Consider the following 230,686-nt stretch of genomic DNA (forward strand, 5'->3'; position numbering starts at 1 on the left):
TTTTTGGTAAGTCTTCGCAAGACGTCTTCCATTTAATTCAGTTGGTTCGGTGAATAACGAAAGATAAGCAATTATTTGACCGAAGATAAATAAACTCACGCCAAAGTAAGGTAGTGATTGATAAATTGATTCGTCACTGTCTAAAAATACAATATTTAAAGACATACTAAAAATAATAATTATTATATAAAGAACGAAAAATTGATTTTGAATATAATTTGGTACGTATCTAATCTGAATCCATGTATGTAAAAATGCCCATATAAGTAACATAGCTGTTACAGCAATCGTGATGAAATTGATTTCTTTAATGATTATAAAAGATACTAATCCATTCAAAGCAATTGTTATAGAAATAGCATAATGATCGATGTGCTGTTTCTTATTCATTACTACAAAGTTATATGACATTAAGACGATACAGAGAATGATATTAATCATAACTAGGATTGCCATGTCTGTCTCCTGCCTTAAAATAGTCTCATCTTCGAATTATATCAATTTCTATTCATTTAATCACGAAATATAGTATGACAATTAAAATTCAATTACGATTTGACAAAAATATGAAAATTATAATAAGATAAATTTACGCTACTTTGTAATACAAAATAGCTATAAAAGATTAGAGGTTATAAACATGTCAATTCGAACACAAATGAGAAAAGGTCTATTAGACGCATGTATATTATCAATCATCCAATCACAACCTGTGTATGGTTATGAATTATCTAAGAAATTGAATGATTTTCAATTCGCAGAAGTCTCTGAAGGAACGATTTATCCCATTCTTTTAAGGTTATTAAATAAGGAATTTATTTATAGTGAAGTTAAACCGAGCGAGCAAGGACCAAAGAGAAAATATTATTTCATTACAGAAAAAGGTAAAGAAGAACTAGAAATTGTTACAGGAGAATGGAATAAAATTAAAGGGCCAATCGATGAACTATTAACGAGGAGTGTAGATTATGACGCAAACAACAAAACAACTGATTGATTTGAACAATAAAAAGCGTGAACAATTAAATGAAGAAGATTTAGAAGTTTATGAAGATTTTTTATTATATGTGCGAACAGATTTAAGAGTAAGTGAACATGAGACAGAAGTAATATTAAATGATGTATTAGATCACTTACTAGAAGCGACATCTAACGGTAGATCAGCTATTGAATTCTTTGGTCATGACGTGAAAGGTCATGCAGATGAAATTTTAGAGGAATTACCTAATGAATCTAACAAAGCGATTATGAATATGGTTGTGATGGGAATGGTTTATTTCTATAGTATATACTTCATAACCTCAGGAATAGCGGGTATTTTTGCAGGTTATAAAACATCACTATTATCGCTAATATCAATGTTAATAATAGTACCTATTGCGGGATTCTTTATCGTAAAAGCTTTATTTCGTATTATTCAAAAATATATTTTTGATAAATCTAAGTATAAAATGTTAAAAGAAAGCTTATATGGTGGAATTATAGTAGGGATAATACCAGCTATTATAATTATAGGACCAAATATAGCATTTGGAGATATGACTAAAGTATACATACCTTGGTGGTTATATATTATAGTGGGTGTCGCAATTTATGGGATTTATAAACTGATTGGATCTAATAAAAAAGAGGGGGTGGGACAGAAATCTCATTTTAATAAATAGATTTCGTAGTCCCACCCCGGCAAGGATGACTAGGGTTGGAGACTTCTGGCTATACGCCTTTTTTATTGCTCCATAGTAATGTATGCAATTGTGGCAATACATATATATCGTTTAGTGTATCGTTCATGACTTTATCTATAAGTTCTTCGTATTTACTTAGTAATTTCTCTGTGTGATTTGAAACACTATCATCTAAATAAGGGTTTCCAACTTGTAAATAAAACGGAATGTCTGGGTATCGAGCGTGAATATCTTTAGCAAATTTATAATCTTCATCATCGAATATGACAACTTTTAAAGATAAACTCTCTTTAGTACATTTTGAAATCACGTCATCCAAAATAGGTAGACTTGGTTTCATACCAGAGCTTGGTGGTTTAGGACTGATTGTTAAGTCGTCTATATCCACCATCCATTCTTGAAATTTAGAACCTTGTGTTTCTAGCGCAGTTTGAATCTTTCTTTCTTTAAATGCTTCAACAAGAGGGCCGATATTTTTAATTAAAGCTGGATTACCACCAGAAATAGTGACATGTTGATATTGATTAGGAGCAAGTTGATCTAGTTCTGAAAGGATTTGTTCAGGTTCTAGTAGTCGAATATCGTCTTTAGCAGAACCATCCCAAGTAAAGCTTGAATCACACCAACTACATCTATAATCACAACCACTTGTTCTAACAAACATGGTTTTTCTTCCAATAACCGAGCCTTCTCCTTGTATAGTCGGACCAAATATTTCAAGTACAGGAATTTTAGGCATTATTTTCACCCTGTTTCACAGGACGATAAACGACATAACTTGTTGGTGTCTCTCTAACAAAGACTTGTACACATTTAGGTTTATTATCACGATTATCTAATGATTCTTGTACAATATTATATATTGTTTGAGCAACTTGCTCTGTTGAAGGGCTGTTGTCTTTAAACTCTTCGAAATCATTTAATAAACGATGGTCATATCTCTTGTGTATAAGTGATTTTAATTCACTGAAATTCACTAAAAATCCCATTTTGTCCAATTCATCACCAGCGATTGTTAAATTAATGAAATATGTATGCCCATGAACATTATGGCATTTTCCAGATTCTTCATAAGGAATGTAATGTGCGCTTGAAAAATTAAAGTCTTTATTTAGTTCAAAAGCATATGGATGCTGAACGCTAGGGTATATTTGTTGTAACATTATAGACTTCCTTTCAATTCAAGGTACTGTGATAAACCTTGATTTCTTAATTTGCATGCAGGACATTCACCACATCCGTCAGCTATAACACCGTTATAACAAGTTAATGTACGTTCACGAACATAATCAAGTGCACCTAATTCATCACTCAACGCCCATGTTTCTTGTTTGTTAAGCCACATAAGAGGTGTATGTATAACAAAATCTTTGTCCATTGATAAATTAAGAGATAAGTTCATAGATTTAATAAAACTATCTCTACAATCTGGATAACCGCTAAAGTCTGTTTCACAAACGCCAGTGATGATATGTTTAGCACCGATTTGGTAAGCAAGTGCACCAGCAAATGATAAGAATAATAAATTTCTAGCTGGTACGAAAGTGTTTGGTATACCATCTTCATTATTTTCGATTTCCATATTGTGATCTGTTAAAGCGTTTGGAGATAATTGTGAAAGTAGTGACATGTCCAGAATATGATGTTTCAAACCTTGTTCTTTAGCAATATTTTCTGCTACTTCTATTTCTAAATCATGTCTTTGTCCGTATTGAAAAGTAAGGAGTTCTACTTCTTTAAAATTTTCTTTCGCATAAAACATACATGTCGTACTGTCTTGACCACCGCTAAAAACGACAAGTGCTTTATCATTTTTTAATGTTTCTGACATAATCTTTCTCCTTTAAAAAGGCATAAAAAAAGCCTGCCTTCTATAAAAAAGGTAGACGAAGTGTCTAGTTTTTTATAGAGGGTATGAGCTAGGAACCTCTTAGTTTATTGAATATACAAATGATAATACAATCAAATTGTAAAAGCAAGTTTATGATATGGTATGATAGGTCTGAAAATAATAAACAAAGTGAAGGTATTTTTATGATTATTATGATAGACAACCATGATTCTTTTACATACAACATTATCGAATATTTAAAAATTATTACTATTAATGAAAAAATTAGAATTTATAAAAATGAAGATATCAATATAGATATGCTTAATAGTTTAAACCCTAAATCTGTTATTGTTTCACCAGGTCCGGGACACCCTAACGATTATCCAAAGCTGATGGAAAATTTGTATCAAATACATAAACACATACCTATTTTAGGTGTTTGCTTAGGGTTTCAGTTATTAATAGCTACGTTTAATGGAAAAATAGTAAACGGTCAAAAGCCTATTCATGGTCATGTTGCTGCTATTAAACATGATGGTAAAGGAATATACCAAAACTTACCGTCTTCATTTAATGTAACGAGGTATCATTCATTAATAGCAGATGATACTTGTATTCCAGATGAATTTATTATTTCAGCATGGACGGTTGAGGGGAATATTCCAATGGCAATAAGACACAAAAGCTTACCAATTGAAGCGGTTCAATATCATCCTGAATCTATTTTGAGCGAATTTGGCAAAGAGCAAATTGCAAATTTTCTTACGAAGGTAGGTGTTGAAGTTGAAAGCACATATACAATTTAAATATATCAATGATAAAGATAATATAGAAAAATTAAATTTAAAGTTTGAAAAACCTATTTATTATATGGTTGCTAATACTATCGAAGAGGTTGAAAAATTAATAAATAAAGCAGAGTATTATCAGAGTAGTGGTTATTATGTAGTCTTAAGTTTACCTTATGAAAGTGCGCCAGCTTTCGATAAAGCATTGCAAGTATATAATGATCAAGAAAACTACGGATCGTTACAAGTTTATAAAAGTCCTGTTAATCAATTTGAAAATGAGTCTGCTTATGAAACATCTTTAAAAAATATAAATTGGCACCCAGTTGATAGTGAAGAAACGATACAATCTAATATACATTTCATACATAATGAAATTATTAAAGGAAACACTTATCAAGTGAACTATACGACGCGTTTAATAGGAAACCGTATAAAAAAACCTTATCATTATTTTAAATTATTAACTTATGAATCAAATGGTGATTATCAAGCATATATCGAGAACGATAATGAAAGCATTATTTCGGTATCACCCGAACTATTCTTCCAAACTGGTCCATATCGTAATAAAAATAATTGCATTGTTACGAAACCAATGAAAGGTACAATTGCTAGAGGACAAAATAACGAAGAAGATAAAATTAATTTCGATGTTCTTAATCAATCTAATAAAGATAAAGCTGAGAATGTTATGATTGTGGATTTATTAAGAAATGATTTAAGTAAAATTTCTAAAACAGGTACAGTAAAAACAACCGATTTATTTATGATTGAGAAATATAAGACCGTATATCAAATGACGAGTACGATTTATAGCGAAATTTCCTCTAATCAAAGTCTATATCATATATTACAAGCTTTATTCCCGTGTGGATCGATAACTGGCGCTCCTAAAGAATCAACTATGAAAATTATTCATGAACTTGAAACATTACCGAGAGGTGTTTATTGTGGAACAATCGGTTTAATGTTACCTGATGGCAGAAATATTTTTAATGTTCCAATTCGTACAATACAAAACAAGAAAGATAAATCCATCTACGGTGTTGGGGCGGGTATAACAATTGATTCAAATCCTCACGCAGAAATAAAAGAATTTAAAATGAAAACAAAAATACTAGATAATCCAAATGTTCATTTAATAGAAACTATACGTATTGAAAATGGAAAAGTAAGCAGGCGTAAAGAACATACTCGAAGAATTGAAAAAAGCGCTGCTGAATTGAATATCCCTTTTAACCGTAATCAATGGGATGATGTACTGGATACCGCTTTAGAAAATCACTCAAATGGTACATATAAGTTAAGGATTGAATTGGACCGCTTAGGAGATTTTCAAGTGGAAATAAATGAATTGAGTAATACTAATAAACCATTTACAGCACAATTAATGCTTGCTAAAGAAGTTCCGACGTTATATACAATCAATAAGACTACTGCGCGAAAGCATTTTGAACACTCACATGAAACGAATGTTGTATTATATTATAATGAAGAAAATCAAATAACCGAGTTTGATATTGGAAATGTCGTTATTTTTGAAGATGGTGATTACTTCACACCACCATTTAGTAATCAAATTTTAAATGGATGTATGAGACAATCTTTACTAAGAGATGAAATAATAAAAGAACGAATTATAAATAAGGATATGTTATTAGATGGTATTAAAAATCGTAAAATTAAACTGTTTATGATTAATAGTTTGAGAGAATGGATAGAGATAGATTTAAAATTTTGATGGCAATCTATGATGACAAATAGTAAAATAGATACCATCTTATAAGGACGGGTGAAAATAAATGTTCTTAGCATTATTATATTTAATAATTATCATTTTAGTTGTTTTTTACATGAAGAATATTGTGTTAACACATTTGAGAAGAAACAATAATAAGAAGAGTTTTGCTTTTCTATATATAGGATTTGCGATATCAATATTATTTGTAGGTTTATTTGTTAATCAAATTACGTCTGTTTTTATAGACTTAACAGATGTGTTTTATCGCAAGTAATGGTACATGATATAGCGAAACAGAATGAGGTGTCTTTATATGCGCATATATCCTAAAGGTGATTCTGCTCTAACTGTTATGAGTGATAGAGAACCTTCTAGACAATTAACGCACGAAATAAATGAATTTAGAATGGACATACTAAACAAAAATATGCCATTTATCGATGAGGTTATACCAAGTGAAAATAGTTTAATGGTTGTTTATCACCCATATAATATGATGATGAATCATGATATTTCTCAACCTTTCAATTATATGCATGAATTAATAGAAGGTATAATTAAGAAAAAGAAAGAAGACTTAAAGGATAGAGAAGTTCGTAAGACTGCTGTTGAAATCGATGTGGTTGTAGGCGGGATATATGGGCTTGATTTTGACGGTCTAACTGATTTGTCAGATGAAGAACAAATACAAGTTTTAGAATCAAGAACATACTTTGTTTCTATGATTGGCCACACACCAGGCTGTCCATACTTATCGGGGTTAAGCCACAGATTGCATTCTAAAAATTCGGGTTATAAACAATTTATTCTTAAAGGATCTTTATGTATTGAAAGAGATAAGCTTTTTATTACGACTACAGATACAAATGGTAGTTGGCCAGTTATAGGTTGGACAGAAGTTGAAATGTTTGATAGAGAAGAAAGTAAATGTAAATTAAACTTTGGTGACGATGTTGTTTTAAATGTTGTAGATAGAGAAACAATTGAGAGTGGAGGGTATAAACCATGTCACTAATTATGAGAGAACCTGGTCTATACACTTCAATTCAAGATTTAGGTAGACAAAAATTCCAACATATTGGTATCGTGAAAAATGGTTCCATTGATCAACTTAATCATAGATTAGCAAATATGTTAGTAGGTAATGATGAAGATGAAGCATTGTTAGAAATGACTTTTAAAATGCCGAGTATACAATTCACAGAACCAACATTAATTGCAATTACCGGTGCACATTTTCCTGCATATCGTGATGACAAGAAAATATTACCGTATAAAATTCATTTAATGAATAAAGGAGAAGTACTCAGTTTTGAGGATGCTCATAAAGGTACTAGGGTATATCTTGCAATAGCAGGGGGAATAGTGGCTGATGAATGGTTAGGTTCAAAATCTACTAGTATTAGATTAGGAATGGGTGGACATAAAGGACGTTTATTGCAACAAGGCGATGAAATAGAGCTTTTTAGAAATTATTCACCATTACAAAAGAAACTATTCGCCAATTTAGAAGAAACTAAAACGGCAGATTGGGGTATAGACCAATATACACTTGCTTTAAATTATTTCACGGACATCTTCCATATTATTTCAGGAGAAGGTATGTCACATTTCAAACAAGATGAAATAAAAAATCTAGAAAATAGAGTGTATAAGGTATCCAATCGTTTTAATAGAACAGGATTAACGTTAGAGGGAGAATCAATCGTTAATAGAGAAATTAACGATCAATCATTCTTAAGCGTTAAAAAAGGTACAGTTTTATTAAATGAAGAAAATCAACTCGTTATTATGTTGAATGATCATCAATCATTATCAAGCTACCCTCAACTAGGGACTATTGCCTCATATCACATAGATAAACTTGCACAGAAAAAACAAGGTTCCAAAATAATCTTTAGGACATTAAGTATTGAAGAAGCTGAAAAAAATATGAAAAAACATGCACAATTTGTAAAACAAATAAAGACAGGCATAAAATATAAATTACAAGAAGAAATGCAAAAACAATCGAAACAAAAAATGTGACGGTTATATGTACTTTTACACATTTTTTGTGGTAGATATAGGTTTTTAGTTGAATTTTTTTGTAAAGTAGTATAAATTATAATACTGAACATCTATTAATATTACAAGAATATTACAACGGTCAATAATTTGTAATGAATTTATAAAGGAAATTGATGTGAGTTGAGATACGGAGGAAAGGTATGAAATCAAAAAATAGGAAGATAGGCGTCTTTACGTTCTTCTTGCTAACCGTTTTAGCGATTGCGTTGAAGACTTATTTTGCCTATTATGTGGACTTGTCACTTGGGGTAAAGGGACTAGTACAAAATTTAATACTATTAATGAACCCATATAGCTTAGTTGCATTAATATTAAGTGTGTTTTTATTCTTTAAAGGACGTAAATCTTATTGGTTTATTTTCATAGGAGGATTTATACTAACATTCCTGTTATATGCGAATGTTGTGTACTTTAGATTCTTCTCTGACTTTTTAACATTTAGTACATTGAACCAAGTAAGTAACGTTGAATCTATGTCTGGTGCTGTATATAGTTCATTCTCATGGTACGACTTTATTTACTTCACTGATACGATTATATTCTTATTTGTTCTTGTATTTAAGAGCAAGTGGCTTAATACAAAAGCATTCCCTAAGAAGTTCGTTCCAGTAGTAATGGGCGTTGCGGTAGCATTAGCATTTTTAAATTTGGCTTTTGCTGAAGCTGATAGACCAGAATTACTTACTAGAACATTCGATCATAAATATTTAGTTAAATATTTAGGTCCATATAATTTCACAGTATATGATGGTGTTAAAACAGTTCAAAATAACTCTCAAAAAGCGTTAGCTAGTGAAGATGATCTAACTGAAGTTAAAAATTATGCTAAGCAAAAATATCAAAAACCTAGTAAAGAAACATTTGGTATAGCCAAAGATAAAAACGTCATTAAAATTCATTTAGAAAGTTTCCAATCATTCTTAATTGATTTTAAAGTTAATGGGGAAGAAGTTACACCATTCTTGAACTCACTTGCTAAAGGTGATAAAGGATATAAATATTATCCAAACTTTTTCCATCAAACTGGACAAGGTAAGACTGCCGATTCAGAGTTAACGATGGATAATAGTATTTACGGGCTTCCGCAAGGTTCAGCTTTCTCATTAAAAGGAGATAACACTTATCAATCTCTACCAGCGATTTTAAACCAGAAACAAGGTTATGAAACATCTGTGATGCACGGTGACTACAAAACATTCTGGAATAGAGATCAAGTGTATAAACATTTTGGTGTTGATAAGTTTTATGATGCAACGTATTACGACATGAAACAAGAGAATCAAGAAAACTTAGGTCTTAAAGATAAAGTGTTCTTCGACGAGTCGATTGCACATCTTAAAGAGCAGAAAGAACCATTCTACTCTCATTTAATTACGTTAACTAACCATTATCCATTTACATTAAGTAAAGAAGATGCAACGATTGAAAAACCAAACACAGGTAGTGCGACGCTTGATGGTTACGTTCAAACAGCGCGTTATTTAGATGAGTCGTTAGAAGAATTTGTGAATCAACTTAAAAAAGAAGGTCTTTATGATGACTCTGTTATAATGATTTACGGTGACCATTATGGTATCTCTGAGAACCATAACAAAGCCATGGCAAACCTATTAGGTGAAGATGAGATTACACCTGCTAAATTTATGGACTTAAATAGAACACCGTTCTTTATGAAAGTTCCTGGATTAGAAGGTGGAGTTGATGAAACTTATGGTGGTCAAGTAGACGTTATGCCTACATTACTAGATGTATTAGGCATTGACGCTAGTAACTACATCATGTTTGGTACAGACTTATTATCAAAAGGTCACGATGAAACAGTAGCATTTAGAAATGGTGACTTCATTACACCTGAGTATAAATCAATAGGTAGCGCAGTTTATGATAATAAGACTAACAAACCGATGAAGACTAAACCGCAAGACTTACAAGAAAATAAAAATAAAGTAGAAAAAGAACTTGAATTGTCAGATCAGTTATTACATGGTGACTTATTCAGATTCTATGACAATCCAGACTTCAAGAAAATAAAACCATCAAGCTATGAATATAAATCTGGCAATGGCTATCAAGAAGAATAAGAAAAATAGTTTGAGACATAAGTCTTAATTTAAAATAAATAAGCATATCACTTAACTAATATATTAGTTGAAAAGTGATATGCTTATTTTTATTGTTCAATTTGCTGTTTATCCTAATGCAACATCTAATATCATCATAATCGTAAATCCACCCATTAATCCTAATGTTGCTAAATCTGTATTATTTCCTGATTGTGATTCTGGTATTAATTCTTCAACGACAACAAATATCATCGCACCTGCTGCAAAAGCTAATGCATACGGTAATATAGGCGTGGCAAGAACTACTAATAATGCGCCTAACATTGCAAATACTGGTTCAACTAGCGCTGAAGCTTGTCCATAGTTAAATGCTTTCCACCTTGAAAGACCAGAGGCACGTATAGGCATAGATAATGCTGCGCCTTCAGGTATGTTTTGTATACCAATACCAATCGCTAAACCAAGTGCACCTAATAAAGTAGCACCTTCATTACCTGTAGCAACACCTCCAAAAGCTACACCTATTGCCATACCTTCAGGAATATTGTGTAGAGTGATGGCTAAGAATAATAATGTATTCTTTCCAAGTTTAGTGTCTGGTCCTTCAACTCTTTGGCTTTTATCAGGTGCATTTTGGTGCGCATGTGGAATGACAAAGTCTAATAATCTAATGAAAACCCCACCTAGTAAGAAACCAATTGCAGCTGGTAACCAAGGCATGGCTGAATCTGAACTTTGATCTATAGAAGGTTGTAATAAAGACCAAAAACTAGCAGCTATCATCACACCTGCTGCAAACCCTTGCATTGTATTTATAACTTTTGTATCTATGTTCTTAAATAAATAAACAAATGACGATCCAAAAGCTGTAAGTAGCCAAGTGATAATACCTGCTAATAATGCTTGTAAATATGGTGGAAGCGTTGTAAAAAACTCTTGCATTGTTTGTGCTCCTTCGTATCTTTTATTGTAAAAAGAGTGTATAATATATTAATTGAAAACTGAGAAAACTAAAGGATGTAAAAACATGGAAGCATATAAAATTGAACACCTTAATAAACAATATGGTGATAAAGTTATATTTAATGATTTGGATTTATCCATTTCTTATAAAGAACGAATAGGACTTGTTGGCATTAACGGAACTGGTAAGAGTACTTTGCTAAAGGTCATCGCGAATATAGATGATGATTATGATGCAAAGACATCTTACCCTAATCAATATCAAATTGCATATGCTAGCCAAAAACCTGAATTAAATGGAACTTTATCTGTAATAGATGAAGTACTAAATAATGAAACAGAGATGACGAAGGTTATAGCAAATTATGAAAATGCATTGAATAAATATCAACAAACTGGTGAATCTAAAGACCTTGATTTAATGATGGAATATCAATCTCATATGGATAGATTGAACGCCTGGGATTACAGTGCAGAGGTCAAAACAATTTTATCAAAATTAGGTATAAATGACTACCACAAAAAAATATCTGAATTAAGTGGTGGTCAGAAGAAACGTGTAGCATTAGCTAAAGAATTAATACGTAAACCTGATTTGCTTTTATTAGATGAACCAACAAACCATTTAGATATAGAAGGTATAGAATGGCTTGTAAATTATATTAAACAATACCCACATACCATTATGTTCGTTACGCATGATCGTCACTTCTTAAATCAAGTTGCTTCACGTATCGTTGAGTTGTCTAATGGAAAACTGACAAGTTATCCTGGTAATTATGAAGCATATATTCAAGCAAGAGCAGAAAAAGAAGAAATAGAAGCTCAACAACATACAAAGAAAAAAGCACTATATAGACAAGAATTACATTGGATGAGACAAGGCGCTAAAGCAAGATCTACTAAACAACAAGCGAGAATACAAAGATTTAATACTCTAGAAGAAGATTTATCTAATAAGAAAACTCAAGGTGAAGCAAGTCTTAACTTAGCTCATTCTCGATTAGGGAAACAAGTATTTGAGCTAGAAGACATTACAAAATCTATAGGTGATAAAACACTATTTGAAAACTTCACTACAATCATACAAAAAGGAGACCGAATAGGTATTGTCGGTGAAAATGGAGTGGGTAAAACGACTTTGCTTAACATTATTAGTGGTTTAGATCAGTCATATCAAGGCAACTTAATTACTGGTCAAACTGTTAAAATTGCTTATTTCAAACAACAAGATGATAGTTTGAGTTCTGATGAAAGAATGATTGATTACTTAAGAGCAGAAAGTGAAGTGGCAAAAGAAAAAGATGGTACTGTAGTATCTGTTACGCAGTTACTAGAACGTTTCTTATTCCCTAGTCAAACACATGGTACTCAAATTAATAAACTTTCAGGTGGAGAGCAAAAACGTTTATATTTATTAAAATTATTAGTCCATGAACCAAATGTTCTTATACTAGATGAACCGACTAATGATTTAGATACAGAAACACTTACAATTTTAGAAGCGTATATTACAGAATTTGGCGGAACTGTAATTACAGTTAGTCACGATAGATACTTCTTAAATAAAGTGGCTAATAAATATTGGTATATACATGATAAACAAGTAGAACCATTGTTAGGCACTTTTGAAGATTATTTAGCTTATAAACGTGAATTAGATAAAAAAGCTAATCAACAACATAAAGCTGAAGTTAAACAAGAAGAGAAACCAAAAGCGAACGCAAGGTTATCATTCAAAGAGAAAAGAGAACTAGAAGAATTAGAAAATAATATAGAATATATCGAAACAAGATTAGAAGAAATAGAACAAGAAATGATAGATAACGCTACAAACTATGAGAAATTAAACGAATTGACTCAAGAAAAGACATCGATTGAAACGCAATATGAAGAGGATTATATGCGTTGGTCATCCTTATCAGACAGATTATAAGCATATAGAGGTGTAATATAGATGCAAAATATTTTAAAAGAATACTTTGGGTATCAACAATTTAGAGATGGACAGAAAGAAATTATTGATAAAGTGATTGATCATCGACCAACATTAGGTGTTATGCCGACTGGCGGAGGTAAATCAATTTGTTATCAAGTACCAGGACTTTATTTAGATGGCGTAACAATTGTCATCAGTCCTTTAATCTCCTTAATGAAAGACCAAGTTGACAGCTTAAGGTCTATGGGGATTAAAGCTGAATTTTTAAATAGTACATTAACAAATAAAGAGAAGAATAGAGTAGAAAGAGAACTTGTTTCAGGACAAGTTAAATTCCTATATATTGCACCAGAGCGCTTTAATCAACCACAATTTGTACAATTAATAAATAAATGTAATATTCAACTTATAGCATTTGATGAAGCCCATTGTATATCTAAATGGGGACATGATTTTAGGCCGAGTTATCAAGAAGTGATAACTCATGTTATGAGTTTACCACATCATTTTAGATTAGTTGCATTAACTGCTACGGCTACTCAAGAAGTACAAGAAGATATTTCACAGAAACTAGGAATAGCAGAACAAGATATTGTTGAAACTTCTATTAAACGTGAAAATTTAACATTTAAAGTAAATAGTACGTACCAAAGATTGAACTTCGTCAAAGATTATGTAAAAAGTCATATTAATCAATCAGGCATCATTTATTGTTCAACAAGAAAACAAGTAGAACAACTTAGTGAGACTTTTGACGATTTAGATATAAAAAATGTTATGTATCACGCTGGTTTGCCGAAAGAAGAAAGAGAACGTGCACAAAGAAAATTTATAGATGATGATATAAAATTAGCAGTCGCTACCAATGCTTTCGGAATGGGAATAGATAAATCTAATGTGAGATTTGTGATTCATTATAATATGCCTCAAGACATCGAGTCTTATTATCAAGAAGCAGGTAGAGCAGGACGAGATCAATTAGACAGTGAATGTATATTGCTATTCTCTGATAGAGATATTGATTTACAAAAATTCTTTATTTCTTCTAGCCAAGCGGATGATGAATATAAAGAAAAACAAGGCGAGAAGTTAAGACAAATGATTCAATACACGAAGACAACGAAATGCCTTGAAGCGATGATGATTCATTATTTCAACCCTGATGAAAAACTTGAAGAGTGTGGAAGATGTTCAAGTTGTTTAGAAGCTAAAAAATCATACGATATGACTACTGAAGCACAGAAAATTTTAAGTTGCATTGCGAGATTAAAACAACAAGAAAAAAGGAATATGATTATACAAGTACTTAGAGGTGAGAAATCAACTCAGATAACATCTTTAGGGTATGAAGAGCTAAGTACTTATGGAATACTAAAAGATTATACTACAAACGAATGTCACCATTTATTAGACGAGTTAAGGTTTAAAGGATATTTAAATGAATATAAAGAAGTATTGAGTGTTGACCAATCAGCGATGGAAGTTTTAAGAGGTAATGTACAAATTATGACAACACCATTTAAATCTAAACCTAAAGAGATTGTAGATATACAAACAATAACAGATGTAGACCGCTCATTATTTAATCGTCTAGTTGAAGTTAGAAAAGACTTAAGTAAAGAGTTAGAAGTATCCCCGTTATCTATCTTTTCTGACCAAATTTTAGAACAATTTGCGAAACGCCTACCTGAATCTAAAAAAGAAATGATTATGATAGATGGAATAGGTAGTTATAAATTAAAACACTATTGTCCAATATTTATTGATACAATTAAAAAATATAAACAACCAATTTAAAAAACAATGAATTTTATTGTTTATTGAGGGTAAATGATTATAAAGATAAATCTAATTTTGAACAATAAAAGGAAATGTGGGGTATATTGGGATGATTAAATTTAAAAATGTTTCAAAATTATATGGTACTAAAAAAGCGGTTGATAACGTTAGTTTCAACGTAGATAAAGGGGAATTTTTTGTATTAATCGGGCCGTCGGGGTGTGGGAAAACAACGACGCTTAAAATGATTAATCGCTTGATTCATTTATCAGATGGATATATTTATTTTAATGATAAACCAATTAGTGATTATGATGTTTCTGAAATGAGATGGGATATAGGTTATGTATTACAACAAATTGCTTTATTCCCACATATGACGATTAAAGAAAATATTTCACAAGTACCTGAAATGAAAAAGTGGAAAAAACAAGATATTGCAAAACGCGTTGATGAATTATTGAATATGGTAGGGTTAGACCCAGATACATTTAGAGATCGATACCCTAGTGAATTATCAGGTGGACAACAACAAAGAATCGGTGTTATAAGAGCCTTGGCTTCAGATCCGCCGGTAGTACTTATGGATGAACCATTCAGCGCTTTAGATCCAATTAGTCGTAAAAATTTACAAGATGATGTACTGAAGTTGCAATCTAAAATTAACAAGACAATTATCTTTGTCACACATGATATAGAAGAAGCGATGAAAATGGGAGACCGTATTTGCCTCTTAAATGAGGGACATGTTGAGCAAATTGGCACAACAGAAGATTTTATTCACCATCCTAAAAATGAATTTGTTAAATCATTTATTGGTAATATGGATGCTCATGTACTAAAACAAGTACAGTTAGGAGATATCGCGCAACCTATTTCAGAAGTTCATCCAACTTCTATAGATGTTTATCCTAAAGTAACACCAACACAAACCATTGATGATATATATGGATTGTTAGCTGAACATGAAGCAATTGTAATGGATAAAGGCGAAGAGGAACCAAGCCATATTGTAACTAGGCAGTATGTTTTTAGTTACTTAGCTGATAAGAATAGAGGTGTTTCATAATGAATGTATTATTCGAAACATTATCTAGTAGAAAAGGACAATTGCTAGAAACGTTACTGGAACATATTCAATTATCGTTTATTGCTTTACTTATTGCAGTTGTTATCGCTGTTCCATTAGGTATTTTACTTACGAAAACAGATAAAATTGCTGAAGTTGTAATTAACATTGCGGCAGTTCTCCAAACAATCCCTTCGCTAGCCTTGCTAGGGTTGATGATTCCATTGTTTGGTATTGGTCGTATTCCAGCTATAATTGCATTGGTTATTTACGCATTATTACCAATCTTAAGAAATACATATACAGGAATCAAAGAAGTAGATCCTTCCCTTATTGAAGCGGCTAGAGGTATAGGAATGAAAACAGGTAGAAGACTTTCTAAAGTCGAATTACCACTCGCTATGCCAGTAATGATGGCTGGTATTAGAACAGCTATGGTATTAATTATTGGTACTGCTACGTTAGCAGCTTTAATTGGTGCAGGAGGACTAGGGGATTTAATTTTACTCGGTATTGATCGTAATAATTCATCACTCATATTATTAGGTGCGATACCAGCTGCAATTCTTGCTATATTCTTCGACGTATTCTTAAGAATGTTAGAGAAAATTTCATACAAGAAATCGATTATTATTCTAGGCGCAATTTTACTTGTTTTCTTAATAACAATTATCGCTCCTTTATTTGGACAAAAAGGTGAAAAAATTACATTAGCAGGTAAATTAGGCTCTGAACCAGAAGTTATCACAAATATGTATAAAATTTTAATTGAAGATGAAACAGATAATACGGTAAATGTGAAGGCTGGAATGGGTAAGACTTCATTCTTATTTAATGCTTTAAAATCTAATGAGGTGGACGGATATCTTGAATTCACTGGTACTGTATTAGGAGAATTAACTAAAGAAACACCTAAATCAACAACAGAAAAAGATGTATATAATCAAGCAAATGATAGTTTAGAAAAGAAATTTGATATGCAATTGTTAGAACCTATGAAATACAACAACACGTATGCTTTAGCAGTTAAAGAAGAATATGCTAAAAAACATAATTTAAAAACTATTTCTGATTTGAAAAAAGTTGAAGATGATATTAGACCAGGCTTTACGCTAGAATTTAACGACCGTGAAGATGGTTATAAAGGCATTCAAAATAAATACAACTTGAAATTCAATGATGTAAAAACAATGGAACCTAAATTACGTTATCAAGCGATTGAAAGTAATGATATTGACTTAATAGATGCATATTCAACAGATGCTGAATTAAAAGAATATGGCATGGTTGTATTAGAAGATGACAAAAAGTTATTCCCACCATATCAAGGCGCACCAATGATGAAAAAAGAAACTGTTGAAAAGCATCCTGATGTAGTGAAAGCAATGAACAAATTAAAAGGTAAAATTAGTGACGAAGAAATGCAAGAAATGAATTATCGTGTTACGGTAAAAGATGAAGATGCATATCAAGTTGCAGAAGAATATTTAAAGAAGAATAATCTAATTGACTAAAGCCATTGATTTATGAAAATGGTTAGGTCTATAATATTATTTAATTGAGGCTGAGACATAAACAAATGACTCAGCCTTAAATGTTATATTTGCAATGGATATCTGGTTTGAAAATGTCCTTGTATCAAGCCTTTCAATCTAGTTATCTTTAACGGAGTGACACATAGAAATTTTATGAGAACGAATAGATTTCTATGTCACACTTATTTTTAAATATGGAGGTCATAGGATATGAAGCAACAATTAAAAGAGTTACAGGCTTATCAGCCTGGTTTATCACCAAGGCAACTAAAAGAAAAGTACGGCATTGAAGGGGATATGGTAAAGCTTGCTTCAAATGAAAATTTGTACGGCCCTTCTCCGAAAGTTAAAGATGCAATACAAGAAAGTCTAGATGAGTTATTTTATTATCCAGAAGTGAAACAATTTGATGTAAAAGATACTTTGAGTCAGTTTTTAAACGTGAAGAAAGAACAAATATTTTTTGGATCTGGTTTAGATGAAGTTATCATGATTATTTCTAGAGCAGTATTAGAAGCAGATGATGAAATATTAACGAGTGATATGACGTTTGGACAATATAAACATCATGCTGTCATTGAACGTGCACAAGTTAAGACGACGCCACTTAATAATGGTTATTTTGATTTAGATGCAATGTACGAAGAAATTACTGATAAGACGAAATTAATATGGATTTGTAATCCTAACAATCCATCTGGAACATATTTACCACACGAGGAACTAGAATCGTTTATTAAAAAAGTTCCAGATAATATTATCGTGTTAATTGATGAAGCATACATAGAGTTCGCTGTTGCTGAAGATATGCCTAGAAGTTTAGAATTATTAGATAAATATAAACAAGTTGTTGTATTAAGAACATTTTCTAAAGCATATGGCTTAGCATCACAACGAATTGGATATGCGATTGCCGATGAATCATTACTCAACCAACTTGATATTGTTCGTCTACCTTTCAATGTAACGTCACTATCCGCAGTTGCAGCTAACGCAGCGTTACAAGATCAAGAATATTTAAAAGATATTACTAACAAGAATAGAACTGAAATTGAAAAATTCTTAAATTCTTCATTTAAAGAACATTTATACGACAGTCAAACAAACTTTGTATTCGTAAACACAGATAAACCTCAAGAACTATACGATCAATTATTAAAAGAAGGTTTTATCACAAGGCCGTTTCCTAATGGGGTTCGTATTACAGTTGGTTTTAGTGAGCATAATGATAAAATGATTAAAGTATTAGAAACCTTTTTCGAAAAAGTGAATTCATAAAAAAGGAAAGTGAATAAGTTCTTTGTTATAATAGTATACATGAGATATAAAAGGAGAAGGTATAATGGCGAAACAAACAATCGGTATTGATATGGATGAAGTGTTAGTTGATACAATTAAAAAATTATTAATGCGTTATAATCAAGAAACTTCTTCAAACGTTACTATGGAAGAACTAAAAGGTAGTAAAATTAGAAATATGATGCCTGAACACCAAGGTATTTTAACTGATATTCTTAGGGAAGATGGATTTTTCAGAGATTTAGAAGTATTTGATGATGCTGTAGATGTTGTAAGAAAATTAAACGAATATTATGATGTTTTTATCGTTACAGCTGCAATGGACGTACCTACATCATTTGCTGATAAATATGCTTGGTTAAGAGAACACTTACCATTTATTGATCCACAACATTTTGTATTTTGCGGTGATAAAGGAATTGTAAATACAGATTACTTAATCGATGACAATCCTAGACAATTAGAAAGCTTTAATAATCATTCAATTATGTATGCAGCAGCACATAATATTGATTATGATAAGTGGCCAAAAGTATACAATTGGAAAGAAGTAGAAGAATACTTCTTAGGTGAAAATGGAGAATACAATAAACAGAAAAACTTATCCGAATCTATAAAGTAATTGTGGTATTTCATTATTTAATATCACAAGAATTAAGCTAACAAACTCAATATAAATGATAAAAGAAGCCCAATCTATTGATTGGGCTTCTTTTAATGTATACCTTGCATAAGTTTTTTGATTTTTGGTGTCATAGCAAGCACAATTAATGCTACAACAATTGCGATTGCACCAATAAGACCGAAGTAATTTTGGTGTCCTAATGGTTTTATTAATTTTACAAGTTGTCCGTTGATTCCTTGTGCAGTTGCGTTAGTTAAGAACCATAAGCTTAGCATTTGTGCAGAGAATGCTCTTGGTGCAAGTTTCACAGAAACACTTGATCCTGTAGGAGATAAACATAGCTCTCCAATTACACATAAGAAGAAACTTAAAATTAGCCATATAGGATTCATTAACTCAGTTTGTTGCATAGACACCGCAATCATCATCGCAATGAATGACACACCTGCAAAAGTAAGACCAATTACAAATTTAAGAGGTGTAGAAGGGTTATATTTACCTAATTTTTGCCATAGCATTGAAATAATTGGTGCAAATATTACGATGAAAAATGGGTTGATTGATTGGAACCAACCAGCTGGAATTTCGAAGTTAATACCATACACAGATAAATCTAATTGTGTTTTCTCTTGAGCAAATACACCTAGAACGTTTGAACCTTGTTCTTGTATACTCCAGAAAAGTACTGAAGCTAAGAATAGTGGTACATAAGCTAACAATCGAGATTTCTCGGTACTATCAATATCTGGACTTCGGTACATAATAGACCAGTAAATAAATGGTACTACTATTCCGACTATTAAGACAATTAAACTTATAGAATTAAATGTAAGTTGATCAACTAAGTATAAAATACCTAATAATATAAGAATACCTATCGTACTATATGTAAATATTTTAGAGTATTTAATTTTTTCTTTATGATTTAAAGGGTTTGAAGGGAAGTTCTCTACTTCACCAAGACTTTTTCTTTGGAATAGTACGTATGCTATTAAAGCTAAGAACATACCAAATGCTGCAATAGAGAAACCTTGGTGGAAACCAACATTCAAACGTACTTTGTCAATAATAAGAGGTGATAATAAAGCCCCCATATTAACTGACATATAGAAAATAACAAATCCCGCATCTAATCTATTATCATTTTTGTGATATAGGCCACCTACAACATTAGAAATATTTGGCTTCATTAAGCCTGACCCGACAATAATAAGAATCATAGAGATTAAAAATGCGCCCAATCCAAATGGTAAAGATAATACAACGTGACCGAACATAATCAATATAGAACCTAAGAGTAAGGATCTTCTCGAACCAAGTAATCTATCTGCAACCCAACCACCTAGAATACCTGTCATAAATATCAGTGAGCCGTACATTGCCATAATTTGCTGAGCAGTAATTTTATCTAATCCTAGTCCGCCTTGACTTACGGAGAAGTATAAATAGTACAGCAAAATAGCACGCATACCGTAATAACTGAAACGTTCCCAAAATTCAACAAAAAACAGTATGCCTAAGCCGCGTGGATGCCCAAAAAATCCATGTTGAGGAACAGTTTCAACCATTTCCTCGCGCGTCATTTTGACCATAAAAATCGCTTCCTTTCTAAACTCTCCCCCAATTTTTAGGTAAGTTTAAAGAATAGTTTAAACCTCTAAAATAAAAAATTCAATAAAATTTGTATAAGTTCTAATATTATGAATATTCAAAAAAATATAATATAAAAAGAAGACCGAAACATAAATTTGTCTCGGTCTTCTTTATATTATTTAACACCAGCCATAAGTGTTTTGATTTTAGGACTTGCAACCATTAATAATGCTGCAATTACGATTGCCACTATACCAGAGTATAGGAAGTAATCGTTCGTACTTATGCTTGTATATAATTTAACCATTTGCGCGTTAATACCTTGAGCCATCGCGTTTGATAAGAACCAAACACTCATCATTTGAGCAGTGAAAGCTTTAGGTGCCAATTTAGTTGTAGTTGACAGTGCAATAGGTGAAAGACAAAGCTCACCTATAGTAACTAATAAGAAACTACCGAATAACCAAATTGGGTGAATGATTGAAGAATCACTTGATAATGGGATGACCATAATAATATATGATAATCCTGCGAATAGGACACCAATTGCGAATTTATAAACAGTTGGTGGATTAAATTTACCAAGTTTTACCCATAATACTGAGAATACAGGTGCAAGTAAAATAATGAAAAATGGATTAAGTGATTGGAACCATGCTGCTGGAATATTGAAATCAATAGCACCACCAGTTAGTTTCGCCATGCTTAATTCAGTTTTTGTATCAGCAAATTGAGCTAACACTGTAGATCCTTGTTCTTGAATCATCCAGAATGCAACAGCTGCAATAAATAACGGTATATAAGCATACACTCTTGAACGCTCATAGTCTTCAGTTTTCTTACTTGTTGTAATTTTAATAAAGTAATAAATAGGTAATAATACACCTAATACTGAAATGAAGTTTGCAAAGTTAGGTAAAGTTAATTGGTCGAATAAACTTAAAATGAGACAAACAATTGCGGCAATAATCACAACTATCGCTACGATTTTAGTTATTCTAGCTTTCTCTTCTTTATTAAGTGGATCGGGTACTTCAATACCAGCTAAACCTAAATATTTTTTATTTGTAATAAAGTAAATAACTAAACCAACGAACATACCTACAGCTGCCACTGCAAAGCCTGCGTGGAATCCGACATTTACTTGTAACCATCCAATGATTAATGGTGAAATTAATGCACCTAAGTTAATAGACATATAGAAAATTGTGAACGCTGAATCCAATCTTGGGTCATTTTTCTCATACAACAGACCAACTGTTGATGAAATATTCGGTTTTAATAAACCTGTACCAATGATTAAGAATAAAAGCGCGACAAGTAATAAAGTAAAGTTATTTGGTAATGATAGTAAGATATGACCTATCATGATTAGAATACCACCATAGAATAGGGCATGACGAGTACCTGTAATTCTATCAGCAATCCAACCACCGATAACACCACTCATGTATACTAGTGCTCCGTAAATTGAGACAATTTGTAGTGCTAAACCTTGGTCTATACCAAATCCGCCTTTAGCTACTGAATAGTATATGTAGTAAGCAAGGATGGCTTTCATTCCATAATAACTGAATCTTTCCCAGAACTCAGTAAGGAACAAAGTTGATAAACCTTTAGGATGACCGAAAAAACCAGTACGTGGCGTACTTTGAATGATTTCCTCTTTTGAATAATGTTTGTTATCCATTTTTTAATTCCCCTCATTATAAACTATATTAAATTGTGTTGTACTTAAAAATAGCACATATTAAATTGTAATCGTTTGCTAATAAAAATACAAGGTAAATATTGATAATATTCATACAATAATGACTATTTAAAATAATTAAACCCTTTCATTTCAGGCTTTATAAAGAAAGTGAAAAAGTTAAAATTATTGTAAGCGTTTTCTTTATAACGTCTAAAAATATGTTGAATTGCATAGAAAGGTGAAAAAAGTGCATATTCATACTTGAGAGGCTATAGAAACACTCGTATTAAGCAAGCGCTATAAATTAAAATATAACAAACGCCCAATCCGTATTTAACTAGCGGATTGGGCGTTTGTTTTTGAGAAATTGAGGCTAATGTCTCAATTTCTACTATATATATTGGAATTATGGTCTGTTATCTATTATCGATGTTTTCAGGATATAAGTCATGATTCATCATACGATATTCAGCCATTTCTTCATACTTTGTACCTGGGCGACCATAATTAGTATATGGGTCAATTGAAATACCGCCTCTTGGTGTGAATTTACCTAAAACTTCTATATAATGTGGATCCATTAATTCAATCAAGTCATTCATGATAACATTCATACAATCTTCATGGAAATCTCCATGATTTCTAAAACTAAATAAGTAGAGTTTTAAAGATTTAGATTCTACCATTTTTACATTTGGTATATATGAGATATAAATTGCAGCAAAATCAGGTTGTCCTGTAATAGGGCACAATGATGTGAACTCAGGACAGTTAAATTTAACAAAATAATCTCTGCCTTGGTGTTTATTATCAAACACTTCTAGAACTTCTGGATTATATTGGTCATAATATTGATTGTTTTGGTTTCCTAATAATGTTATATCTTTTAAATCTTCTTTTTTTCTGCCTTCTGACATTGTTTATGATTCTCCTTTTTCTATTGATTCTTCTGGTTTTGGATTTCTTTGAGCTTTTTTGAACATATAATACCCAGCAAGGAATATAATGATATAGCCAAGGTAACTTAATAAGTCAGGTGACTCTTTGAAAATTATAAAACCTAGTAATGCACTAAATACAACTGACGCGTATACAAAGATTGAAATATCTTTAGCAGCAGCGTAACTATAAGCTATCGTTATTCCGAACTGACCAACAGTAGCAAAAACACCAGATAACAATAATATGATTACTTGTGTTATGCTCATTGGTTCATACGTGAAAATAACAAAAGGTATAAGTACTACTGTAGAGAAAAATGAAAAATAGAATACAGTTGTATAAGCTTTTTCACGTTTACCTAGAGGTCTCAGACAAGTATAGGCACCTGCAGCAAATAATCCTGATAATAGACCAATAATCGCTGGTGTCATATCTGAATTAAATGATGGCTTGATAATGAAAATTGCACCTGCTATTGCGACAATCATTGCAATAACTTGGTATTTTCTAGCGCGTTCATTTAGAAATAGTGCACATAGAATAATAGTCCAAAATGGATTTAATTTCATTAACATGTCTGCGTCACTTAGTACCATATGGTCTATGGCATAAATATTTAGCAAAACACCAATGAGTCCTAAAGAGGATCTTAAAATTAACAATGGTTGGTTTTCTAATTTGCCGAAAAATGATACTCGTGCTTTATAAGCAATATATATTGGAACAAGCATGGCTACTAGATTTCTGAATAATGATTTTTGGAAAACCGGTAAATCACCAGACAATCTGAAGAAAACAGCCATTAAGCTAAATCCAATAGAAGATATAAGTATAGCAAGAATACCTTTTATTGTAGAATTCATTTTATACACCTTCCATTTTTTATCAATGAACATATATTATCATAACTCACTTTACAAAGTATATGGAATTCTAATTTTTTAAATTTATGAAAGTAAAATAAAGAAATTTTCAAATGTTGATATAACAACACTTGTGTGACATATCGATAAAGTCAACCCTATTTTTTATAAAAATTTAAGGTATTATGAGTGTTATGGCTCGTCGTTAATGTTATAATAAATCACATAATATAGTATGTACTAACAAAAGTTAACACTATATCTTGTGTTTTACGCATTTAGAATAAAAAGTTATAAACTATGTAAAAATTTATATTTTTAATTTATAAAAATTCGTAAACACAAAGTATATACATATGGCAGGTGATAGTGTATGAAGATAATTTATTTTTCTTTAACAGGTAATGTTAGACGATTTATTCAAAGAGCAGGATTATCGAATACGATGGCTCTCACTGAAGCAAACAAGACAGAAGAAATAAATGAACCATTTATAATTGTCACAGGTACAATTGGGTTTGGCCAAGTACCTGACCCCGTCCAAGCATTTTTAGATGTAAATCATAAAAATCTTAAAGCGGTAGCTGGCAGTGGAAATAGAAACTGGGGCAATAATTTTGCAAAAGCGAGTGAGGAAATTGCGAATAATTATAATGTCCCTTTATTAATGAAGTTTGAACTTCATGGTAATCAGGAAATAGCAGATGAATTTAGAGAAAAGGTGGTTAATCTTTATGAAAATGATAAACAAACAGAATTATAATCATATTGAATTAAATAATAAAGTGACTAAGCGTAGAGAAGATGGTTTCTTTGATATTGAGAAAGACCAAGAAGCATTAGAAGTTTATTTAGAAGAAGTAAAAGAAAAAACAATTCAATTTGGTACTCCAATTGAACGTTTACATGCTTTGGTTGATCAAGATTTCTATTATGATTTATTCAAAGAGTATAGTGAAGCGGATTTAGAAGAAATAAATGAATTTGCAGATTCTATTCCTTTTCAGTTTGCAAGTTACATGTCAGCAAGTAAATTCTTTAAAGATTATGCCTTAAAGACTAACGATAAATCTCAGTATTTAGAAACATATAAAGAACACGTTATTATTGTTTCATTGTATTTAGCTAAAGGAAACGTAGCACAAGCGAAACAATTTATTGAAGGAATGATTGAACAACGTATTCAACCAGCAACACCTACTTTCTTAAACGCGGGTAGAGCAAGACGTGGTGAATTAGTGAGTTGTTTCCTATTAGAAGTAGATGATAGCTTAAACTCTATTAACTTTATTGATTCAACAGCGAAACAATTAAGTAAAATTGGCGGAGGAGTTGCAATCAACTTATCGAAACTTCGTGCACGTGGCGAAGCGATTAAAGGTATTAAAGGTGTAGCTAAAGGCGTACTACCAGTTGCTAAATCATTAGAAGGCGGATTTAGTTATGCAGATCAACTTGGTCAAAGACCTGGCGCAGGCGCAGTATATTTAAATATCTTCCACTATGATGTTCTTGAATTCTTAGATACTAAAAAAGTAAACGCGGACGAAGATATTAGACTTTCAACTATCTCAACTGGATTGATTGTTCCTTCTAAATTCTTCGATTTAGCAAAAGAAGGTAAAGACTTTTACATGTTTGCACCACACACGGTTGAACGTGAGTACGGTAAAACATTAGATGATATTAACTTAGACGAGTATTACGATGAGCTAGTAGCAAACCCTAACATCATCAAGAAAGCTAAAGATGCACGTGAAATGTTAAATACAATTGCACAAACACAATTACAATCAGGTTATCCTTATTTAATGTTTAAAGACAATGCAAACAAAGTTCATCCGAACTCTGATATTGGCCAAATTAAAATGAGTAACCTATGTACTGAAATCTTCCAACTGCAAGAAACTTCAGTTATTAATGACTATGGAACAGAAGATGAAATTAAACGTGATATTTCTTGTAACTTAGGTTCATTGAATATTGTAAATGTTATGGAATCTAAAAAATTCAGAGATTCTGTTCATACAGGTATGGATGCATTAACAGTTGTGTCAGATGACACTGAAATCAAAAATGCTCCGGGTGTTAGAAAAGCAAATAATGAATTACACTCAGTTGGTTTAGGTGTAATGAACTTACATGGATATTTAGCAAAAAATAAAATCGGCTATGAATCAGAACAAGCTAAAGACTTTGCAAATGTATTCTTTATGATGATGAACTATTATTCTATAGAGCGTTCAATGGAAATAGCGAAAGAAAGACAAGAAACTTACGTTGATTTTGATAAATCAGATTACGCTTCAGGAAAATATTTCGAGAAGTATACACAAGAAGATATTAAACCGCAATTTGATAATGTAGCAGATTTATTTGAAGGATTAGATATTCCAACTGCAGAAGATTGGAAAGCTTTAGCTGAAAAAGTTAAAGAAAACGGTCTTTACCATGCATACAGACTTGCTATAGCACCAACACAAAGTATTTCTTATGTACAAAATGCTACAAGTTCTGTTATGCCAATCGTTGACCAAATTGAAAGAAGAACATATGGTAACTCAGAAACATTTTACCCTATGCCATTCTTATCACCAGAAACAATGTGGTATTACAAATCAGCATTTAACATAGATCAAATGAAATTAATTGATTTAATTGCGACGATTCAACAACACGTAGACCAAGGTATTTCAACAATCTTATATGTAAATTCTGAAATTTCAACACGTGAACTTTCAAGACTATATGTATATGCACATCATAAAGGATTAAAATCACTTTATTATACTCGTAACAAATTATTAAGCGTTGAAGAATGTACAAGTTGTTCAATTTAATCATTTTAATAAGATAGGAGATCTAACATGAAGGCAGTAAATTGGAATACACAAGAAGATATGACAAACATGTTTTGGCGTCAAAATATTTCCCAAATGTGGGTAGAAACAGAATTTAAAGTTTCTAAAGATATTGCAAGCTGGGAAACTTTAACAGAACCTGAAAAGAATGCATTTAAGAAAGCATTGGCTGGATTAACAGGCTTAGATACACATCAAGCTGACGACGGCATGCCGCTTATTATGATGCACACTAAAGATTTACGTAAAAAAGCAGTTTACTCATTTATGGGTATGATGGAGCAAATTCATGCGAAAAGTTATTCTCATATTTTCACAACATTACTACCATCCAGTGAAACGAATGAATTACTAGATAAGTGGGTAGTAGAAGAACCACATTTAAAATATAAATCAGATATCATTCTGAGCAATTATCATAAATTATGGTCTAAAGACGCGTCAGTATATGATCAATATATGGCTCGCGTAGCGAGTGTGTTCCTTGAGACTTTCTTATTCTACTCAGGATTCTATTATCCATTATATTTAGCAGGACAAGGTCGCATGACAACTTCTGGAGAAATTATTCGTAAAATATTACTTGATGAATCTATTCATGGTGTATTTACTGGTTTAGATGCACAAAGTTTAAGAAACGAATTAACTGAAGATGAGAAATTAAAGGCTGATACAGAAATGTACCGCATGCTAGAGCTATTGTTCAAAAATGAGTATGAATATACAAAAATGCTTTATGATGAAATTGGGTTAACAGAGGACGTTATGAATTACGTTGCATATAATGCGAATAAAGCGTTAGCTAACTTAGGTTTCGAACCGTATTATGAAGAAAAATCATTCAACCCTATTATCGAAAATGCTTTAGATACAAGCACTAAGAACCATGACTTTTTCAGCGTTAAAGGTGATGGATATGTATTAGCACTAAATGTTGAACCTTTAACAGATGAAGATTTTATTTTCGATGAAAACTAAAAACAATAATTAAATAAAAGTAATTATTACTTTCTTAAAACTGTCGCAAAGTGCAAAACTTTAGTGACAGTTTTTTGTATCCTATACTTTATAAGACCTTTTTATTTAAGGTGAAAACATATAAAATGAAAGTATATAAAAGTGTTATTTTAGCTTTTGAATAGAAAAGTTAACATATTTTTCAATATTTGAGCATTTTACATTTACTTAATTAGATATAATGAGAATAGAATTAAAAAAAGGTGGGTTACATATGAAAAGAGTTTTACTGGGTCTTTTATCGTTAATCATTATTTCAGTGTTAGCAGCTTGTGGTAATGATAATAAAGAAAAAGAAGATCATTCAGAACATAAGCAGTCAGATCATGATTCTTCTGATAAACCTCAAGCTTTAGAAGTTAAGCTAGATGTACCAGAAGAAGCGAATAAAGGGGAAGAAGTAGATTTATCTGCTGAAGTTACATTAGGGAAAGAAAAAGTAAAAGACGCTGATGAAGTAATGTTTGAAATCATAAAAGATGGCGACAAAAAGAATTCTGAAATGAAAAAAGTGAAAGAAAATAAAGACGGGAAATATACTTTAAAGTATAAATTCGATGAAGAAGGTACTTATAATATCACAAGTCATGTCACAGCACGTGATCAACATACAATGCCTAACAAAGATATTAATATAAAATAATTATAAAAGAGTAATGAAATTTAATTTCATTACTCTTTTTTTAAATAGCATTGCATTTTAACTGAATATTCATTACAATAAAGATAATGATAATCGTTATCAACTAAGAGAAGTAGGGTGTATCATGGGAAAGTTTTTAATGCGTTTAGATGTATTGATTGTATTATTAGTTATCGCAACATTCTTCTCAATATTTATTGGCGTTTCAGAAGTGAGACCTTTACAAATATTAAGTCTCACAGATGAACAGAAAAATATACTAGTATCTAGTAGAATTCCTAGAACGGTTAGTATTATTATTTCAGGAAGTTGTTTAGCAATATGCGGTCTGATTATGCAACAGTTAACGAGAAATAAATTTGTTTCTCCAACAACAGCAGGCACGATGGATTGGGCAAAGTTAGGTGTTTTAATTTCACTGATACTATTTCCAGACACGAATATATTATTTAAACTTTTATTCGCAACATTACTAAGTTTATTTGGAACAATGTTATTCATGCAAATCCTACAAAGAATTCAATTCAAAGATGTTATTTTTATACCACTTGTAGGGATAATGCTTGGTAACATTGTTTCTAGTTTTTCAACCTTTGTTGCTTTAAGAACAAACGCTGTTCAAAGCATAGGAAACTTTATGCAAGGTAACTTTTCTATCATTACTAGTGGGCGATACGAAATTTTATACATAAGTATTCCTTTATTGATAATTGCGTATATTTTTGCCAACAAATTTACGATTGCAGGTATGGGAAAGGACTTCAGTGTCAACTTAGGATTAAATTACCATAGAATAGTTAATATTGGTTTAATCATTGCATCTATCATTACAGCACTAGTTGTTGTAACAGTAGGAATGATGCCTTTCTTAGGATTAATTATACCGAACTTAATTTCAATATTCAGAGGTGATCATCTTAAAAATGCTTTACCGCACACTGCAATCTTAGGCGCATTGTTTGTTATGATATGCGATATTTTAGGAAGACTGATTATATTCCCATACGAAATTACAATTGGTTTAACAATCGGTGTAATTGGTAGCTTTATTTTCATAGTTTTATTGATGAAAGGACGTTCGAAAAATGCTTAAGAAATTAACACCAGTACAGAAACTCATCCTTTTATCCATTATAACTATTTTAATAGCAGCGTTGTATTTGTTCTATAACATCAATCCAAACATTTTAGAATACCAATTAACAAGTCGTGTAAGAAAGACAATCGCGATGTTATTAGTTGGCGCAAGTATTGCAGTATCAACAGTTATTTTCCAAACAATTACAAACAATAGAATTTTGACACCTTCTATTATTGGTTTAGATGCTGTTTATATGTTTATAAAAACTTCATTAATATTTTTCTTTGGTTCTACTTCAACAATTGTTTTGAATAACCATTTAAATTTCTTAGTGACTTTAGTCGGTATGATTATATTCAGTTTATTCTTATTCCAAATATTATTTAGGTCTAAAGATCAAAATGTGTTTTTCATTTTATTATTAGGTATTGTATTTGGGACATTCTTCTCAAGTTTATCCAGTTTTATAGAGATGATGATAGATCCAGAAGAGTTCTTATCTATTCAAAGTGCAATGTTCGCAAGTTTTAATGCAATTAATGAAGGCATACTTTTAATATCCGGCGTTGTATTAATCATAATGATTATCATTGCGTTCTTTATTAAACCATATTTAGATGTACTTTCATTAGGTAGAGACCAAGCAATCAACCTAGGGGTCAATTATACACAAGTTACAAGATGGTTGATGGTAATGGTAGCATTACTTGTTACAGTTTCTACAGCATTAGTCGGACCTATTACATTTTTAGGTTTACTTGTTGTGAACTTGGCTCATGAATTTATAAAAAGGTTTGAACATAAATATATACTACCAACAGCTATTTTAATTAGTTGGATTAGTTTATTTTTAGGCCAATGGGTAGTTGAACATTTATTTGAAGGCAACACTGAAATTAGCATTATGATCAACTTTATAGGCGGCATTTACTTTATATTCTTAATATTAAAGGAGCGTAATGTAACATGATAAAAGTAGAAGGATTAACGAAAGCTTATCAAAACAATAAAGTCGTAGACGAAGTGGACATCGAAATAGAAACAGGAAAAATCACATCATTTATAGGACCTAATGGTGCAGGTAAAAGTACTGTATTAGCAATGGTTAGTAGATTAATTGAAAAAGATAACGGAAGTATAAAAATAGATAACCATGATATATCTTCAATGAAAAGTAATGATTTGGCGAAAAAACTATCTATTTTAAAACAAACGAACCATACAGAGTTGAAAATCACAGTTAGACAATTAGTAAGTTTCGGGCGTTTCCCATATTCAAAAGGAAAATTGAAAAAAGAAGATCATAAAATGATTGATAAAGCTTTAGAGTATTTAGGTTTAACAGAAATACAAGGCAAATATTTAGGTGAATTATCAGGCGGGCAAAGACAACGTGCTTATATTGCAATGACAATCGCTCAAGATACTGATTACATTTTACTTGATGAACCATTAAATAACCTAGATATGAAACATTCCGTTCAAATTATGAAGATATTAAGAAGACTTGTAAAAGAAATGAATAAAACGATTGTACTCGTGATTCACGATATCAATTTCGCTTCTTGTTATTCAGATAGAATCATTGCCATAAAAGAAGGTAAAGTAGAAATAGCAGGATCTAAAGATGATGTAATAGAAGAACCTGTTCTAAGTGGTATATATGATTTAGATATTAAAATCGAAGAGATCAATGGACAACGCATTTGTGTTTACTTTGATAATGAATATATTGAAGCAGAAGAAATTCAAACTTTAGCAATATAGTCTTTTTACATTGAAAGGAGTGATGCTTGATATTTGCAAGTAAGTAATTATTTATTTATGCACTGTTTTTACATCATTATATATAAGAAGGAGAGTTTAGTTCATGAAGAAAGTATTTAGTTTTATGTTAATAGCAGTATTATCAATCGTATTAGTAGCATGCGGTAATGATTCAAGTAGTAAAGAGGAAAAGTCATCAAAAGACGATACTAAGAGTGATTCTAAAACAGTAGAAATCGAATCTAAATATCAAGTTCGTGGTAAAGAGAAAGATGGCAGTGATGCTAAGACAGTAGAAGAGAAAGTGAAAGTTCCAGTTAATCCTAAGAAAGTTGTTGTATTAGATTATGGTACTTTAGATACAGTTGAAGCATTAGGTGCAAAAGACGCAGTTAAAGGTGTACCTAAAGGTGAAGGCGGCGCTTCATTACCTGAATTCTTAGACACATTCAAAGGTGACGAATTTGTAAACACTGGCTCAGTTAAAGAAGTAAACTACGATAAAATTGCAGAAATTGACCCAGACTTAATTCTATTCTCTGGTCGTACTGCAGGAACTGAAGTACAAGATGAATTGAAAAAAGCAGCTCCAGACGCAGCAAGATTATACGTAGGTGCAGATGATAAAAATTACTTGAACTCAGTTGAAGAAAATACGAATAATTTAGGTGAAATTTTCGATAAAGAAGATAAAGCAAAAGAATTAAACAAGAGCTTAGAGAAGAAAATTAAAGATGTTAAAGCAAAAGCTGATAAATCAGATAAAAAAGCAATGTACTTATTAGCTAACGAAGGTGAGTTATCTACATATGGTCCAGGTGCAAGATTTGGTAGCTTAATCTTCGACGTATTGGATGTAAAACCAGTCGATAAAGACTTAAAAGCAAGCACACATGGCCAACCAGTAAGCTTCGAATATATTTCTGAAAAGAATCCTGACATCATCTATGCCATGGACAGAGGTAAAGCGATTGGTGGAAAAGAAAGTGCTAACAAAGCATTATCAAACGACGTTATCAAAGATGTTACAGCAATTAAAGAAGACAAAGTTGTAAACGTTGATCCACAATTATGGTACTTAGCTTCAGGTGGCGTAAGAACTACTGAAAAACAAGTAGACGAAGTTGCTAAAGGTTTAGAATAAGAAATAAGGCTGAGATATTTTAATGCCCCAGCTTAAAAAGAATACTCCTAATCCTAAGTTTATTTAACTAATGGATTAGGAGTATTTATATATCTGAAAAAGCAGCCAACAAGACAATATTTTGTCTTGTTGGCTGCTTATACGTTTCACTGAAGTGTTTGTTTTAATTTGTTAATTGATCTGTTGGTTCTCCAATAATGCGTACTTCACGTTTCAGCTCTACGTCAAACTTTTCTTTAACGACTTTTTGAACATGTTCAATAATCATTTCGTAATCAGTAGCTGTTCCGTTATCTACATTTACTATAAAACCAGCATGTTTAGTCGATACTTCTACACCGCCTATTCTATGGCCTTGTAGGTCAGCATCTTGTATCAATTTACCTGCAAAGTGGTTAGGAGGTCTTTGGAAAACACTGCCACACGATGGATACTCTAAAGGCTGTTTATCTTGTCTTCTTTGCGTCAAATCATCCATTGTAGCTTGTATTGTCTTTATATCTCCCGGCTGTAATTTGAAAGTTGCTTCAAGTACAACTAAATGTTGACGTTGAACAATACTTGTTCTGTAACCAAGTTCGAGTTCATCGCTTTGTATTGTATATAGCTTGCCTGTATCATCTATAGCTTTAATGTAATCAATGCAATCTTTAACTTCGCCACCATAAGCTCCTGCGTTCATATAGACTGCACCACCGACAGAACCGGGGATGCCACATGCAAATTCCAATCCTGTTAAATGATGGTCTCTTGCACGTCTTGATACATCTATAATCGCTGCGCCACTTCCGCATGTTATACAACCGTCACGAACGTGAATTTGATTGAATTGTAATAAACTGATTACAATACCGCGTATACCCCCGTCTCTAATGATGATATTAGAACCATTCCCTAAAAACGTTAAAGGAATTTGATTAAGGTATGCATATTCTACTATTTTTTGAACTTCTGTATATGAAGTAGGGGATAAGTAAAAGTCTGCTTTTCCACCTGTTTTTGTGAAAGTATATTTTTTTAAAGGTTCATTCACCTTAATTAATGATTTAGGGAGAAATTTTGATAAATCCTCCAAAATTGTAGGGTTATTCACCGTTCGACGTCCTTTCTTTACTGTGCTCTTAAAAATATTATATCAAGATTTTCCAGTTTAAGCGAATAGCTTATGAGCAATGTTTTTCAATAAGTTGTTGAAACCATTGTTGCTTATTGTTCTCATATTCTCTTACACTTTTATTGTTATTTATAGTGTTTGTTTTAAAACTTTGAAATGAGTCTATAACTGAGTTGTCGTGATTTAAAAGTTCATCTACAGTTAAATAATCATATAACATTTGACTGTTTTGTTCAACAATATGTATACGCACAATTTGTCTTAATGTAATCATATCTTTAAATTGAGCCATCATAATTTTCTTCTTATAAGAGTGGTGTAATCTATATATGTTGTGATAGTTTAATCTCTTCTCATCTAAGCTAGTAATATCATGTAATGAACGCACGGTAACAAGTACATCTAAGATAGGTTCAGTTGTATAACGGGTTTGTTTCGTGCCACCTATATGAGAAACATCTTGTATAGGTGTATTTAATAGGCTAAACAATAGTTGTTGAATTTTTATATATTTTGCTTTAAAATTTTTTGTTGATTGTAATTGAATGAACGGTTGAGGTCTTTTTAACATAATAACACTTCCATTAATCAATAATAAGAATATAATATATAACATTTTAATTATCCATGATATTATGTATAATACAAGTGAAACAGAGGTGCAATGATGAAAATAAAATTACTCTACTTAATGTTATTTGTACTTGTATTAATTATTGCAGCTTGTAGTAATGAGGTAAATTCAGATCTTAAAAAGTATAAAAGAGATATGAAACCTATTTATAAAAAAGAAGACACAATTCTTGATAATATTAATCAATTAAATTTAGATAAATTAGATCAACTAGTAGGCACTGAAGTAACAGCTGAAAAACATAAAGAATTGAATAAGCTTCATAAAGAACTTGATAAAGAAGTCTTACCTGAAGTTAAGAGTCTTAAAAAACAAGCTGAGAATATCGAGCCGAGTACACAAGAAGTAAAAGATGCACATAATATTTACGTTAGCAATGTTAAAAAGAGAGAAGACTCTATTTCAGAGCTAAATGAATATATATCGCTATTCGAAAAATCTATCAGATCTAATGAGAAAATATTAGAATATACAGAGGTATTTGAGAAAAATAAAGCAGTAGCTGAAAAAAATGCTAGTAAAGCTAAAGATAGCTCTGAAGATAAAGATGATTATGAAGCGTTAGTATCAGTAATAGATAAAAATAGTGACGATTTAAATAATAAAGCTAAGTATTTAAATGAAGCGCATAGTGTGAAAGAGAAATCACAATATATCCATGATAAAATCATTCCGAGTATATCTAAGTATGTAAAAGCTCTTAATCAAACAAATATTAAATCCAATAGAGTGAATCAAATGAGGCAATCTCAGATTGAAATGTATTACACTTTAAGTGATTATTATAAGGAACGAAAAAAAGGTATTATTATTGAAGAAAAACTTCAAAAAATAAAAGCCCCTGATGACTTTAACAGTAAAGTTACGTACTTAGGAAAAGATGAGAAGTATGATAAAGCTATTGATAGATTAGAAAAATAAAACACACCGTATATTAGAATAAAAGTTTATTCTGTATCGGTGTGTTTCTTTTATTCTTCTTTTTTAACGGTGGATTCTTTCTTCTTAGTTTGAGATAAGTATATATTTTTACCTACTAAAGAGATAACCCAAATCGAAAATGCGATAATTAAGATATATGATAATGCAGGTTGGTTTTTAAAATCGAATAAAAACAGAATAGAAATAATAAGTAAACATGCATTAATCGTATCAATCATTCCCCATCTCTTAATGAGGGTAGGTGTTACATTTTTGGTCAAATAAAGCACCTCCTTATTGTAATTATAGTATATCAAAATTAACTAGTGGTTAATATCAAAGAATGCGGGTAAACATAATTAAGATAAAAATAGAATTTGCCATATAAAACGAATGATGTTATAGTGTTCAATTGTATTGGTTAAATTATGATAGAGGTGAATTAAAATGGTCGTGAAATTAACTTCCATCGATCAATTTGAAAAAGTACTCAATGATAACCCAAACGTATTTGTAATGAAACACAGCAGTACTTGTCCTATTTCGGCAAGTGCGTATGATCAATTTAATAAATTCTTATATGAAAGAGACATGGACGGTTATTATTTAATTGTTCAAGAAGAAAGAGAATTATCTGATTATATAGCTGACAAAACTGGCGTCAAACATGAATCACCACAGGCTTTTTATTTTATAAACGGGAATGCCGAGTGGGATGCAAGTCATGATAATATCACAGTAGCAAGTTTATCGAAAGCAGAAGAGTAATAATGATATAAGACAAACAGTCATATTGACTGTTTGTTTTTTTGTTAAATAGAGAAAAAAACAGTATAATGAATTATGATAAAAAGCATGAGGTGAAAAATATGAGAGTATTAGTTGCGATGGATGAATTTGATGGTATTTTATCAAGTTATCATGCAAATAGATTTGTAGAAGAAGCGATAAAGTCTCAATTTAATGAAGCGGATATAGTGCAAGTACCTTTATTTAATGGTCAAAGAGAAGTTATTGATTCAATATTATTATGGCAATCAGGCACGAAATATTCGGTAGATCATCATGATGCATATATGAACCCTAAGACATCAGTTTATGCAGTTACTGGTAATAACATAACGGTTATAGAAGCGGGTGAAGTGTTAACTTCAAATGAAGAAACAATTAGACCAAGTGAAACCACTTCTTACGGTTTAGGTGAAATGCTTAATGAAGCGCTTAAAGAAAATACTAATGAAATGATTATATCAGTAGGTAACGTTGCAAGTTATGATGGTGGTCTAGGCATGATTCAAGCACTTGGTGCAAAGTTTTATGACGCTGAAGGTGCTTTAGTAGATTTAAGCAAGGGCGCTAAATGGATTAAATATATTAGAACAATAGACTTATATGATTTAGATAAACGTTTGAAAGATAAAAAAATTAAAGTCATTACAGATTTTGAATCTAAATATTATGGTAAAAGTAGTCGAGTTATGAAAGAACGTGAATTAAATCATATCTCGTTAGAAGAGGCTACAGATATAGATAATGCTTTATGGTATATAAGTGAACTGTTTAAGAGTCAGCATAAAACATTATTAGGTAAAGAAGAAAGAGGCGGATCTGGTAGCGGTATAGCTGCTATGTTAAATTGTCTATGGGATGGCGAACTTGTAACTGGTGGAGATGTTGTTAACGAACTGACATACTTAGACCAATTAATTGAGCAAGCTGATTTTGTTGTGTTTGGGGAAGGTTTAAAACCGAACCAACAATTACTCGAGACGACTTCAGTAAGAATTGCAGAATTATGTCATAAACACAATAAAGTTAATATCGCAGTTTGTGCAACAGATGAAAAATTCGATAAATATATTGAACAAGAAGTCACAGCAATGTTTAAAGTACTAAACAAAGATCAATATACGATGACTGAATTAGAAATGGGCATAGCCTTAAGACATTTAACGACACAAGCTTTAAGATTATTGAAAAGCAATTTATAATTAAGAGTCCGGAACATAACAAATGTTTCGGATTTTTGTTATGTAAGCGCGAGTATCTCATTATTTATAATGAATAATAAGAGAGTGGAGCCTCTAACGTGCAAGAAATTTGAAACAAGCTCGTTACATTTTCTAACGAGTTAGTGCGTGTAAACAAGCCCGTTAGCGCAATATTTTCTACGATTTTGTAAAGTGCTGACGCCTGAGGGAATAGTATGGGAGCGAGACTACAGGCTCGAACTATAACCTAGGAAACCTTGCACGAACAAAATCGTAGATCTTATAAAAAATAAGCATATCACTTACAAACTGAAATAATCAGTTAAGTGATATGCTTATTTATTTTGAATTAAGATTGTTTTTCAAATTCAGATAGGATACCTACAATTGTTTGCACTGCTTTTTCCATAACATCAATAGACGCATATTCAAATGGTCCATGGAAATTAGCGCCACCAGTAAATAAATTTGGTGTAGGTAAGCCCATATAAGAAAGTTGAGAACCATCAGTACCACCACGAATCGGCTCTATTACAGGTGTAATACCTAAAGATTTAATCACTTTCTCAGGTATATCGATTAGCTCAGGATGAGGTTTGATTTTTTCACCCATATTATAATATTGGTCATCGATTTGAACTTTAATCAGTTCTTCATCATAATGGTGGTTTAAATTTTTGGCGATATCTAACAAATGATTTTTTCTACGCTCAAATTGTGCTTTGTCATGGTCACGAATAATATATTGTAATGTTGCTTTTTCAACGTTACCTTCCATTTGCATTAAATGGTAAAACCCTTCATATCCTTCAGTATGTTCAGGTACTTCATCAGCTGGTAACTGTTCATTAAAAGTCATTGCTAACGTGTTAGCATTGACCATGACATCTTTAGCTGAACCAGGATGAACATTGACACCATTAACTTCTACAACAGCCATAGCTGCATTAAAGCTTTCGTATTGTAGTTCGCCTTCTAAACTGCCATCCATTGTATAAGCAAAGTCAGCATTGAAACGTTCTACATCAAAGTTGTGTGGCCCTTTACCAATTTCTTCGTCAGGCGTAAAGCTAAATAGAATGTCACCGTGTTTGATTTCTGGATGATCAATTAAGTAAATAATAGCTTCCATAATTTCTACGACACCAGCTTTATCGTCTGCACCTAGCAATGATGTGCCATCAGTTGTCATTAATGTATGCCCGATAACATCTTTTAATTGTGGGAAAGTATTTGGGCTAAGCACTTTTTCTGTCTGACCTAACTGAATATCTTCCCCGTTATAATTTTCTACAATTACTGGATTAATGTTTGTAGCATTATAATCAGGTGATGTATCAATATGTGCTAATAAACCAACAGTAGGAACCTTTTTATCGGTATTAGATGGTAATGTAGCCATTAAATACCCTTTGTCATCTACTGTTACTTCAAGGTTAAGTGCTTTAATTTCTTCTTCAAGAAGTTTAATTAAATCCCATTGCTTTTCAGTAGAAGGTGTTGTTGTACTATTTGGATCCGCTTGTGTGTCTATCTTTACATATCTTTCTAATCGATCAATTAGACGTTGTTTCACATTATTCTCTCCCTTTTACTTCTATTTACTTTACTTATTATACGCTTTTTTGTTTCTTAGAAGCAAAAAATTGCTTAGTACGAATGTAAATTTGGAAGACAATTTCTGAACTTAAAATACCAAACGCAATAGCTCCAGATATTAGTGTAGCTTGTAATGACGTATTGATAGCTACATCATAATTATTAATAACTAAGTTTTTAGTGGCATCATAAGCTAAACCACCGGGAACTAAAGGAATAATACCAGCTACTATAAAAATAATCATAGGACGTTTATAGTAGCGGCTCATGATATGACTCATGATAGCTAAAGTGAAACTCCCGTAGAACGAAGCTTGAACTTTATCAATACCGAAGTCTAAAGAAACAGTATAAATCATCCAAGCTATGGCGCCAACAACACCACAAGCAATTAGAAGTCTTCTAGGTGCATTAAAAATGACAGAGAAGAATAATGTTGCAGTAAAACTTAATAGTATTTGATAAATATAATCTAACATTCATAGCACCTTCCTTAACTTAGTAATAATACAATTGCTACGCCAGCACCGATTGCAAATGCTGTTAAAGCCGCTTCTACACCTTTAGAAATACCAGCTAATAATTGACCAGCCATCAAATCTCTTATTGCATTTGTAATAAGAACACCTGGCACAAGTGGCATAACAGAGGCAATGGTAATTAAACTTAAATTATCTCCGTAAAAGAAATTGACACTTATTGTAGCTATTGTAGCTATAATTAATGAACTAATAAATTCAGTAAAAAATTTAATGCGTATCGTATTATGTACAATTGCCATTGTTAAATACCCAGTACCACCAGCTATAAATGAAGGGATAACATCAGGTTGTTTACCACCAAACATAGGTAAGAAACATGCTGATGCAATAGCTGCTGCCAAAACTTTTAACCAAAAAGGAAATTGTAATGCAGCATGATGTAAATGTATCAATTCAGATTTAGCTTCATCTATCGATAATTCGTTATTTGCAATCTTTCTGGAAATTTGATTCGTCAGAGATATTTTCTCTAAATCTGTCGATCTTTCATCTATTCTTATCAATCTAGTGTTAGTTCTATCATTTAATGAGAAAATAATTGCTGTGGAAGTTACAAAGCTATGTGTATTTTCTAAGCCATAACTCGTTGCGATTCTAGCCATTGTGTCTTCAACTCTATATGTTTCAGCACCGCTTTCCAAAAGGATGCGTCCTGCTGTCATAACGACATCGATTATTTTATTCTCATCTATTATCGTGAAGTCCTTTAATTCTTCCATAATAACCTCCATGTTCGCAATGAATAAAATATAATCCTTATATAACAACAATTCAACAAAAAACATAGAATTGCAATAGGCAATTCTATGTTTAGTTTATAATTTAATAATTGGATTGAACATTACTTTGTTTTGACCTTGTAATTTCGCTTCATGTAACATATCATCCGCGTCTTTAAATACACGTCTTTTAGATTTATTATCCTCTTCTGTTAAATAGCCGACCCCTATGGAGACAGAAAGTTTTATTGTGTCTTTGTTAGGTAAATGGAACGTTGATTGTTGCACACTATCTCTAATACTTTCGGCTAACTTAATCGCACTATCTAATGATTCATCAATCAATATAATAGAAAATTCTTCTCCTCCGTTACGGAATGCTTTTACGTCTTTAGGCAAGTAATTAATGAGTAATTGGGACATCTGTTTGAGTACTGCATCACCAGCCGTATGAGAATATTCATCATTTACATCTTTAAATCCATCTATATCAATTAACAACAATGCCATAGATTGTTGTTGTTCAGTAACGAGTTCAGTTGTTCTATTTAAATATCTATCGAATTCTTTTACGTTTCCTAATCCAGTTAAATAATCGACTGATTCTTCATTTTCATAACGGGAAATAAGATTTTTAAGAATCCATATATCGCGATAAACACTCGCACTAATAATACTAAGGATAAAGGAAATTGGTACGAGAAACAACCATTCATTCAACCATGAATCAGGGTTTAAGAATATTAAAGTAATAACAATAATAAGGATACTGATTAAATATAATAATTGTACGCTAACAAAATCACTTTGTTTAAGAAATGGACCAATCATACCAACTACTACTGCTATTATGAGTAGATGTAAGTCATCTAAAAATGGTGTGTTGAATATAAACATATCTACTAGCAAAATGATGACTGCACTGAATGAGGTATAAAATAAATTTGTAAATCTACCTAAGAACAATAACGGGATAAAGCTTAACGTGATAACATAATCATGATATTGAATAGGGTTGGATATTAACAATATCGAAACACCAGTCATTAGAATGGTGATATAATTTTGTGAAAATTTTACGGTTCTAGTTTCACTATATTGGATGCGATGGTATAGATAAAAAGACGCAATAGTTACAGAAATATTAAATATAATTGCTTGTATCATATAGCACCATCCTTCATTTTATAAGCCATATGATATTGTAATCTATTAGATGACGTTTGTCACGATATAACAAGTATTTTCGGAAAAAAAGTTTCATTTTTCACAGCTTGTAGGAATTAAAAGCGGAATATTTACTACTGAAACAATTGGGAATATATGGGATGCAGTGGTTTTTATAGCATGTGAGCTGAAATTTTGATATTCTTAAAGAAATGTTTTATTAACATTATTCTTCAATTATAAGATGAAGGTGAATCCATGTTTACTTTGCAATTAATATTATTAACGATGATTGTGAGCTTAATACTTACACCTTTAGTAATTGTACTTTCTAAAAAAATAGGTGCTGTTGATATGCCTAATGTAAGAAAAGTACATACTAAACCAGTTTCAGTATTGGGCGGAACAGTTATTTTGCTATCTTTTCTTATCGGGTTATGGTGGGGCAAACCAGTTGAACATGAAATAATACCTATTATATTAGGCGCAATTGTTATTTATTTAATTGGTTTAGTCGATGATTTATACGATATGAAACCACTGGTGAAACTTGCAGGACAAATAGCAGTTTCACTTATAGTTGTATTAAATGGTGTTACATTAGACTTTATAACATTACCTTTTGGAATTGTTATAGAATTCGGCATATTTAGTATACCTATGACTATATTTTGGGTAGTCGCAGTTATGAATGCAATTAATTTAATAGATGGATTAGATGGTCTAGCTTCAGGTATTTCGTGTATTGCGCTTGTAACGATTGGATTTATTGCCATATTACAACAAAATATTTTCATAATGATGATATGTAGCGTGTTAATTGGTTCGTTATTAGGATTTTTAGTTTTCAATTCGCATCCAGCAAAAATATTCCTTGGAGATAGTGGTGCATTGTTGTTAGGTTATATTATTGGTGTTTTATCACTATTAGGTTTTAAAAACATTACATTAATATCACTATTTTTCCCGATGGTTATTTTAGCAGTACCATTTATAGACATGTTGTTTGCTATAATTCGAAGATTACATAATAAGCAATCCATAGTACAGGCAGATAAATCACATTTACATCATAAGTTATTGGATTTAGGCTATACACATAGACAGACAGTAGTATTAATCTATATGATTGCTATATTGTTTAGCATATCTAGTGTCATACTATACTTATCACCGCCATACGGTGTATTGATGATGTTTATTATGATTTTAATTACAATTGAATTAATCGTAGAATTTACAGGTTTAATACATCCTAATTACAGACCTATACTCAATTTATTAACACGGTCTAAATATAAAGAAGAACGCTAAATTTAGCGTTCTTCTTCTTTGTTATATGGAAACGGTAAGGCAATAGTTTCTTCTCTATTTAATTCGTATTTTCCTTGATTAATTTCATCTAAGAAATTCATAAAGTTTTCTTCTTCTGAGGCAATCACGTGTATCGTATATTTCACTTTATCAGTGTAGGCTGTATCAACAAGCATATATTCTGTTTGTTGTAATTCATATTCAAAACGGCCCGTTTGATCATAATCTAAAGTGACTTCAAACGGTATAGCTTCAAGTAAAATGATACGACCGATTTCATTAATCACTTGGCTTACTGCACTTCCGTAAGCTCTGATAAGTCCTCCGGCACCAAGTTTTATGCCACCAAAGTAACGGGTAACCACAACAACTACATTATGTAATTGTTGCTTTTTTAATACTTCGAGCATTGGTACACCAGCAGTTCCAGAAGGCTCTCCGTCATCATTGGCTTTTTGTGTGAGCATAGTTGGTCCGATGACGTAACTTGAGCAGTTATGAGTCGCTGAATGATGTTCTTTTTTCTTTTGCTGTATGAATGCTTTAGCTTCTTCTTCTGTTTCGGCCGGGTGAATACTCGCTATAAATCTAGATTTATTTATTATTATTTCAGTTTCATGTGGTGCTTTTATAGTAATTAGTCCTTCAGCCATGTTAAAACTTCTCCCTTTACATCGTTATCTGTTACGATATATTATATACTATTGAAATTAGACGGGAAAGGATTGTATCAATTGAAGAAGAATAAATTAATATTTTTATGCATAGCTTTGACTTTAATATTAGCGGCGTGTGGTTCTAAAGATGAACCTAAACAAGAAACGAAGGATAAAGACGATAGCCAAGGTGTATTATTAGATGATAAAGGCAATCCGAAAGAAACAATTGAGGTAGATAAAGATACAGAGAAAGCTGTTAAAGATGCGATTGAGAAAAATAGGAAATCTTTAAACGAAGGTAATGTAGATAAGTATATTGATACGATAGATCATGATTCAAAACAGTTAGATGTTAAAGAAGAAAAGTCAGTTTTACAAGATACGCTTAAAGATTATAAGTTTGATAAAAAAATTTCTAATATTAAATTTTTAGAAAAAGATAAAGATAAGGTTGTTGTGTTTTATAATGTAGATACTACAGCTCACCCGAAAAGTGGTGGAGATGATGAAAAAAAATCATTTAATGAAGTCGTAACACTTGTTAAGAAAGATAACACTTATAAGTATTCTAAAATGGCACAAGCAGCAATTTAATAGATAAAGTACTTTTCAAATATCTGTTTATTAGATATGATGTTTATGGAAGAGAATCTAGGAGGAAAAATTTTATGAAAATTGCTGTAATAACGGATTCGACAGCATATTTAGATCAGGCTTATATTGATGAATATCAAATTAAAATAATCCCTTTAAATGTGATTTTTAAAGATGAAACATACAGAGAATTAATAGATTTAAATACGGAAGATTTTTATAAAAGAATGAGAAATGAAACACAACTACCAACTACTTCTCAACCTACAATTGGAGACTATGTAGCGTTATTAGAAGAATTGGAAAGAGAAGGATATACAGATGTGATTGCAATTCATCTATCCAGTGGTATTAGCGGTGCTTACCAAGGTGCTATTACTGCAAACTCTATGGTTGAAGGTATAAAAGTACATCCATTTGACTCAGAAATATCTTGTATGGTTCAAGGCTTTTACACGTTGAAAGCTAGTCAACTTATTCGAGAGAATGTGCCGCTTGAAAGCATTTTAAAGCAATTAGAAGAAATGAAGCAAGCAGCCAATGCATACTTTATAGTTGATGATTTAAACAACCTTAAAAAGGGCGGACGTCTTAATGGCGCTCAAGCTTTAGTAGGCACAATGTTACAGGTGAAACCTATACTTCATTTTGTTGATACTAAAATTGTCCCTTATGAGAAGGTTAGAACGAAAAAAAGAGCAATGAAACGAATCGAAGAACAAATTGCTAAAGAAATAGACCAGTCTTCGGAAGTTTCAATCTGTGTTATACATGCCAATGATGAAGAAGGCGCACTTGCTTGGAAGAAACAACTAGAAGAAAAGTTTCCAAAAGCAAATGTAATTATTAGTTACTTTGGTCCTGTCATTGGAACACATTTAGGAGAAGGCTCTTTAGGTGTAGGCTATACAACAACACCAATCGATTTAACAAAATAATATAATGTCAGCACAAAAAGCATATGCTTTTTGTGCTTTTTTATTGGAGGTAATATGAAATATTATGGCCGTATTTGTCATGATTTAAGTGACATTACTGATGAAAAAATTTTAAAAACTTTACCAGGGGTTACAATCGTTAATGATAAGTATAAATGTAATCAATGTACAAATACTGATCAAAGGATGTTCTATCATTATTATTGTTACCACTGTAATAAAGAAACTATTTATTGTAGAAGTTGTATTCAACTTGGTAAAGTTCAAAGTTGTAAAAATATATACGTGATAGAAAGTCACAGAGAAGAGACATCTGGATACTTTAAACTAGATTTTAAATTAAGTCCTCAACAAGAACTAGCTTCTCAAAAGGTTAGTGAAGCTATCTTGTCACATTCCCCATTGCTATTGCACGCAGTTACAGGTGCAGGAAAGACAGAAATGATTTTTGAAGGTATTTCTCAAGCAAGACGTAAAGGTTATAACGTGGCTGTTGTCTCTCCAAGAGTAGATGTTGTTAAAGAAGTATATTTAAGGTTGAAACAGGCTTTTGTTGATGAACAAATAGATTTATTATATGAAGGACAGTTTGCTAAATTTAACAGCACCTTTATTGTATCTACAGTTCATCAGTTGATGAGATATTATCAACATTTTGATGTGGTAATCGTTGACGAGGTTGATGCATTTCCTTTAGAAATGGATAATCAGTTAATGACAACGATAAGTAAAGCAACTCGTATACAATCTAGTCATATTTATTTAACTGCTACTCCTAACAAACAACTGCGTTCACTTTTCAAAGAACATCAAATAATAACTTTACCTGCACGCTATCACGGACACTCTCTACCTGTACCAGAATTTCATTATAATATTGTTAAGACAACAAAAATAAATCATAAATTACTAAAATTTTTAAAAAGACAAGTTAATGAAAATAGAAAAACATTTGTATTTTTCCACGATATTAATTATATGGAATCTGTATTCAAACTATATACGCAGTACTTTTCAAAGATTGAATGTGTATCGAGTCAAGATCCAGAAAGACATGAGAAAGTTAGTCGTTTAAGAAATAACGAAGTTGATATCATGTTTACAACGACTATTTTAGAGAGAGGTGTTACGTTACCAGCATTGGATGTTGTAATTATTCGAACAGATATGTTTACTTCAAGTGCTATTATTCAAATTGCAGGAAGAGTCGGTAGAAAGACTTCTAATCCGACAGGAAACGTAATATGTTACAACAAAGGGATAACTAAAGAAATGGACTTAGCAAGAAAAGAAATTATGAGCATGAATAAACTTGCTAAAGAAAGAGGATGGTTAAAGTGAAAAAATGCTTAATCTGTCAAAATTCAATAAATGAATCGATAAATTTATTGAATTTATTTAATCAATCTCAAAATATATGCCGATCTTGCCAGTTAAATTTGACGTTCAATCATAATGTACGAAGATGTACAAAATGTTTGAAAATATTATCAGAAGATGAACATGAATGTTTAGATTGTATGTGGTTATCTCAAAGTTATAAGTTAATTAATCAACTACATACACTTTATGATTATCAAACTTTCATTAAAACATTGATGCATCAATATAAATTTTCTGGAGATTTAGCATTGTACGAAATATTTCAAATACCTAGAAAGATAATTAAAAATTATGATTTAATCGTGCCAGCACCTATTAATGATAATAAACTAAGAAATAGAACTTTCGATCACGTTGCGTACGTATTAGATAAACAAAACATACCTTATACACAACTATTTCAAACAGAAGAACGAAAAAAACAAGCTTGCTTGTCGAAAAAAGAAAGGTCAGAACAAAATAATCCATTTAAATTAATCGACGAAATAAACTTAGAAAATAAAAAAATATTACTAGTAGATGATATCTATACGACGGGTCTAACATTACATCAAATGGCCGAGCATTTATTTGTTAGAAAAATCAGAAAACTAGATGCCTTAACATTTGCAAGAGGATAAAATAATGGTAAAATAATAGTAGGAAGAAACACAAAGAGAATAGCGCATTAAAGGAGTCGGTGCTTTATGATCAGATTTGAAATTCATGGTGAAAACATCACAGTGACTGATCCGATAAGAAATTATATTGAGGACAAAGTAGGTAAATTAGAACGTTACTTTACAAATGTCCCGGAAGCGATAGCTCATGTTAAAATTAAAACTTATCAGGATTCAAGTAGTAAAGTTGAAGTAACAATTCCGTTGAAAGAAGTTACTTTAAGAGCTGAAGAAAAACATGATGATTTATATGCTGGAATCGACTTAATAACTAACAAATTAGAAAGACAAGTGCGTAAGTACAAAACAAAAGTAAACAGAAAGTATCGTGATAAAGGACGAGAAAAAGACATATTCGCTACTACTGAACCTGGTTATCCGGAGGAAAACGAAGAAAGCGATAGTGAAATAGAAATCATTCGTTCTAAACAGTTCGCATTGAAACCTATGGATTCTGAAGAAGCTGTTTTACAAATGAATCTACTAGGTCATGATTTCTACATCTTCACAGATGCAGAAACAGATGGAACAAGTATAGTTTACAAACGTAAAGACGGTAAATATGGTTTAATTGAAACATCAATACAATAAATGAATAAACCGAAAACTGATGCAGAACTTCTGTGTCAGTTTTCTTTGTGTAATAATAGCTTTTCGTTAAAAGAGCTGGTAATCTTAAATAGTATAAAAATAAAAATAAAAGTGTTATGATATATTGTTGTAAGATTACTAGTTTCCTAGTTGAAGGAGAGAACAAAATGGGTTTTTTATCAAAATTAGCTGATGGTAATAAGCGAGTTGTAAAATCACTTGCAAAATTAGCAGATCAAGTCATCGGTTTTGAAGACGAAATTGCAAAACTAACAGATGACCAATTAAGAGAAAAGACAGTACAATACCAAAAAGAATTGGCAGAGATAGAAGATTATAAAAAACAAGAAAAGTATTTAGATAAAATACTTCCAGAAGCATATGCAATCGTAAGAGAAGCTTCTACACGTGTATTTAGCATGACACCATTTAAAGTACAAGTTATGGGTGGTATTGCAATTCATCGTGGTGATATATCAGAAATGAAAACTGGTGAAGGTAAAACGTTAACAGCAACAATGCCTGTATATTTAAATGCTCTGAGTGGCAGAGGGGTACATGTTGTTACAGTAAACGAATATTTATCTAGTTTCCAAAGTGAAGAAATGGCAAAACTATACAACTTCTTAGGTTTATCTGTAGGCTTGAATTTAAATTCTTTAAGTACAGAAGAAAAAAGAGCGGCATATGCTGCAGATATTACGTATAGTACGAATAATGAATTAGGCTTTGACTATTTAAGAGATAACATGGTCACATACAAAGATGACCGCGTAATGAGACCATTAAACTTTGCTATTATCGATGAAGTCGACTCTATTTTAATTGACGAAGCGAGAACACCGTTAATCATATCTGGTGAAGCAGAAAAATCTACGACACTTTATACTCAAGCAAATGTTTTCGTTAAAATGTTAAAAGATGAAGATGACTTTACGTATGATGAAAAGACAAAAGCGATTACGTTAACTGAACAAGGTATTGATAAAGCAGAACGCATGTTTAAAATAGATAACTTATTCGATGTTAAAAATGTAAACTTAATGCATCATATCAACATTGCATTAAAAGCAAATCGTACGATGTTTAAAGACAAGGACTATGTTGTTGAAGACGGTGAAATAATGATTGTTGACCAATTTACTGGTCGTACAATGCCGGGCCGTCGTTTCTCAGATGGATTGCATCAAGCTATTGAAGCTAAGGAAGGATTAGAAATTCAAAATGAGTCTAAAACAATGGCTTCTATTACATTCCAAAACTTCTTTAGAATGTACAATAAATTATCTGGTATGACAGGTACTGCTAAGACGGAAGAAGAAGAATTTAGAAACATTTATAATATGACTGTAACTCAAATTCCTACTAATCGACCTATTCAACGTAAAGATGAAGCAGATATGATATTTGCGTCTCAAAAAGGTAAGTTTGATGCTGTTGTTAGAGATGTCATCGAATTATACAAAAAAGGTCAACCAGTACTATTAGGTACAGTAGCGGTTGAAACGAGTGAATATATCTCGAACTTACTGAAGAAAAAAGGCGTAAGACATGATGTTTTAAACGCGAAAAACCATGAACGTGAAGCGGAAATTATTCAAAGCGCTGGTGAAAAAGGCGCTGTTACAATCGCGACAAACATGGCTGGTCGTGGTACAGACATTAAACTAGGCGAAGGCGTTATAGAATTAGGTGGACTAGCAGTTATTGGTACAGAAAGACATGAATCTAGACGTATTGATGACCAATTAAGAGGTCGTTCTGGACGTCAAGGTGACGTTGGTAAAAGTAGATTCTATTTATCGTTACAAGATGAATTAATGGTGAGATTCGGCTCTGAACGCATGCAATCATTGATGGGCAGACTAGGTATGAATGATGATACACCTATTGAATCAAAAATGGTTTCAAGAGCGGTAGAGTCTGCTCAAAAACGTGTTGAAGGTAATAACTTTGATGCTCGTAAACGTCTATTAGAATATGATGATGTCTTAAGACAACAACGTGAAATTATATACGGTGAACGTAATGATATTATTGAAAATGATAATGTCGAAAATATCGTTAAAGGTATGATTAAATCTTCTCTTGAACGTGGTATAAACTATCATTTATCTGCTAATGAAGATGATATTGATTATGAAGCACTTGTTCAATATATCGAAGATTCTTATCTACAACCTGGTGTAATTAAAGCAGATGATATCCGTGGAAGAGACTATGAAGATATCCAAGAAATTGTACTTGAGAAAATTAAAGACCAATATAAACATCAACAAGAAGAATTCGGAGATCAAATGTCTGAATTTGAACGTATGATTGTATTAAGAACGATAGACCGTAAATGGACAGATCATATCGATACGATGGATCAATTACGTACAGGTATTCACTTGAGATCTTATGGTCAAATAAATCCATTGCGTGAATATCAAAATGAAGGTTTAGAATTATTTGAAACAATGTTAAGTGACATTGAAGACGAAGTAAGTAAGTATATTTTAAAAGCTACAATTGACCGCGGTGAACAAGTAGAACGTCAACAAGTTGAAATTGGTGAAGCTAAACACGTTGGAGCAAACGACGGTAAAGAAAAAGTAAAACCTAAACCGATTGTTAAAGATGAACAAGTAGGTCGAAATGACCCTTGTCCTTGTGGAAGCGGCAAAAAATATAAAAATTGTCACGGTAAAGCGTAAAGGAGTTAAATTATGGAATTAACGGAAATTAAACAGATTTTAAATAAGCATAATGAAAAATTATTAAACATCAGGGGGTCTCTTTGACTTAGAAAATAAAGAGACAAACATACAAGAATATGAAGAAATGATGGTTGATCCTTCTTTTTGGGATGATCAGAATAAAGCACAAGAAATTATTAATAAAAATAATGCACTCAAGTCAGTTGTAAATGATTTTTATAATTTAGAAAATCAAATTGAAGATTTGTATACAACGATTGAATTACTACAAGAAGAATATGACGAAGATATGCATAAAGCTTTAGAGTCTGACTTAAAAACAATTAATAAAGATATAGAACAATTTGAATTGAATCTATTATTAAATGGAGAGCATGACGAGAATAATGCGATATTAGAATTACATCCTGGTGCTGGTGGAACAGAATCTCAAGATTGGGGTTCTATGTTACTCAGAATGTATCAACGATTCGCTGAACATAAAGGCTTTAAAGTTGAGACATTAGATTACCAAAATGGTGATGAAGCAGGAATTAAAAGTGTAACTTTATTAATTAAAGGGCACAATGCTTATGGCTATTTAAGAGCTGAAAAAGGTGTTCATAGATTAGTACGTATTTCTCCATTTGATTCTTCGGGAAGAAGACATACATCATTTGTTTCTTGTGAAGTTACACCAGAATTTAATAATGAAAAAATTGAAATCGAAGTTAATTCTGAAGATATATCAGTAGACACTTATAGAGCATCCGGTGCAGGTGGACAGCACGTTAATACTACTGATTCAGCGGTGCGTATTACACACCAACCAACAGGCATCGTTGTTACTTGTCAAAATGAGCGTTCTCAAATTAAAAACAGAGAGCAAGCAATGAAAATGTTAAAAGCTAAACTTTATCAAAGAGAATTAGAAGAACAAGCTGCTGCTTTAAATGAAATAAGAGGCGAGCAGAAAGAAATTGGGTGGGGAAGTCAAATACGTTCTTACGTATTCCATCCATATGCGATGGTTAAAGATCATAGAACCAATGAAGAAACAGGAAATACAAGTGCAGTAATGGATGGAGAAATTGATCCGTTTATAGATGCATATTTACGTAGTCAATTAAACGAGCAATCATAAAATAAAGTAAACAAAAATCAGGTGAAATTCTTAAATAACAAGAAATTCACCTGATTTTTTTGATGAACATAATAGTTAAGGTTTTGTGAAAAAATACACAATATCGTTTTAAAATAAACACAATCATGGTAAAATATTAATGTGATTATATATTAATATGGGGTGTAAAACATGAGATTTAAAACGGGCATTATTTCAATCGTTGCGGCTTCTTCATTAGTGTTTGCTGGATGTGGAAATTCTTCATCGGACGAAAGTAAATCTGAAGAATATAGCTCTCAGGGGGAAAAGATTTTTAAAAATAATTCTTGTGTCGGCTGTCACGGTAAAGACTTAGAAGGTGCTTCTGGTCCATCATTGAAAAATGTAGGTTCTAAACTATCAGAACAAGATATAGAGAAAATTATCAATGAAGGTAAAGGTAGTATGCCGAGTAAAGTAGTTGATGAAAAAGAAGCTAAAGAAGTAGCAAAATGGTTAGCAGAACAAAAATAAAGTACAGAGTTATAAGTTACGAAAACTTATAACTCTGTATTTTTCTTTTTTTATAATTGTTACATTGTATTTTAATGAAATAAGAATTGGTAAATGGTTTTTGGATAAATTCTCCATCGACAATGATTTTTTTTGACGATATTATATTATGAATATTATTTAATACTAGCTATTAAGACTGTCATAATAATCTTTATAGATATTTTTAATTTAAATTATAGAAAGGTAACGTTTATATTACGAATATGTAACAAAGGAATTTGTGCGATGATTTTATGATATTATATTTCCAGTAATAGTTGAGGGAAACTCAAATTAATATAAATATAAATAAAAACATATAAATCTCAGGAGGATTTAACCATCATGAAGAAGACATTAGTTACGTTTGCATCTGTTACAGCTTTAACATCTTTAGTACAAACAACAGCTTTTGCTGCAGAGCATGAAGTTAAAGAAGGTGAAACATTAGCAACTATCGCACAGGAATATGGGACTTCTATTTCAAATCTTAAAGAATTAAATAAAATTTCTACTGAAGTTTCAGTAGGACAAAATATAAAAGTATTAAAAGATGACGTTTATGTTATACAAGAAGGCGATACACTCAATAAAATCTCTAAAAAATTTGACGTAACTGTATCAGAATTAAAAGAATGGAATAACTTGTCATCAGATATTATTTTAGTTGGTAAACCATTATTAGTATCAGCAGACGCTCAATTATCTGGCGATGAAGCTACTGCAGAACCAACTACTGTTTCAATTAACGCACCTGAAGCATCAGCTCAAGAAGAAAGCTTATTAAGATATGTTTTTGAGCAAACTTCAACTGGTAGTGAGTATAATACTGAAGACTACCAAGCATACGCTTTACCAACGTTTAATAATGAATCGCCAACTACTGCAGTATCGTATAGCAGACCATCAACAGGTGGCGGGGCTAATTTATATACTTCAGGTCAATGTACTTACTATGCATTTAGTAAACGCCCTGATATTGGAAGCACTTGGGGAAATGCTAACAACTGGGCTAATGCAGCTGCACAATCTGGTTATACAGTTAACAATACTCCTTCAGCAGGCGCTATATTACAATCTACAGCTGGTGGCTACGGTCATGTAGCATACGTTGAAAATGTTAACTCTGATGGTTCTCTACAAGTATCAGAGATGAACTATCAAGGTGTAGGAGTTGTTTCTTCACGAACAATTTCAGCTTCTGCAGCTAAAGCATACAACTATATACATTAGTCATTTTAGTTAAATATGTACAAGCAAGTAGTTAATTCAATTATGAATTTAAACTATTTGCTTTTTTTTATAACTTTAGTTGATATAATAAATGTAAATTAAGCTGAAGAGGTTTGAAGTAATGAAAAAATGGTTAAAAATCATACTAGTATTAATTTTAATGAGTATTATAGGAATAAGTATATATAAAGTGATAGACGTAAATAAGTTTCAAAATAAAGAACAATTTCAAGAACAACAGGGCGAACAAACTTTTCAAAATAGTCATCCTGCAACTGGTTTAAATGTTAATGATGAAAAAGTGAAAACTTTTGATAAACTTGAACCAACTGAATTAAAAAAAGTAACTTCTAAAAATGAAATTACAGTTATTAATTTATTTGCTTCATGGTGCGATCCTTGTAAGAGAGAAATGCCCGAGCTTGTTAAATACGCTAAGCATTCTAATAAAGATGTGGAACTGATAGGTTTAAATGTTAAAGATAAAAGAAAACCAGCACAACAACTTATTGATGACGTTCATGTAAATTATGATATATATGTAGCAGAAGAAGACTTTTTGAAAAAGTTTAAATCTTATAATATACCAACAACACTTTTCGTGAATAAAGAAGGGAAAGTAGAAAAAGTATATTTAGGAGAATTGTCCGAAAAAACACTAAATAACTTAGTCTTACAATTAAAGGAGGAACATTAATTTGGGGGTACACCAATATTTTAAAAGTTTAACAGATTTAGAGAAATTAGTAAGATGTCCTGGAAAATTCAAATTTCAAGACCATAATGTGGCAGCGCATTCTTTTAAAGTAACTAAAATAGCACAATATTTAGCTACAGTTGAAGAAGCAAATGGCCAAGAAATTAATTGGAAGCTTGTATATGAGAAAGCATTAAACCACGATTATCCCGAAATATTCACTGGTGATATTAAAACACCTGTAAAATATGCTTCGTATGAATTGAAAAAATTATTTTCTCAAGTTGAAGAAGAAATGATAGAAAAGTTTATAACAGAAGAATTTCCTGAAGAATATCAAAGTATATATAGACATAGACTACAAGAGGGTAAAGATGATAGTATAGAAGGACAAATACTCAGTGTTGCTGATAAAATTGACTTGCTTTATGAATCTTTTGGAGAAATTCAAAAACGAAACCCTGAACCTTTGTTTTTTGAAATTTACGAAAGCTCATTAGAAACAATTATGCAATTCGATCATTTATCATCAGTACAAGATTTTATTCAAAATATTATACCGGAAATGTTACAAGAAAAATTTATTCCACGTTCTGAATTAAAAGAAACGACAATGACAATTCTTGAAAAACGTGAAACAAAAAGGAGTTAACGAATTGAATGATTTGGCCAATTCTAGCATTGTTCCTCCCTTGTTTACTGGTTATAGTTTTGACACAAATCACTCAAAATAAATGGATTGGATTACTGATTGCAACAGTTATTATCGGTGCATCAGTTTACAAAGGGTTCTTTCATGATGAGTTGATTATTGTGTTAGATGTTATCAGTCTAGTCGCTGGTTATTATATCGTGGACGCACTTAAAATAGATAAAATTGAATCAAGATAGATAAGAGGATAAATCAATGTGATTTTTCCTCTTATTTGTATTTTTATAAACTTAGAACGAACAAATGTTTGGTTATTTTTACAAAAATTTGTTAAAATATATTTATATATTTGAGAAAATTAGGAGGTTACTATGCAACATATTCCTTTTGAAATACATTCTGAATACTCTCCGCAAGGCGATCAACCTGAAGCAATTAAATCTCTTGTAAAGGGTATTAAAGACGGTAAAAGACACCAAACATTATTAGGTGCTACTGGTACTGGTAAGACATTTACGATGAGTAATGTAATTAAAGAAGTTGGTAAACCGACATTGATTATTGCTCATAATAAAACGTTAGCCGGGCAATTATATAGTGAATTTAAAGAGTTTTTCCCTGAAAATCGTGTTGAATACTTTGTAAGTTATTATGACTATTATCAACCTGAAGCATATGTGCCTCAAACAGATACTTTCATAGAAAAAGATGCATCTATCAATGATGAAATAGATAAATTGCGCCATTCAGCTACAAGTTCATTGTTTGAACGTAATGACGTTATTGTTATTGCGAGTGTGAGTTGTATTTACGGTTTAGGAAATCCAGAAGAATATAAGGATTTAGTAGTGAGTGTACGTAAGGGCATGGAAATGGAAAGAAATGAATTATTAAGAAAATTAGTAGATAACCAATATGCTAGAAATGATATCGATTTTAGACGTGGTACATTTAGAGTTAGAGGGGATGTTGTTGAAATATTCCCAGCATCTCGTGATGAGCTATGTGTAAGAGTCGAATTTTTTGGTGATGAAATAGATAGAATTAGAGAAGTGAATTATTTAACTGGAGAAGTTATAGCAGAAAGAGAACATTTCCTGTTTTATCCAGCTTCCCACTTCGTAACACGTGAAGAAAAAATGAAAGTTGCAATTGAACGAATTGAACAAGAATTAAAAGAACGTTTAGAAGAATTGCGTAAAGAAAATAAATTATTAGAAGCACAACGTTTAGAACAAAGAACAAACTATGATTTAGAAATGATGAGAGAAATGGGATTTTGTTCAGGGATTGAGAACTACTCAGTTCACTTAACGTTACGTCCTAAAGGCTCTACTCCATATACATTATTAGATTATTTTGGTGATGATTGGTTAGTTATGGTTGATGAATCTCATGTTACATTACCACAAATTAGAGGTATGTATAATGGTGACCAAGCTAGAAAGAATGTACTTGTTGAACATGGCTTTAGACTGCCAAGTGCTTTAGATAATAGACCTCTTAAATTTGAAGAATTTGAAGAGAAAACGAAACAACTTGTGTATGTTTCAGCTACGCCTGGTCCATTTGAAATTGAGCATACAGATGAAATGGTTGAACAAATTATACGACCAACTGGTTTGTTAGATCCAATCATAGAAGTAAGACCTAGTAAAAATCAAATCGATGATTTAATGTCAGAAATAAACGAACGTGTTGAACAAAATGAGCGTGTTCTTATCACAACGCTTACGAAAAAAATGAGTGAAGATTTAACAACTTATTTAAAAGAAGCAGGAGTCAAAGTAAACTACTTACATTCTGAAATTAAAACACTCGAAAGAATTGAAATTATTAGAGACTTAAGAATGGGTGTTTATGATGTGTTAGTGGGTATTAACTTACTAAGAGAAGGTTTAGATATCCCTGAAGTATCGCTTGTTACAATTTTAGATGCTGATAAAGAAGGTTTCTTAAGATCAGAACGGTCACTCATCCAAACAGCAGGTCGTGCTGCACGTAACGATAAAGGTAAAGTCATTATGTATGCTGACAAAATTACTGATTCTATGAGAACAGCTATTGATGAAACAAATAGACGTAGAGAAACACAAGAAGCATATAACGAAAAATATAATATTACGCCACAAACAATTAATAAGAAAATACGCGATGTCATATCTGCTACAGTTGAAACAGATGAAGTTAACGAACAAGACAAGAAAAAAGCACCTAAGAAACTCACGAAGAAAGAAAGAGAGAAAACAATTGAGCGCGTAGAGAACGAAATGAAAGATGCTGCGAAAGATTTAGACTTCGAACGTGCATCTGAATTAAGAGACATATTGTTTGAATTAAAAGCAGAAAGGTGACTGAGATGAAAAATAAATCCATCATCGTAAAGGGTGCGAGAGCACATAACTTAAAAAATGTAGATATTGAAATACCTAAAGATCAATTAATAGTGATGACAGGTTTATCTGGGTCAGGTAAATCTTCATTAGCTTTTGATACTATTTATGCTGAAGGACAAAGAAGATATGTAGAATCTTTAAGTGCTTACGCAAGACAATTTTTAGGACAAATGGATAAGCCGGACGTTGATTTAATTGAAGGGCTGTCACCAGCTATTTCGATTGACCAAAAAACAACGAGTAAAAATCCGCGTTCTACTGTTGCAACGGTAACTGAAATTTATGATTATTTAAGATTACTATATGCAAGGGTAGGAAGACCGATATGTCCAAACCATGGTATAGAAATAAAATCTCAAACCGTGCAGCAAATGGTCGATCAAGTAATGGAGTTAGAAGAAAGAACTAAAATTCAAATTCTATCTCCAATAATTTCTGGAAGAAAAGGTTCACATAAGAAATTAATCGACGATATTGCTAAAAAGGGTTATGCAAGATTGAAAGTTGACGGCCAAATTTTAGACGTAGACGATGTACCAGAATTAAATAAAAATCAAAACCATACAATTCATGTCGTAATAGACCGCTTAGTCGTTAAAGATGGCATAGAAGCACGTCTAGCTGATTCATTAGAAACTGCTTTAGAATTAGCTGATGGTACTGCAATTGCTGACGTTATTGATGGTGATGAAATTAAGTTTTCAGAGCACCATGCATGTCCAATTTGCGGATTCTCTGTTGATCATTTAGAACCTAGAATGTTCTCATTTAACAGTCCATTTGGTGCTTGTCCATCGTGTGATGGTTTAGGCAGTAAATTAACAGTTGATATAGATTTAGTTGTGCCAGACAAAACTTTAAGCCTTAAAGATGGCGCTATATTACCATGGCAACCTATTAGTTCTAATTATTATCCAACGTTATTAGAACAAACATGTGAGCATTTTAAAATAGATATGGATAAGCCATTTAAAGATTTAACTAAAAAAGAAAAAAATATCATTTTACGTGGTCATGATGATGAAATTAAATTTGAATTTAATCAAGATTATGGTACAAAAGCAAAACGTACAAGAACGATGGCTTTTGAAGGTGTGTTGAATAACATCGAAAGAAGATACCATGATTCGCCATCTGAATATGTAAGAGAAGTTATGCAAAAATACATGGTCGAAAAAACATGTGAAACATGTAATGGTTATCGATTAAATGAAAAAGCTTTATGTGTTAAAGTAGACGGTCAACATATAGGTGAAGTTGTAAGATATTCTATAAGTGATTCGTTAAAACACTTCGATAATTTAACTCTTGATGAAACTGAACGTCAAATTGCTAAGCTAATTTTGAAAGAAATACACGAAAGACTAACATTCTTAAATGATGTTGGTTTAGAATATTTAACATTAAACAGATCATCAGGTACTTTATCTGGTGGTGAAGCGCAACGTATAAGATTAGCAACGCAAATTGGTTCAAGGTTATCAGGTGTACTTTATGTTCTTGATGAGCCTTCTATAGGACTACACCAACGTGATAATGACCGATTAATTAATACTTTGAAATCTATGAGAGATATGGGCAACACTTTAATTGTTGTGGAACATGACGAAGATACGATGAAAGCAGCAGATTACCTAGTAGATATAGGGCCTAAAGCTGGTGTTCATGGCGGTGAAATAGTTGCGAGTGGTACACCAGAAGAAGTCATGGCTAATGAAGATTCTTTAACTGGTCAATATTTAAGTGGTAAAGAAAAAGTTGTCGTGCCGGCTAAGAGAAGAAAAATAACGAAACGCAAAATTTCTGTAAAAGGTGCAACGAGTAACAACTTGAAGAATGTAGATGTAGATTTTCCATTATCAGTATTGACTTGTGTAACGGGTGTTTCTGGTTCCGGCAAAAGTTCATTAGTTAACGAAGTATTATACAAAGGACTTCAAAAACAACTTTATAATACAAAAACAAGACCTGGTGCGCACAAATCTATTAAAGGTGTTAATGAAATAGAAAAAATTATTGATATAGATCAATCACCAATAGGTAGAACACCAAGATCTAACCCGGCGACATATACAGGTGTATTCGATGATATTCGCGATGTATTTAGTCAAACGAATGAAGCTAAAGTAAGAGGTTATCAAAAAGGTAGATTTAGTTTTAACGTTAAAGGTGGCCGTTGTGAAGCATGTAAAGGCGATGGAATCATCAAAATTGAAATGCATTTCTTACCTGATGTATACGTACCATGTGAAGTTTGTGATGGAAAAAGGTATAATAGAGAAACGTTAGAAGTAACATATAAAGGAAAAAATATTTCTGACGTATTAGAAATGACTGTAGAAGATGCGTATCATTTCTTTGAAAGCTTGCCAAAGATAAATAGAAAGCTTAAAACACTTGTTGATGTTGGCCTAGGTTATATTAAACTCGGTCAACCTGCTACAACTTTATCCGGTGGTGAAGCTCAACGTGTGAAGCTGGCATCTGAACTGCACAGACGTTCTAACGGTAAGTCGTTATATATTCTTGACGAACCAACAACTGGTTTACACGTTGATGATATAAAACGCTTGCTAAGTGTATTAAACAGACTTGTAGAAAATGGTGACTCTGTCATTATTATAGAACATAATTTAGATGTCATTAAAACAGCAGACTATATCGTTGATTTAGGTCCAGAAGGTGGAGATGGCGGTGGAGAAATCATCGCAACAGGAACACCAGAAGATATAGTAGAAGTAGATGCATCATATACTGGTAAATATTTAAAGCCGATCTTAGAAAGAGATCGAGCATAAAACGGGAGGCGAAAGTATGAACGAAGTACAGTTAAAGATTTTAGAATTAATCGAGAAAGACCATATTAATGTAGATGAAGCGGTGAAACTATTAGAAGCTACTTCAAATAATGGTCAAAAATCAACAGCATTCACAAGTAAATCTAGAGAAAATGTAGAAACATTATTTGAAGATTTATTTGAAAAAGTAAAATCAACAGCTAAAAACGGTAAAACTGAATTTGATAAACAATTTCAAAATAGAGAAAACAGCGATGTGGATCCAGTACAACAATTAGACGAATCATTAAGAACAATTATCCGCTCATTTAACAAAGGGAACAACGAGAATAACGATAATAATAACAACGATCAAAATAATAATTTATAAATAGCTTAGAAAGTTACGTTTGGGAGCGGGAGAGAAATCTCAGTTTAATAAAAAGATTTCGTAGTCCCTCCTAGTCAGCTACTGCCTTTATAATGAGAGACTGAGACATGTATTTATGTCCAGTCTCTTTTTTATTAGAAATAATATAAATTCTGGTCATATAGAAATTTACGAGTCTCTAAAGTTGCTAGAGAAGTGTCACGTGCAACATTTCTATATTTAAAGTCAAATAATTTAAAATAACGAACTTTAATCTTCTAGTTTTTGCTTTATTGTCACTTTTCGTATATTTATAATGATTGCAGTTATCACTAAAGTTCATTAGAATTAACATATATTAACCTAGAGGTGAACCTATGATTACGAGTAGTAAATTAATAGAACAATTTAACATGGAAGTCATTGCTGGGAAGGCTGGACTCCATCGCAAAGTAACTGAAACTGATTTATCAAGACCTGGGCTCGAGATGGCAGGGTATTTTTCACATTATTCTTCAGACAGAATTCAAGTATTAGGTACGACAGAATTATCATTTTATAATTTGTTGCCGGATGAAGAAAAAGAAGGACGCATGGCTAAATTATGTAGACCGGAAACACCAGCTATTATTATAACGCGTGGACTAGAAGCGCCTGAAGAATTAAAAGAAAGCTGTAATAGAGAGAATACGCCACTACTTATCAGCGAATCATCAACTACAAAATTGATGGGACAAGTGACAAGCTATTTAGAAAGAGAATTAGCGCCTGAAACTTCGTTGCACGGTGTACTTGTAGACGTTTATGGTGTTGGTGTTCTTATTACTGGCGATAGTGGTGTTGGTAAGAGTGAAACAGCATTAGAACTTGTAAAAAGAGGTCATCGTCTTGTAGCGGATGATAACGTAGAGATAAAAGAAATTAATAAGAATGAATTAATCGGTAAAGCACCGAAAATCATTGAACATTTATTAGAAATAAGAGGTTTAGGTATCATTAACGTAATGACATTGTTTGGAGCCGGTTCGATTTTGATGGAAAAACGTATTAAATTAAATATCAATTTAGAGACATGGCACAAAGAAAAAATTTATGATCGTGTAGGATTAAATGAAGAAACATTAAAAATACTCGATTCTAAAATTACTAAGAAAACAATACCTGTTCGACCTGGTAGAAACTTAGCTGTCATTATTGAAGTAGCAGCGATGAACTATCGTCTAAACAATATGGGTATTAATACGGCAGAAGAATTTAATAATCGTCTAAATGCTGAAATATTAAAAAACGCTAGTAAGGAGAAAGAATGATGGAAGTGCTAGGGATAGATCCAGTCGCAATTCAATTAGGACCACTTTCAATTAGGTGGTATGGAATCATAATCGCATCTGGTATATTAATTGGTTATCTTATGGCACAAAGCACGGCTAAAAAGGTAGGAATTAAAGAAGAAACGTTAATTGATTTAATCATTTGGTGTGTGGTTATGGCCATCATTTGTGCGAGAATATATTATGTTGCATTTGAATGGGAATATTATAGTCAACACTTAGCAGAGATACCTTTAATTATGAACGGTGGAATTGCTATACACGGTGGATTAATTGGTGCATTTTTAACTGGGGCAATATTATGTCGAGTGAAAAACTTATCCTTCTTCCAAATGGTCGATATTGTGGCGCCAGGTATTATTTTAGCGCAAGCCATTGGGAGATGGGGTAATTTTATCAATCAAGAAGCACACGGTGGACCTGTTTCAAGAAGCTTCTTGGAAAACATACATATACCTGAATTTATCATTAACCAAATGCAAATTGACGGTGTATTTTATCAACCGACATTCCTATATGAATCGATATGGAATATCATTGGATTTATTATTTTATTATTAATAAGACCACATTTAAAAATTGGTGAAACATTCTTTGCATATTTAATTTATTACTCTATTGGTCGATACTTTATAGAAGGATTAAGAACAGATAGTTTAATGCTTACTGAATATTTAAGAATTGCTCAAGTAATATCTATTGTCATTATTATTGCATCAATCATCTTTATATTATATAGAAGGATACGTTATGATTTACCTAAATTCAGAGAAGTTAAAGGTTATTACCATAACTCGAATTGAAAGAAGTGTTAATTTTGAGAGCATTAAAAATAAAGAAAGTTTCTGGTGCGAATCCATTATGGAAAATGTATCAAACAATACGTTTTATAAAAGTATGTAAAAATGTTATTATCATTGAAATTAGTAGATATTTACCAAGTCTTAAATGGAAACATTGGTTATATCGAAAAGCTTTAAAAATGAAAGTAGGAAGGGAAACTGCTTTTGCATTTAAAGCAACGCCAGATATTTTATACCCGGAACTTATTACACTAGGTAGTAACTGTGTAATAGGATATAATGCGACAATATTATGCCACGAGTATTTAGTAGAAGAATATAGGGTTGGTCGCGTTAACATTGGAGATAATGTGTTAATCGGAGCAAATGCGACGATTTTAGCTGGCGTTAACATTGGAAATAATGCTATTGTAGCTAGCGGAACTATCGTTTCGAAAGATGTTCCTGAGGATATGATGGCATTTGGCAATCCAATGCAACTTAAGAAGAGGCGGTGAATAAATCATTGGGAGACAATTCGAATATTATACATGTTAGGTTTGATAAAGACTTCTATTACCATAAGGCTATGGAAAAAATGAGAGAACAAGATTATATATATGCTGAGTCTTTATTTAAAAAAGCACTTGAACTATCACCTGATGATTTTGTTATTATTCCGCCATACGCTGAATGTCTTGTAGAGCTTAATCAAAATACAAAAGCTGAAGAACTAATGTATGATCAAATAGCTAAGGGCAATTTTGTAACAGATTATTATTTTTATTTAAGTCAGATGTTCATAAAATCAAATGAACCGAACAAGGCATTTTTATTCGGTTTAAGGTATGTAACAGAGGAAGATGACCAAGATTATTTTGATGAAATGATACAAATGTTCGAAGTGAAATATGATGATCAAACAGTAGTTGAAGAAGAAGCAGAAAGATTTGTAATTCAGCATATCTTTCAATATTTATTTGGTAATGGTCGTTTAGATGAAGCATATCACTACCTTGAACGACAGCGTTTAACTATGCAAGAAGATGTGCATATCATGAATTTAAAAGCGATGGCGTTGCTGTATAACAGTAAATATGAAGAAGCAGAAGCATTATTACAAACAATCTTAGATGAGGACCCCTCAGATATTTATGCACTTTGCCATATGACATTACTCTTATATAACACTGAACAAATGGATAGATTTAACCATTATTTAAAACAATTAAGTAAGCTGCATCCTATTAATGACGAAGAGTCATTTAAATTGGGTGTAGTGTTAAGTTATTTAGGTAAGCATAAATCTTCAAACCAATTGTTAGTGCCACTTTTAAAGAAACCTCAGGCGAGTACACCACAATTACATCATGCCTTAAGTTATAATTTTTATCATTTAGGTTATTTGGAAGAGGCTAAACGTCATTGGCTAAAGTTTGAAGATAGTGTACAATACCATAGTCAATTACCTCCATGGAAAATTGACGACCTTAAAGATATGCTAGATAAGCAAGTGTTACCTTTATTAAAAGATGAAGATTATAGATATCGTTTATATGGAATATTCTTATTGGGGCATATGAAGAATAAAGAATTAGTCATGTCCCATGAAACTTGGGAAGTTTTAGAGAATTTACCTGATTATGAACGACTATATATTACGTATATCTTTCAAGATTTACATCTTAATAAACTAGGTTTTATTGATGAAGGTATGAGATTAATAGAACAATCTGAATATCAACATTATGGTAAAGAATTATTCGTGTCATGGATAGAACATGCTGAAATGTTGATTGCAGAACATGAAAATATTGAAGAAGCAACACACTATGTTGCCGCGTCGATTTATATTTATTTAAAGACATTAAATAAAAAAATAACTAAAAAAGAGATACAAAATTCATTTAACATAACAGCTTATCGCTTAAATAAAGCGATAAAAGCATTAGTGAGCATATAAGTTTGCTTATGTGAATGATTGTTGTACAATTCTACTGAATTAATAAGAGGAGGCAGTTTATAAATGACTACACAAGTAGATTATGATGTAATTATTGTTGGGGCAGGTCCAGCTGGTATGACAGCAGCAGTATATGCTTCAAGAGCTAATTTATCAACTGTGATGATAGAACGTGGTATGCCAGGTGGACAAATGGCAAATACAGAAGATGTAGAGAACTTCCCTGGTTTTGATTTAATAACTGGACCAGATTTATCAACTAAAATGTTTACACACGCGCAAAAATTTGGTGCTAAATATGAATATGGTGATATAAAAGATATAGAAGATAAAGGTCATTATAAAGTTGTTAACATGGGAGATAAAACACTAACTGCACATGCAATTATCATTGCGACAGGTGCAGAATATAAGAAAATTGGTGTGCCTGGTGAACAAGAATTAGGTGGCCGTGGTGTAAGTTACTGTGCAGTTTGTGATGGTGCATTCTTTAAAGGTAAAAATATTTACGTTATTGGCGGAGGAGATTCTGCTGTAGAAGAAGGCATGTTCTTAACTAAATTTGCAGACAAAGTAACAGTTGTACACAGAAGAGATGAATTAAGAGCTCAAAAAATCATTCAAAATCGTGCATTTAAAAATGAAAAAATGGACTTCATTTGGAATTCAACATTGAAATCTATTAATGAAAAAGATGGAAAAGTTGGTTCAGTAACATTAGTATCAACTGAAGACGGTTCTGAAGTAGAACATGAAGCTGATGGTGTATTTATTTACATCGGTATGAAACCATTAACTAAACCATTTGAATCATTAGGTATTTTAAATGAAAATGGCTATATTGAAACAAATGATGAAATGGAAACGAACGTACCTGGTGTATACGCTGCAGGAGATGTACGTGAAAAAACATTACGTCAAATCGTTACAGCAACAGGTGATGGTAGTATAGCAGCTCAAAATGCTCAAGCATATATTGAAACACTAGAAGACGAAGAACAATTAATTTAATGAAATTTATAAACAGTCCGGGACATATATAAATGTCTCGGACTGTTTCATTACATAGGGAGTAGCTGACTGGACTGAAAATGAGCTTAGAACAATTTTTTATCATAGTAATCCTAGTTTGGACGGGACTACAAAATTTTTAACAAAATATAATTTCTGTTCCGCTCTTTTAATAAATATGGATAGCTTCATATATTTAATGTATTTTATGATGTTATCATGTAATATAAAGGTATATTTGATAGTCAAAGGAGAATAGTTATGCAACTTGTCGACAAGAGCAATGTGAAGAATGAATTAATAGTCGTTACAGGTATGTCTGGTGCAGGTAAATCAGTAGCATTACAGGCGTTAGAAGATTTAGGATATTTTTGCGTAGATAACTTACCACCAATCCTATTACAAAAATTCGTAGATTTGATGGATCAAGGTAATCCTTCCTTATCAAAAGTAGCAATCGGAATTGATTTAAGAGGAAGAGATTTTTTTAATAACTTAAGAGAAGAATTAGATTATATACAAAGTGAAAAAAAGGTTATTGTGGATATACTATTTTTAGAAGCTAACGATAAAAGGTTAATTTCAAGATATAAAGAAACGAGAAGAACACATCCACTTAGTGAAAAAGGAAGCTTGTTAGCAGCTATTGAGCAAGAAAGAGTGTTGCTAAGTGACATAAAAGGTATTAGTAATTTTGTGATTGATACTACAGAAATGAAACCAAAATCATTAAAACAAGAATTAATTGAAACTTTCGAAAAAGATCCTTCTTCAACATTCGAAGTAAGGGTGTTGAGCTTTGGTTTTAAACATGGTATGCCTATAGATGCAGATATTGTATTTGATGTAAGATTTTTACCTAATCCATATTATGTAGACGAATTAAGGCCATTAACTGGGTTAGACGATGAAGTATACCAATATGTAATGAAATGGAAAGAGACTTCGACTTTTTATAAGAAGTTTAGTGATTTAATGATGTTTATGTTACCAGGATATAAAAAAGAAGGTAAATCACAATTAACAATTGCAATTGGTTGTACAGGTGGTCAACACCGCTCTGTAGCACTTGCTAAAAGACTAGGTGAAGATATTAAAGATAATTTTGATTATGTTGTGTATACGTCACATCGCGATGCACATATCGAAAGTAGAATAAAAAATGAAAAAAATTAAAGTTGTCCTAATTGGAGGCGGAACAGGTCTTTCTGTATTAGCAAGAGGACTGAAAGATTATCCAATTGATATAACTGCCATTGTTACAGTTGCTGATGACGGTGGTAGTACAGGTAAAATCCGTGATGTGATGGATATACCTGCACCTGGTGATATTAGAAATGTGTTAGCAGCATTAAGTGATACAGAACCAATGCTTGAAAAATTATTCCAATATCGTTTTGAAGAGGAAAAATTGGGTGGTCATTCAATAGGAAATCTATTATTAGCAGCAATGACTAACATAACGGATGATTTCGGACATGCCGTAAAAGAATTAAGTAAAATTTTAAATATTAAAGGACAAGTTATACCATCTACAACTAAAAGTATTGTGCTTAATGCGGTTATGTCTGATGGAGAAGTTGTTGTCGGTGAATCGAATATACCTAAAAAATCTAAAAAGATAGAAGAAGTATATTTAACACCTGAAGACATTGAACCAATGCCTGAAGCAATACAAGCAATAGAAGAAGCAGACTTAATTGTTATGGGACCTGGTTCGTTGTATACCAGCATTTTACCAAATTTAATATTAAACAAGATGAGAGACGCGATTATTAATACGGAAGCTGAAAGATTATATGTATGTAATCTTATGACACAAAAAGGTGAAACAACTGGATATAGCGTGAGTGATCATGTTAAAGCAATTCACGATCACGTAGGAGCGTCGTTTATAGATTTTGTAATTTGTCAGAATGAACGTTTTAATAAAGAAATTTTATTGAGATATGAAGAAGAAGATGCAAAACAAGTAGATTTTGATCATGACAAATTAAAAGAGATGGGCGTTCAATGTATTCATGATAAAAACCTTGTGAGTATTACACCACATCAATATATTAGGCATAATAATAAAGTGCTTGCACGTATTATATATGAAGTTGTTCTTCAAGAAATTAGTACGATTCAATACAAAAAAGATAAATAAATTAGAGAAGCATAGTAATAATATTTATAATGTTATTACTATGCTTCTTTTAAAAATTGAAGTAGAATAAAAGTGTATTTGTAAGGGGTTACAAAATGGGGTGGTAGTTATGAAACGAGTACAAATTTTGATGGTACTTATTGGATGTATTTTATTGTTAACAGGGTTAGTTGTTCATCAATCTTTAGGGGTTATCTTTTTAATTATAGGCGTGACTATGATTTTGTTTGGTATTATCAAAGAAACAGCAAAAAAATAAAACTTAAGATGAATAACTTGATACGCCCGGCTGTTCCATGTAATATATAGTAGAAATGAAACGTATGATATGTCTTTCGGCATATCATTATTTTTATGTGTATAAATAAGAAAGGGTGATCTGCTGTGAGCTTTGCTTCAGAAATGAAAAATGAATTAACCCGAATAGAAGTTGACGATGATTGTGCAAAAGCAGAACTTTCAGCTTTGATTAGAATGAATGGAAACTTAAGCATTTCTAATCAACAATTTGTTATAAATGTTCAAACAGAAAACGCAGCCATAGCACGACGTATATTTTCACTAATAAAAAAATGCTTCGGTGTAGAAGTTGAATTATTAGTAAGAAAGAAAATGAAACTCAAGAAAAACAATATATATATTAGTAGAATTAAAGTTAAAGCAAAAGAAATACTAGATGAACTTGGTATACTGCAAGATGGTATGTTTAAACAAGAAATTGATAAAAGTATTTTAAAAAATGATATTTGTAAAAGAAGCTATTTGCGAGGTGCATTTTTAGCGGGCGGGTCAGTGAACAACCCGGAAACTTCATCATATCATTTAGAAATATTTTCATTATATGAGGAGCATTCAGCAGATTTAACAGCTTTAATGAATCAGTATGAATTAAATTCTAAACAGTTAGAGCGTAAAAAAGGTTACATTAGTTATTTAAAAGAAGCAGAAAAAATCTCGGATTTCTTAAGTTTAATAGGCGGGTATCAAGCGTTGCTTAAATTTGAAGATGTTCGAATTATTAGAGATATGCGTAATTCAGTGAATAGACTTGTAAATTGTGAAACAGCAAATTTAAATAAAACCGTAAGTGCAGCGATGAAACAAGTAGAGAGTATTCAATTAATCGATAAAGAGATTGGAATAGACAATTTACCGGATCGTTTAAGAGAAGTGGCAAGATTAAGGATTGATAACCAAGATGTTTCTATTAAAGAACTTGGAGAAATGGTAAGTACAGGTAAAATTTCTAAATCAGGTATTAATCATAGGTTACGTAAATTAAATGAAATGGCAGATAAAATAAGAAGCGGCGAAACAATTAATTAAGTATATAAATAAAAACGCCTTTCCAAAATAAATTGGAAAGGCGTTTTTTTATTAAAAAATTATTTTATATCTTCAGGATGCATAACATCGTCGATTAAACCATAATCTTTAGCTTCATCAGCTGTTAAGAAGTTATCACGGTCAGTATCTCTTTCAATTTTATCAATTGGTTGACCTGTTCTTTCAGATAAGATGTTGTTTAATTTTTCACGTGTGCGTAAGATATGACGAGCAGCGATTTCAATTTCAGTTGCTTGTCCTTGTGCACCACCAAGTGGTTGGTGAATCATTACTTCACTGTTAGGTAGAGCAAAACGTTTACCTTTTGCACCAGCTGCTAATAGGAATGATCCCATTGAAGCTGCCATACCTATACAAATAGTTTGTACGTCTGGTTTGATGTGTTGGATTGTATCATAGATAGCAAAGCCAGCTGTTACACTACCACCAGGTGAGTTAATGTAAAGATATATGTCTTTTTCAGAGTCTTGAGCTTGTAAGAATAATAATTGTGATACGATTGAGTTCGCTACGTTATCGTCGATAGCAGAACCTAACATAATAATGCGGTCTTTCAATAAACGTGAGTAAATATCATAAGCGCGTTCACCGCGGTTTGTTGTTTCTATAACTGTTGGTATTAAATTCATCAGTTAATCCTCCTTTGAATATGTTAATGACCATATCATACAACACAAAGTCAAACATGGTCAAAATATATGACCTACTGATGAATATTATAACTTAAATAGCTGATTTATACACAGGAAATTTGCGACAATTATTGTCAATGGTTGCATAAATGATATAATAGTTTCCGTAATCAATAAGCTGAGTGCAATGTATAAGCGTGACATCCATATTAAAATATTCGCATCTTTTTTTAATAATGTTTTCTGCTTGGCTGTAAGTCATTATAATCACTCCCTATAATTGATAACTTTATTATATAATGAAGATGTTAAGGCATTATAAATAAACAATTAAGATTTAACTCTCCGTAGTGTAATGGATAACACGCAAGATTCCGGTTCTTGAAATGGGCGTTCAATTCGTCCCGGGGAGGCTATTTTAACTAAAGGATGAGAACATGAACATTAAATTTTACATCGGACGAAATTGTGGTTTGTGTGAAGATGCGAAATATCAACTAGAATTTTTCAAAGAAACTTTTGAAAAGCCTGTTAATATTGAAACAATACATATAGAAGATAATGATTATTTATTGAATGAATACATGCTTAGAATTCCAATTGTCATGTATCAAGATAAAATACTTCAAGAAGGAAATATTGATTTCGTAACATTATTAGAAGAAGTAGAAAAATTAAGCTAAATCAAATTGCTTTTACTTGCAATCAGTTTGCAGTGGGTGTATTATAATAACTGTAAACAGATATTATTTTTTTGACCCACATGGGACAAAAAATGTCTAACCCAGGTTAGAAATTGCCCATCTGTTAATTTGTGAGGAGGGACATGTTTATGGAAGATTTGTTAAAGATACAACATAGACTTGTGCCTGACCTAATTGACAAGATGTATCGACGTTTTAATATTTTATCAACGATTGAGAAGAAGCAACCTATTGGCAGAAGAACATTAAGTGATGTTATGAATATTACTGAACGGGTATTGAGAACAGAGATAGAAATTTTAAAACAGCAAGATTTAATCCGCGTTCAATCTACAGGTATGAAACTAACTGAGACTGGCGAGCACACGTTAGCATCGTTATCTCATTACCTCACATTATATTCAAGTTTCAATCACTTAGAAGATGAGATTTTCAATCAATATGGCGTGAAAGTTCATATCGTAAGAGGTAACTCTGATAAAGATGAAACAGTTAAGGCGGAGATGGGAAATGTAACGGGAGAATTACTTGAACAGTCTTTATATGATAAAGCATCTGTTTCAGTAACTGGTGGATCGACGATGGCTAAAGTTAGTGAGTCATTACATCCATTAGATAAAGACATTTTGTTCACACCAGCTCGTGGCGGCTTGGGAGAAAATGTAGTATTTCAAGCTAATACGATTTGTGCAAGCATGGCAAATAGAACTGGTGGGTCGTATAAGGTCTTGTATGTTCCAGACCAAGTAAGCGAAAGTTCATATGAGACTTTGCTGAAAGAACCAGCTGTTATAGAGGTTCTGGATGCAATTCGTCGCTCGGATTTTATTATTCACGGGATTGGTGATGCGCTGAAAATGGCTGAAAGAAGAAAGTCTTCAGATGAAGTCTTAAGTCAATTGAAACATCATCATGCAGTCGGAGAAGCTTTTGGTTATTATTTTAATGCCAAAGGCGAGGTCGTACATCGTGTCAAAACGATTGGCTTGCAACTAGAAGATTTAGCGACAAAAACAAATATTTTTGCAGTAGCGGGCGGTGCATCGAAAGCAGATGCGATTAAAGCATATCTTGAAATTGCACCGAAGAATACCATTTTGGTAACTGATGAAAGTGCTGCAAAAGCAATAATCAATGCGGAATAAAAGGTTAATAGCCTTTTTCAAATAACAAATTTAAAGGAGGCCATCATAATGGCAACTAAAGTAGCAATTAATGGATTTGGTAGAATAGGTCGTTTAGCATTTAGAAGATTACAAGAAGTAGAAAATATCGAAGTAGTAGCAATCAACGATTTAACAGATGACGCTATGTTAGCTCATTTATTAAAATACGATTCTACACAAGGTCGTTTCAAAGATGAAGTAGAAGTAATTGAAGGCGGATTCCGTGTAAACGGTAAAGAAATCAAAACTTTCGAAAATCCTAACCCTAAAGAATTACCTTGGGGAGACCTAGACATCGATGTAGTATTAGAATGTACTGGTTTCTTCGCTGATAAAGAAAAAGCTCATGCTCACATCGACGCAGGTGCTAAAAAAGTATTAATTTCAGCTCCAGCTTCAGGCGACTTGAAAACAATCGTATACAATGTTAACCATGATGAATTAGACGGTTCAGAAGAAATCGTATCTGGTGCATCTTGTACTACTAACTGTTTAGCTCCAATGGCTAAAGTATTAAATGATGAATTCGGTATCGTTGAAGGATTAATGATGACAATTCATGCTTATACTGGTGACCAAAATACACTAGATGCTCCACATGCTAAAGGTGACTTCCGTCGTGCTCGTGCAGCAGCTGAAAACATCGTACCTAACTCAACTGGTGCAGCTAAAGCAATTGGCTTAGTTATCCCAGAATTAAAAGGTAAATTAGATGGATCAGCTCAACGTGTTCCAGTAGCAACTGGTTCAGTAACTGAATTAACAGCAGTATTAGATAAAGAAGTATCTGTAGAAGAAATCAACGAAGCAATGAAAAATGCTACAAATGATTCATTCGGATACACTGAAGACGAAATCGTTTCTTCTGATGTTATTGGCATCACTTACGGTTCATTATTCGACGCAACTCAAACTCGTGTAATGACAGTTGGAGACCGTCAATTAGTTAAAACTGTTGCTTGGTATGACAACGAAATGTCTTACACTTCACAATTAGTTCGTACTTTAGAATATTTAGCTGCAGAAGCTAACAAATAATTTAATTAAATGAACTAAATAGGTTATGCTTATGAGTAAGCGGGGAGCACAACGCTTCTCCGCTTATTTTTAATCGTTAAGCATTTTCTATTATTCAGAGGAGGAAGACTAGTCATGGCAAAAAAGAATGTTAAAGATATTGACTTAAAAGGTAAAAAGGTACTTGTAAGAGCAGATTTTAATGTACCAATGAAAGACGGAGCAATTACAAATGACAACAGAATCGTTCAAGCGCTTCCTACTATAAAATATATTGCCGAACAAGGCGGTAAAGTTATTTTATTCTCACATTTAGGTAAAGTGAAAACAGAAGAAGATAAAAAAGAATTATCACTTAAACCAGTAGCAGAACGCTTAAGCGAATTATTAAATGAAAAAGTAACATTTGTTCCTGAAACTCGTGGCGAAAAACTAGAAAATGCTATCAATGATTTATCTGAAGGCGGCGTGTTATTATTTGAAAACACACGTTTCGAAGATGTAGATGGCAAGAAAGAATCTAAAAATGATCCTGAATTAGGTAAGTACTGGGCTTCTTTAGGCGATGTATTTATTAATGATGCATTTGGTACAGCACACCGTGAACATGCATCTAACGTTGGCATCGCATCTAATGTTGAAACAGCATCAGGATTCTTAATGGATAAAGAAATTAAATTTATCGGTGGCGTTGTAAATAACCCAGAACGTCCTTTAGTAGCTATTTTAGGTGGTGCTAAAGTTTCAGATAAGATTGGCGTAATTGAAAACTTATTAAATATCGCTGATAAAGTTATTATCGGTGGTGGAATGGCATATACATTCTTTAAAGCACAAGGTAAAGAAATTGGATTATCATTATTAGAAGAAGATAAAATTGATTTTGCTAAAGAATTACTAAATCGTGCAGGAGATAAAATTATCCTTCCAGTAGATTGTAAAGTAGCAAAAGAATTTTCAAATGATGCAAAAATCACTGAAGTTTCTATAGATGAAATCCCATCTGATCAAGAAGCAATGGATATTGGTCCTAAGACAGTAGAATTATTTACTGAAGCTCTAGAAGGGGCTAACACTGTTGTTTGGAACGGTCCAATGGGCGTATTTGAATTCAATAACTTTGCTAAAGGTACAATCGGTGTATGTGAAGCTATCGCAAACTTAAAAGATGCAACTACTATTATCGGTGGCGGAGATTCTGCTGCAGCGGCAATGGACTTAGGATTTGCTGATGACTTTTCACACATTTCAACTGGTGGCGGTGCTTCACTAGAATATCTAGAAGGCAAAGAATTACCAGGTATCGAAGCTATTTCAGAAAAATAATTATAAAAGGAGTTAATATATCATGAGAAAACCAATTATCGCAGGTAACTGGAAAATGAACAAAACAGTTCAAGAAGCAAAAGACTTTGTTAATGATCTTCCAGCTTTACCTGATACAAACGAAGTTGATTCAGTAATTTGTGCACCAACTTTACAATTAGATGCACTTGTTAATTTAACAAAAGAAGGCGTAGCAGAAGGATTACAAATCGGTGCTCAAAATGCTCACTTTGAAGACAGTGGTGCGTTCACTGGTGAAACTTCTCCAGCAGCATTAGAAGATTTAGGCGTAAAATATGTTGTCCTTGGACACTCTGAACGTCGTGAATACTTTGGTGAAACAGATGAAGATGTTAACAAAAAAGCATTAGCTGTATTTTCTCATAATATGACACCAATTATTTGTGTAGGTGAAACTTTAGATGAAAGAGAAGCAGATAAAGCTGAATCAGTAGTAGGCGACCAAGTTGAAGCTGCTCTTAAAGGATTCACTGAAGAACAAGTTAAATCAACAGTTATAGCTTATGAACCTATCTGGGCTATTGGTACTGGTAAATCTTCAACTTCAGAAGATGCTAACCAAATGTGTGCACATGTTCGTAAAGTTGTAGCAAATGCATACTCACAAGAAGCAGCAGATGCACTTCGTGTTCAATATGGTGGTAGTGTTAAACCTGAAAACATTAAAGAATATATGGCTCAATCAGATATCGATGGCGCATTAGTTGGCGGCGCTTCATTAAAAGTTGATTCATTTGTAGCACTATTAGAAGGTGCAAAGTAATGGCTAAACAACCAACAGCACTTATCATACTTGATGGATTTGCAAACCGTGAAGAAGAACATGGTAATGCGGTTAAACAAGCCAACAAACCAAACTTTGATAGATATTACAATAAATATCCACATAACGAATTATCAGCTTGTGGTCTAGATGTTGGACTACCAGAAGGTCAAATGGGTAACTCTGAAGTAGGTCACTTAAATATTGGTGCCGGCAGAGTTGTTTATCAAAGTTTAACTCGTATTAATAAGTCGATAGAAGATGGCGATTTCTTTGAAATTGAAGCATTAAAAGAAGCAATGCAACATGTCGTAAAAAATGATTCAACATTACATTTAATGGGATTATTATCAGACGGTGGTGTTCACAGTCACTACAAACATCTATTTGCTTTACTAGAATTAGCTAAAAAGCAAGGTGTTAAAAAAGTTTATGTACATGGATTCTTAGATGGTCGTGATGTTGATCAAAAATCAGCTATCAGATATATCGAAGAAACTGAAAATAAATTCGAAGAAATAGGCATTGGACAATTTGCTTCTATTTCTGGTCGTTACTATGCAATGGACAGAGATAATCGTTGGGATCGTGAAGAAAAAGCATATAATGCAATGTCTAATGGTGAAGGTCCTGTTTACCCAACAGCTGTTGAAGGTGTTGAAGCAAACTATAAAGAAGGACTTACAGACGAATTTGTTGTGCCATTTATCGTGAAAGATGAAGAAAAAGGCGTTGAAAATAATGGCGTTAACAGTCATGACGCAATGATATTCTTCAACTTCCGTCCCGATAGAGCAGCACAATTAAGCCAAGTTTACACAAACGAGAAATTCGAAGGTTTCGAAATCAAACGTAAACTAGAAGATTTATATTTCGTAACGTTCACAAATTATAGTGATGATGTGTTTGCTGAAGTAGCTTTCAAACCAGTTGATATTAAAAATACAATCGGTGAAGTTGCTGAGAAGAACAATTTAAATCAATTACGAATTGCTGAAACTGAAAAATTCCCACATGTAACTTACTTTATGAGTGGTGGTTCACATGCTGAATTTAACGGTGAACGTCGTGTGCTAATTGACTCACCAAAAGTAGCAACATATGATTTAAAACCTGAAATGAGTGCTTACGAAGTTAAAGATGCTTTAATCGGTGAATTAGATAAAGGTGATTTAGATTTAATCATTTTAAACTTTGCTAACCCGGATATGGTTGGTCATAGTGGAATGCTTGAGCCAACTATTAAAGCTATCGAAGCAGTAGATGAATGTCTAGGTGAAGTAGTAGATAAAATATTATCTATGAATGGTACGGCAATTATAACAGCTGACCATGGTAACTCTGATGAAGTATTAACAGATACTGAATCACCAATGACTACACATACAACAAACCCTGTTCCTGTTATTGTAACTAAAGAAGGGGTAGAAGTAAGAAGTGGTGGCAGACTAGCAGATTTAGCACCAACACTTATTGACTTACTAGGAGTAGAACAACCAGAAGATATGACTGGTGAATCATTAATTAAAAAATAATTAACTATTATGAAAAAGGAGTTTTAAATATGCCAATTATTACAGATATTTATGCACGCGAAGTATTAGATTCACGTGGTAACCCAACAGTAGAGGTAGAAGTATTAACAGAAAGTGGTGCTTTTGGTAGAGCATTAGTACCTTCAGGCGCTTCAACTGGTGAATATGAAGCAGTTGAATTACGTGACGGAGACAAAGATCGTTACTTAGGTAAAGGTGTACTTAAAGCAGTAGAAAATGTTAACGAAATTATTGCACCAGAAATTATCGAAGGTGAAATTTCAGTTTTAGAACAAGTATCAATCGATAAATTAATGATTGCTTTAGATGGTACGCCAAACAAAGGTAAATTAGGCGCAAATGCTATCCTTGGTGTTTCAATCGCAGTAGCTCATGCAGCTGCAGATTTCTTAGGACAACCTTTATACAAATATCTTGGTGGATTCAACGGTGTTCAATTACCAGTTCCAATGATGAACATTGTAAACGGTGGTTCACACTCTGACGCACCAATTGCTTTCCAAGAGTTCATGATTTTACCGGTAGGTGCAGAATCATTCAAAGAAGCATTACGTTGGGGAGCTGAAATCTTCCATAACTTAGCTAAAATCTTGAAATCTCGTGGTTTAAACACAGCAGTAGGCGACGAAGGTGGATTCGCTCCTGAATTCGAAGGTACTGAAGATGGCGTTGAAACTATCTTAGAAGCTATTAAAGCTGTTGGCTTAGAGCCAGGTAAAGATGTAGTTTTAGGATTTGACTGTGCAGCTTCAGAATTCTTCGAAAACGGCGTATATGACTATGCTAAATTCGAAGGTGAACACGGTGTTAAACGTTCAAGCGAAGAACAAGTTGATTTCTTAGAAGAGTTAGTTAACAAATATCCTATCATCACTATTGAAGACGGTATGGACGAAAACGACTGGGACGGATGGAAAATCCTTACTGACCGTATCGGAGACCGCGTTCAATTAGTAGGTGACGACTTATTCGTTACAAATACTGAAAAATTATCAGAAGGTATCGAAAAAGGTATCGGTAACTCAATCTTAATCAAAGTTAACCAAATCGGTACATTAACTGAAACATTCGAAGCTATCGAAATGGCTCAAAAAGCTGGTTACACTGCAGTTATTTCTCACCGTTCAGGAGAAACTGAAGATACTACAATTTCAGATATCGCAGTTGCTACTAATGCTGGTCAAATTAAAACTGGTTCATTATCTAGAACTGATCGTATTGCTAAATACAATCAATTATTACGTATCGAAGATGAATTATATGAAACTGGTAAATTTGAAGGTATAAAAGCTTTCTATAACTTATCTAAATAATTGTGCATTTAATATAAAATGATTCACAAAATATGAGACTAGTATGAATATATCTATTCTCAAAATTAAACCATCGATTTGTTGGATTTCACATTATCTAACAGATTGGTGGTTTTTTTATATTAAAACAAACTATTTTTACAGTAACGCTTTAACGCTTTAAATTAAATGTGTCATTATCATTCCATTACGTGTTAAAATGGGCTATAATATAGAGAATTATGTTTATAGGAGGATTTCACAGATGACGATTAATTTAAAAAGTGCAAAATCACCTTGGTCTAGTTTAGATGGTGTAGAAAAATTAAGTTTGCATCCAACAGATCAAGTATTTAATAAAGAAATTATTATACCAGGGAGTAAAAGTGTAACGAATCGTGCTTTTATTTTAGCAGGGTTTAGTAAAGGTACTTCAAAGTTATCTGGTTATCTTAAAAGTGATGATACTTATTGGTGCATGGAAACATTAAAGAAATTAGGAGCAACTTTCGAGTTTGAAGGAGATTCAATCAATATTACTGGTGTAGATATGGAAAGTCTTCCAGAAGAACAAACAGTATTCATTGGTTCAGCAGGCACGACCGCTCGATTTTTACCTGGCATTTTAGGGACACAAGATAAAAGTGAAATTACTATCACTTCTACGGAACAATTAGCCGGTAGACCACATAAAACTTTACATGATGCACTTATCCAATTAGGAGTAGAAGTCTCTTATATTGAAGAAGAAGGCCAACTTCCAGTCAAAATTAAAGGGACACCTGAAACTGGTGGTAAAGTCATGATAGCAGGCGATAAATCTAGTCAGTTTATTAGTGGATTATTACTTGCTGCACCATTGTTTAATCAACCAACAGAAATTGAATTAACAACAGAGATAGTACAAAGTGCATACGTAGATATCACGATAGAATTAATGGAACAATTTGGGATAAGCGTAGAAGTCTCAGATGACTATAAACATATGAAGGTTGAAAAAGGTTCTTATCAAGCGACTAATTTACCTTTAGAAGCCGATTTATCAACTGCTTGTTATTTTATGGCTCTAGCAGCTCTGAACAAATCGACAATTAAGATTAATCATTTGAACTTAAAAACCCATCAACCTGATTTAGAAGTTGTAGACATTTTAGAAAAAATGGGTGCTACTGTTAAAAAAGGTGAAGATTATGTCGTTATCACTGGTCCAGAACAGCTCAAAGGTAATTTAACAATCGATATGAATGCATGTTCAGACCAAGCACTTACAATCGGTACATTAGCAGCGTTTGCGGATGGTCCAATTACAATTACTGGTGTTGAACATATACGTAATCATGAGTGTAATAGAGTTGAAGCTTTAACTGAAAGCTTAACTAAGCTAGGGATTAACATACAAGAACATCAAGATGGATGGACGATTCAGCCAGGTGAGATTCAAAGTGCTACATTGGATACATTTGATGACCACCGAGTAGCTATGTCTCTTAGTTTAGTAGGCACAAAAGTAGATGGTATAACACTGCTTGACCCAGCATGTGTATCAAAGACTTGTCCAACGTACTTTGAAATGTTAAAATCTTTAGGCATGTCAATAGATTATGACTAATGAAAACTTGAGTGCATTTTGTAAATGTGCTATAATGCTACTGTTATAATAGACAGGAGGACCGAGTCCATGCATACATTTTTAATCGTCTTATTAATCATAGATTGTATTGCATTGATTACCGTTGTATTACTTCAAGAAGGTAAAAGTACCGGTTTATCAGGTGCAATTAGTGGTGGAGCAGAACAATTATTTGGTAAACAAAAGCAACGTGGAATAGATTTAGTTTTACACAGAACAACAATCATTCTAGCGATTTTATTTTTCTTAATTATGTTAGCAATAACTTACTTTAAAATGTAGTGGTCCGACGGGTAATGTCGGACTTTTTTATTTGTTTGCAAGTGAAAAAAAGATACAATAGAGTTAAATAGAGTAAAAGGATGGTCGATCATGAGAATTCAATTACCTAAACCTTTCTTCTTTGAAGAAGGTAAACGCGCAGTATTACTTTTGCATGGATTTACAGGTAATTCATCAGACGTTAGACAATTAGGACGTTTCTTACAGAAAAAAGGATATACATCATATGCTCCGCATTATGAAGGTCATGGAAGACCACCAGAAGAAATATTAGAATCAAGCCCATATGTATGGTTTAAAGATTGCTTAGATGCATATGATTTTCTTGTGGAAAAAGGGTATACTGAAATAGCAGTAGCTGGACTATCATTGGGTGGCGTTTTTAGCTTAAAATTAAGTTTAAATCGTGATGTGAAAGGTATAGTAACTATGTGTTCTCCTATGTACATTAAGACAGAAGGTACTATGTTTGAAGGTGTACTAGATTATGCAAGAGAATTTAAAAAATATGAAGGTAAACCAAGTGAACAAATTGAAGAAGAAATGAAACATTTTCATCCGACAGACACTTTAACTGAATTGCAAAATACTATTCAAGCAGTTAGAGATCAAGTTGATGAAGTATTTGATCCTTTATTTGTAGTACAAGGCAAGCTTGATCAAATGATAAATCCTGATTCTGCTAATATTATTTATAATTCATCTTCATCTGATGATAAATATATTAAGTGGTATGAAGAATCTGGTCATGTTATAACAATCGGACAAGAAAAAGAGAAAGTATTTGAAGACGTATATCAATTCTTAGAATCATTAGATTGGTCCGAATAAGACACAATATAAAAACAAGAAAGGAGGCCCGCTATGAATCTAAGAGAAGAAGTTGAACAAATCATAAATGAGAAAGACTACACGCCCATGACGGTAAGTGAATTTCAAGACGTAATGGGATTAAGTAACGCTGATTCATTTAAAGAATTAATAAAAGTTCTAGTTGATTTAGAACAAACGGGTCAACTAGAAAGAACAAAGACGGATAGATATAAAAAGAAAAGAGATAAATCAGATTTAGTTAAAGGGAAGCTTAGCCAACATAAAAAAGGTTTTGCATTCTTAAGACCTGAAGATGATACAATCGAAGATATTTTTATACCACCAAATCAAATTAATAAAGCGATGGACGGCGATGAAGTATTAGTAGAAGTCGTTCCATCACGTGGAGACCACAAAGGTAAAATTGAAGGAAGAGTTAAGGCTATTACGACACGTAATATTACGCAAGTAGTTGGTACTTATACTGAAGCTAAACACTTTGGTTTCGTATTGCCAGATGATAAACGTATTACACAAGACATTTTTATCCCAAAAGGTAAAAATTTAGGCGCTGTTGAAGGGCATAAAGTACTTGTAGAAATTACGGAATATGCAGATGGTACTCATAATCCTGAAGGCCACGTTAAAGCAATTTTAGGCCATAAAAATGATCCTGGTGTTGATATTCTATCTATTATTTACCAACATGGAATCAATATAGAGTTTCCGGATAGTGTAATAGAAGAAACTAAAAAAGTTCCAGACAAAATTAAGCCAGAAGAAACTAAAAATAGACGTGATTTAAGAGATGAATTAACAATCACTATTGATGGTGCGGATGCTAAAGACTTAGATGACGCTGTATCTGTAAAAGCATTAGATAATGGATTAACAGAGTTAACAGTAAGTATCGCTGATGTAAGTTATTATGTAACTGAAAATAGTGAGTTAGATAAAGAAGCTTATGACCGAGGCACTAGTGTGTATCTTGTAGATAGAGTTATTCCAATGATACCTCACAGACTAAGTAATGGTATTTGTTCATTAAATCCAAATGAAGACCGTCTTACTTTAAGCTGTAGAATGGAAATTGATCAACAAGGTGAAGTTGTTCGCCATGAGATTTTTGAAAGTGTCATTCATTCAGATTATAGAATGACTTACACTGATGTAAATAGCATCATTGAGAACAAAGACCCTGAAATTAGAGAGAAATTTGCTGAAATCACACCTATGCTTGATTTAGCTAACCAATTATCACAACAATTAATTGCTAAACGTAAAAAACGTGGTGAAATTGATTTTGATATTAAAGAAGCTCAAGTATTAGTTGATGAAGACGGTATTCCAACAGATATTCAAGTTAGAGAAAGAAATGACGCTGAAAGATTAATCGAAAGCTTTATGTTATCTGCTAACGAAACAATCGCAGAACATTTCAGTAAATTAGAATTACCATTCATTTATCGTGTACACGAAAATCCAAAAGAAGAACGTTTAAATCAATTCTTTGAATTTATTACGAACTTTGGTATTACAGTTAAAGGTACAAGCGAAGATATTCATCCATCTACACTACAAAAAATTGTTCAAGAAGTAGCTGGTGAAAAAGAAGAAATGGTAATTGCTACTTTAATGTTAAGAAGTATGCAACAAGCAAGATATAGTGAAGAAAACTTAGGTCACTTCGGTTTATCAGCTGATTATTATACACATTTTACTTCACCAATTAGAAGATACCCAGATTTAATTGTGCATAGACTCATTCGTAAATATTTAATCGATAAATCAATGAATGATAAACAAATTAGACATTGGGAAGAAGTATTACCTGAAATTGCAGATCATACATCTACACGTGAAAGAAGAGCGATAGATGCAGAACGTGATACAGATGATCTGAAGAAATCAGAGTATATGATTCAACATGTTGGAGAAGTTTATACTGGTATAATCAGTTCAGTAGCTAACTTCGGTATGTTTGTAGAATTAGAGAACACTATCGAAGGTATGGTACACATTTCTAACTTAACAGATGATTATTATAATTTTGATGAACGCAGTATGGCTATTATTGGTGAAAGACAAGCTAAAGTCTTTAGAATCGGTGATAAAGTAGAAGTCAAAGTTATAAATGTTAATGTTGATGAAAGAATGATTGATTTCCAAATCGTAGGTATGCCAATAGCTGAAAAGAATCGTGAAAAACTCGCAAGAGAAAAGACAATAAAAGCTAAAAAACGTGGACCATCAAAGGAAAACGATAAAAATAATAAGCATAAAAAAGGCAGAGCAAAAGGTAAACAAGGCGATAAAAATAATAAACCTTTTTATAAAGCAAAAGCCGTTAAAAAGAATGCAAGACGTAAGAAAAAATAGAAAGTAGGTGATGGATGTGCCAAAAGTACACAACAAACCTTTAGCACAAAATCGTAAAGCAAGCCATGATTATACAATAGAAGATACGGTTGAAGCGGGAATTGTATTACAAGGTACAGAAATCAAATCCATTCGCCGAGGTAGTGCAAACTTAAAAGATTCATATGCACGTGTATACAACGGAGAAATGTACGTTTACAATATGCATATTGCACCGTATGAAGAAGGTAACCGTTATAATCATGATCCATTAAGAAATCGAAAACTGCTCTTAAAAAGAAAAGAAATCGATAAATTATATGGTATCTCAAAAGAAAAAGGGTATTCATTAATACCGCTTAAACTATATATTAAACACGGTTACTGTAAAGTTCTTTTAGGGATAGCAAGAGGTAAACGAGATTATGATAAACGTCATGCGCTGAAAGAAAAAGAAGCAAAACGTGATGTAGAAAGAGCAATGAAGCATCGATATTAAGCAATTATATTGATTAATCAATAAAAAATTGTTATTATTAAATATACTTCTGCTAAAAGGAAGTATATTTCTTATTCAGGGGACGTTACGGATTCGACAGGGGTCCCCGAGCTTATGAAGCGTGTCGGAGGGTTGTCTCCGTCATCAACACAACAGTTATAATAACTGGCAAACAACAAAACTTAGCAGTAGCTGCGTAATAGCACTCTGCATCACCTAACAGCATCGCCTATGTGCTGTTAACGTGATTCAACTTAAGTAGGATACGCTCGTCACTGCCGTTTGAAGTCTGACGAGAAGAGATTAATCAAACTAGCGTTGTAATAGGGTGTCAGTCCCCTGATACAACGCGAAACAATAAAGACTAGACTACGCACGTAGAAACATTTGTATCAGGATCTCTGGACGCGGGTTCAACTCCCGCCGTCTCCACTACATAGCTCTCAACCATTGTGGTTGAGGGTTTTTTATTTTGGTTGCCACAGATATGCCACAGTAAAGATAAAAACACCCTTATTTTAGGGTGTTAGAATTATTTTCTATTAATACTTTATACTGTTTTAAGGTATAATCTATAAGTTTTTCTTCTTTAATTTTCCTCCTTTGTATATCCTCGAGAATGAGAGTACCACAATATAATTATAATATTAAAAAATATTGCTCTTTTCTGATAAGTAATATATCATATATTTACAAAATTAAAACGGATAAAATTTATGGCTGAATACAAGACACCAAAAATGGTAGACGTTAAGAAAGTGCTTGCAATGGGAAGACACTAATCTCATTACATGAGGCGTAGATGTTAATCTATGCCTTATTATTTTGAAAAGTGGGAGAAATAAATGTTATGTAGGCAAGATTGTTTAGCATACGATATTTATTAATACTATCAATGATTTGAAGTACAATGTAAATTCCAAACTATTAAAACAGACGTTTTCTAAGAAAAAAGCATCGCCTACATATTTAAAGGAGTTGTATAGTTAATATGAAAAAATTATATATAGTTTCACTTTTGAGGGGTATTACTATAGGTTTTTATGCTCCTATTTGGATTATCTATTTATATAATTCTGGATATAATCTTTTTTTATTAGGAGTAATAGGAACCATTTTTGAAATAATGAAATTTATATTTGAGATTCCTTCTGGGGCTATTTCTGATAAATTTGGAATTAAATATAATCTGATAACTTCTTTTATATGCCTTTCAATTACTTGGTTTTTATTTCCATTTTCTTCTAATGGAATGATACTAATTATATTGTTACTAACTTGGACTTTGTCAGAGACATTATTTTCAGGAACATTTGAATCATGGATCAATCAAGAAGTAAGACAAAGTGAATTTTCAAGAACACTTTTCAATAATACAAAGATATTTATATTATTCATCATTATAATTTCTCCTTTGTCAGGACTTTTATATAAAGTGAATGAATTCTTGCCATTCGTATTAGCTGCAATAAGTTCATTAATACTAACTTTATATTTAAGCGTTTTTGTAAAGATTAGAAAAAACAAACCACATGCAATCGAAGTAAATGATAGCTCCATAGTTGATATTATCAAAAATGCAAGCGTTACAATGCTAAAAAATAAACGAACATTGAACATTATAATAGCCAGTTTTTTCTTTGCTTTTGTCATAGATACTATTGATAGATATTGGCAACCCTATTTTAAACATATATACATAGATGAAGTAACATTTGGTTTTGTCACTACATTAGGAGGTATTGCTTTATTATTCCTTTTACATATATTTTCGGTATTTGATAAACAACTAAATCAAATACCGGAAAAATATAATGTTTTAATCACGCTTATAGCTATATTATTGATTTTATTATTATCAATAGGAAAAAAGATTGTTGCGTTTTTCAGTGTTTCTTTAGTAACAATAACAGATGATTTAATGAATACTTTAATTAATAATGCTTTAAATCAAGAAATGTCAGATAAATCAACAAGTATGGCAACTATATTCTCTTTAAATGGTGCTTCCGGAGCACTAGGTGAAATTCTATCAGGAATAATCTTTGGTTTTATAATCTTAAAACTAGGTTATAATTTAACTTTTGTTTTTTGTTCTGTTCTATTAGTAATACCATTGCTACTTTATATTTACAATGTTAAATTACAAAATAAAAATATTAATTCAAAAAATGTTTAAAGTTTTTGGTGATAGAAAATTAGGAGACGTTTTCGTAAAATCTTGAATCAAATATAATAAGATTAATAAAGATGTCTAAATGACAAAATACAGTGAAGCTGAGTTCCTATAATAGAAACATTGTTTAGAAGGTTAGGTATAAGTGAAAGGGTTGGGAGCGGTAGGATAATTATATAAAAAATATTATTGAGCAAAACCAGAAGAATCCAGAAATAAAAGAGATAATGCAGGAGCTAGTTTTAATAGGTGGAAAAATGAAACTAATGTAGAAAATGTAGGTCATTTTATTAGTGAAGCAATAAAAGTGTTAAATGATATGGTAGGTTAAAATAATAAGAAGTAAAAATTGCAAGAATTATATTATCTAATGAAGTGATGACTGTGACAAAAAAATAACCATCTCTAACTTTGACCGGTTTTGATGGTTATTTTAAATAATTTTATAAACTAAGTCACCGTCTTTTTAACGGGCTCATAAGGGCGATACATGTATGTGTATCGTCCTTTATATATAAAATATCATAATTTACATATATTGTCTATTTGAAATAATAAATGTGTTTCATAATGTAACTATATTAGATCTGATGATTAATAACTCTATTGAATTAAAAATTTAAAATCTGCACGGATTCAAGCAATTTTATGCGTTTTCTATAAATATACAAAAATTGGTAATGAAGATAAAATATTAATGTGAGCAAGTTGGATAGATGGTGGCTAATCTTGTATAAATGGGGCGATGCCTATGAAATATGGTTTAACTCCTAGAAAGGTGTAATATTGACTGATTATGAATTACTGATGATTGTCATATCAATCATTGGTTTAGTATTAATTAGTAAGAAAGACCATAAAAAATAACCATCTCTAACTTTGACCGGTTTTGATGGTTATTCAATAATTTATTAAAACGAGGCCACCGTCTTTTTAACGGGCTCATAAGGGCGATGCATGTATGTGCGTCGTCCTTTTTCTATATTTAAATTACCACATTTTACATATATTGTATATATATTTTGTTACTTATTAGCCTAGTGATAACTATCAACTTATTCAATAATTGTCTTACTCTCACGATTATTAAAACATTCTCTTATTTGTTTTTCGGTAATTCTCTTAGTTGATAGTTTTGGTAATTGATCAATATCAAAATATTGTACCGAACTTGTTTCTATACTTGTTGTTAGGTTTCCACTTAATCTTTTACAATAATAAACTAACTTATAATAGTGTGCTAATGAATTTTCTGGATTAGACTTATTAGTATCATATACTGCAATAAGATTGGATACAGAAACTGATAAACCAGTCTCTTCTATCACTTCTTTCACTACATTTTCTACTGGGGAAGTTCCTACGTCAGCAAAACCTCCAGGTAACGACCAAGATTTTGTTTTAGGATCTTCTACTAATAAAACTTTATTGTCTTTATCTAAAATTAAAGCTCTTACATCAATTTTAGGTGTAGGATAACCAGCTTCCTTTTCTAATGTTAAGTTCTTGTTATTGCTCTGAGAATTTATGAATTCTTGAGTTATATCAAAAATTTCATTGAACCTCTCTACGTCATATGGGTCCTTAGAATAATTAATACCAGAGTTTGAAATAGCTAATAACTTTTGGAAAAATTGTTTACTATCCATAATTACACCTCAATTCCTTTAAGTATATATTATCTTAAATAGAAATTATGGACTAATCATAAGTCTATAAAAAGAAAGTTGGTAAATAACTAGTGTGTAATTAATAGTTGAAATATTTATAATTAATAACAATAAAAAATTAAATAATTTAATTACACCTATTAATTTACTGATAAAACATATATTATTGAAGGTAATATATGTAAGGGGGCGAGTTTGAATGGGAAATAATAATCAAAAACCGAGTAGTAGTAAAGGATGGCTTTGGGCATTATTAGGCTGTTTAGGTGGAGTAATAATTATAATGTTAATTATCGCAGTGGTAGTAATGTTATTCTTCAAAGGTGTAGATGAAGGGATTAATGGAACAGAAGAAGAAAAAAATAAACGTACTAAAATTGCAGATGAGAAATTTAAAATCGGAGATACAGTTAAAGCAGATGGCGTAGATATTACATTAGAGAAAGCTGAATTTGTAACACCATCAGATGAATATTCAAGTAATCCTGATAACGGAAAAGCTTTAAAAGTTTATCTAAAATTTAAGAATAATAATGAAGATCAAATTTTAATTCAAGATGCTGATTTTAGTATGAAAGCAGGTGGTGAAAACTATGAATTATGGTATGGGAACGGGGATACTAGCGATGGTTTTTCACATCAATTGAACAAAGAAAATACTGGTTCTGGTTATGTAACATTTGATGTTCCTGAAAATGATAATTACACTTTAGAAATGGATTTTACACCTAATTTCAATACGGTTAAAGCAAAATGGGAAATAGATAAAAAAGATATAAATTTAGCTAATAACAGTTATAAGCAATCTAGTGAAAATCCAACCAATGAATCAACTGAAGATTCAGCTTATGATAATTCGGACGATGAAACATCTGATGAAATAGACGATGAAGCAGTTACACGTGATAATGTCATGGACTTTGTGGAGGATTATGAAGATGAAACATTAGATACGGATACTTATACATTTAAAGAGCCAGAAAAAAGAAATGATGGAAGTTGGGGATTTGCTTTCTATACTAAAGATGGTGACTTAGCTGGGTCTTATATTGTAGATGAAGACGGAATGGTTAGTAAATTTGATGAAGATGGAATTGAAGAATAACACATTAAATCATATCAATATGATTTTTATAAGTGATATGTTTGATAAGTAAACATTATTAAAGGGGGAACATGTAATGAAAAAGTTATTTATTTTATTATTTGCAAGTTTATTAGTATTAGGGGCATGTGGACAAAAAGAAGAAACCTCATCTAAATCAGAAACCACAAAACAATCAAATAATAAAGAAAATAAAAAGCAAGATGATAAAAAAGATAAAGATAAGGAAAAGGATAATAAACAAGATAGTTCTAATGAATCAGAAGCAGATACAGAAGAAGAACAGTCTGCTGAAGAAAATGAAAATACAGATGGCCAAGAAGAAATTGAGAATAGTGAACAAACAAATAACGAAAATGAATCAGAAAATAGAGCATTAACTAAAGAAGAAATATCAAAACAAATAAAAAGCGGGGTTAATGTAGATGGTATGGTAGACGCAGATGGGGACACATGGTATCAGGCACCTGGTAACGGTGATGTTGTGGGGTATGTAAAGCCTGATGGGACACAATGTACAGTTGGAGGATGCGTAACTCCTGAACAACAAGAGAAAATGGACGAAGAAGAAGATTTAGATATGCAAGATGATGAACCTGATGATGTTAACGCCGAAATCAATGCAGCTGAGACTGAAGATGAGTATATAGACGCTTTACGTAAAAAATATAATGGTGGTTTATCTTCTGCTGAAATACAAACTAAAACAGCAATTGAACAAGGTTATTATGAAGGTGACGATGCCGAAGATGTTTACAAAGAAATAGAGGAGAGAGAATCTGAAATTGAATCAGGTAAATATGATCACTATAATAAATAAAGTTAATATGAGTTTAAATATCAACTAAAGTAAAACCTAATGTGACAATAATATTCGTTTAAAAACATCAAGGTGTTTGGTAGCATTAATATAAACCTTTAAGGAGGGAATATTATGTTTCTAGATGTGTTCGGATACTTATTGGGTTCTGGTTTTTTAATACTTGGTATTTGTGCTTTGTATTTTATGTCTTATGAGATGTATGAAGTTTTTACAAAAGGTGAGAAAACTGTAAGTTTCAAGGGAACTACTTACTTTGCATTAGGTTCTGTATTTTGTGGAGTGGTTTTGATTATTATGGCAAACGTTCTTTGAATTTATTAAAATATACGTAAAACACTCCAAAAGTTTAACTTTTGGAGTGTTTATTTTTATATATCATCCTCTAATATATTCGTATTCTTTATAGAGAATCCTGTGATTTTATCGGAAAATGCTGCAAATAGTGCTGCTAAAATTACATAGACGATTGATCCGATTATATAATGTGTTTCTAAATCAGTGATTAATAGGTATGTTTCTGCAAGTAATAACACAACAGAAATACCGATTAAAGTTTTGAGTAATGCTGGTGGCAGTTTGATAGGTGCATTAGCGTATGCTTCTGGGTATAGCTTAGGTAATCGTCCTGCTGCAACTACTGGGAACATAAATACGATTAATGAAAGGCTTGTTCCAAGTTGTGCTACTACGTTTAGCGACACGTTTGTTAAAATTGGTACTGCTCCAATGATATAGAAAATAGTGAGTAACCAATGTGGTGTTCCAAATTTTTCGTTTACTGCTCCTAATTTCTTAGGTAAGACGCCATCTTGTGTGGCTACATATAAACTTTTTGTTACCCAAGTGAATGTTGCGTTTAATGTTGTTGCTAGAGCAAACATGGCACCACCTACAATGAAGATAACAAATACAGGTTTTGGTAATACTTCATTAGCTACTGCTGTTAAAGGTTGACCTGCAACTTGTTCAATAGGTAAGACACCTACTGCAACTGCAGCAATTAAAGCATAGAAGAACCCGATTAGTACTGTAGATCCTATAATGACGATAGGTAAATCTCGTCGAGGATTCTTCATTTCTCCACCTAATTCCGCAACGAATTGTGCACCTCCAGTTGCAAAACCTACCAATCCAATTGCAGTAAAGAAGCCTGTGAACCCTGCTGGAAACATTGTTTCTGGTTGGAAAACTGTATAATCTACTTTAGGTAATCCAAAAACAACGAAACAACTTAATGAAAGGATTAAAATAATAACCATCCATTTATTAATGATAGAAGCTGTTTTTACACCAACTAAATTCACAATAAATAGTAATGTTAATAAACTAAAAGCAATTGGTGTGATAGGTGCTTCCGGTAAAACGCCTTGTAAATATTGTGCAAAGGAAATAGCATACATTGCTAATGTAATTTGCATCAATGTAAACATGCATAGCCAAAATACACCAATTTTTGGTGATAACAACCGACTGGTATATTTATATAAACCTCCTGTAGTAGGGAGTGTTCCTCCTAAAATAGCAATTGGTGACATCGCAATAATACCAAGTAATGAAGAAATTATATAAGCTAAAGTCACACCGCTACCAGACATTTGAATACCTATGCCAGTCATGGTCATAATCCCTGAACCGATAACTTGTCCTAGTGCGATACCCATGACATCACCTAGGCCTAAATTCTTCTTTAAATGAGTTGATTCAGACATAAGCGCCTCCGTGTATATGTATAATTAATAATTCATACTTCTAAACTAAGATAAAAGTACCACAAGTTATTATAGTCCAATTGAGAGAAATTATCAATTGGAACTTTGGCTTTTATATAAGTATAGTTATTTTTGAATTCCATGGGTTTTATTATTTACTTTTCTAACCTAAATATACTTATTGCTAGACCAATTAAGACTGTACCAATAGCGTAATCTAGCATACTTTTGATTTTTACATTATTAAAAATTTGTCTAATATAGTTAAATAAAAAGCTACATAAGAAGAACCAAATAAAAACAGTTAATATGAATAAAGAGGAAAGTACTAGAATCTGCATTGATCCATCTTCTTTAGTTATAAATTGAGGTAAAATGCTGACATAAAATAAAATTGCTTTTGGATTAAAAATAGTACTTATAAAACCTTGTTTATAAGACAATCTAAGTTTCATATCTGTTTTTACATCTTTATCAGTACTAATATTAAAGGCTTTTTTCGCATTTAAAATTGTTTTAATGCCTAGATATGCAATATATATTGAACCTAAAATCTTTATAACTGTAAAAACATAATAAGATGTCGTTAAAATAAATATTAATCCAAATGCTGCAAGTGCTGAATAAAAAACATGTGCACTTGAGATACCCAAACCAGCCATAATACCGTTTTTCGCATTACCTTTTAATGTGTTATTCAATACAATGAAAAAGTCAGGGCCTGGTATTATGATGATCATTAAAGATATTACGATGAAGCTTAACCAATTATCCATATATTTACACCTCTCTATTGATTAATGTTTCTCACAAATATATCAAAAACTAGTTTGAATAACTATATTATTTATAAAATAACTATATTTATTTTATAATTTGGTTTAAGTAAGTATAGTAGTTATAATCATCATAGATGAATAAGAGATTATATATGAATACAATTAGAAATGAGGATTAATATGAAAATAGGTAAATATTCGGTTGATTCAGTATGGCTAAGTATTATTTTAGGCTTTATATTTGTAGCTTTAGTATCCCCGTTTATGTGGGTTTCAGTTTTAGTATTAATAATCTTTGCGATAAAGAAAGATAAAATTAAAGAAGAAGAATGAAGTAAGTCTTTAGAATTACTAAGTATATAATTGTATTTATATTTCACCATGGCTTATTAACTTTTTAGTCGTTTGTTTTCTAAAACAAACGGCTATTTTTAATGTCTTTTTATATACATATTCTACAAATAATGATTTTGATAGGTTTATATAAAAATAATCATTAAATTTAAAGAAAATTAAAAAAATAGTTATTAATTAGTGTAAAATCTGTTATTATTACTTTAATGAATATATTTTAGGAGAGTAAGTTATGAAAAAAGGATGTTTATGGTTTTGTTTTGTAATCTTCATGCTTTTTATTTTAATAGGAGCTTGTAGTGATGATGATGTGAATAAAGATGATAAGAGTCAAGTACGCGAAGAGAATAAGAAGCAAAATGATGACAAACAAAAGAAAGATGAAAAAGCTCATAAAGAAAAATCTGAGAAAAAAGAAACAGATAAAAAAGAGAAAACTAATTATACTAAGAAAGATTCAAAGGATGAAAAGAAAGAAGTAGAGAATGCTACGCAAGATTCAAATAAAGAAGAAAAAAAGACATTCACACCTGGTACGACTGATAGAATACCTGTGGAACTTTCATCAACAGTAGACGGGGATACTGCTAAGTTTATATATAATGGTAAAGAAGGATCGTTTAGATTTTTATTAATAGATACGCCTGAAACGAAGCACCCTAGAATTGGGAAACAGCCGTTTGGTCAAGAAGCTTCTGATAGAACGAAATCGTTACTCATGAACGCTAACAAAATCGAAGTTGAGTTTGATGTAGGTGAGAAACAAGACAAGTATCAAAGATATTTAGCTTATATATATGTTGATGGTGAAATGGTAAACGAAATATTAGTTAGAGAAGGTTTGGCGAAAGTAGCGTATGTTTATCCTCCTAACACACGTTATCTAGATCGATTGGAAAGTGCGCAGGCTGTAGCTAAAGAACAGAAATTAGGTATTTGGAGTTTAGATAGTGCTTTTGAAGAAGCTAATAATACAGAAGCAAATACAAATTCAAACACTTCTAATAACAATACAACGACAAATGTTCCTGCCTCTCAACCAGAGACTCAACAATCACAAGGTAAAGAATTTTATAAAAACTGTACTGAACTAAGAAAAGTATATCCAAACGGTGTACCAAGTACTCATCCAGCATATTTACCAAAACTTGATAGAGACAAAGATAACTTTGCATGTGAAGCAAATTAAAATAAAACTATAAAAAATAAAAGAAAACCTATTAAAGTTATTTTAAACTTTGATAGGTTTTTTATTCCACGTTTCATATATGCTTAAATAGTATTAATATAAAAAAGAGTCATATATTACTTTTAAAGAGCAGGAGTGAGACAACATGAACATAAGAATGTTTGAAACAAAAGATGCTGAAGAAATAAGCGAATTAATTATACATACACTTAGAACAACGAATGTTAAAGATGAGCCTGTTGAAGAAATTGAGAAAGTAGTTAGTACGATGACACCAGAAGCTATTATAGAAAGAGCAAGTTTTACTAACTTTTATGTCTTTGAAGAAGAATCTAAAATCGTTGGAACAGGCGCTATTGGACCGTACTGGGATAGTGAAACTGAGAGCAACTTATTTACAATATTTGTTTCACCAGATTATCAAGGTAAGGGAATAGGAAAGTTAATCATTCAAACATTAGAAAGTGATTTTTACTTTAAACGAGCTGAGCGCATAGAAATACCCGCTTCTATCACTGCCGTACACTTCTATAGAAAATATGGATATGATTATAAAGACGGTATTAAAGAACCAGATGATGAAGGACTTTTAAGACTAGAAAAGTTTAAACACAATTAATATATAGACTAAAAAAGATGGGTATATAATATACATAAGAACTGTAAAAAATTAGGATTTTTTAAGGAGAGATGTTAAATGCAAAGAATGAAGAAGCGAACGATTTTTATGGAAGTGGTATCAGATATTTTATTTGAAATACCAGGTATATTAATGCTTATACCAAGATTTTTTATCTGGGTTGGAAGAGTTATCTCTAAAATATTCTAGTAGTATAATTAATTTGTATACAAAAAATGAAGAGATAAATAAGATATTAATATAAATAAATGTGTAACCTTCTTAATTGTTGGGTATGTACTGATAAAGGTATAAAATAATCCGAAAACAAGGAGTTAAACAATATGCAAAGTATTATCAAACGAATTTTTAGATATATTAGTGTAGCAGTCATAATGAGGTTAATACGTAAATTAATAAATAAAGGTTCTAATAAAAAGGGTAATTAGGTGTAAAACACTTAATTACTCTTTTCCCATTCTTCTCTTAATAATCCCATGCGAATAGAATCATAATAACAACCATTATAATATCTCACTTTTCTTATTTTAGCTTCCATAGACATACCAAGCTTTTCACCAATTCTTATCATACTTTTATTTCCAGACCATGTTGTATAGCCTACACGTACTATATTTAAAGTGTTAAATAAATGTTCTATCCATATACTCATAACTTTTGTACCTATACCCTTACCCCAAGTATGTGGTTGATGAAGAGTAATACCCATTTCTAGCCATCTAGAAGGTTCGTGTTCCCAGTAGTATGAAACTGTGCCTATTACATCATCATCATATATGACAGCCTTCTTATTAGGCACATTTACCCAAGTGTCTCTCAGCTTTAAAAATTCCTCAAATGACATTGTTTCATGTTTGAAATAGGGAGCATCCCATTTTTTCCATTCGGGGTTTTCTTCTTTAAATGCTAAAGACCAAATTATATATAAATCATCTTCTTTAATAGGCCTTATAAATAACTTTTGTGTTGAATTCATAACTTACCTCATTTCTATATCAATATTAAATGTAATTATACAATATAATGTTGTTTCTTGAATATGAGTTATAAAAATAAAAAACAAAATATTTCAAACATGTTAATTAATAATTACAAATATTAATATCCTGTATTAATTAATATTATTTTATCATACAATGTTCAAAGAACTTTAATGAAGGAGGATTATTATGAAGTATAAATTTGGAACGGTATTAATTTTGACATCTGGTTTATTGCTTTCTCAATCTGGTTTGGATGTGAATGCTGAAGAATCTAATGAGGCGAGTAATAGTCAAACTGAAAATACAAGTAAATCAATTAACTTCGAAGAGGCTCAAAAAATGAAGCCGAAAGAACTTACGAATTTACTAACGGATGAAGATTTAGAGTTACATAATAAAGTTGCTGAGCATGGTTCTACTGAAATGAGATCAAAGAAAAGTACGAACGAAGCTTATCAAGATGTAAATAATTACATTGAGAAAAATAACATAAAGCCATCGAATATTACTCAAGATTCTAGAATGGATAGCTTACCAAAATATGATTTTAAATCTGATGAATTTATTGGTGTAGTTATTCATGAAACATCTAATCCTAGTAGTACAATCGATGATGAAATTAATTATATGTATAATAATTATGAGAGTGCATTTGTGCATGCATATGCAGGTAGTAATAAAATAGTACAAACAGCATCAAGTGACTATTTAGCGTGGGGTGCAGGTGCTAAAGCGAATCCTTACTTTTACCAAATAGAATTAGCACAAGCAAGTACGTTTGATGAGTTTGCTAAATCAGTAAATAATCAAGCATATTTAACAGCTGAAATGCTTTAACAAAATGGTTTAAAACCATCATTAGCAGATAATAATGAAGGTACTGGTACTGTAATCAGTCATAATGCCATCAGTGAATATTGGGGTGGAACAGACCACACGGATCCTATCAATTACTTTAGTCAATGGGGATACGATATGGATCAGTTCTATAAACTTGTAGAAAAACATTATAATGGAACGAATGAAACAGATAATGAAGAGACTATAAGTGGTGATACACATAAAGTAGTTTCAGGAGATACATTATATAATATTTCTAAACGAAGCGGTGTAAGTGTAGATAAACTTAAAGAATTAAATGATTTAAGTTCAAATGACTTAACAGTAGGACAAGAATTAAAGTTAAAATAATTAAATAAAGCTAATAAGATTAAACAGCTCTAAACGTAAGAAAACCTTACGTTTAGAGCTGTTTTTTATGAAATATATTCACATTTTAATAAAGCCATTAAAAAAGCGTCTTTATATTTACCTTTAGCATAAAAGTGTTCTCTTAATAGACCTTCTTTTTTAAATCCGTAACTTTCATATATATGTATAGCTTTTTCATTATCTTGGTCTACATATAAATAAACTTTATGCATGTTTAAAATATCAAACGCGTAACTTGTAGCATTATCAAAGGCAAATTTAGCATATCCTTTGCCACCGAATTCTGGTTTAATAATAATTTGAATTTCACAGTTACGGTGAATATAATCAATTTCTACAAGTTCAACAATCCCTACAATCTGTTTATCATCTTCAACTATAAATCTTCTTTCAGATTCATCAAGTAAATGTTTATCAAACAAATACTGAAGCTCAGTTAACGATTCATATGGTTCTTCAAACCAATATGACATGATTGAATATTCATTGTTTAATTCGTGTACAAAAGGTAAGTCATTAGATTCTAATGCTCTAACTCTCAAGATTTCACTCCTAATTATTCATAATATAACTCTATTATTACACGACTTCATTAAATAACAAAATAAAGTTATTAAGATATTAAAAAATAATTTATTTGATGAATTTTTTTATGACGCGTATATAAACTAATTCACCAATTAATTCAACAACTGTTTGTGTCACAATTACTACCGTAACGATAGCAGACCATTCTTTAGGTAACGAAAGAGCTAAAGGTAATACAACTAAAGCATTTCTTGTACTAGAACTGAATGCTAAAGTTCTTTTTAAATCAACAGGTAGTGCAAAAAGTTTTCCTGTAAATGACCCAATGAATGGAGCGATAACCATAAAGCAAATATAAATAGGAATAACTGTAATAACATTATCCAAATCATGAGTTAACGTAGAAATATGAGAGGCAATAACCACCATTAAAACAAGTGCCATAAAAGGAACAGGAAGCCATTCAGTTAAATTCAAACACTTTTTCATTTGGATAGATTTTTGACTCGCTAGTTGTAAAATCAGGACTAAAATAAATGGAATTAAAATTAATAAAACAAACGTTTCAATAAATGGTCCTAATTTTATATATTGAGAGAAGTCTTGTCTTAAAAATAATATAAAATAAACAGGCAACAAGACAAACTGTACAATAAACAATATTGGAGTAGAGATTAGCATGTACTGAGCGTCACCTTTACCTAGTTTAGTGAAGACGATGACATAATCAATGCATGGTGTCAGTAAAACAAGATAAACACCAATTAAAATGGGTATAGATGTCACATTGAAAAGAGACACAAGTATAAAAACAAAAATAGGTATTAAAATAAAATTCGAAACAAGTAGCGCTAAAACATATTTAAAATCTAATAGTTTATCTTTAAGGTTTAAAAACGGTATTTGAGCAAACATGCTAAATAATAATATAGCTAAAAAAAGTGAAATAAAAGGCTCAAACAGATTTTTTAAATCACCAAACGATAAACCTAAAACAGCACCACAAATCAAGAAAATAATATAAATATAAATCTGTTTAACCTCTAAAAATGATTTAATATGCTGCATAAAAATCTCCTTCAAAATATCATTTCAATTATATATAAGTTTACCAAAAATAATGAGAATGTATTATGGTATATTAAAAATGAATAGAATTTGTTAAATAACTTTAAAAAGTCGGTGGTAGATATGAAAAGTATATATATGTTAGATAGTTTAGATACGAATGTAGAAGTTGAAAAATTAGCAAGATATTTTTATAACGAAATTAAAATCTATGTTGAAAAATTAAAAATAGAATATGAATTAAAAGATGAACCAGCACATATTATTTGGACTAGTAAGTATGTAATGGAAAATGTGTTACAAAAAAATATCCCAGCTTATACTAATGAAAAAGGTGTTTTTATAAGTATAGACTTAGATAGCTGGAAAGAATTTTTAACAGAAGCAATCCAAGACGATATGAGTGTTGATACAAAAACATTTTTCGATCATTATTTGAAGAAGGAAATTTTATGTATATTAGGGCATGAAATAACACATCACTGTGATTTTTTCTTGTCTGATTTTGACGATGAAGATGTTTCTTCAGATGATTTATGGTTTGAAGAAGGACTAGTTATGTTCTTACCGAGATTTTATTTTTATACAGAAGAAGAATTTAGCAAAATATATAATCTTGAATTAGAATTATTCAATTATTATAAAGAACGTTATGATGAAAAATATTTAGAGGCTTTCACATATGATTTGTATGAAAATGAAGATACAAATTCAATTATGTTTCATTATTGGAAAAGTTTTTTAGCAATCACTGATTTAGTATTTAATCATTACAACAAAAATATACATCTATTAATTGAAGATTATCATAGTTGGGATAAAGGAGGACGTAATCAAAGGTTGAGTGAATATTTGTATAAAATCAAAAATTGAGATACTTTAAACTCGCTATGAAAACGTGTTCTTTCGGTTTTTGAAACAAAATAAATGACATTTGTTTACAGTAGGTCTAATATAAACTGATGTAAAAACGAAAAAATCAAGGGAGTAATGAAAAATGGAAAGTTTTATATTTAGCGTTTTAGGAATTATAGTATTAATAGCTTTTTGTGCAGCGTTAGGTACAACTGTGGTTAAAGCGATTAAAGATACTAGGTTTAGAGTTCCGTTGCTAAGTACCATTGTATTATTCTTTTTAACTTTAGGTTGTATTGTTGGCGTTGTATCTACTGAGCCAAACCAAGATCGTGATTCAACTTTTAATATGGATGGTAATGTGGCACAAGCTCAAGCTGATCACTTCAATCAAGAGAAAATGAATCATTCTATTGAGATTGATCATGATAAGTTCAATAATGAAACTTATGATCATGATCAATTATTAAAAGTAACGAATGCAAAGGTTAAGAAAATTAGCAAGAATGAAGTAGGGAATAAGGTTGTGGAAGTAGTAAAAGAAAGTGGTAATAGTACAGAATCTTATTTTATTATTGATTACGACCATAAATTGCTAGAAGAAGGTAAAACTTATACGTTTTATGGTAAAGAAGATTTGAAATTTGACGAGAATAGCCAAGTGCATGGTCTAAATGTTTGGAAAGTAGAATAATATAAAATCCAATTTATAAAAAAAGCATCTCATCATTTACTTTGATGAGATGCTTTTTTTATTTCATTAGGGGAAAATACCGCTTCTTTATTCAAATTATCGCCAATCAATATTAAGTAATCATCGATATTAATGTTATATTGTTCTATCCTTAGGTTATCATTTGAAACTTGGATTAAATATTTATTTGGATCGTTTTTAAATGTAATAAAGCCTTTAATTCTATAGATGTTATTAGGTAAATCTTTTAACCATGTTTTAAAACCTTCCATCATAATTGGTTCTGTTAATGGATAATATTTATGGAAAACATGACCATGATGATGTGCGTCGTGTTGTGTAACCTTTAAATCTCGATTAGATTTTGTAAAATGACTAAAATGGATATTTCCAAATGTCGTAGAAAAGATATCCGCTTCTGTATAGTCTTCTTGTATAGATTTCATTGTGTTTATAGCGTCATCTGTATCCATCATGTCGATTTTGTTTAATACAATATCGTGACAATATTTAAGTTGTATATCTATCAGTTGTTGTGTTTGTTCAGTATAAGAAGAAAGGTGTTGATAAGCCGGTAAATCCACAATGCCAATAATTGTTCTTATTGTTGAAAATGGCGCAAGTACCGGTGTTAAGCATGCATCTAATACTTCAAGTGGATGGGCGATGCCGCTACATTCTATAAATACGACATCTGGTTGGTATTCTAAATAAACTTGGTGTAATTGTGTTGCAACATCTTCTTTCATAACACAACATATGCATCCATTTATCATTTCACTTATTGGAACGTCAGATTGAATGAGCTCAGTATCAATGCTACGTTTTCCGAATTCATTCATAATGACTGCTGATTTTTTATTTTCTTGTTGAACATCATTGATTAAACTATTCAACATCGTCGTTTTGCCGCTTCCTAAAAATCCGGTTATAATTACAATTTCCATTTAAAAGCCACCTTTATTTTGGGTCTTTATCCATATAAACTTTACTACCTGTTGTATTCTTTTGTCCTTGATATTTACCATTGTAAGCATGATTAGCAGGAGAACGTGTTTGTGCGAGAACTAATTGACATATACGCTGATTAACATTTATTTCTAATGCAAAATCGTTCGCGTTGAATAACTCTAATGTAATTTGTCCAGCAAATCCTGGATCAACCCATCCTGCGTTTTGTATGAATAAACCAGCTCTTCCTATAGAACTTCTTCCTTCTACAAATCCTGTTATATCATTCGGTAACTCAATATACTCAACAGTAGTTGCTAAGACAAAGGATTTAGCAGGTATGGTGAATTTCTCTGCGTGAATCTCGTTGTACTCTATAGCTGTTGATAAAGGCTGCACACCACTTTTAGGTGTTTTAGGTAAAAGGAAATGATTGCCTAATGTTAAATCGATAGAAGCGGGTTCAATAAACGCTTCATGGAAAGGTGTAATTTTTAATTTTTCTTCGTTGATATATTGCTTTATATCTTGATCCGATAATATCAAGGTTTAATCCCCCTATAATAAATTTAAAATTAATACTGTAATGAAGAAACAAATCGTTGCAGTTACCATCTGTTTGCCAACGATTTTAATGCCTTCTAGCCAACCTAAACTTTTAATTATCATCGTAATTGTTACTGAACAAGCAGAAAAAGTCGAACTAAATAATATAAGTAAGAAAGCACTTTTTAACGAAATAGATTGTAGTATAGCTCCATGATTCATATTAAATAAAAGCATGCCGTCTTTTCTGATCATTGAAAAAAGAATGCCTGTAGACATTTCTTTAGGTACGTTAATTGCTTGTAATATGATATTGAATATATTTGAGACATAAACAAGTATAGGTGTCATAGATAATAAACTTGCTATGATGCATATTACGAAGAATATAGGTAAAGCTTGAACGAGAAAAGACTTAATTGTATCCATAGATTGAAGCCATATAGCTTTTATAGAAGGCTTTCTTACTTTATCTAATACAAAATAATGTGTAGGTAATATAGACTTTGGAGACCATAGTTTTATATGTATGATTCCACCTATAAAGACAATTAAAATATAAGGCATAAAGAGCCAAGGTGCGTTCATCACACTAAAAAGTGATAAAGTTGCACCAATTTGATAACTGCATGATGAACCGAAACTTATTAAACTAATGCAATTGCTTTTACTACAAGCACTACAATCATGGTTGGCTCTTAATACTGCAGCTGAGTTACAACCGAACCCTTCAATCACTGGTACAATATCGTAACCGGTTAAACCAACTTTAGTCATAATTGGATCGATTGACCATACGATATAAGATTTTAAATGACTTTCACTCACAATGTTTGTAGAAATACTAATGAATATGACAACTGGTAACGCCCAGACGACAGAATAAATGCCAAGGGATAGTAGCCCATAATCACCGAACAATATATCATTTAAAAATTCTGATTGAAAGTGTAGACTGTTAGATGTAAAACTAAGAAAACTTTCCATCCAGTTGTTTTGAACAAAGCTTGAAAGATAAAAAGATATATAAATAGGTAACATAAACATTAAAATAATAAGTAATAATGATGATGTCATATCTTTCAATGTAGGAACTCGACGCAACTTTTCTTTTCTAAGTAATTCTAGTTCTGAAATGATATCTTTAGTTTCAGAACGATTTTCTATGATGTTTTTATGTGATTCATCTAATGTTAAATTTAATTTTTTCTTAATAATAAAGTTTTTGAAAGACATTTTTTGTTCAGTTGTCAGTTTATTTAAATGCTTTACAACAATATAATGTTTTTCATTAGGTATATTAGAAAATGGCCCATCTTTTAAATTGTATTCCACTCTTAACATGAGCAATCAACTTCGCAGCAAGAATAATCATCTAAATACATTTGATTATTCTTATAAAATTCAATTGCATCTTCATTTGCTTCTATGCCTTCTCTTTCACAAACAAGGTTAGCTAATACTGCAAAGCGTGTTCTAAATTTATAAATGTAGCAAAGAATGACATCTTGATGTTTAACTGTATCTCCAATTAGGAATATATTTTGATTAATTGTTGATTCATCATCGTCAGTTAATTCATAACTATTCCCGTTATTTTCAAATAGAATATTTGTTAACGGATTATTTTGAACAGGGTTAAAGCCAGTAGCTAAAATTGGTTCATTTGCAACAGTTATACTTCGTGTTTGATTTTCAAACCTTATTGTATATTGATTATTTATGAAATCAATTTCCTCTATAGAATAGTTTGAGTGTAGTTTAATAGGATAACCTTGTTCTACTAACTCAACATAACGCTGATGCGTGTATGGCGAAAGTCTAACGCTTGGGTCAGGATCTTGTTGGTCGTAGCTTGTAGAATTTGTGTATATATCGACTTTCTTACCTAAAAGGGCTAAGTGTATTGCAGCATCGAAGCCACTTTCATTTCCTCCTATTATAGTAGCAGTTTCTCCTTCAACATTTGAAAAATTCTTTATCTCACAGTAATGAACACCATGTTTAAATGGTTTATGTGGAAATGAGAAATTACCTGTTCCTATAAAAATATAATCTGCTTTAAAACCTTTCTTTTCTGTACTTATAGTATATGAATCATTTTGTTCATCAGTTGAAATATCGATGACTTCTGTATGTTCCTTTATATTTAACTCATATATTTGAGTAAGTGCATTTAAATATTGAGCGTATTCAAATCCTGAAATATGTTCCTTTTTAAATGTGAATGCTGGAGAGCTATGTGGTGTAATAGCATTGATGTCTGGTGTACCAAATCCATTTGTGGTAAAAGATGGCGTAATAAATCGAGTAGTATCTGGCCAATTAATGAATGATTCACCAACTTTACCTTTATCTAAAATCATGACATCTTTCAAACCAAGTTCTTTTAGAGCAATAGCCATACCGATTCCAGAAGGGCCGGCACCAATTATTATTGCTTTAAATGTATCTTTCATATTATACACTTCCTAAATCGTAATAACTACGTTTTGTATAATAGTAAAGTATCATCTTTGAAGTAGGTAAGCAAGTTTAAAATTATTGAAATTGAAAGAAATGAAATTTTCTACTTGCAAAAGTTGGAATTATGTTTTATAGTTAAAGCGTAGTCATTACGATTTACCTCCGAGAGATTACGTGGCTACTTCATTTACTTTATTTAATATACGATTTCAAGCCAACTTCTTTGTTGGCTTATTTATTTCATTATTCACATTATGTTCAATAATAATTTAAAAGGAGTTATATACATGGCAAAAAAATCTAAAATAGCAAAAGAACAAAAACGTATTCAAATGGTAGAGAAATATAGAGAAAAAAGAGAAGAATTAAAAGCAAATAAAGACTACGAAGGTTTAAAAAAACTTCCTAGAGACGCATCACCTACGCGTATTACACGTAGATGTCAAGTTACTGGTAGACCTAGAGGTGTATACAGAAAATTTGGTATGTCTAGAATTGCTTTAAGAGAATATGCGCACAAAGGTCAAATTCCTGGCGTGAAAAAATCAAGTTGGTAAGCAACTGTGTGATTTGGGCATAAGCAATTAGAAAGTAGGGGGAAACAAATTGAATAAAATACCTGTAACTGTACTAAGTGGATATTTAGGTTCAGGAAAAACGACGTTATTAAACAACATCTTAAAAAATAGAGAAGGTTTAAAAATAGCGGTCATCGTAAACGATATGAGTGAAATCAATATAGATAAAGATTTAGTCATAGAAGGTGGGGGTATTTCTAGAACTGATGAAAAACTCGTCGAACTTTCTAATGGCTGTATTTGTTGTACATTAAGAGAAGATTTATTAGTAGAAGTACAAAAAATAGCAGAACGTGGAGATGTAGACCAAATTGTAATTGAATCAACAGGTATTTCAGAACCCGTACCAGTTGCTCAAACATTCTCATATATTGACGATGAACTAGGTATCGATTTAACAAGCATTTGTCGATTAGATACTATGGTAACAGTAGTCGATGCGCACCGCTTCATTAACGATATGCGCTCTGAAGATTTATTAACTGATAGAGATCAAGGTGTTAGTGAAGAAGACGAAAGATCAATTTCTGATTTATTAATAGATCAAATTGAATTTTGTGACGTGTTGATTCTAAATAAAACAGACTTAGTGGACAAAAAAGATTTAGATCAACTAGAGAATGTATTAAGAAAATTACAACCAACCGCTAAATTTATAAAAACAAACTTTGCTGATGTACCAATTAAAGAGGTTGTTAACACAGGCTTATTTAATTTTGAAAAGGCGAGTAATTCTGCCGGTTGGATTAAAGAATTGACTGAAGGCGGTCATGCTAGTCATACACCAGAAACTGAAGAATACGGTATTTCATCATTTGCATACAGAAGACGTTTACCTTTCCATGCTGATAGATTTAATAAATGGATGGAAAATATGCAAGGGAATATCATCAGAGCAAAAGGTATTGTATGGTTAGCACAATATAATCACGTAGCTTGTCTATTTTCACAAGCAGGTTCATTCGTTAACATCCATCCAATAACATATTGGGTTGATGCAATGAGTGAAGCACAAAAAAATGAAATACTAAGTGAAAGACCTGAAGTAAAAGCAAATTGGGATCCAGAATATGGAGATAGAGAAACACAATTTGTTATTATCGGCAGTGATTTAGACGTTGATGAAATTACAAAATCATTAGATGAATGTCTCATTAATGCAGATGAAATAGATCAAGACTGGTCACAATTAAAAGATCCATATAGTTGGGTATTACAATAAAACTTATGAAATAGGAAAGAATCCGAGACAAAAGCACGCTCGGGTTCTTTTTTTATGGAATAATTTATTTCTCATACTCTTTTTTTGTACATAATGGTAATATTGGTGGAAATAGATTCATAATGTATAAAAATATCTTCGAAAGAAGTAGTGAAACGTGAAACATATGAAGAAACGAATTTGTCTATTAAAAATTCAAAGTTTATTGAAATAAACAAGTTACTAGATAATTTAAGTTGACCAAATAGAACTAAAGAACTTATTTTATGTTATTTATTAAATAAGGGGTGATCATTTGAAGATTAGGTTAAGTTCATATAAAGAAAGTTGGAAAAGTCTTTATCAAAATGAGTGTAAAAATTTAGAGGGAATTTTAGGAGATTTAATTATTCAGTTTGAGCATTTTGGAAGTACTTCTATTGAAGGGATGAAAGCTAAACCAGTTATCGATATGATGGTTATAGTACGTGATATTCAAAAGGTCGATCAGTTTAACTCATTATTTATAAACTTAGGTTACGAAGTAGCGGGAGAATGGGGTATTAGTGGCAGAAGACTATTAAGAAAAGGCGGAGAAAACAGAACCCATCATATACATATATATGAACAAGGAAATAAAGAAATAGAAAGACATATCATTTTTAGAGATTATTTGAGAGTAAATGAAAAGGTTGCCCAAGAATATAGCCACTACAAAGAAATGTTAGCAAGTAAATACCATGACACACGAGAATACAGTAAAGCTAAAAAAGATTACGTGAGAAATATTGAAAAAGAAGCTTTGATGTGGTTTGACAATCTGAAATAGGAGGCGATTTATATTGAAAATTCGTAAAATAAATAAAACTGATGCCATTGAATTTAGGGAGCTTAGATTATTAGCTTTGCAAACTGATGCCCAAGCTTTTGCTTCTTTGTATGAAGATGAGGTTGAATATCCTTTTAGTAGATTTGAACAACGTTTAGAAAGTACTGATTCTAAATTTACATATGGTGGATTTAGAAATGATGAACTTGTATGTGTTGCAACATTTTATAGAGAAGGTGTTAAAAAGCTACAACATAAAGGGAACATAGTCGCTATGTATTGTAAAGAAAAGGATAGGGGGAGTGGTGTTTCTGAAAGCGTAGTGAAAGAACTTATAAAAGAAGCATCTAGTATAGAAAGATTAAAAGTGATTGATTTAACAGTTTTATCTATGAATGATAGAGCGATTCAATTTTATAAAAAATTAGGTTTTGAAAGATTTGCAACTGAACCGATGGCTATTTATGATGGAAAGCAATATTATGATGAAGATATGATGCGATTTTATTTATAGAAGGTTCGATAAAACAAAATTATCGAACCGTAAAAACCTAAAAACGACAAAAAAGAATCGCTGGTATCTACAGGCGATTCTTTTTCATTATTCTATTCCTAATATACAGTCCATATCTAAGTACATGACTTGTTTATTTTCTTGATTAATAACTTGTAGCATATTAATTTCGGAGTTGAATTTATGTATTTCACATTTCACTTGTTTAATATAGCCATTGTGCCAATATTTAATTTCGCAATTTGGATTATAGAAAATTTTCTCCGCTAATACATGGTTTAAATCAGCTAGCGCGGATTCATCAAGTGTAGGTTTTTCTATCTTTGTTTGATCTTTAATATATTGTGAGATTTCTTCGAATTGCTGTGGCATTGTCGCAAATGGCGCCCATTTAATCATTCCTCTTCCTTGAGGAATTCTCGGATTTAAATATTCTCTTGGAATATTTCTGTAATCTGTCTCATTTTGAAATTCTTCAGGCATATCTGGATTAATTATTTTTACCACATTATCATCTCCAAAAACATTATACTTTTATTATACGAACATATGTTCTGTTTTGTAAAGTGAAATCTTCTTTTAATAAAAGTTGAGTAAATATATAGGAATTAGTTTATATAGATATGTAATTATGTTAAGATAATCCCAATCGTTTAGTCATAAAGCATAGAAATATTAGGAGGATTAGGATGGATTACTATTTAAGAGATTTAAAAGAATCGGATTTAGATGATATTCACGCGTATACTTCACTACCTGAAGTGGCGAAATATCAAACTTGGGATCCGTTAACATATGAAGAGACTGAAGAATTTGTACAAACGTTATTAAATAGAGATGAAGATTGGATGTACAATGTAATAGTAGATGCGGATACGGATAATGTTATAGGTGCTATCCAATTAATAAGTGATAAGAAGAATAATAGTGGAGAAATTGAATTCACTATCCATCCAGAATATTGGAGCAATGGTATTGCAACAGATGTAGCTAGAACTATTGTGAAGTATGGTTTCAAAGTGTTGAAACTGAATAGAATATGGGCTTCAACAGACATAAATAATACCGCTTCAGAAATCGTACTTCAAAAATTAAAAATGAGACATGAAGCGATATTGAGACAAAATATTAAACTTAAAGATGGTTATAGAGATACACTAGTATATAGTATCTTGAAAGATGAATACTAGAACGTAACAAGAAATGGTTCTTTTTCATTCAGACTTAAAGAGATTCTTTCTTTGAAATTTTTCCACGTAACCATTTCCATTGCTTCATCATATGTAAAGAAGCCTACTTCTAAACTTTCGTCACTCGTACATAACTCGCCACCTATGTAGTGTGCTAAAAATAATGTGTTGACAATACCGTCAGTAGTGTTTTGGAAAATACCACAGAATCTGGTGATTTCAATGTGAGCGCCAGATTCTTCTTTTACTTCGCGTATAGCTGCTTCATGCAAAGGTTCACCGATTTCGACTTGACCACCAGGCATCTCCCAACCACGTTTAGGTCCTTTAATTAGTAATATTTCCTGTTCGTCGTTTAATACAATACATGCAGCTGAAACGATATGTTTAGGTATCATGCTAATCCTCCTAAAAATTAAAAAGCCAAAAACCTTTCTAATGTAATTTGTTTCCTTTAAAATAATATTATATATATCATTTTATATAGTAGTAATTGTAATGAGAATCATAATAATTAACAATTTCGAAAAAGACCGTTAGAAAATAAAGGAGCTCTATTATGACTATTCAAATAGAAGAATTAGAAATAAAGTTTAATTATGAAGGGCATGAGCATGCTATATATCCAATGCTCATCGTATTAGAAGAGGCTTTAACACTTGTTGATACTGGGTATCCCGGTTTCTTACCGAAGATAGAAGAAGCTGTTCAAAACTTAGGTTATGATATGAATAATTTACAAAATATCATTATTACTCATTATGATGACGATCATATAGGGGCTCTTAAAGCCTTTAAGGATAAATACCAACATGTAAAAGTAATAAGTAGTTTCATAGAAGCAAAGTATATAAACGGTAGTGAAAAATCTGAAAGACTTACTCAAGCGGAAGAATTATTAAAAAGCATGCCTGAATACGATAAAGAGAAAGGTACACAGTTCATAGAACTACTAGAATCTTTAGATCATGTGGAAGTTGATATAGAAGTTACAGATGGTGCAATCATACTAGAAGAAGAGGTCGAGATTGTGCAAACCCCTGGTCATACAAGTGGACACATTTCTTTATACATACAGTCAGAAGATAGCGTGATAACAGGTGATGCCGCAGTAAAAGAAGGTGAGGAGCTTATAGTAGCAAATCCGGACTATAGCATGAATTTAAAAGAAGCAAAACATTCATTAAAAAAAGTTGTTGATTTAAATGCTTCAAAATATTTTTGTTACCATGGTGGTTTGTTAGTAAAAGAGAAAGAGTAAATAAGTTTAGTGAATTAATTTTAAATTTCAAATTTTAGGGAATGATTATAAAAAGGAAATAAAGTTTGTTTTATTATTTTTATTTAGATAATCCGTGCTATTATAAGATAAATAAAAGATACGATAAGGAGAGAAAAAATGAACAGTTTAATTTTTACGTTTGTATGGATTTTAATATCTATAGCATTTGTCACGATGTTGGTGACGACTATTGTAAAAATTGCGAACAAAAGTAAGTTTGTTGGAGTGTTAATAAGCACTGTAACACTATTTTTCGTAGGGTTAATTTGTTTTGTTTCGATTTTTTTAACGCTGCCGAAAAGTAGTAGTTATTCTGTAGACCAGTTATTTGGCGAGCAACAAACGAAAGATAAAAAGACTGAGACTAAAAAGCTCGAAGACACGCCTGAAAAAGGTCTGAAGGGTTTGGAATTAGGAGATAAAATTAGAGTGAACGGACTTGAAATTACTGTTGTTAAGGCAGAGTTTGTTCAACCTGAAGATCAATATTACTACCCTGAGAATGGTAAAGTATTAAAAGTATATTATAAATTTAAAAATGTAGATAAAAAGCAAATTCTAGTGGATAATTCTGCTTTTGATCTCACGATTGATGGTGAAAGTCAAAATCAATTCTTTGGTATGAATGAAAATACACCTGGATTCCAACATCAGTTAAAAAAAGGTAACACAGAAAATAGTTATTTATATTATGATGTACCAGAAGCGGATAATTATAAAGTAGAAATGAACTTTAAGCCAGAAGATAAGACTTATAAAGCAGACTGGAATATTAAAAATTCAGAAGTAAAAGAAACTGAAAGTAATCAACCGCCAGCAACAGAAGAAGTACCAACTGAACAAATACCATCATCAGAAGAACAATATAATAATAATGCGGTCCAAAATAATGATCAACAGAAAAAATTAGAAGAACAAGAGAAGAAGAGACAAGAAGAGGCAGATAAAAAAGCACAAGAAGAAGAAAAACAAGCTGAAGCGGATAAAAAACGTGAAGAAGAACTAAAGCAAAAAGAAGAAGAGAAAGCTAAAGAAGAAGAGAAAAAGGCTCAAGAAGAGGCAGATAAAAAAGCTGAAGAGCAACAGCGTAAAGAAGAGGAACAAGCACAAGAAGACGCTGAGAAAAAGGCTGAAGAACAGCAACGTCAAGCAGAAGAAAAGGCCAAAGAAGAAGCTGATCGTAAAGCACAAGAAGAAGCAGATAAAAAAGCTCAAGAGGATGCCGAACAAAAAGCTAAAGACAACTCAAGTAACGAAGATAAAGCTGACTCAAAATCTAACGAAGATGAATAATAAAAAGAGAGTCTGGGACAATTATTTATGTCCCAGACTCATTTTTTATAGATGTACTTTGCCATCAGCAAATCGGTAATTAGATGTATCTCGTTGTGTTAGAAGGGCTAATAATGTAATAATGCCTATTTTACCAACAATCATGACGATAATAATTAGTGATTTCGAACATGTGTTGAGGTCAAAAGTAATACCAGTAGACAAACCGACTGTTCCAAATGCAGAAGTTACTTCAAATAATTGCTTATGATATGCAATGTCTGGTTGAAATAGGTTCATAGTTAAACTCACGATTATTACCAAAATAAAGCTGAGTAATGCAATAGATAAAGCTTTTGATATTTGATGAAATTGAATTGTTCTTTTAAAGATATAAGGATACTCATAACTCCTAACATTTTGCCAAAGAAATACTAATATTAAAATAAATGTAGTTACTTTAATACCGCCAGCACTACTTACTGGAGCTGCTCCGATAAACATTAAGAAAATCATAACTGCATATGTAGCTGGTAATAAATGATTTAATTCTATTGTATTAAAACCTGCAGTACGAGTTGAAACAGATTGGAAGTATGAAGTTAATAATTTATCTTTTATTGATAATTTAGATAGACCATGATGGTATTCAAGTAAAAATATAGACAATGTACCAAATAAAATTAGAAAAGCAGTAGCTGTTATCACGATTTTAGTATGTAGGTGCAGTTTGTTAAAACGTTTTTTAACGACAATATCATAAACAACTAATGGTCCTATACCACCTAAAATTATTAAAAAAGATACGACAAAATTAATATATAAATCTGATGAAAAAGACATCAAGTTATTAGAAAATAGTGATATGCCAGCGTTATTAAACGCAGATATAGATGTAAAAAGTGATATGAAAAGTCCTTTTTTTAATCCGAATAATGGTAGAAATTTGATTGATAATAGTAAGAAACCTGCACTTTCCACAATGATTGTATATATAAATAGGTTTCTAAGGATTTTTATAACTCCACCGAATTCATCGAAATTCCAAGTAATCATTAATAATTCTCTGTTTAAGAATGAAATTTTTTTATTAAATAAAATCAAAGAAAACAGAGCTACTGCGACGATACCTAATCCACCAATTTGAATAAGTAGTAAAATAACAATATACCCTAACGTATTGAATTGGCTAGGTATATCTACAGTAGATATACCAGTTACTGTAAAGGCACTTGTGGTTACAAAAAATGCATCAATAAAAGAAATAGTTTTCCTGCCTGTAATAGGTAGAAAGAGCAATAATGAACCAATAAGTGTAGTACTCAGAAATAAACTTAAATAAAAAATGATTAGTTTTATAAATATTTTCATCTTTTCATCTCATATCCTAAAATTTTACATTTAATAATGAGAGTATATATCTTTAGTGATACATAAACAAGTAAATTTAAATAATTGATATAATAAAAATTAATTATTATGTATAATGGTGCTATTGGGAATGAAAGAAGGGTATATAAATGAAGACAGTATATTTTAACCATGACGGTGGCGTGGATGACTTAATTTCGCTATTTTTATTATTACAAATGGAAGATGTAGATTTAATAGGCGTTAGTGCAATCGGAGCGGATTGTTATGTTGAGCCTGCTACGAGCGCTTCTTGCAAAATTATCAATCGTTTTTCAAATCAAAAATTAAATGTTGCACCTTCAAATGAAAGAGGGAAAAATCCATTTCCTAAAGATTGGAGAATGCATGCATTTTATGTAGATGCTATGCCTATTTTAAATGAAGAAATGAATATTCATTCAACAGTTTCAGAAAAAGAAGCATACGAAGATATTATTGAAAAATTAATGAATAGCAAAGAAAAAGTAACAATGTTATTTACAGGTCCTCTTACTGATTTAGCTAAAAGTTTAAAAGTTGAACCTAAAATAGAAGAACGTATAGAAAGATTAGTTTGGATGGGCGGTACGCTTTTAGACAAAGGTAACGTTGAAGAACCAGAACATGATGGAACAGCTGAATGGAATGCTTTTTGGGATCCTGAAGCGGTTAAAGTTGTATTTGATACAGATATTAAAATAGATATGGTAGCATTAGAAAGTACAAATCAAGTACCTCTTACACCAGATGTTCGTAAAAGGTGGGCGAATGAAAGAAACTATGAAGGTGTAGATTTCTTAGGGATATGTTATGCGCTTGTTCCACCACTTACACATTTCGTTACAAATTCAACGTACTTCTTATGGGATGTGTTAACAACTGCTTATGTTGGTAAACCAGAACTTGTACAAAAAGAACAACAAAAACTAGGTGTACTTACTCATGGACCAAGCCAAGGTAGAACATACAAGAGTGAAGAAGGAAGAAACGTTAATATTATTAATGATGTAAATAGAGATGCATTCTTTGATTATATGACTGACTTAGCAAAGAAAATATAAGTTTATTCTAGAACAAATAATATATGCGTTAAAGTTGTGAGAATTTATATAGGAAAAGCCACTCTGTTGAGGATTCAACAGAGTGGCTCAGACTGTGGACAAACTGAACTTAAATTTATAAGTTCAGTTTGTTTTTTTATATGGATTAATATTTTCCACTAAAATCATGATTAAACTACGTTTAATCTAGGCTATTTGTGGCTCTTTTACGAGCCACATTGCCAACTTTTTAAGATTCATGGCAGCACAAATAAGCGTGGTGTCCATGGAAACTTTTTTAATTCCTCTATATCTAGTCCATCTCATACCATGCTGTTCTTTTGCATCACCAAATCGTCTTTCTACTGTTTGACTTCTTAGTTTATATGCTTTTTTTATTGTATCTACAAACCTTAAATCTTCGATTATATCTAAATCATCTTGCCATACATGTCTTCGAATTTCTCTAGTAAAACTTCTATTTTCTGTACATTCATTTAGTAGTGGACATGATTTACATATAATAGGATTAGATTTGTATAATCTATGCCCTGTTGGCATAGTTCTTTTAAAAGTTAGTAATTTATCATTTGGACATATATAACTATCGTAATATTCATCATAAATAAAATCTTTAGTTTTAAATATTCCTGGCTTTCCTTTTGGTCTTGTATAGGGCATTGCAGGTACTATCGATTTCTCTAGTAAATAATGCGCATTGAATGGCGTTTTGTATCCAGAGTCTACTGCTAGTGTGATTGGCAACATATTTTTTTCTTCTAATCTTTCAACCATAGGTTTCAACTGTGTACTATCATGTATATTTCCAGGTGTGACATGTTGATCAATTATAAAACCATTTTTATCTACACAACTATGTAAGCTATACGCAAATTGTTTTTCTCTTTCACCTTTAACATAGTAACCAGCTTCTGGATCGGTAGTACTGACTTTCTTATTTTTAAACTCCTCCTTTTTCTTATTTTTTATGGGCTTTTTTCCTTGCGCTAACCTCTGTTGATTAATTTCATTATTAAGTTCTTCTTGGAAATGTAATGTATCCTTTTTTACAACTTGATTAATATATTTATTTTTATTCGCATTAGCTTTGATATGTGTTGAATCAATGAATAACGTTGAGTGGTCAATTAAGTTATTCTTAATCGCAATTTCTAATATTCTTTCGAATATTTGTTCAAACAGGTCAGTATCATGAAAGCGTCTTGTATAATTTTTACTGAATGTACCATAATGAGGGACTTTATCAAGAAAGCTAAATCCTAAATACCAACGGTAAGCTACGTTAGTTTCAATTTCTTTAATAGTTTGCCTCATTGATTTTATGCCAAATAATCTTTGAATCAGTAAGATCTTAACTAAGATAACAGGATCAATAGAAGGACGTCCGTTATCTAAACAGTATTTATCTTCAACAAGTTCATAAACGAAGTTTAAATCTAATATTTTATCAACTTTTCTCAATAAATGATTTTTAGGTACTAACTCTGAAACAGAAATCATTTCATATTGGTCACGTTTATTCTCGGATTTATTTAACATAGAATCAACTCCTAAATAAAATTTCAACTATATTATAAAATGGATTGTTAATTTTCGGTATTTTTTTAGCGCTGACTCCTGCGGGAACAGCATGATTCGAAGACTACAGACTGAGAACATGCCCGCGAAAAGCATGCGCATAAAAAAATGCCGGCAAAGTCTAAGACTTTGTCGACACTCTGAGCCACTCTGTTGAGGATTCAACAGAGTGGCTTTTTAATTAAATGATAGAATTATAGCGATTTTGCGTCGAAGCTGTATGTTTGTTAGTATGTATATTATGCAAATATTGCGATAATTACAAGGTGTAAAAAACCTGTAATGAATGGGCCGTAAGTTTTAAAATCATTTTTTAAAATTATCCCAATAAACCCATCAAAGATATGTGTTAAAGCAACAGCGAGCGCAACACCAGTTAAAAAAGCAGCGCTACCAGTAAATAAGGCGATAATAGATAATAAAAATAAAACTAAACTTCGTGATAAAGCATAAAGTGCGTTTGTTTGAGATTTTTGATTTTGTTTTCTATCAGCGACTGCATTTAATGAAAATCCTAAACTCACAATGGCACTGATTATTGTAACAATTACTAAAAAGTAAAACCCTGACATGTATTCCCTCCTAAAAAATATCTTTATTTCAATATAGAGCTAAATATAGAAAAAGTAAATTTATTAGTACTTCTATAATTATTGGTATGAAAATATTTTAAGAAATATTTTAAATTGAATTTCAAAAATTTTGATTAAAAAATTTTAATAGGTTATATGTTTATATAGAGATAAATGGGGAGTGTATTTAAAAATGAAGTTTAAGAAAGACAACGTCAATGTTGTAGATGCGAGTAAAACGAAGAAAACCGTATTTGCAACAGGTATTGGTAACGCTATTGAGTGGTTTGACTTTGGTCTTTACGCTCAACTAGCGGTTATCATTAGTTCGAATTTCTTCGGGAACATGCCAAAAGAAATACAGTTGGCATCAACCTTTGCAGTTTTTGCTTTTGCTTTTATAGTAAGACCGATTGGAGGAATATTCTTCAGTCACATAGGGGATAAACATGGTCGTAAAGTTGTTCTGTCATCAACCATTATTTTAATGGCATGTTCTACTTTAGTGTTAGGGTTACTTCCAACGCAACATCAAATCGGGATTTGGGCACCAATCTTATTGCTTATTGTTAGAATGGTTCAATCATTCTCAACTGGTGGAGAATACGCTGGTGCGATGACATACATAGCGGAGACATCTCCTGATAAGACAAGAGGAAAATTAGGAAGTGGCCTTGAAATAGGAACATTATCAGGGAATATTTTAGCTGCGGCATTAGTTGGTATTATGTATGCATTACTAAGTGATGAACAAATGGCAGCATGGGGTTGGAGAATTCCATTCATTATTGCGGCACCATTAGGTATTGTAGGGGTTTATTTAAGAAACAATCTAGATGAAAGCCCAGCATACGAATCAACTTTAGAAGAACAAGAAGAACTCGAATATTCTTATAAGGATATCTTCAAAAAATATTGGAGAGATATCATTGTATGTTTCACTGGTGTAGCATTTTTAAACGTTGCAAACTACATGGTATTGTCGTACATACCATCATTCCTAAATGGAACGATTGATTTAGGTGGTACGATGAGTAGTGTATTAAGTACAGTAACAATGGCTGCAATGATACCAGCAGTATTCTTCTTTGGATGGTACAGTGATAAAGTAGGTAATAAAAACACAATATTATTTGGTTTAATAGGTTTCAGTTTATTCTCAGTTGTAGCATTCTGGTTTATGAGTATACCTTCTATACCAATGATTATTATCGGTCTATTTATTATTGCTTTATTCATGTCAACATTTGAAGGAGTTATGCCTTCAGTCTTACCAAGTATATTCCATACGAAAGTAAGATTAAGAACGTTATCGCTCGTTTATAATATAGGTGCAGCGGTATTTGGTGGTTTAACACCATTTATTTTAACAACTTTAGTAGAAACAACTGGTCAAAAAATTGCACCGTCATATTATTTAACTGTTATTAACGTTATAGGACTACTTGTATTTGTGTTTATGTTTAAAACAACATCAAATAAATCGCTTCGTGGATCTTATCCGAACGTTGATAATAAAAAGGATTTACATGAAGTTTTTGAAAATCCGAAAGATGCATTATGGTGGCATGCTGAAGAAAGTGAAAAAAATTAATGATGTCACGTTAAAATAATATATTAAATAAAAATCAGGAGGCGTTCTTTTAAATTGAAGAACGCCTCCTGATTTATTTGACTTTAAATTAATCTAGGCAATTATATTAAACTGCTTCTACGTTTAATTTAACGTCGATATTACCTCTTGTCGCTTTAGAATAAGGACAGAAGTCATGAGCATCTTTTAAATATTTTTCCGCATCTTCTTGAGAAACATTTTTAACTTTTGCATCAATGTCTACCTCTAATTTAGGGCTTTCAGCTTCTGGATCATCTGCTAAACGAACTGTTAACGTAACTTCTGGTTCAGCGTCACGCACTTTGTTTTGTTTAAGGATTAAATCAAAAGCACCATTGAAGCAAGAAGCATAGCCTGCAGCGAATAACTGTTCAGGGTTAGTCGCATTGCCATCAGCTTGTTGTGGTGGTAATACGTCTACATCAATTGCTTTATCGTCTGTATAAACATGACCTTTACGTCCACCAGTGTTTGTTGCTTTAGTTTCATATTGAGTTGCCATAAAAAAAAGACCTCCTTATAGATTATATATATTGTTTACCCGCTTATTATAAATTAAACCATTTTAAAAATATTTAATTTATAAATATGAGATATTTTCTAAAAAAATAATGTAAAACGTCATTCTTTTATGGAATAATGAATATTAAACGTATAAGAAAGAGGGCTAACATGAGAGCGATTTTAATTGGTATTTTGGCAGCTTTATTTTTTGCAGTTACATTTGTATTTAATCATTTAATGGCTAATGAAGGTGGATCATGGTATTTCAGTTCATCTCTTCGCTTTATTTTCATGTTGCCTTTTTTATGGTTAATTGTAGTAATTAAAGGAAAAACAGGTCATGTCTTGAAGCATATCAGCATGTACAAATCATCTTGGTTTATATGGAGTTTCTTTGCATTCGTTTTATTTTATGCACCTTTAACGTTTGCAGCTGAATATAGCCCTGGTTGGGTAATATCAGGGACATGGCAAATTACGATTATATGTGGCATGTTATTAGCGCCACTCTTTATAGATAAAGTGAAAGTATCCGGTGAAACCATTTTAGTGAGAAATAAAATACCATGGAGGTCCCTTGCTATATCTAGCATTATGTTTGTAGGCATTATCATTATACAAATACCACAAGCTTCGGAAATTCATTTAAATATTTTCTTGCTTGGATTTCTACCTATAATAATTGCTGCATTTTGTTATCCGTTAGGAAATAGAAAAATGATGAGTGTAGTCAAACATGATATAGGTACAATTGAACGAGTATTTGGAATGACCTTAGTTACGATGCCCGTCTGGTTTATAATATTTGGCATAGGATATATTAAACATGGTCTACCATCTTCTAATCAAGTTACACAATCTTTTATAGTTGCGTTGTTTTCTGGAATTATTGCAACAGTACTGTTTTTCTATGCAACGAATCTTGTAAAAGATGACCAAGAGAAATTAGCAGGAGTCGAGGCAACGCAGTCTTTAGAAGTTGTCTTTGCTATTATAGGAGAGATGATATTACTTGGATTGCCTATCCCAGGGCCATTGAGTATGCTAGGAGTGGCACTTATTATTATCGGCATGGCGATATATAGCTTTATAGATAGTTTGCCATTAAAAAAACCTTCCAAAATTAATGTTTAAAGCTATATGGAAAGTGGTATGTAATTAATGAATGATAAATCATTCAAATTGATTTATAAAGGGTGATAAATGATGGCAGACGAAAGTAAATATGAAAAAGCAAAAGGTAATGTTAAAGAAACAGTAGGTGACGTTACGGATAATAAAGATTTAGAAAACGAAGGTAAAAAAGAAAAAACTTCAGGCAAAGCTAAAGAAGCTGTAGAGAACGTTAAAGATAAAGCAAATGAAGTAATTGATAAATTCAAGAAATAAAAAAGATAAGAAGCCGTTAGACAAGTTTATTGTCAAACGGCTTCTTATTTACTTTAAATCTGAATCTTTAATATTCCATTTCATTCTATAACTATTATCTTTTGATTTTAATTGTAAATGTACCTCATATTTATCTGCATCAGGCACGTCATAATATACATAACCTTCATCTGATTGTCCAGGTTTCAAGCTAAAGCTGAAACCAGCATCGGAATCACGCATACTATAGAATTTACTTACTCTCTGGCCATCTGCTGTAACGCCAAAGTTAGTGTCGCCTACAATCAAGCTAGAATTATTAATGTTTTCTAGTTTATAGTAAACTTTTAATATTTTATCTTTGCTTGGTTTACTATATTTAGAATCTGGTTCAACGAATTCTGCTTTTTCGACTGTGATTTTTGTACCCACAGCGTTAATTGATCCGCCAAGATTTGATGTTTTATTTGTCACCGAACTATCGTTGTCATTTTCTTCAGTTGTTGATTCCTCAGTAGTAGATTCTTCGCTTGTCTCTTCTTCAGTTGTTTCTTCTTCTGTAGATTCTTCCTCAGTTGATTCCTCTTCGGTAGACTTTTCTTCAGTATCACTCGTAAAGTTATCAATTTGTTCTTTGATTGGCCCTGCTGCACATGCACCTAGAATAATCGCCAATATTATGAATATAACTAAGCATCCACCACAACCAAATAACCATGGTTTAAGATTTGAATCTCCCTGATCTCCAGAATGAGGTGGTTGATTCCCTTGAAAACCACTTTGGTTCGACTGATTAAACGGGTTCTCTTGTTGTGAATTTTGTTGTTGATTGCTTTGTTGGTCTGAGTTGTTTTGATTGAATGGATTTTCATTTGATTGGTTAGAATTATTCATAATATTTCCCCCTTCCACAAAACTATTTTTTAATAAAAAATAAATAGAAATTCATTTTTTTCTAATTGCCTTATAATAGAGATTAAAAAATGAAAAACAATTGTATTCTTTATTAATTATTTTTAGTTTATAGTAATTTGGGGAATAAATCTACACTTATTATTAAATATACAGAATATTAATAGTCGGTTAATAATAAATATATATAATGGTTGATAAAAGTTGAATAGTGCTTACAATATCATTTAAAATAAAGTAAAGGAGTGGTAAACATGTATAGAGACATTTTATTCGGCATCGATACAGATATGAAAAATGAAAAAGTTCTGGAAGAAATAGCAAAACTTTCAGGTGAAGGTACAGTTGTTACAATGATTAATATGATAAGCGAGAAAGATATACAAGCCTCAGTCCGTACAGGTGTGCACTTTGAAGAAATGACAGAGAAACGTCAAAAAGGTATTCAACATGTATTTGACTTCTTTAATGAACGAAACATTAAATATAATCTAGAATTTATTAAAGGTAATCCAAAGGCTGGGTTACTTAAATTAGCAAATAGCGGAGATTATGAAATTGTAGTACTAAGTAATAGAAAAGCTGAAGATGCTGATAAATTAGTACTAGGAAGCGTAAGTCATAAAGTAGCTAAAAGAGCTAAGATTCCAGTTTTAATAGTAAAATAATAAACTTTATTATAAGCAGTAAAAGTTCTTAATAAAATAAGAATTTTTGCTGTTTTTTTATTATCGTATTATATTGAATTCAATAGAAAAAAAGCGCTAACTAATGTAAAATGGTAATAGAAGAACATTGGAGGAATGGCTATGAAACAAAAAGGCAAAGAAACGTTTCCTGATATTGTTGCGACCGTATCTTTAAAAGATAAAAACGATATTGAAAAAACAGTAGAAGAACTTAATATGAACGACAAATCAGTAGATATTGTAGAATTTAGAGCGGATACACTATCTGATACTTCTTTGGAAAATATAAATGAAGTGTTAGCTGCGTTTAAATCAAAGTATACCGCTTCACCAATTCTCTTTACTTATCGTTCAAAAGGTCAAGGTGGATTAGGGGACTTCGACCATGAAACATATTATAAATTGATGCAAGATATTATTTGTAATCAAAAAGCAGATTATGTCGATGTTCAATTAGATACTTATGAAGATAATCTAATGAATTGTATTACAAGAGCTAAAAATAATAACGTCAAAATAATTATTTCGCACCATGACTTTAAAGCAACGCCAGATGTGGAAGAAATGTTTGTGACTTACGAAAAAATGGCAGAGCTAGGTGCTGATATTGGAAAATTAGCAGTAATGCCTAACAACGAAAAAGACTTATTATCGTTGTTAAATGCGATGAATAGAGCATATCATCAATTAGATATCGACGTAGTAGGTATATCAATGGGTGAGCTTGGTATTATGACTAGGATTACTGGCGGTTTATTTGGTTCACGACTTACTTATGGTTTTGTAGGTAGCGAAGCAGCACCAGGGCAATTACATGTTAAAAATATTAAAGAACAACTCGCACTGTATAACCAGTAGAATATTTTTAAGCCTGAATTCTCAAAGTTAGAACTCAGGCTTATTTATATGATATAATTGATAATAATTATCAATAGATTAATAGGAGTGTTAAAATGGAATTACAACAAGTCATACAAGAAAGACGTAGTGTTAAAAATTATGATCATGATATGCATATTGATGAAGAAAAGCTAATGTCACTAGTTGATTTAGCAACATATGCTCCGAATCATGGAATGAGAGAACCTTGGCGTTTAGTATACGTTAGTAAAGAGAAAATAAATGAATTTGCTAAAAAGGTAGCTACATCTGCATTTGTGAATGATGAGAAAAAACAAGAACAGCATATAGAAAAAGTTTCAAGACTTGGTGGTATTTTTGTAATATTAGCTAGAAGAGATACTAGACAAAAAGAAAATCTTGAAAATCAAATGGCTGTAGCAACATTTATGCAAAACCTAATGCTATTGATACACGAAGCGGGTATGGGCTCATGTTGGAAAACACCTGACTACATCTTTAAACCAACATTCCGTGATATCGTTGGTGCAAATGATGATGAAGACGTAAACGGATTTTTATATGTAACTGAAAAAGATGAAAATGCTGTATTCTCAAGAAGAAAAAATAAATCCACATTAACGAAGTGGTAAGTTTTAATTTAAAAGAGCTAGGGATATAAATCCTTAGCTCTTTTTTGGATGTTATTAATCAAAAAAGCATGAGTTGATATTGTTATTGGATTTACTAAGACAATAATCCAAGTAGAGCACTTTTATTGGATTTTCTATGACGTTAATCCAACTACACACACCTCTATTGGATTAAGTAATACCTAAACTCACGAATTAACTTTTTATTCTGGCTCAAACCTAAAAACAAAGCACTTTCGTATATCTTCACAATAAAAATCTAAAGTAAAATATGATTTATGGGTTGCTATAATAACAATAAACATAAAAAATGGCAGATCTAAGAATTAGCAAAACAAGCATGCACTTTTTAAAATATCATATAAAAAATCTCCTCATCCGTTAATAACAAACCCATCGGATGAGGAGAAGCCTTAAATCATCTTATTTTAAATTTTCAGCTAAGAATGCTTTTACGTCTTCTGGTGTTTTAGCATTTGCTGAATGTAAGTGTGCTAGTTTTTCATTGTTTTTGAATATTAATAAACTTGGGATACCCATTACATCATTTTCAGTTGCTGCATCTGGGACATCGTCACGATTAATTTGATACCAATCGTAATTATTGTATTCTTGGACAATCGGATCTATCCATTGATCCATACGCGTACAATCTGGGCACCAGCCTGCAAAGAATTTAATGACTACTGGTTTATCGCTTTGTGTAACCTCTTTGAATTCATCATATTGGTTTATTGTTTTCATATATTTTCAAGCTCCTTAAGAATTAATATTATAAATGAATTATAGCTTATTTTTGTTTATTAAAAAAATATTTAACTCAAGACTATGTGTTCTTAATTAATATTGGTATAATGATGTTAAATACACATATGGAGGTATAGACATGATAAAATTTTATCAATATCCTAACTGTACAACATGTAAAAAAGCTGCAAAATTTTTAGAAACAAATGGTGCGAGTTTTGAACCAATAGATATTACTCAATTAACACCAACTGCTAACGAATTAAAAGATATGATTGATGGAACAGACGTTACTGTTAATCAATTATTTAACACGCGTGGTGCAAAATATCGTGAGTTAGGTCTTAAAGATAAAATTGATGATTTATCTGACGACGAAAAATTCGAATTATTAGCTTCAGATGGCATGTTAATTAAACGCCCATTAGCTGTATTAGGTAACAAAATCACTTTAGGTTTTAAAGAAGATGAATACCGCCAAACTTGGCTATAAAATAGTTGCTTGAATAAGGGCTTTATGTCATTATTATAATTGAATTACATATAGGAGGGGATTACTTTGGCAGTGCCTAATGAGTTAAAATATTCAAAAGAACATGAGTGGGTAAAAGTTGATGGCGATGTAGTTACAATCGGTATTACTGATTTCGCTCAATCTGAATTAGGGGACATCGTATTTGTTGAGTTACCAGAAGAAGGTGACGAATTAACTAGTGGAGATTCATTCGGTAGTGTAGAATCTGTAAAAACAGTTTCTGAACTATATGCACCTCTTTCTGGTAAAGTTGTAGAAGTAAATGATGAATTAGAAGATAGTCCTGAATACGTTAATGAATCTTCTTATGACAAAGCTTGGATGGTCAAAGTAGAATTAACTGATAAATCACAATTAGATGATTTATTAGATGCTGATGCGTATAGTGAAATGATAGGTGAATAGCAATACAACAAACTCCACGGTACAGTAGTATCATGGAGTTTTTTAGCATAATCTCATTGAGAAGTAAAAATATAATATTATTCATTTGTAGAAGGTGAAGGCCATGGCGATGATTAAAAAAGTAATAATCGTAGAAGGTATTTCAGATAAGAAGCGAGTGAAAGAAGTATTAAATGAACCCGTTCACGTAATTTGCACACACGGTACAATGGGTGTCGAAAAAATGGACGAACTTTTAGATGAAATTTATGGTAAACAAGTGTATATATTAGTCGATCAAGATAAAGAAGGTAAACGCATAAGAAAATGGTTCAAAAAATATGTGAGTGAAAGTCATCATATTTATATAGATTCAACTTTTACTGAGGTAGCACGTTGCCCAAGACAATATTTAGCGAATGTGTTAAACTATCATGGATTTGAAGTTAATCACGACTTTGTATTGAAAGGGAAGTATCGTTATCATGAAACGCACAGAAATATCGAACGATGTATACAAGCTTTTTAATGAAGATATACATTTGTTATTCGGTTATACACCAACATGTGGAACGTGTAAAATCTCAGAACGCATGCTAGATATTGCCAACGAAATGACAAAACTACCTATAAACAAATGTGACTTAAACTTTTATCCGGAATTTTGTGAAGAATATGAAATACAATCCGTACCAGTTCTATTTATAATGAAACAAGAAAAAGTTATAAAAAGAATTTATGCATTTCAGTCAGTTCCGTATATAGTTGAGAATATTCAAAAAGTTATTGACGATAAAAACTTATCGTGATAGTATGAATTTAATTAAATACGTAATAGCTCTTATCAAGAGTGGTGGAGGGATGTGCCCTTAGAAGCCCGGCAACCGTCATATAAATATGAAATGGTGCCAATTCACAGAAAGTGTAAACTTTTGGAGATGAGAGAAAGACAATTAATAACGCCTTTCTCTAATCATTAGAGTGAGGCGTTTTTAATTTAAGGATTAGGAGGCAACAGATTTGATCGAGTTAAATAAGGTCGTAAAGACTTTCAAGACAAAAAAAGGTGACATAAAAGCTGTTGACCATGTTGACTTAAATATAGAAAAAGGAAGTATATATGGCGTAATCGGTTTTTCAGGAGCTGGAAAGAGTACCTTGATTCGAATGTTTAACGGGTTAGAAACCCCTACTGAAGGTGAAGTTATAGTAGATGGTGCGAATATAGGTAAATTGTCAAAACAAGAACTTCGAAAAAAACGACAAAAAGTAAGTATGATATTCCAGCATTTTAACTTACTTTGGTCTAGAACAGTTAAAGACAACATTGCTTTTCCGTTAGAGATCGCAGGTGTCTCTAAAAGCGAGATTAATAAAAAGACAGAAGCGTTAATCAAAAGAGTAGGATTAGAAGGTCGTGAAAATGCTTATCCATCTCAATTATCTGGTGGGCAAAAGCAAAGAGTAGGAATCGCGAGAGCTTTAGCAAATGATCCACACGTACTATTATGTGATGAAGCTACGAGTGCCCTTGACCCTCAAACAACAGATGAAATACTAGATTTATTGATAGACATCAATAAAGAGCTGGATTTAACAATTATACTTATCACACATGAAATGCACGTTATAAGAAAGATTTGTGATCATGTTGCCGTAATGGAAAATGGTAAGTTTGTCGAAGAAGGAGAAGTCATCAATGTATTCAATAATCCTCAAACACATGTAACGCAAAGATTTGTTAAGGATGATTTGAAAGCAGATGATTTAGAAAGAACGTTGCAAGACTTCAAGAAAGAACAGCCTGAAGGTGAAATATGGAAGCTGAACTTTGTAGGTGGAACTAGTTCAGAACCTGTGTTAGCCAAAGTGATTAAAGAATATAACGTAAATATTAATGTCATTGAAGGCGACGTTAAACTCACTCAAAATGGTACTTTTGGGCATATGATTGTACATCTGCCTGATGGAAACTATTCTAAAGACCAGATTAAACAAGACTTAAATAATCTTGGTGTGAAAGTTGAGGTGGGTATTAATGAATAAGTCATTTGGTGAAATAATCACTGAAATGGTAACAATGCCTAACGTGAGATGGGACGCTGTATGGGAAGCGTTATACGAGACCTTATACATGACCGTCATTTCAACAGTTTTTACACTAGTGTTTGGCTTAATACTAGGAACGTTATTGTTCTTAACATCTAAAGGAACATCTAAAAGTTCTCGTGTATTTTATTCAATTGTTTCATTTATAGTGAATTTATTTAGAGCAATACCATTTATCATACTTATACTATTGTTGCTACCATTTACTGATATTTTACTTGGTACAATAAGTGGTCCGAAAGGTGCTCTACCAGCCTTAATCATTGGAGCTGCGCCATTCTACGCAAGATTAGTAGAGATTGGCATGAAAGAAATAGATAAAGGTGTAATAGAAGCGGCTGTATCTATGGGTGCAAACACATGGACAGTTGTGAGAAAAGTATTACTTAAAGAATCATTACCTGCACTTGTATCAGGTCTAACTGTAACTGCAATTGCATTAGTAGGATCTACAGCAATCGCTGGTGTTATCGGTGCAGGAGGATTAGGTAACTTAGCATATCTAACTGGTTTCACACGAAATCAAAATGATGTAATCCTAGTTTCTACTATATTAATACTAGTTATTGTATTTGTTATCCAATTTATTGGAGATTTAATTGTTAAGAAAATTGATAAACGTTAAAGGAGTGCCTTAAAATGAAAAAAGTTCTAGGACTATTGTTTGTTTCAATATTGACAGTTGTATTGGCCGCTTGTGGCGGAGGAGACGGAGATAAAGATAAAAAAGAAACGATTAAAGTCGGTGCATCTCCAGCACCACATGCAGAAATATTAGAAGAAGCTAAACCAATTCTTGAAAAAGAAGGCTACAAGTTAGAAATTAAAACGATTAATGACTACACAACACCAAATAAATTATTAGATAAAGGTGAATTAGACGCAAACTTCTTCCAACATACACCATACTTAGAAACTGAATCTAAAGATAAAGGTTACAAAATAGAATCTGCAGGTAACGTACATATCGAACCAATGGCAGTATATTCAAAGAAGTATAAAAAATTAACTGACTTACCAAAAGGTGCAACAGTATATGTATCTAATAACCCAGCTGAAGAAGGACGTTTCTTATCATTCTTTGAAAAAGAAGGATTAATTAAACTTAAAGATGGCGTTGATCCAGTAGATGCTACATTCGATGATATCGCTGAAAATAAAAAAGATATAAAATTCAATAACAAACAAGCAGCTGAATTTTTACCAAAATCTTATCAAGCAGATGAAGGTGACGCAACAATTATCAACTCTAACTATGCAATTGAACAAGGGTTAAATCCATTAAAAGATTCAATCGCAGTTGAAGGTAAAGATTCACCATATGCTAACTTAATCGCAGTACAAAAAGGTCATAAAGACGATGAAAAAATTAAAGCATTAATGAAAGTTTTACAATCAAAAGAAATTAAAGACTTCATCAAAGAAAAATACGATGGTGCAGTAATCGAAGCAAAATAATGATATAAGAATTAGCCCGGGACATTTATATATGTCTCGGGCTTTTTTATTCTAAATAGTTTGGTTAAACGTCTCATGATTTACGCTATGCATCTTTCTTGTTATTACTTTGTTGGTTTAATAAACTACATTTAAGACTTAAAACAAAGGTGGATAAACATGAAAATAATACTAGTTGGAGCACATGGCACGATAGGTTCAGCCGTTGTAACTGAATTAGAAGAAAATGGTCATGAAGTCATAAAAGTTGGACGTAATTCAGGTGATTACCAAATGGATATGACAAACGTAGAGGATATCAAACTCATGTTTCAACAAATCGAAAATATAGATGCTGTAGTCTCTACTGCAGGAGCAGCGAATTTTGATGATTTAAGTGAGTTAACACCAGAATCAAATGAGGTAGCTATAACAGGTAAGCTATTGGGACAAATCAATTTAGTACTTATAGGCCAACATTATATAAATGATGGAGGAAGCTTTACTTTGACTACGGGCGTTATTATGGATGATCCAATAAAAGGGGGCGTTTCTTCAGCGATGGCCGGCGGTGGTATAGAAGCATTTGTTAAATCTGCTGCCTTTGAATTAAAACGGAATTTAAGAATTAATAACGTCAGTCCTAATGTAATCGAAGAAGCGCTTGAAGATTATGGTGATTTCTTTAAAGGTTTTAACGCAGTACCAGCAAGTAAAGCAGCAAAGGCATATTTGAAAAGCGTAGAAGGAATACAATCAGGACAAACTTTTCGTATATATGAATAAAATATAATTGAAGACAAAAATCAGGAAAAATTCTTTCTTCAGTAGAATTTTTCCTGATTTTTTAAAATTATTCTAAAATAATTCATTTGCAAGGTACAATACAAGCATTAAAGCGGCAATAGCATATAAAATCAAGCCGATAAATTTAGAATTTCTAATATTAAATGTGGCTATCGTAACTATCGTTAAAATAGTAAGTAAAGTATTTATTAAACTGCTCAAATTAATAACATTGACTAGATTGAGTAATAGTATAAAAGCGCATATCGCACTAATTACAAATGAAAATTGTTCATATCGTTTCATATTTAAAATCCTTCCTAAATTTATATCTCTAATTATTATAATTATATTATAAAAAAATAAAAAATGCTTACTGAGGCCTTTCAAATAGAATATTTATAAATTGAGAATGAAATCATTTTATTATCATTTAAAAAATATTTCGCTTAAACCCTTGTAATAATAGGGTTTTATAATAAAAAGTGAGCGTAAGTGTTTGATTGCCTATATAACTACGTTATAATAATAAGAGTAAAGAAACATAACAAACTTTGACGTTACATTAAAATTATTATAAACTAGAAAAGATAATGTAGGGTTATCTTTTTAAAATGTGAATAAATTCTCTGGAGGGAAATAAACATGGCATCAAAATTAGAAATCAAAGATTTACACGTAGAAATAGAAGGCAAGGAAATTCTTAAAGGAGTAAACTTAACAATACAACAAGGTGAAATCCATGCAATCATGGGACCTAACGGTACTGGTAAGTCAACTTTATCATCAGCTATTATGGGTCACCCTAAATATGAAGTAACTAAAGGTGAAATCCTTTTAGATGGTGAAGATGTATTAGAAATGGAAGTTGATGAGCGTGCTCAAGCAGGTTTATTCCTAGCAATGCAATATCCATCAGAAATTTCTGGTGTTACAAACGCTGACTTCTTACGTTCTGCAATCAATGCTAAACGTGAAGAAGGCGATGAAATCAACTTAATGCAATTCATCAAGAAATTAGACAAACAAATGGATTTATTAGATATGGATCAAGACATGGCTCAAAGATACCTAAATGAAGGTTTCTCTGGCGGTGAGAAGAAACGTAACGAAATTCTTCAATTAATGATGTTAGAACCTAAATTCGGTATTTTAGACGAAGTTGACTCAGGTCTAGATATCGACGCATTAAAAGTAGTATCTAAAGGTATCAACAATATGCGTGGTGACAACTTTGGTTGCTTAATCATCACTCACTATCAAAGACTATTAAATTATATTTCACCAGATTTCGTACACGTAATGATGCAAGGTCGCGTGGTTAAATCAGGTGGCGAAGAATTAGCGAGACGTCTTGAAGCTGAAGGGTATGAATGGATTAAAGAAGAGCTTGATATTGAAGACGAAACAATTAACGCTGAATAATATATAAGAATTATAGTCAAGTAGGAGGAGTATAAATGGCAACTGAAACAAAGTTAAACATTAGCGTTGAAGATTTAGTAAATTATTCAGCATCTCAAAATGAACCACAATGGATGACTGATTTACGTAAAGACAGTTTTCAAAAGTTAGAACAATTAGAAATGCCTAAACCAGATAAAACAAAAATAAACAGATGGGATTTTGATTCTTTCAAATCTCACACTGTTGAAAGTGATACATTTGAGTCTATCGATAAATTACCTGAATCAGTTCAAAAAATTATCGATACTGAAAATGCTAAAAATCTAATCGTTCAGCATAATAATACACCTGCTTTTACAAAAGTAGATGATAAATTAACTGAACAAGGTGTTGTAATTAAAGATTTAAAAACTGCACTTATTGAAAACAGTGATTTAGTTCAAAAATATTTTATGACAGATGCTGTTAAAGTAGATGAGCATAGATTAACTGCACTACATGCTGCATTAGTTAATGGTGGGGTATTCGTTTACGTTCCTAAAAATGTAGTAGTAGAAGATCCTATCCAATATGTAGTATTACATGACGATAGCGATGCGAGTTTCTTCAATCACGCTATCATTGTGGCTGAAGAAAGTGCAGAAGTAACATACGTTGAAAACTATTTATCAACTGTTTCTTCTAACGATAATCAATTAAATATCGTATCTGAAGTTATTGCTGGAGCTAATTCTAAAATAACTTACGGTACAGTTGATTTCATGGATAAAGGATTCACTGGACACATAATCCGTCGTGGTATTGCAGCAGCAGACTCTACTATCGACTGGGCATTAGGTTTAATGAATGACTGTAGCACTATTAATGATAATACAACATACTTAATGGGCGATCGTTCAAACTGTAACTTAAAAACAGTAGTAGTTGGTCGTGGTGAACAAAAACAAAACTTCACAACTCAAATTATTCAATATGGTAAAGAATCAAATGGTCATATCTTGAAACATGGTGTAATGAAAGATAGTTCTTCATCTATTTTCAATGGTATTGGTTACATTAAACACGGTGGAACAAAAGCAGATGCACAACAAGAATCACGTGTACTTATGCTTTCTGAAAAAGCACGTGGAGATGCAAACCCAATATTATTAATTGATGAAGACGATGTAACTGCAGGACACGCAGCATCAGTAGGTAGAGTAGACCCTACTCAACTATACTACTTAATGAGTAGAGGTATTTCTCGTGAAGAAGCTGAAAGATTAGTTATACATGGTTTCTTAGACCCAGTTGTTTCTGCATTGCCAATTGAAGGCGTTAAACGTCAATTACGTGAAGTTATTGAAACTAAAGTAACAACGCAAATATAAAAATAGGCACAGAAAGGTCTGATAATGTGGCCGAATCAACATTTAATGTAGAAAAAGTAAAAAAAGATTTTCCAATATTAGAGCAAGAAGTAAACGGTAAAAAACTTGTATATTTAGATTCATCTGCCACAAGTCAAACGCCGATACAAGTAACGGATTCTATTGTAGATTACTACAATCGATATAATTCGAATGTACACCGTGGTGTGCACACACTTGGAACGCTTGCTACGGATGCTTATGAAAAAGCACGTGAAACAGTCAGAAGATTTATCAACGCTCGATACTTTGAAGAAGTTGTTTTTACTAGAGGAACAACTACAGCAATTAACTTAGTTGCACATAGTTACGGAGACGCAAATGTTTCTGAAGGTGACGAAATTGTCGTGACTCAAATGGAGCATCATGCTAATATCGTCCCTTGGCAACAACTTGCTAAACGTACTGGTGCAACATTAAAATTTATTCCGATGTCTGACAGTGGCGAACTTGAAAAAGAAGCAATTGATAACACGATAACGGATAATACAAAAATTGTTGCAGTTACACATGTTTCAAACGTATTGGGTACGATAAATGATGTTAAATATATTGCTGAAGTTGCACATCAACATGATGCAGTAATTGCAGTTGATGGCGCACAATCAGCTCCACATATGAAAGTTGACGTTCAAGATTTAGATGTGGACTTCTTTAGCTTCAGTGGACATAAAATGCTAGGTCCAACCGGCATTGGTGCACTATACGGTAAACGTCATTTACTTGATAAAATGGAACCAATTGAATTTGGTGGAGACATGATTGATTTTGTAGGATTAGAAGATGCAACTTGGACAGACTTACCAACTAAGTTTGAAGCAGGTACACCACTTATAGCTGAAGCTATCGGATTTGCTGAAGCAATTAGATACATTGATGAATTAGGCTTAGAAGAAATTCATCAACATGAATATGAGCTAGTTAATTACGCATATAATGAGATGTCTAAAATAGAAGGTTTAGAAATTTACGGACCTTCACCTGAAAAGCGAGCTGGTTTGATTACGTTCAACGTTGAAGGTGTTCATCCACATGATTTAGCAACAGCACTAGATTCTGAAGGTGTAGCTGTTAGAGCTGGACATCACTGTGCACAACCGCTAATGAAATGGTTAAATCAATCATCTACAGCACGTGCTAGTTTCTATGTATATAATACTACTGAAGATGTTGATAAGTTAATTCAGGCACTCTATAGAACGAAGGAGTTTTTCTCTTATGAATTTTAATAATTTAGATCAACTATATCGTTCTGTGATTATGGATCATTATAAAAATCCTAGAAATAAAGGAGCTATCGAAGATGGTTCCATGACGATAGATATGAATAACCCAACATGTGGGGACCGCATCCGCTTAACATTAGATGTAGTAGATAATGTTATTAAAGATGCTAAGTTTGAAGGTGAGGGTTGTTCTATTTCAATGTCTAGTGCATCAATGATGACGGAGGCGGTAAAAGGTCATACCATCGAAGAAGCATTACACATGAGTCAAGAGTTTTCTAATATGATGCTAGGAGAATCTTATGAGATCACAGATGATATGGGTGATATCGAATCTTTATCAGGTGTGTCTAAGTTCCCAGCACGTATTAAATGCGCGACTTTAGCGTGGAAAGCATTTGAAAAGGGCACAAAAGAAGAAGATGACCAGTAACTTTTGAAGATTGGGCGTAAGCTATAATAAAAGAGGAGTGAAGAAAATGGCTAAAAAATCACCAGAAGTTGGAGATTATAAATATGGTTTCCATGATGAAGACGTTTCTATTTTCCGTTCAGGTAGAGGTTTGACAGAAGAAATTGTTAGAAAAATATCTGAAATGAAAGATGAACCACAATGGATGCTAGATTTCCGTTTGAAATCATTAAAACAATTCTATAAAATGCCAATGCCAATGTGGGGTGGCGATTTATCAGAATTAAACTTTGATGAAATCACATATTATGTAAAACCATCAGAACGTTCTGAACGTTCATGGGATGAAGTACCAGAAGAAATTAAAAACACTTTCGATAAATTAGGTATTCCAGAAGCTGAACAAAAATATCTTGCAGGTGTATCTGCACAATATGAATCAGAAGTTGTATACCACAACATGGAGAAAGACTTAGAAGAACAAGGTATCATCTTTAAAGATACAGATTCAGCTTTACGTGAAAACGAAGACTTATTCAAAGAATACTTTGCTTCTGTAATTCCAGCAGCAGATAACAAATTCTCAGCATTAAACTCAGCAGTATGGTCAGGTGGATCATTCATTTACGTACCTAAAGGTGTAAAACTTGAAACACCATTACAAGCTTACTTCAGAATTAACTCTGAAAATATGGGTCAATTCGAAAGAACTTTAATCATTGCAGACGAAGGTTCTTCAGTACACTACGTAGAAGGTTGTACTGCTCCAGTTTATACAACAAACTCACTACACTCAGCAGTAGTTGAAATCATTGTTAAAAAAGACGCATATTGCCGTTATACAACAATCCAAAACTGGGCAAACAACGTTTATAACTTAGTTACAAAACGTACGTTTGTTTATGAAAATGGTACGATGGAATGGATCGATGGTAACTTAGGTTCTAAGTTAACTATGAAATATCCATCATGTTTCTTACTTGAAGAAGGCGCTAGAGGTATGACATTATCTATAGCACTTGCAGGTAAAGGACAAGTTCAAGATGCTGGAGCTAAAATGATTCATAAAGCACCAAACACATCTTCAACTATTGTATCTAAATCAATCTCTAAAAATGGCGGTAAAGTAGTTTACCGTGGACAAGTACACTTTGGCCGTAAAGCTACAGGTGCTCGTTCTAACATTGAATGTGATACTTTAATTATGGATAATGAATCAACATCAGATACAATTCCTTATAATGAAATTATGAATGATAACATTTCATTAGAACACGAAGCGAAAGTTTCTAAAGTATCTGAAGAACAATTATTCTACTTAATGAGCCGCGGTATTTCAGAAGAAGAAGCAACTGAAATGATCGTAATGGGCTTCATTGAGCCATTCACAAAAGAACTACCAATGGAATACGCAGTAGAAATGAACCGTCTAATCAAATTCGAAATGGAAGGTTCAATCGGTTAATTATATAACGACAAACCCCCTTACCAATTTAATTGGTGAGGGGGTTTTGTTTTATAAGTGCGAGTAGCTTATTGTTTATGATGGATAAGAAGAAGGTAAAGCCTCTAACGTGCAAGAAATTTGAGACAAGCCCGTTACATTTTCTAACGGGCAAGTGCTAATAAACAAGCCCGTTAGCACAATATCTTGCATAATTATAATGTAATTTCACATTAAATATATATGATACATCACTTTAATGTGCAAGAAATTTGAGACAAGCCCGTTACATTTTCTAACGAGCAAGTGCTAGTAAACAAGCCTGTTAGAGCGATATTTTCTACGATTTTGTAAAGTGCTGACGCCTGAGGAAATAGTGTGAGTGAGAGACTACAGTCTCGAACCATACTCTAGGCAAGCATGCGTGTACAAAATCGTATATTATATAAAAAATAAGCATATCACTTTCAAACTGAAATAATCAGTTAAGTGATATGCTTATTTATTTTGAGTTGGGATTTTTATCCGAAACTCTAAAGCTTATTCTTCATTTTTCAAAACTTTAATATTAATCTACTTCTGATAATTTAGTAGATGATGTTCTATTTCTTAAGTCTACTTCTATTTCTTCTAAGCTACGTCCTCTTGTTTCTGGTAGATACTTAATAACAAATATCATAGCTAAAATACCGATTACTGCGAAGATTAAGAACACTAGCTCAATACTTAATACTGACGTAAGTATTGGGAATAATTGAGCTACTAATAAGCTCCCGATTGATAGTGATAATGTTGCTATACCTGTAGCAGCACCTCTAGCTCTCATTGGGAATAATTCTGGTAGCATTACCCATAATATTGGTCCCCAAGTAAATGCGAAGAATACAATAAATAGTGTTAGACAAGCTACAATAATCCAAGCACCAACTGTTGAACCAAGACCGATTGTCCATACTAATCCTGCCATTATAAGTAATGATCCAACCATACCTATGTTACCAGTAATTAATAGTTTCTTTCTATCTATTTTATCTATGATTTGAATAGCAAAGATTGTAACAATCACGTTTACTGAACCTATTCCTACTGTTCCTAATATTGCAGTAGAATCTCCTAAACCTGCTTTTGTAAAGATAGTAGGTGCATAATAAATGATTGCGTTAATACCGATTATTTGTTGTAGTAGAGCGAATAAACAACCAATTATGAGTACTGGTCTTAACCATACTGATTTCAATACAGTCCAAGTACTTTCTGAAATGTCTATAATTTCTTTCATTTCGTCAATTTCTTTATCAATTTCTTTTTGTTTACGCGTCATACCCATAACTTTACGAGCTGATTTTTCACTTTTATGTTCGAGTAGCCATCTTGGACTTTCTGGCATGAAGTATACACCAATCATTAAGATAACTGATGGTACAACAGCTAGTCCAACCATCCATCTCCAAGCTTCCATATCTGCGAAAGCATAGTTTATAAGATATGAAGCAAGTATACCAATTGTTATCATCAATTGGTTTAAAGAACTGAGCGACCCTCTTTTATCTGTAGGAGCCATTTCTGATAGATATACCGGAACGATTGCTGAAGAACCACCTACAGCTAACCCGATTATAAATCTACCTATAACAAGCATGCTTAAGTTTTGTGCACCTGCAAGTAATAGCGCACCAGCAATAAATACGATTGCTATTATAAACACAAGTCTACGTCGTCCAAGCTTGTCTGATAATGGTCCACTTGAACCGGCACCAAATATAGCCCCGATAAGCATTGAACTAACGACAAATCCTTCAGCAGTACTTGAAAGTGGTATGTCATTTTTTATGAATAGTAAAGCGCCTGAAATTACGCCTGTATCGTAACCGTAAAGCAATCCACCTAAAGCTCCTAGGAAGAATATTAACTTTGTTCGAAAATTGCTTGTTCCCATTCTAATAACCTCCAAAATTTTAAATATTTAAAGACAAATGTCAGATTTAATTATCTCAAATAACTAAATACTTGTTTTTAATTATTAAATCTGATTTAATATTAAATGTAAGCCTTTGCAGATAGAAAATCAAGTGAAAAATATTTTATTTAACATATTAATAGTTATTGTAGATTACTGAAGGTAATGGAGGACGGCTATGAAAGATTCATCAAGAATTAATGTGAATTTGATGAAAGATTATAATAAACAACTCGTTTTAAGAACAATTCAAAAATATGGACCTATTTCTAGAGTGGAAATAGCTAAACAGATTGACTTATCTAGACCGTCTGTATCTGAAATAGTTTCTATTTTGATTGAAGAACAATGGATTCAAGAAAAACCTTCTGAAATAAAAGTAAGAGGTAGACAGCCTATACCGTTAGATATTAATAAAGAGAAGAAAGTTATAGTCGGTTTAGAAATTGGTGCTTACTCAACAAAAATTATCGTAAGTAATTTGAAGGCTGAAATATTAGATCAAATTCAAATAGAAATGAACAAGCAAAAGGATCCAAATTCAACCATTGAATATTTAGGTGAGCAAATTAAATTAATTGCAAATGAGTATAAAGCAAAACAAATTGAAGTATTAGGTATAGGTGTTGGAATGCATGGTCTTGTAGATACTAAAGAAGGTAAGAATATTTTTGCACCTAATTTAGGTTGGGAAAATATTGAGATTAAAAAGATTCTAGAAAGCATAACACAACTCAAAGTAATAATTGATAATGACTGTAATAGCGCTGCACTGGCGGAGATGTGGTTTGGCCAAGGAAAAGATGAAACGAATTTCATCTCAGTCCTGGTAGATTATGGAGTGGGCGCAAGTATTATCAACAATGGCTCCATATTTAAAGGTACACATCATGTAACGGGTCAAATTGGGCACGTAACAATCGATCCAGATGGTCCATTATGTTCATGTGGGAATTATGGTTGCTTAGAGACGTTTACATCTGAAACAGCTATTTTGAAAATGTTAAAACGTAAATTGAAATTAGGTGAAAGTAATGTATTTTCAATGCAGAATATAAACATTGATGACTTGAATATAGATGACTTTTATAACGCAGTAAACAAAGGTGATGAACTTTGCATCGATATAGCAAAAGAAGTTGGAAGAAATTTAGGATTAGGTTTTACAATTTTAATCAATTTGTTCGGACCTAAGTTTATTGTGTTAGGAGGTAGCTTAACTAAAATCAGTGACATTTTACTACCGATTATTAAAGAAGTTATTCAATTTAAGGTAATGGGTGAAGAAGCTAAAAAAACACCTATCATTACATCAGCACTAGGTGAGAATTTGTATACGATAGGTGCAGCTTCTTTAATTGTTGAAGACATATTTACTTTGCCAAAACCAAATAAATAAAAATAGGGAGGATTTATAATGGCTAATTTAAACGAACAAGTCGTAATAGTAACAGGATCAGGAAAAGGTATAGGAAAAGGTATTGCTAAGCAATTGGGTCATAAAGAAGCAAAAATAGTAGTAGCTACTATTGATGCAGATTTTGGTAAAGAAACGGTTGAAGAAATTATTCAAGATGGTGGAGATGCATATTTTGTAGAAACTGATGTCTCTAAAGAAGAAAGTATAATAAATATGGTAGAAGAAACAGTGAAGCATTATGGAAAAATTAATACGCTTGTTAACAATGCAGGTATCACGGTATTTAAATCTATTGAAGAAGCAACTGTAGAAGATTGGGATTCAATTATTAATATCGACTTAAGAGGTACATTCTTATGCTCAAAACACGTAATTCCAGAAATGAAAAAACAAAACGGTGGTTCTATTATTAATATTTCTTCTAACCATTCAATCGCTACATTACCTGATACAGACATGTATGCCGCTGCTAAAGGTGGTGTAAATGGTATGACAAGAGGAATGGCGTTGAGCTTAGGTAAATATAATATTCGAGTAAATGCTATTTGCCCTGGATTTACAAATACTGCCCACTTAAAAAATTGGTTTGATTCAATGGATAATGAAGAGGAAGTTAGACAAGGTGTCTTAGATTTACATGCTACTTCAAGAATTAACGAACCAGAAGATATTGGCAAATTAGCTCAATACTTGGCTTCAGATGATTCTGAAATGATGACAGGTGAGCACTTAGTTATCGATGGTGGTTTATCAGCTCGCTTATATAACGCAGATGGTTATTAATATTTAAGGAGGATTAGAATAATGGATGTATTATCGATAGGTGAAACGATGATTGCTTTTTCTCCAAATGAAGTTGGACCAATGCGCTATGCTCGTGACTTTTCTACTCATATAGCTGGAGCGGAAACGAATACGCTTATTGGATTAGAAAAACTTGGTGTAAGAACTGGATGGATTAGTCAACTTGGTAACGATGAATTAGGACATAGAATACTTTCATTCGTGAGAGGTGAGGGTATTAATGTAGATTCAGTAAAATTGACTGATGAAGCACGCACAGGCATTTTCCTTAAAGAAAAGGCACGATATGACCAAACACATGTACATTATTATAGAAATGATTCAGCTGCTAGCATAATGTCAAAAGATAATATTGATAAAAGTTATATATCACAATTTAAATATTTATATATAACAGGTATTACACCAGCATTAAGTGAAAACTGTAAAGAAGCTGTTCTTTATTTAATTAATGTCGCTAAAGAACTAGGTTTAAAAGTTATTTTTGATCCAAATTTAAGATTAAAGTTATGGAGCGAAGAAGAAGCAAGAGAAACTTTACTCAATATTATTTCTTTAAGTGATATTGTTTTACCTGGTATAAGTGAAGGAGAATTTTTATTTAATGAGAAATCTGAAGATAAAATCGCTCAACATATTGTTGTTTTAGGACCTTCAACAGTTATTGTAAAGTTAGGAGAAAAAGGTGCGTATTATCAAACCCGAAATGAATCTGGTTATGCGAAAGCATCTAAAGAAATAGAAGTAGTTGACCCTGTAGGTGCTGGAGATGGTTTTGCAGCTGGATATATAGCAGGATTTATTAACGGATTATCATTACATGATGCTGTGGAGCAAGCATGTAATGCAGGTGCTCTCGTTACTACGGTCAAAGGTGATGTAGAAGGATTGCCAAGTAAGAATGAACTTGAGCAATTCAAAAATCAAGATAAAACAGATGATGTTATTAGATAAGGAGCTGTCAAAATGGACACTTTAAATACAATAAAAGAAACTAAAATTATAGCAATCATAAGAAACGCAAAGCCTGATGATATTTTACCAATTGTTAAAAGTTTATATAAATCAGGTATTCGAGCAATTGAAATCACAATGAATTCTCCTAAAGCTTTAGAATCTATCGAACTAGTTGCTACTGAGATGAAGGATAAAGTCGTTGTTGGTGCAGGCACAGTATTAGATGCAGAATCAGCAAGACTAGCGATATTGAGTGGAGCTACGTTTATTTTATCGCCAACACTGAATAAAGAAACAATACAAATGACTAAAAAATATGGGGCAGTGAGCATACCAGGTGCATTATCTCCTACTGAGATTTTAGATGCATATGAGTATGGTGGAGATATTATTAAAGTATTTCCTACAACATCTATGGGGCCAGAATATATTAAAGATTTACAAGGCCCTTTACCACAAATTCCATTGTTACCGACGGGTGGTATTGATTTAAATAATATTGAGCAATTTATGAAAGCTGGCGCTGTTGGCGTTGGATTAGGTAGTTCTTTAGTGAATACTAAATTAGAAGCAAATGAAGAATATTATAAAAATTTAGAAGAAACAGCAAAACAATTTAGTGATATTGTACATTTGAAAAAAGGACGTGCATAAAATGAAAATTATTGATTATGAATTATTTCAAGTGCCACCACGTTGGTTATTTTTAAAAATTACAACGGATGAAGGAATCGTTGGTTGGGGCGAACCAGTAATAGAAGGTAAAGCAGCAACAGTAAAAGCAGCTGTACATGAGTTTATGCAACAATTAATGGGAGAGAACCCTTTAAATATCGAAGATCATTGGAATATGATGTATAGAAGTAGCTTTTATAGAGGCGGCCCGATATTAATGAGTGCCATCTCTGGTATTGATCAAGCTTTATGGGATATAAAAGGTAAATACTATAATGCACCAGTTCATGAATTAATGGGAGGCGCTTGTAGGCACTCCATGAAAGTTTATTCTTGGATAGGTGGAGATAGACCGATAGATACTTCTAACGCTGCTAAAAAAGCGTATGAGAATGGATTTTCAGCTATTAAAATGAATGCGACAGAAGAATTACAATATATAGATAGTTTCGATAAAATTGAAAGTGTTGTTGAAAGAGTAGCTGGGATTAGAGAAGCGGTTGGCAATAACCTAGGCATTGGTATTGATTTTCATGGTAGAGTACATAGACCAATGGCAAAAGTGTTAGCAAAAGAATTAGAACAATTTAATCCGATGTTTATAGAAGAACCTGTATTGAGTGAGAATATAGAAGCGATAAGAGAAATGAGTCAGACAACAAGTATTCCTATAGCTTTAGGCGAGAGACTATACTCAAGATGGGACTTTAAACCAATTTTAGAAAGTGGCTATGTTGATGTCATTCAACCTGACTTATCTCACGCTGGAGGTATAACAGAATGTAAAAAAATTATATCTATGGCTGAAGCTTATGATGTTGGAGCAGCACCGCATTGTCCACTAGGTCCTATAGCGCTAGCTTCATGTCTACAAGTGGACGCTACTTGTCATAATTCATTTATTCAAGAGCAAAGTTTAGGTATTCATTATAATAAAGGTAGCGATATTTTAGATTACATCAAAAATAAAGAAGTATTTGAATTTGATAATGGCTATGTCAAAATTCCAAAAGGTCCAGGCTTAGGTGTAGAAATCGATGAAGACCTTGTTAGAAAAATGGCTGAAAAAGGTCATGATTGGCATAATCCAGTCTGGAGACATAAAGACGGAAGTATTGCTGAGTGGTAAGTTTTTAACTTTCAAAAAATGAATATATTAAAAAGCCCTAATTCGTTTATTAAATTCAACGAGTTAGGGCTATTATTTTTAATTGATTTCTTTATATTCAAATACTTGTAAGGGATTAAATTTAATTAAGTAGTTTTCATACCACGTGCTTAACCCATATTTTTGTTGGTAATGTTCTAATACCTCGTCAATATATCCTTCTGATACGTCTAAATAATTACTTAATTCATATTTATTATGCACGCCAGATTGGTAGGCTTGAACAATATTCTGTAAAGGAATAATCTTTTCAAAGCCAAGTCGTCTTGCTTTATGTTCAAACTTCCATTTCCATAATTCGTTAGTATCTAATATATCTCCATATGTAATATCGTGATGGGCTAACTCTTCACCTAGAACTTCTAATTTTTCTTTGTCTGATAAATTGTCTTTCAACAAAATTAATCCATCTACATATAAACCTTTCATATCCTTTGGAAGATGATTGGTTTCTTTTATGACGATGTGTTCATTATTGATCAGTGTTTTTTCATATCTATTCAAAATATCCCCACCATAGTAATCGATTATTAAATATAGATTATTTGTTTTGATGCTTCAAAAAGTCTACATATTCTAATACTTTTTTTAACTCTTCTTCTGATAATTCCCCATCTAAATGTGCAGCTATTGTTTCTGCAGTGGAGTTATAAGATTGTTTTGTTTCCCCGTCTAATATATAACTGACACTTACATTAAACAATTTAGCCATTTCTTCTATTTTCTTCATCTTTGGTGCTTTTCTTCCTGTTTCCCAATAAGAAATGGATTGTTTTGAAACATTGAGTTCGTCTGCTAACTTCTGTTGCGTCCATCCATTCTTTGTTCTTAATAAACTAATTTGTTCCGAGAGTTTATTTTCAGACACCATAAGCTTCCCGCTCCTTAAATGTTTTATAACTTTATTATAACCAATAGTTATATTAATTCAAATAAAAAATAAAAAATATAACCAAAAGTTATTGACGTCAACCGAAAGTTATACTATAGTGTAACCAAGGAGGTGATAGACATGGTTAAAATGAACTTCAAAACAAACAAAGTAGATTTGAATTATTCAGAAGATGAAAGGGGGTTAGGAGTTGATTTAGATAAAGTTAAACAATTCATTGCAATGATAGGTGGATTTTTAGGCGCAGTATATTTAGCCTTAAACGCTTCAGGCATTTATATAGAATGGTTAAGCCCAGATAAGTTAAATGCATGGATGAATGTATTTAATACAGGTGTTCCAATATTGTTTGTTTTATACGGTATTTGGAAAAATACATTCATTATAACTAATCAATCTAGAGCGCAAGAAAAGTTTTTGAAAGAATCAGGAAAAAAATAAAAATGTAAAGGATGATTATATGTTAACAGCGATATCATATTTAACTAAGAAAGGATGGGAAATATCATCAGATCCAAGAACATTTGATGATTATCCAAAGAATTATGGTTATAGAAATTATGTAGAAGATGGTATAAACTATGATGCATTTTGCAGTGGGTATCACAGAGCATTTGATGTTTTTAATAATAAAACTGACGAAATACCTGCAGTTGCAAGTGGAACAGTTATTTTAAGCGAACCATTCGGTAATTTTGGTGGGACGATGGAAATACGAGATAGCAATGGAAACGACTGGATTTACGGTCATATGCAAAGAGATTCTTTGAAATTTTCCAAAGGAGATAAAGTGATACAAGGAAATATCATAGGCTTACAAGGCGATACAAACTATGACGATAACCCTATGAGTGCACATTTGCATATTCAATTAAGAGAAAAAGGAACAGACATTACAAGTGAAGTATCAAGAGTGTGTAGTGGTATACCGATAGAAAATTATGACATTACAAAATTAAATCAAAAATTAGATCAATCTAAAAATAAAGGAGAAGTTAAAATGAGTAAAAAAATTATGATAGTTGCAGGTCACGGTTATAACGATCCAGGAGCAGTAGGAAATGGAACAAATGAAAGAGATTTTATTAGAGCTAATATTGTAGATAGAGTAGCAAACTACTTAAAACAAGCAGGTAATAATGTTGCAGTGTATGGTAAAGACCAAGATATGTATCAAGATACAGCATACGGACAACAAGTAGGTAACAAGACAGATTATGGGCTGTATTGGGTTAAATCGCAAGGATATGAAATCGTAGTAGAGTTTCATTTAGATTCAGCGTCGGCATCCGCAACAGGAGGGCATGTTATTATACCGAGTGGATTAGCGCCAGATAATATCGACAAAGCATTACAAGCAGCCGTTAAAAAGCATGTTGGTACAATTCGAGGTATTACAGAGAGAAGTGACCTATTAAATTGTAACGTTGCAAAAGCAGAATATATCAACTATAGACTTGTAGAATTAGGGTTCATTACTTCGACTAAAGATATGAATGCTATTAAGAACAACCTAAACGCATATACAAAATCATTAGCAGAAGCCATTCATGGAGCAGCGATTGGAAGTAAACCATCAACGTATACAGTTGTTGCCGGAGATACACTGTGGGGAATTAGTCAAAAAACAGGTGTTACAGTAGCAACATTAAAGAAATTAAACGGATTAACATCAGATGTGATACAAATCGGACAAGTATTAAAATTGAAATAGGAGGTATAAATATGGGGAATAAAAAAGAAAAAATACCTTAAACATAAACATTACCCAATGACGGCCATCATTTAATAAGTTTATGCAAGGTATCTTGACTAAGTAAAATATAACACAAACCCCCACCATCAACAAGAAGATGGCGGGGGTTTTCTATGGAAATAAATGTATAAAACCTTATTGACAGAATATTATGAATTTATTATATTCTTTTTAATATAGATTAAAAAGAAAATGAGATAATGCTTAAAGAATTTGAGACGAGGTGAAGTCAGTGGTAAAAAGAAAATTTGTTGTTGTTCTTCTAGTTTTATTATTTTCATGTATTGCTGTGTATTTCGCTATGTATACGAATGATAAATTGGATAGATTAAACCCATTCGTCAAAGAACAGTTGAGCTATGCAAAAGTACCTAATCATGAAAATATTGAGGAATTAAGAGGTCAGGCTTTAGTAGACGCGCAAAGATATGAAGATATTCAGTCTTATGATGAAAAGGGACGTGGAAATAGTTATTTATTAACTTTTACCGGATATGATCCTTCTCAAAAATATGTAAAAATTAGACATAAAGGGAAATGGGTTTATCATATAGAATACATTTCTGAAAATGAATATGATAAGAAGATAAATCAATATTAATAATATTGATGATTACATAAAAAAATTATAATTTGTAATTGAAACTAATATTTTATAAGACTAAGACATAAGAAAAATGTCTTAGTCTTTTTTTATATCGTTTTAATCATACAGACTGAACTATAAATACGCTATATGGTATGATGAATATGGTGATAAAATATGATAAAAATTGGGCTAACGGGTTGGGGAGATCATGATAGTTTATACACAGATCTTTCTAATAAAAAAGATAAATTAAAAGCTTATGCTTCTCATTTTCCTATTGTGGAGTTGGATGCGACTTATTATGCAATTCAACCGCAAAGAAATATTGAGAAGTGGATTCGTGAAACGCCAAAGAATTTTAGATTTGTTGTTAAAATTCACCAAGCTTTGACAGGTCATGCTGATGCGAAAGAATTTGCTGAAGACAAGAAAGAATTATTTAATTTATTTAAAGATTCTATGAGGCCTTTGAAAGCTTCGGGTAAATTAGCGATGATTCTTGTTCAGTTTCCGCCTTGGTTTGATTTACAAACACAAAATATTAATTATTTAAGGTATGTTCGTGAACAATTAAAAGAATTTGATGTATGTATAGAATTTAGAAACAGAACTTGGTTTCAAAATGATGTAAAAGAATACACTTTGGAATTTTTAACAGATATGAATTTTATCCATAGTGTATGTGATGAGCCTCAAAGTGGAGAAGGTTCAATACCTATGGTGAACCGAGTTACTCATGATATTGCTTTTGTGCGTTATCATGGGCGTAATGTTAACGGTTGGACTAAAAAAGATATGACTGATCAAGAATGGCGAGATGTTCGTTATTTATATAATTATAATGAAGCGGAATTGAAAGAATTAAGTGATAAAGTCAAAATTTTGAATCATAAAGCGAAAGACGTATACGTAGTATTTAATAATAATTCAGGTGGTCATGCTGCACAAAATGCTAAAACTTACCAAGATTTATTAGATATTAAATATGAAGGTTTAGCTCCTAAACAACTAAAACTATTTTAGAGGTGACGATGTGGCATATATTGTATTAATATTAATCGGTGCTTTATCAGCAATTATCGGTGCGCTAGTAGGCATCGGTGGGGGTATTATTATAGTACCTTCACTTGTTTATTTTGGTATAGACCATCAACTTTTATCTGGAATGACACCTCAAAGAGCAATTGGTACTTCTTCAGTAATTCTGATTACTACAGGATTAACAGCTACATTAGGTTATTTAAAAACAAAGCAAGTAGATGTTAAAAATGGTTTAATATTTTTAATAGGTATTATTCCTGGTGCGCTAATTGGTGCATATATAAGTAGATATTTAACGTTAGATTCATTTAATTTATATTTCGGTATATTTCTTATTATTATTTCTATCATTTTAATGATTAGAAATAGCGTTAAACCTATTAAATATTTTCAACAAGAGAAATATATGAAATCATTTACAGATCGCTATGGAGAAGAACATCGATATGGTATTCCACCAGTTGTAGCAATTATTTCTTCATTTATTGTAGGTATAACAACGGGTTTATTTGGAATAGGTGGTGGTGCTTTAATGACGCCACTTATGATTATTATATTTAAGTTCCCACCACATGTAGCTGTAGGAACAAGTATGATGATGATATTCTTCTCAAGTTTTTCTAGTTCAGTCAGTCACGTTGTTCAAGGAAACGTATTATGGGTCCACGCGATTGTATTGATTATTTCTAGTTATTTTGGGGCCAAAATAGGCGTGAGAATTAATAGTAAAATTAAATCAGATACAGTTGTTTTAATTTTGAGATTTACGATGTTAATTTTAGGTATATATTTGATTGTAAAAAGTATTCTTTAAGGAGTTGAACTTGTGAAACTCACGATATTCCATACGAACGATATTCATAGCCATTTAGATACATACGCTAAAATATCTAAGTACATTAAAACACAAAGAAAAAACATTAATCATGACACGATATACATTGATATTGGTGATCATATAGATTTATTTCATCCATTAACTGAAGCTTCACAAGGTACAGAAAACGTAAAAATATTAAACGATAGCGGGGTTGATGTTGCGACTATCGGTAATAATGAGGGTATGACTATTTCTCATGATGCATTAAATCGATTATACGATGATGCAAAATTTGATATAACATGCTGTAATTTATTTGATTTTGAAGGTGAATTACCACGTAACATCACTTCACATATTATTAAAGAAGTGAACGGATTAAAAATCTGCATGATAGGTTTGACTGCTCCTTTTAATCATTTTTATGAAACTCTAGGCTGGAAAGTCACGACGCCATTACTTGCTTTAAAAAATGAAATAGCTCAAGTTGAAGGGGATTATGATGTATTATTGGTTCTTAGTCATGTTGGCATATTCTTTGATGAGCAATTATGTGAAGAATGTCCTGAAATTGATATTATTTTTGGAGCGCATACACATCACTATTTTGAAAATGGTGAAATGAAGAATGGCGTGTTGATGGCTGCCGCTGGAAAGTACGGACATTATGTAGGTCAAGTAGATTTAGAAATAAAAAATAAAAGAATTATAAAAAAAGAAGCGCATATATTAAATAGTGATGAATTAGAACACGTTAATAATGATTATGAAGAAAAGGGCAGAACCTTGCTCAACAGACCAGTTTTAAATAGAAGTTTTTCTTTGCCAAGAAGGTTAAATAGTGCAAGTTATACAACAGATTTGCTTTGTGAAAGTGTGTTAGAATTTACTGAAGCAGACTGTGCGATTATAAATGCAGGCCTTATAGTGAAAGAGAAGTCTGGTAATGAATTAACAGAATTTGATATTCATCAAATGTTACCTCATCCTATTAATACAGCTACGATTGATCTCAAAGGGACTGAACTCAAACAAATCATATATAAAGCGATGGAACAATCTTATATTGATGAAGTGGCAATTGGGTTTGGATTTAGAGGAGATATATTTGGAGGATATGTATTTAAAAATATCGGCTACATTGAGTCGACAGGACAATGTTTTGTAAAAGGCGAAGAAGTTCAAGATAATCAATATTATAAATTGGGCACAATCGATATGTATACATTCGGAAGATATTTCCCTATACTGAAAGATATGGAAATAAATTATATTATGCCAGAGTTCTTAAGAAATATTTTTGAACAAAAATTATTACAAATTGAAAAGTAAATGTAAATGGGATTTTCATTTGTAACTATTTTCGGTATAATGTACGAAGATGAAAATACTAATAGAAGGGTGTTCACGTATATGGCTACTAAAAATGAAGAAATATTACGTAAACCGGATTGGCTAAAGATTAAGTTAAACACTAACAAAAACTACACTGGCTTGAAAAAAATGATGCGAGAAAAGAATCTTCATACTGTTTGTGAAGAAGCAAAATGTCCAAACATTCATGAATGTTGGGGTGAAAGACGTACCGCTACATTTATGATTTTAGGAGCAGTGTGTACAAGAGCTTGTCGTTTTTGTGCTGTTAAAACTGGTCTACCGAATGAACTTGATTTAGAAGAACCACAACGTGTAGCAGAATCTGTTCAATTGATGAATTTAAAGCATGTTGTTATTACAGCAGTTGCTAGAGATGACTTAAAAGATGCAGGTTCAAATGTTTATGCAGAAACAGTTCGTAAAGTAAGAGAATTAAATCCTTATACTACTATTGAAATTTTACCATCAGATATGGGAGGTAGCTATGAAGCACTTGAAACGCTAATGGCTGCTCAACCAGATATTTTAAACCATAATATTGAAACAGTAAGACGTTTAACTCCAAGAGTTAGAGCGCGTGCTAAATATGATCGTACGTTAGAATTTTTAAGACGTTCTAAAGAAATGTATCCAGATATTCCTACTAAATCAAGCTTAATGGTTGGTTTAGGTGAAACTGTCGAAGAAATATATGAAACTATGGATGATTTACGTGCAAATGATGTAGATATTATGACGATTGGACAATATTTACAACCATCTCGTAAACATTTAAAAGTTCAAAAATATTATACACCTTTAGAATTTGGTAAACTTAGAAAAGTAGCAATGGAAAAAGGATTTAAACATTGTCAAGCAGGCCCAATGGTGCGTAGTTCTTATCATGCTGATGAGCAAGTTAATGAAGCAGCTAAAAGAAAGCATATACTAGGTGAACAAGCACTTAATAACTAATAAGGTGATTTAATGTTAACTAAAATAGGACAAGACTATTTTGAAGTAATAAAAGATGACCAAAAATCATTCGATGAAGAAAGATTTGCAGCGCGTTATTCTGAAATCTTAGATAAATATGATTTTATAGTCGGTGATTATGGATACGAGCAATTACGCTTAAAAGGCTTTTATTATGATTCTAATAAGAAAAGTGATGCCAATAAACGATTTTCATCTATACAAGATTATTTACTTGAATACTGTAACTTTGGCTGTAAATATTTTGTCTTAAGACGATTGTCTAAAGGAGAAATTACAAAGTTAACAGCAGAAGATGCTGAATTTGTTGATGAAGAAAGTAAATTGGATAATGTGAAAATTGAACCAACAATACAACAAAATAGTAAATCCGAAAACAAAGCACACCAAATAGAAACAGAAGAAACTGAAATAGAAGAAATCAAAGTAGAAGTAGAGAACGAAGAGCAAATAGAAATTGTTGAAGAAACAATTATTAGCAAAAATACTTTGAAAGATTATTTATAAAAAATAACAAGCTGAGACATTTATTTATGTCCCAGCTTGTTTCGTTATATATAAGGACAGTAATATTTTTTTTATTGTAGTTGGATTAATGTGATAGAAAATCTAATAAGAGGCGTGTAGTTGGATTAACGTGATGGAAAATCCAATAAGAAGGTGTGTAATTGGATTAATGTCATAGAAAATCCAATAAAAGTATGTTTAGTTGGATTAACGTGATAGAAAATCCAATAAAAGTATGTTTAGTTGGATTAATGTGATAGAAAATCCAATAAGAGGCGTGTAGTTGGATTAACGTGATGGAAAATCCAATAAAAGTATGTGTAGTTGGATTAATGTGATAGAAAATCTAATAAGAGGGTGAGACAACTTTATGTCCCGCCCTCTTATTTTTATGGTTTTTTAATAGATAAAGCTAATTTTGTTTATTATTTTAATCTTTATCAAAAACTTTTTTAATTATATATCAATTACTTCATGTAAATATTCTGTTACTTCTTCGCCTTCTTCTTCTGATAAACCTAGAACATGACTGATATAACCTTCTTCTTCTAAATCGTCTTTACCAATTATGCCAAAAGTATTATTTTGTGTGTTTAATACGATTGTCTTACCGAAATGACGATCTGTATAAATTAAAGTTAAATCATATCGGCTATGTTCGCCTACAAAACCTACGAACTGAATTTTTGCTTCGCTTTGGTCGTCATATAAAAACATTTCTATCATTGTTATGGCTCCTTTATTTTAAAGCTTCGTTTATCTTATTAGTATACAGAGCAATGCCTTACAATTCAAAATTATGATATCATAATAGATGAATAGGAGGGATCTACATGTATTTTGTAGATATTAAAACACTTAATCTTAAATTAGAATATTTAGAACAACTTACACAAGATTTTGAAACAGAAAAAAATTCAAAATATGCTTTAGAAAGAATCGCTCACATGATGATTGAATCTGTGGTAGATATAGGTAATTTAATTATCGATGCATTTATTTTAAGAGATCCGGGTAATTACAAAGATGTCATTGATATTATGGAATTAGAAAAAGTATTCCAACCTACAACTGCAGAAGAAATCAGAAACTCAATTGATTTTAGAAAAGAATTAACACGTAATTATGAATCAATTAACCACGCTGAATTAAGAAAAGGTTTTGAAAAAGCAGTGCCTTTTTATAAGCAGTCTATTGTTGATACGAAACACTTTTTAGAGAATGAAAATGTAGCCGTAACTGCATTTGGAGAAGGAGATAAGAATGAAAGATTATAAAGGTTATTTAATAGATTTAGATGGCACGATGTATAAAGGTTCACAAGTTATTGAAGGTGCCATTGAATTTATAGATTATTTGAATAAAGAAGATAAAGACTACTTATTTGTTACGAATAATTCTTCAAAGACACCTGAAGAAGTAGCGGAAAAATTAAATGAAATAGGTTTTCATACTTCTAGTGAGCATGTGATTACTACAGCTATGGCGACAGCTGGATATATTAGTGAAGAATCTCCTGGTGCAACTGTATACATGGTAGGTGGCACTGGACTTAGAAAGTCACTAAATGATGCCGGATTAATTGTTAAAGATGATGAGCATGTTGATTATGTTGTAATGGGATTAGATGAAGAAATTACATATGAGAAGTTAACTGTAGCTTGTCTTGCAGTTCGTAATGGTGCTAAATTTATTTCAACAAATAAAGATGTTTCTATTCCGAAAGAAAGAGGTTTTCTTCCAGGTAACGGTTCTTTAACGAGCGTAGTGAGTGTATCAACTGGCCAAACACCTATATTTATAGGAAAACCAGAAACTATTATTATGGAACAAGCATTAGAAAAAATCGGTCATGCTAAAGAAGAATGTATCATGATAGGTGATCTTTATGATACTGATATTTTAGCTGGTATTAATAGTGGTATAGATACATTACATGTTCATACGGGTGTTACAACATTTGAAGAAATTCAGAGAAAAGAAGTGTTGCCTACTTATAGTATTAAAAACTTACTAGAAATTATTGAATAAATTGTTTAGGAGATGAGAAGAATGAGAGATAAAATATTAGTTGCAAGATTATTACCTCAAGAGTTCATAGATCAAATGAAGCAATTTGCTGAAGTAGATGTTTGGGATAGTGAGTTAGAACCAATGCCTCGAGAAGAATTTTTAAAACGCTCTAAAGAGGCTACAGTTGTCATTACCACTCTTAGTGAAAAAATCGATCAATCATTTTTCGATTCTGCTACGAATGTTAAAGGTGTTGTAAATTTAGCAGTTGGCTATGATAACATCGACCTTGAACTAGCTAAAAGTAAAGGTGTAATTGTTACGAACACACCTGATGTGTTAACTGAAACAACGGCTGAATTAGGATTCACACTAATGTTAACAGCTGCCAGAAGAATTGTTGAAGCGGTAGAATACGTAAAAGATGGAAAATGGCAAAGTTGGGGACCTTACTTGTTAGCTGGTCAGGATATTCATGGTTCTACAGTTGGGGTATATGGAATGGGGTCAATAGGTGAAGCATTTGCTAGAAGGTTAAAAGGTTTTAACTGTAATGTTCTTTATCATAATCGTTCCAGAAAAGAAAAAGCCGAACAAGAATTAGGTGTAAAATATAAATCAATGGATGATTTATTGACAGAAAGCGACTTCGTTGTATGTACAGCACCTTTAACAGAGGAAACAAAAGGTAAATTCAATAAAGAAACTTTCAGTAAGATGAAATCATCAGCTATCTTTGTAAATATTGGTAGAGGTGGACATGTCATCGAATCGGATTTAATTGAAGCTATTAAACAAAATGAAATTCGTGGAGCAGCATTAGACGTCGTTGAAAACGAGCCAATAGCAAATGACCACCCATTTTTAAATATGGATGAAATTATTGTTGTCCCACACATAGGTAGTAGTTCAATTGAAACGAGAAATAATATGGTTCAACTTTGCGTTGATAACGCAGAAAAAATTATAAATGGAGATTCACCAATTACACCGGTTAATAAATAGTTTAAATAAAAGCAGAGGATATTCTTAAATTAATAAGAATATCCTCTGCTTTTATGTTATAACATTTGGAAAATTTTAATAATATAAGTTCCTTTATATTTAGCGCTTTAAAGCTATTTAAACCTTTAAAAACGATGTAATCATATTCAATAAACTTCCTTTTAATTCAAGTTTTTTACATATTTTGATTGATAAAAATCTTAATTATACATATAATATAAAAATAGAATAAAAACAAAAGGAGATTATCAATGGAAAAAATTAGAGAATTTATTAACTCTGAGAATTTTAAACTATTTAGTTTAACCATTTTCTATTTCCTAATCATGCTTATTTTATTTTGGATTTATGCTGGTGGAAGTGCGAGCAATAATTTCATTTACAATGAGTTTTAGTAAAGGAGTATGTTTATGAGAGACGTCATAGAACAGTTATCATACATGAGCGATAATCATGGTGATAATGAAGCGATTTGCTATAGAAATAATATGATGACATATAAAGATTTAGATATTTATTCAAGTAAATTAGCAACTTTGTTAAAAGATACATCTCAGCCTCTTGTAATTTATGGCCATATGTCACCATTTATGATTGTAGGTATGATAGCAAGTATTAAAGCAGGTATAGGTTACGTTCCAATTGATACTTCCATACCTAAAGAACGAATAGAACACATTATAGATAAAGTTGAACCAAAGTATGTATTCAATACTACTGAAATTTTATTAGATAAAAAGAATATTAAACAAATAACTGTAAATGAATGTAAAGAGGCATCTATTAACCTCGAAGGTACTAAACAATTGAAGATGACAGATATTGTTTATACGATTTTTACTTCGGGGTCCACGGGGCTACCTAAAGGCGTTCAGATTACATATGATAGTTTATTAGATTTTACTGAATGGATGCTAAAACTCAATCAATTAGGCGAAGGTAAGAAATGGCTGAACCAAGCACCATTTTCATTCGATTTATCTGTAATGGCAATTTATCCATGCTTAATGTCAGGTGGTACTTTAGAGCTTGTTGATAAACAAATGATTGAGAAACCAAGAGAACTTTATGAAATGTTAAATGATAGACATATTGAGAGTTGGGTCTCTACGCCATCTTTTGTTGAAATGTGCTTATTGTTACCAGGGTTTAACGATAATACGTATCCTAACTTAAAACAATATTTCTTCTGTGGTGAGATATTCAGTCACAAAACTGCTCAAAAACTTATAGAGAAATATAAAGAAGCAACTGTTTACAATACATATGGTCCAACAGAAGCTACAGTCGCAGTGACGAGTATACAAATAACTCAAGATATACTTGATTCATTTAACCCTTTACCAGTTGGGAAAGTAAGGGAACATTCAGAGCTTAAATTAGCTGATAATGGAGAGCTCATTATTAGTGGTAGAAGTGTCAGTAAAGGTTATTTAAAAGATAAGGAAAAAAATGAAAAAGCTTTTAGAATTGAAAGCGATACAAGACATTATTACACAGGAGATAAAGCAGAGTATAAAGAAGGTTATTGGTTCATACAAGGTAGAATAGATTTTCAAATAAAGATTAATGGATATCGCATGGAATTAGAAGAAATAGAATTAATTTTAGAACGTTTGTCACAAGTTAAGCAAGCTGTTGTATCACCAATTAAAAAAGGTGAGAAAGTTCAGTATTTATATGCGACGGTTGTTTTATTAGAAAAAAGTCTTGAAAGTGATATGGAATTAATACACAAGATGAAACAAGAACTTAAACAACATTTACCAGAGTATATGATTCCTAGAAAGTTTAAATTTACCGATCATTTACCGTTAACACCAAATGGTAAATTAAATCGAAATAAAGTATTAGAGGAGTTAGAATCATGATTCCATATGGCGATTTTACTTATTTCTTTATTACTTTATTGTTGATGTTACCAGTCATAATACTAGGGTTAATTGGTAAAAGAAGTCTTATATATAATAGGTTCATCACAATTGTTATGCTCGTTCTTATTTTCTCAGACGATAATAAGAATATATTTGATAATAAGTATTTGAGCTATCAACTTATTTTCTTTACTTTATATGTTATTTATCAAGTGCTGTTAATAAAAAGTTACATTAATATCACTAAAAAAGTAAACGAATTTAAGATGTTTGCTTTTATGGTATTTCTATCAATATTACCTTTAATACTCGTTAAAGTACTTCAAAGTAGTTGGCTAGGTGAATATCAAATAACGATACATGGAAATAAAGTGATAGAATTTATAGGTTTCTTAGGGATTTCTTATATCACATTTAAGACAGTCCAATTAATAATGGAAATACGCGATAAAAGAATTAAATCAATAGAAGTATTAAAATTAATAGATTTTATCACTTTCTTTCCAACTATTTCATCAGGACCAATTGATAGATACAAAAGATTTATTAAAGATGAAAATAAAATTCCATCAGGTGAGGAATATTATAATCAGTTAATCAAAGCTATCCATTTGGTATTTATGGGATTTTTATATAAATATATTATTGCATTTTATATAAATGAATTAGTCTTAAAAACGATACCAATTGAGACAGATCATACGTTTTTAAATTACTTATTTTATATGTATGGTTATAGTTTTTATTTATTCTTTGATTTTGCTGGTTATAGCTTATTCGCTATCGCATTTAGCTATATGTTCGGTATTCAAACACCTATCAACTTTAATAAACCTTTTCAATCTAAGAATATTAAAGATTTTTGGAATAGATGGCACATGAGTTTGTCATTCTGGTTTAGAGATTGCGTTTATATGAGATTTGTATTCTTTGTTTCAAAAAAGAAACTAATTAAAGATAAATTGCTTATTTCTAATTTAGGATTTTTATTAAACTTTGCAATTATGGGTGTGTGGCATGGAATTGAAATAAATTACATACTATATGGTTTATATCACGCAATGTTGTTCATAGGTTATGGCTATTACGAACAATGGCGAAAAAAACATCCACCTAAATTTAATAATAAAGTAACCAATTTTATAGCGATACTAATTACATTCCATAGTGTTGCATTTGGATTTTTATTATTCTCAGGAAAGTTAATACATTAAAAAAAGGGAGTTAAATTATGAGTTTTGAAGAAAAAGTTTTAGATATATTAGCAGAAGTTGCAGAAAATGATATTGTTAAAGAAAATCCAGATATTGCAATATTCGACGAAGGTATAATAGATTCATTCGCTACAGTTGGATTATTAATAGAAATTCAAAATAATTTAGGGATTGACGTTACAATTACTGATTTTGATAGAGATGAGTGGGCAACACCAAATAAAATCATAGAAGTGCTTAAGGAATTACAATGAAAATAAAGCTAATATTACCATTAATTTTTAGTGGTATACTGTTTGGTCTATTTCTATTAATGCCAGTAGAATGGTTTTCTGCGTTTTCAAAAAGTGAAAATATCAATAAAGAAGCTACCTCATTAAATGATTCAATATTAAAAGGTGTACACTCGCAAACTGAAATGTTACAAAGTAGAAAATACTATCCCATTTTTGGTTCTAGTGAATTAGAGAAACAAGATATATTTCATCCTGCGTACATACTGAATGATAAAAATGCTAAACTCAAACCTTATTTAATTGGTACAGGCGGGTCTACTGACTTGATTCATGCTGTAAATATTGGGAGCCAATCTCATAACCTAAAAGGGAAAAAATTAGCGATTATTATTTCACCTCAATGGTTTACGAATTATGGTTTAACTAACGATAATTTTAGTGCGAGATTCTCTCCATTACAAGCAGATCATTTATTTGTTAGTGAAACATTAAGTCCTGAAATAAAGAATAGATTTGCTAAACGATTGATAGAATTTAAACAATTAAAATCTGATCCTTATTTAAAATCTATTATTAAATCGAAAAATCATCAATATAAAGAAGGCACTTTCATGAATAATTTTGAATACAGTATTCATGAAAAGCATGATGCATTGAAATCTCTTTTTGGTAAAGAAAAGTCACCTTTACAGCACTCGCACAATAAACATTTTTAAAAAATGGATTGGGAAACAATGAAATTATATGCTTCTCAATATGGTGAACAAAATTCAACCTCTAATAAATTTGGTATGAACGATCAATATTGGAGTTTATTAAAACAACAAAGGAAACGTTTTAATCGAAGTTATGAATTTAATAAAAACTCAGTAGAATTTGATGATTTACAGTTGTTAATAGATACATTGAAAGAAGCAAAAGCAGACCCTTTATTTATTGTTATACCTGCTAACGGTAAATGGTATGATCATATACACGTTGATAAAATGAAGAGAGAAGCGGTATATCAAAAAATAAATCATACAATCACTTCGAATAATATGAAAGTTTATGATTTAACTGACAAAGAATATGAACCTTATGTAATCACTGATGCAGTCCATATTGGATGGAAAGGTTGGGTTTATATTAATGAGCAAATGTTGAATCATATAAACGGAGAATACAACGAAAATGTGAGTAGAAAATACAATTAATAATTCAGACAGAAATAATTATCACTACAAAAACAGTAGAAATTCATTATAAATATTGAATTTCTACTGTTTTTTTATTTAAAAAATATTTTGAAAGCTTGAAATTAAAAAAGGATTTATCCATTAGATATTCTAATGGATAAATCCTTGACTCTCTATAGATGTCTTATATATTTAGGTTTATTATTTTATGATTAAGTTAGAATACTTGTTCGACTTCAACGACACCAGGTACTTCTTCTAATAAAGCACGCTCTATGCCAGCCTTTAATGTAATAGTAGAACTTGGGCAAGTACCACAAGCTCCTAATAGGCGTAATTTAACAATCCCATCATCCACGTCTACTAATTCACAGTCGCCACCATCTCGTAATAAGAATGGTCTTAATTTCTCAAGTACATCACTAACTTGATCAAACATTGTTTGTTGTTCGGTAGTCATATATTAATACTCCTCTCATCAAGTGTTATTAGATACATTAATCTTATTAATCTATTATAATAGAAATAACGTAAAAAATCTATTTATGGAACTAGGAGGATTTTATAAATGTCCAAAGCAAGTATTGTCGTATATGGTGCAGATGTTATTTGTGCCAGTTGTGTGAACGCACCCTCATCAAAAGACACTTATGAATGGTTGCAAGCTATACTAGGGAGAAAATATAATCATATAGACTTCGAATTTACGTATATTGATTTTATGAAACAAACTGAAAATTTAACCGATCATGATCAACAATTCATTGAAAGAATAAAAGAAGATGAATTGTTTTATCCGCTTGTTACAATCAATGATGAATTAGTTGCAGATGGTTATATTCAACTCAAACCGATTACAAAATTCATAGATGAACACGTGGATGAGAAATAAAAAAGTAGCAGAATTCTGCTACTTTTCTTATCCGTTATGATATTTATATAACCATAGAACACCAGACTTAATAACTCTTGCTAATCGACCGGTAACAGTCTGTTCCATTAAGTAGGCAAAGCCTTGTTTTTCTCCTAATGAGCCCACAAATCCTTGTGGTTTAAGTTCTGGCATTTTTTCTGGTAATGGTTTATTTGCCCATTTTAGTTTCATTACTTCAGCAATTTGATCAGCTTGTATTTCTGCTAAATATGCACTCGGTGCATGTGGTAAAGCTGCACAATCACCAACAATATATACATTTGGATATGTCGGAATTTGATGATATTGATTGACGATAACTCTACGGCCGTCATTAGTATCGACCGGTAAATTTCGAACGATTTCTACTGGTTGAATACCAGCAGTCCAAACTACTAAATCTATGTCTTGAGCATCATCGTTATTGTATAATTTACCCGGCTCAACTTTCGTTATATTTGATTCAGGAATGACTTCAACATTATGTTTAGCAAACCATTTTTCTACGAATTTACTTAATTTTTCTGGAAATGCTGGGAGAATTCTTGCACCTCTATCAAATAATTTAATTTTGATATCTTCTCTGCTCTCACGTAGTTCACTTGCTAATTCAATGCCGCTTAAACCGGCTCCCACAACCCCAACAGTAGAACCACTTGGTAAGTCAAATATTGCTTGGTACGTTTTTCGTGCATTTTGGATAGTTTGAATACTGTGTGTGTATTCTTTTGCGCCAGGAACATTGTGATATTTATCTTCACAACCCAGACCAATTACAAGTTCATCATAGTCGACTCTTGTGTCTCCTACAGAAATAATTTGATTGTCTAAATCAATATCTGTAATTTCCCCATATACGGTATTGATTTTCTTGTCATTTGGAAAATTTACTCGAATTTCTTTGTCTGGTTTTGTACCTGCTGCTAAAGTATAAAATTCAGTTTTTAAACCGTGAAATGGCATACGATCAATCAGCGTAATTGAATAATCGGAAGGTAAAGCGTTAGGGATAATTTCCTTCATCAAACGCATATTACCGTATCCGCCCCCTAATAATACTAAGCTTTTCATCGTTATTCTCCTTTGTCCATAAATCAAATTTCTATAAATTTGTATGTATATATTTTATAATATATAAGTATACATTTAGTATAATCGTTTTTGGCATAAACTACAATGAATGTTAAAATAGATAATGAAACGAAAGTGAGTAGGTGAATACATTGAACCCGATTGTCGAATTTTGTATATCAAACTTGGCTAAAGGCGCTGATGTAGTGTTTAACAAGCTCGACAATGATCCAGATGTAGACGTACTAGAATATGGTTGTCTACAAAATTGTGGACCATGTGCAAGAGGGTTATATGCATTAGTAAATGGCGATATGGTCAAGGGCGAGACACCGGAAGAATTACTAGAAAATATATATAGTCATATAGAAGAAAATTGGATTTTTTAAGGAGGAATAAATTATGTCAACAGTAATTTTAACTGAAGCAGCAGCATATGAAGTTAAGGATATGATGGAAAGTAATGGTATGCCAGACGGTTACTTAAAAGTTTCTGTTAAAGGTGGAGGTTGCACAGGTTTATCTTACGGAATGTCAGCAGAAGAAGAACCATCTGAAAATGACATGGAATTAGAATTTTATGGTGTGAAAGTCTTAGTAGACAAAGAAGATGCACCAATTTTAAATGGCACTACAATTGATTTCAAAACATCATTAATGGGTGGCGGATTCTCTATTGAAAACCCGAATGCAATTGCTTCATGCGGTTGCGGAAGCTCATTCAAAACTAAAACTGTAACAGGTACACCAGAGAATTGTTAATCCCTTAATATTAATAGTGTGTGACACTTGAAATTGTATTGATAAAAATATACAATATACTTTGTATGTAAAGAGTATTAGAATTGCTTGTGACAAAAAACACAAAGTGACACGACATCCCTTCAGGTGTCAAACAATATTTAGAAAGTATAGGTGAAAATAATGGGATTTGAACGCAAAAAAGTTCTTGTATTAGGGGCAGGATATGCAGGCTTACAAACTATAACTAAATTACAAAAATTAGTTTCTAACCAAGATGTTGAGCTTACACTTATTAACAAAAATGACTACCACTATGAAGCTACATGGTTACATGAAACTTCAGCAGGTACGTTAAATTATGAAGATGCTTTATACCCAATAACTTCAGTAGTTGATAGAAACAAAGTAAACTTCGTAAAAGCAGAAGTAACTAAAATTAACAAAGATTCTAAAAATGTTGAAACATCAAATGGTGTATTTGATTACGACATTTTAGTTGTTGCGTTAGGATTTGAAAGTGAAACATTTGGAATTGAAGGTATGAAAGAACATGCTCTTCAAATCGAAAACATTAATACTTCTCGTCGTATCGCGAAACATTTAGAAGATAGATTTGCAAATTATGCTTCATCTAAAGAAAAAGATGAAAATGATTTAGCTATTCTTGTAGGTGGCGCAGGATTTACTGGTGTTGAATTATTAGGTGAATTAACTGAGCGTGTTCCTGAGTTGTGTAAAAAATACGGTGTAGATCAATCTAAAGTGAAAATCACTTGTGTTGAAGCAGCACCAAAAATGTTACCAATGTTCTCAGAAGAATTAGTTGATTACGTTGTTCAATACTTAGAAGCTCGTGGTGTAGAATTCAAAATCTCAACTCCAATCGTTGCTTGTAACGAAAAAGGCTTCGTAGTAAAAGTAAATGATAAAGAAGAAACATTAGAAGCTAACACTGCTATATGGGCTGCAGGTGTTAGAGGTAGCAAACTAATGGAAGAATCATTTGATGGCGTTAAACGCGGTCGTATCGTTGTTAAAGACGACTTATCAATCGATAACTATGACGATATCTTCGTTATTGGTGACTGTTCAGCAGTTATGGTTGGTGAAGGCGACAACAAACGTCCATTACCAACTACAGCACAAATTGCTATGCAACAAGGTGAACACTTAGCAGAAAACATCAAAAACATCTTCAATGGTGAAAAAACTGAACCATTTAGTTACGATGACAAAGGTACTGTTTGTTCTCTAGGTAGCCGTGATGGTGTTGGTGTTGTTATGGGCCGTGAAATCACTGGTAAAAAAGCAGCATTCATGAAAAAAGTTATTGATACTCGTGCCATCTTCAAAATCGGTGGACTTGGTTTAGCCTATAAAAAAGGTAAATTTTAATTGCAAGATAATTAAGTAAGAGACCTGCATTAGGCGGGTCTCTTTTTTTAAAGGAGGTTAGCCATGATATCTTTACCACAAGTCATTATATCAATGGCATTGTTTTTCGTATTATTCTTTGGTATTGCTTTTATATTGAACATGCTACTAAAAACAACATGGTTGATGGTTATATTATATCCATTGGTTATATTTGCTATCGTTGATAAAATATCAACAACAATGTATTTCACTAATCCTTCTACAGCATTTTCAAAGTTATTAACTGGAATAACACATATACATACTGCAGATATTTTAATGCTAGGTTCTGGATGGGTTGGCGCAATAGTAGCTGGTTTTGTTATTCGTAATTTAAGAAGAAGCGGTTATTCAATGTTTTAAAAAAGGGGAAATATATATGAAATTACAAATTGAAAAACAGTATTCTACAAATAATCATCCGATTGTTATAGGTTGTCCGAGTCATTTAAATCAAATGCAAAATTTTGATGAAGTAAATAACATATTAAATAACCAATTAGATGATATGAAAAAACAACAAGTTATAAGCAGTGAATTAGGAGAAATTACGTCTTCTGCTGTCATCATCGATAATCAAATTGTTAAATTAATATCTGTTGGTTTAGGAAATTTAAAAGAAATCAAAGAGAAAGATTATCAAAAAATTTATGGTCAATTAAGTCGTTATTTAAGCTTGAATAAAATTGAACAAGTTAATTTATTAGATAACACATTCGTTTCTCAAAATGTCACGAATGAATCACGCTTATATCATCTTGGGTGGATGTCTCAACAATCAGTATTTAATTTTGATAATTATAAATCTAATAAATCTGCTCCAATTGAAACTAAAGTCACGTTTATAACAGAAACGAATGATGATATTTTAACGAGTTTCAAACAAGGAGAAGTGCTAGGAGATAGCATTAATTTAGCACGTACTTTCTCTCAAACACCTCCAAATATATTGACGCCTGAATATTTTGCTAATCAAATTAAAGTAAACTTTGAAGATACGAACGTAGAAGTTTCTATTAAAGATGAACAAGCTATTAATGAAGAAGGTTTCGGTCTAATAGATGCAGTTGGTAAAGGATCTATTAATCCTCCGAGGTTAGTAACGTTAGAATATAAAGGTTCAGCTGATGCTCCAATAGCATTAGTTGGTAAAGGGGTAACGTATGATTCTGGCGGTTACCAAATTAAATCAAAAACAGGTATGCCTTCAATGAAATATGATATGAGTGGTGCTAGTAATGTAGTTGCAATGATGAATGCTGTAGCTCGTTTAGAATTGCCAATTCATATTGTAGCAGTGTTGCCATTAGCAGAAAATATGATATCTAATAAAGCTATGAAACCAGACGATGTATTTACATCCTTAAGTGGTGAAACGGTTGAAATTACGAATACCGATGCTGAAGGAAGACTTGTACTAGCAGACGGTGTCACTTATGCTAAACAATTCAAACCAGAATTAATTATGAACTTTGCAACGCTAACGGGTGCTGTTGTAGCTGCGTTAGGACTTGGTAAAACAGGTATATTCTCTAGTGATGCCGACCAATATTTAGATGCAGTTAAAGAAGCTTCTAAATATTCAAATGAAGTGAGCTTTGAGTTACCAATTACTGATGAAGAAAAGCAAGATATTCAATCTTCGGATGTAGCTGATTTAACAAACTGTGTTTTAAATAAACATGGTAAAGCGTTATTTGCAGCAGCTTTTGTGACGCATTTCAGTGAAGACGTACCTCATTTACATTTTGATATTGCTGGTTCTGCTGATACAGAAAAAGATACTTATCGTGGACCAAAAGGTGCAACTGGTGCTATGATTCCTACTGTACTTCACTTTTTGAAAAATAAAATAAAATAAATTATAAAAAGTAATCCTGTTCTATTAATTTGTCGAGCAGGGTTATTTTTTTATAGTATTTATCTGAAAATTTAGAATTAAGCAGCTGTTATTGACATGTTTTCAATCAACTGATATGATAAGTTCATCATTTTACTTTATCGTGGTAGAGAGTTAAAGAACAGGAGAGGGTTTTTTGGAAATAAATGCAGTGTTAGTAGCAGTTATTATTATGATTATACTTTGTTTATTAAGATTAAATGTAGTATTAAGTATATTTATTGGCGCTTTAGTAGGCGGATTATTAAGTGGTATGTCTCTAGACAAAGTGATTGCTACTTTTGGAACGTCTATTGTTGATGGGGCTGAAGTTGCTTTATCATACGCGCTATTAGGTGGATTTGCAGCTTTAATATCATATAGCGGTATAACAGATTATATCGTCGGAAAAATCATACAATCAGTGAAAAAGGAAAATTCTAAAGATAGCAGAGTAAAAATAAAAATCATTTTAGTTGCAAGTTTACTTGTTATCTCAATATTGAGTCAGAATATTATTCCTGTTCATATTGCATTTATTCCAATTCTTATACCTCCATTAATCAGTTTATTTAATGAATTAGAAATGGACAGAAGACTTATTGCTACAGTAATTGGCTTTGGACTATGTTTCCCGTATATATTATTACCATACGGATATGGTCACATATTCCAGTCCATCATTTTTGATTCATTTAAAAAAACAAATATTGATATTGCTTTTAATGATATTTGGAAAGCAATGCTCATTCCAAGTATGGGATATGTATTTGGTTTAATTTTAGCCATCATCATATATTGGAAACCTAGAAAATATAAAAAAATTAAAGTCGAAGAAGACGAAGAAATTGGAAAATTAGAAACATACCCTCTAGTGGTTACGGTTATTGCCATTTTAGCTACTTTTATAGTGCAGACTTTTACAGAATCTATGATATTCGGTGCGTTAGCAGGTATTTTAATCTTTTTCTTCTCTGGATTATATAAATGGAGAGACTTAGATGCTAAATTAGTAGAAGGTATTCAAATTATGGCTTATATCGGTGTCGTAATTTTATCAGCAAATGGATTTGCAGGTGTTATGAATGAGACACATGAAGTTGGTGCGCTTGTTAAGAGTTTAGCGACTATTACAGGAGACAACAAAGCGTTTAGTATCATTATGATGTACTTAATAGGTTTAGTTGTAACGTTAGGAATAGGATCATCATTTGCGACAATTCCTATCATTGCAAGTTTATTTATACCATTTGGACAAGAAATAGGATTAAGTGCAATGGCGCTTATAGCTGTCATAGGTACAGCAGGTGCATTAGGAGACTCAGGTAGTCCAGCGAGTGACTCAACATTAGGACCAACTGCAGGATTAAATGTAGACGGGGAACATGACCACATTAGAGATACGTGTATACCTAACTTCTTAATTTATAATATTCCTTTAATCATATTTGGTTTCATTGCTGCTATGGTATTATAGTGGTGAATGGGGGATAAAAATATGAATTTATTAGATCATCTTCAAATGAAGACATTAGATGTTAAACATGGATATATTGCTATTTCAATGCCAGTTACCGATAATGTTAAACAACCATTTGGATATTTACATGGAGGAGCTACAATCGCTTTAGCAGAAACTGCAGCCTCTATGGGAGCAAATGCTTCTTCTAAAGAAGATGAAATACCACTTGGTTTAGAGATTAATGCAAATCATATTAAATCTGTACAAAGCGGTACTGTAACTGCAATAGGAACAGCATTACACATTGGTAAGACAACACAAGTGTGGGATGTTAAAGTTACAGATGAAGATAATCAGTTAATTTCAGTCATTAGAGCGACTATCGCTATTAAAAAAATTAGAAAATAAAGAGAGCAAGACAGAAATCTTATTTAAAAAAGATTTCGTAGTTCTGCCTCGGCAAGGTTGACTAGAATTGAAAAAGTCTAGTATAAGCTCAATTTTAATTCAGTTAACTACTGCCAATATAACAAAAACGAGTCTGAGACATTAATTATGTCTCAGGCTTTTTATTATTTTAAAAAACGGGTATATGAATATTGTGGATGATATGTAGAATTCAAAGTAATTGTATTTCATTCATCTTTTAAAGGAGTGTTATTAAAATTATGAAAAGATTAGAAAATAAAATTGCAGTTATTACAGGAGCTAGTACTGGTATAGGTTTTGCTACAGCTAAACAACTAGCTTCTGAAGGCGCTGACGTTATTTGTATGGATATATCCGATGAATTAGAAAAATCAGTGAAACAAATTAATGATGAAGGATATAAAGCCACTTCAATGAAAGTTGATATTTCTAAAGAAGATGAAGTAAGAAAAGCAATAGATGAAATCAAAGAACAATATGGTAAAGTTCATATTTTATTTAATAATGCAGGGATTGACCATAAAGCAGGAAGAATTCATGAATATCCTGTTGAAGTATTTGATGATTTAATGAATGTGGACTTAAGAGGTACTTTCCTTGTTACGAAGTTCATGTTGCCATTAATGTTTGAAGAAGGCGGTTCTATTATTAATACAGCTTCGTTCTCTGGACTAGCTGCAGATTTAAATAGATCTGGTTACAACGCTGCTAAAGGTGGCATTGTAAACTTCACAAAATCAATTGCGATTGAATATGGTAGAGAAAACATTAGAGCAAACTCTATAGCACCTGGAACGATAGAAACACCATTAGTTGATAATTTAGTAGGTGATAAAGAAGATAAAGCAGGCGAAGAATTTAGAGAAAATCAAAAATGGGTTACACCTTTAGGTAGATTAGGTAAACCAGAAGAAGTAGCTAAACTCGTACAATTCCTAGCCTCTGATGACAGTTCATTTATCACAGGTGAAAATATAACAATTGATGGTGGCGTAATGTCATATACATGGCCAGGCGATATGCTTAGCGATAAAAGTTGGAAAGAAACAACGAAATAAAAATTATTAATAAAGAGAGTCCGGCACATTAATAGTTGTATCGGACTCTCTTCTTATATTGGATTAAAACGTTATTGAATGTTGTTGGATTAATTAAGTCAAAAATCCAATAAAGCGCATTTAGTTGGATTAATTAAGTCAAAAATCCAATAAGAGCCTGTTTAGTTGGATTAATTAAGTCAAAAATCCAATAAGAGCCTGTTTAGTTGGATTAATTAAGTCAAAAATCCAATAAGAACGTGTTTAGTTGGATTAATTAAGTCAAAAATCCAATAAGAGCCTATTTAGTTGGATTAATTACGCCGAAAATCCAATAAGACCCATTTTGCTGGATTAATTAAGTCAAAAATCCAATAAGAACGTGTTTAGTTGGATTAATTAAGTCAAAAATCCAATAAGAACGTATTTAGTTGGATTAATTAAGCCGAAAATCCAATAAGATCCTACCAAACTCAAATCTATTTAATTATCATACACTTTGACAAAATCAGAAATAAATAACCTCACAACCTGAGATTTAACTCAAAGGTTGTGAGGTTTTATTTTAAGAAAAGTATTTATTTTGCGTCTTTTAAATCGTCTCTAACTGTTCGTTCTGTTGGTTTGACGCCCATATAATATGCGCTTCTTGTTACTAAGTGACCGGCTAGTGGTCCAGTAATAAAGATAAATATAATCCCTAACAACAGTTGAACATTAAAGTGACCTTCTTTACCGATAAAGTAAATGAGTACACCGGTTAATATTAACATGACACCTAAAGTAGAAGCTTTTCCTGATGCATGTGCTCGAGAGAATACATCTGGCAATCTTAGAATACCTAACGCAGCAAAGAAACTGAAACAAGCGCCTACGACCATCATAATAATTGAAATACTAATAATTATCGTCTCTATCATTTTCAATGATCTCTCCTTTGTCCATAAATTTCGCAAATGCTGCAGTACCTAAGAATGCTAAAATACCTATTAATAACAGAATAACGAATAAATATCTTGTATTCATCACTACGGAAAATAAAGCAATCATAGCCATTAAAGTAATACCTAATGCATCAAGAGCAATAACTCTGTCAGCTAAAGTAGGACCGATTATGACTCTGGTAAGTATGCCTATCATAGAAAGTGCGACGATGATGATTGCAATAATTACGAATATATTTATCATCGTACGCTCACCTCCTTGATTGCTTTTTCAAATGAATCTTTAATAGTACTAATTTCTGAATCAATATCAGAAAAATCTATTGAATGAATATATAGTGTTTTTTGATCATCTGAAATTGCAACTACGATTGTACCCGGCGTTAATGTTATTAGTTGAGAAAGTAATGTGATTTCCCAATCTTTTTTTAATTCTGTCGGATACGCAAAGAATGCGGGTTCATTTTTTATTTCTTTTTGGATGACAATTTTAATGACATCTATATTTGCTAATACTAATTCTTTCATGAATATACCGGCTAAAACTATCGCTTTCCAAACTGGTCTTAAATATAAATGTTTACCCGGTAGTAATGGTAAAGCAGCTAAAACGAATAAAATACCAAACAAATATCCAAATATAAATGCGCCAAATGTGTATGTTTCTGAAAGCATCATCCAAAGTGCAGCTAATAGAACATTAATGAGTACTTGTATAGCCATTAATAATCGCCTCCTAACGCATTTACATATGTTTCAGGATTGTAGAATGGTAAAGCAGCTTTTTCAATTAAAGGATATAACATGTCGGCACCAAGACCAAATAATATCGCGATTATTGTGATAGCAATACTTGATATCATTAATTTCTTCATTGGTAATTTTGGATTATACGTATAACCTTTTTCTTCTCCCCAAAATGCCATTAAGAAAATACGAACTACTGAATATAAAACAAATAAACTAGAAAGTAGTACGACGATACCACTTATATAATAACCATTATCAAAGGTCGACATGACAATCATGTATTTACCATAAAATCCGCTTAATGGTGGAATACCTGCTAATGAAAGTGCAGCAACGAAATAGAACCAACCTAATACCGGATAATTCTGTATAAGTCCGCCGAATTTTCTTAAATCAGGTGTTCCAGTAATTTTTATAATAATACCAATTAATAAGAATAAAGCAGCTTTAATGATCATATCGTGAAGTAAGTAATAAATACTTCCTATCATACCTGTTTTGTCCATCATAGCTGCGCCAATTAAAATTACACCTATTGCAATCATAATATTATAAATAATAATTTTCTTAACATCATAATAAGCAATTGCACCAATACAACCCATAATAATTGTAAGTATGGACAATACAATTAAAGTGTTAGTAATAAATTCACTATTTGCTGAATAGAATAGGCTAAATGTACGCATAATTGCGTATACACCTACTTTTGTTAATAAAGCTCCGAATAAAGCAATGATAGGTATCGGTGGAGCATAATAAGCTCCAGGTAACCAGAAGTATAATGGGAACATACCTGCTTTTGTAGCAAATACAAATAAAAACATTATAAAAGTGATAACAACGATGTTTAAATCTGTGTTCGATAGTTCTGCTAATTTAACATGCAAGTCTCCCATATTTAAAGTTCCAGTTATGGAATACAACATACCGACTCCAGTTACAAAGAATGCAGAAGTTAACACATTAACAAGTATGTATTTAATACTTTCTTGTAACTGAATCTTTGTTCCTCCAATAACTAAGAGTAGGTAGGAAGACATTAAGAATACTTCAAAGAATACGAACAGGTTAAATAAGTCGCCTGTCATAAAGGCACCATTAACACCTGTTACCATCATTGATATACCGAAATAATAGAAATATTTTTCACGATGCAATCCGATAGACTGATGAGAATATAATATTACAATTAGTGTTATTAATAAGCTGACACTTACTAATAATGCGCTGAGCATATCAACGTAAATGACAATGCTGTAAGGGACAGGCCAACTACCTAAGTTTAATGTTTGTGTCCCGTACAAATAAATCATGTTGATATTATATAAACTAACTAGAAACGCTAATACAAATCCAACTAAAACGATTTTTCGTTTTAAATATGGTCTGTGACCAGCAAAAATCAATGTTACAGCAGTTAAAAAAGTAATGACAAGAGGTACAATAATCATGTTACTTATCATCTTTCGGTACCTCCTTCATTTCTTCAAGATTATCAGTTCCTAGTTCTTTATAACTTCTGAAGGCAAGAACTAAGAAGAATGCAGTAACAGCAAATGAAATAACAATTGCTGTTAAAATTAGCGCTTGAGGAAGCGGGTCTACATAGCTTTTTATACCTGATTCTTCAATAGGTAATGCGCCTTTTTTTAATCCACCCATAGTTAATAGCATTAAATGCACACCGTGGGAAAGTAGGGTAGTACCAATAATAATCCTAATTAAACTCTTAGAGAGAACTAGGTATACTGATACAGAAATGATAATACCTGCAACGAAAATCATTAATATTTCCATTATTCATTCTCTCCAATCGATAATATGATTGTTATCGCCGTACCGACAACAGCTAATAAGACACCTAAATCAAAAATCATAGCAGTATGCCAATGTACTTCACCAAAGATTGGTAAATGTAATTCACCGAACGCATGTGTGAAGAATGTCTTACCATATGTCCAACTTAGGATAGGTGTTAGAACACATAAAAACAATCCAGTAGCTGTTATAATTTTAAAATCAAACGGAAACATCTTTTTTAATGTTTTAGTATCAAATGCGATACCAATGATGATGACTGCTGAAGATAGTAATAAACCACCAACGAATCCACCACCTGGTGTGTAATGACCACCAAAGAAGATAGAAACAGCATACATCATAAGAATTAGAAAGATGATAATGGCGTTAAACTGAAAGAATACATCATTCGATTGTTTCTTCATGTTCTTCACCTCCATCTTTACCTTTATCTCTTAATTTAATTAATGTGTATATACCTAAACCGGCAATACCTAATACTGCAGATTCAAATAATGTATCAAAGCCACGGAAGTCAACTAGAATAACGTTTACCATATTTTTACCTGCAGCAAGGTCGTATACATTATCTTTATAATATTGTGAAATAGAATCAAAGTGTCTATTACCGTAAGCAATTAAGCCAAGAATAATTACTCCAATACCTACACAAATTGAAATAATGAAATTACCTAATTTAAATTTACGATCCTCATCATGCCTACTCATCTTAGGTAAGTGGTAGAAACATAATAAGAATAAAGCAGTTGATATCGTCTCAATCGATAATTGAGTTAACGCTAAATCTGGCGCTCCGAAAAATACAAAGAATAATGCAACAGAATAACCTACTGATGCAAGCATAATAATGCTGAATAATCTTGATTTTGCTAGTACGATACAAAAAGTACTAATAAGTATTAAAGCAATTAAAATAAGTTCATAAGGTCTAATACTGCTTATATTATCAAATACAAAACTAACAGGATGTGTAAATAGTGTTAGAGCCGTGATAATAATAAAGAATGCAAAAATGTACATAAGATAAGATCTAACAAAACCTGTCATATAACTTTGTGTGATTTTGTTTGATATATACGAACTAAGCTGAATACCTCTGTCGTAATAATAATTAAACGTTAAGTATTCAGGTTGTATATCATAAACACCAACCCATTTTTGAACATTTTTAAATAGTAAAAATCCTACAACAAACACAATAATCGTTCCGATTAGCGCTGGTGTAATACCATGCCAATATGATATATGTACTTCAGGTTCACTTGCAAATGGAGCAATTGCTCTTACTGCTGGTGCAATAATAGAATTGCTTAAAATGTTTGGGAATAAACCAAATACAACAACTAGTAATGTCAATATACCTGTTGGTAAAAGCATTAAAATTGGTGCCTCATGAGCTTTTTTAGGTAAAGCTTCGGGTTTATATTCACCAAAGAAAATTTCATGAACATATTTGAACGAGTAAACGAATGTGAAAATACTTCCTACTAAAGCAACAATCGGTAATAAATAACCAAGAGTTGAAAGTGAAAATACGTCTGCGCTATGTGCATCGAACATTGCTGTTAAAAATAGTTCTTTAGATAAAAAGCCATTAAATGGTGGCACGCCAGCCATGCTTAAAGCTGTAATAATCGTAAATGTGCATGAAATTGGCATAATGGTCATTAAACCACCTAATTTTTTAATATCACGTGTTCCAACTTCATGATCAATCGTACCTGTAACCATAAATAATGCGCCTTTAAATGTCGCATGATTAATAAGATGAAAGACTGCAGCAATTATACTCGCTAAAAATAATTGGCTTGATTCACCAGAATAGTGATAACTAACTGCACCAATACCTAGCATAGACATAATCATACCTAACTGTGAAACAGTAGAGAATGCAAGTATACCTTTTAAGTCTTGCTGCTTTACAGCATTAAATGATGCCCAAAATAGTGTGATTAAACCTATTGCTGTAACAGTCCAAACAAATCCGCCACTAATGGCAAATATTGGTGTTGTTCTTGCAACTAAATAAATGCCGGCCTTAACCATTGTAGCTGAGTGTAAGTATGCACTTACAGGAGTAGGTGCTTCCATTGCATCTGGTAACCAGATGTGGAAAGGAAATTGGGCTGATTTTGTCATTGCTCCAATTAAAATAAGCACCATAGCTAAAATGAAGTAAGGTGACGATTGTATCGTGTCAGCATTCTGTATAAGTGAAGTAATACTCCACGAATTTCCTGCTAAATAAAGTGAGATAAACCCACCTAAAAGCATTAATCCTCCAAATACTGTTATTAATAATGATTTTTGCGCGCCATAAATAGATGATTGTTTATCTCTCCAATAACCAATTAATAAGAAACTTGAAATTGAAGTAAGTTCCCAGAATAAATAAAGCATGAGTAAATTGTCAGATAAAACAACGCCTAACATTGCACCCATAAACATTAATAAGTAACAATAGAAATTCCCTAAAGACTCACTTTTACTTAAATATGTAATAGAGTAGAGTACGACAAGGGCTCCAATACCAGTAATAAGTGATGCAAATAATAAACTAAGTCCATCTAGATGAACGGCAAAGTTCATTCCAATCCTGGGCATGAAATCCCAAATTACAATAAACGGTTTGTCCGAATCGGGTACATTTATGTATGACATGAAATAAATAAATATAATGACGGGAATCGGTAAAACAAACCAACCTAGATGAACGCCTTTGTAAAATCGATATATTATGGGTATAACGATTGCAAAGATTAAAGGTAATAAAATCATAATATGCATCAAACTCATTAAATAACCTCCCTTCGAAAATACCTAGTTATCATTATACACAATAATCTTAAAGCTTGAAAACACTACCGTTTCAATATTTCAGAATTTTTGTGTTATTTTTAAATATGAAGAAACACGTAAAAATATTTAAAAATTTCTTTTATAAAAAGTTTAAAAATCACTTTTATATTGTCGAGAATAATCTTTTTTTAATTGTTCGATACATTTTAAAGCTTGTTCACTATAAGCATTATTACGTTCTTTCATTTTTCCTTCTAATTCATATAAAGAATTTTTAAGAGATTCAATGTAAGAAGGAACATCTGCTTGATATTCTTTTAAAAATTGAGCTGTCGTATATCTTTTTTCGTATTGACTAAGCGCTTTTCTTTCATGGAAAAATACATTATCTACTTCATTTGGATTGTGTAAATCTCCTTGTCTAGGATGTTTGAGAACAGCAACGACTTTTACGAGCAGTTGATCTCCTTTTTCTTCAATAATTTCTACAACATATTTTCCGGTTTTGTGTGGGAATTGATATAACATGTATGTGTCCCCTTTCTATTAAATTATGTTATGATATCACTATTGTAATTATTTTAACATGAATGGAGAATTATAAATGACAAACTATCCTCAATTAACAAATGAAATACTTGAAGGTGAACGCGTAGTCGAAATGAAAACAACTAAAGGGAATATGACTTTTAAATTATTCCCAGAACTTGCACCTAAAACTGTTGAGAACTTTATTGGTTTAGCTGAGAAAAAATATTATGATGGCATTACTTTCCATAGAGTAATTAATGACTTCATGGTACAAGGTGGAGACCCAACAGGTACAGGAATGGGCGGAGAAAGCATCTTCGGAAGTGCTTTTGAAGATGAGTTTTCTTTACAAGCATTCAATCTATATGGTGCTTTATCAATGGCAAATGCAGGACCGAATACTAATGGATCACAATTCTTCATAGTACAAATGAATGAAGTCCCAGCAAATATGTTGTCACAACTTAAAGATGGTGGTTGGCCAGAAGAAATCATTGATAGATATGCAGAAAAAGGTGGCACACCATGGTTAGACCAAAAACATACTGTATTTGGGCAAATTGTTAAAGGCGAAGATGTATTAGAAGATATTGCAAATGTTAAAGTAGGCGCTAATGATAAGCCAGTTGAAGACGTTGTAATTGAATCAATAGATATTATTCAATAAATCGACATTCAATTGTCATAAAACATACGTTTTATTCGACTTAAACTTTGTTATAATCTAATTGCTAGGGGAGTGGTCGGATTATGATGGAATTTCTTTATTTTCCAGATAACAAATTAGAATATATTCCTGCTGTTGCTACGTTGTTATTGTTTATGGTTTTAGCTTTCATCGTATTTATGATGTTTCGCAAAAAATCAAAAAAAGACGAAGAAAAAATGAAGTCATTTGAAAAAGAAGTAATGAATCATTTAGAGCAAGAGGAGAAAAAAAGTAAAAAATAACAAAGTGAATATTGCATTGTATCAACTTCTCTCAGATTGGAATCCAATGGAATTTGAAAACCAATCACTTGAAGATAGTGAAGTTTATGATTGTATGCATGCAATCAATATATGAAATAGAAAATGTTACTGAACTCGCTCCAAAAACCAAGACATATATGCATTTTCTTTCAACACAACATTAGATAAAGATTCGTGCAAACAAATAGCCATCAAAACAACTGCATTACAAAGTAGCTGTGAAATGTAATATGATTAAGTATTAATTAGAAGATCTGTGAATTATTTTAATTGAAATAGTTCATAGGTCTTTTTGTGTGAAAAAATTAATGAATATTTTATGTATAATAATAAAAATTGATTAGATTACAAGTGTCAATTTACTTATCTATTATTTTCAGAATTATATATCAAATTAATGGTTTATTAAATTTAACTATGCTATGATATAAGAGTTAATAATAATAAGTACAAGGGGTTTTCTAAAAGTGAGAAAACATTATAAAGTCGGTCAATTTGTGAAAGTTAAAGTGACTGGCATTCAACCTTACGGTGCCTTTGTTGAAACCCCTGATCATGTGGAAGGTCTCATTCATATTTCTGAAGTGATGAATGATTATGTTCACAACCTTAACCAGTTTTTATCGGTCGGACAGATTGTAAAAGCTAAAGTAATCAAGGTTGAAAATGATGGTAAATTAAGTTTATCTCTTAAAGAAAATGAGTATTTCAAGCGACAAGAACGTAAGAAAGAAAAGCGTTCAGTATTAGATGAAATACGAGAGACAGAAAAATATGGGTTTCTACCTTTAAAAGAAAGGTTACCTAAGTGGATCAACCAATCAAATAAGCATTTAGAAGACGATTAAATGAACTTTTAATCGTCTTTTTGTATATTTATGTTTAATCTAAAAAACTGTCCTAATATTTGTAAAAAAATAACTTGAAGTAATCTATTAAAATGTGTCATTATAGGAATGTAAGGGGTTTCTTTTTCTGCCCCGTATAAATATAGGGAGGTTTACTTTAATGATTCCGTACAAACATGAACCATTTACTGATTTTACGAAAGAGGAGAATAAGGCTGCTTATTTAGAAGGTCTTAAAATTGTTGAAACATACTTAGGTAAAGAATATCCAATTATTGTTGGAGGAGAAAGAATTTTTACTGATGATAAAACACGTTCTTATAATCCTTCAAATATTGAAGAAACTGTAGGTTTAGTTTCTAAAGCGAGTAAAGAGCACGCTGAAAAAGCAATGGAAGCTGCTAAAGAAGCTTTCAAAACATGGAGAGAAACTGATCCAAGCGTTCGTGCAGATGTACTTTTTAGAGCAGCTGCGATTACAAGACGTCGTAAACATGAATTCTCTGCATTACTTTCTAAAGAAGGTGGTAAACCTTGGAAAGAAGCCGATGCTGATACAGCTGAAGCAATCGATTTTATGGAATACTATGCTCGTCAAATGCTAGAACTAAAAGATGGTAAAAAAGTCGAAAGCCGTCCCGGCGAATATAACAAATATAATTATTTACCAATTGGTGTTAGTGTTGTTATTTCACCATGGAACTTCGCATTTGCTATCATGGCTGGTACAACTGTAGCGCCAGTAGTTACTGGTAACACAGTATTATTAAAGCCATCTTCAAAAACACCTGTTATTGCATATAAATTTATGGAAGTTCTTGAAGAAGCTGGATTACCAAAAGGTGTAGTGAACTACATCCCTGGTTCATCAAGTGAAATTGGTGATTATTTGATCGATCATAAAGATACAAGTTTAATTTCATTTACAGGCTCAAGAGATGTAGGTGTTTCTATATATGAAAGAGCTGCAAAAGTTCAAAAAGGACAAACACACTTAAAACGTGTTATAGCTGAAATGGGTGGAAAAGACACTATTATCGTTGATTCTGAAGGAGATTTAGATTTAGCAGCAGATTCTATCGTTCAATCTGCATTTGGATTCTCAGGACAAAAATGTTCAGCTTGTTCTCGTGTAATAGCAGTAGAAGATATTTATGATGAGTTATTAGATAAAGTAGTGGAACGCACAAATAAATTAACTGTTGGCGATTCGACAGATCATGAAAATTATATGGGACCAGTTATTGATGAGAATTCATTAAATAAAATTAAAAAGTACATAGAAATCGGTAAAAAAGAAGGTCGCATTGTTGCTGGCGGAACTACTGATGGAGAAAAAGGTCATTTTGTACATCCTACCGTAATAGCTGACTTGAAACATGATGACAGAGTGATGCAAGAAGAAATTTTTGGGCCGGTTGTCGGATTTAGTAAAGCAAAAGATTACGATGAAGCAATTGAGTTTGCTAATGATACTGAATACGGATTAACAGGTGGCGTTATTACAAATAACAGAGATAAATTAGAACAAGCACGTCGTCAATTTTTAGTAGGTAACTTATACTTTAACAGAGGTTGTACAGGCGCAATTGTAGGCTACCAGCCATTTGGAGGATTTAAAATGTCTGGAACAGACTCTAAAGCAGGTGGTCCTGATTACTTAGTACTTCACTTACAAGGACGTACTACTTCAGAAATGTTATAATAATGATGGAAAAAAATATAAAGACAGTAGGGCGATTTTGCTCTACTGTTTTAATAGGAGGCGTTTTAATATGACAAAATCACAAGAAATTATTGAACAAACGAATACATTTGGTGCTCCAAACTATTTACCGTTACCAATTGTTATATCAGAAGCAGAAGGTATATGGGTGAAAGATCCAGAAGGAAATCGTTATTTAGATATGTTATCAGCATATTCTGCTGTAAACCAAGGTCATCGTCATCCTAAAATCATACAAGCATTAAAAGACCAAGCAGATAGAGTAACACTTACATCACGCGCATTCCATAGTGATCAATTAGGTCCATGGTATGAAAAGATATGTAAACTAGCAGGTAAAGAAATGGTATTACCAATGAACACAGGTGCTGAGGCTGTTGAAACAGCCATAAAAGCAGCAAGACGTTGGGCTTATGATGTGAAAGGGGTAGAAGATAATAAAGCAGAAATAATTGCGATGAATGGAAACTTCCATGGTCGTACTATGGCTGCAGTATCATTATCTTCAGAAAAAGAATATCAAAGAGGTTACGGTCCATTACTAGGTGGATTTAAACTTGTTGATTTTGGTGATATCGAACAAATCAAATCAGCAATTACACCTAATACTGCAGCCATCTTAGTTGAGCCTATACAAGGCGAAGCGGGTATTAACGTACCAGAAGATGGATACTTAAAACAAATTAGAGAAGTTTGTGATGAAAATAATGTATTATTCATAGCTGATGAAATCCAAGCAGGATTAGGTAGAACAGGTAAATTATTCGCTACAGATTGGGATAACGTTAAACCTGATGTATATATATTAGGAAAAGCCCTTGGTGGCGGTGTATTCCCAATTTCATGTATCCTTGGTGATAAAGAAGTATTAGAAGTATTTAACCCTGGTTCTCACGGTTCTACATTCGGAGGAAATCCATTGGCATGTGCTGTTTCAAATGCAGCCTTAGATGTTATCGTGGATGAAAATTTATCTGAACGCTCACTAGAATTAGGAAATTACTTTAAGTCAGAGTTAGAAAGTATAAATCATCCTGCCATTAAAGAAGTGAGAGGTAAAGGTCTATTTATCGGTATCGAATTAACTGAAGATGCAAGACCATATTGTGAAAAATTAAAAGATTTAGGTATACTATGTAAAGAAACACATGACACTGTTATTCGTTTTGCACCACCTTTAATCATTGATAAAGAAGATTTAGATTGGGCTATTGATCAAGTGAAATCTGTTTTTAAATAAAAAAACTGATAACGTTTACAAAAAACGGTTTAAGACCTTTTAAAAATAACCAATTATGTTACAATTATTTAGAGATTAAAAGTATTTAAAAAAGAGGCGAAGAGGATCATGAGCGAAAATTTAAATTTAGTTACATCGACACAAGAAATTGTTAGTGATGCCCTTAACAAATTAGGTTTTGACGAAGGCATGTATGATTTAATTAAGGAACCACTAAGATTATTAACAGTTCGTATACCAGTTAAAATGGATGACGGGTCTGTTAAGACATTTACTGGTTATCGTGCACAACATAATGATGCAGTTGGACCAACAAAAGGTGGGGTTCGTTTCCACCCAGATGTTGATGTTGAAGAAGTGACTGCCTTATCTATGTGGATGACTTTGAAATGTGGAATTGTAGATTTACCTTACGGCGGGGGTAAAGGTGGAATTGTTTGTGACCCAAGACAAATGAGTATTCACGAAGTTGAAAGATTATCACGTGGATATGTTCGTGCCATCTCACAAATAGTTGGACCAACAAAAGATATCCCAGCACCAGACGTATTTACAAACTCACAAATTATGGCTTGGATGATGGATGAATATAGTCAAATGGACGAATTCAACTCACCAGGTTTCATTACAGGTAAACCAATCGTATTAGGAGGATCACAAGGTCGCGATCGCTCTACTGCTCTTGGAGTGGTTATCGCAATTGAACAAGCTGCTAAAAAACGTGGTAAGACTATTGAAGACTCAAGATTTGTTATCCAAGGTTTCGGTAATGCTGGAAGTTTCTTAGCTAAATTCTTATACGATAAAGGTGCTAAAATTGTCGGTATTTCTGACGCATACGGTGCATTACATGATCCTGAAGGGTTAGATATTGATTACTTATTAGACCGTCGTGACAGTTTCGGTACAGTAACAAACTTATTTGAAGATACAATTACAAATAAAGAATTGTTTGAAATAGATTGTGATATTTTAGTACCAGCAGCGATTGCTAATCAAATCACTGAAGAAAATGCACATGATATCAAAGCTGACATTATTGTAGAAGCGGCTAACGGTCCAACTACAATGGGAGCTACTAAAATTTTAAGTGAACGTGGAATCTTACTTGTTCCTGATGTTTTAGCAAGTGCTGGTGGCGTAACAGTTTCTTACTTCGAATGGGTACAAAATAACCAAGGTTATTATTGGACAGAAGAAGAAGTAAACGAAAAATTACGTGAAAAACTAATTAAAGCATTTGATACAATTTATAATCTCTCTGAAAATAGAAAAATTGATATGCGTTTAGCTGCATATATTGTAGGAATTAAACGTACGGCAGAAGCTGCTAGATATAGAGGTTGGGCATAATATTTTATCCCACAATTTATTAGTAAATAAAAAGGCTGAGACATTTATTGGTGTCTCAGCCTTTTTTATATGCAGTGGATTAGGGAAGCTTGAAAGAGGCTAGTGTGCAAGAGTCCAGAAACAAGCCCGTTAGAGCGCTAATTTCAGCAATTTTAATATGAATTCAGACTGAATATAGACGATAAACTGCTCTAACGTGCAAGACAAAATAGACAAGCTCATTACAAATTCTAACGTGCAAGAGTCCAGAAACAAGCCCGTTAGAGCAAAGAATATATGATTCCGCATTAATTGAGTACTCATTTATTTTACCATGCTGTATTAATAATAAATGATTTTATAAAAAATAAGCATATCACTGTGATTACTGAGAGATTCAGTAGAGTGATATGCTTATTTAATTTAAGCTTACGTCTTAGTCTTACTTTAAATCTATAAAAGCTGTTTAGCTACTTTAATTTGGTGATAGACTGCTTCTTGGCCTGTAGAACCATAACTTTTTCTACGATTCAAACAGTTTTCAGGTTTTAAGTAATCGTAGACGTTATTATCTATTTTGTCATTGTAAGATTTGTAGTGTTCTAGTGGTACATCTAATAAATATTTATTATTTTGAATACACCATAATACAATTTTACCTACTATTTCATGTGCTTCTCTAAATGGTATGTTTTGTTCTACTAGATAATCTGCTAACTCAGTTGCATTAGAAAAATCTTGATGTACTGTTTCATGTAATCTTTCTTCGTTAACAGTCATTGTTGAAATCATACCTTCGAAAATTCTAAGAGAACCTTTTATAGTGTGAACGGCATCAAATAAGCCTTCTTTATCTTCTTGCATATCTTTATTATAAGCAAGTGGTAAACCTTTTAAAGTCATTAACATACTCATTAAATGACCAGTTGTTCGCCCAACTTTACCTCTAATTAGTTCTGCCATATCTGGATTTTTCTTCTGTGGCATAATAGATGATCCTGTAGAGAAACTATCTGAAAGTGTAACGAAATTTGCTTCACTGCTAGACCAAAATATAATTTCTTCTGAGAATCTTGATAAATGTACCATCGTTAAAGAAATATTATGTAGTGTTTCTACGATGTAATCTCTATCGCTTACAGCATCTAAGCTGTTTTCGTATAGATTATCGAAGCCTAATAACTCTTGAGTACGATGTCTATCAATAGGATGTGTCGTGCCACTTAAAGCTGCTGCACCTAGTGGACTCATATCTATACGTTTAATACTATCGTTAAAACGAGATTTATCTCTTTCTAACATCCAAAAATACGTCATAACATGATGTGCAAATGAAATAGGTTGCGCTCTTTGTAAATGAGTATATCCGGGCATTATAGTATCTACATGTTCGTCAGCGATTTTTATAATAGCTTGTTGTAAAGATTCGACTAATTCAATAATTTCATGAACATGCTGTTTTGCATAAAGGTGCATATCTGTAGCGACTTGATCATTTCTGCTCCTGCCTGTATGCAATTTACCACCAACTTGACCGATTTTCTGAATAAGTGCATGTTCAATATTGAGGTGAATATCTTCTAGAGATTCTGATAGTTCAAGGTTATCGTTGTAATAATCTTGTTGAATTTCTTTTAATCCTTGAATAATTTGCTCAGCCTCGTGTTGGTTAATAATATTTTGTTCAGCAAGCATCGTAGCATGTGCAATGCTGCCTTGAATGTCTTGATCAATTAAATTTTTATCAAAATGGATAGATGCATTGAATGCATCTACCCATGATTCGGGATTAGATTCGAATCTTCCTCCCCAAGCTTTTTTTATCATTTTAAAACACCCTCTGTTTCTAATAATGCATTTACTTTAGTTGGTAAACCAAAGATTTCTATGAAGCCAACTGCAGCTTCTTGGTTAAATGCATCTTCTTTAGTATAAGTAGCAAGTTCTTCATTATATAAACTATAAGGTGATTTACGTCCATTGACGATAACATTTCCTTTAAATAATTTAACACGAACAGTACCTGTAACTTGAGTTTGAGTTGAATCAATAAATTGTTTCAAACTTTCTGTTAAAGGTGAGAACCATAAACCGTTATATATTTGTTCAGCTAATTGCTTTTCAATAACTGGTTTAAAGTGTGCAACATCTTTAGTTAAAGTAATTGTTTCTAAAGCTTTATGAGCTTCCATGATTACTTTTGCACCAGGTGTTTCATATACTTCACGAGATTTAATACCTACAAGACGATTTTCAACATGATCTATACGACCAATACCATGTAAACCAGCTATGTGATTTAATTTTAATATTAATTCATCTAATGGATATACTTGATTATTAATAGAAATTGGAAGACCATTTTCAAATACAATTTCCATTTCTTCAGCTGTATCTGGTGTATTTTCAATTGGGTTCGTTAAATCGTATGCATCTTCTGGTGGTGTAGCGAAAGGATCTTCTAAAATACCACATTCATTACTACGTCCCCATAAGTTTTGGTCTATAGAGTATGGTGAATCTAAATTAATTGGAATAGGTATGTTATGTTTTTTTGCATAATCAATTTCTTCTTCACGACTCCATGACCATTCACGAACAGGCGCTAAAACTTTAATGTGTGGCGCTAAAGCTTTAATAGCTACTTCAAAACGTACTTGGTCGTTACCTTTACCAGTACAACCATGTGCGATTGCCATTGCATCTTCTTTTAACGCAATTTCAACAAGTTTTTTTGAGATTAAAGGTCTACTTAAAGCAGATACGAGCGGATAACTGCCTTCATACATAGTATTACCTTTAATTGCATAACCAACGAAATCTTCACTGAATTCTTTAGTAGCATCAATCACATAAGATTGTTCAGCACCCATATCTAAAGCTTTTTGTTGAACAAGTGCTAGATCTTTACCTTCACCAACATCTAAGCAACATGCAACGATTGTATAACCTTTCTCGATTAACCACTTAACTGCAACACTTGTATCTAAACCACCTGAATAAGCTAAAACAACTTTTTTCGACATAATTGAAAACCTCTCTTTGTATTAATATTTAATATCTTGTATATTTAATCGTTGTGTATACACTACCACATAAAAAATGTATTTTCAATAGTAATATTAAATAATTATGCATAAATAAGTGTAGTGTTGCATTTCCATTGAAAGCGTATGAAAACTAGAGTAAAATAGAATTGTTGTTATTCATAAGACAAATAGGAGGATATTATGACACATATTCAATTTGATTATAAAAAAGCGTTAGCATTTTTCGGTGAACATGAACTTGAGCAAACGCACGAAGCAGTAAAAAATATACATCATGTTATACATGATAAAACTGGTGCAGGTAGTGACTTTTTAGGTTGGGTTGACTTACCAGTCGATTATGACAAAGAAGAATTTGATAGAATTCTTAAAGCTTCTAAACGTATTAAAGAGCAATCAGATGTATTGTTAGTCATTGGTATTGGCGGTTCGTATTTAGGTGCAAGAGCTGCTGTAGAAATGTTGAATTCTACATTTGCTAATTATGAAAAAGGTGAAAACCCACAAATAATTTTCGTTGGTCATCATTTATCATCTTCTTATGTACATGATTTAATTCAATACTTAGATGGAAAAGATTTCTCAGTAAATGTTATTTCTAAATCAGGTACAACGACTGAACCAGCTGTAGCATTTAGAATTTTCAAGAAGCTTCTTGAAGAGAAATACGGTAAAGATGAAGCTAAAGAACGCATCTTTGCAACAACTGATAAATCTAAAGGTGCATTGAAAGATTTAGCTACTGGTGAAGGTTACGAAACATTTGTTGTTCCTGACGATGTTGGCGGTAGATATTCTGTATTAACAGCTGTTGGTTTATTACCGATTGCTGCGAGTGGTATAGACATTCAAGAAATGATGAATGGCGCGAGTGCAGCTAGAGAAGACTTATCATCTTCTGATTTAAATGAAAACATTGCATATCAATACGCTGCTATACGAAATATTTTATATGCAAAAGGTTATACAACAGAAATGTTAATCAACTATGAACCTGCATTACAATACTTCAGCGAATGGTGGAAACAATTATTCGGCGAATCTGAAGGTAAAGATTTCAAAGGTATTTATCCTTCAAGTGCAAACTTTACTTCTGATTTACACTCTTTAGGACAATATGTTCAAGAAGGGCGTCGCTTCCTATTTGAAACTGTAGTAAAAGTAGATAAACCTAAACATGATATTACAATTGAAGAAGATAAAGACGACTTAGATGGTCTTAACTTCTTAGCTGGTGAAACAGTCGATTATGTTAATACTAAAGCTTTCCAAGGTACACTATTAGCACATACTGACGGTGGGGTACCTAACTTAGTCGTAAATGTTCCGCAATTAGATGCATATACATTCGGTTATGTTGTATACTTCTTCGAATTAGCATGTGCGATGAGCGGGTACTTATTAGGTGTTAATCCATTCAACCAACCAGGTGTTGAAGCATATAAACAAAATATGTTCGCTCTATTAGGAAAACCTGGATATGAAGATCTTAAAAAAGATTTAGAAGACAGATTATAATATGATGAAAAATCGTGAAAAAAGCCCCCGAATTTTATTCGGAGGGCTTTTTTTATTTTCTTAATGCAAAAATTGAAAAAATGAGGTGTATTTTTTATGAATTTGCAAAAGCCCTTAATTATTAATTATGTAGATGCTTTGAGAGGAAGAATAGATAAAATACCTGATCAACTAGAAGAGTTATATACAATTTGGAAACAAGGTTATATAGGAGAAAAGGAATTTAGCGAGATATTAAATGAGCAAAAATCTGAGACATGGTTGCATGATTTACAATTTAAAAATTATAATCAAGTTCAGCTAGATTTTATAGTGGTTACAGATGAAGCAATTATTCAATTTGAAATTAAAAATTATACTGGGGATTACTATTATGAAAATGGTAAATTATTCAGAAGCACTGGTTACGTAGCAAAAGATTTAATTCATCAATTTGAAGTATCTGATGAAACATTAAAAAGAATAGTAAAGAAATATAAAATCGACAGAAAAGTTATAAGTTATATTGTCTTTATTAATCCAACATTCACTTTATATGGAGACTTAAGATCACGAATAAATATATTGCTTTATAGTGAATTACATAAACTGAAGGATATGTTTGGCGCAAACTTTAAATATGATGAAAATGTATGGATATGCAAAAAGTTAAAATCATTACATCAACCATTCATTACAAGTTATTTATATTTTGAAAAGGTTGAATTCTCGAAAGTTATTGGTGGGCTCAAATGTATTAGCTGTAATAAGATAATAGAACCATCAGAAATTTTTAACGTTCGAAAGTATGTAAAATGTAAAAAATGCGGAACTATCTCTTCAAGATATGCAATTGTTCTTCAATCTTTAAAAGAATTATATTTATTAAAAGGAGAACCATTTTCAATAAACGAAGCAGAGAAATGGACTGGTGTATCAAATAGCGCAATCAAACGCATATTATATAAAAAGTTTAAAAGAATTGGTAACTATAAGAATAGTAAATACGTTGATGAAGATGCGGTCCGATAAAATAAAATTAACGAACCGCAAATACAAAATACAGTTCGATAAATAAAAATTATCGAACTGCAAACACAAAACCTCTCCAAGTCATAAACAAAGTATCATTTCCACTGAATCGCATACCTACGACTTTTGTATGATGCCAATTTACTTTAATAAATACGAAATTATGAGTATAATTAATATAAATTTTCAGAAAGAAGTTGCGTTAAATGATATTTCAAGATATTATAAATTGGTTTAATGAGGAAAATATTACGGGATTAATTGAAACATTTAAGTCATTCGGTATATTTATAGCTTTTTTACTACCTTTTATAGAGGCGTTTATCCCATTTTTACCTATTATTTTATTTGTTATTGCAAATGTTAATGCATATGGGTTGTTAGTCGGGTTTCTCATTTCATGGGCGGGCACTGTTGCTGGTAGTTATTTTGTATTCTTAATATTAAGGTTAATTTCTAAAAAGAAATTTATGAAAAAGGTAATCGAGCATAAAAAAGTCGTAAAATTTATAAAATGGATCGATAATCACGGGTTTGGTCCTTTGTTTATATTACTATGCTTTCCGTTTACACCAGGTGCATTAGTAAACATGGTTAGTGCCTTTTCTAATATTAGTAAACAAGTATATTTATTAGCGCTTATTTTGTCGAAAGCAATTATGATTTTTACGTTAAGTTTTATCGGTGCAGATATAAATTCCTTTTTTGCAAGTCCTAAAAAGAGTATAATAGTATTCGTGATTATCTTTGTGCTATGGTTAGTAGGAAAATGGCTCGAAAAATACTTTGATAGTCGTCTAGACAATAGGAGTTAATTATGAGAAAGATATATGAATGGTTGATTGCGATTATAATTGCGTTTGCACTATTATTTTTAGTTAGAGCGTTTTTATTTGTTGGTTATGTCGTGAACGGTGAATCGATGGAACCAACATTTTACGATAAAGAACGTGTTATCGTAAATAAGCTTGTTAAGAACATTGGACAAATTGATAACGGTGATGTGATTGTTTTTCATGCTAATAAAAATGAAGATTACATAAAACGAGTTATTGGTTTACCAGGTGATACTGTTGAAATGAAAAATAATAAACTGTATATTAATGGTACTCAAGTAAATGAAAGTTACCTAAAAGATGGTGAAAAGACACCAAATTTCAATACTAGAACAATACAAGGTTCTAAGAGTGATGTTATTCCTAATGATGAATATTTAGTCTTAGGAGATAATCGTAATAATAGTAGAGATTCAAGAGAAATAGGCTTTGTATATGAGAAAGATATTGTTGGAAAGGTCAATTTAAGATATTATCCATTTGACCGTATAGATACAAATTTCGATAAATAACGATAATGAGGTGGCATTTTTGAAAAAAGAATTATTTGAGTGGGCTGTGGCGATAGTCGTCGCTGTTGTAGTAGTATTACTTATACAAAAGTTTTTATTCACAACATACACAGTTTCTGGTGACTCGATGTATCCAACATTAAAGAACGGTGAAAAAGTAATTGTTAATAGAATAGGGTATAAAGTAAGCGATATTGATAACGGTGACGTGATAGTATTCCATGCGAATGCGAACGATGATTACGTTAAAAGAGTTATCGGTAAACCAGGCGATACTGTAAAATACAATAATGATCAATTATATGTAAATGACAAGAAAGTTCCAGAAGAATACTTAAAAGAAAACAAAGAAAATAAATCACGAGATTTATTAACTGAAAACTTTGAAGTAAAAGACCTTGTTAATTCTAACGGTGCTAAAGAAATACCTAAGGGCAAATATCTCGTTTTAGGGGATAACCGTGAAGTAAGTAAAGATGGTCGTTCATTTGGACTTATTGATGATGACGTAATTATTGGTGAAGTATCATTGAGATTCTGGCCACTAAATCAATTCCATTACAATTTTGATCCTGCAACAGACTAAATTTTAATATACACACCTTACTTAGAAAATACGATACAAAAGTTAGAATTAGATTTTAACTTTTGAAGTATATCTCAAACTAAGTAAGGTGTTATTTTTATGTTAAAATATAACTATTAGATTAAACGAGGGAGGTCGAATAAATGCAACTTAATGTATGGACTGGCCGAAGTGGTACCGGGAAAACACATCAGATGATAAAACAGATGACTGATGCAATGATACAAGATCCATTAGGCGATGACATTATCTTTTTAACACCTACGCAAAACACTTTTCAGTATGAACAAGCATTCGTTCGAAATCCGCAATTAAAAGGGAGTATACGAACTTCTGTATTTGGTTTTGAAAGATTAAGTTGGAGAGTATTAAGTGAAGAAGGCGGGTTAATTGAACAGCAAATTTCCGACGAAGCGTTAGCAATGCTGACTTATCACTTATTACATAAGAATAAAAAGCAACTGAACTTATATCAATCAACCATTCAACATTATGGCTTTAGTCATAAAATGATGAATGAAATTAAAGACTTTAAAAAATATAATGTTCAGCCAGAAGATATAGAATCTTATATTGAAAATGAAAAAAGTATTCCTAAGAGAATGCAAGATAAATTAAGCGATATTAAAACAATATATAAAGCATTAGAAGAACAATTAGATGGTCGTTACGTTCAAGCTGAAGATGTATTATACAAACTTATAAATAAAATCCCAGATTCAAATTATATTAAGCATGCTGATATTTATATAGATGGATTTCATAACTTTTCAACATTAGAATATAGAGTTATTGAAGCACTTGTGAAACATAGTCGTTCAGTAACAATTGGACTCACAACAGACGGGGATAAAGATCCATTTAGCTTATTCAGAAAGACATCAGAAACACTTAGTCATATTGAAGACATCGCTAAAGATTTAAATATAAAGATTCAGAATAAACATTTCACAACACAAGAACGTTTTAGTGAAGAAAGAGATTTAAGACATTTAGAAAATCAATTTGATGCAACATTACCAAATCAAATTGATAACGGTAATTTAAAAATTATTGAAGCTTCTAATATGCGTGATGAAGTACAATATGTAGCAAGAGAAATTTTGAGAAAGACGAGAGAAGAAGGTGTGTCTTTTAAAGATATAGCTATCCTTTATCGTGATCCTAGTTATGAACAACTCATTGAAACAGTATTGCCTCATTTTGATATCGCATATAATCATGATGCTAAAAAGAAAATGGCTTATCACCCATTTATAGAATGTTTAAGATCAATGTTAGAAGTGATTCAAAGTGGTTGGCAATTTGAACCTGTGATGAGAATGTTGAAGACTGGCATTTTAACAAGTCATATATCTGACGACTCATATTTAATTGATATACTGGAAAACTATGCTTTTGAACGAGGAATTTCAGGAAAAAGATGGACTAGTCCTGAATTTTTCACAGTTGAATCTTTTGAAAAATTAGGTAAAAAAACTTTAAAAAAAGATGGCGCGACATATTCAGAAGAAGATAAAGAAACGATTAAACGTGTTATTCATTTAAAAGAATATGTTGTAAAACAAATTGAAACATTAAATCAAACGCTTAAAGAAAGTGAAACGGTAGAAGCTTTTACAATGAGATTGTATGAAGTGCTTGAACAATTTGAGTTACCAACACATCTTATGACAATGAGAGATGAATTAGAACTTAAACAGCATTTTGAAGAAGCTGAACAAATAGACCAAGTTTGGCAAGGTACTATAAGAATATTTGATGATATTGTAGAAGTGTTAGGCGATGTGTCATTATCTCTAAATGAATTCATTGAAATATTAGATAGAGGTCTAGATGAATTAAACTTCTCAATGGTTCCTCAAACACTAGATGAAGTGACAGTAGGTAATATGGACTTAGCCAAAGTAGATAATAGCGATACTGTGTTTTTACTAGGCATGAATGATGGTGTATTACCAGCAGTTTCAAATCAAGTTATGTTGTTGACTGACGATGAGAAGAAAGCTTTAGCAGAAACAAGTGGATTAGAATTAAGCCCAACAAGTGACATTTTACAAATGGATGAAGCATTTGTTTGTTATATTGCAATGACGAGAGCAAAGCGTAATGTCGTCTTTACATATAGTTTAATGTCAGATGGTGGCGAAGTAAGAGACAAGAGTCCGTTTCTTAATACGATTCAATCACTGTTTACAGACTTAGAAGTAGAATCACTCAAAGCGAGTGTCGAAATAGAACCTATACAGTTAATGGAACATGAACACCAAAGTCAAATTCATATATTCCAACACTTAAACGATTATTTGAATGATGAAATAGTAAACGATATTTGGCTAGATGCTTTTAAAGCTGTACAAGAAATGCATCATCTAGATTCAACGATAGAATATCTAACTTCAGCATTAACTTATAAGAATGATTCTGTTCAGCTCAATACTGAAGTTTCAGAGTCATTATATGGCGAAAAAATTAACGCAAGTGTTTCTAGGTTCGAATCTTACAATAATTGTCCATTCCAACATTTTGTTCTGCATGGTTTAAGATTGAACGAGCGATCTAAATATCAAATACAAAGTGTAGATATCGGGAATATTTTCCACCAAACATTGAAATACATTTCTGACGAAGTTAATGGCGATTTTAGTAAATTATCTGCACAAGCGATGACGAAATTAATCAATGAAGCAATTGATGAGAGCTTACCAAAAATTCAGTTTGATGTTTTACATCGAACAGCTCACTATCGATATTTGAAATTGAGAATTCAAAATATCCTTAAATCAACACTTGAGGCGATGAAGTATCAAACAAGTAACTCTAAATTTAGAGCATATCAGTTTGAACTTAATTTTGGTGCGACTTCTAAACATGAACTGAAGACTACGCCTTTAAAAACTAATAGAAATATTCCAATTCAAATAAGAGGGCAAATCGACAGACTAGATGTATTCAAGAGTAGAGAGCGTGATTATGTTTCAATTATTGATTACAAATCCTCTGAAACGAGCCTTGATTTAACTAAAGTATTGTATGGTAAACAAATGCAAATGTTTACTTATTTGGACGTAGTATTGCAAAATAAAGAGCTATTAAACTTAAGCGAAAATGTTTCACCTGGAGCGTTGCTTTATTTCCATGTACACGAACCTAGACTTAAAGCTACAAACTGGGGTGAAATACCTGAATTAACAGATGTTAACAAACAAACATTAGAAAAATTCAAAATGGATGGTTATGTTAATAGAAATCCAGAAGTTGTAGATGCGCTAGACAGTAAGCTATTAGACGAACTTAAATCAGATATGATACCAGTTACTAAGAAAAAAGATGGCGACTTAAATAAAAATAGTAAAGCGCTAGACGAAGAACTTTTCTATAAATTAATTAATAAAAATAGATCTAACTTCGTAGAAACTGCCTCACAGATTATGGATGGGCACACAGAAGTAGCTCCGATTGAATATAGAGGAGAACTACCTTGTAGATTCTGTGAATTTAAGTCAGTTTGTCATATCGATCCTATTACGGACGCACATCAATATAGAAGAATTGATCATACTTTAAGTAAAGATGAACTTATAAATATGTTAAGAGAGGAGGAAGAAGACGAATGATATCTATTCCCAAAAAGCCACATGATGCACAATGGACTGATGATCAATGGAATGCAATATACTCTGAAGGTCAAGATATACTTGTAGCCGCTGCAGCCGGAAGCGGTAAGACAGCTGTACTTGTGGAACGCATCATTCAAAAAATCATGCGTAATAAACAAGATGTTAATAGATTGTTAGTCGTTACTTTTACAAACGCAAGTGCTAGAGAAATGAAAGCGAGAGTAAATGCCGCTATTCAAAAAGAAAGTACTAAACATCCAGAAGATGAGCATTTAAAATCACAAAGAATTAAAATTCACCAAGCACAAATATCGACACTTCACAGCTTTTGTTTATCTCTTATTAAAGCTCATTATGATGAGATTGATATTGATCCAAACTTTAGAACAGCTAACGAAGTTGAAGGAATAGTGCTTTTAGAACAAGCGATTGATGATGTATTAGAAAGTTATTATGAAAAAAATGAACAATCATTTATAGATTTAGTTGAACATCTATCGAATGACCGTTCAGACGACCAACTTCGAACAATTGTGAAAAGTTTATATCGATTTAGCATTGCGCATGCTAAACCTTTTGAATGGTTAGATTCATTAGATGAACCATATTACAACTTAAATCAAGATCATTTATACTTTCAAATGATGGATGAAATGATAAAAAGGAAATTAAACAGTGCTAAAAATGTTCTATATCAATCTATAGATTGTTATCAAAATTTAAATGCTGTTGATGCGCACATGACATATCTTGAAGGAGAGCGTGTGTGGATTGATGAAGTAATCGAAGGAACAAAATCATTAGAGAGTATTAGCAACGATTTGAAAAAGAAAAAAATACCTATGAACTCTAGCAAAGTTAAAAAGGAAAATGAAGGCGACGAACAACTACTTGAATTAGGGAAAGATTATCATAAAAAATATATTAATGAGTTAAACGACTTGAACAATAACTATTTAAGTCGAGAAAGAGATTATTTAATCCAAGATATGCAAAGTATCGCACCTCGTGTTGAAATACTTGCTGAAGTGACTAAAGATATTATTCGATACTTTAGAAAACTGAAACAAAATAAACATATTATAGATTTTTCAGATTATGAACATTTAGCGTTAGATATTTTAACAAATGAAGATGGAGAACCTTCTGAAATAGCTCTACAATACAGAGAACATTTCGAGGAAATACTTGTCGATGAATATCAAGACACGAATAGAGTACAAGAAGCTATCATTAATTGTATAAAAACAGGTGACGAATCCAATGGTAATTTATTTATGGTTGGTGACGTTAAACAATCAATTTATAAATTCAGACAAGCAGAACCTGAGTTGTTTATAGAAAAATATAAACGCTTCAATTCTGATGGAAATGAAACTGGAAAAGTTATAGATTTATCTAAAAACTTTAGGTCTAGAAGAGAAGTGTTAGATAATACCAATTTTATCTTCTCTCATATGATGGACGAAGAAGTTGGGGAAATAGAATATAACGATGAAGCTAAACTTTATTATGGTGCAGGTTATGACGAGCAAGAAACACCATTAGAAATGGATATTTTAGTTGAAGAATCCTTTGAAGAAACAGATAATAATTTAATTGAAGCTAAACATGTAGTAGAAAAAGTCCAATATATACTGGAAAATAAAAGTGTTTATGATAGGAAAACGAAAGAATATAGACCTGCAACTTATAAAGACATCGTCATTTTAGAACGTGGTTACGGAAATGCTATGCATTTACAACAAGTGTTTAAAGACGCTAATGTTCCATTTTATGTTCAAACTAAAGAAGGTTATTTTGAACAAAATGAAGTTAGATTAATGCTTTCGTTCTTAAGAGTTATCGATAACCCGTTACAAGATAAATATTTAGTCGGACTTATGCGTTCTGTTGCTTTTCAATTTAAAGAAGATGAATTAGCAGAAATAAGAAATAAAGCACCACAAGAAGTCTATTATCTAGATTCTATACATCAGTATGTTAAGCACCCAGAAGCAGACGAGCAACTTGTAGAAAAACTCAATCAATTTTTATCTCAGCTTAAAGGTTACCAAACGTTAAGTAAGTCCATACCTGTGTGGCAATTATTAGATCAGTTATATAACGATTATTATTTGATAGCATATTATAGTGGTCTAACAGGTGGAGTTCAGCGTAGACAGAACTTATACGGTTTACTGAATAAAGCGGTACAATTTGAAGCTTCAAGTCTTAGAGGGATATTCCAATTTATTCGTTTTATTGATGAACTAATTGAACGTGGACAAGATTTTGGCCAAGAGAGTGTTATCGGTCCTAACGATGATGTTGTAAGGATGATGACAATTCATAGTAGTAAAGGGTTAGAATTTCCATTTGTTATTTATTCAGGTACGAAAAGAGAGTTTAATCGTAAAGACTTAAGTAAGCCCGTTATATTAAACAATCGATATGGTATGGCGTTAAATTACTATGATGTTGAGAACGAAATAATCTATCCATCACTTGCTTCGATTATTTTCAAAAACATTAATGAAACTGAAATGATTTCAGAAGAAATGAGATTAATTTATGTTGCATTAACTAGAGCGAAAGAAGGTCTATATTTAATTGGTCGCGTTAAAAATGAAGAAGCAATAGATAAGTTAGGTCTTATTCAAGCGAACCAACATGGTATGTTGGACCCTGGCTTCAGAATGAGCGCTAAATCTCCATTTGATCTAATTGGTACAATATTAGCAAAGTCAAAACAAAAAGGCCTATCTAATGCTATTCCATTTACAACTGATCAAAGTGAAAAATTTAATATAAACATCATTAAAGAAGAAGAAAATGTAGACGAAGATATTGCAGATGAAGATAAACCAACATTAGAAAACTTATTAAACTATAGACCTTCAGATAAGAAGGATCAAATATTAGAACAAATTAGTTATGAATATCCAAATAAAGATTTATTAAATATTGCCGCTAAACAGTCAGTTTCTGAAATAAAGCGTCAAAAAGAAACAGAGGAAGCGGGGACCGACTATCAAATTGTAAGACAATATCAAGTTGGTGTTAGGTCTTATGATCGACCTAAATTCTTATCAAAAGAAAAACGGGATAGTGCTGAAATTGGTACATTAATGCATGCAGTAATGCAACATCTTCCACTTCAAAAAGGTGGTTTAAAAGAGGATGAAATAAAACCATTTGTACAATCATTAATTGATCAAGGAGTGTTACCAGAAGATGCAATCGGTGATTTAAGGTTAGATCTTGTTCATGCATTTACACATTCCAATTTATATGAATGTTTAGTAGATGCAGATAAAGTTATAAGAGAAGTACCATTTGTAGTTGGCCAAAATGATATTGATCAAGATGTTAAGTTAAATATTAAACAAGATGATAATAAACCAATTATCCAAGGGATGATAGACTGTATTTTTATCAAAGATGGGAAAGTTTCATTTATAGACTATAAGACAGATGCATTTATTGTACGTCGAGGAAAAACTAAAGAAGAAGTAGCAGAAACAATGATGAAGAAATATGAAGTACAAATGCAATACTATAAAAAAACATTAGAAACAATTTTACAACAACCTGTTGAAGGATATTTATATTTCTTCCAATATGGTACGAAACACATCAAGGAGAGCAATTAATGGCGAAAGAAAGAATATTTAGTATAGATGCGTTGAGAGGTTTTAGCTTACTAGGGATTATATTAATGAACATTTTAACATTTGCATATCCTTATCAAGTGATTAATCCATTTGAGTTTTTCCAACATCAAGACGGGGCTTTGTTTAAAGTAAGTTCATTATTTATTATTGCTTCATTTTATCCAATATTTGCGTTTTTATTTGGATATGGTTTATCAATTATGTACGATAATAGTATAAAAAGAAATATTGATTATTATCCAATGATTATAAGAAGATTACTATTCTTACTGTTGCTAGGTGTTATTCATGGTATTTTTCTATTCTATGGAGACATACTCGCAACATATGCTTTACTTGGTTTTATAGCGATTATATTTGTTAGACTAAAACCAAGTTATTCATTAGTAGGGTTATCAATAGGTTTCGGCATACTTGCGCTATTGTATATCTTACCTATGGTGTTATTGCAAGATGTTGCAGAACTAGAAAATTTTGTTGGTTTACAAGAATTAGAACGTGTAAATAACATATTAATAAGTAGTGATTATTTATCAATTATGGGATTTAATTTAAAATATTTTGGTATGAATATTTTAAATGTTATTTTAGTAGGACCTTTTAGTATTTTACCTATAATGCTATTTGGTATTTATGCACATAAGAGTAATTGGTTTAACAAAATTACACAACATAAAAATCTCTATATTATCGTAGGAATAGTGGTATTTATTTTAGGACTATGTGTTAAAATGATTCAAATTATGCTTGCTGGTTCAACAATTTCACAATTAATCAGTCAAATGTTAGGTGGACCGATTGTAGCATTGAGTTATATTATCTTCTTCGTATTATTGTGTGAAGATAAAACAGTTCGAAAAATATTATCACCACTTCAAAATATAGGTAAATTAAGTTTAACAACTTATATTACACAAAGTATTATTTGTATGTTTATATTTTATGGCATTGGTTTTAGTTTATACGGTAAATTATCAGTATCTACAATTTATCTGATTGCACTAGCTATATTCGCTGTACAATTGGTTGCAAGTCATTTTTATTTAAAAAAATTCAAGCAAGGACCAATTGAAAAAGTATGGAGAAAAGTAACATATTTAAAATAATAGTTTGAAAATAATGCGATTTATCAAAAAATTCGGTATAATGGGTCACAAGAACAAGAAGGAGCTGACAGAGTGGATGAAATTTTTAACTTTTAAATATAACGATATTACTTCATATGGTGTTAAAGTAAAAAGAGAAGATGCAGTATGGGATTTACGCAAGGTGTTCCAAGACTTTGGAGAAGAAAAATTTAATCCAAAAACATTATTAGAAGGCTTACAAGAAAATGTTAATGTTGATTTTCAAGAAGCGGTAAGAAAAGCTGTAGTTAATGTAGAAGAAACTGCTCAAAAAGCCGATTATAAATATAGCTTTGAAGACATTGAGTTTTTACCACCCGTTACGCCAACAAATAATGTGATTGCTTTCGGACGTAATTACAAAAAACACGCTGAAGAATTAAATAATGAAGTAAATAGATTATATGTATTTACTAAAGCAGCATCATCATTAACTGGTGATAATGCAACAATTCCAAATCACCAAGATGTAACAGAAAAATTAGATTACGAAGGTGAACTAGGAGTTGTAATAGGTAAATCAGGAGAAAAAATACCACGCGGTTTAGCATTAGACTACGTATATGGTTATACGATTATTAATGATATTACTGATAGAAAAGCTCAAAAAGAACACGATCAAGCATTCTTATCTAAATCATTAACAGGCGGTTGCCCAATGGGTCCATATATCGTAACTAAAGATGAGTTACCAATGCCAGAAGACGTAAACATTGTTACGAAAGTAAATAATGAAATTAGACAAGATGGCAATACAAACGAAATGATTTTAAAAATTGACGAATTAATCGCAGAAATTTCTAAATATGTTGCGTTACATCCTGGAGACATTATTGCTACAGGAACGCCAGCAGGTGTTGGCGCTGGTATGAATCCGCCACAATTCTTACAACCAGGTGATGAAGTAAAAGTAACGATTGATGGTATCGGTACTTTAACAACATTTATAAGCGAAAAATAATTTATAAATACTGGCATAGAGTCTGGGACATAATTAATGTCTCAGGCTCTTATTATTTATAATGGTAATCGAAATTTTAAAGATTTTTGTTAAATTCGAATTTCATGAAATTTAATTTTGTATAAAATGTGAATTATAAGTGAAATTTAAATAAGGACGCTAAATTTTAGATGTTTCTTTTAGTTCCTATGTTATAATGCTTATTGGAATAGAAATATTAATATTTAGGGGGAACTTAAATTGACACATTTCCATATTTTTAGTTGGTTAGTAACAATTATTTTATTCTTCGTAGTCTATGTTAAAGTTACAAATAAACCAGTTCATATGGTCTTAAGATTGTTTATGGTATTTACACTTGTTTCTGGTGTTGTATTATTTATTCAAGCTATGGGTATCGACGGCATGCTATACGGTATTAAATTATTATTAGGACTTATCGTAATTGGCTTAATCGAAATGACTATTGCTAAAAAGAAAAAGAACAAAAACAGTCAAGGTTTCTTAATAGCCACAATTATCGCTATGGTACTTACAATTCTACTTGGTAGTTACTTACCAATGGGCGTATTACATTTCGGATAATTTTATTTAAAAGAGGCTGGGACATAAGTACATGTCTCAGCCTCATTTATTATAATGGCAGGAGCTGACTGGATTGAAAATACGCTTATATCAAGCTTTTTTCAACCCTAGTCATCCTTCCCGGGGTGGGACTACGAAATCTATTTATTAAAATGAGATTTCTATCCTACTCCCTTTTTTTATGACAATTTCATGATGGGCTATCAGTAAAGTAAACGTTTTAGTATAATAGAGATAATTGGGTAATAAAGAGGGTTGAGTATATGAAAAAATGGACAAAGTTAGTTTTAAGTGTCATGTTAATGGCGCCAATTTTTAGTGGATATGTTTTTGCTGAAGAAGAAGAATATGAAGATGTAAAATATCCTAGAATATATAGTTTAGTCGTAGATAGATTTATGAACGGCAACAATGAGAATAATAAAATGATAAAGAATAATGATAAATCTAACGATCTTCCTTTAGGTGGGGACTTTCAAGGAATATCATCTAAACTAGAATATATACATGATATGGGATTTAATACGATACATATATCGCCAGTATTTGAACACGATAAAAATGACTTTTTAGGTTATAAAGTAAAGAACTATGATGGTATTGATAAAGTGTTAGGTGGGGAGAAAGCCTTTAAATCACTAATCGATAAAATACATCAAAAAGATATGGAAATTGTAGTAGATATGCCTGTTACTTATACGTCAGAATTCAATAAATCTATTGATGGCGATTTAAATAATATACAAAAATCATATTTCAAAGATGATAAATTTATAGATTTAAAAGATCCTGAAAACCAAGGACTTTATAAAGCAAAAGTAGAATCTTTTGTTGAAGAATATCAAGTTGATGGGGTATCTATGAATATTGTTCAAGATGGTATAGATGCAGAAGAGTTTATACCTGAAGGTGTTGAATCTTACGGTATTATCAATAAAGACGGTATAAAAGCTAACAACTTTACACATTTATCATCAAATAACATGAGAACCTCTTTGCAAGACGCTTTTAAAAATGTAAATACTGATATACCTACATATAATAAAAGTAATGAAGTACTAATGGCAGATACTTGGTTCACAGAACGATTTACTAAACATGCAGCTGATGAAAATATGTTCCCTGGCACACGTATAAAACAATTAATGACTTATATGTGGGGATATAAAGGCCCAATTATGATGAATTACGGGACTGAAATAGCTGCAAACGGTAGTAAAATAGAAACAATCAACCAACTGCAGAACTTTAGAACGGATAAAGAAGTAGTAGAATACTTAGAAAAGGTTTCAAATACTTTTAAACAGTATCAAGAATTATTTGAAGGAACAGTTAAAGTATTACCTCATGATAAAGGAACGATGTTGTATTATTATGATACAAATACAATAGATTATATTCTTAATGTTAATGACTCAAGCAAATCTAAAAAAGTAACAATATCAGGGGAAGATATTGAAAAAAATAAAATGCTTTCTGGATTAATTGTAGGAGATAACATTAAGAAGAAAAACAATGAATATAATTTGATAACTGATCGTGAAGAAACAGAATTATACGCGATAATAAAAGAGCGAGGTTTAAATAACACTTACTTCGTAGCTGCAATAATGGTTGTCGTATTATTTGGTTTATTTATATATTTAGTATCCCGAAAAAGTAAAAAACAAAAAATGAATAAATAAATTTAATAAGAAAAAGGACCTTTACGTTTGCGAATCCAAACGAAAAGGTCCTTTTTAATGTATATATTTGTATGTATTGAATAACGAGGTAAAAAGTCGGGTGATGTAGTGAACGAAGTATAAGGTAGGGCGTAGTTATGGTGTTGTTGTGATATTATTGTTGACACGTTTTGCAAGAAGGGACAATAAGAATGTCGTTGTTGACACGTTTGGTGAGAAGTGACAATAAGAGTACCCGAATGTTGCAAGACGAGTCACACGTGCAACAAAGCACCCCCGAATATTGCAAGACGATGTCCACGTGCAACAAAGCACCCCCGAATATTGCAAGATGCGCTCCACGTGCAACAAAGCACCCCCGAATATTGCAAGACGCGCTCCACGTGCAACAAAGCACCCCCGAATATTGCAAGACGATGTCCACGTGCAACATAGCGCCTCCGAATATTGCAAGACGCGCTCCACGTGCAACATATCCTCCATATTATAAGCGATTTATATCCCGACTCAAATATATAACCACATCGCTATAATATAAAACCCCCCACTAAAGTGCAGTTATACTAACTTTAGTGGGGGATAACGTGTTTATTTAAATTTTATTAATCATCATACGCTCGATTAATTCGCTCTAGTTACTTATTTATTTTGTGCTTTGTATCCTATCATATTCACGATATCTTTTGGACTAGAGAAAGGTGGGGCATATGCAATTTCAATTTCTTTTAATTCATCTACTGTTAAACCACCGATAATAGCTGTTGAGAGAATATCGATTCGTTTATCGGCTCCGTCTTTACCAACCGCACAAGCTCTTAATATTTTACGAGTTTCTTTATCGAAATAAACGCGCAATGTTAGTGGTTCAGCATTTGGGTAATATCCTGCATGCTGTTTTTGAGTTTGTTCTACTACTGAATAATCGTATTGTTTTAATTCCGCTTCAGTAACACCGACACTTGCTAATGCATAATTAAAGAAGCGAACGATATTCGTACCTAAAAGGCCTTTAAATGAAGCTCTATCATTCTGTTTATTAATTTGTAAGTTTTCAGCAATCAATCCTGCCGCTCTATGCGCACCCCATGCTAGTGTGATACTTGTACGTTTTTTAGTATGGCGATAAAATGTTTCGATGACATCACCAAGCGCATATACATCTTGAACATTTGTTTCGAAAAATTCATTTACTGGAATATATCCTTTATCGTTTAATTGAACTGAGGAGGACTGTAACCAGTCGCTATTAGGTTTAATACCAACTCCAGCAATGATTAAATCGTATTCTTCTACTTTTCCAGATTTAAATGATACCGTACGATCTTCTACATTTGTTACTTCTTCATTTAAACGGTAATTGATAGCGCGATCTTCAATTTCATCAAATATAGATTGGTTCAAGTCTTTATCCATACTTTTATTAATATGATCGCTTCTGTGAATCCAAGTAACATCAATACCTCTGTAATAAAGATTTTCTAATATTTCTAAACTGACATAACCTGCACCAATTATAAGAGCAGATTGAACATTTTTTTCTTCTATAAATTGTTCGATTTTATCAGTATCTACTAAATTTCTTAACGTAAATAATCTATCAGATTGAACAGGTAGTTGATTAGCTCTACATCCTGGACTTAATATAAGCTGGTCATATTTATCTTCGAATGTTTCGCCTGTTTCATGATTTTTAATCGTAATTGTTTTTTCTTTATCATTTAAAGCAATGGCTTCATGAAAAGTTTTTACGGTTATATTTTTCTTTTCTTTGAATTGTTCTGGTGTTGCAGATAACATGTAATCTCTATCTTCAACGACTTGACCTAAATAATAAGGTAAACCGCAATTAGCGAAGCTCATGTCTCTATCTTTTTCGTATACGACGATTTCACTTTCATTATCAAGTCTTCTAATTTGTGATGCGACAGTTGCGCCACCAGCAACAGCACCTATAACTATAATTTTATTCATGTCGGTCACTCCTTATAATAGAAAATGGCAACAGTACCACTTCCAGTATGTGAACTAATAACAGGACCAATGTCAGATATATTAACATCTTTTGGTTTTAATGATTCGACCATTAATTCTTTGATTTTCTCCGCTTCTTCTAAATCATCAGAATGTGTTATATAAATAGTTTGATCACTATAATCGCTATTTTCGTTTTTCATTTTTTCAATTATCGCATGCCATAACTTTTTTGAACCGCGATACTTTTCAATTGGTACAAGTTTACCTTCTTCAACATGGAGTAATGGTTTAATGTTTAGTAATGTACCTAAAAATGCTTGTCCTTTAGATAATCTACCACCACTTGCTAAATATTTTAAATCCTTAACAGTAAATAAATGTCTAATTTTTTCCAGTTTGTTTTTAATATATTCATCAATTTCTTCAAATGAATAATCATGATTAATTTTATCTTGCACATCTAAAATCATTTTACCAAGACCCATAGAAGCACTTAATGTATCATAAATTGTAAGGTCTAAATCAGGATATTCATCTTTGATTTGTTCTTTGACTAAACATGCTGTTTGATATGTACCACTTAAAGCACTGCTGAATGCTAAGTAAATAGCTTTTTCTTTCTTTTCTGCTACTTCAGTGAAAACTTTAGTCATCTGTTCCATAGTTGCTTGGTTTGTCTTAGGGTGTTTATTTTCTTTTATAGCTGCTAATACTTCATCATTAGATATTTCATATTGATCGACTTTACTTTCATCATCAATCACGATACCGTATGGTAAAAAGTAAAAATCATGCTCTTTAATTTGTTCTAATGTTAAATCAGAACCACTATCAACTATCATTTTCATTTATATAACCCCCTACATATTTAAATCAAAATAATTATTTAAGTATTTTCCAATACCATCAGCATTATTCGTGTCTGTAACGTCATTTGCTATTTCTTTTAATTCAGGTATCGCATTTCCCATAGCCACACCATAGTTAGCAAATTGTATCATTTCATAATCATTATCTTCGTCTCCAAAAGCGATAATATTATCAAAATCAATGTCTAAATATTCAGCGACATATTTTACAGCTTTCCCTTTATTAATTCCTTTTTTAACGATTTCAATTACAGGGAAGGGTGCACCCCAACGACGATGTTCTATATGTTCAGCATAATATTTGCTTAAATGTCTTTTAATTCGAGGAATCTCGTCATCTTCCGCTTGTATTAATAAACTTGTCGGAGATTCAGGTAATAATTTATCTAGTTCTCCATATTTGATTTCTGGGTCGCCCATGCTAAAACCTTCGAATAAAGTTTGATCATAGTTATTAATATAAACTTGATCACGCACTTCAGCGATTATATTTTTTATATTTAATTTACTCACATCGTTGAAAATTTTTGTCGCAATTCGAGCGTCTAATTGTTCATGTACGGGTTCGAAACGATTGTCATGAGGATGATGAATAAGTGCGCCATTAAAATTGATGATAGGTGTATTCATCTGCATAGCATTATAATAATCTATACTCGCTCGATATGGTCGACCAGTGGAAATGATAATTTCATGACCAGATTTCTTTAAATATTGTAATACCCTCTTGGTATAAGTTGGGATTTTCTTTTCATCTGTTAATAAAGTACCGTCTAAATCTAAGCAGATTAAATGTTTGTCCATACCGATAACTCCTATCTTTTTTTCTATCTTCTTACACTATAATATCATATCATTTTCTTTATCGTACGCTTTAAATTTGATATATTATATATAGTAACTTTTAGAATGAGGTGAAAAACATGGAAGAAGCAATGAAAGAAAGCATCTTAGGAGCATTGGAGAATGTTATTGACCCAGAGCTTGGAATTGATATCGTTAACTTAGGTCTTGTTTATAATATTGATTTAGACGACGAAGGATTATGTACAGTAGAGATGACATTAACTTCAATGGGTTGTCCAATGGGGCCGCAAATCGTTGATATGGTTAAAACAGCATTAGCTGAATTACCTGAAATCAAAGAAACTGAAGTAAATATTGTTTGGACACCACCTTGGGATAAAGACAAAATGTCACGCTATGCTAAAATAGCACTGGGCGTTAGTTAATATTATAAAAGAAAAACAGGCTGAGATATATAAATGTCTCAACCTGTTTTTTTATTCTATTCTACAAATAGATAGGGGACAATTATCGCAGTTAATAGCGTTTTTTAAATAATTTAAATCTTTAATGATAATCGTTTTATGTTTAACAGATACAATATTTTCTTTTTTTAAATGACTTAACATACGATTAACGCTTTCTCTTGTGACATTACAAAAATTCGCTAATTCATGATTAGTTAATTCGACATTTATTAATATGCCTTCTTCATCTGCGACACCATAAGTATTTGCTAGTTTAATAAGAACAGAATAGAATCCTCCTGTTTTGCCAAGTGTATAAATATCTCTAATTTGATATTCATGTTTTTCATTTTCGTTTTGCACCCATAGCAACCATTCATATTTAAGCACTTCGTCATTTAAAATAGCTTCTTCAAAATCTTTTTTCGGTAATTTAATAATGGTTGCATTTTCTTTTGTTTTTGCGGATAGAGTGTGAGTCTTTCTGCCACAAAATAGTGTAGTAGAACCGAATATGCTCCTCGGACCAATTAATTTCGTGTTGAACTCTTTTCCATCTTCCATAATACGGTGAAGAATAACTTTTCCTTCAATTACAACATAAATGTGATTACTTAGGTCTCCAGAATGGTATATATAATTGTGAGCATTAAAATGCATACGCTGACCATGAGATATAATATACTCAATTACTGAAGTTGCTTCTGTGTATGTCGTTTGCAAATGATCACTTCCCGTAAGTATTATTCAATTGTATTTTACCATATAATGTAATTGTAAAGGTTGGAAAATTTAAAAGCTTTATATTTGTCAAAGAAGGTCAAACAGTATATAATAAAAATAGGTCAAAGATAGTCAAACTATATTGACCGTTAAAAATTAAAGAGGTGATACATTTGGATATTAATCAAATGACATATTCAGTGCAAAGTGTTATTGAAAAAGCACAACAATTATCTCAATCTCAACAACTACAAAATATTGAAATCGAAGCTGTATTATTATCAGCATTAAATGAAGACGAAAGTATTTTTAAAAGAACTTTAGATAGAGCAAATATTGATACAGAAGATTTGGAAAAAGCATATAATAAGAAATTAAATCAATATTCTGTAGTGAAAGGTGACAATATTCAATACGGACAATATATTTCACCTAAACTAAATGAGTTATTTAATAAAGCAGATAAAATTAAAGAAGAAATGCAAGATGATTTCATGTCTATGGAACATCTATTAAAAGCAGCAATTGAAGTTGATCAAACGACTCAAGAATTTGTCGGAAACAAAAAGGAAGTTGTAAACGAAATTATAAATAAAATCAGGGGAGGAAATCGAGTGACATCACAAAATCCAGAAGTACAATATGAAGCATTATCAAAATATGGAAGAGATTTAGTAGAAGAAGTCAGAAAAGGCAAAATGGATCCAGTTATCGGAAGAGACGAAGAAATTAGAAATACTATACGAATTTTAAGCCGTAAAACTAAAAACAACCCAGTATTAATCGGTGAACCAGGTGTAGGTAAAACAGCAATCGTTGAAGGGTTAGCTCAACGTATTGTAAAAAGAGACGTTCCTGAATCACTTTTAGATAAAACAATTTTTGAATTGGACTTATCAGCATTAGTAGCTGGTGCAAAATATAGAGGTGAATTTGAAGAAAGATTGAAAGCTGTCTTGAAAGAAGTTAAAGATTCTGAAGGGCGGATTCTATTATTCATCGACGAAATCCACATGTTAGTCGGCGCTGGTAAGACAGAAGGTGCTATGGACGCAGGTAACATGTTAAAACCTATGCTTGCTAGAGGTGAATTACATTGTATTGGTGCAACAACTTTAAACGAATATCGTCAATACATTGAAAAAGATTCTGCATTAGAACGTAGATTCCAAAAAGTAAATGTTAGTGAACCAGATTTAGAAGATACAATTTCTATTTTAAGAGGTTTAAAAGAAAGATATGAAGTTCACCATGGTGTTAGAATCCAAGATAGAGCAATAGTGGCAGCAGCAGAATTATCTGATCGTTATATTACGGACAGATTTTTACCTGACAAAGCGATTGATTTAGTAGACCAAGCATGTGCAACAATTAGAACTGAAATGGGATCTAATCCAACTGAATTAGATGCTGTAAATCGTCGTGTAATGCAACTTGAAATTGAAGAAAATGCATTAAAATCTGAATCAGATCAAGCAAGTCAAATAAGATTAGAAGAACTTCAAAAAGAACTTGCTGATGAAAAAGAAAAACAACAGCAATTACAAAGTAAAGTTGAAGAAGAAAAAGAACAAATTAAATCATTACAAGATAAAAGAGCAGAATTAGATGAAAGTAAAAAAGCATTAGAAAATGCAGAAAATCAATATGATTTAGGTAAAGCTGCTGAACTTAAACACGGTAAAATACCACAAATTGAAGCGGAATTAAGAGAATTAGAAGATAGTTTCGCTGAAGAAAATGGCGCTGACCATGATCGTTTAATAAGAGAAATCGTAACTGACGAAGAAATCGGTTATATCGTAAGCCAATGGACAGGTATACCTGTATCGAGATTAGTAGAAACTGAAAGAGAAAAACTTCTAAAATTGTCTGATATTCTACATGAACGTGTAGTAGGTCAAGATGAAGCAGTTGATTTAGTAGCGGATGCAGTAGTAAGAGCTAGAGCAGGTATTAAAGATCCAAACAGACCTATCGGTAGTTTCTTATTCTTAGGACCAACAGGGGTTGGTAAGACAGAACTTGCTAAAACATTAGCAGCAACATTGTTTGATTCTGAAAAACATATGATTCGAATTGATATGAGTGAGTACATGGAGAAACATTCTGTCGCTAGATTAATTGGTGCGCCTCCAGGTTATGTAGGATATGAAGAAGGCGGTCAATTAACTGAAGCTGTTAGAAGACAGCCATATTCAGTAATACTACTAGACGAAATTGAAAAAGCGCATAATGACGTATTTAACGTGTTACTACAATTATTAGATGAAGGTAGATTAACTGACGCAAAAGGAAGAAGTGTTGACTTTAAAAACACAATTATTATTATGACAAGTAATATTGGTTCTCAATTCTTATTAGATGGCGTAACTGAATCTGGAGAAATTGAAGAATCAGCTAAAAAACAAGTAACAGATAGTTTACATGCTCATTTCAAACCGGAAATCCTAAATAGAATGGATGACATTGTATTATTCAAACCATTGTCTGTTAAAGATATGAGCTTTATCGTTGATCACATTATCACTAATTTAAATATTAGATTAACAGATCAACATATTAAGATAAATGTAGATCAAGATGTTAAAGAATGGATTGCAAAAGAAGCATACGAACCACAATTTGGTGCAAGACCATTGAAACGATTTGTTCAAAGACAAATTGAAACACCTTTAGCTCGACTAATGATTGGTAAAGAATTAAAAGAAGGTACTCAAGTTAACGTGCATCTTGAAAATGAAGAAGTAAAATTTGAAGTAAATGAATAATTAATAAAAAGTCCCACCAATAAATTGCATTGGTGGGATTTTTTGATGTAAAATTATTGGTGATCAACCTGTTCTTTAGGTTCAGATTTGCCTATTGTTAGGCTGAATAATATAACTACAACTGTAAAAACGATAGCATAAATAGTAGGGTTAAGAACGTTAATAGATGCTTCAGAACCGCCTAAACTATGTAATACAAAGTTAATCATTTGTGATAACAAGAATGCCCATATAAACGTCATAATATAATGCATATCTTTTCCTCCGTTACATTTAGTATCATACATTTCATTATAATTAACTTTTTATAAAATGTATACCTTTAATCATGAAAACGATTTAAATATTTGGGTAAAGTTAATTGACTTGTATGTAATAGTAAAAGTATGATAAATTAGTACCTGATAATAATAACAGATTATAAGTAGGTGTCTCTAATGGATATTGGTATAAAAGGTTTTGGTGCATATTCACCAGAACGTGTAGTAACAAACGCACATTTTGAAAGCTATTTAGATACTTCAGATGAGTGGATTAGAAAAATGACAGGTATTAAAGAAAGACGTTTTGCTGCGGAGGACGAAGATACAAGTGATTTAGCATATGAAGCTGCAGTGAGAGCTATTGAAGATTCTGGTCTTGATAAAGATGAAATTGAAATGATTATAGTTGCTACTTCTACTGGAGATAAACCATTTCCAACTGTAGCTACAACATTACAAAAAAGATTAGGTTTAAATAAAATCCCTTCAATGGATCAATTAGCAGCATGTACAGGCTTCATTTATGGAATTGTTACAGCTCAACAATTTGTTAGTTCGGGACTTTATAAAAATGTCTTAGTAGTAGGTGCTGATAAATTAACAAAAATAACAGACATGAATGATCGTAGCACAGCGATTCTTTTTGGAGATGGAGCTGGAGCAGCTGTCATTGGAGAAGTGTCTGAAGGAAGAGGTATACTCGGTGTTGAATTAGGTTCTGATGGGAATGGAGGACCATATTTATACCAAGATATGGACGCTAATACGATACAAATGAACGGCCGTGAAGTATTTAAATTTGCAGTGAGAATTATGGGGGAAGCATCTACTAAAGTTGTAGAAAAAGCAGGTCTTGAACCAGAAGATGTTGATATGTTTGTGCCTCACCAAGCGAATATTAGAATTATGGAGTCAGCAAGAGATCGATTAGGTATTGAGAAAGAAAAAATGAGTGTAACTGTTGATAGATATGGCAATACTTCAGCAGCTTCAATACCCTTAAGTATTGCATATGAAATAGAACAAGGTAAAATAAAAGATAATGATACTTTAGTCCTAGTAGGATTTGGTGGCGGCCTAACTTGGGGTGCCATAACGTTACGCTGGGGTAAATAGGAGGAAATTTAATAATGACAGAAAAAAAACGTGTTGTAATGACTGGTTTAGGAACGTTAAATCCTTTGGGTAATGACGTCCCTACAACATGGAAAAATGCAATCAACGGCGAAAACGGAATAGATAAAGTCACAAGAATTGATGTATCTGAATTTCCAGCTAAATTAGCAGGTGAATTAAAAGACTTCGATATTGAAAATCACATTCCTAAAAAAGAATACCGTAAGATGGATAGATTTACTCAATATGCGATTGTAGCTGCACGTGAAGCTTTAAAGGATTCTAAATATGAAATTACTGATGAGAATAGCAACCGTGTAGGAGTATGGATTGGTTCTGGTATAGGTGGTATGGAAACTTTCGAATACTCTCATAATATGTTGTTAAAACGTGGACCAAAACGTGTAAGCCCATTTTTCGTACCTATGATGATTCCAGATATGGCTACAGGACAAGTTTCTATTGATTTAGGAGCTAAAGGGCCAAATGGTTGTACTGTTACAGCATGTGCTACAGGTACAAATTCAATTGGTGATGCTTTCAAAATCATTCAACGTGGAGATGCTGATGTTATGATAGCTGGTGGAACAGAGGCACCAATTACTGAAATGGCTATGGCTGGTTTCAGTGCTAACAAAGCATTATCTACTAATCCAGATAGAGACTCAGCATGCCGTCCATTCCAAGAAGGAAGAGATGGATTCATTATGGGAGAAGGCGCTGGAGTTGTTGTATTAGAGTCATTAGAATCAGCTAAAGCTCGTGGGGCTCATATTTATGCTGAAGTTGTTGGCTACGGTTCAACAGGTGATGCATACCATATTACAGCACCATCTCCAAATGGTGAAGGCGGTGCTAGAGCAATGCAAGCGGCTATTGAGGATGCAGGTATTAAAGCCGCAGACATTCAATATTTAAATGCTCATGGTACAAGTACACCAATTGGTGACTTATACGAGGTATTAGCAATCAACTCTACGTTTGGCGAAGCAGCTAAAAACCTTAAAATAAGTTCTACAAAATCAATGATGGGTCATTTATTAGGCGCAACAGGAGCAGTAGAAGCTATTTTAACAGGCTTATCTATACAAAATGGTATCGTTGCACCAACAATAAATGCAACTTCACCAGACCCAGAAATTAACTTAGATATTACACCTAATGAAGCGGCTAATTTAGACATTGAATATGCAATGAGTAACAGCCTAGGATTTGGTGGACATAACGCAGTATTAATCTTTAAAAAATTTAAATAAAATAAGAAGCTGAGACATTTTTAACGAATGTCTCAGCTTTTTTGTGGATAATGTTTATGAATGTTGCAAGACGAGGTCCACGTGCAACATAGAAGGTCAAAATGTTGCAAGACGAGATCCACGTGCAACATACGAGGTCAAAATGTTGCAAGACGAGGTCCACGTGCAACATAGAAGGTTATAATGTAGCAAGACAGAGTCCACGTGCAACATAGAGCTTAACAGCTGTTTACTAACATTATAATGAAACAGGCTGAGACATGATTTTGTCCCAGCCTGTTTTTTACTTGTGTGTTGAACTTTTGGCGCACTCTACATAAGGAAGCGCACTAGACAACTTACGGTAATTTATTGACCATATTAATTAACACGAACAATCAGCTAAACTAAAAATCCTATTATAATAGATATGATAAAAAATACAGTACTAACAACAACAAACGGTATCACCCAATCATATACATTTCTTTCTTTAAGATTTATATCCTTCATATTTGGATTCATTACTTCATCGTCTTCTAAATATGATTGTGAAGCTTTAGATTTCATGTGAAAGTTAAATTTACGTATTGCTTGTCTAGATACTTCTCCAACACCATCCTGTTTCATTGCAATAAGCCAACTAACTGCAAATAAAATAGTCATCATATAAAAGAAAATATTACTCGCTTGATCTAAATCCTTCATAAATACTAAACATAAAATTAAAAATATGCCTATGTAACTGAAGGTAAAAATACTCCAAAATTTCATAATTACCTACCTCTAACGTTAAGAATTAATTGTATTATAACAGATTGAAAAATATTTTTTATATTTTAAGAAACTTAATAAAAATATTTGTGTAATTTTACATATGTATATTTTATGTATGCAAATACATATAAATTAATCCTTTACTTGTAAAAATAGGTAATTATTATACTAGTATTGTATATTTATACCTATAAAATGAATAATTGCTTCGCGTTGTCGCTTTATTGTGATAAAACAACAAGTAGATATTGGGTAATGCTTATTCAAAATTCAGAATATTCGTGTTGATTTAAGTTGAATAAATTCTGTATAATGTATATAAATATTTCTGAATATTAAAAGAAATATGAATTCGATAAGGGGATTGGAGGCAAAACAATGGTTAAGTACACTTTGAAACGTATTCTTTATATGTTCATATCATTGTTTTTAATTATGACGATAACATTTTTCTTAATGAAATTGTTACCGGGTTCACCGTACAACGATGAGAAATTATCAGAAGAACAAAAAGTTATTATAAACGAAAAGTATGGTTTGAATGATCCTGTATCAGTACAGTATGCAAATTACCTAAAAAATGTAGCTAAAGGTGATTTCGGTATTTCATTCCAATACGATAACAGAGAAGTTTGGAGTTTAATAAAACCAAGACTAGGACCCTCTGTTGAAATGGGTACATACGCGATGATTTTAGGTACAATTACCGGACTATTGCTCGGTATAGTGGCCGCAATCAAGCAAAATACGATTATTGACTATGGAGCAACCTTCTTATCAGTTATTTTCATTTCGGTGCCGTCATTCGTTCTGGCAGTGTTGCTACAATATGTATTTGCTGTTGAATGGCAAATCTTCCCTGTAGCAGGTTGGAGTGGATTTATGACTGCAGTGTTACCATCCTTAGCTTTAGCAGCAGGTGTAACAGCAACAATTGCACGTTATATACGTTCTGAAATGATTGAGGTATTGGGCTCTGATTACATAGAATTAGCGAGAGCTAAGGGGATGTCCAGTTCAAGAGTAATATTCGGACATGCTGTACGTAATGGTTTAATTCCAATTATTACAATTATTGTTCCAATGTTAGCTGGGATTTTAACTGGTACATTGACAATTGAAAACATCTTTGGAGTGCCAGGACTAGGTGACCAGTTCGTACGTTCAATTCAAACGAATGACTATCCAGTTATTATGGCATTAACATTACTATTCAGTTTCTTATTTATAATTTCAATCTTTATTGTAGACGTATTGTATGGTCTTATTGACCCTAGAATTCGTGTTGAAGGAGGTAAAAAATAATGGCTAATAACGATCATGAGAAAGATAAATTAAACAATAGCGGTTATGACAATGCCTCAATCACACATTCTACACAAGGGGTGCCGGCTGAAAAGTTTGTTCTTCACGGTAGAGACAAAGTGGTTGAAGAGAAATTTGAAAGAAAGAGTCGTACATTCTGGCAAGATGCTTGGGCTCAACTAAAAAGTAATAAATTAGCAGTAATTGGTTTAATAGGGTTAGTATTACTTACTTTATTATCACTAGTTGGTCCACTTATGAATGATCATAAGTTTAGTGACCAAAACGTGTCACACGCTAACTTGCCACCAAAAATACCAGTATTAGATCAAGTTCCTTTCTTGCCATTTGATGGTACAGATAGAGACGGCTTCGATGTTTACGAAGGATCTAATGTAAATGAGAACTATTGGTTTGGTACAGATGAATTAGGACGTGACTTATGGACACGTACATGGAGAGGTACGCAAGTATCATTATTCATCGGTGTAATAGCAGCAGCATTAGATATATTTATTGGGGTAATATACGGTGCTTTATCTGGCTACTTCGGTGGTAGGACGGATGATATCATGCAACGTATTGTTGAGATATTATCTTCAATTCCAAACTTAATTGTTGTTATCTTGTTCGTGTTATTATTCGATCCGTCAATGTGGACAATTATTTTAGCCATGTCCGTTACAGGTTGGCTAGGTATGAGTCGTATTGTTCGTGGACAATTCTTAAAACTTAAAGAACAAGAATTCGTAATGGCTTCAAGAACATTAGGGGTATCAAATTATAAATTAATCTTTAAACATATTTTGCCAAACACACTTGGACCAATTATTGTAACGTCAATGTTTACAGTACCAAGTGCAATATTCTTCGAAGCATTCTTAAGCTTTATTGGTCTCGGTATACCAGCACCACAAGCATCATTAGGTTCTCTAGTTGATACAGGAAGAAAGATGTTATTGATCTTCCCACATGAACTATTTGTTCCAGCTGTGGTATTAAGCTTATTAATCTTATTCTTCTATCTATTCAGTGATGGTCTAAGAGATGCCTTTGACCCTAAAATGCGTAAATAATAAGGAGGAAATGAATTATGGCTAAGAGAATTTTAGAAGTAAATAACTTAAAAGTTTCCTTCGACATTGACGCGGGGGAAGTACAAGCAGTTAGAGGTGTAGATTTTTATCTTGATAAAGGTGAAACACTCGCAATTGTTGGTGAATCTGGTTCGGGAAAATCAGTTACTACAAAAGCTTTAATGCAATTACTACCAAGTAAAGTAGGCAGAATAAAAGAAGGTTCTATTTTATTTGATGGTAAAGATTTAGCGAAGTTAGAAGAAAAAGAAATGCAAAAAATCAGAGGTAAGGAAATAGGGATGATTTTCCAAGATCCAATGACTTCATTAAATCCAACTATGAAAATAGGAAAGCAAGTTATGGAACCTCTTATTAAGCACCAAAAATTATCTAAAAGTGATGCTAAGAAAAGGGCATTAGATATTTTAGATTTAGTTGGATTGCCTAACGCAAAGAATCGTTTTAATAATTTCCCACACCAATTTTCAGGTGGACAAAGACAACGTATTGTTATTGCAACGGCATTGGCTTGTGATCCAAAAATACTCATAGCGGATGAACCTACAACTGCTTTGGACGTTACTATACAAGCTCAAATATTAGAGTTGATGAAAGAGTTACAACATAAGATTGATACATCAATTATTTTTATCACCCATGACTTAGGTGTTGTGGCAAACGTAGCTGATAGAGTGGCTGTAATGTATGGTGGACAAATTGTAGAAACAGGTTCAGTAGATGAAATTTTCTATAATCCGAAACATCCGTATACTTGGGGGCTTCTATCTTCTATGCCAAGCCTTGAAACATCTCATGAAACAGAGTTGCTTGCAATTCCTGGTACACCACCAGATTTAATAAAGCCGCCTGTAGGAGACGCGTTCGCTAGGAGAAGTGATTATGCACTGGATATCGACTACAAGGAAGAACCGCCATGGTTCCAAGTTTCACCTACACATTTCGTGAAATCTTGGTTGTTAGATGAAAGAGCACCAGAAGTAGACTTACCAGAAGCGGTTAAAAATAAATTAAAAGAAACACCTGACCAGTTTGATAAGCCGAAGCGTGTAGAAAGGGTGACGTTCTAATGGCTGAGAAAAAAGAAATATTAATCGACGTACAGAATTTGAAACAATATTTCAACGAAGGCAAGAAAAATGAAGTAAAAGCAGTAGATGATATTTCATTCCAAATATATCGTGGTGAAACATTAGGTTTAGTAGGGGAGTCTGGTTGTGGAAAATCCACAACTGGACGAACACTTATTAAATTACATGATGCAACGGATGGAAAAGTTATATTTGATAATGTTGATATTCAAAACATCAAAAAACGTAAAGATTTATTAAAGTTTAATCGACGTATGCAAATGATTTTCCAAGATCCATATGCGTCTTTAAATCCAAGATTAAAAGTAATGGATATTATTGCTGAAGGATTAGATGTACATAAATTAGTTTCTAGCAACGAAGAACGAAAAAAGCGTGTTTACGAATTGTTGGAAACAGTAGGTTTAAATAAAGAACATGCAAATAGATATCCACATGAATTCTCTGGCGGACAAAGACAGCGTTTAGGAATAGCACGTGCTTTAGCAGTAGAACCAGAATTTATTATAGCAGATGAACCTATTTCAGCTTTAGACGTTTCAATTCAAGCACAAGTTGTAAACTTAATGCAAAGATTGCAAGAAGAAAAAGGAATTACATTCTTATTCATCGCGCATGATTTATCAATGGTTAAATATATATCAGATAGAATCGGTGTTATGTACTTTGGTAAATTAGTTGAACTTGGACCATCAGATCAAATATATAAACATCCACAACATGAATATACTAAATCATTATTGTCAGCTATTCCATTACCAGATCCAGAATCTGAAAGAACAAGAACAAGATCATCATACGATCCTGACGTACATCAATATACTGATGATGAAGAGCTAGAATTGAGAGAAGTAGGGCCGGAGCATTACGTATATTGTTCTGAGAAAGAATTTGCTAAGAAAAAAGAAAATTACAACAAGACATTTAATTTATCAGAAGCATAATATGTACTAATAGAATTATTATTACAACTAATTATTAATAATTTGAAAGTGTAAAATAACAATTATTTGAAAATTGTGTGAATTTCTATTGTTTTTCATACATTTTTAAAATATAATATTATTAAAGCTTCTGAATTTTCAGAAGACAGAAAACAAGGGGGAGTAACTATATGAGGAAAAGACTTTCTGTACTCATGTCAATCTTAGTTGCAGCTGTACTAACACTTGCAGCTTGTAGTGGTGGAGGTTCCAAAAAAGATGATAGTGGAGGTAAAGGCGGCGTTAAAAGTGAAAAATCTGAAAACGTCTTAAACTTATCTTCAACATCTGATATACCAACGATGGATTCATCGTTAGCTACTGACCAAGTTTCATTCTTTACATTTAACCAAACTTTAGAAGGGTTATACGTGTTAGATAAAGATGATAAACCTGTACCTGGTGTTGCGAAAGGCGATCCAGAGAAATCTGACGATGGCAAGACTTGGACGATGAAGTTACGTGATGATGCTAAATGGTCAAATGGGGACCCTGTAACTGCTCATGACTTTGTATATGCTTGGCAACGTACTGTAGACCCAGACACAGCTGCTGAATATGCATATATGTTTGAAAACATCGAAAATGCATCAGAAATTACATCGGGTAAGAAAAAACCTGAAGAACTAGGCGTAAAAGCTATCGATGATCAAACTTTAGAAGTTAAATTAGTGAAAGACGTTCCATGGATGCAAAGTTTATTCGCATTCGGATCATTCATGCCACAAAATGAAAAATTTGTCGAAAAACAAGGCAAGAAATTCGGTACTACAGCTGACACAACATTATCAAATGGTCCATTCAAAATGACACAATGGAAAACAGAAGACAATTGGAAATTAGAACCAAATGATAAGTATTGGGATAAAGACAAAGTTAAACTTAAAGAAGTTAACTATAAAGTAGTTAAAGAAGTACAAACAGCTATTAATATGTACCAAACAGGTAAATTAGATATGGTAGGCTTAGATGCTTCAAATGTTAGTAAGTATAAAGATAGAGAAGACTTCTCTACTGAACTCAACTCATCTAACTATTTCTTTAGAATTAACAATACTAAGAATAAAGACTTAAAAAATGAAGATTTAAGAAAAGCATTTGCTAAATCAATAGACAAGAAAGAATATGTAAATTCTTTATTAAATAATGGTTCAGTTCCTTCTGATAAATTAATGGTTAAAGACTTCGTTAAAGATGAAGACGGGAAAGACTACATCGATGGTGTTAAATCTCCATTAAACTATGATAAAGAAGAAGCTAAAAAACTATTAGAAAAAGCTAAAAAAGCAACTGGTAAAGATAAATTTGATATTGAACTATTAACTTATGATCAAGATGAATCTAAAAAAGCTGCTGAATTTGTTAAAGAACAAGTTGAGAAAAATTTACCAGGTGTTACATTAAAAATTAAACAACAACCGTTTAAACAGAAATTAGCTTTAGAATCTAAAGGGGACTATGATATCTCATTTGCTGGTTGGGGTCCTGACTATCCTGATTCAACAACATTCTTAGACTTATTTAAGAAAGATAGTCCACATAACCAAACTGGATATTCAAATGCTGAATATGATAAAGCGTTAAAAGAAGCAAATACTGATGAAATGCTGAAAGAAGAAAATAGCGAAAAACGTACTAAAATGTTACAAGATGCAGAAAGTAAATTCTTAGAATCTGCTTCTATTGGGCCACTTTACCAACAAGGTGTAGCACGTTTACGTCAACCTTATGTTAAGAATTGGCAACCACATAAATTCGGTGGTGACTACTCACTTAAAGAAGTAGAAATCGCAGGATCTAAATAATCAAACAATTAAGGCAATCGATGGGAATATTGATTGCCTTTTTGTATAAGCTTCTTAATTAATTAACTGAAAGCTATTAAATCACCAAATGTAAGGGGAGTAATAAAATGAAGAGAAAACTCACAGCTTTATTTGCAGTGATAAGTGCGATTATATTAACGTTAGCAGCATGCGGTAGCAACGAAAAAGAAGATAATAGCGATAACATTAAACAATCTAAATCCAAGAACGAATTAAATTTATCTTCTGGCGATGATATTCCTACTATGGATCCATCATTAGCTTCTGACCAAGTTTCATTTACGACATTTACACAAACATTAGAAGGTTTATATGTATTAGATAAAGATGATAAGCCAGTACCAGGTGTAGCAAAAGGTGAACCTGAAAAATCAAACGATGGTAAAACATGGACGATTAAGCTACGTGATGATGCAAAATGGTCTAATGGCGATCCAGTAACAGCTCACGACTTTGTATTTGCATGGAGACGTACTGTAGATCCAGATACTGCTGCTGAATTTTCATATATGTTTGAAAACATAGAAAATGCAAAAGAAATTACAAACAGTGATAAAAAACCTGAAGAACTAGGCGTTAAAGCAATTGATGATCAAACATTAGAAATTAAACTTGTAAAAGATGTTCCATGGATGGAAAGTTTATTAGCATTCAGCTCATACATGCCGCAAAATGAAAAATTTGTGAAAAAACATGGTGATGATTTTGGTACAACAGCTGAAACAACTTTATCAAACGGCCCGTTTAAATTAACAGAATGGAAATCTGAAGATAAGTGGAAATTAGAGAAAAATGATAAATATTGGGATAAAGATAAAGTTAAACTTAAAGATGTTAATATCAAAGTTGTGAAAAATACACAAACAGCAATTAATATGTACCAAACTGGTAAGCTAGATATGGTAGGATTGGATGCACAAAACGTAAAAAAATATAAAGATAGAGAAGACTTCTCTACCCAGTCTACTTCAGGAAGCTATTTCTTTAGAATTAACAAAGAGAAAAATAAAGATTTAGAGAATGAAGATTTAAGAAAAGCAATAGCAACATCAGTAAATAAAAAATCTTATGTCGATTCCTTATTAAACAACGGATCTAAACCATTAGATACATTAATGATTAAAGATTTCGTTAAAGATGGTAAAGGTAAAGATTATATAGATGGTGTGAAATCACCACTGGAATTTGATAAAGATGATGCTAAGAAATCACTTGAAAAAGCTAAAAAAGATTTAGGAAAAGATAAATTCACAATAGAACTCTTAACATATGATGAAGATGAATCTAAAAAAGCAGGAGAGTTCGTTAAAGAACAAGTAGAAAAAAATCTTCCAGGCGTTACATTAAAAATTAAACAACAACCTTTTAAACAGAAATTAGCATTAGAATCTAAAAAAGATTTCGATATTTCATTTGCTGGGTGGTTCCCAGATTATCCAGACCCAACAACATTCTTAGATTTATTTACATCTGATTCACCTCATAACCAAACAGGCTATGCTAATGAAGAATATGATAAAGCTTTGGAAGAAGCGAATTCAGATGAAATGCTTAAAGAAGAGAACGAAGATAAGCGAATTGAAAAATTACAAGATGCAGAAACGCAATTTTTAGATTCAGCATCTATCGCGCCGCTATTCCAAACAGGATCAGCACGTTTAAGACAGCCTTATATCAAAAATTGGCAAAACCATAAATATGGTGGAGATTATACCCTTAAAGAAGTAGAAATAAAAGGTGCTAAATAATATTTAATAGATAGAACCTTACAAAGCTTAAATGTTTTGTAAGGTTTTTTTATTTTATAAGTGGAATCACTAAATATATGAACAAGAAGAACATAATTTATACATATAATAGAAAAATTAAGTTGCGACAAATTATAAATATCTTTATAATTAAAGAAAGTTCAGAAAATGACTGAATTTTCAAAAATCGAATAAGGGGATATGTTTATGAGAAAGAAGAGGTTGAGATTAATTTCATTAGTACTTTTGTCGATAACTTTAGTTTTGTCAGCATGTAGCGGGGGTGGAAAGGAAAAGAAGGACAGTGATGCTGCAGGGGATGGCAAGTCATTACGTCTTATTTCAATTTCTGATATACCATCGATGGATTCAAGTTTAGCAACAGATGCAACTTCTTTTGATGTATTGAATAACACAATGGAAGGTTTGTACAAATTAGATAAACATGATAAAGCTATTCCGGGTATAGCGAAAGGAGATCCAAAGAAATCTGATGACGGTTTAACTTGGACGATAGAATTAAGAGATGCTGAGTGGTCTAATGGAGAGAAAGTTACAGCAAATGATTTCGTTTATGCTTGGAGAAAGTTAGTTACGCCAAAGACAGCTTCTGAATATGCATTTATCATGTTTGATATCGAGAATGCTGAAGATATTAATAAAGGTAAAAAGAAACCTGAAGAGTTAGGTGTAAAAGCGGTTGATGATAAAACTTTAGAAATTAAACTTAATCGTGAATTACCTTATTATCAAGAGTTACTTACTTTCGGTTCATTTTTACCTCAAAATGAAAAGTTCGTTAAAGAAAAAGGAGATAAATACGGAACAACAGCTAAAGACACATTATATAATGGACCGTTTACTTTATCAGATTGGAAAACAGAAGATAATTATACTTTGAAGAAAAATGATAAGTATTGGGATAAAGGAAATGTAAAATTAGACAGTGTTAACTTCAAAGTTGTTAAAGAACCTCAAACAGCTTTAAATATGTATAATGCTGGTGATGTTGATGAAGCTTTAATACCAGCTGAAAACGTAAATAAATATAAAGACGATAAAGCTTATAATACCGAACTAGAAGCTAGAGTTTACTTTATGAGAATGAATCAAAAGGATGTACCAGAATTTAAAAATAAAGATTTAAGAATGGCAATTGCCCAATCGATTGATAGAGAACAATATGTTAAGAGTAATTTAAACAATGGTTCTAAACCAGCTAAAACATTAGTTCCGACCGAATTTGTAAAAGATACTAAAGGTAAAGATTATACTAAAGGCGTCGAAACAGAAAATAAATTTGATAAAGAATCAGCTAAAAAGCATTTAGAAAAAGCTAAAAAAGATCTTGGTAAAGATGAATTTACATTTGAATTATTAACTTATGATCAAGACAATGCCAAGAAAGACGCTGAGTACTTTAAAGAACAAATCGAACAAAATTTACCTGGTGTAAAAATTAAAGTTAAACAGCAACCGTTTAAACAAAAATTAAAATTAGAATCAAGTATGGATTATCAAATTTCATTTGGAAGATGGGCTCCTGATTATCCAGATGCTATGTCATTCCTAGAATTATTTACTAGCGATAATGTTATGAATGAAACTGGATGGAAAAACAAAGAATATGATAAGAAAATTGAGGATTCAGGAAATAAACTACTGAAGAAAGAGCAAGAACGTGTTGAAGCAATGCAAGATGCTGAGTCATTGTTATTAGATGAAGCGACTATTATACCTATTTACCAACAAGGTAATGCACGTTTAACTCAAAGTTATGTTAATGACATTGAAAGACATAAGTTTGGGGGAGACACAGACTTAAAGCATGCAAGTAAGCAAAAGTAACAAATCATAGTTTAAATAAATAGAAACTAAGGGGATGAGTTACATGTCAAAAGGTATAAAAATTTTATCGATATTGTTAACTGCAGTTTTAGTATTGAGTGCTTGTTCATCAGGAGGAAGCGGTGGAAAAAGTTCAAAAGATGGTCAAACATTAAACCTCCAAATCAATGGAGATGTTCCAACAATGGATCCTGCAATGGCTACTGATGGACTTTCATTTGATATGTTTTTCCAAACGATGGAAGGTTTGTATACATTAGATAAAGACGATAAAGCTATTCCAGCTGTCGCTAAAGGGGAGCCGAAAATCACTAACGACGGTAAAAAGTGGACAGTTAAATTAAGAGAAAATGCTAAATGGTCTAATGGAGACCCAGTTACAGCAAATGATTTCGTATATGCTTGGAGAAAAGTAGTTGATCCAGATACTGCATCTGAATATGCTTATATATTATTCGACATTAAAAATGCAGAAGAAGTCAATTCTGGAGATAAGAAGCCAGAAGAACTTGGTGTAAAAGCTATAGATGACCACACATTAGAGTTCGAACTAACGAAGTCATTACCATACTATAAAGAATTACTTTCATTCGGTACGTTTATGCCGCAAAATAAAAAATTCGTTGAGAAACAAGGCGATAAATATGGTACAACTTTGAAAAACACATTATATAATGGTCCTTTCAAAATGATTGAATGGAAAACAGATGACAAAGTTACACTTGAGAAAAACGATGAGTACTGGGATAAAGATAAAGTTAAATTGGATAAAGTTAATTACAAAGTTGTAAAAGAAGCTTCTACTGCAGTAAATTTATACGAAACAAATAAATTAGACATTGTTGAATTACCTGCAGAACAAGTTAATAAATATAAAGATGATAAAGGTTACACAACGGAATTAGATACAATAACTTATTATTTCAAATTAAACGAAGATAAAGTTCCAGAATTTAAAAACGAAGACTTTAGATTAGCATTTGCAAAAGCAATTGATAAAAAAGCTTATGTAAAAAATAATTTAAATAACGGATCTATTCCAGCTGATAACTTTGTGCCAAAAGACTTTGTTAAAGACAGTAAAGGTAATGAATACCAAGATGGCGTTAAAAATGAAAATCACTACAATGTGAAAGAAGCTAAAGAACATTTTGAAAAAGCTAAAAAAGAATTAGGGAAAGATGAATTTACGATTGAATTAATGACATACGACAAAGATACAGCTAAAAGAGATGCTGAATACTTCAAAGAACAACTTGAGAAAAATTTAGATGGTGTAAATATTAAAATTAAACAACAACCATTTAAACAAAAACTTGATGTTGTTTCTAAAGGGCAATATGAAATGTCATTAGAAAACTGGATACCAGACTATCCTGACCCGATGACATTCTTAGAGCTTTATGTAACAGATGGTTCACATAACAACACAGGCTGGTCTAATAAAGAATATGACAAGATTATTAAAGCAGCAGACTCATCACTAGCTGAAAATCCAGATAAACGACTAAAAGAATTACAACGAGCAGAAGGTATGTTGTTAAACGAAGCGGGTATTGTACCGCTTTACCAAGTTGGTGTAGCTCAACTACAAAAACCAAATGTTAAAAACGTCGTTAATCACCAATTTGGTGGGGTATCTACATTGAAAGAAGCATATATTGAAAAATAAAAAATAATGCACAAATATTAAATAAGAGTTACTCATTTAGACTATGATGTTTAGACGAGTAACTCTTTTTATTATGGAAGTAACAATAAAGATTTTTATTATAATTAAGAATTAATTTACGAAATCTAATGTGTATTATTAACATCGCTGTCATTATGAATACATTGAGGGCCTCGTTATTGACACGTTTGGTAAGAATAGTCAATAAGGCTACCGTTATTGTCTCATAAAGTTGTTCCTAAATTATATTATATATTGGCAGTAGTTGATTGGATTGAAAATGCGTTCAAATCAAGCTTTTTCAACATTGCCAGTGTCGTCTATGAAAACTTTGTATAAAATATTGAGAGTTATAACGAATTTGTCTAGTGCTGTCACTTGCTCGGATAGTAAGAGTATGTGACTACTGGATCAAACTATATCAAGCGCAACCTTATATGAACAAAATTATAGATTTAAAAAATAAGCATATCACTTTCAAACTGTATTAATCAGTTAAGTAATATGCTTATTTATTTTGAGTTAGGATTGATCTTCTAGTCTCATAATTTTATGGTTATTTTCTTTTTCTACCTAATCCCATTGCATTTTCCATTTTTTTAAGCGTCTTATTAGCGACTTTACTAGCTTTATCTCTACCTTGATCAAGGATTTCGTCTAGAATATCTTTGTTTTCATAGAAATAGTTATATTTTTCTTGGAAGTCTGTTAAGAATCGTTTAACTTCTTCTGATAAATCGGTTTTAAAATCTCCATAACCTTTGCCCTCATATTGTGCTTCTAATTCTTCAACAGTTTGACCTGTGATACTAGAGTATATGACAAGTAGGTTACTTATGCCTGGTTTGTTCTCTTTATCGTATTTAACAATACCATCAGAGTCAGTTACGGCACTTTTTATTTTTTTAGCGGCAACGTTTGGTTCATCTAATAATGAAATAAAGTTTTTCTGATTATCATCACTTTTACTCATTTTTTTAGTTGGATCTTGTAAGCTCATAATTCTTGCACCGAATTTCGGCATATGAATAGAAGGTTTAGTTAAAATATCATTGTATTTAGTATTAAAACGATCTACTACATTTCTAGTTAATTCTAAATGTTGTTTTTGATCGTCGCCTACTGGAACGATATTTGTATTATATAGTACAATATCAGCTGCCATTAAAGGTGGGTAAGTTAATAAACCTGCTGGGATACCTTGAAATTGTTTCTGAGCTTTATCCTTATATTGTGTCATTCTTTCCAATTCACCAATTGAAGATATTGTTGTTAAAATCCAACCTGCTTGAATGTGAGCAGGTACTTCAGATTGGATAAATAATGTTGCTTTCTCATGGTCGATTCCGGAAGCTAAATAAATAGCTGCTAACTTACGTGTGTTTTCACGTAATTTTAGTCGATCTTGAGGTACTGTTATTGCATGTTGATCTACAATACAGAAATAGCAATCATAATTATATTGAATTTCATTGAATTGTTTCAGCGCACCAATGTAATTTCCTATTGTAGGAATCCCACTAGGTTGGATGCCAGAGAATAAAGTTTCCATTAAAAAAATGCCTCTTTTCTACATAATTTCTTTCTACTATTATAACAGTATTTTATTAATTTGTAAGTTGTGTTATTCTTAATGAGTAGGGAAATGCGCAATTTACACTGAATTAATCAATAATTTATTCGCTTTTTAATGAATTATTAGTTTTTTCTCATTTAATTTTAATCTTTGAGTTATATAATATATTTATAGCGTTAAGATAGGAATTAAACAAAGTGAGCATTTATGTTTAACCTAGTGCTATATAGGGTAAATGATATATAAGTGGAATATAATCTTATAAAGTTCACTGACGTTTAACATAAATAATATTCAATTAGGAGAGTGAGATGTATGGTAACATTATTTACTTCACCAAGTTGCACATCTTGCCGTAAAGCGAAAGCATGGTTACAAGAACATGACATTCCGTATACGGAGCGTAATATTTTTTCAGAACACTTAACATTAGATGAAATTAAATCAATCTTAAAAATGACAGAAGACGGAACAGATGAAATTATTTCAACTCGTTCTAAAACATATCAAAAATTAAATGTGGATATCGATGCATTGCCACTACAAGAACTATATACAATTATTCAAGATAACCCAGGACTATTACGTCGTCCAATTATCTTAGATGATAAACGTCTACAAGTTGGTTATAACGAAGATGAAATTCGTCGTTTCTTACCACGCAAAGTGCGTACATTCCAACTTTTAGAAGCTCAACGTATGGTTGACTAATTTGGTCTAATATTAGAATTATGGCTCCTGTTTACAGGGGCTATTTTTGTGTATAAAAATAAAAGAAAATAGTTCGAACAAATTACTGTTAAAATGTAAGAGTTTATAATACAATGGATGTACTATTCCTAGAGTAAGGGAGTGTGACATTATGAGAATAGAACGAATTGATGAAACAACGGTAAAATTATTTATAACTTATCAAGACATCGAAGCACGAGGTTTCAAGAGAGAAGATTTATGGACCAACCGCAAACGTGGTGAAGAATTTTTCTGGTCAATGATGGATGAAATTAATGACGAAGAAGAATTCGTAGTCGAAGGCCCGTTATGGATTCAAGTGCATGCATTCGAAAAGGGTGTAGAAGTTACAGTTTCTAAGTCTAAAGGCGATGAACTGTTAAATATGACTGATGAAGAATCTAATGAACAATTAGAATATCAAGTCAATGATTTCTTATCTCAAGCACTCGATTCCGATCAAAATATTGGAGAACTCTTAAACGATCAAGATGAAGAAACTAGAAAGCAATTTGTTCCTAAAGATATAGGATTGCTTGTTAGATTTGAAGAGTTAGAAGATATTATTGAATATGCACATTATAATGAACATAAAGACTTAGTATTTACAGACTTATTATATATGTTAGACAACAAATATTATTATTATGTACAATTTGATCAAATAGATAATGAAGAAATTATTAATGATTTCTACGGACAACTATTAGAGTATGCAAATCCAACTCAAGTGTCTAAATTATATTTAGATGATTATGCTAAGGTTGTTATGAGTTATAATGTAATGGGTCAAATCACGAGATATTTTGAACCAAAAAATCAAATTAAAAATAAGTAATTTTAACACCTCTTTACGTTTAATAAAGTAAAGAGGTGTTTTTTTATGCTTATGGGATTAAATACTAGAAATGAACTTGTATATGCTCAACATGCAAAATCCAATGAATTGTATAGATGTCCTGAATGTAATTCAGAGTTAATTCTTAGACGTGGAAAGCATACTATTGCTCATTTTGCTCATAAATCTAATAGTTATTGTTTAAAAAACGTTTATAAGAAAGAAACTTTAGCCCATTTTGCATCTAAGCACCACATTTATTCAAGTTTAAATAAGAAAGTACAAATAGACATGGAATATTATTTGCATGAAATCGAACAAATACCAGACATATTGATAAATCGTAACCTTGTTATAGAGTTTCAATATTCACCAATTAATCTAGAGTTGTTAGATAGCAGAACAGCAGGATTTAGGGCTTTAAATTTAAATGTGATTTGGATAAGTAAACCGGCGAATGAGTATAATGGGATATTAAAGTTAAGTTATTTTGGAGCTGCTCTCATCAATCATACGCATCGAACACTTATTACATATGATTATAATCGTAAGTTGCTAATTAAATATGATCAATTACAATCATTAGATATTTCCCATTTTATTTATAGAAAGAATATCATAAAATGGGAAGATTTATTACAAACACATAATGTATCAAGAGTGCCAACATTTCTTTTGAATGATAATTTTTATAATAATTATCTTGGAAAATGTAGACAAACAAGAAGTGTTTTAGAACCAACTTTATCCTTATTATATCAATCTGGTCTCATACATAAGAATAGACCTAAATTTTTAGGAATAATTGTACCTGAACAATTATATATTTTAACGAATGCTATAACGTGGCAATGTTATTTATATTTAGAAATTAATAAAGGTACGTTTACTTTTGAACGTTTTAATTCTTTCATTAAATTTAGAACTTTTAATAATGTGAACTATTCCAAGGAAGACATTTAAAAAAGCGCCTTGAAGTCATATTTATCAATACTTAATAAAATGACTTTATCACGTGCAAAAAAATGAGATTAATGAGAAAATTATTAATATGAATGTCAAAGGAGGCTATTAATATGGCAAAATTAATTACTAGGGAAGAACAAGAAGAAAAGTACACTTGGGATTTAACAACAATATTTTCTTCAGATGAAGCATACGAAGAAGCTTTCAATGAATTAGAGTCTTATTTAGGGAAAGAACAACAGTATAAAGGACATTTGAAAGATAATGCTGAAACACTATATAACGCTCTATTATTAGATAGTGAAATTGACGAGAAATTAGGTAAAGTATATGTCTATGCACATTTAAAGCACGATCAAGATACTGCTAATGATAAATACGCTGGATATGAAGCAAAAGCTGCAACTTTAGCTAATAAATTTGCAAGTGCATGGAGCTTTATTTTACCTGAATTAATGTCTATAGATGAAGATACATTAAATCAGTTCGTTGAATCACATGACGGATTAAAGAGATACCAATTTGATATTGAAAAATTAAATAAAAAGAGACCTCATATTTTAGGCGATAAAGAAGAAAAAATATTAGCTGAAGCGGGCGAAGCATTGCAAACGCCAAGTAATGTTTTCGGTATGTTCAATAACGCTGATTTAACATTTAAACCAGCAATTGATAAAGATGGTAATGAACACGAATTAACGCAAGGAACATATATAAAACTATTAGAATCTGAAGATAGAGTATTAAGAAAATCAGCATACGATAATGTATATGAAGCTTATGGTAGTCATAATAATACTTTAACAGCTACTTTAAGTGGTAAAGTAAAAACAGCTATATTCAGTTCTAAAGTACGCAATTATGATTCTGCTAGACAACAAGCATTATCTAATAATTTCATACCAGAAGATGTATACGATAACTTAATTGAAACTGTACATAAACATCTACCTTTATTACACCGTTATACAGAATTAAGAAAAGAATTATTAGGTTTAGACGAAATGCATATGTATGATATGTATACACCATTAGTTCAAGATTCTTCATTTGATATGCCTTACGAAGAAGCTAAAGATTGGATGGTTAAAGCATTACAACCAATGGGGCAAGAATATATAGAAGTTGTTGAAGAAGGATTGAATAATAGATGGGTAGACGTTTATGAGAATAAAGGTAAACGTTCAGGTGGTTATTCATCTGGTGCACATTTAACTAATCCATTTATTTTATTAAACTGGACAGATTCAATTTCTGACTTATTTACGCTAATTCATGAATTCGGACATTCTGCTCATAGTTACTTTAGTCGTAAACATCAATTATCAAATGAAAGTGATTATTCAATCTTTGTAGCAGAAGTTGCATCTACAACAAATGAAGCACTTTTAAGTGAATACATGGATAAAAACTTAGAAGATCCTGAAAAACGTAAATATTTATTAAACCAAGAACTTGAAAGATTTAGAGCAACATTATTCAGACAAACAATGTTTGCTGAATTCGAATATTTAATCCATAAAATTGTAGAAGACGGCGAACCTTTAACGGCTGAAAGATTAAATAATGAATATGCTGAACTTAATAAAAAGTATTTTGGTGACGCTGTTATAACAGATGACAATATTGCTAAAGAGTGGTCTCGTATCCCACACTTCTATTATAATTTCTATGTTTATCAATATGCTACAGGATATAGTGCTGCACAAGCATTAAGCAAACAAATTTTAGAAGAGGGCGAACCAGCTGTTAAAAGATATATCAATGAATTCTTAAAAGCAGGAAGCTCAGATTATCCAATTGAAGTATTGAAAAAAGCTGGTGTCGATATGACATCTACACAACCAATCGAAGAAGCGATGGAAGTATTTGAAGAGAAATTAAATGCCTTTGAAAAACTGGTTAAAGGCGAATAAAAGCATGTACACGTTTCCAATATGACAAGTGTGTGACAAATAGAAAAATACGATGTTTTCTGTTGAATTATGTGTACATAGCATGTTATATTACGTATATGAAATTAATCACATAACAAACATACCCCTTTGTTTGAAGTGAAAAATTTCTCCCATCCCCTTTGTTTAAGCACCGTGTAATCAGACACGGTGTTTTTTATTTATTCGTTCATAGTTAACATCCCAAAAGTTATCTATTAGGCAATAGCCCAAAAGATTAATTAATCTTTCATGCATGAGTATGGGTGATTAAAATTCATACTCAAATTAAAAGGATTTATCCATTAGGTGAAAACCTACGGATAAATCCTTTTTTATTTCGGTATTAATAAGTAAGAATGTGATTTTGCGAATCAATAATATAAAAATAGTGACCTGAAAGTTGCAAGAGTAGCTCAACGTGCAACATAGAGTACTTCTTATCCCTAGATTTCTGAATAAAAGTGAATTATCATCGCTCCTCATACAAAAACAGCCAAAATTCTTATTATCTAAAGAATTTTGGCTGTTTTTATAATGCTTTCCCAATCCCGTTTGATTTGAGTCTAATAAACTTATTGTCCAAGGCTCAGTTTGTAAATTTCATTTCTTATATTTCCAGAAGTCTCCATGAATAGATTCTTGTTGTTCAATGTAACCTTGTAATTGTAATTTTTTAAGTTCTCTTTTTACAATTTTCTCTGGCCACTCATATATTGTTGCTATTTCTTGTTCGGAAACGAGTTTTTGTGATTGTATATATTCGATTAGTTTAGGTGGAAGTTGTTTCTCAACTTCTGTCCCGATTAATTCTTGAATGATATACGTATAAATATGATAAGGATATGTTCCTTCGACTTTTAAACCTTCTGAATGTATATCTTCATTAAAGAATACAAGGGAAGGTGTCATATTTACATCCATTTCTCGAGCAATATGCATGTCCGTCTGTAGACTTTCTGTTAAAGCTTGTTCTTTTAAATCATTTATAAAAACAGATAAGTCTATTCCCGATTTAAAAGCGCATTTTCTAATAAGTTCTGTTGTAATAATTTTTTCATGAGGTATAATCTCATTCTGAATTAAATTTAAAAATCTTGTAGCTCGATTATGTCCTTGTAATTCAGCAGCTTTAAAAGCTAGTGCTATATTATCAAATTCACATGTACTTTGAGCCTGACATTTAGTTAATACTTTAAGAGATGGGTTCAAAATCTGACGAATCTTTACGTATTTTTGATATTCTATTTTTAACTTTGCTAATGTAGAAGAAAGATTAAAACAATCTTCGCAAAATGGATCGAAAAATGAATATATTTCTATTTTGCTTGCTGGTGTTAAATCAGCATTACTTTGTTCATTAGCATGGATTAATCTTAATTCTTCGGCCATATTATCCACCTTCAACTATATTAAGCGTTAACCATGTGATTTGCAGTTAGCTTAAGTCTTTCAAATAAATATTCTTGTATATCTCTTTCTAAATGAGATGTCGTAAGTGCTTTTTCCATATTTTCTAACCATGCATCTCGTTCTTTAGTTGTTATTTTAAAAGGCATGTGACGTTGACGTAACATAGGGTGTCCATGTTCTTCTGTATATAAAGCAGGACCACCTAAAAATTGTGTTAAGAATTGTTTTTGTTTACGACTTGTTTCTGCAAAGTCACCAGGGAAAAGATGATTAATCCGTGTATCCTTTTCTACAAGGTAATAAAAGTGATCAATCATGTCGTATAAATCTTTGGGGTCGATTACTTCATATGGAGTCATAATTTCACCTTTTCTTGCTTATTTCAATCTTGATAATATTAATATAACATGTTCTTATATATTTAAAAGTAATTCGACTTGTAATCAAAACAAATTCATGTTGATTGACTTTGGGCGTCAAAAAAGCGTTTCACTTTGTTATCTGGTTTACGATTTTCAATTTGATGTTCAGCAAGTAGCTCTAAAAAGGCTTCTTTTCCTTTATTATAGTCTGTTACTTCAAATTCCAATTCGAAATCTTCTTTCCCTAAATATTCGCTATGATCTAAAACGAGAAGGCCTGTATCTAGGCTTTTTTCTAATCTATATGTGGTTAAGTCGCCCAAGAGCTTTAGTTCATTTAAGGGAACTTGTTGTTTATTTAATATTTCAGAAATATTTTTTGGTAAAAAATGTTTGTCTAACGGTTCATTTATTGGTGGTAAACTGTCTACTACTTCGTTGTACTCTAGTAAACCCACTTTTTGTGGTACTTTTAAAGTCATTTCATATTGCTTGTTTTTCTCACGTATTCTTAGTGCCATTTTTTGAGAAATGATATCGTGGTTTTCTGTATCTATGTAGTGATTTGTTTGTTTAAAAGGTTCGTTTTGTTTAAAATAATATTGTTTTAATGATGAATATTCTTCTCGAGTAAGTAAATTTTTAAACTCTATTTCTAATTCTTGTCCCATTGTCTTTAACACTTCCTTTAATACTATTATTATAGAAGATAATAGGTTAAACAAGTAATTATGTAAAAATAGAGTCATGTTATGAATCTTTAAATTAAAATGTGTTAAAATGAATGGGAATAAGGAGGAACAGTCATGCGTATTTATGTAAATGAAATTAAAATTAATGATAATCAAATACAATGTTATACTGACCAACCAACTGATGGATTAAAGCCGGCTGAACATATGATTGTTGATAGCGATAATCTTGCGTTTGTATATATGCTAGACAGTGGGGAGCAATATGATTATTTATTATTTGTCGAAGAAACATGGTCAATGATTCACGAGAATTTTGATAAAGAGGTCATCGTGAACGATCATTTAATATTAACTTCATTTAAAGAAGAAATGGAATTTTTACTAGACAACATCGCAGATAATCACAACTATGGTAAAGCATTTGTCGCTTCTGTAGAAGAAGCATTTGAATTAAACAAAGCGGAGTGATGGTTATGAATCAATGGGACGAATTTTTGGCACCATATAAACAAGCAATTGACGAGTTGAAGATTAAATTGAAGGGGTTACGTAAACAATACGAATCTTTAGATAGACCTTCGCCAATAGAATTTGTTACAGGTCGCGTAAAGCCAATTTCAAGTATTATTGATAAAGCAAATCAGCGTAACATACCTTTCGATAGATTAAAGGAAGAAATGTATGATATTGCAGGTTTAAGAATGATGTGTCAATTTGTTGATGATATAGATGTTGTTGTGGAATTACTAAGACAACGTCAAGATTTTGAAGTGGTAGAAGAACGAAACTATATTCAATACACTAAAGAAAGTGGATATCGTTCATACCACGTCATCATAAGCTATCCTATTGAAACATTACATGGTAAGACAACTGTTTTGGCTGAAATACAAATTAGAACGTTAGCAATGAATTTTTGGGCAACAATTGAACATACTTTAAGATATAAGTATGACGGTGCTTATCCTCCAGAAATAAGGAATAGGCTTGAAAGAGCAGCAGAAGCAGCATTTTTATTAGATGAGGAAATGTCTGAAATTCGTGAAGAAATTCAAGAAGCTCAAAAATATTATTCTAGACAGAAAAGCAATAAACATAATCATGATTGAGGGGTGAATGCTGTGAAATATAATATTTTGTCAAAAGGTGACTCTAAGTCTAATGCGTTAATGTACAAAATGAAAAACCATATGACTGATTTTAATATGGTTCAAGATGAAGAATCTCCTGATATTGTAATTTCGGTAGGTGGAGATGGTACATTATTGCAAGCATTTCACCAGTATAGTCACATGCTAGGGGATGTAAGTTTTGTCGGCGTACATACAGGACATTTAGGTTTCTACGCTGACTGGCTACCGCATGAAGTTGAAAAACTTATTATTGAAATTAATAACTCTACATATCAAGTAATAGAGTATCCATTGTTAGAAGTAATTGTTCGTTATAAAAAGGGTGGATATGAAACAAGATATCTTGCTTTGAACGAAGCGACAATCAAAACAGATGATGGTGCGACATTAGTTGTGGATTTAGTATTGAGAGGAGAACAATTTGAACGCTTTAGAGGTGATGGTTTATGCGTATCTACACCGTCTGGCTCAACTGCTTATAATAAAGCATTAGGTGGTGCTTTAATACATCCATCTTTAGAAGCAATGCAAATTGCAGAAATCGCGTCTATAAACAACCGAGTGTTTAGAACAGTTGGATCACCACTAGTATTACCTAAACATCACGTTTGTCACATACATCCAGTTAATCAAGATACATTACAAGTTACGATTGATCATGTTAACGTTAAACATAAAAATATTGAGTCTATACAATATAGAGTTGCAAATGAAAAAGTGAGATTTGCTAGATTCAGACCTTTCCCATTTTGGAAAAGAGTGCATGATTCATTTATCTCAAATGAGGATTAACATATGAAAACTTTACAATATAATGCAACATCGACTATGTTGTTAAAGACATTTTTATATGACAAAGGCATATCTAAAAAGAGTTTAAGCGCCATTAAGAAAAATGGTGCTTTATTTGTTAATGGGGAACATGCAACTGTAAGAAAAGTATTAGAACAGGGGGATAAAGTAGAAGTATGTTTACCGAATGAAACGCCAAGCATTAATTTAGAGCCTTGTGATATTACATTAAATATATTATATGAAGACGAATGGTTAATTATAGTGTCTAAACCAGCTATCATTAATACAGCACCTTCGAGAGAACACCCGCACAATAGTTTAGTTGAAGCGGTGCTATACCATATGAATAAAAATGAAGAACAAACAATACCACATATCGTTACACGTTTAGATAGAGGGACAAGTGGTATAGTTATATTTACGAAACATCAACTATTGCACCATATGATGTCACAAACGGTTATTAATAAATATTATTTAGCAATTGTTCATGGTTTAGTGCAACGAAAAAGTGACGATATCATTGCACCTATAGCGAGAGCGAGACATTCTATTATAGAAAGAGAAGTTTCTGATTCGGGAAAATTTGCGCATACATATTACGAATTATTGAACCAAAAAGATACGCGCTCATTATTAAAATTACAATTATTTACCGGAAGAACACATCAAATCCGTGTTCACCTTTCACACATTGGCCATACTATTGTAGGAGATAATTTGTATGGTTCTGATGAAACAGCTTACTCTCACCAGCTATTACAATGTCATGTTGTGGAATTTGAACACCCAATTACGAAAAGAAAAATTTATATTGAAGATGATGTCCATTATCACTTATAATACGTAGATGTGCTATAATGAATTGAATTTTTTAAGAGGAGGTGGCAAGATTGGCAAACGAAAATAATGAGCAATATGTCGAAGATGAAGCATTTGATAAAGAACAGTTAGATGCTTTATTAGAGAACAATGATATTGATCAATTTCGAGAAGAATTTTTACGCTTACATACTTATGATCAAGGTGAATACTTTGAAATATGTGATGACACCTTTAAGCAAAAAATATATCAATTTCTTTCACCTAATGAAGTTGCGGATTTCTTTGAAACCACTGAATTAGATGACGAAGAATATGAAGAAATATTTCAAAATATGAATGCCAATTACGCGAGTGAAATGTTAAGTGATATGTCTTACGATAACGCAGTAGATATTCTAAACGTGTTATCTAGGAATAAAGTTGCCACTTTGCTCACGCTTATGAACCGGGAAGACGCACGTGAAATTAAAGCGTTACTTCATTACGAAGAAGATACTGCCGGCGGTATCATGACAACAGAATACATTTCAGTTTATTCTACAATGTCTGTAAAGGAAGCTATGTTTTATGTAAAAGAACAAGCGCCTCAAGCAGAAACAATTTACGTTATTTTTGTTGTAGATGAGAATAAAAAACTAGCTGGTGTCATTTCACTACGTGATTTAATCGTCGCAGAAAACGACGCATATATCGAAGAAATTATGAGTGAACGTGTAATTA

At 31.8% G+C, this 230,686-nt stretch carries 228 protein-coding genes, 1 other RNA gene, 2 pseudogenes and 1 riboswitch (2 of these 232 cut by a window edge); of the genes and pseudogenes, 169 read left to right on the forward strand and 62 right to left on the reverse strand.

The features are described from left to right. On the reverse strand, positions 1-456 hold the 5' portion of the coding sequence (locus LQ688_RS03185) for a hypothetical protein (RefSeq protein ID WP_017001200.1). It extends 186 nt beyond the left edge of the window; the window shows 456 of its 642 coding nt (coding positions 1-456); its start codon is at positions 454-456; its stop codon lies beyond the left edge, outside the window. A 184-nt stretch (positions 457-640) separates the two neighbouring features. On the opposite strand from LQ688_RS03185, the gene LQ688_RS03190 reads away from it, so the two are divergent. Beyond that, entirely contained in the window at positions 641-997 is a 357-nt protein-coding gene (locus LQ688_RS03190; RefSeq protein WP_064204687.1) for a PadR family transcriptional regulator, read from the forward strand. Next, positions 969-1,664, forward strand: a complete 696-nt coding sequence (locus tag LQ688_RS03195; protein ID WP_239752621.1) for a DUF1129 family protein — start codon at positions 969-971, stop codon at positions 1,662-1,664. The genes LQ688_RS03190 and LQ688_RS03195 overlap by 29 nt, the downstream gene beginning before the upstream one ends. A 49-nt stretch (positions 1,665-1,713) precedes the next feature. Here LQ688_RS03195 and queE read toward each other — a convergent pair whose 3' ends face one another. From queE to queC, 3 genes are read right to left on the reverse strand one after another with little or no spacing between them, the layout of a single operon-like run. Beyond that, positions 1,714-2,424, reverse strand: coding sequence for a 7-carboxy-7-deazaguanine synthase QueE (gene queE / locus LQ688_RS03200; RefSeq protein ID WP_103268636.1), 711 nt, complete (start codon positions 2,422-2,424; stop codon positions 1,714-1,716). Then, positions 2,417-2,848, reverse strand: a complete 432-nt coding sequence (gene queD / locus LQ688_RS03205; RefSeq protein ID WP_103268635.1) for a 6-carboxytetrahydropterin synthase QueD — start codon at positions 2,846-2,848, stop codon at positions 2,417-2,419. Before queD ends, queE begins: the two co-directional genes overlap by 8 nt. After that, a complete protein-coding gene (gene queC, locus LQ688_RS03210; protein WP_103268634.1) occupies positions 2,848-3,516 on the reverse strand; it encodes a 7-cyano-7-deazaguanine synthase QueC in 669 nt (222 codons plus the stop codon). The genes queD and queC overlap by 1 nt, the downstream gene beginning before the upstream one ends. A 203-nt stretch (positions 3,517-3,719) precedes the next feature. Here queC and LQ688_RS03215 point away from each other — a divergent pair, with 203 nt between their 5' ends. From LQ688_RS03215 to ltaS, 5 genes are all read left to right on the forward strand, one after another. Next, entirely contained in the window at positions 3,720-4,325 is a 606-nt protein-coding gene (locus tag LQ688_RS03215; protein ID WP_167543713.1) for an anthranilate synthase component II, read from the forward strand. Then, positions 4,294-6,051, forward strand: a complete 1,758-nt coding sequence (locus tag LQ688_RS03220) for a bifunctional chorismate-binding protein/class IV aminotransferase (RefSeq protein ID WP_239703967.1) — start codon at positions 4,294-4,296, stop codon at positions 6,049-6,051. Before LQ688_RS03215 ends, LQ688_RS03220 begins: the two co-directional genes overlap by 32 nt. 313 nt (positions 6,052-6,364) lie before the next feature. After that, on the forward strand, positions 6,365-7,066 hold the full coding sequence (locus LQ688_RS03225; protein ID WP_239752622.1) for a carboxyltransferase domain-containing protein: 702 nt from the start codon (positions 6,365-6,367) through the stop codon (positions 7,064-7,066). Then, entirely contained in the window at positions 7,057-8,079 is a 1,023-nt protein-coding gene (locus LQ688_RS03230; protein ID WP_239752623.1) for a 5-oxoprolinase subunit C family protein, read from the forward strand. Before LQ688_RS03225 ends, LQ688_RS03230 begins: the two co-directional genes overlap by 10 nt. A gap of 182 nt (positions 8,080-8,261) precedes the next feature. Next, positions 8,262-10,202 (forward strand): polyglycerol-phosphate lipoteichoic acid synthase LtaS, encoded by a 1,941-nt coding sequence (gene ltaS, locus LQ688_RS03235; protein WP_017000377.1) that lies wholly within the window; start codon positions 8,262-8,264, stop codon positions 10,200-10,202. Between the two features lie 108 nt (positions 10,203-10,310). Here ltaS and LQ688_RS03240 read toward each other — a convergent pair whose 3' ends face one another. Then, positions 10,311-11,126 carry a ZIP family metal transporter gene (locus LQ688_RS03240; protein ID WP_017000376.1) on the reverse strand — a complete coding sequence of 272 codons (816 nt, stop codon included), beginning with the start codon at positions 11,124-11,126 and terminating at the stop codon, positions 10,311-10,313. Between the two features lie 85 nt (positions 11,127-11,211). On the opposite strand from LQ688_RS03240, the gene LQ688_RS03245 reads away from it, so the two are divergent. The 6 genes from LQ688_RS03245 to LQ688_RS03270 all read left to right on the forward strand — a co-directional run bounded on the left by LQ688_RS03245 (position 11,212) and on the right by LQ688_RS03270 (position 19,390). Beyond that, entirely contained in the window at positions 11,212-13,083 is a 1,872-nt protein-coding gene (locus LQ688_RS03245) for an ABC-F family ATP-binding cassette domain-containing protein (RefSeq protein WP_103268629.1), read from the forward strand. A gap of 21 nt (positions 13,084-13,104) precedes the next feature. Then, on the forward strand, positions 13,105-14,883 hold the full coding sequence (recQ, locus tag LQ688_RS03250) for a DNA helicase RecQ (RefSeq protein ID WP_017000374.1): 1,779 nt from the start codon (positions 13,105-13,107) through the stop codon (positions 14,881-14,883). A gap of 91 nt (positions 14,884-14,974) precedes the next feature. Then, complete coding sequence (locus tag LQ688_RS03255; protein WP_239752624.1) at positions 14,975-15,934, forward strand: ABC transporter ATP-binding protein; 960 nt, start codon at positions 14,975-14,977, stop codon at positions 15,932-15,934. Next, on the forward strand, positions 15,934-17,448 hold the full coding sequence (locus LQ688_RS03260) for an ABC transporter permease/substrate-binding protein (RefSeq protein WP_064204696.1): 1,515 nt from the start codon (positions 15,934-15,936) through the stop codon (positions 17,446-17,448). The genes LQ688_RS03255 and LQ688_RS03260 overlap by 1 nt, the downstream gene beginning before the upstream one ends. Positions 17,449-17,679: 231 nt before the next feature. Further along, on the forward strand, positions 17,680-18,747 hold the full coding sequence (hisC, locus tag LQ688_RS03265; protein ID WP_103268628.1) for a histidinol-phosphate transaminase: 1,068 nt from the start codon (positions 17,680-17,682) through the stop codon (positions 18,745-18,747). A 64-nt stretch (positions 18,748-18,811) separates the two neighbouring features. Next, positions 18,812-19,390 carry a 5' nucleotidase, NT5C type gene (locus LQ688_RS03270; RefSeq protein ID WP_017000371.1) on the forward strand — a complete coding sequence of 193 codons (579 nt, stop codon included), beginning with the start codon at positions 18,812-18,814 and terminating at the stop codon, positions 19,388-19,390. Positions 19,391-19,482: 92 nt separating this feature from the next. Here LQ688_RS03270 and LQ688_RS03275 read toward each other — a convergent pair whose 3' ends face one another. The 4 genes from LQ688_RS03275 to LQ688_RS03290 form a co-directional block, all read right to left on the reverse strand. Beyond that, the gene (locus LQ688_RS03275; protein WP_239752625.1) at positions 19,483-20,985 is read right to left on the reverse strand and encodes a peptide MFS transporter; all 1,503 of its coding nucleotides are present in this window, start codon (positions 20,983-20,985) and stop codon (positions 19,483-19,485) included. Between the two features lie 176 nt (positions 20,986-21,161). Beyond that, a complete protein-coding gene (locus LQ688_RS03280; protein WP_017000369.1) occupies positions 21,162-22,676 on the reverse strand; it encodes a peptide MFS transporter in 1,515 nt (504 codons plus the stop codon). Between the two features lie 419 nt (positions 22,677-23,095). Next, positions 23,096-23,596 carry a preQ(1) synthase gene (gene queF, locus LQ688_RS03285; protein ID WP_017000368.1) on the reverse strand — a complete coding sequence of 167 codons (501 nt, stop codon included), beginning with the start codon at positions 23,594-23,596 and terminating at the stop codon, positions 23,096-23,098. Between the two features lie 3 nt (positions 23,597-23,599). Then, complete coding sequence (locus LQ688_RS03290; RefSeq protein WP_017000367.1) at positions 23,600-24,484, reverse strand: DMT family transporter; 885 nt, start codon at positions 24,482-24,484, stop codon at positions 23,600-23,602. 373 nt (positions 24,485-24,857) lie between these two features. Here LQ688_RS03290 and nrdI point away from each other — a divergent pair, with 373 nt between their 5' ends. The 8 genes from nrdI to LQ688_RS03330 all read left to right on the forward strand — a co-directional run bounded on the left by nrdI (position 24,858) and on the right by LQ688_RS03330 (position 32,997). After that, on the forward strand, positions 24,858-25,247 hold the full coding sequence (gene nrdI, locus LQ688_RS03295; protein ID WP_017000366.1) for a class Ib ribonucleoside-diphosphate reductase assembly flavoprotein NrdI: 390 nt from the start codon (positions 24,858-24,860) through the stop codon (positions 25,245-25,247). Further along, positions 25,219-27,324: a class 1b ribonucleoside-diphosphate reductase subunit alpha gene (gene nrdE, locus LQ688_RS03300; RefSeq protein WP_017000365.1), complete on the forward strand. Its 2,106-nt coding sequence runs from the start codon at positions 25,219-25,221 to the stop codon at positions 27,322-27,324. The genes nrdI and nrdE overlap by 29 nt, the downstream gene beginning before the upstream one ends. Before the next feature lie 27 nt (positions 27,325-27,351). Further along, the gene (nrdF, locus tag LQ688_RS03305; protein ID WP_064204699.1) at positions 27,352-28,323 is read left to right on the forward strand and encodes a class 1b ribonucleoside-diphosphate reductase subunit beta; all 972 of its coding nucleotides are present in this window, start codon (positions 27,352-27,354) and stop codon (positions 28,321-28,323) included. 253 nt (positions 28,324-28,576) lie between these two features. Then, complete coding sequence (locus LQ688_RS03310) at positions 28,577-29,005, forward strand: FixH family protein (protein WP_064210866.1); 429 nt, start codon at positions 28,577-28,579, stop codon at positions 29,003-29,005. Positions 29,006-29,129: 124 nt separating this feature from the next. Beyond that, on the forward strand, positions 29,130-30,098 hold the full coding sequence (locus LQ688_RS03315; protein WP_017000362.1) for an ABC transporter permease: 969 nt from the start codon (positions 29,130-29,132) through the stop codon (positions 30,096-30,098). Further along, complete coding sequence (locus LQ688_RS03320; RefSeq protein ID WP_064204700.1) at positions 30,091-31,056, forward strand: iron chelate uptake ABC transporter family permease subunit; 966 nt, start codon at positions 30,091-30,093, stop codon at positions 31,054-31,056. Before LQ688_RS03315 ends, LQ688_RS03320 begins: the two co-directional genes overlap by 8 nt. Further along, on the forward strand, positions 31,053-31,853 hold the full coding sequence (locus tag LQ688_RS03325; RefSeq protein WP_064210867.1) for an iron ABC transporter ATP-binding protein: 801 nt from the start codon (positions 31,053-31,055) through the stop codon (positions 31,851-31,853). Before LQ688_RS03320 ends, LQ688_RS03325 begins: the two co-directional genes overlap by 4 nt. Positions 31,854-31,956: 103 nt before the next feature. Continuing rightward, positions 31,957-32,997, forward strand: coding sequence for a ferrated catecholamine ABC transporter substrate-binding lipoprotein SstD (locus tag LQ688_RS03330; RefSeq protein ID WP_135021471.1), 1,041 nt, complete (start codon positions 31,957-31,959; stop codon positions 32,995-32,997). A 163-nt stretch (positions 32,998-33,160) separates the two neighbouring features. Here the strand turns inward: LQ688_RS03330 and murB are convergent, their stop codons facing one another. After that, entirely contained in the window at positions 33,161-34,090 is a 930-nt protein-coding gene (gene murB / locus LQ688_RS03335; RefSeq protein ID WP_064210869.1) for a UDP-N-acetylmuramate dehydrogenase, read from the reverse strand. Positions 34,091-34,160: 70 nt separating this feature from the next. Then, entirely contained in the window at positions 34,161-34,682 is a 522-nt protein-coding gene (locus tag LQ688_RS03340) for a GrpB family protein (protein ID WP_239724803.1), read from the reverse strand. 96 nt (positions 34,683-34,778) lie between these two features. On the opposite strand from LQ688_RS03340, the gene LQ688_RS03345 reads away from it, so the two are divergent. Beyond that, positions 34,779-35,666, forward strand: coding sequence for an EMYY motif lipoprotein (locus tag LQ688_RS03345; RefSeq protein ID WP_064210870.1), 888 nt, complete (start codon positions 34,779-34,781; stop codon positions 35,664-35,666). A 50-nt stretch (positions 35,667-35,716) separates the two neighbouring features. Here LQ688_RS03345 and LQ688_RS03350 read toward each other — a convergent pair whose 3' ends face one another. After that, positions 35,717-35,947 carry a hypothetical protein gene (locus LQ688_RS03350; protein ID WP_017000357.1) on the reverse strand — a complete coding sequence of 77 codons (231 nt, stop codon included), beginning with the start codon at positions 35,945-35,947 and terminating at the stop codon, positions 35,717-35,719. 166 nt (positions 35,948-36,113) lie between these two features. On the opposite strand from LQ688_RS03350, the gene ytxJ reads away from it, so the two are divergent. Beyond that, positions 36,114-36,434: a bacillithiol system redox-active protein YtxJ gene (gene ytxJ / locus LQ688_RS03355; protein ID WP_017000356.1), complete on the forward strand. Its 321-nt coding sequence runs from the start codon at positions 36,114-36,116 to the stop codon at positions 36,432-36,434. A 101-nt stretch (positions 36,435-36,535) separates the two neighbouring features. Next, entirely contained in the window at positions 36,536-37,657 is a 1,122-nt protein-coding gene (locus LQ688_RS03360; RefSeq protein WP_064210871.1) for a glycerate kinase, read from the forward strand. Between the two features lie 349 nt (positions 37,658-38,006). Here LQ688_RS03360 and pepT read toward each other — a convergent pair whose 3' ends face one another. From pepT to gdpS, 4 genes are all read right to left on the reverse strand, one after another. Then, positions 38,007-39,233 carry a peptidase T gene (gene pepT, locus LQ688_RS03365; protein WP_239752626.1) on the reverse strand — a complete coding sequence of 409 codons (1,227 nt, stop codon included), beginning with the start codon at positions 39,231-39,233 and terminating at the stop codon, positions 38,007-38,009. A gap of 37 nt (positions 39,234-39,270) precedes the next feature. Further along, positions 39,271-39,735 (reverse strand): threonine/serine exporter family protein, encoded by a 465-nt coding sequence (locus LQ688_RS03370; RefSeq protein ID WP_016998600.1) that lies wholly within the window; start codon positions 39,733-39,735, stop codon positions 39,271-39,273. 14 nt (positions 39,736-39,749) lie between these two features. Further along, positions 39,750-40,517, reverse strand: a complete 768-nt coding sequence (locus LQ688_RS03375) for a threonine/serine exporter family protein (protein ID WP_016998599.1) — start codon at positions 40,515-40,517, stop codon at positions 39,750-39,752. 96 nt (positions 40,518-40,613) lie between these two features. Further along, positions 40,614-41,684 (reverse strand): GGDEF domain-containing protein GdpS, encoded by a 1,071-nt coding sequence (gdpS, locus tag LQ688_RS03380; protein WP_239724801.1) that lies wholly within the window; start codon positions 41,682-41,684, stop codon positions 40,614-40,616. A gap of 258 nt (positions 41,685-41,942) precedes the next feature. On the opposite strand from gdpS, the gene LQ688_RS03385 reads away from it, so the two are divergent. Then, positions 41,943-42,998: a glycosyltransferase family 4 protein gene (locus tag LQ688_RS03385; protein ID WP_016998597.1), complete on the forward strand. Its 1,056-nt coding sequence runs from the start codon at positions 41,943-41,945 to the stop codon at positions 42,996-42,998. A gap of 2 nt (positions 42,999-43,000) precedes the next feature. On the opposite strand, the gene LQ688_RS03390 is transcribed toward LQ688_RS03385, so the two are convergent. Next, positions 43,001-43,651, reverse strand: a complete 651-nt coding sequence (locus LQ688_RS03390; protein ID WP_064210873.1) for a YigZ family protein — start codon at positions 43,649-43,651, stop codon at positions 43,001-43,003. Positions 43,652-43,732: 81 nt separating this feature from the next. Here LQ688_RS03390 and LQ688_RS03395 point away from each other — a divergent pair, with 81 nt between their 5' ends. The 24 genes from LQ688_RS03395 (at position 43,733) to whiA (ending at position 68,850) form a co-directional block, all read left to right on the forward strand. Beyond that, on the forward strand, positions 43,733-44,251 hold the full coding sequence (locus tag LQ688_RS03395; protein WP_016998595.1) for a hypothetical protein: 519 nt from the start codon (positions 43,733-43,735) through the stop codon (positions 44,249-44,251). Between the two features lie 74 nt (positions 44,252-44,325). After that, the gene (gene fakB1 / locus LQ688_RS03400; RefSeq protein WP_016998594.1) at positions 44,326-45,189 is read left to right on the forward strand and encodes a fatty acid kinase binding subunit FakB1; all 864 of its coding nucleotides are present in this window, start codon (positions 44,326-44,328) and stop codon (positions 45,187-45,189) included. 54 nt (positions 45,190-45,243) lie between these two features. Further along, positions 45,244-46,530, forward strand: coding sequence for a DEAD/DEAH box helicase family protein (locus LQ688_RS03405; RefSeq protein WP_239724800.1), 1,287 nt, complete (start codon positions 45,244-45,246; stop codon positions 46,528-46,530). A 137-nt stretch (positions 46,531-46,667) separates the two neighbouring features. Then, the gene (locus LQ688_RS03410; protein ID WP_082894567.1) at positions 46,668-47,192 is read left to right on the forward strand and encodes a ComF family protein; all 525 of its coding nucleotides are present in this window, start codon (positions 46,668-46,670) and stop codon (positions 47,190-47,192) included. Between the two features lie 66 nt (positions 47,193-47,258). Continuing rightward, positions 47,259-47,822: a ribosome hibernation-promoting factor, HPF/YfiA family gene (hpf, locus tag LQ688_RS03415; RefSeq protein ID WP_017000801.1), complete on the forward strand. Its 564-nt coding sequence runs from the start codon at positions 47,259-47,261 to the stop codon at positions 47,820-47,822. A gap of 167 nt (positions 47,823-47,989) precedes the next feature. After that, entirely contained in the window at positions 47,990-50,521 is a 2,532-nt protein-coding gene (secA, locus tag LQ688_RS03420) for a preprotein translocase subunit SecA (protein WP_017000800.1), read from the forward strand. Between the two features lie 12 nt (positions 50,522-50,533). After that, a protein-coding gene (gene prfB, locus LQ688_RS03425; protein ID WP_100216303.1) for a peptide chain release factor 2 occupies positions 50,534-51,647 on the forward strand; the annotation gives its coding sequence in 2 pieces (ribosomal slippage) (positions 50,534-50,605 and positions 50,607-51,647; 1,113 coding nt in all). 171 nt (positions 51,648-51,818) lie between these two features. Next, positions 51,819-52,142: a cytochrome c551 gene (gene cccB / locus LQ688_RS03430; RefSeq protein ID WP_017000798.1), complete on the forward strand. Its 324-nt coding sequence runs from the start codon at positions 51,819-51,821 to the stop codon at positions 52,140-52,142. A 366-nt stretch (positions 52,143-52,508) separates the two neighbouring features. After that, complete coding sequence (locus LQ688_RS03435) at positions 52,509-53,396, forward strand: LysM peptidoglycan-binding domain-containing protein (protein WP_135021450.1); 888 nt, start codon at positions 52,509-52,511, stop codon at positions 53,394-53,396. Between the two features lie 121 nt (positions 53,397-53,517). After that, positions 53,518-54,093 carry a TlpA family protein disulfide reductase gene (locus LQ688_RS03440; RefSeq protein WP_017000796.1) on the forward strand — a complete coding sequence of 192 codons (576 nt, stop codon included), beginning with the start codon at positions 53,518-53,520 and terminating at the stop codon, positions 54,091-54,093. A 1-nt stretch (position 54,094) separates the two neighbouring features. After that, on the forward strand, positions 54,095-54,745 hold the full coding sequence (locus LQ688_RS03445) for a YfbR-like 5'-deoxynucleotidase (RefSeq protein ID WP_017000795.1): 651 nt from the start codon (positions 54,095-54,097) through the stop codon (positions 54,743-54,745). A gap of 8 nt (positions 54,746-54,753) precedes the next feature. Beyond that, on the forward strand, positions 54,754-54,984 hold the full coding sequence (locus LQ688_RS03450; RefSeq protein ID WP_017000794.1) for a CsbA family protein: 231 nt from the start codon (positions 54,754-54,756) through the stop codon (positions 54,982-54,984). Between the two features lie 132 nt (positions 54,985-55,116). Beyond that, the gene (gene uvrB, locus LQ688_RS03455; RefSeq protein WP_017000793.1) at positions 55,117-57,099 is read left to right on the forward strand and encodes an excinuclease ABC subunit UvrB; all 1,983 of its coding nucleotides are present in this window, start codon (positions 55,117-55,119) and stop codon (positions 57,097-57,099) included. A 5-nt stretch (positions 57,100-57,104) separates the two neighbouring features. Beyond that, positions 57,105-59,939: an excinuclease ABC subunit UvrA gene (gene uvrA / locus LQ688_RS03460; protein ID WP_017000792.1), complete on the forward strand. Its 2,835-nt coding sequence runs from the start codon at positions 57,105-57,107 to the stop codon at positions 59,937-59,939. Between the two features lie 16 nt (positions 59,940-59,955). Further along, the gene (locus tag LQ688_RS03465) at positions 59,956-60,309 is read left to right on the forward strand and encodes a hypothetical protein (RefSeq protein WP_064204491.1); all 354 of its coding nucleotides are present in this window, start codon (positions 59,956-59,958) and stop codon (positions 60,307-60,309) included. Positions 60,310-60,665: 356 nt separating this feature from the next. Further along, positions 60,666-61,598, forward strand: a complete 933-nt coding sequence (hprK, locus tag LQ688_RS03470; protein WP_017000790.1) for an HPr(Ser) kinase/phosphatase — start codon at positions 60,666-60,668, stop codon at positions 61,596-61,598. Next, on the forward strand, positions 61,595-62,422 hold the full coding sequence (lgt, locus tag LQ688_RS03475; RefSeq protein ID WP_026023720.1) for a prolipoprotein diacylglyceryl transferase: 828 nt from the start codon (positions 61,595-61,597) through the stop codon (positions 62,420-62,422). Before hprK ends, lgt begins: the two co-directional genes overlap by 4 nt. 14 nt (positions 62,423-62,436) lie before the next feature. Then, positions 62,437-62,919 (forward strand): acyltransferase, encoded by a 483-nt coding sequence (locus tag LQ688_RS03480; protein WP_017000788.1) that lies wholly within the window; start codon positions 62,437-62,439, stop codon positions 62,917-62,919. An 8-nt stretch (positions 62,920-62,927) separates the two neighbouring features. Further along, positions 62,928-64,364, forward strand: a complete 1,437-nt coding sequence (locus LQ688_RS03485; RefSeq protein ID WP_017000787.1) for a tetratricopeptide repeat protein — start codon at positions 62,928-62,930, stop codon at positions 64,362-64,364. A gap of 63 nt (positions 64,365-64,427) precedes the next feature. Further along, positions 64,428-65,375 carry a thioredoxin-disulfide reductase gene (gene trxB / locus LQ688_RS03490; protein WP_017000786.1) on the forward strand — a complete coding sequence of 316 codons (948 nt, stop codon included), beginning with the start codon at positions 64,428-64,430 and terminating at the stop codon, positions 65,373-65,375. A gap of 261 nt (positions 65,376-65,636) precedes the next feature. After that, on the forward strand, positions 65,637-66,551 hold the full coding sequence (gene rapZ / locus LQ688_RS03495) for an RNase adapter RapZ (RefSeq protein WP_017000785.1): 915 nt from the start codon (positions 65,637-65,639) through the stop codon (positions 66,549-66,551). Further along, the gene (locus tag LQ688_RS03500) at positions 66,538-67,524 is read left to right on the forward strand and encodes a gluconeogenesis factor YvcK family protein (RefSeq protein ID WP_064204485.1); all 987 of its coding nucleotides are present in this window, start codon (positions 66,538-66,540) and stop codon (positions 67,522-67,524) included. The genes rapZ and LQ688_RS03500 overlap by 14 nt, the downstream gene beginning before the upstream one ends. A 109-nt stretch (positions 67,525-67,633) precedes the next feature. Continuing rightward, positions 67,634-67,783 (forward strand): hypothetical protein, encoded by a 150-nt coding sequence (locus tag LQ688_RS03505; RefSeq protein WP_017000783.1) that lies wholly within the window; start codon positions 67,634-67,636, stop codon positions 67,781-67,783. Between the two features lie 125 nt (positions 67,784-67,908). After that, positions 67,909-68,850 (forward strand): DNA-binding protein WhiA, encoded by a 942-nt coding sequence (gene whiA / locus LQ688_RS03510; RefSeq protein WP_017000782.1) that lies wholly within the window; start codon positions 67,909-67,911, stop codon positions 68,848-68,850. Positions 68,851-68,909: 59 nt separating this feature from the next. Here whiA and clpP read toward each other — a convergent pair whose 3' ends face one another. Then, positions 68,910-69,500 carry an ATP-dependent Clp endopeptidase proteolytic subunit ClpP gene (gene clpP, locus LQ688_RS03515; RefSeq protein WP_017000781.1) on the reverse strand — a complete coding sequence of 197 codons (591 nt, stop codon included), beginning with the start codon at positions 69,498-69,500 and terminating at the stop codon, positions 68,910-68,912. A 440-nt stretch (positions 69,501-69,940) separates the two neighbouring features. Here clpP and LQ688_RS03520 point away from each other — a divergent pair, with 440 nt between their 5' ends. From LQ688_RS03520 to LQ688_RS03585, 14 genes are all read left to right on the forward strand, one after another. Continuing rightward, on the forward strand, positions 69,941-70,186 hold the full coding sequence (locus LQ688_RS03520) for a glutaredoxin family protein (RefSeq protein ID WP_017000780.1): 246 nt from the start codon (positions 69,941-69,943) through the stop codon (positions 70,184-70,186). Between the two features lie 149 nt (positions 70,187-70,335). Beyond that, positions 70,336-71,352 carry a sugar-binding transcriptional regulator gene (locus tag LQ688_RS03525; RefSeq protein ID WP_017000779.1) on the forward strand — a complete coding sequence of 339 codons (1,017 nt, stop codon included), beginning with the start codon at positions 70,336-70,338 and terminating at the stop codon, positions 71,350-71,352. A gap of 48 nt (positions 71,353-71,400) precedes the next feature. Then, on the forward strand, positions 71,401-72,411 hold the full coding sequence (gene gap / locus LQ688_RS03530) for a type I glyceraldehyde-3-phosphate dehydrogenase (RefSeq protein ID WP_017000778.1): 1,011 nt from the start codon (positions 71,401-71,403) through the stop codon (positions 72,409-72,411). Between the two features lie 114 nt (positions 72,412-72,525). Further along, entirely contained in the window at positions 72,526-73,716 is a 1,191-nt protein-coding gene (locus LQ688_RS03535) for a phosphoglycerate kinase (protein WP_064204482.1), read from the forward strand. A 22-nt stretch (positions 73,717-73,738) separates the two neighbouring features. Then, positions 73,739-74,500 (forward strand): triose-phosphate isomerase, encoded by a 762-nt coding sequence (gene tpiA / locus LQ688_RS03540; RefSeq protein WP_239724798.1) that lies wholly within the window; start codon positions 73,739-73,741, stop codon positions 74,498-74,500. Next, positions 74,500-76,035, forward strand: coding sequence for a 2,3-bisphosphoglycerate-independent phosphoglycerate mutase (gene gpmI, locus LQ688_RS03545; RefSeq protein ID WP_239724797.1), 1,536 nt, complete (start codon positions 74,500-74,502; stop codon positions 76,033-76,035). Before tpiA ends, gpmI begins: the two co-directional genes overlap by 1 nt. A gap of 29 nt (positions 76,036-76,064) precedes the next feature. Further along, positions 76,065-77,369: a phosphopyruvate hydratase gene (gene eno, locus LQ688_RS03550; protein ID WP_017000774.1), complete on the forward strand. Its 1,305-nt coding sequence runs from the start codon at positions 76,065-76,067 to the stop codon at positions 77,367-77,369. Between the two features lie 244 nt (positions 77,370-77,613). Beyond that, positions 77,614-78,957 (forward strand): 3-phosphoshikimate 1-carboxyvinyltransferase, encoded by a 1,344-nt coding sequence (gene aroA / locus LQ688_RS03555; RefSeq protein WP_182093801.1) that lies wholly within the window; start codon positions 77,614-77,616, stop codon positions 78,955-78,957. Positions 78,958-79,026: 69 nt separating this feature from the next. Beyond that, positions 79,027-79,260, forward strand: coding sequence for a preprotein translocase subunit SecG (gene secG, locus LQ688_RS03560; protein WP_017000772.1), 234 nt, complete (start codon positions 79,027-79,029; stop codon positions 79,258-79,260). A 90-nt stretch (positions 79,261-79,350) separates the two neighbouring features. Then, positions 79,351-80,091 carry an alpha/beta hydrolase gene (locus LQ688_RS03565; protein WP_239724796.1) on the forward strand — a complete coding sequence of 247 codons (741 nt, stop codon included), beginning with the start codon at positions 79,351-79,353 and terminating at the stop codon, positions 80,089-80,091. Positions 80,092-80,124: 33 nt separating this feature from the next. Further along, entirely contained in the window at positions 80,125-82,452 is a 2,328-nt protein-coding gene (gene rnr, locus LQ688_RS03570; protein WP_064204479.1) for a ribonuclease R, read from the forward strand. 10 nt (positions 82,453-82,462) lie between these two features. Next, entirely contained in the window at positions 82,463-82,930 is a 468-nt protein-coding gene (smpB, locus tag LQ688_RS03575; RefSeq protein ID WP_037539407.1) for an SsrA-binding protein SmpB, read from the forward strand. Positions 82,931-83,008: 78 nt separating this feature from the next. Further along, positions 83,009-83,365, forward strand: a transfer-messenger RNA (tmRNA) gene (ssrA, locus tag LQ688_RS03580). A 556-nt stretch (positions 83,366-83,921) separates the two neighbouring features. Then, positions 83,922-85,109, forward strand: coding sequence for an MFS transporter (locus tag LQ688_RS03585; RefSeq protein ID WP_239724795.1), 1,188 nt, complete (start codon positions 83,922-83,924; stop codon positions 85,107-85,109). A 1,052-nt stretch (positions 85,110-86,161) separates the two neighbouring features. On the opposite strand, the gene LQ688_RS03590 is transcribed toward LQ688_RS03585, so the two are convergent. Beyond that, the gene (locus LQ688_RS03590) at positions 86,162-86,755 is read right to left on the reverse strand and encodes an NUDIX hydrolase (RefSeq protein ID WP_017000763.1); all 594 of its coding nucleotides are present in this window, start codon (positions 86,753-86,755) and stop codon (positions 86,162-86,164) included. A 220-nt stretch (positions 86,756-86,975) separates the two neighbouring features. Between LQ688_RS03590 and LQ688_RS03595 the strand changes: the two genes are divergently transcribed. From LQ688_RS03595 to LQ688_RS03605, 3 genes are all read left to right on the forward strand, one after another. Continuing rightward, on the forward strand, positions 86,976-87,881 hold the full coding sequence (locus tag LQ688_RS03595) for a DUF4352 domain-containing protein (RefSeq protein ID WP_239724794.1): 906 nt from the start codon (positions 86,976-86,978) through the stop codon (positions 87,879-87,881). A gap of 76 nt (positions 87,882-87,957) precedes the next feature. Beyond that, a complete protein-coding gene (locus LQ688_RS03600; protein ID WP_239724793.1) occupies positions 87,958-88,701 on the forward strand; it encodes a hypothetical protein in 744 nt (247 codons plus the stop codon). A gap of 114 nt (positions 88,702-88,815) precedes the next feature. Continuing rightward, a complete protein-coding gene (locus LQ688_RS03605; protein WP_017000761.1) occupies positions 88,816-89,016 on the forward strand; it encodes a hypothetical protein in 201 nt (66 codons plus the stop codon). 56 nt (positions 89,017-89,072) lie between these two features. Here the strand turns inward: LQ688_RS03605 and LQ688_RS03610 are convergent, their stop codons facing one another. Together LQ688_RS03610 and LQ688_RS03615 are read right to left on the reverse strand one after the other, a co-directional pair. Continuing rightward, positions 89,073-90,413 carry an APC family permease gene (locus LQ688_RS03610; protein ID WP_064211740.1) on the reverse strand — a complete coding sequence of 447 codons (1,341 nt, stop codon included), beginning with the start codon at positions 90,411-90,413 and terminating at the stop codon, positions 89,073-89,075. A 155-nt stretch (positions 90,414-90,568) separates the two neighbouring features. After that, positions 90,569-91,189: a LysE family translocator gene (locus LQ688_RS03615; RefSeq protein WP_017000759.1), complete on the reverse strand. Its 621-nt coding sequence runs from the start codon at positions 91,187-91,189 to the stop codon at positions 90,569-90,571. 183 nt (positions 91,190-91,372) lie between these two features. Here LQ688_RS03615 and LQ688_RS03620 point away from each other — a divergent pair, with 183 nt between their 5' ends. From LQ688_RS03620 to LQ688_RS14000, 4 genes are all read left to right on the forward strand, one after another. After that, complete coding sequence (locus tag LQ688_RS03620; protein ID WP_239724792.1) at positions 91,373-91,525, forward strand: hypothetical protein; 153 nt, start codon at positions 91,373-91,375, stop codon at positions 91,523-91,525. A 253-nt stretch (positions 91,526-91,778) separates the two neighbouring features. After that, entirely contained in the window at positions 91,779-92,735 is a 957-nt protein-coding gene (locus LQ688_RS03625; protein ID WP_239752627.1) for a thermonuclease family protein, read from the forward strand. A 145-nt stretch (positions 92,736-92,880) separates the two neighbouring features. Beyond that, entirely contained in the window at positions 92,881-93,354 is a 474-nt protein-coding gene (locus LQ688_RS03630; protein WP_239724790.1) for a GNAT family N-acetyltransferase, read from the forward strand. 78 nt (positions 93,355-93,432) lie between these two features. After that, the gene (locus tag LQ688_RS14000) at positions 93,433-93,564 is read left to right on the forward strand and encodes a hypothetical protein (protein WP_256933706.1); all 132 of its coding nucleotides are present in this window, start codon (positions 93,433-93,435) and stop codon (positions 93,562-93,564) included. A gap of 250 nt (positions 93,565-93,814) precedes the next feature. On the opposite strand, the gene LQ688_RS03635 is transcribed toward LQ688_RS14000, so the two are convergent. Beyond that, positions 93,815-94,351, reverse strand: a complete 537-nt coding sequence (locus LQ688_RS03635; RefSeq protein WP_239752628.1) for a GNAT family N-acetyltransferase — start codon at positions 94,349-94,351, stop codon at positions 93,815-93,817. A gap of 193 nt (positions 94,352-94,544) precedes the next feature. On the opposite strand from LQ688_RS03635, the gene LQ688_RS03640 reads away from it, so the two are divergent. Both LQ688_RS03640 and LQ688_RS03645 read left to right on the forward strand, forming a co-directional pair. Then, a complete protein-coding gene (locus tag LQ688_RS03640) occupies positions 94,545-95,195 on the forward strand; it encodes a peptidoglycan recognition protein family protein (protein WP_239752631.1) in 651 nt (216 codons plus the stop codon). Between the two features lie 138 nt (positions 95,196-95,333). Continuing rightward, positions 95,334-95,549: a LysM peptidoglycan-binding domain-containing protein gene (locus LQ688_RS03645; RefSeq protein ID WP_239752633.1), complete on the forward strand. Its 216-nt coding sequence runs from the start codon at positions 95,334-95,336 to the stop codon at positions 95,547-95,549. Between the two features lie 65 nt (positions 95,550-95,614). On the opposite strand, the gene LQ688_RS03650 is transcribed toward LQ688_RS03645, so the two are convergent. Then, positions 95,615-96,112 (reverse strand): GNAT family N-acetyltransferase, encoded by a 498-nt coding sequence (locus tag LQ688_RS03650; protein ID WP_017000748.1) that lies wholly within the window; start codon positions 96,110-96,112, stop codon positions 95,615-95,617. A gap of 91 nt (positions 96,113-96,203) precedes the next feature. Continuing rightward, entirely contained in the window at positions 96,204-97,166 is a 963-nt protein-coding gene (locus LQ688_RS03655) for an arsenic resistance protein (protein ID WP_239724788.1), read from the reverse strand. 123 nt (positions 97,167-97,289) lie between these two features. Here LQ688_RS03655 and LQ688_RS03660 point away from each other — a divergent pair, with 123 nt between their 5' ends. Further along, positions 97,290-98,039 carry a hypothetical protein gene (locus LQ688_RS03660; RefSeq protein ID WP_017000745.1) on the forward strand — a complete coding sequence of 250 codons (750 nt, stop codon included), beginning with the start codon at positions 97,290-97,292 and terminating at the stop codon, positions 98,037-98,039. A 124-nt stretch (positions 98,040-98,163) separates the two neighbouring features. Further along, positions 98,164-98,715, forward strand: coding sequence for an NADH-quinone oxidoreductase subunit J (locus tag LQ688_RS03665; protein ID WP_239724787.1), 552 nt, complete (start codon positions 98,164-98,166; stop codon positions 98,713-98,715). A 32-nt stretch (positions 98,716-98,747) separates the two neighbouring features. On the opposite strand, the gene LQ688_RS03670 is transcribed toward LQ688_RS03665, so the two are convergent. From LQ688_RS03670 to LQ688_RS03685, 4 genes are read right to left on the reverse strand one after another with little or no spacing between them, the layout of a single operon-like run. Next, entirely contained in the window at positions 98,748-99,662 is a 915-nt protein-coding gene (locus tag LQ688_RS03670) for a CobW family GTP-binding protein (RefSeq protein ID WP_239703767.1), read from the reverse strand. A 13-nt stretch (positions 99,663-99,675) separates the two neighbouring features. Next, positions 99,676-100,212, reverse strand: coding sequence for a dCTP deaminase (gene dcd, locus LQ688_RS03675; RefSeq protein WP_017000739.1), 537 nt, complete (start codon positions 100,210-100,212; stop codon positions 99,676-99,678). A gap of 12 nt (positions 100,213-100,224) precedes the next feature. Further along, positions 100,225-101,556, reverse strand: coding sequence for a nucleoside recognition domain-containing protein (locus LQ688_RS03680; RefSeq protein WP_239752635.1), 1,332 nt, complete (start codon positions 101,554-101,556; stop codon positions 100,225-100,227). Continuing rightward, on the reverse strand, positions 101,550-102,671 hold the full coding sequence (locus LQ688_RS03685) for an NAD(P)/FAD-dependent oxidoreductase (RefSeq protein ID WP_239752636.1): 1,122 nt from the start codon (positions 102,669-102,671) through the stop codon (positions 101,550-101,552). The genes LQ688_RS03680 and LQ688_RS03685 overlap by 7 nt, the downstream gene beginning before the upstream one ends. Before the next feature lie 294 nt (positions 102,672-102,965). Here LQ688_RS03685 and rpsN point away from each other — a divergent pair, with 294 nt between their 5' ends. The 4 genes from rpsN (at position 102,966) to LQ688_RS03705 (ending at position 105,800) form a co-directional block, all read left to right on the forward strand. Then, entirely contained in the window at positions 102,966-103,235 is a 270-nt protein-coding gene (gene rpsN, locus LQ688_RS03690) for a 30S ribosomal protein S14 (RefSeq protein ID WP_017000733.1), read from the forward strand. Positions 103,236-103,284: 49 nt separating this feature from the next. Further along, on the forward strand, positions 103,285-104,478 hold the full coding sequence (locus LQ688_RS03695; RefSeq protein WP_017000731.1) for a GTP-binding protein: 1,194 nt from the start codon (positions 103,285-103,287) through the stop codon (positions 104,476-104,478). A gap of 295 nt (positions 104,479-104,773) precedes the next feature. After that, positions 104,774-105,286: a GrpB family protein gene (locus LQ688_RS03700; RefSeq protein ID WP_017000729.1), complete on the forward strand. Its 513-nt coding sequence runs from the start codon at positions 104,774-104,776 to the stop codon at positions 105,284-105,286. A 13-nt stretch (positions 105,287-105,299) separates the two neighbouring features. Further along, entirely contained in the window at positions 105,300-105,800 is a 501-nt protein-coding gene (locus LQ688_RS03705; protein ID WP_239752637.1) for a GNAT family N-acetyltransferase, read from the forward strand. An 87-nt stretch (positions 105,801-105,887) separates the two neighbouring features. On the opposite strand, the gene LQ688_RS03710 is transcribed toward LQ688_RS03705, so the two are convergent. Continuing rightward, positions 105,888-106,307 (reverse strand): YolD-like family protein, encoded by a 420-nt coding sequence (locus tag LQ688_RS03710; protein ID WP_017000726.1) that lies wholly within the window; start codon positions 106,305-106,307, stop codon positions 105,888-105,890. 182 nt (positions 106,308-106,489) lie between these two features. On the opposite strand from LQ688_RS03710, the gene LQ688_RS03715 reads away from it, so the two are divergent. After that, positions 106,490-106,990: a GNAT family N-acetyltransferase gene (locus tag LQ688_RS03715; protein WP_070044931.1), complete on the forward strand. Its 501-nt coding sequence runs from the start codon at positions 106,490-106,492 to the stop codon at positions 106,988-106,990. On the opposite strand, the gene LQ688_RS03720 is transcribed toward LQ688_RS03715, so the two are convergent. Further along, positions 106,987-107,388 (reverse strand): NUDIX hydrolase, encoded by a 402-nt coding sequence (locus LQ688_RS03720; protein WP_017000722.1) that lies wholly within the window; start codon positions 107,386-107,388, stop codon positions 106,987-106,989. The genes LQ688_RS03715 and LQ688_RS03720 overlap by 4 nt on opposite strands. A 167-nt stretch (positions 107,389-107,555) precedes the next feature. On the opposite strand from LQ688_RS03720, the gene LQ688_RS03725 reads away from it, so the two are divergent. Further along, positions 107,556-108,251, forward strand: coding sequence for an MBL fold metallo-hydrolase (locus LQ688_RS03725; RefSeq protein WP_239752652.1), 696 nt, complete (start codon positions 107,556-107,558; stop codon positions 108,249-108,251). A 138-nt stretch (positions 108,252-108,389) separates the two neighbouring features. Next, positions 108,390-109,565, forward strand: coding sequence for a hypothetical protein (locus tag LQ688_RS03730; RefSeq protein WP_103268591.1), 1,176 nt, complete (start codon positions 108,390-108,392; stop codon positions 109,563-109,565). A gap of 45 nt (positions 109,566-109,610) precedes the next feature. Here the strand turns inward: LQ688_RS03730 and LQ688_RS03735 are convergent, their stop codons facing one another. Beyond that, a complete protein-coding gene (locus tag LQ688_RS03735; protein WP_103268590.1) occupies positions 109,611-110,915 on the reverse strand; it encodes a TrkH family potassium uptake protein in 1,305 nt (434 codons plus the stop codon). A gap of 149 nt (positions 110,916-111,064) precedes the next feature. Here LQ688_RS03735 and LQ688_RS03740 point away from each other — a divergent pair, with 149 nt between their 5' ends. Then, positions 111,065-111,997, forward strand: coding sequence for a nucleoside hydrolase (locus tag LQ688_RS03740; RefSeq protein ID WP_103268589.1), 933 nt, complete (start codon positions 111,065-111,067; stop codon positions 111,995-111,997). A gap of 186 nt (positions 111,998-112,183) precedes the next feature. Here LQ688_RS03740 and LQ688_RS03745 read toward each other — a convergent pair whose 3' ends face one another. Together LQ688_RS03745 and LQ688_RS03750 are read right to left on the reverse strand one after the other, a co-directional pair. Continuing rightward, the gene (locus LQ688_RS03745; protein WP_107591166.1) at positions 112,184-113,536 is read right to left on the reverse strand and encodes an IS1182 family transposase; all 1,353 of its coding nucleotides are present in this window, start codon (positions 113,534-113,536) and stop codon (positions 112,184-112,186) included. A 278-nt stretch (positions 113,537-113,814) separates the two neighbouring features. Next, positions 113,815-114,147: a hypothetical protein gene (locus LQ688_RS03750; RefSeq protein WP_070044935.1), complete on the reverse strand. Its 333-nt coding sequence runs from the start codon at positions 114,145-114,147 to the stop codon at positions 113,815-113,817. Between the two features lie 193 nt (positions 114,148-114,340). Here LQ688_RS03750 and LQ688_RS03755 point away from each other — a divergent pair, with 193 nt between their 5' ends. After that, entirely contained in the window at positions 114,341-115,741 is a 1,401-nt protein-coding gene (locus LQ688_RS03755; RefSeq protein WP_103268588.1) for an MFS transporter, read from the forward strand. Between the two features lie 106 nt (positions 115,742-115,847). On the opposite strand, the gene LQ688_RS03760 is transcribed toward LQ688_RS03755, so the two are convergent. Continuing rightward, positions 115,848-116,264: an organic hydroperoxide resistance protein gene (locus LQ688_RS03760; RefSeq protein ID WP_017001064.1), complete on the reverse strand. Its 417-nt coding sequence runs from the start codon at positions 116,262-116,264 to the stop codon at positions 115,848-115,850. A gap of 170 nt (positions 116,265-116,434) precedes the next feature. Here LQ688_RS03760 and LQ688_RS03765 point away from each other — a divergent pair, with 170 nt between their 5' ends. Together LQ688_RS03765 and LQ688_RS03770 are read left to right on the forward strand one after the other, a co-directional pair. Further along, positions 116,435-117,400, forward strand: a complete 966-nt coding sequence (locus LQ688_RS03765) for a DMT family transporter (RefSeq protein WP_103268587.1) — start codon at positions 116,435-116,437, stop codon at positions 117,398-117,400. Between the two features lie 72 nt (positions 117,401-117,472). Next, the gene (locus tag LQ688_RS03770) at positions 117,473-117,655 is read left to right on the forward strand and encodes a CsbD family protein (protein WP_017001066.1); all 183 of its coding nucleotides are present in this window, start codon (positions 117,473-117,475) and stop codon (positions 117,653-117,655) included. Between the two features lie 48 nt (positions 117,656-117,703). On the opposite strand, the gene LQ688_RS03775 is transcribed toward LQ688_RS03770, so the two are convergent. After that, positions 117,704-118,528, reverse strand: coding sequence for a DUF4352 domain-containing protein (locus LQ688_RS03775; protein WP_239724010.1), 825 nt, complete (start codon positions 118,526-118,528; stop codon positions 117,704-117,706). 272 nt (positions 118,529-118,800) lie between these two features. On the opposite strand from LQ688_RS03775, the gene LQ688_RS03780 reads away from it, so the two are divergent. The 3 genes from LQ688_RS03780 to LQ688_RS03790 all read left to right on the forward strand — a co-directional run bounded on the left by LQ688_RS03780 (position 118,801) and on the right by LQ688_RS03790 (position 120,728). After that, positions 118,801-119,214: a universal stress protein gene (locus tag LQ688_RS03780; RefSeq protein WP_017001068.1), complete on the forward strand. Its 414-nt coding sequence runs from the start codon at positions 118,801-118,803 to the stop codon at positions 119,212-119,214. A 141-nt stretch (positions 119,215-119,355) separates the two neighbouring features. Next, on the forward strand, positions 119,356-120,093 hold the full coding sequence (gene aroD, locus LQ688_RS03785; protein WP_064204456.1) for a type I 3-dehydroquinate dehydratase: 738 nt from the start codon (positions 119,356-119,358) through the stop codon (positions 120,091-120,093). Between the two features lie 95 nt (positions 120,094-120,188). Next, on the forward strand, positions 120,189-120,728 hold the full coding sequence (locus LQ688_RS03790; RefSeq protein WP_239752638.1) for a nitroreductase family protein: 540 nt from the start codon (positions 120,189-120,191) through the stop codon (positions 120,726-120,728). A gap of 423 nt (positions 120,729-121,151) precedes the next feature. Here LQ688_RS03790 and LQ688_RS03795 read toward each other — a convergent pair whose 3' ends face one another. Further along, a complete protein-coding gene (locus LQ688_RS03795) occupies positions 121,152-121,472 on the reverse strand; it encodes a thioredoxin family protein (protein ID WP_017001078.1) in 321 nt (106 codons plus the stop codon). Between the two features lie 142 nt (positions 121,473-121,614). Here LQ688_RS03795 and LQ688_RS03800 point away from each other — a divergent pair, with 142 nt between their 5' ends. From LQ688_RS03800 to sufB, 13 genes are all read left to right on the forward strand, one after another. Beyond that, on the forward strand, positions 121,615-121,968 hold the full coding sequence (locus LQ688_RS03800) for an arsenate reductase family protein (RefSeq protein WP_017001079.1): 354 nt from the start codon (positions 121,615-121,617) through the stop codon (positions 121,966-121,968). Between the two features lie 66 nt (positions 121,969-122,034). Further along, on the forward strand, positions 122,035-122,415 hold the full coding sequence (gene gcvH / locus LQ688_RS03805; protein ID WP_103268585.1) for a glycine cleavage system protein GcvH: 381 nt from the start codon (positions 122,035-122,037) through the stop codon (positions 122,413-122,415). A gap of 103 nt (positions 122,416-122,518) precedes the next feature. Further along, positions 122,519-122,923 (forward strand): toprim domain-containing protein, encoded by a 405-nt coding sequence (locus LQ688_RS03810; RefSeq protein WP_017001080.1) that lies wholly within the window; start codon positions 122,519-122,521, stop codon positions 122,921-122,923. Beyond that, a complete protein-coding gene (locus tag LQ688_RS03815; RefSeq protein WP_017001081.1) occupies positions 122,880-123,203 on the forward strand; it encodes a thioredoxin family protein in 324 nt (107 codons plus the stop codon). The genes LQ688_RS03810 and LQ688_RS03815 overlap by 44 nt, the downstream gene beginning before the upstream one ends. Positions 123,204-123,232: 29 nt before the next feature. Next, positions 123,233-123,339, forward strand: a riboswitch (SAM riboswitch). A 75-nt stretch (positions 123,340-123,414) separates the two neighbouring features. After that, entirely contained in the window at positions 123,415-124,440 is a 1,026-nt protein-coding gene (locus LQ688_RS03820; protein ID WP_103268584.1) for a methionine ABC transporter ATP-binding protein, read from the forward strand. Then, positions 124,433-125,128 (forward strand): methionine ABC transporter permease, encoded by a 696-nt coding sequence (locus LQ688_RS03825; RefSeq protein ID WP_017001083.1) that lies wholly within the window; start codon positions 124,433-124,435, stop codon positions 125,126-125,128. Before LQ688_RS03820 ends, LQ688_RS03825 begins: the two co-directional genes overlap by 8 nt. A 14-nt stretch (positions 125,129-125,142) precedes the next feature. Next, a complete protein-coding gene (locus LQ688_RS03830) occupies positions 125,143-125,961 on the forward strand; it encodes a MetQ/NlpA family ABC transporter substrate-binding protein (RefSeq protein ID WP_064204452.1) in 819 nt (272 codons plus the stop codon). A 159-nt stretch (positions 125,962-126,120) separates the two neighbouring features. Continuing rightward, a complete protein-coding gene (locus LQ688_RS03835) occupies positions 126,121-126,726 on the forward strand; it encodes a short chain dehydrogenase (protein ID WP_103268583.1) in 606 nt (201 codons plus the stop codon). 645 nt (positions 126,727-127,371) lie between these two features. Beyond that, positions 127,372-128,151, forward strand: a complete 780-nt coding sequence (gene sufC / locus LQ688_RS03840; protein WP_017000937.1) for a Fe-S cluster assembly ATPase SufC — start codon at positions 127,372-127,374, stop codon at positions 128,149-128,151. 35 nt (positions 128,152-128,186) lie between these two features. Then, positions 128,187-129,503, forward strand: a complete 1,317-nt coding sequence (sufD, locus tag LQ688_RS03845; protein WP_017000938.1) for a Fe-S cluster assembly protein SufD — start codon at positions 128,187-128,189, stop codon at positions 129,501-129,503. Between the two features lie 2 nt (positions 129,504-129,505). After that, positions 129,506-130,771 carry a cysteine desulfurase gene (locus tag LQ688_RS03850; RefSeq protein ID WP_174700894.1) on the forward strand — a complete coding sequence of 422 codons (1,266 nt, stop codon included), beginning with the start codon at positions 129,506-129,508 and terminating at the stop codon, positions 130,769-130,771. Further along, entirely contained in the window at positions 130,761-131,201 is a 441-nt protein-coding gene (gene sufU / locus LQ688_RS03855) for a Fe-S cluster assembly sulfur transfer protein SufU (RefSeq protein WP_064211459.1), read from the forward strand. Before LQ688_RS03850 ends, sufU begins: the two co-directional genes overlap by 11 nt. A gap of 46 nt (positions 131,202-131,247) precedes the next feature. Beyond that, the gene (gene sufB / locus LQ688_RS03860) at positions 131,248-132,645 is read left to right on the forward strand and encodes a Fe-S cluster assembly protein SufB (RefSeq protein WP_017000941.1); all 1,398 of its coding nucleotides are present in this window, start codon (positions 131,248-131,250) and stop codon (positions 132,643-132,645) included. 547 nt (positions 132,646-133,192) lie between these two features. Here the strand turns inward: sufB and glcP are convergent. Next, positions 133,193-134,560: a glucose transporter GlcP gene (glcP, locus tag LQ688_RS03865; protein WP_016999751.1), complete on the reverse strand. Its 1,368-nt coding sequence runs from the start codon at positions 134,558-134,560 to the stop codon at positions 133,193-133,195. Positions 134,561-134,759: 199 nt separating this feature from the next. Between glcP and LQ688_RS03870 the strand changes: the two genes are divergently transcribed. From LQ688_RS03870 to dgoD, 5 genes are read left to right on the forward strand one after another with little or no spacing between them, the layout of a single operon-like run. Further along, on the forward strand, positions 134,760-135,980 hold the full coding sequence (locus LQ688_RS03870) for an ROK family transcriptional regulator (RefSeq protein WP_239723961.1): 1,221 nt from the start codon (positions 134,760-134,762) through the stop codon (positions 135,978-135,980). Positions 135,981-135,998: 18 nt separating this feature from the next. Next, a complete protein-coding gene (locus tag LQ688_RS03875; protein ID WP_135021386.1) occupies positions 135,999-136,784 on the forward strand; it encodes an SDR family NAD(P)-dependent oxidoreductase in 786 nt (261 codons plus the stop codon). 21 nt (positions 136,785-136,805) lie between these two features. Continuing rightward, the gene (locus LQ688_RS03880; RefSeq protein ID WP_239724014.1) at positions 136,806-137,759 is read left to right on the forward strand and encodes a sugar kinase; all 954 of its coding nucleotides are present in this window, start codon (positions 136,806-136,808) and stop codon (positions 137,757-137,759) included. A 12-nt stretch (positions 137,760-137,771) separates the two neighbouring features. Beyond that, entirely contained in the window at positions 137,772-138,416 is a 645-nt protein-coding gene (locus tag LQ688_RS03885) for a bifunctional 4-hydroxy-2-oxoglutarate aldolase/2-dehydro-3-deoxy-phosphogluconate aldolase (RefSeq protein WP_016999755.1), read from the forward strand. A gap of 1 nt (position 138,417) precedes the next feature. After that, on the forward strand, positions 138,418-139,566 hold the full coding sequence (gene dgoD / locus LQ688_RS03890) for a galactonate dehydratase (RefSeq protein WP_016999756.1): 1,149 nt from the start codon (positions 138,418-138,420) through the stop codon (positions 139,564-139,566). A 78-nt stretch (positions 139,567-139,644) separates the two neighbouring features. Here the strand turns inward: dgoD and LQ688_RS03895 are convergent, their stop codons facing one another. Together LQ688_RS03895 and LQ688_RS03900 are read right to left on the reverse strand one after the other, a co-directional pair. After that, positions 139,645-140,109: an ImmA/IrrE family metallo-endopeptidase gene (locus tag LQ688_RS03895; protein ID WP_016999757.1), complete on the reverse strand. Its 465-nt coding sequence runs from the start codon at positions 140,107-140,109 to the stop codon at positions 139,645-139,647. A 37-nt stretch (positions 140,110-140,146) separates the two neighbouring features. After that, complete coding sequence (locus LQ688_RS03900; RefSeq protein WP_026023660.1) at positions 140,147-140,476, reverse strand: helix-turn-helix transcriptional regulator; 330 nt, start codon at positions 140,474-140,476, stop codon at positions 140,147-140,149. A 141-nt stretch (positions 140,477-140,617) separates the two neighbouring features. Here LQ688_RS03900 and LQ688_RS03905 point away from each other — a divergent pair, with 141 nt between their 5' ends. From LQ688_RS03905 to LQ688_RS03940, 8 genes and pseudogenes are all read left to right on the forward strand, one after another. Beyond that, positions 140,618-140,938 carry a phage holin gene (locus LQ688_RS03905; RefSeq protein ID WP_218707442.1) on the forward strand — a complete coding sequence of 107 codons (321 nt, stop codon included), beginning with the start codon at positions 140,618-140,620 and terminating at the stop codon, positions 140,936-140,938. A 19-nt stretch (positions 140,939-140,957) separates the two neighbouring features. Beyond that, positions 140,958-142,211 (forward strand): N-acetylmuramoyl-L-alanine amidase, encoded by a 1,254-nt coding sequence (locus LQ688_RS03910; protein ID WP_064211456.1) that lies wholly within the window; start codon positions 140,958-140,960, stop codon positions 142,209-142,211. A 274-nt stretch (positions 142,212-142,485) separates the two neighbouring features. Then, complete coding sequence (locus LQ688_RS03915) at positions 142,486-142,854, forward strand: YxeA family protein (protein ID WP_016999760.1); 369 nt, start codon at positions 142,486-142,488, stop codon at positions 142,852-142,854. A 162-nt stretch (positions 142,855-143,016) separates the two neighbouring features. Beyond that, the gene (locus LQ688_RS03920; RefSeq protein ID WP_016999761.1) at positions 143,017-143,865 is read left to right on the forward strand and encodes a DUF72 domain-containing protein; all 849 of its coding nucleotides are present in this window, start codon (positions 143,017-143,019) and stop codon (positions 143,863-143,865) included. Positions 143,866-143,875: 10 nt separating this feature from the next. After that, positions 143,876-144,697, forward strand: a complete 822-nt coding sequence (locus tag LQ688_RS03925; RefSeq protein WP_016999762.1) for a sulfite exporter TauE/SafE family protein — start codon at positions 143,876-143,878, stop codon at positions 144,695-144,697. 12 nt (positions 144,698-144,709) lie between these two features. Then, entirely contained in the window at positions 144,710-146,035 is a 1,326-nt protein-coding gene (locus LQ688_RS03930; RefSeq protein WP_239724019.1) for a bifunctional metallophosphatase/5'-nucleotidase, read from the forward strand. Positions 146,036-146,116: 81 nt separating this feature from the next. Next, positions 146,117-147,034 (forward strand): lipoyl synthase, encoded by a 918-nt coding sequence (lipA, locus tag LQ688_RS03935; RefSeq protein ID WP_016999764.1) that lies wholly within the window; start codon positions 146,117-146,119, stop codon positions 147,032-147,034. Between the two features lie 12 nt (positions 147,035-147,046). Beyond that, a pseudogene (locus tag LQ688_RS03940) lies at positions 147,047-147,412 on the forward strand (YutD family protein); the annotation flags it as partial. 606 nt (positions 147,413-148,018) lie between these two features. Here the strand turns inward: LQ688_RS03940 and LQ688_RS03945 are convergent. Then, entirely contained in the window at positions 148,019-148,288 is a 270-nt protein-coding gene (locus tag LQ688_RS03945; RefSeq protein ID WP_016999766.1) for a DUF3055 domain-containing protein, read from the reverse strand. A 107-nt stretch (positions 148,289-148,395) separates the two neighbouring features. Here LQ688_RS03945 and LQ688_RS03950 point away from each other — a divergent pair, with 107 nt between their 5' ends. The 8 genes and pseudogenes from LQ688_RS03950 to dltD all read left to right on the forward strand — a co-directional run bounded on the left by LQ688_RS03950 (position 148,396) and on the right by dltD (position 155,100). Continuing rightward, on the forward strand, positions 148,396-148,839 hold the full coding sequence (locus LQ688_RS03950) for a DUF86 domain-containing protein (protein WP_070044943.1): 444 nt from the start codon (positions 148,396-148,398) through the stop codon (positions 148,837-148,839). Further along, complete coding sequence (locus LQ688_RS03955; protein ID WP_064211452.1) at positions 148,826-149,593, forward strand: TIGR01457 family HAD-type hydrolase; 768 nt, start codon at positions 148,826-148,828, stop codon at positions 149,591-149,593. Before LQ688_RS03950 ends, LQ688_RS03955 begins: the two co-directional genes overlap by 14 nt. Positions 149,594-149,614: 21 nt before the next feature. Continuing rightward, entirely contained in the window at positions 149,615-150,580 is a 966-nt protein-coding gene (locus LQ688_RS03960) for a 2-hydroxyacid dehydrogenase (RefSeq protein ID WP_135031234.1), read from the forward strand. 251 nt (positions 150,581-150,831) lie between these two features. Next, a complete protein-coding gene (locus tag LQ688_RS14005; RefSeq protein ID WP_017001077.1) occupies positions 150,832-150,975 on the forward strand; it encodes a teichoic acid D-Ala incorporation-associated protein DltX in 144 nt (47 codons plus the stop codon). A gap of 15 nt (positions 150,976-150,990) precedes the next feature. Next, on the forward strand, positions 150,991-152,451 hold the full coding sequence (dltA, locus tag LQ688_RS03970; RefSeq protein WP_239752639.1) for a D-alanine--poly(phosphoribitol) ligase subunit DltA: 1,461 nt from the start codon (positions 150,991-150,993) through the stop codon (positions 152,449-152,451). Beyond that, positions 152,448-153,668, forward strand: a complete 1,221-nt coding sequence (dltB, locus tag LQ688_RS03975) for a D-alanyl-lipoteichoic acid biosynthesis protein DltB (protein WP_218729861.1) — start codon at positions 152,448-152,450, stop codon at positions 153,666-153,668. Before dltA ends, dltB begins: the two co-directional genes overlap by 4 nt. A 17-nt stretch (positions 153,669-153,685) precedes the next feature. Then, entirely contained in the window at positions 153,686-153,922 is a 237-nt protein-coding gene (dltC, locus tag LQ688_RS03980; RefSeq protein ID WP_064205348.1) for a D-alanine--poly(phosphoribitol) ligase subunit 2, read from the forward strand. Further along, positions 153,919-155,100 (forward strand): annotated as a pseudogene (gene dltD / locus LQ688_RS03985) (D-alanyl-lipoteichoic acid biosynthesis protein DltD). Before dltC ends, dltD begins: the two are co-directional and overlap by 4 nt. A 199-nt stretch (positions 155,101-155,299) precedes the next feature. Here the strand turns inward: dltD and LQ688_RS03990 are convergent. Then, a complete protein-coding gene (locus tag LQ688_RS03990; protein ID WP_017001072.1) occupies positions 155,300-155,542 on the reverse strand; it encodes a NifU family protein in 243 nt (80 codons plus the stop codon). Positions 155,543-155,650: 108 nt separating this feature from the next. Here LQ688_RS03990 and LQ688_RS03995 point away from each other — a divergent pair, with 108 nt between their 5' ends. After that, positions 155,651-155,974, forward strand: a complete 324-nt coding sequence (locus tag LQ688_RS03995) for a YuzD family protein (RefSeq protein ID WP_064205346.1) — start codon at positions 155,651-155,653, stop codon at positions 155,972-155,974. A gap of 27 nt (positions 155,975-156,001) precedes the next feature. Here LQ688_RS03995 and LQ688_RS04000 read toward each other — a convergent pair whose 3' ends face one another. Continuing rightward, the gene (locus LQ688_RS04000) at positions 156,002-157,066 is read right to left on the reverse strand and encodes an NAD(P)/FAD-dependent oxidoreductase (RefSeq protein WP_017001041.1); all 1,065 of its coding nucleotides are present in this window, start codon (positions 157,064-157,066) and stop codon (positions 156,002-156,004) included. Positions 157,067-157,218: 152 nt separating this feature from the next. Here LQ688_RS04000 and LQ688_RS04005 point away from each other — a divergent pair, with 152 nt between their 5' ends. The 8 genes from LQ688_RS04005 to LQ688_RS04040 all read left to right on the forward strand — a co-directional run bounded on the left by LQ688_RS04005 (position 157,219) and on the right by LQ688_RS04040 (position 164,054). Then, on the forward strand, positions 157,219-157,455 hold the full coding sequence (locus LQ688_RS04005; protein ID WP_017001040.1) for a YuzB family protein: 237 nt from the start codon (positions 157,219-157,221) through the stop codon (positions 157,453-157,455). 13 nt (positions 157,456-157,468) lie between these two features. Beyond that, a complete protein-coding gene (locus LQ688_RS04010) occupies positions 157,469-157,828 on the forward strand; it encodes a HesB/IscA family protein (protein ID WP_017001039.1) in 360 nt (119 codons plus the stop codon). A 162-nt stretch (positions 157,829-157,990) separates the two neighbouring features. After that, the gene (locus LQ688_RS04015) at positions 157,991-159,205 is read left to right on the forward strand and encodes an NAD(P)/FAD-dependent oxidoreductase (protein WP_017001038.1); all 1,215 of its coding nucleotides are present in this window, start codon (positions 157,991-157,993) and stop codon (positions 159,203-159,205) included. Between the two features lie 63 nt (positions 159,206-159,268). Next, positions 159,269-159,589 (forward strand): YuiB family protein, encoded by a 321-nt coding sequence (locus LQ688_RS04020; RefSeq protein WP_017001037.1) that lies wholly within the window; start codon positions 159,269-159,271, stop codon positions 159,587-159,589. Between the two features lie 16 nt (positions 159,590-159,605). Further along, positions 159,606-161,087 (forward strand): leucyl aminopeptidase family protein, encoded by a 1,482-nt coding sequence (locus tag LQ688_RS04025; RefSeq protein ID WP_218729859.1) that lies wholly within the window; start codon positions 159,606-159,608, stop codon positions 161,085-161,087. Positions 161,088-161,262: 175 nt separating this feature from the next. Beyond that, positions 161,263-162,582, forward strand: coding sequence for a Na+/H+ antiporter family protein (locus LQ688_RS04030; protein ID WP_275589817.1), 1,320 nt, complete (start codon positions 161,263-161,265; stop codon positions 162,580-162,582). 21 nt (positions 162,583-162,603) lie between these two features. After that, positions 162,604-162,975 carry a PaaI family thioesterase gene (locus LQ688_RS04035; protein ID WP_017001034.1) on the forward strand — a complete coding sequence of 124 codons (372 nt, stop codon included), beginning with the start codon at positions 162,604-162,606 and terminating at the stop codon, positions 162,973-162,975. 260 nt (positions 162,976-163,235) lie between these two features. After that, complete coding sequence (locus tag LQ688_RS04040) at positions 163,236-164,054, forward strand: SDR family oxidoreductase (protein WP_070044948.1); 819 nt, start codon at positions 163,236-163,238, stop codon at positions 164,052-164,054. A 557-nt stretch (positions 164,055-164,611) separates the two neighbouring features. On the opposite strand, the gene mnhG is transcribed toward LQ688_RS04040, so the two are convergent. The 8 genes from mnhG to kapB all read right to left on the reverse strand — a co-directional run bounded on the left by mnhG (position 164,612) and on the right by kapB (position 170,878). Then, complete coding sequence (gene mnhG, locus LQ688_RS04045; protein WP_017000045.1) at positions 164,612-164,953, reverse strand: monovalent cation/H(+) antiporter subunit G; 342 nt, start codon at positions 164,951-164,953, stop codon at positions 164,612-164,614. Then, entirely contained in the window at positions 164,931-165,221 is a 291-nt protein-coding gene (locus tag LQ688_RS04050; RefSeq protein WP_017000046.1) for a Na(+)/H(+) antiporter subunit F1, read from the reverse strand. Before LQ688_RS04050 ends, mnhG begins: the two co-directional genes overlap by 23 nt. After that, complete coding sequence (locus tag LQ688_RS04055; protein ID WP_147641138.1) at positions 165,218-165,700, reverse strand: Na+/H+ antiporter subunit E; 483 nt, start codon at positions 165,698-165,700, stop codon at positions 165,218-165,220. The genes LQ688_RS04050 and LQ688_RS04055 overlap by 4 nt, the downstream gene beginning before the upstream one ends. Further along, positions 165,700-167,193 carry a Na+/H+ antiporter subunit D gene (locus LQ688_RS04060; protein ID WP_064205105.1) on the reverse strand — a complete coding sequence of 498 codons (1,494 nt, stop codon included), beginning with the start codon at positions 167,191-167,193 and terminating at the stop codon, positions 165,700-165,702. The genes LQ688_RS04055 and LQ688_RS04060 overlap by 1 nt, the downstream gene beginning before the upstream one ends. Then, on the reverse strand, positions 167,183-167,527 hold the full coding sequence (locus tag LQ688_RS04065; RefSeq protein ID WP_017000049.1) for a Na(+)/H(+) antiporter subunit C: 345 nt from the start codon (positions 167,525-167,527) through the stop codon (positions 167,183-167,185). Before LQ688_RS04065 ends, LQ688_RS04060 begins: the two co-directional genes overlap by 11 nt. Next, positions 167,527-167,955, reverse strand: a complete 429-nt coding sequence (locus LQ688_RS04070) for a Na(+)/H(+) antiporter subunit B (RefSeq protein WP_017000050.1) — start codon at positions 167,953-167,955, stop codon at positions 167,527-167,529. Before LQ688_RS04070 ends, LQ688_RS04065 begins: the two co-directional genes overlap by 1 nt. Then, positions 167,936-170,347 (reverse strand): Na+/H+ antiporter subunit A, encoded by a 2,412-nt coding sequence (locus LQ688_RS04075; protein ID WP_218729471.1) that lies wholly within the window; start codon positions 170,345-170,347, stop codon positions 167,936-167,938. Before LQ688_RS04075 ends, LQ688_RS04070 begins: the two co-directional genes overlap by 20 nt. Positions 170,348-170,500: 153 nt before the next feature. After that, positions 170,501-170,878 (reverse strand): kinase-associated lipoprotein B, encoded by a 378-nt coding sequence (kapB, locus tag LQ688_RS04080; RefSeq protein WP_239752640.1) that lies wholly within the window; start codon positions 170,876-170,878, stop codon positions 170,501-170,503. A 76-nt stretch (positions 170,879-170,954) separates the two neighbouring features. Here kapB and LQ688_RS04085 point away from each other — a divergent pair, with 76 nt between their 5' ends. The 6 genes from LQ688_RS04085 to LQ688_RS04110 all read left to right on the forward strand — a co-directional run bounded on the left by LQ688_RS04085 (position 170,955) and on the right by LQ688_RS04110 (position 177,020). Further along, positions 170,955-171,548 (forward strand): peptidylprolyl isomerase, encoded by a 594-nt coding sequence (locus LQ688_RS04085; RefSeq protein ID WP_017000053.1) that lies wholly within the window; start codon positions 170,955-170,957, stop codon positions 171,546-171,548. Between the two features lie 83 nt (positions 171,549-171,631). After that, on the forward strand, positions 171,632-171,832 hold the full coding sequence (locus tag LQ688_RS04090) for a hypothetical protein (RefSeq protein WP_064205102.1): 201 nt from the start codon (positions 171,632-171,634) through the stop codon (positions 171,830-171,832). A gap of 488 nt (positions 171,833-172,320) precedes the next feature. Continuing rightward, positions 172,321-172,701, forward strand: coding sequence for a S1 domain-containing post-transcriptional regulator Ygs (gene ygs, locus LQ688_RS04095; RefSeq protein WP_017000055.1), 381 nt, complete (start codon positions 172,321-172,323; stop codon positions 172,699-172,701). A 160-nt stretch (positions 172,702-172,861) separates the two neighbouring features. Beyond that, entirely contained in the window at positions 172,862-174,406 is a 1,545-nt protein-coding gene (gene pruA, locus LQ688_RS04100) for an L-glutamate gamma-semialdehyde dehydrogenase (RefSeq protein WP_070045166.1), read from the forward strand. Positions 174,407-174,476: 70 nt separating this feature from the next. Further along, the gene (locus tag LQ688_RS04105) at positions 174,477-175,667 is read left to right on the forward strand and encodes an ornithine--oxo-acid transaminase (protein WP_064205101.1); all 1,191 of its coding nucleotides are present in this window, start codon (positions 174,477-174,479) and stop codon (positions 175,665-175,667) included. Between the two features lie 108 nt (positions 175,668-175,775). Next, positions 175,776-177,020, forward strand: coding sequence for a Glu/Leu/Phe/Val family dehydrogenase (locus LQ688_RS04110; protein ID WP_017000058.1), 1,245 nt, complete (start codon positions 175,776-175,778; stop codon positions 177,018-177,020). A 432-nt stretch (positions 177,021-177,452) separates the two neighbouring features. Here the strand turns inward: LQ688_RS04110 and argH are convergent, their stop codons facing one another. After that, positions 177,453-178,826 (reverse strand): argininosuccinate lyase, encoded by a 1,374-nt coding sequence (argH, locus tag LQ688_RS04115; protein ID WP_064205100.1) that lies wholly within the window; start codon positions 178,824-178,826, stop codon positions 177,453-177,455. After that, on the reverse strand, positions 178,823-180,025 hold the full coding sequence (locus LQ688_RS04120) for an argininosuccinate synthase (RefSeq protein ID WP_017000060.1): 1,203 nt from the start codon (positions 180,023-180,025) through the stop codon (positions 178,823-178,825). Before LQ688_RS04120 ends, argH begins: the two co-directional genes overlap by 4 nt. A 204-nt stretch (positions 180,026-180,229) precedes the next feature. On the opposite strand from LQ688_RS04120, the gene LQ688_RS04125 reads away from it, so the two are divergent. The 11 genes from LQ688_RS04125 to LQ688_RS04175 all read left to right on the forward strand — a co-directional run bounded on the left by LQ688_RS04125 (position 180,230) and on the right by LQ688_RS04175 (position 196,146). Beyond that, complete coding sequence (locus LQ688_RS04125) at positions 180,230-181,567, forward strand: glucose-6-phosphate isomerase (RefSeq protein ID WP_017000061.1); 1,338 nt, start codon at positions 180,230-180,232, stop codon at positions 181,565-181,567. A 96-nt stretch (positions 181,568-181,663) separates the two neighbouring features. Continuing rightward, positions 181,664-182,578 (forward strand): nuclease-related domain-containing protein, encoded by a 915-nt coding sequence (locus LQ688_RS04130; RefSeq protein ID WP_070045164.1) that lies wholly within the window; start codon positions 181,664-181,666, stop codon positions 182,576-182,578. Positions 182,579-182,784: 206 nt separating this feature from the next. Next, entirely contained in the window at positions 182,785-183,393 is a 609-nt protein-coding gene (locus LQ688_RS04135; RefSeq protein WP_070045163.1) for a TVP38/TMEM64 family protein, read from the forward strand. A gap of 2 nt (positions 183,394-183,395) precedes the next feature. Continuing rightward, positions 183,396-183,926 carry a signal peptidase I gene (gene lepB, locus LQ688_RS04140; protein WP_082892517.1) on the forward strand — a complete coding sequence of 177 codons (531 nt, stop codon included), beginning with the start codon at positions 183,396-183,398 and terminating at the stop codon, positions 183,924-183,926. 19 nt (positions 183,927-183,945) lie between these two features. After that, positions 183,946-184,512 carry a signal peptidase I gene (gene lepB, locus LQ688_RS04145; protein ID WP_016999934.1) on the forward strand — a complete coding sequence of 189 codons (567 nt, stop codon included), beginning with the start codon at positions 183,946-183,948 and terminating at the stop codon, positions 184,510-184,512. A 143-nt stretch (positions 184,513-184,655) separates the two neighbouring features. Then, entirely contained in the window at positions 184,656-188,129 is a 3,474-nt protein-coding gene (addB, locus tag LQ688_RS04150) for a helicase-exonuclease AddAB subunit AddB (protein WP_064205096.1), read from the forward strand. Next, positions 188,129-191,767, forward strand: coding sequence for a helicase-exonuclease AddAB subunit AddA (gene addA / locus LQ688_RS04155; protein WP_239752654.1), 3,639 nt, complete (start codon positions 188,129-188,131; stop codon positions 191,765-191,767). The genes addB and addA overlap by 1 nt, the downstream gene beginning before the upstream one ends. Continuing rightward, a complete protein-coding gene (locus LQ688_RS04160) occupies positions 191,767-192,894 on the forward strand; it encodes a DUF418 domain-containing protein (protein ID WP_016999937.1) in 1,128 nt (375 codons plus the stop codon). The genes addA and LQ688_RS04160 overlap by 1 nt, the downstream gene beginning before the upstream one ends. Positions 192,895-192,970: 76 nt before the next feature. Further along, a complete protein-coding gene (locus LQ688_RS04165) occupies positions 192,971-193,876 on the forward strand; it encodes a fumarylacetoacetate hydrolase family protein (RefSeq protein WP_016999938.1) in 906 nt (301 codons plus the stop codon). Between the two features lie 240 nt (positions 193,877-194,116). Further along, complete coding sequence (locus LQ688_RS04170) at positions 194,117-194,461, forward strand: YisL family protein (protein WP_016999939.1); 345 nt, start codon at positions 194,117-194,119, stop codon at positions 194,459-194,461. A gap of 263 nt (positions 194,462-194,724) precedes the next feature. After that, on the forward strand, positions 194,725-196,146 hold the full coding sequence (locus LQ688_RS04175) for an alpha-amylase family protein (protein ID WP_016999940.1): 1,422 nt from the start codon (positions 194,725-194,727) through the stop codon (positions 196,144-196,146). A gap of 639 nt (positions 196,147-196,785) precedes the next feature. Here LQ688_RS04175 and LQ688_RS04180 read toward each other — a convergent pair. From LQ688_RS04180 to LQ688_RS04190, 3 genes are read right to left on the reverse strand one after another with little or no spacing between them, the layout of a single operon-like run. Then, positions 196,786-198,117: a CoA-disulfide reductase gene (locus LQ688_RS04180; RefSeq protein ID WP_070045161.1), complete on the reverse strand. Its 1,332-nt coding sequence runs from the start codon at positions 198,115-198,117 to the stop codon at positions 196,786-196,788. A 5-nt stretch (positions 198,118-198,122) separates the two neighbouring features. Then, a complete protein-coding gene (locus LQ688_RS04185; protein WP_016999316.1) occupies positions 198,123-198,968 on the reverse strand; it encodes a DegV family protein in 846 nt (281 codons plus the stop codon). A 12-nt stretch (positions 198,969-198,980) separates the two neighbouring features. After that, positions 198,981-199,793, reverse strand: coding sequence for a Cof-type HAD-IIB family hydrolase (locus LQ688_RS04190; RefSeq protein ID WP_070045160.1), 813 nt, complete (start codon positions 199,791-199,793; stop codon positions 198,981-198,983). Between the two features lie 119 nt (positions 199,794-199,912). Here LQ688_RS04190 and LQ688_RS04195 point away from each other — a divergent pair, with 119 nt between their 5' ends. Further along, entirely contained in the window at positions 199,913-200,221 is a 309-nt protein-coding gene (locus LQ688_RS04195) for a metal-sulfur cluster assembly factor (protein ID WP_016999318.1), read from the forward strand. Between the two features lie 51 nt (positions 200,222-200,272). Here LQ688_RS04195 and LQ688_RS04200 read toward each other — a convergent pair whose 3' ends face one another. After that, positions 200,273-200,965, reverse strand: coding sequence for a Crp/Fnr family transcriptional regulator (locus tag LQ688_RS04200; RefSeq protein WP_064205092.1), 693 nt, complete (start codon positions 200,963-200,965; stop codon positions 200,273-200,275). A gap of 173 nt (positions 200,966-201,138) precedes the next feature. On the opposite strand from LQ688_RS04200, the gene clpB reads away from it, so the two are divergent. Then, positions 201,139-203,736, forward strand: a complete 2,598-nt coding sequence (gene clpB, locus LQ688_RS04205) for an ATP-dependent chaperone ClpB (RefSeq protein WP_070045158.1) — start codon at positions 201,139-201,141, stop codon at positions 203,734-203,736. Between the two features lie 53 nt (positions 203,737-203,789). Here clpB and LQ688_RS04210 read toward each other — a convergent pair whose 3' ends face one another. Next, the gene (locus LQ688_RS04210; protein WP_016999321.1) at positions 203,790-203,990 is read right to left on the reverse strand and encodes a YjzD family protein; all 201 of its coding nucleotides are present in this window, start codon (positions 203,988-203,990) and stop codon (positions 203,790-203,792) included. A 183-nt stretch (positions 203,991-204,173) separates the two neighbouring features. On the opposite strand from LQ688_RS04210, the gene LQ688_RS04215 reads away from it, so the two are divergent. Together LQ688_RS04215 and fabF are read left to right on the forward strand one after the other, a co-directional pair. Further along, complete coding sequence (locus LQ688_RS04215; protein WP_064205090.1) at positions 204,174-205,115, forward strand: beta-ketoacyl-ACP synthase III; 942 nt, start codon at positions 204,174-204,176, stop codon at positions 205,113-205,115. A 14-nt stretch (positions 205,116-205,129) separates the two neighbouring features. Next, complete coding sequence (gene fabF / locus LQ688_RS04220; RefSeq protein ID WP_070045157.1) at positions 205,130-206,371, forward strand: beta-ketoacyl-ACP synthase II; 1,242 nt, start codon at positions 205,130-205,132, stop codon at positions 206,369-206,371. 381 nt (positions 206,372-206,752) lie between these two features. On the opposite strand, the gene LQ688_RS04225 is transcribed toward fabF, so the two are convergent. Beyond that, complete coding sequence (locus LQ688_RS04225) at positions 206,753-207,124, reverse strand: DUF3899 domain-containing protein (protein WP_064204847.1); 372 nt, start codon at positions 207,122-207,124, stop codon at positions 206,753-206,755. Between the two features lie 381 nt (positions 207,125-207,505). On the opposite strand from LQ688_RS04225, the gene opp3b reads away from it, so the two are divergent. The 8 genes from opp3b to LQ688_RS04265 all read left to right on the forward strand — a co-directional run bounded on the left by opp3b (position 207,506) and on the right by LQ688_RS04265 (position 218,697). Further along, positions 207,506-208,432 carry an oligopeptide ABC transporter permease gene (gene opp3b, locus LQ688_RS04230; protein WP_016999393.1) on the forward strand — a complete coding sequence of 309 codons (927 nt, stop codon included), beginning with the start codon at positions 207,506-207,508 and terminating at the stop codon, positions 208,430-208,432. Continuing rightward, the gene (gene opp3C, locus LQ688_RS04235; protein ID WP_016999392.1) at positions 208,432-209,508 is read left to right on the forward strand and encodes an oligopeptide ABC transporter permease; all 1,077 of its coding nucleotides are present in this window, start codon (positions 208,432-208,434) and stop codon (positions 209,506-209,508) included. Before opp3b ends, opp3C begins: the two co-directional genes overlap by 1 nt. A 17-nt stretch (positions 209,509-209,525) precedes the next feature. Beyond that, positions 209,526-210,599: an ABC transporter ATP-binding protein gene (locus LQ688_RS04240; RefSeq protein WP_016999391.1), complete on the forward strand. Its 1,074-nt coding sequence runs from the start codon at positions 209,526-209,528 to the stop codon at positions 210,597-210,599. Continuing rightward, complete coding sequence (locus LQ688_RS04245) at positions 210,599-211,564, forward strand: ABC transporter ATP-binding protein (RefSeq protein ID WP_064211100.1); 966 nt, start codon at positions 210,599-210,601, stop codon at positions 211,562-211,564. The genes LQ688_RS04240 and LQ688_RS04245 overlap by 1 nt, the downstream gene beginning before the upstream one ends. A gap of 170 nt (positions 211,565-211,734) precedes the next feature. Beyond that, positions 211,735-213,408 (forward strand): peptide ABC transporter substrate-binding protein, encoded by a 1,674-nt coding sequence (locus LQ688_RS04250; RefSeq protein ID WP_016999389.1) that lies wholly within the window; start codon positions 211,735-211,737, stop codon positions 213,406-213,408. Between the two features lie 107 nt (positions 213,409-213,515). Continuing rightward, entirely contained in the window at positions 213,516-215,177 is a 1,662-nt protein-coding gene (locus LQ688_RS04255) for a peptide ABC transporter substrate-binding protein (protein ID WP_070045156.1), read from the forward strand. A gap of 207 nt (positions 215,178-215,384) precedes the next feature. Next, complete coding sequence (locus LQ688_RS04260; protein ID WP_064204853.1) at positions 215,385-217,025, forward strand: peptide ABC transporter substrate-binding protein; 1,641 nt, start codon at positions 215,385-215,387, stop codon at positions 217,023-217,025. A gap of 43 nt (positions 217,026-217,068) precedes the next feature. Beyond that, positions 217,069-218,697 carry a peptide ABC transporter substrate-binding protein gene (locus LQ688_RS04265; protein WP_239752641.1) on the forward strand — a complete coding sequence of 543 codons (1,629 nt, stop codon included), beginning with the start codon at positions 217,069-217,071 and terminating at the stop codon, positions 218,695-218,697. A 556-nt stretch (positions 218,698-219,253) separates the two neighbouring features. On the opposite strand, the gene trpS is transcribed toward LQ688_RS04265, so the two are convergent. Next, entirely contained in the window at positions 219,254-220,249 is a 996-nt protein-coding gene (trpS, locus tag LQ688_RS04270; protein WP_064204855.1) for a tryptophan--tRNA ligase, read from the reverse strand. A gap of 339 nt (positions 220,250-220,588) precedes the next feature. On the opposite strand from trpS, the gene spxA reads away from it, so the two are divergent. The 4 genes from spxA (at position 220,589) to pepF (ending at position 224,725) form a co-directional block, all read left to right on the forward strand. Then, positions 220,589-220,984, forward strand: a complete 396-nt coding sequence (spxA, locus tag LQ688_RS04275; RefSeq protein WP_016999380.1) for a transcriptional regulator SpxA — start codon at positions 220,589-220,591, stop codon at positions 220,982-220,984. A 151-nt stretch (positions 220,985-221,135) separates the two neighbouring features. Beyond that, complete coding sequence (gene mecA, locus LQ688_RS04280) at positions 221,136-221,843, forward strand: adaptor protein MecA (protein WP_016999379.1); 708 nt, start codon at positions 221,136-221,138, stop codon at positions 221,841-221,843. Positions 221,844-221,888: 45 nt separating this feature from the next. Then, entirely contained in the window at positions 221,889-222,806 is a 918-nt protein-coding gene (locus LQ688_RS04285; protein ID WP_239752642.1) for a competence protein CoiA, read from the forward strand. Positions 222,807-222,919: 113 nt separating this feature from the next. After that, the gene (gene pepF, locus LQ688_RS04290) at positions 222,920-224,725 is read left to right on the forward strand and encodes an oligoendopeptidase F (protein ID WP_070045154.1); all 1,806 of its coding nucleotides are present in this window, start codon (positions 222,920-222,922) and stop codon (positions 224,723-224,725) included. Positions 224,726-225,346: 621 nt separating this feature from the next. On the opposite strand, the gene LQ688_RS04295 is transcribed toward pepF, so the two are convergent. From LQ688_RS04295 to LQ688_RS04305, 3 genes are all read right to left on the reverse strand, one after another. Continuing rightward, positions 225,347-226,135, reverse strand: a complete 789-nt coding sequence (locus LQ688_RS04295) for a DsbA family protein (protein WP_016999376.1) — start codon at positions 226,133-226,135, stop codon at positions 225,347-225,349. Positions 226,136-226,155: 20 nt separating this feature from the next. Further along, the gene (locus tag LQ688_RS04300) at positions 226,156-226,515 is read right to left on the reverse strand and encodes a globin domain-containing protein (RefSeq protein WP_064211107.1); all 360 of its coding nucleotides are present in this window, start codon (positions 226,513-226,515) and stop codon (positions 226,156-226,158) included. Between the two features lie 95 nt (positions 226,516-226,610). After that, positions 226,611-227,189, reverse strand: coding sequence for a CYTH domain-containing protein (locus LQ688_RS04305; RefSeq protein ID WP_070045153.1), 579 nt, complete (start codon positions 227,187-227,189; stop codon positions 226,611-226,613). Between the two features lie 135 nt (positions 227,190-227,324). Between LQ688_RS04305 and LQ688_RS04310 the strand changes: the two genes are divergently transcribed. The 5 genes in view from LQ688_RS04310 to mgtE are tightly spaced (at most 50 nt apart) and all read left to right on the forward strand, a layout consistent with a single transcriptional unit that may run on beyond the window. After that, positions 227,325-227,681 carry a UPF0738 family protein gene (locus tag LQ688_RS04310; RefSeq protein ID WP_016999373.1) on the forward strand — a complete coding sequence of 119 codons (357 nt, stop codon included), beginning with the start codon at positions 227,325-227,327 and terminating at the stop codon, positions 227,679-227,681. A 5-nt stretch (positions 227,682-227,686) separates the two neighbouring features. Then, complete coding sequence (gene yjbM, locus LQ688_RS04315; RefSeq protein WP_016999372.1) at positions 227,687-228,322, forward strand: GTP diphosphokinase; 636 nt, start codon at positions 227,687-227,689, stop codon at positions 228,320-228,322. A gap of 12 nt (positions 228,323-228,334) precedes the next feature. Then, a complete protein-coding gene (locus tag LQ688_RS04320; protein ID WP_016999371.1) occupies positions 228,335-229,138 on the forward strand; it encodes an NAD kinase in 804 nt (267 codons plus the stop codon). A gap of 3 nt (positions 229,139-229,141) precedes the next feature. After that, positions 229,142-229,984 carry an RluA family pseudouridine synthase gene (locus LQ688_RS04325; protein WP_070045152.1) on the forward strand — a complete coding sequence of 281 codons (843 nt, stop codon included), beginning with the start codon at positions 229,142-229,144 and terminating at the stop codon, positions 229,982-229,984. A gap of 50 nt (positions 229,985-230,034) precedes the next feature. Next, positions 230,035-230,686, forward strand: partial view of a magnesium transporter gene (mgtE, locus tag LQ688_RS04330; protein ID WP_016999369.1) — the beginning only. Its footprint extends 731 nt past the window's final position; 652 of the gene's 1,383 nt are visible here — the first part of the coding sequence; its start codon is at positions 230,035-230,037; the stop codon falls past the right edge of the window.

The sequence above is a fragment of the Mammaliicoccus sp. J-M40 genome (genome assembly GCF_022386395.1).
GTDB lineage: Bacteria > Bacillota > Bacilli > Staphylococcales > Staphylococcaceae > Mammaliicoccus > Mammaliicoccus lentus.

Bases quoted from the DNA above. Each gene is read 5' to 3' on its own strand.
- LQ688_RS03190 (WP_064204687.1), top strand. From the start codon at position 641: ATGTCAATTCGAACACAAATGAGAAAAGGTCTATTAGACGCATGTATA.
- LQ688_RS03195 (WP_239752621.1), top strand. From the start codon at position 969: ATGACGCAAACAACAAAACAACTGATTGATTTGAACAATAAAAAGCGT.
- queE (WP_103268636.1), bottom strand. From the start codon at position 2,424: ATGCCTAAAATTCCTGTACTTGAAATATTTGGTCCGACTATACAAGGA.
- queD (WP_103268635.1), bottom strand. From the start codon at position 2,848: ATGTTACAACAAATATACCCTAGCGTTCAGCATCCATATGCTTTTGAA.
- queC (WP_103268634.1), bottom strand. From the start codon at position 3,516: ATGTCAGAAACATTAAAAAATGATAAAGCACTTGTCGTTTTTAGCGGT.
- LQ688_RS03215 (WP_167543713.1), top strand. From the start codon at position 3,720: ATGATTATTATGATAGACAACCATGATTCTTTTACATACAACATTATC.
- LQ688_RS03225 (WP_239752622.1), top strand. From the start codon at position 6,365: ATGCGCATATATCCTAAAGGTGATTCTGCTCTAACTGTTATGAGTGAT.
- LQ688_RS03230 (WP_239752623.1), top strand. From the start codon at position 7,057: ATGTCACTAATTATGAGAGAACCTGGTCTATACACTTCAATTCAAGAT.
- ltaS (WP_017000377.1), top strand. From the start codon at position 8,262: ATGAAATCAAAAAATAGGAAGATAGGCGTCTTTACGTTCTTCTTGCTA.
- LQ688_RS03240 (WP_017000376.1), bottom strand. From the start codon at position 11,126: ATGCAAGAGTTTTTTACAACGCTTCCACCATATTTACAAGCATTATTA.
- LQ688_RS03245 (WP_103268629.1), top strand. From the start codon at position 11,212: ATGGAAGCATATAAAATTGAACACCTTAATAAACAATATGGTGATAAA.
- recQ (WP_017000374.1), top strand. From the start codon at position 13,105: ATGCAAAATATTTTAAAAGAATACTTTGGGTATCAACAATTTAGAGAT.
- LQ688_RS03255 (WP_239752624.1), top strand. From the start codon at position 14,975: ATGATTAAATTTAAAAATGTTTCAAAATTATATGGTACTAAAAAAGCG.
- LQ688_RS03260 (WP_064204696.1), top strand. From the start codon at position 15,934: ATGAATGTATTATTCGAAACATTATCTAGTAGAAAAGGACAATTGCTA.
- hisC (WP_103268628.1), top strand. From the start codon at position 17,680: ATGAAGCAACAATTAAAAGAGTTACAGGCTTATCAGCCTGGTTTATCA.
- LQ688_RS03270 (WP_017000371.1), top strand. From the start codon at position 18,812: ATGGCGAAACAAACAATCGGTATTGATATGGATGAAGTGTTAGTTGAT.
- LQ688_RS03275 (WP_239752625.1), bottom strand. From the start codon at position 20,985: ATGGTCAAAATGACGCGCGAGGAAATGGTTGAAACTGTTCCTCAACAT.
- LQ688_RS03280 (WP_017000369.1), bottom strand. From the start codon at position 22,676: ATGGATAACAAACATTATTCAAAAGAGGAAATCATTCAAAGTACGCCA.
- queF (WP_017000368.1), bottom strand. From the start codon at position 23,596: ATGTCAGAAGGCAGAAAAAAAGAAGATTTAAAAGATATAACATTATTA.
- LQ688_RS03290 (WP_017000367.1), bottom strand. From the start codon at position 24,484: ATGAATTCTACAATAAAAGGTATTCTTGCTATACTTATATCTTCTATT.
- nrdI (WP_017000366.1), top strand. From the start codon at position 24,858: ATGAAGATAATTTATTTTTCTTTAACAGGTAATGTTAGACGATTTATT.
- nrdE (WP_017000365.1), top strand. From the start codon at position 25,219: ATGAAAATGATAAACAAACAGAATTATAATCATATTGAATTAAATAAT.
- nrdF (WP_064204699.1), top strand. From the start codon at position 27,352: ATGAAGGCAGTAAATTGGAATACACAAGAAGATATGACAAACATGTTT.
- LQ688_RS03310 (WP_064210866.1), top strand. From the start codon at position 28,577: ATGAAAAGAGTTTTACTGGGTCTTTTATCGTTAATCATTATTTCAGTG.
- LQ688_RS03315 (WP_017000362.1), top strand. From the start codon at position 29,130: ATGGGAAAGTTTTTAATGCGTTTAGATGTATTGATTGTATTATTAGTT.
- LQ688_RS03320 (WP_064204700.1), top strand. From the start codon at position 30,091: ATGCTTAAGAAATTAACACCAGTACAGAAACTCATCCTTTTATCCATT.
- LQ688_RS03325 (WP_064210867.1), top strand. From the start codon at position 31,053: ATGATAAAAGTAGAAGGATTAACGAAAGCTTATCAAAACAATAAAGTC.
- LQ688_RS03330 (WP_135021471.1), top strand. From the start codon at position 31,957: ATGAAGAAAGTATTTAGTTTTATGTTAATAGCAGTATTATCAATCGTA.
- LQ688_RS03340 (WP_239724803.1), bottom strand. From the start codon at position 34,682: ATGTTAAAAAGACCTCAACCGTTCATTCAATTACAATCAACAAAAAAT.
- LQ688_RS03345 (WP_064210870.1), top strand. From the start codon at position 34,779: ATGAAAATAAAATTACTCTACTTAATGTTATTTGTACTTGTATTAATT.
- ytxJ (WP_017000356.1), top strand. From the start codon at position 36,114: ATGGTCGTGAAATTAACTTCCATCGATCAATTTGAAAAAGTACTCAAT.
- LQ688_RS03360 (WP_064210871.1), top strand. From the start codon at position 36,536: ATGAGAGTATTAGTTGCGATGGATGAATTTGATGGTATTTTATCAAGT.
- LQ688_RS03370 (WP_016998600.1), bottom strand. From the start codon at position 39,735: ATGTTAGATTATATTTATCAAATACTATTAAGTTTTACTGCAACATTA.
- LQ688_RS03375 (WP_016998599.1), bottom strand. From the start codon at position 40,517: ATGGAAGAATTAAAGGACTTCACGATAATAGATGAGAATAAAATAATC.
- gdpS (WP_239724801.1), bottom strand. From the start codon at position 41,684: ATGATACAAGCAATTATATTTAATATTTCTGTAACTATTGCGTCTTTT.
- LQ688_RS03385 (WP_016998597.1), top strand. From the start codon at position 41,943: ATGTTTACTTTGCAATTAATATTATTAACGATGATTGTGAGCTTAATA.
- LQ688_RS03390 (WP_064210873.1), bottom strand. From the start codon at position 43,651: ATGGCTGAAGGACTAATTACTATAAAAGCACCACATGAAACTGAAATA.
- fakB1 (WP_016998594.1), top strand. From the start codon at position 44,326: ATGAAAATTGCTGTAATAACGGATTCGACAGCATATTTAGATCAGGCT.
- LQ688_RS03405 (WP_239724800.1), top strand. From the start codon at position 45,244: ATGAAATATTATGGCCGTATTTGTCATGATTTAAGTGACATTACTGAT.
- hpf (WP_017000801.1), top strand. From the start codon at position 47,259: ATGATCAGATTTGAAATTCATGGTGAAAACATCACAGTGACTGATCCG.
- secA (WP_017000800.1), top strand. From the start codon at position 47,990: ATGGGTTTTTTATCAAAATTAGCTGATGGTAATAAGCGAGTTGTAAAA.
- cccB (WP_017000798.1), top strand. From the start codon at position 51,819: ATGAGATTTAAAACGGGCATTATTTCAATCGTTGCGGCTTCTTCATTA.
- LQ688_RS03435 (WP_135021450.1), top strand. From the start codon at position 52,509: ATGAAGAAGACATTAGTTACGTTTGCATCTGTTACAGCTTTAACATCT.
- LQ688_RS03440 (WP_017000796.1), top strand. From the start codon at position 53,518: ATGAAAAAATGGTTAAAAATCATACTAGTATTAATTTTAATGAGTATT.
- LQ688_RS03450 (WP_017000794.1), top strand. From the start codon at position 54,754: ATGATTTGGCCAATTCTAGCATTGTTCCTCCCTTGTTTACTGGTTATA.
- uvrB (WP_017000793.1), top strand. From the start codon at position 55,117: ATGCAACATATTCCTTTTGAAATACATTCTGAATACTCTCCGCAAGGC.
- uvrA (WP_017000792.1), top strand. From the start codon at position 57,105: ATGAAAAATAAATCCATCATCGTAAAGGGTGCGAGAGCACATAACTTA.
- LQ688_RS03465 (WP_064204491.1), top strand. From the start codon at position 59,956: ATGAACGAAGTACAGTTAAAGATTTTAGAATTAATCGAGAAAGACCAT.
- hprK (WP_017000790.1), top strand. From the start codon at position 60,666: ATGATTACGAGTAGTAAATTAATAGAACAATTTAACATGGAAGTCATT.
- lgt (WP_026023720.1), top strand. From the start codon at position 61,595: ATGATGGAAGTGCTAGGGATAGATCCAGTCGCAATTCAATTAGGACCA.
- trxB (WP_017000786.1), top strand. From the start codon at position 64,428: ATGACTACACAAGTAGATTATGATGTAATTATTGTTGGGGCAGGTCCA.
- rapZ (WP_017000785.1), top strand. From the start codon at position 65,637: ATGCAACTTGTCGACAAGAGCAATGTGAAGAATGAATTAATAGTCGTT.
- LQ688_RS03500 (WP_064204485.1), top strand. From the start codon at position 66,538: ATGAAAAAAATTAAAGTTGTCCTAATTGGAGGCGGAACAGGTCTTTCT.
- LQ688_RS03505 (WP_017000783.1), top strand. From the start codon at position 67,634: ATGAAACGAGTACAAATTTTGATGGTACTTATTGGATGTATTTTATTG.
- clpP (WP_017000781.1), bottom strand. From the start codon at position 69,500: ATGAATTTAATACCAACAGTTATAGAAACAACAAACCGCGGTGAACGC.
- LQ688_RS03520 (WP_017000780.1), top strand. From the start codon at position 69,941: ATGAACATTAAATTTTACATCGGACGAAATTGTGGTTTGTGTGAAGAT.
- LQ688_RS03525 (WP_017000779.1), top strand. From the start codon at position 70,336: ATGGAAGATTTGTTAAAGATACAACATAGACTTGTGCCTGACCTAATT.
- gap (WP_017000778.1), top strand. From the start codon at position 71,401: ATGGCAACTAAAGTAGCAATTAATGGATTTGGTAGAATAGGTCGTTTA.
- LQ688_RS03535 (WP_064204482.1), top strand. From the start codon at position 72,526: ATGGCAAAAAAGAATGTTAAAGATATTGACTTAAAAGGTAAAAAGGTA.
- tpiA (WP_239724798.1), top strand. From the start codon at position 73,739: ATGAGAAAACCAATTATCGCAGGTAACTGGAAAATGAACAAAACAGTT.
- gpmI (WP_239724797.1), top strand. From the start codon at position 74,500: ATGGCTAAACAACCAACAGCACTTATCATACTTGATGGATTTGCAAAC.
- eno (WP_017000774.1), top strand. From the start codon at position 76,065: ATGCCAATTATTACAGATATTTATGCACGCGAAGTATTAGATTCACGT.
- aroA (WP_182093801.1), top strand. From the start codon at position 77,614: ATGACGATTAATTTAAAAAGTGCAAAATCACCTTGGTCTAGTTTAGAT.
- secG (WP_017000772.1), top strand. From the start codon at position 79,027: ATGCATACATTTTTAATCGTCTTATTAATCATAGATTGTATTGCATTG.
- LQ688_RS03565 (WP_239724796.1), top strand. From the start codon at position 79,351: ATGAGAATTCAATTACCTAAACCTTTCTTCTTTGAAGAAGGTAAACGC.
- rnr (WP_064204479.1), top strand. From the start codon at position 80,125: ATGAATCTAAGAGAAGAAGTTGAACAAATCATAAATGAGAAAGACTAC.
- smpB (WP_037539407.1), top strand. From the start codon at position 82,463: ATGGATGTGCCAAAAGTACACAACAAACCTTTAGCACAAAATCGTAAA.
- LQ688_RS03585 (WP_239724795.1), top strand. From the start codon at position 83,922: ATGAAAAAATTATATATAGTTTCACTTTTGAGGGGTATTACTATAGGT.
- LQ688_RS03590 (WP_017000763.1), bottom strand. From the start codon at position 86,755: ATGGATAGTAAACAATTTTTCCAAAAGTTATTAGCTATTTCAAACTCT.
- LQ688_RS03595 (WP_239724794.1), top strand. From the start codon at position 86,976: ATGGGAAATAATAATCAAAAACCGAGTAGTAGTAAAGGATGGCTTTGG.
- LQ688_RS03600 (WP_239724793.1), top strand. From the start codon at position 87,958: ATGAAAAAGTTATTTATTTTATTATTTGCAAGTTTATTAGTATTAGGG.
- LQ688_RS03605 (WP_017000761.1), top strand. From the start codon at position 88,816: ATGTTTCTAGATGTGTTCGGATACTTATTGGGTTCTGGTTTTTTAATA.
- LQ688_RS03610 (WP_064211740.1), bottom strand. From the start codon at position 90,413: ATGTCTGAATCAACTCATTTAAAGAAGAATTTAGGCCTAGGTGATGTC.
- LQ688_RS03615 (WP_017000759.1), bottom strand. From the start codon at position 91,189: ATGGATAATTGGTTAAGCTTCATCGTAATATCTTTAATGATCATCATA.
- LQ688_RS03620 (WP_239724792.1), top strand. From the start codon at position 91,373: ATGAAAATAGGTAAATATTCGGTTGATTCAGTATGGCTAAGTATTATT.
- LQ688_RS03625 (WP_239752627.1), top strand. From the start codon at position 91,779: ATGAAAAAAGGATGTTTATGGTTTTGTTTTGTAATCTTCATGCTTTTT.
- LQ688_RS03630 (WP_239724790.1), top strand. From the start codon at position 92,881: ATGAACATAAGAATGTTTGAAACAAAAGATGCTGAAGAAATAAGCGAA.
- LQ688_RS14000 (WP_256933706.1), top strand. From the start codon at position 93,433: ATGCAAAGAATGAAGAAGCGAACGATTTTTATGGAAGTGGTATCAGAT.
- LQ688_RS03635 (WP_239752628.1), bottom strand. From the start codon at position 94,351: ATGAATTCAACACAAAAGTTATTTATAAGGCCTATTAAAGAAGATGAT.
- LQ688_RS03640 (WP_239752631.1), top strand. From the start codon at position 94,545: ATGAAGTATAAATTTGGAACGGTATTAATTTTGACATCTGGTTTATTG.
- LQ688_RS03645 (WP_239752633.1), top strand. From the start codon at position 95,334: ATGGATCAGTTCTATAAACTTGTAGAAAAACATTATAATGGAACGAAT.
- LQ688_RS03655 (WP_239724788.1), bottom strand. From the start codon at position 97,166: ATGCAGCATATTAAATCATTTTTAGAGGTTAAACAGATTTATATTTAT.
- LQ688_RS03660 (WP_017000745.1), top strand. From the start codon at position 97,290: ATGAAAAGTATATATATGTTAGATAGTTTAGATACGAATGTAGAAGTT.
- LQ688_RS03665 (WP_239724787.1), top strand. From the start codon at position 98,164: ATGGAAAGTTTTATATTTAGCGTTTTAGGAATTATAGTATTAATAGCT.
- LQ688_RS03670 (WP_239703767.1), bottom strand. From the start codon at position 99,662: ATGGAAATTGTAATTATAACCGGATTTTTAGGAAGCGGCAAAACGACG.
- LQ688_RS03680 (WP_239752635.1), bottom strand. From the start codon at position 101,556: ATGTTAAGAGTGGAATACAATTTAAAAGATGGGCCATTTTCTAATATA.
- LQ688_RS03685 (WP_239752636.1), bottom strand. From the start codon at position 102,671: ATGAAAGATACATTTAAAGCAATAATAATTGGTGCCGGCCCTTCTGGA.
- rpsN (WP_017000733.1), top strand. From the start codon at position 102,966: ATGGCAAAAAAATCTAAAATAGCAAAAGAACAAAAACGTATTCAAATG.
- LQ688_RS03715 (WP_070044931.1), top strand. From the start codon at position 106,490: ATGGATTACTATTTAAGAGATTTAAAAGAATCGGATTTAGATGATATT.
- LQ688_RS03720 (WP_017000722.1), bottom strand. From the start codon at position 107,388: ATGATACCTAAACATATCGTTTCAGCTGCATGTATTGTATTAAACGAC.
- LQ688_RS03730 (WP_103268591.1), top strand. From the start codon at position 108,390: ATGAACAGTTTAATTTTTACGTTTGTATGGATTTTAATATCTATAGCA.
- LQ688_RS03735 (WP_103268590.1), bottom strand. From the start codon at position 110,915: ATGAAAATATTTATAAAACTAATCATTTTTTATTTAAGTTTATTTCTG.
- LQ688_RS03740 (WP_103268589.1), top strand. From the start codon at position 111,065: ATGAAGACAGTATATTTTAACCATGACGGTGGCGTGGATGACTTAATT.
- LQ688_RS03745 (WP_107591166.1), bottom strand. From the start codon at position 113,536: ATGTTAAATAAATCCGAGAATAAACGTGACCAATATGAAATGATTTCT.
- LQ688_RS03750 (WP_070044935.1), bottom strand. From the start codon at position 114,147: ATGTCAGGGTTTTACTTTTTAGTAATTGTTACAATAATCAGTGCCATT.
- LQ688_RS03755 (WP_103268588.1), top strand. From the start codon at position 114,341: ATGAAGTTTAAGAAAGACAACGTCAATGTTGTAGATGCGAGTAAAACG.
- LQ688_RS03760 (WP_017001064.1), bottom strand. From the start codon at position 116,264: ATGGCAACTCAATATGAAACTAAAGCAACAAACACTGGTGGACGTAAA.
- LQ688_RS03765 (WP_103268587.1), top strand. From the start codon at position 116,435: ATGAGAGCGATTTTAATTGGTATTTTGGCAGCTTTATTTTTTGCAGTT.
- LQ688_RS03770 (WP_017001066.1), top strand. From the start codon at position 117,473: ATGGCAGACGAAAGTAAATATGAAAAAGCAAAAGGTAATGTTAAAGAA.
- LQ688_RS03775 (WP_239724010.1), bottom strand. From the start codon at position 118,528: ATGAATAATTCTAACCAATCAAATGAAAATCCATTCAATCAAAACAAC.
- LQ688_RS03780 (WP_017001068.1), top strand. From the start codon at position 118,801: ATGTATAGAGACATTTTATTCGGCATCGATACAGATATGAAAAATGAA.
- aroD (WP_064204456.1), top strand. From the start codon at position 119,356: ATGAAACAAAAAGGCAAAGAAACGTTTCCTGATATTGTTGCGACCGTA.
- LQ688_RS03790 (WP_239752638.1), top strand. From the start codon at position 120,189: ATGGAATTACAACAAGTCATACAAGAAAGACGTAGTGTTAAAAATTAT.
- LQ688_RS03795 (WP_017001078.1), bottom strand. From the start codon at position 121,472: ATGAAAACAATAAACCAATATGATGAATTCAAAGAGGTTACACAAAGC.
- LQ688_RS03800 (WP_017001079.1), top strand. From the start codon at position 121,615: ATGATAAAATTTTATCAATATCCTAACTGTACAACATGTAAAAAAGCT.
- LQ688_RS03810 (WP_017001080.1), top strand. From the start codon at position 122,519: ATGGCGATGATTAAAAAAGTAATAATCGTAGAAGGTATTTCAGATAAG.
- LQ688_RS03815 (WP_017001081.1), top strand. From the start codon at position 122,880: ATGAAACGCACAGAAATATCGAACGATGTATACAAGCTTTTTAATGAA.
- LQ688_RS03825 (WP_017001083.1), top strand. From the start codon at position 124,433: ATGAATAAGTCATTTGGTGAAATAATCACTGAAATGGTAACAATGCCT.
- LQ688_RS03830 (WP_064204452.1), top strand. From the start codon at position 125,143: ATGAAAAAAGTTCTAGGACTATTGTTTGTTTCAATATTGACAGTTGTA.
- LQ688_RS03835 (WP_103268583.1), top strand. From the start codon at position 126,121: ATGAAAATAATACTAGTTGGAGCACATGGCACGATAGGTTCAGCCGTT.
- sufC (WP_017000937.1), top strand. From the start codon at position 127,372: ATGGCATCAAAATTAGAAATCAAAGATTTACACGTAGAAATAGAAGGC.
- sufD (WP_017000938.1), top strand. From the start codon at position 128,187: ATGGCAACTGAAACAAAGTTAAACATTAGCGTTGAAGATTTAGTAAAT.
- sufU (WP_064211459.1), top strand. From the start codon at position 130,761: ATGAATTTTAATAATTTAGATCAACTATATCGTTCTGTGATTATGGAT.
- sufB (WP_017000941.1), top strand. From the start codon at position 131,248: ATGGCTAAAAAATCACCAGAAGTTGGAGATTATAAATATGGTTTCCAT.
- glcP (WP_016999751.1), bottom strand. From the start codon at position 134,560: ATGGGAACAAGCAATTTTCGAACAAAGTTAATATTCTTCCTAGGAGCT.
- LQ688_RS03870 (WP_239723961.1), top strand. From the start codon at position 134,760: ATGAAAGATTCATCAAGAATTAATGTGAATTTGATGAAAGATTATAAT.
- LQ688_RS03875 (WP_135021386.1), top strand. From the start codon at position 135,999: ATGGCTAATTTAAACGAACAAGTCGTAATAGTAACAGGATCAGGAAAA.
- LQ688_RS03880 (WP_239724014.1), top strand. From the start codon at position 136,806: ATGGATGTATTATCGATAGGTGAAACGATGATTGCTTTTTCTCCAAAT.
- LQ688_RS03885 (WP_016999755.1), top strand. From the start codon at position 137,772: ATGGACACTTTAAATACAATAAAAGAAACTAAAATTATAGCAATCATA.
- dgoD (WP_016999756.1), top strand. From the start codon at position 138,418: ATGAAAATTATTGATTATGAATTATTTCAAGTGCCACCACGTTGGTTA.
- LQ688_RS03900 (WP_026023660.1), bottom strand. From the start codon at position 140,476: ATGGTGTCTGAAAATAAACTCTCGGAACAAATTAGTTTATTAAGAACA.
- LQ688_RS03905 (WP_218707442.1), top strand. From the start codon at position 140,618: ATGGTTAAAATGAACTTCAAAACAAACAAAGTAGATTTGAATTATTCA.
- LQ688_RS03910 (WP_064211456.1), top strand. From the start codon at position 140,958: ATGTTAACAGCGATATCATATTTAACTAAGAAAGGATGGGAAATATCA.
- LQ688_RS03920 (WP_016999761.1), top strand. From the start codon at position 143,017: ATGATAAAAATTGGGCTAACGGGTTGGGGAGATCATGATAGTTTATAC.
- lipA (WP_016999764.1), top strand. From the start codon at position 146,117: ATGGCTACTAAAAATGAAGAAATATTACGTAAACCGGATTGGCTAAAG.
- LQ688_RS03945 (WP_016999766.1), bottom strand. From the start codon at position 148,288: ATGATAGAAATGTTTTTATATGACGACCAAAGCGAAGCAAAAATTCAG.
- LQ688_RS03950 (WP_070044943.1), top strand. From the start codon at position 148,396: ATGTATTTTGTAGATATTAAAACACTTAATCTTAAATTAGAATATTTA.
- LQ688_RS03955 (WP_064211452.1), top strand. From the start codon at position 148,826: ATGAAAGATTATAAAGGTTATTTAATAGATTTAGATGGCACGATGTAT.
- LQ688_RS03960 (WP_135031234.1), top strand. From the start codon at position 149,615: ATGAGAGATAAAATATTAGTTGCAAGATTATTACCTCAAGAGTTCATA.
- LQ688_RS14005 (WP_017001077.1), top strand. From the start codon at position 150,832: ATGGAAAAAATTAGAGAATTTATTAACTCTGAGAATTTTAAACTATTT.
- dltA (WP_239752639.1), top strand. From the start codon at position 150,991: ATGAGAGACGTCATAGAACAGTTATCATACATGAGCGATAATCATGGT.
- dltB (WP_218729861.1), top strand. From the start codon at position 152,448: ATGATTCCATATGGCGATTTTACTTATTTCTTTATTACTTTATTGTTG.
- dltC (WP_064205348.1), top strand. From the start codon at position 153,686: ATGAGTTTTGAAGAAAAAGTTTTAGATATATTAGCAGAAGTTGCAGAA.
- LQ688_RS03990 (WP_017001072.1), bottom strand. From the start codon at position 155,542: ATGACTACCGAACAACAAACAATGTTTGATCAAGTTAGTGATGTACTT.
- LQ688_RS03995 (WP_064205346.1), top strand. From the start codon at position 155,651: ATGTCCAAAGCAAGTATTGTCGTATATGGTGCAGATGTTATTTGTGCC.
- LQ688_RS04000 (WP_017001041.1), bottom strand. From the start codon at position 157,066: ATGAAAAGCTTAGTATTATTAGGGGGCGGATACGGTAATATGCGTTTG.
- LQ688_RS04010 (WP_017001039.1), top strand. From the start codon at position 157,469: ATGTCAACAGTAATTTTAACTGAAGCAGCAGCATATGAAGTTAAGGAT.
- LQ688_RS04015 (WP_017001038.1), top strand. From the start codon at position 157,991: ATGGGATTTGAACGCAAAAAAGTTCTTGTATTAGGGGCAGGATATGCA.
- LQ688_RS04020 (WP_017001037.1), top strand. From the start codon at position 159,269: ATGATATCTTTACCACAAGTCATTATATCAATGGCATTGTTTTTCGTA.
- LQ688_RS04025 (WP_218729859.1), top strand. From the start codon at position 159,606: ATGAAATTACAAATTGAAAAACAGTATTCTACAAATAATCATCCGATT.
- LQ688_RS04035 (WP_017001034.1), top strand. From the start codon at position 162,604: ATGAATTTATTAGATCATCTTCAAATGAAGACATTAGATGTTAAACAT.
- LQ688_RS04040 (WP_070044948.1), top strand. From the start codon at position 163,236: ATGAAAAGATTAGAAAATAAAATTGCAGTTATTACAGGAGCTAGTACT.
- mnhG (WP_017000045.1), bottom strand. From the start codon at position 164,953: ATGATAGAGACGATAATTATTAGTATTTCAATTATTATGATGGTCGTA.
- LQ688_RS04050 (WP_017000046.1), bottom strand. From the start codon at position 165,221: ATGATAAATATATTCGTAATTATTGCAATCATCATCGTCGCACTTTCT.
- LQ688_RS04055 (WP_147641138.1), bottom strand. From the start codon at position 165,700: ATGGCTATACAAGTACTCATTAATGTTCTATTAGCTGCACTTTGGATG.
- LQ688_RS04060 (WP_064205105.1), bottom strand. From the start codon at position 167,193: ATGATAAGTAACATGATTATTGTACCTCTTGTCATTACTTTTTTAACT.
- LQ688_RS04065 (WP_017000049.1), bottom strand. From the start codon at position 167,527: ATGGAAATATTAATGATTTTCGTTGCAGGTATTATCATTTCTGTATCA.
- LQ688_RS04070 (WP_017000050.1), bottom strand. From the start codon at position 167,955: ATGAAGAAACAATCGAATGATGTATTCTTTCAGTTTAACGCCATTATC.
- LQ688_RS04075 (WP_218729471.1), bottom strand. From the start codon at position 170,347: ATGAGTTTGATGCATATTATGATTTTATTACCTTTAATCTTTGCAATC.
- kapB (WP_239752640.1), bottom strand. From the start codon at position 170,878: ATGTTATATCAATTCCCACACAAAACCGGAAAATATGTTGTAGAAATT.
- LQ688_RS04085 (WP_017000053.1), top strand. From the start codon at position 170,955: ATGACAAACTATCCTCAATTAACAAATGAAATACTTGAAGGTGAACGC.
- LQ688_RS04090 (WP_064205102.1), top strand. From the start codon at position 171,632: ATGATGGAATTTCTTTATTTTCCAGATAACAAATTAGAATATATTCCT.
- pruA (WP_070045166.1), top strand. From the start codon at position 172,862: ATGATTCCGTACAAACATGAACCATTTACTGATTTTACGAAAGAGGAG.
- LQ688_RS04105 (WP_064205101.1), top strand. From the start codon at position 174,477: ATGACAAAATCACAAGAAATTATTGAACAAACGAATACATTTGGTGCT.
- LQ688_RS04110 (WP_017000058.1), top strand. From the start codon at position 175,776: ATGAGCGAAAATTTAAATTTAGTTACATCGACACAAGAAATTGTTAGT.
- argH (WP_064205100.1), bottom strand. From the start codon at position 178,826: ATGATAAAAAAAGCTTGGGGAGGAAGATTCGAATCTAATCCCGAATCA.
- LQ688_RS04120 (WP_017000060.1), bottom strand. From the start codon at position 180,025: ATGTCGAAAAAAGTTGTTTTAGCTTATTCAGGTGGTTTAGATACAAGT.
- LQ688_RS04125 (WP_017000061.1), top strand. From the start codon at position 180,230: ATGACACATATTCAATTTGATTATAAAAAAGCGTTAGCATTTTTCGGT.
- LQ688_RS04130 (WP_070045164.1), top strand. From the start codon at position 181,664: ATGAATTTGCAAAAGCCCTTAATTATTAATTATGTAGATGCTTTGAGA.
- LQ688_RS04135 (WP_070045163.1), top strand. From the start codon at position 182,785: ATGATATTTCAAGATATTATAAATTGGTTTAATGAGGAAAATATTACG.
- lepB (WP_082892517.1), top strand. From the start codon at position 183,396: ATGAGAAAGATATATGAATGGTTGATTGCGATTATAATTGCGTTTGCA.
- addB (WP_064205096.1), top strand. From the start codon at position 184,656: ATGCAACTTAATGTATGGACTGGCCGAAGTGGTACCGGGAAAACACAT.
- LQ688_RS04160 (WP_016999937.1), top strand. From the start codon at position 191,767: ATGGCGAAAGAAAGAATATTTAGTATAGATGCGTTGAGAGGTTTTAGC.
- LQ688_RS04165 (WP_016999938.1), top strand. From the start codon at position 192,971: ATGAAATTTTTAACTTTTAAATATAACGATATTACTTCATATGGTGTT.
- LQ688_RS04175 (WP_016999940.1), top strand. From the start codon at position 194,725: ATGAAAAAATGGACAAAGTTAGTTTTAAGTGTCATGTTAATGGCGCCA.
- LQ688_RS04180 (WP_070045161.1), bottom strand. From the start codon at position 198,117: ATGAATAAAATTATAGTTATAGGTGCTGTTGCTGGTGGCGCAACTGTC.
- LQ688_RS04185 (WP_016999316.1), bottom strand. From the start codon at position 198,968: ATGAAAATGATAGTTGATAGTGGTTCTGATTTAACATTAGAACAAATT.
- LQ688_RS04190 (WP_070045160.1), bottom strand. From the start codon at position 199,793: ATGGACAAACATTTAATCTGCTTAGATTTAGACGGTACTTTATTAACA.
- LQ688_RS04195 (WP_016999318.1), top strand. From the start codon at position 199,913: ATGGAAGAAGCAATGAAAGAAAGCATCTTAGGAGCATTGGAGAATGTT.
- LQ688_RS04210 (WP_016999321.1), bottom strand. From the start codon at position 203,990: ATGCATTATATTATGACGTTTATATGGGCATTCTTGTTATCACAAATG.
- LQ688_RS04215 (WP_064205090.1), top strand. From the start codon at position 204,174: ATGGATATTGGTATAAAAGGTTTTGGTGCATATTCACCAGAACGTGTA.
- fabF (WP_070045157.1), top strand. From the start codon at position 205,130: ATGACAGAAAAAAAACGTGTTGTAATGACTGGTTTAGGAACGTTAAAT.
- LQ688_RS04225 (WP_064204847.1), bottom strand. From the start codon at position 207,124: ATGAAATTTTGGAGTATTTTTACCTTCAGTTACATAGGCATATTTTTA.
- opp3b (WP_016999393.1), top strand. From the start codon at position 207,506: ATGGTTAAGTACACTTTGAAACGTATTCTTTATATGTTCATATCATTG.
- opp3C (WP_016999392.1), top strand. From the start codon at position 208,432: ATGGCTAATAACGATCATGAGAAAGATAAATTAAACAATAGCGGTTAT.
- LQ688_RS04240 (WP_016999391.1), top strand. From the start codon at position 209,526: ATGGCTAAGAGAATTTTAGAAGTAAATAACTTAAAAGTTTCCTTCGAC.
- LQ688_RS04245 (WP_064211100.1), top strand. From the start codon at position 210,599: ATGGCTGAGAAAAAAGAAATATTAATCGACGTACAGAATTTGAAACAA.
- LQ688_RS04250 (WP_016999389.1), top strand. From the start codon at position 211,735: ATGAGGAAAAGACTTTCTGTACTCATGTCAATCTTAGTTGCAGCTGTA.
- LQ688_RS04255 (WP_070045156.1), top strand. From the start codon at position 213,516: ATGAAGAGAAAACTCACAGCTTTATTTGCAGTGATAAGTGCGATTATA.
- LQ688_RS04260 (WP_064204853.1), top strand. From the start codon at position 215,385: ATGAGAAAGAAGAGGTTGAGATTAATTTCATTAGTACTTTTGTCGATA.
- LQ688_RS04265 (WP_239752641.1), top strand. From the start codon at position 217,069: ATGTCAAAAGGTATAAAAATTTTATCGATATTGTTAACTGCAGTTTTA.
- trpS (WP_064204855.1), bottom strand. From the start codon at position 220,249: ATGGAAACTTTATTCTCTGGCATCCAACCTAGTGGGATTCCTACAATA.
- spxA (WP_016999380.1), top strand. From the start codon at position 220,589: ATGGTAACATTATTTACTTCACCAAGTTGCACATCTTGCCGTAAAGCG.
- mecA (WP_016999379.1), top strand. From the start codon at position 221,136: ATGAGAATAGAACGAATTGATGAAACAACGGTAAAATTATTTATAACT.
- LQ688_RS04285 (WP_239752642.1), top strand. From the start codon at position 221,889: ATGCTTATGGGATTAAATACTAGAAATGAACTTGTATATGCTCAACAT.
- pepF (WP_070045154.1), top strand. From the start codon at position 222,920: ATGGCAAAATTAATTACTAGGGAAGAACAAGAAGAAAAGTACACTTGG.
- LQ688_RS04295 (WP_016999376.1), bottom strand. From the start codon at position 226,135: ATGGCCGAAGAATTAAGATTAATCCATGCTAATGAACAAAGTAATGCT.
- LQ688_RS04300 (WP_064211107.1), bottom strand. From the start codon at position 226,515: ATGACTCCATATGAAGTAATCGACCCCAAAGATTTATACGACATGATT.
- LQ688_RS04305 (WP_070045153.1), bottom strand. From the start codon at position 227,189: ATGGGACAAGAATTAGAAATAGAGTTTAAAAATTTACTTACTCGAGAA.
- LQ688_RS04310 (WP_016999373.1), top strand. From the start codon at position 227,325: ATGCGTATTTATGTAAATGAAATTAAAATTAATGATAATCAAATACAA.
- yjbM (WP_016999372.1), top strand. From the start codon at position 227,687: ATGAATCAATGGGACGAATTTTTGGCACCATATAAACAAGCAATTGAC.
- LQ688_RS04325 (WP_070045152.1), top strand. From the start codon at position 229,142: ATGAAAACTTTACAATATAATGCAACATCGACTATGTTGTTAAAGACA.